Source organism: Niameybacter massiliensis, assembly GCF_001282685.1.
Classification (GTDB): Bacteria; Bacillota; Clostridia; order Lachnospirales; family Cellulosilyticaceae; genus Holtiella; species Holtiella tumoricola.
The window spans coordinates 459232-669611 of record NZ_LN875034.1; the positions used below are offsets into that span (position 1 = coordinate 459232).

At 35.2% G+C, this 210380-nt stretch carries 195 protein-coding genes, 1 pseudogene, 1 riboswitch and 1 other annotated feature (1 of these 198 running past the window's edge); of the genes and pseudogenes, 174 read left to right on the forward strand and 22 right to left on the reverse strand.

Annotation, left to right across the window (positions count from 1 at the left end; genetic code table 11):
• From BN2390_RS04525 to BN2390_RS04615, 20 genes and pseudogenes are all read left to right on the forward strand, one after another.
• On the forward strand, positions 1-567 hold the 3' portion of the coding sequence (locus tag BN2390_RS04525; RefSeq protein WP_242847643.1) for a DNA-3-methyladenine glycosylase. The gene continues 42 nt to the left of window position 1, outside the view; only the last 567 of its 609 coding nucleotides appear in the window; the start codon falls outside the window, past its left edge; its stop codon occupies positions 565-567.
• Positions 568-588: 21 nt separating this feature from the next.
• On the forward strand, positions 589-1467 hold the full coding sequence (gene metF / locus BN2390_RS04530) for a methylenetetrahydrofolate reductase [NAD(P)H] (RefSeq protein WP_053983162.1): 879 nt from the start codon (positions 589-591) through the stop codon (positions 1465-1467).
• 6 nt (positions 1468-1473) lie between these two features.
• Positions 1474-2145 (forward strand): vitamin B12 dependent-methionine synthase activation domain-containing protein, encoded by a 672-nt coding sequence (locus tag BN2390_RS04535; protein WP_053983163.1) that lies wholly within the window; start codon positions 1474-1476, stop codon positions 2143-2145.
• Positions 2135-4489 carry a homocysteine S-methyltransferase family protein gene (locus BN2390_RS04540; protein WP_330373700.1) on the forward strand — a complete coding sequence of 785 codons (2355 nt, stop codon included), beginning with the start codon at positions 2135-2137 and terminating at the stop codon, positions 4487-4489. Before BN2390_RS04535 ends, BN2390_RS04540 begins: the two co-directional genes overlap by 11 nt.
• A gap of 80 nt (positions 4490-4569) precedes the next feature.
• Positions 4570-5628 carry a sensor domain-containing diguanylate cyclase gene (locus tag BN2390_RS04545; RefSeq protein ID WP_053983164.1) on the forward strand — a complete coding sequence of 353 codons (1059 nt, stop codon included), beginning with the start codon at positions 4570-4572 and terminating at the stop codon, positions 5626-5628.
• Positions 5629-5924: 296 nt separating this feature from the next.
• Complete coding sequence (wecB, locus tag BN2390_RS04550) at positions 5925-7091, forward strand: non-hydrolyzing UDP-N-acetylglucosamine 2-epimerase (protein ID WP_053983165.1); 1167 nt, start codon at positions 5925-5927, stop codon at positions 7089-7091.
• Between the two features lie 9 nt (positions 7092-7100).
• Complete coding sequence (locus BN2390_RS04555) at positions 7101-7334, forward strand: AtpZ/AtpI family protein (protein ID WP_053983166.1); 234 nt, start codon at positions 7101-7103, stop codon at positions 7332-7334.
• Positions 7327-7692: an ATP synthase subunit I gene (locus BN2390_RS04560; RefSeq protein ID WP_053983167.1), complete on the forward strand. Its 366-nt coding sequence runs from the start codon at positions 7327-7329 to the stop codon at positions 7690-7692. The genes BN2390_RS04555 and BN2390_RS04560 overlap by 8 nt, the downstream gene beginning before the upstream one ends.
• Before the next feature lie 65 nt (positions 7693-7757).
• Complete coding sequence (gene atpB, locus BN2390_RS04565; protein WP_053983168.1) at positions 7758-8456, forward strand: F0F1 ATP synthase subunit A; 699 nt, start codon at positions 7758-7760, stop codon at positions 8454-8456.
• A gap of 46 nt (positions 8457-8502) precedes the next feature.
• Positions 8503-8766: pseudogene (locus tag BN2390_RS22365) on the forward strand (ATP synthase Fo subunit C); the annotation flags it as partial.
• 33 nt (positions 8767-8799) lie between these two features.
• On the forward strand, positions 8800-9012 hold the full coding sequence (gene atpE, locus BN2390_RS22370) for an ATP synthase F0 subunit C (RefSeq protein WP_334291884.1): 213 nt from the start codon (positions 8800-8802) through the stop codon (positions 9010-9012).
• Between the two features lie 48 nt (positions 9013-9060).
• Positions 9061-9345 (forward strand): ATP synthase F0 subunit C, encoded by a 285-nt coding sequence (gene atpE, locus BN2390_RS04575; RefSeq protein ID WP_053983170.1) that lies wholly within the window; start codon positions 9061-9063, stop codon positions 9343-9345.
• A gap of 48 nt (positions 9346-9393) precedes the next feature.
• A complete protein-coding gene (gene atpF, locus BN2390_RS04580) occupies positions 9394-9912 on the forward strand; it encodes a F0F1 ATP synthase subunit B (protein ID WP_053983171.1) in 519 nt (172 codons plus the stop codon).
• Positions 9900-10445 carry a F0F1 ATP synthase subunit delta gene (locus tag BN2390_RS04585; RefSeq protein ID WP_053983172.1) on the forward strand — a complete coding sequence of 182 codons (546 nt, stop codon included), beginning with the start codon at positions 9900-9902 and terminating at the stop codon, positions 10443-10445. Before atpF ends, BN2390_RS04585 begins: the two co-directional genes overlap by 13 nt.
• A 20-nt stretch (positions 10446-10465) precedes the next feature.
• Complete coding sequence (gene atpA, locus BN2390_RS04590) at positions 10466-11977, forward strand: F0F1 ATP synthase subunit alpha (protein ID WP_053983173.1); 1512 nt, start codon at positions 10466-10468, stop codon at positions 11975-11977.
• A 23-nt stretch (positions 11978-12000) separates the two neighbouring features.
• Entirely contained in the window at positions 12001-12861 is an 861-nt protein-coding gene (gene atpG / locus BN2390_RS04595; protein WP_053983174.1) for an ATP synthase F1 subunit gamma, read from the forward strand.
• Positions 12862-12886: 25 nt separating this feature from the next.
• Positions 12887-14278, forward strand: a complete 1392-nt coding sequence (gene atpD, locus BN2390_RS04600) for a F0F1 ATP synthase subunit beta (protein WP_053983175.1) — start codon at positions 12887-12889, stop codon at positions 14276-14278.
• 9 nt (positions 14279-14287) lie between these two features.
• The gene (gene atpC, locus BN2390_RS04605) at positions 14288-14686 is read left to right on the forward strand and encodes an ATP synthase F1 subunit epsilon (RefSeq protein ID WP_053983176.1); all 399 of its coding nucleotides are present in this window, start codon (positions 14288-14290) and stop codon (positions 14684-14686) included.
• Positions 14687-14756: 70 nt separating this feature from the next.
• A complete protein-coding gene (locus tag BN2390_RS04610; RefSeq protein ID WP_053983177.1) occupies positions 14757-15137 on the forward strand; it encodes a DUF1801 domain-containing protein in 381 nt (126 codons plus the stop codon).
• A 257-nt stretch (positions 15138-15394) separates the two neighbouring features.
• Positions 15395-16321, forward strand: a complete 927-nt coding sequence (locus tag BN2390_RS04615) for an N-acetylglucosamine kinase (protein WP_053983178.1) — start codon at positions 15395-15397, stop codon at positions 16319-16321.
• A gap of 591 nt (positions 16322-16912) precedes the next feature.
• Here the strand turns inward: BN2390_RS04615 and BN2390_RS04620 are convergent.
• On the reverse strand, positions 16913-18001 hold the full coding sequence (locus tag BN2390_RS04620) for a DUF3810 domain-containing protein (RefSeq protein WP_053983179.1): 1089 nt from the start codon (positions 17999-18001) through the stop codon (positions 16913-16915).
• Positions 18002-18142: 141 nt separating this feature from the next.
• Positions 18143-18463, reverse strand: coding sequence for a (2Fe-2S)-binding protein (locus tag BN2390_RS04625; protein WP_053983180.1), 321 nt, complete (start codon positions 18461-18463; stop codon positions 18143-18145).
• Positions 18464-18752: 289 nt separating this feature from the next.
• On the opposite strand from BN2390_RS04625, the gene BN2390_RS04630 reads away from it, so the two are divergent.
• The 4 genes from BN2390_RS04630 (at position 18753) to BN2390_RS04645 (ending at position 30061) form a co-directional block, all read left to right on the forward strand.
• The gene (locus tag BN2390_RS04630) at positions 18753-23657 is read left to right on the forward strand and encodes a fibronectin type III domain-containing protein (RefSeq protein ID WP_154668769.1); all 4905 of its coding nucleotides are present in this window, start codon (positions 18753-18755) and stop codon (positions 23655-23657) included.
• A 9-nt stretch (positions 23658-23666) separates the two neighbouring features.
• Entirely contained in the window at positions 23667-27965 is a 4299-nt protein-coding gene (locus tag BN2390_RS04635; protein WP_053983182.1) for a fibronectin type III domain-containing protein, read from the forward strand.
• Positions 27966-28186: 221 nt separating this feature from the next.
• Positions 28187-29092 (forward strand): SpoIID/LytB domain-containing protein, encoded by a 906-nt coding sequence (locus BN2390_RS04640; protein ID WP_053983183.1) that lies wholly within the window; start codon positions 28187-28189, stop codon positions 29090-29092.
• 69 nt (positions 29093-29161) lie between these two features.
• Complete coding sequence (locus BN2390_RS04645) at positions 29162-30061, forward strand: peptidoglycan DD-metalloendopeptidase family protein (protein WP_053983184.1); 900 nt, start codon at positions 29162-29164, stop codon at positions 30059-30061.
• Between the two features lie 281 nt (positions 30062-30342).
• On the opposite strand, the gene BN2390_RS04650 is transcribed toward BN2390_RS04645, so the two are convergent.
• Positions 30343-30960, reverse strand: a complete 618-nt coding sequence (locus BN2390_RS04650; RefSeq protein WP_053983185.1) for an RlpA-like double-psi beta-barrel domain-containing protein — start codon at positions 30958-30960, stop codon at positions 30343-30345.
• Positions 30961-31121: 161 nt separating this feature from the next.
• Here BN2390_RS04650 and spoIIID point away from each other — a divergent pair, with 161 nt between their 5' ends.
• From spoIIID to BN2390_RS05060, 82 genes are all read left to right on the forward strand, one after another.
• Positions 31122-31376: a sporulation transcriptional regulator SpoIIID gene (gene spoIIID / locus BN2390_RS04655; protein WP_053983186.1), complete on the forward strand. Its 255-nt coding sequence runs from the start codon at positions 31122-31124 to the stop codon at positions 31374-31376.
• Between the two features lie 1102 nt (positions 31377-32478).
• A complete protein-coding gene (mreB, locus tag BN2390_RS04660) occupies positions 32479-33492 on the forward strand; it encodes a rod shape-determining protein (RefSeq protein ID WP_053983187.1) in 1014 nt (337 codons plus the stop codon).
• On the forward strand, positions 33485-34252 hold the full coding sequence (gene flgF / locus BN2390_RS04665) for a flagellar basal-body rod protein FlgF (RefSeq protein ID WP_053983188.1): 768 nt from the start codon (positions 33485-33487) through the stop codon (positions 34250-34252). The genes mreB and flgF overlap by 8 nt, the downstream gene beginning before the upstream one ends.
• A gap of 14 nt (positions 34253-34266) precedes the next feature.
• A complete protein-coding gene (locus BN2390_RS04670) occupies positions 34267-35073 on the forward strand; it encodes a flagellar hook-basal body protein (protein ID WP_053983189.1) in 807 nt (268 codons plus the stop codon).
• 15 nt (positions 35074-35088) lie between these two features.
• Positions 35089-35460: a rod-binding protein gene (locus BN2390_RS04675; protein ID WP_053983190.1), complete on the forward strand. Its 372-nt coding sequence runs from the start codon at positions 35089-35091 to the stop codon at positions 35458-35460.
• Between the two features lie 64 nt (positions 35461-35524).
• A riboswitch (SAM riboswitch) is annotated at positions 35525-35629 on the forward strand.
• Positions 35630-35773: 144 nt separating this feature from the next.
• Positions 35774-36964 carry a methionine adenosyltransferase gene (gene metK, locus BN2390_RS04680; protein ID WP_053983191.1) on the forward strand — a complete coding sequence of 397 codons (1191 nt, stop codon included), beginning with the start codon at positions 35774-35776 and terminating at the stop codon, positions 36962-36964.
• A 171-nt stretch (positions 36965-37135) separates the two neighbouring features.
• Positions 37136-38407 (forward strand): DUF1576 domain-containing protein, encoded by a 1272-nt coding sequence (locus tag BN2390_RS04685; RefSeq protein ID WP_053983192.1) that lies wholly within the window; start codon positions 37136-37138, stop codon positions 38405-38407.
• Complete coding sequence (locus BN2390_RS04690) at positions 38404-38745, forward strand: hypothetical protein (RefSeq protein ID WP_053983193.1); 342 nt, start codon at positions 38404-38406, stop codon at positions 38743-38745. Before BN2390_RS04685 ends, BN2390_RS04690 begins: the two co-directional genes overlap by 4 nt.
• An 11-nt stretch (positions 38746-38756) precedes the next feature.
• A complete protein-coding gene (recD2, locus tag BN2390_RS04695; RefSeq protein ID WP_242847644.1) occupies positions 38757-40991 on the forward strand; it encodes an SF1B family DNA helicase RecD2 in 2235 nt (744 codons plus the stop codon).
• A 312-nt stretch (positions 40992-41303) separates the two neighbouring features.
• Positions 41304-42026 (forward strand): ComF family protein, encoded by a 723-nt coding sequence (locus BN2390_RS04700; RefSeq protein WP_053983195.1) that lies wholly within the window; start codon positions 41304-41306, stop codon positions 42024-42026.
• Between the two features lie 13 nt (positions 42027-42039).
• Positions 42040-42453, forward strand: coding sequence for a hypothetical protein (locus BN2390_RS04705; protein WP_053983196.1), 414 nt, complete (start codon positions 42040-42042; stop codon positions 42451-42453).
• Between the two features lie 184 nt (positions 42454-42637).
• On the forward strand, positions 42638-42907 hold the full coding sequence (flgM, locus tag BN2390_RS04710) for a flagellar biosynthesis anti-sigma factor FlgM (protein WP_053983197.1): 270 nt from the start codon (positions 42638-42640) through the stop codon (positions 42905-42907).
• Between the two features lie 7 nt (positions 42908-42914).
• Positions 42915-43424: a flagellar protein FlgN gene (locus BN2390_RS04715; RefSeq protein ID WP_053983198.1), complete on the forward strand. Its 510-nt coding sequence runs from the start codon at positions 42915-42917 to the stop codon at positions 43422-43424.
• Positions 43425-43435: 11 nt separating this feature from the next.
• Positions 43436-45130, forward strand: coding sequence for a flagellar hook-associated protein FlgK (flgK, locus tag BN2390_RS04720; protein ID WP_053983199.1), 1695 nt, complete (start codon positions 43436-43438; stop codon positions 45128-45130).
• 9 nt (positions 45131-45139) lie between these two features.
• Positions 45140-46825, forward strand: a complete 1686-nt coding sequence (gene flgK, locus BN2390_RS04725; protein WP_053983200.1) for a flagellar hook-associated protein FlgK — start codon at positions 45140-45142, stop codon at positions 46823-46825.
• A gap of 170 nt (positions 46826-46995) precedes the next feature.
• Positions 46996-48228: a flagellar hook-associated protein FlgL gene (flgL, locus tag BN2390_RS04730; protein ID WP_053983201.1), complete on the forward strand. Its 1233-nt coding sequence runs from the start codon at positions 46996-46998 to the stop codon at positions 48226-48228.
• Positions 48229-48520: 292 nt separating this feature from the next.
• Positions 48521-48955: a flagellar assembly protein FliW gene (fliW, locus tag BN2390_RS04735; RefSeq protein WP_053983202.1), complete on the forward strand. Its 435-nt coding sequence runs from the start codon at positions 48521-48523 to the stop codon at positions 48953-48955.
• A 4-nt stretch (positions 48956-48959) separates the two neighbouring features.
• A complete protein-coding gene (csrA, locus tag BN2390_RS04740) occupies positions 48960-49184 on the forward strand; it encodes a carbon storage regulator CsrA (protein WP_053983203.1) in 225 nt (74 codons plus the stop codon).
• A gap of 152 nt (positions 49185-49336) precedes the next feature.
• Positions 49337-50716: a flagellin N-terminal helical domain-containing protein gene (locus tag BN2390_RS04745; RefSeq protein ID WP_053983204.1), complete on the forward strand. Its 1380-nt coding sequence runs from the start codon at positions 49337-49339 to the stop codon at positions 50714-50716.
• 126 nt (positions 50717-50842) lie between these two features.
• A complete protein-coding gene (fliB, locus tag BN2390_RS04750) occupies positions 50843-52066 on the forward strand; it encodes a flagellin lysine-N-methylase (protein ID WP_053983205.1) in 1224 nt (407 codons plus the stop codon).
• 87 nt (positions 52067-52153) lie between these two features.
• Entirely contained in the window at positions 52154-52522 is a 369-nt protein-coding gene (locus tag BN2390_RS04755) for a flagellar protein FlaG (protein ID WP_053983206.1), read from the forward strand.
• 11 nt (positions 52523-52533) lie between these two features.
• On the forward strand, positions 52534-54330 hold the full coding sequence (fliD, locus tag BN2390_RS04760) for a flagellar filament capping protein FliD (protein WP_053983207.1): 1797 nt from the start codon (positions 52534-52536) through the stop codon (positions 54328-54330).
• Positions 54331-54348: 18 nt separating this feature from the next.
• On the forward strand, positions 54349-54717 hold the full coding sequence (fliS, locus tag BN2390_RS04765) for a flagellar export chaperone FliS (protein WP_053983208.1): 369 nt from the start codon (positions 54349-54351) through the stop codon (positions 54715-54717).
• Between the two features lie 36 nt (positions 54718-54753).
• A complete protein-coding gene (locus BN2390_RS04770; protein WP_053983209.1) occupies positions 54754-54939 on the forward strand; it encodes a YjfB family protein in 186 nt (61 codons plus the stop codon).
• 960 nt (positions 54940-55899) lie between these two features.
• Entirely contained in the window at positions 55900-59172 is a 3273-nt protein-coding gene (locus BN2390_RS04775; protein ID WP_082238586.1) for a DEAD/DEAH box helicase, read from the forward strand.
• A gap of 69 nt (positions 59173-59241) precedes the next feature.
• Positions 59242-59613: a flagellar protein FliT gene (locus tag BN2390_RS04780; protein WP_053983211.1), complete on the forward strand. Its 372-nt coding sequence runs from the start codon at positions 59242-59244 to the stop codon at positions 59611-59613.
• 9 nt (positions 59614-59622) lie between these two features.
• Positions 59623-60039 (forward strand): hypothetical protein, encoded by a 417-nt coding sequence (locus BN2390_RS04785; protein ID WP_053983212.1) that lies wholly within the window; start codon positions 59623-59625, stop codon positions 60037-60039.
• A gap of 43 nt (positions 60040-60082) precedes the next feature.
• Positions 60083-60655, forward strand: a complete 573-nt coding sequence (locus BN2390_RS04790; protein WP_053983213.1) for a beta-class carbonic anhydrase — start codon at positions 60083-60085, stop codon at positions 60653-60655.
• Between the two features lie 299 nt (positions 60656-60954).
• Positions 60955-61107, forward strand: coding sequence for a 50S ribosomal protein L33 (gene rpmG / locus BN2390_RS04795; RefSeq protein WP_053983214.1), 153 nt, complete (start codon positions 60955-60957; stop codon positions 61105-61107).
• A gap of 38 nt (positions 61108-61145) precedes the next feature.
• Entirely contained in the window at positions 61146-61325 is a 180-nt protein-coding gene (gene secE / locus BN2390_RS04800; RefSeq protein ID WP_053983215.1) for a preprotein translocase subunit SecE, read from the forward strand.
• Between the two features lie 14 nt (positions 61326-61339).
• The gene (gene nusG, locus BN2390_RS04805; RefSeq protein WP_053983216.1) at positions 61340-61858 is read left to right on the forward strand and encodes a transcription termination/antitermination protein NusG; all 519 of its coding nucleotides are present in this window, start codon (positions 61340-61342) and stop codon (positions 61856-61858) included.
• 89 nt (positions 61859-61947) lie between these two features.
• On the forward strand, positions 61948-62373 hold the full coding sequence (gene rplK / locus BN2390_RS04810) for a 50S ribosomal protein L11 (protein ID WP_053983217.1): 426 nt from the start codon (positions 61948-61950) through the stop codon (positions 62371-62373).
• Positions 62374-62459: 86 nt separating this feature from the next.
• On the forward strand, positions 62460-63152 hold the full coding sequence (rplA, locus tag BN2390_RS04815; RefSeq protein WP_053983218.1) for a 50S ribosomal protein L1: 693 nt from the start codon (positions 62460-62462) through the stop codon (positions 63150-63152).
• Between the two features lie 64 nt (positions 63153-63216).
• Positions 63217-63356 (forward strand) — a sequence feature (ribosomal protein L10 leader region).
• A gap of 23 nt (positions 63357-63379) precedes the next feature.
• Positions 63380-63868 carry a 50S ribosomal protein L10 gene (gene rplJ, locus BN2390_RS04820; protein ID WP_053983219.1) on the forward strand — a complete coding sequence of 163 codons (489 nt, stop codon included), beginning with the start codon at positions 63380-63382 and terminating at the stop codon, positions 63866-63868.
• A 63-nt stretch (positions 63869-63931) separates the two neighbouring features.
• Entirely contained in the window at positions 63932-64300 is a 369-nt protein-coding gene (rplL, locus tag BN2390_RS04825; RefSeq protein ID WP_053983220.1) for a 50S ribosomal protein L7/L12, read from the forward strand.
• Positions 64301-64681: 381 nt separating this feature from the next.
• Positions 64682-68539, forward strand: coding sequence for a DNA-directed RNA polymerase subunit beta (gene rpoB, locus BN2390_RS04830; RefSeq protein WP_053983221.1), 3858 nt, complete (start codon positions 64682-64684; stop codon positions 68537-68539).
• A gap of 23 nt (positions 68540-68562) precedes the next feature.
• On the forward strand, positions 68563-72090 hold the full coding sequence (gene rpoC, locus BN2390_RS04835; RefSeq protein WP_053983222.1) for a DNA-directed RNA polymerase subunit beta': 3528 nt from the start codon (positions 68563-68565) through the stop codon (positions 72088-72090).
• Positions 72091-72252: 162 nt separating this feature from the next.
• A complete protein-coding gene (gene rpsL / locus BN2390_RS04840; protein ID WP_053983223.1) occupies positions 72253-72669 on the forward strand; it encodes a 30S ribosomal protein S12 in 417 nt (138 codons plus the stop codon).
• 156 nt (positions 72670-72825) lie between these two features.
• Positions 72826-73296, forward strand: a complete 471-nt coding sequence (gene rpsG, locus BN2390_RS04845) for a 30S ribosomal protein S7 (protein WP_053983224.1) — start codon at positions 72826-72828, stop codon at positions 73294-73296.
• A 27-nt stretch (positions 73297-73323) separates the two neighbouring features.
• Positions 73324-75408, forward strand: coding sequence for an elongation factor G (gene fusA / locus BN2390_RS04850; protein ID WP_053983225.1), 2085 nt, complete (start codon positions 73324-73326; stop codon positions 75406-75408).
• Between the two features lie 106 nt (positions 75409-75514).
• Positions 75515-76708, forward strand: a complete 1194-nt coding sequence (gene tuf / locus BN2390_RS04855) for an elongation factor Tu (protein ID WP_053983226.1) — start codon at positions 75515-75517, stop codon at positions 76706-76708.
• A 641-nt stretch (positions 76709-77349) separates the two neighbouring features.
• Positions 77350-77658, forward strand: coding sequence for a 30S ribosomal protein S10 (rpsJ, locus tag BN2390_RS04860; RefSeq protein ID WP_053983227.1), 309 nt, complete (start codon positions 77350-77352; stop codon positions 77656-77658).
• 86 nt (positions 77659-77744) lie between these two features.
• The gene (gene rplC / locus BN2390_RS04865; RefSeq protein ID WP_053983228.1) at positions 77745-78374 is read left to right on the forward strand and encodes a 50S ribosomal protein L3; all 630 of its coding nucleotides are present in this window, start codon (positions 77745-77747) and stop codon (positions 78372-78374) included.
• Positions 78375-78400: 26 nt separating this feature from the next.
• On the forward strand, positions 78401-79048 hold the full coding sequence (gene rplD / locus BN2390_RS04870) for a 50S ribosomal protein L4 (RefSeq protein ID WP_053983229.1): 648 nt from the start codon (positions 78401-78403) through the stop codon (positions 79046-79048).
• Positions 79048-79347 (forward strand): 50S ribosomal protein L23, encoded by a 300-nt coding sequence (rplW, locus tag BN2390_RS04875; RefSeq protein WP_053983230.1) that lies wholly within the window; start codon positions 79048-79050, stop codon positions 79345-79347. Before rplD ends, rplW begins: the two co-directional genes overlap by 1 nt.
• A 65-nt stretch (positions 79348-79412) precedes the next feature.
• Entirely contained in the window at positions 79413-80243 is an 831-nt protein-coding gene (gene rplB, locus BN2390_RS04880; protein ID WP_053983231.1) for a 50S ribosomal protein L2, read from the forward strand.
• 29 nt (positions 80244-80272) lie between these two features.
• Entirely contained in the window at positions 80273-80557 is a 285-nt protein-coding gene (gene rpsS, locus BN2390_RS04885; protein ID WP_053983232.1) for a 30S ribosomal protein S19, read from the forward strand.
• A 27-nt stretch (positions 80558-80584) separates the two neighbouring features.
• Positions 80585-80971 (forward strand): 50S ribosomal protein L22, encoded by a 387-nt coding sequence (gene rplV, locus BN2390_RS04890; protein WP_053983233.1) that lies wholly within the window; start codon positions 80585-80587, stop codon positions 80969-80971.
• Between the two features lie 11 nt (positions 80972-80982).
• A complete protein-coding gene (gene rpsC / locus BN2390_RS04895) occupies positions 80983-81642 on the forward strand; it encodes a 30S ribosomal protein S3 (RefSeq protein WP_053983234.1) in 660 nt (219 codons plus the stop codon).
• Positions 81642-82082 carry a 50S ribosomal protein L16 gene (gene rplP, locus BN2390_RS04900; RefSeq protein WP_053983235.1) on the forward strand — a complete coding sequence of 147 codons (441 nt, stop codon included), beginning with the start codon at positions 81642-81644 and terminating at the stop codon, positions 82080-82082. Before rpsC ends, rplP begins: the two co-directional genes overlap by 1 nt.
• Entirely contained in the window at positions 82072-82275 is a 204-nt protein-coding gene (gene rpmC / locus BN2390_RS04905) for a 50S ribosomal protein L29 (protein WP_053983236.1), read from the forward strand. Before rplP ends, rpmC begins: the two co-directional genes overlap by 11 nt.
• Before the next feature lie 18 nt (positions 82276-82293).
• Entirely contained in the window at positions 82294-82551 is a 258-nt protein-coding gene (gene rpsQ, locus BN2390_RS04910; RefSeq protein WP_053983237.1) for a 30S ribosomal protein S17, read from the forward strand.
• Positions 82552-82582: 31 nt separating this feature from the next.
• On the forward strand, positions 82583-82951 hold the full coding sequence (gene rplN, locus BN2390_RS04915) for a 50S ribosomal protein L14 (protein ID WP_053983238.1): 369 nt from the start codon (positions 82583-82585) through the stop codon (positions 82949-82951).
• A 13-nt stretch (positions 82952-82964) separates the two neighbouring features.
• Positions 82965-83276: a 50S ribosomal protein L24 gene (gene rplX, locus BN2390_RS04920; protein WP_053983239.1), complete on the forward strand. Its 312-nt coding sequence runs from the start codon at positions 82965-82967 to the stop codon at positions 83274-83276.
• Positions 83277-83300: 24 nt separating this feature from the next.
• On the forward strand, positions 83301-83840 hold the full coding sequence (gene rplE, locus BN2390_RS04925; RefSeq protein ID WP_053983240.1) for a 50S ribosomal protein L5: 540 nt from the start codon (positions 83301-83303) through the stop codon (positions 83838-83840).
• Positions 83841-83852: 12 nt separating this feature from the next.
• On the forward strand, positions 83853-84038 hold the full coding sequence (locus BN2390_RS04930; protein WP_053983241.1) for a type Z 30S ribosomal protein S14: 186 nt from the start codon (positions 83853-83855) through the stop codon (positions 84036-84038).
• Between the two features lie 23 nt (positions 84039-84061).
• Complete coding sequence (rpsH, locus tag BN2390_RS04935; protein ID WP_053983242.1) at positions 84062-84463, forward strand: 30S ribosomal protein S8; 402 nt, start codon at positions 84062-84064, stop codon at positions 84461-84463.
• Positions 84464-84493: 30 nt separating this feature from the next.
• Positions 84494-85036, forward strand: a complete 543-nt coding sequence (gene rplF / locus BN2390_RS04940) for a 50S ribosomal protein L6 (protein WP_053983243.1) — start codon at positions 84494-84496, stop codon at positions 85034-85036.
• A gap of 19 nt (positions 85037-85055) precedes the next feature.
• Positions 85056-85418, forward strand: coding sequence for a 50S ribosomal protein L18 (gene rplR, locus BN2390_RS04945; protein WP_053983244.1), 363 nt, complete (start codon positions 85056-85058; stop codon positions 85416-85418).
• 17 nt (positions 85419-85435) lie between these two features.
• Positions 85436-85948 (forward strand): 30S ribosomal protein S5, encoded by a 513-nt coding sequence (rpsE, locus tag BN2390_RS04950; protein ID WP_053983245.1) that lies wholly within the window; start codon positions 85436-85438, stop codon positions 85946-85948.
• A gap of 12 nt (positions 85949-85960) precedes the next feature.
• On the forward strand, positions 85961-86146 hold the full coding sequence (gene rpmD / locus BN2390_RS04955; RefSeq protein WP_053983246.1) for a 50S ribosomal protein L30: 186 nt from the start codon (positions 85961-85963) through the stop codon (positions 86144-86146).
• A 29-nt stretch (positions 86147-86175) separates the two neighbouring features.
• Positions 86176-86616 (forward strand): 50S ribosomal protein L15, encoded by a 441-nt coding sequence (gene rplO, locus BN2390_RS04960; protein ID WP_053983247.1) that lies wholly within the window; start codon positions 86176-86178, stop codon positions 86614-86616.
• Between the two features lie 69 nt (positions 86617-86685).
• Complete coding sequence (gene secY / locus BN2390_RS04965; RefSeq protein ID WP_408633716.1) at positions 86686-87873, forward strand: preprotein translocase subunit SecY; 1188 nt, start codon at positions 86686-86688, stop codon at positions 87871-87873.
• 24 nt (positions 87874-87897) lie between these two features.
• The gene (locus BN2390_RS04970; protein WP_053983249.1) at positions 87898-88545 is read left to right on the forward strand and encodes an adenylate kinase; all 648 of its coding nucleotides are present in this window, start codon (positions 87898-87900) and stop codon (positions 88543-88545) included.
• Position 88546: 1 nt separating this feature from the next.
• Complete coding sequence (gene map, locus BN2390_RS04975) at positions 88547-89317, forward strand: type I methionyl aminopeptidase (protein ID WP_053983250.1); 771 nt, start codon at positions 88547-88549, stop codon at positions 89315-89317.
• Complete coding sequence (locus BN2390_RS04980; RefSeq protein ID WP_053983251.1) at positions 89317-89589, forward strand: KOW domain-containing RNA-binding protein; 273 nt, start codon at positions 89317-89319, stop codon at positions 89587-89589. Before map (BN2390_RS04975) ends, BN2390_RS04980 begins: the two co-directional genes overlap by 1 nt.
• Positions 89590-89603: 14 nt before the next feature.
• Positions 89604-89822 (forward strand): translation initiation factor IF-1, encoded by a 219-nt coding sequence (infA, locus tag BN2390_RS04985; RefSeq protein ID WP_053983252.1) that lies wholly within the window; start codon positions 89604-89606, stop codon positions 89820-89822.
• Positions 89823-89848: 26 nt separating this feature from the next.
• Complete coding sequence (rpmJ, locus tag BN2390_RS04990) at positions 89849-89962, forward strand: 50S ribosomal protein L36 (protein WP_053983253.1); 114 nt, start codon at positions 89849-89851, stop codon at positions 89960-89962.
• Between the two features lie 135 nt (positions 89963-90097).
• Positions 90098-90466, forward strand: coding sequence for a 30S ribosomal protein S13 (gene rpsM / locus BN2390_RS04995; protein WP_053983254.1), 369 nt, complete (start codon positions 90098-90100; stop codon positions 90464-90466).
• Between the two features lie 24 nt (positions 90467-90490).
• On the forward strand, positions 90491-90898 hold the full coding sequence (gene rpsK, locus BN2390_RS05000) for a 30S ribosomal protein S11 (protein WP_053983255.1): 408 nt from the start codon (positions 90491-90493) through the stop codon (positions 90896-90898).
• Positions 90899-90916: 18 nt separating this feature from the next.
• Positions 90917-91543: a 30S ribosomal protein S4 gene (rpsD, locus tag BN2390_RS05005; RefSeq protein WP_053983256.1), complete on the forward strand. Its 627-nt coding sequence runs from the start codon at positions 90917-90919 to the stop codon at positions 91541-91543.
• 51 nt (positions 91544-91594) lie between these two features.
• Positions 91595-92554, forward strand: coding sequence for a DNA-directed RNA polymerase subunit alpha (locus tag BN2390_RS05010; protein ID WP_053983257.1), 960 nt, complete (start codon positions 91595-91597; stop codon positions 92552-92554).
• A gap of 24 nt (positions 92555-92578) precedes the next feature.
• The gene (locus BN2390_RS05015) at positions 92579-93103 is read left to right on the forward strand and encodes a bL17 family ribosomal protein (protein ID WP_053983258.1); all 525 of its coding nucleotides are present in this window, start codon (positions 92579-92581) and stop codon (positions 93101-93103) included.
• A 205-nt stretch (positions 93104-93308) separates the two neighbouring features.
• A complete protein-coding gene (locus tag BN2390_RS05020) occupies positions 93309-94163 on the forward strand; it encodes an energy-coupling factor transporter ATPase (protein ID WP_053983259.1) in 855 nt (284 codons plus the stop codon).
• Complete coding sequence (locus tag BN2390_RS05025; RefSeq protein WP_053983260.1) at positions 94148-95005, forward strand: energy-coupling factor transporter ATPase; 858 nt, start codon at positions 94148-94150, stop codon at positions 95003-95005. Before BN2390_RS05020 ends, BN2390_RS05025 begins: the two co-directional genes overlap by 16 nt.
• On the forward strand, positions 95006-95797 hold the full coding sequence (locus tag BN2390_RS05030; protein WP_053983261.1) for an energy-coupling factor transporter transmembrane component T family protein: 792 nt from the start codon (positions 95006-95008) through the stop codon (positions 95795-95797).
• A gap of 305 nt (positions 95798-96102) precedes the next feature.
• Positions 96103-96858: a tRNA pseudouridine(38-40) synthase TruA gene (gene truA / locus BN2390_RS05035; protein ID WP_053983262.1), complete on the forward strand. Its 756-nt coding sequence runs from the start codon at positions 96103-96105 to the stop codon at positions 96856-96858.
• A 426-nt stretch (positions 96859-97284) separates the two neighbouring features.
• Positions 97285-97719, forward strand: coding sequence for a 50S ribosomal protein L13 (gene rplM, locus BN2390_RS05040; protein WP_053983263.1), 435 nt, complete (start codon positions 97285-97287; stop codon positions 97717-97719).
• Between the two features lie 24 nt (positions 97720-97743).
• Positions 97744-98136 carry a 30S ribosomal protein S9 gene (gene rpsI, locus BN2390_RS05045; RefSeq protein WP_053983264.1) on the forward strand — a complete coding sequence of 131 codons (393 nt, stop codon included), beginning with the start codon at positions 97744-97746 and terminating at the stop codon, positions 98134-98136.
• A 183-nt stretch (positions 98137-98319) separates the two neighbouring features.
• Positions 98320-98925, forward strand: a complete 606-nt coding sequence (locus tag BN2390_RS05050; RefSeq protein ID WP_053983265.1) for a hypothetical protein — start codon at positions 98320-98322, stop codon at positions 98923-98925.
• 141 nt (positions 98926-99066) lie between these two features.
• Positions 99067-99516: a MarR family winged helix-turn-helix transcriptional regulator gene (locus tag BN2390_RS05055; protein WP_053983266.1), complete on the forward strand. Its 450-nt coding sequence runs from the start codon at positions 99067-99069 to the stop codon at positions 99514-99516.
• On the forward strand, positions 99509-100840 hold the full coding sequence (locus BN2390_RS05060; RefSeq protein ID WP_053983267.1) for an MATE family efflux transporter: 1332 nt from the start codon (positions 99509-99511) through the stop codon (positions 100838-100840). The genes BN2390_RS05055 and BN2390_RS05060 overlap by 8 nt, the downstream gene beginning before the upstream one ends.
• A 466-nt stretch (positions 100841-101306) precedes the next feature.
• On the opposite strand, the gene ymfI is transcribed toward BN2390_RS05060, so the two are convergent.
• Both ymfI and BN2390_RS05070 read right to left on the reverse strand, forming a co-directional pair.
• Entirely contained in the window at positions 101307-102086 is a 780-nt protein-coding gene (gene ymfI / locus BN2390_RS05065; RefSeq protein ID WP_053983268.1) for an elongation factor P 5-aminopentanone reductase, read from the reverse strand.
• Positions 102087-102092: 6 nt separating this feature from the next.
• Positions 102093-102950, reverse strand: a complete 858-nt coding sequence (locus tag BN2390_RS05070; RefSeq protein WP_053983269.1) for a deoxyribonuclease IV — start codon at positions 102948-102950, stop codon at positions 102093-102095.
• 208 nt (positions 102951-103158) lie between these two features.
• On the opposite strand from BN2390_RS05070, the gene BN2390_RS05075 reads away from it, so the two are divergent.
• The 12 genes from BN2390_RS05075 to BN2390_RS05130 all read left to right on the forward strand — a co-directional run bounded on the left by BN2390_RS05075 (position 103159) and on the right by BN2390_RS05130 (position 118721).
• Positions 103159-104601, forward strand: a complete 1443-nt coding sequence (locus BN2390_RS05075) for an LCP family protein (protein ID WP_053983270.1) — start codon at positions 103159-103161, stop codon at positions 104599-104601.
• A gap of 194 nt (positions 104602-104795) precedes the next feature.
• Positions 104796-106091: an LCP family protein gene (locus BN2390_RS05080; protein WP_053983271.1), complete on the forward strand. Its 1296-nt coding sequence runs from the start codon at positions 104796-104798 to the stop codon at positions 106089-106091.
• A gap of 43 nt (positions 106092-106134) precedes the next feature.
• The gene (locus tag BN2390_RS05085; protein ID WP_053983272.1) at positions 106135-108972 is read left to right on the forward strand and encodes a phosphodiester glycosidase family protein; all 2838 of its coding nucleotides are present in this window, start codon (positions 106135-106137) and stop codon (positions 108970-108972) included.
• 94 nt (positions 108973-109066) lie between these two features.
• Complete coding sequence (locus BN2390_RS05090; RefSeq protein ID WP_053983273.1) at positions 109067-109579, forward strand: hypothetical protein; 513 nt, start codon at positions 109067-109069, stop codon at positions 109577-109579.
• A 28-nt stretch (positions 109580-109607) separates the two neighbouring features.
• Positions 109608-111533, forward strand: a complete 1926-nt coding sequence (locus BN2390_RS05095; protein ID WP_053983274.1) for a DUF5693 family protein — start codon at positions 109608-109610, stop codon at positions 111531-111533.
• The gene (csaB, locus tag BN2390_RS05100) at positions 111512-112594 is read left to right on the forward strand and encodes a polysaccharide pyruvyl transferase CsaB (protein WP_053983275.1); all 1083 of its coding nucleotides are present in this window, start codon (positions 111512-111514) and stop codon (positions 112592-112594) included. Before BN2390_RS05095 ends, csaB begins: the two co-directional genes overlap by 22 nt.
• A 9-nt stretch (positions 112595-112603) precedes the next feature.
• Complete coding sequence (locus tag BN2390_RS05105) at positions 112604-113341, forward strand: WecB/TagA/CpsF family glycosyltransferase (RefSeq protein WP_053983276.1); 738 nt, start codon at positions 112604-112606, stop codon at positions 113339-113341.
• A gap of 267 nt (positions 113342-113608) precedes the next feature.
• On the forward strand, positions 113609-114727 hold the full coding sequence (locus BN2390_RS05110; protein WP_053983277.1) for an ABC transporter ATP-binding protein: 1119 nt from the start codon (positions 113609-113611) through the stop codon (positions 114725-114727).
• 171 nt (positions 114728-114898) lie between these two features.
• On the forward strand, positions 114899-115996 hold the full coding sequence (locus BN2390_RS05115; protein WP_053983278.1) for a PucR family transcriptional regulator: 1098 nt from the start codon (positions 114899-114901) through the stop codon (positions 115994-115996).
• 15 nt (positions 115997-116011) lie between these two features.
• Positions 116012-116719, forward strand: coding sequence for a cell division ATP-binding protein FtsE (ftsE, locus tag BN2390_RS05120; protein WP_053983279.1), 708 nt, complete (start codon positions 116012-116014; stop codon positions 116717-116719).
• Positions 116685-117581: a permease-like cell division protein FtsX gene (ftsX, locus tag BN2390_RS05125; RefSeq protein WP_198524852.1), complete on the forward strand. Its 897-nt coding sequence runs from the start codon at positions 116685-116687 to the stop codon at positions 117579-117581. The genes ftsE and ftsX overlap by 35 nt, the downstream gene beginning before the upstream one ends.
• Before the next feature lie 12 nt (positions 117582-117593).
• On the forward strand, positions 117594-118721 hold the full coding sequence (locus BN2390_RS05130) for a murein hydrolase activator EnvC family protein (RefSeq protein WP_053983281.1): 1128 nt from the start codon (positions 117594-117596) through the stop codon (positions 118719-118721).
• Between the two features lie 163 nt (positions 118722-118884).
• Here the strand turns inward: BN2390_RS05130 and BN2390_RS05135 are convergent, their stop codons facing one another.
• Positions 118885-119778, reverse strand: a complete 894-nt coding sequence (locus BN2390_RS05135) for a transposase (RefSeq protein ID WP_053983282.1) — start codon at positions 119776-119778, stop codon at positions 118885-118887.
• Between the two features lie 108 nt (positions 119779-119886).
• Between BN2390_RS05135 and BN2390_RS05140 the strand changes: the two genes are divergently transcribed.
• The 3 genes from BN2390_RS05140 (at position 119887) to BN2390_RS05150 (ending at position 123138) form a co-directional block, all read left to right on the forward strand.
• Positions 119887-121092 carry a S41 family peptidase gene (locus BN2390_RS05140; protein WP_053983283.1) on the forward strand — a complete coding sequence of 402 codons (1206 nt, stop codon included), beginning with the start codon at positions 119887-119889 and terminating at the stop codon, positions 121090-121092.
• Positions 121093-121153: 61 nt separating this feature from the next.
• Positions 121154-122317 (forward strand): S41 family peptidase, encoded by a 1164-nt coding sequence (locus BN2390_RS05145; RefSeq protein ID WP_053983284.1) that lies wholly within the window; start codon positions 121154-121156, stop codon positions 122315-122317.
• Between the two features lie 14 nt (positions 122318-122331).
• Positions 122332-123138, forward strand: coding sequence for a hypothetical protein (locus tag BN2390_RS05150; RefSeq protein WP_053983285.1), 807 nt, complete (start codon positions 122332-122334; stop codon positions 123136-123138).
• A gap of 25 nt (positions 123139-123163) precedes the next feature.
• Here BN2390_RS05150 and BN2390_RS05155 read toward each other — a convergent pair whose 3' ends face one another.
• Positions 123164-123982 carry a rhomboid family intramembrane serine protease gene (locus BN2390_RS05155; RefSeq protein WP_053983286.1) on the reverse strand — a complete coding sequence of 273 codons (819 nt, stop codon included), beginning with the start codon at positions 123980-123982 and terminating at the stop codon, positions 123164-123166.
• 292 nt (positions 123983-124274) lie between these two features.
• Between BN2390_RS05155 and BN2390_RS05160 the strand changes: the two genes are divergently transcribed.
• The 7 genes from BN2390_RS05160 to BN2390_RS05195 all read left to right on the forward strand — a co-directional run bounded on the left by BN2390_RS05160 (position 124275) and on the right by BN2390_RS05195 (position 134548).
• Positions 124275-124913 carry a hypothetical protein gene (locus tag BN2390_RS05160; protein WP_053983287.1) on the forward strand — a complete coding sequence of 213 codons (639 nt, stop codon included), beginning with the start codon at positions 124275-124277 and terminating at the stop codon, positions 124911-124913.
• A 13-nt stretch (positions 124914-124926) separates the two neighbouring features.
• Entirely contained in the window at positions 124927-125970 is a 1044-nt protein-coding gene (locus BN2390_RS05165) for an ATP-grasp domain-containing protein (protein WP_053983288.1), read from the forward strand.
• Positions 125971-127590: 1620 nt separating this feature from the next.
• Positions 127591-129570, forward strand: coding sequence for a transketolase (tkt, locus tag BN2390_RS05175; protein ID WP_053983290.1), 1980 nt, complete (start codon positions 127591-127593; stop codon positions 129568-129570).
• 1285 nt (positions 129571-130855) lie between these two features.
• Positions 130856-131620, forward strand: a complete 765-nt coding sequence (locus tag BN2390_RS05180) for a basic amino acid ABC transporter substrate-binding protein (RefSeq protein WP_053983291.1) — start codon at positions 130856-130858, stop codon at positions 131618-131620.
• 266 nt (positions 131621-131886) lie between these two features.
• Positions 131887-132591: an amino acid ABC transporter permease gene (locus BN2390_RS05185; protein WP_053983292.1), complete on the forward strand. Its 705-nt coding sequence runs from the start codon at positions 131887-131889 to the stop codon at positions 132589-132591.
• Between the two features lie 12 nt (positions 132592-132603).
• Complete coding sequence (locus BN2390_RS05190; protein WP_053983293.1) at positions 132604-133326, forward strand: amino acid ABC transporter ATP-binding protein; 723 nt, start codon at positions 132604-132606, stop codon at positions 133324-133326.
• A gap of 319 nt (positions 133327-133645) precedes the next feature.
• On the forward strand, positions 133646-134548 hold the full coding sequence (locus BN2390_RS05195) for an SH3 domain-containing protein (protein ID WP_053983294.1): 903 nt from the start codon (positions 133646-133648) through the stop codon (positions 134546-134548).
• A 121-nt stretch (positions 134549-134669) separates the two neighbouring features.
• Here BN2390_RS05195 and sppA read toward each other — a convergent pair whose 3' ends face one another.
• From sppA to BN2390_RS05210, 3 genes are all read right to left on the reverse strand, one after another.
• Positions 134670-135653 (reverse strand): signal peptide peptidase SppA, encoded by a 984-nt coding sequence (gene sppA / locus BN2390_RS05200; protein ID WP_053983295.1) that lies wholly within the window; start codon positions 135651-135653, stop codon positions 134670-134672.
• A gap of 120 nt (positions 135654-135773) precedes the next feature.
• Positions 135774-136820 (reverse strand): FAD:protein FMN transferase, encoded by a 1047-nt coding sequence (locus BN2390_RS05205; protein WP_053983296.1) that lies wholly within the window; start codon positions 136818-136820, stop codon positions 135774-135776.
• Positions 136821-137005: 185 nt separating this feature from the next.
• A complete protein-coding gene (locus tag BN2390_RS05210) occupies positions 137006-137545 on the reverse strand; it encodes an FMN-binding protein (RefSeq protein ID WP_053983297.1) in 540 nt (179 codons plus the stop codon).
• Positions 137546-137870: 325 nt separating this feature from the next.
• On the opposite strand from BN2390_RS05210, the gene BN2390_RS05215 reads away from it, so the two are divergent.
• From BN2390_RS05215 to nadC, 5 genes are all read left to right on the forward strand, one after another.
• Positions 137871-139736, forward strand: coding sequence for an FAD-dependent oxidoreductase (locus BN2390_RS05215; protein WP_053983298.1), 1866 nt, complete (start codon positions 137871-137873; stop codon positions 139734-139736).
• 34 nt (positions 139737-139770) lie between these two features.
• Entirely contained in the window at positions 139771-140736 is a 966-nt protein-coding gene (locus tag BN2390_RS05220; protein WP_053983299.1) for a polyprenyl synthetase family protein, read from the forward strand.
• A 987-nt stretch (positions 140737-141723) separates the two neighbouring features.
• On the forward strand, positions 141724-142638 hold the full coding sequence (gene nadA, locus BN2390_RS05225) for a quinolinate synthase NadA (RefSeq protein ID WP_053983300.1): 915 nt from the start codon (positions 141724-141726) through the stop codon (positions 142636-142638).
• Positions 142639-142662: 24 nt separating this feature from the next.
• Positions 142663-143988, forward strand: coding sequence for an L-aspartate oxidase (locus tag BN2390_RS05230; protein ID WP_053983301.1), 1326 nt, complete (start codon positions 142663-142665; stop codon positions 143986-143988).
• Positions 143951-144802: a carboxylating nicotinate-nucleotide diphosphorylase gene (gene nadC / locus BN2390_RS05235; protein WP_053983302.1), complete on the forward strand. Its 852-nt coding sequence runs from the start codon at positions 143951-143953 to the stop codon at positions 144800-144802. Before BN2390_RS05230 ends, nadC begins: the two co-directional genes overlap by 38 nt.
• A 432-nt stretch (positions 144803-145234) precedes the next feature.
• Here the strand turns inward: nadC and dapA are convergent, their stop codons facing one another.
• Positions 145235-146116 (reverse strand): 4-hydroxy-tetrahydrodipicolinate synthase, encoded by an 882-nt coding sequence (dapA, locus tag BN2390_RS05245; RefSeq protein ID WP_053983304.1) that lies wholly within the window; start codon positions 146114-146116, stop codon positions 145235-145237.
• Between the two features lie 294 nt (positions 146117-146410).
• On the opposite strand from dapA, the gene hpf reads away from it, so the two are divergent.
• The 4 genes from hpf (at position 146411) to BN2390_RS05265 (ending at position 149267) form a co-directional block, all read left to right on the forward strand.
• The gene (hpf, locus tag BN2390_RS05250) at positions 146411-146944 is read left to right on the forward strand and encodes a ribosome hibernation-promoting factor, HPF/YfiA family (RefSeq protein WP_053983305.1); all 534 of its coding nucleotides are present in this window, start codon (positions 146411-146413) and stop codon (positions 146942-146944) included.
• A 272-nt stretch (positions 146945-147216) separates the two neighbouring features.
• Entirely contained in the window at positions 147217-147930 is a 714-nt protein-coding gene (gene deoD / locus BN2390_RS05255) for a purine-nucleoside phosphorylase (protein WP_053983306.1), read from the forward strand.
• 280 nt (positions 147931-148210) lie between these two features.
• A complete protein-coding gene (locus BN2390_RS05260) occupies positions 148211-148759 on the forward strand; it encodes a hypothetical protein (RefSeq protein WP_053983307.1) in 549 nt (182 codons plus the stop codon).
• A 19-nt stretch (positions 148760-148778) separates the two neighbouring features.
• Positions 148779-149267: a hypothetical protein gene (locus BN2390_RS05265; protein WP_053983308.1), complete on the forward strand. Its 489-nt coding sequence runs from the start codon at positions 148779-148781 to the stop codon at positions 149265-149267.
• A gap of 97 nt (positions 149268-149364) precedes the next feature.
• On the opposite strand, the gene BN2390_RS05270 is transcribed toward BN2390_RS05265, so the two are convergent.
• Positions 149365-150879, reverse strand: a complete 1515-nt coding sequence (locus BN2390_RS05270; protein WP_053983309.1) for a bifunctional metallophosphatase/5'-nucleotidase — start codon at positions 150877-150879, stop codon at positions 149365-149367.
• Positions 150880-151084: 205 nt separating this feature from the next.
• On the opposite strand from BN2390_RS05270, the gene BN2390_RS05275 reads away from it, so the two are divergent.
• The 4 genes from BN2390_RS05275 to BN2390_RS05290 all read left to right on the forward strand — a co-directional run bounded on the left by BN2390_RS05275 (position 151085) and on the right by BN2390_RS05290 (position 155266).
• The gene (locus BN2390_RS05275) at positions 151085-151852 is read left to right on the forward strand and encodes an ABC transporter ATP-binding protein (protein WP_053983310.1); all 768 of its coding nucleotides are present in this window, start codon (positions 151085-151087) and stop codon (positions 151850-151852) included.
• Positions 151849-153870 carry an ABC transporter permease subunit/CPBP intramembrane protease gene (locus BN2390_RS05280; protein ID WP_053983311.1) on the forward strand — a complete coding sequence of 674 codons (2022 nt, stop codon included), beginning with the start codon at positions 151849-151851 and terminating at the stop codon, positions 153868-153870. Before BN2390_RS05275 ends, BN2390_RS05280 begins: the two co-directional genes overlap by 4 nt.
• Positions 153871-153957: 87 nt before the next feature.
• Positions 153958-154785 (forward strand): type I methionyl aminopeptidase, encoded by an 828-nt coding sequence (map, locus tag BN2390_RS05285; protein WP_154668777.1) that lies wholly within the window; start codon positions 153958-153960, stop codon positions 154783-154785.
• A gap of 37 nt (positions 154786-154822) precedes the next feature.
• Positions 154823-155266, forward strand: a complete 444-nt coding sequence (locus BN2390_RS05290; RefSeq protein WP_082238592.1) for a GNAT family N-acetyltransferase — start codon at positions 154823-154825, stop codon at positions 155264-155266.
• 104 nt (positions 155267-155370) lie between these two features.
• Here BN2390_RS05290 and BN2390_RS05295 read toward each other — a convergent pair whose 3' ends face one another.
• The 3 genes from BN2390_RS05295 to BN2390_RS05305 are packed head-to-tail and all read right to left on the reverse strand — an operon-like array spanning position 155371 to position 159384.
• Complete coding sequence (locus BN2390_RS05295; RefSeq protein WP_053983314.1) at positions 155371-157218, reverse strand: ABC transporter ATP-binding protein; 1848 nt, start codon at positions 157216-157218, stop codon at positions 155371-155373.
• Positions 157208-158944, reverse strand: a complete 1737-nt coding sequence (locus tag BN2390_RS05300) for an ABC transporter ATP-binding protein (protein ID WP_053983315.1) — start codon at positions 158942-158944, stop codon at positions 157208-157210. Before BN2390_RS05300 ends, BN2390_RS05295 begins: the two co-directional genes overlap by 11 nt.
• Entirely contained in the window at positions 158932-159384 is a 453-nt protein-coding gene (locus BN2390_RS05305) for a MarR family winged helix-turn-helix transcriptional regulator (RefSeq protein ID WP_053983316.1), read from the reverse strand. Before BN2390_RS05305 ends, BN2390_RS05300 begins: the two co-directional genes overlap by 13 nt.
• A gap of 260 nt (positions 159385-159644) precedes the next feature.
• Here BN2390_RS05305 and secA point away from each other — a divergent pair, with 260 nt between their 5' ends.
• The 4 genes from secA (at position 159645) to BN2390_RS05325 (ending at position 166888) form a co-directional block, all read left to right on the forward strand.
• Positions 159645-162224: a preprotein translocase subunit SecA gene (gene secA / locus BN2390_RS05310; RefSeq protein ID WP_053983317.1), complete on the forward strand. Its 2580-nt coding sequence runs from the start codon at positions 159645-159647 to the stop codon at positions 162222-162224.
• A gap of 230 nt (positions 162225-162454) precedes the next feature.
• Positions 162455-163210 (forward strand): endonuclease/exonuclease/phosphatase family protein, encoded by a 756-nt coding sequence (locus tag BN2390_RS05315; protein ID WP_053983318.1) that lies wholly within the window; start codon positions 162455-162457, stop codon positions 163208-163210.
• A 276-nt stretch (positions 163211-163486) separates the two neighbouring features.
• A complete protein-coding gene (locus BN2390_RS05320; protein WP_053983319.1) occupies positions 163487-165262 on the forward strand; it encodes a sensor histidine kinase in 1776 nt (591 codons plus the stop codon).
• Positions 165263-165274: 12 nt separating this feature from the next.
• The gene (locus BN2390_RS05325; RefSeq protein WP_053983320.1) at positions 165275-166888 is read left to right on the forward strand and encodes a response regulator transcription factor; all 1614 of its coding nucleotides are present in this window, start codon (positions 165275-165277) and stop codon (positions 166886-166888) included.
• Here the strand turns inward: BN2390_RS05325 and BN2390_RS05330 are convergent.
• Positions 166883-167806 carry a CehA/McbA family metallohydrolase gene (locus BN2390_RS05330; protein WP_053983321.1) on the reverse strand — a complete coding sequence of 308 codons (924 nt, stop codon included), beginning with the start codon at positions 167804-167806 and terminating at the stop codon, positions 166883-166885. The genes BN2390_RS05325 and BN2390_RS05330 overlap by 6 nt on opposite strands.
• 17 nt (positions 167807-167823) lie before the next feature.
• Positions 167824-168276, reverse strand: a complete 453-nt coding sequence (locus BN2390_RS05335; RefSeq protein WP_053983322.1) for a DUF6669 family protein — start codon at positions 168274-168276, stop codon at positions 167824-167826.
• Positions 168277-168482: 206 nt separating this feature from the next.
• Here BN2390_RS05335 and BN2390_RS05340 point away from each other — a divergent pair, with 206 nt between their 5' ends.
• The 25 genes from BN2390_RS05340 (at position 168483) to thrB (ending at position 198520) form a co-directional block, all read left to right on the forward strand.
• Complete coding sequence (locus BN2390_RS05340; RefSeq protein WP_053983323.1) at positions 168483-169412, forward strand: metallophosphoesterase family protein; 930 nt, start codon at positions 168483-168485, stop codon at positions 169410-169412.
• A complete protein-coding gene (locus BN2390_RS05345) occupies positions 169412-170170 on the forward strand; it encodes an endonuclease/exonuclease/phosphatase family protein (protein WP_053983324.1) in 759 nt (252 codons plus the stop codon). Before BN2390_RS05340 ends, BN2390_RS05345 begins: the two co-directional genes overlap by 1 nt.
• 83 nt (positions 170171-170253) lie before the next feature.
• Positions 170254-171207 (forward strand): ABC transporter permease, encoded by a 954-nt coding sequence (locus BN2390_RS05350; protein ID WP_053983325.1) that lies wholly within the window; start codon positions 170254-170256, stop codon positions 171205-171207.
• Positions 171208-171229: 22 nt separating this feature from the next.
• Positions 171230-172981 carry an extracellular solute-binding protein gene (locus BN2390_RS05355; protein WP_053983326.1) on the forward strand — a complete coding sequence of 584 codons (1752 nt, stop codon included), beginning with the start codon at positions 171230-171232 and terminating at the stop codon, positions 172979-172981.
• 62 nt (positions 172982-173043) lie between these two features.
• Positions 173044-173964, forward strand: a complete 921-nt coding sequence (locus tag BN2390_RS05360) for a carbohydrate ABC transporter permease (RefSeq protein ID WP_053983327.1) — start codon at positions 173044-173046, stop codon at positions 173962-173964.
• Between the two features lie 91 nt (positions 173965-174055).
• Entirely contained in the window at positions 174056-174988 is a 933-nt protein-coding gene (locus BN2390_RS05365; RefSeq protein ID WP_053983328.1) for a carbohydrate kinase family protein, read from the forward strand.
• 8 nt (positions 174989-174996) lie between these two features.
• On the forward strand, positions 174997-176355 hold the full coding sequence (locus BN2390_RS05370; protein ID WP_053983329.1) for a family 4 glycosyl hydrolase: 1359 nt from the start codon (positions 174997-174999) through the stop codon (positions 176353-176355).
• A 23-nt stretch (positions 176356-176378) separates the two neighbouring features.
• Positions 176379-179480: an alpha-mannosidase gene (locus BN2390_RS05375; RefSeq protein WP_053983330.1), complete on the forward strand. Its 3102-nt coding sequence runs from the start codon at positions 176379-176381 to the stop codon at positions 179478-179480.
• Between the two features lie 20 nt (positions 179481-179500).
• Positions 179501-180997: a leucyl aminopeptidase family protein gene (locus BN2390_RS05380; RefSeq protein WP_053983331.1), complete on the forward strand. Its 1497-nt coding sequence runs from the start codon at positions 179501-179503 to the stop codon at positions 180995-180997.
• 83 nt (positions 180998-181080) lie between these two features.
• Entirely contained in the window at positions 181081-182649 is a 1569-nt protein-coding gene (locus tag BN2390_RS05385; protein WP_053983332.1) for a hypothetical protein, read from the forward strand.
• A 20-nt stretch (positions 182650-182669) separates the two neighbouring features.
• A complete protein-coding gene (locus BN2390_RS05390) occupies positions 182670-183365 on the forward strand; it encodes an MgtC/SapB family protein (protein WP_053983333.1) in 696 nt (231 codons plus the stop codon).
• 24 nt (positions 183366-183389) lie between these two features.
• Positions 183390-184196 (forward strand): histidinol-phosphatase HisJ family protein, encoded by an 807-nt coding sequence (locus BN2390_RS05395; protein WP_082238599.1) that lies wholly within the window; start codon positions 183390-183392, stop codon positions 184194-184196.
• Between the two features lie 87 nt (positions 184197-184283).
• Positions 184284-185483, forward strand: a complete 1200-nt coding sequence (locus BN2390_RS05400; RefSeq protein ID WP_053983335.1) for an MFS transporter — start codon at positions 184284-184286, stop codon at positions 185481-185483.
• 150 nt (positions 185484-185633) lie between these two features.
• Complete coding sequence (locus tag BN2390_RS05405; protein WP_053983336.1) at positions 185634-187046, forward strand: MBOAT family O-acyltransferase; 1413 nt, start codon at positions 185634-185636, stop codon at positions 187044-187046.
• 100 nt (positions 187047-187146) lie between these two features.
• On the forward strand, positions 187147-188340 hold the full coding sequence (locus BN2390_RS05410) for an alginate O-acetyltransferase AlgX-related protein (protein ID WP_053983337.1): 1194 nt from the start codon (positions 187147-187149) through the stop codon (positions 188338-188340).
• An 11-nt stretch (positions 188341-188351) separates the two neighbouring features.
• Entirely contained in the window at positions 188352-189032 is a 681-nt protein-coding gene (locus BN2390_RS05415; protein WP_053983338.1) for a response regulator transcription factor, read from the forward strand.
• A gap of 1 nt (position 189033) precedes the next feature.
• A complete protein-coding gene (locus BN2390_RS05420; protein WP_198524855.1) occupies positions 189034-190290 on the forward strand; it encodes a sensor histidine kinase in 1257 nt (418 codons plus the stop codon).
• Between the two features lie 63 nt (positions 190291-190353).
• Positions 190354-191470 (forward strand): peptide chain release factor 2 gene (gene prfB, locus BN2390_RS05425; protein ID WP_198524856.1). Its coding sequence is split into 2 segments (ribosomal slippage): positions 190354-190428 and positions 190430-191470, totalling 1116 coding nucleotides; the frame shifts between segments, so codons are not numbered across the junction.
• Positions 191471-191696: 226 nt separating this feature from the next.
• Positions 191697-192140, forward strand: coding sequence for an ACT domain-containing protein (locus tag BN2390_RS05430; RefSeq protein ID WP_053983340.1), 444 nt, complete (start codon positions 191697-191699; stop codon positions 192138-192140).
• Between the two features lie 17 nt (positions 192141-192157).
• The gene (locus tag BN2390_RS05435) at positions 192158-193375 is read left to right on the forward strand and encodes a homoserine dehydrogenase (RefSeq protein ID WP_053983341.1); all 1218 of its coding nucleotides are present in this window, start codon (positions 192158-192160) and stop codon (positions 193373-193375) included.
• Positions 193376-193414: 39 nt separating this feature from the next.
• Positions 193415-194632: a cofactor-independent phosphoglycerate mutase gene (locus BN2390_RS05440; RefSeq protein ID WP_053983342.1), complete on the forward strand. Its 1218-nt coding sequence runs from the start codon at positions 193415-193417 to the stop codon at positions 194630-194632.
• Between the two features lie 140 nt (positions 194633-194772).
• Positions 194773-195981, forward strand: coding sequence for an aspartate kinase (locus BN2390_RS05445; RefSeq protein WP_053983343.1), 1209 nt, complete (start codon positions 194773-194775; stop codon positions 195979-195981).
• Between the two features lie 157 nt (positions 195982-196138).
• Positions 196139-196768, forward strand: coding sequence for a CPBP family intramembrane glutamic endopeptidase (locus tag BN2390_RS05450; protein ID WP_082238603.1), 630 nt, complete (start codon positions 196139-196141; stop codon positions 196766-196768).
• A gap of 89 nt (positions 196769-196857) precedes the next feature.
• On the forward strand, positions 196858-197481 hold the full coding sequence (tmk, locus tag BN2390_RS05455; protein WP_053983344.1) for a dTMP kinase: 624 nt from the start codon (positions 196858-196860) through the stop codon (positions 197479-197481).
• A 130-nt stretch (positions 197482-197611) separates the two neighbouring features.
• A complete protein-coding gene (gene thrB, locus BN2390_RS05460) occupies positions 197612-198520 on the forward strand; it encodes a homoserine kinase (RefSeq protein WP_053983345.1) in 909 nt (302 codons plus the stop codon).
• A gap of 83 nt (positions 198521-198603) precedes the next feature.
• Here thrB and BN2390_RS05465 read toward each other — a convergent pair whose 3' ends face one another.
• From BN2390_RS05465 to BN2390_RS05480, 4 genes are read right to left on the reverse strand one after another with little or no spacing between them, the layout of a single operon-like run.
• Complete coding sequence (locus BN2390_RS05465; RefSeq protein ID WP_053983346.1) at positions 198604-199557, reverse strand: ABC transporter permease; 954 nt, start codon at positions 199555-199557, stop codon at positions 198604-198606.
• Positions 199558-199560: 3 nt separating this feature from the next.
• Positions 199561-200751, reverse strand: a complete 1191-nt coding sequence (locus tag BN2390_RS05470) for an ABC transporter permease (protein ID WP_082238604.1) — start codon at positions 200749-200751, stop codon at positions 199561-199563.
• A complete protein-coding gene (locus BN2390_RS05475; RefSeq protein ID WP_053983347.1) occupies positions 200744-202270 on the reverse strand; it encodes an ABC transporter ATP-binding protein in 1527 nt (508 codons plus the stop codon). The genes BN2390_RS05470 and BN2390_RS05475 overlap by 8 nt, the downstream gene beginning before the upstream one ends.
• A 59-nt stretch (positions 202271-202329) precedes the next feature.
• Positions 202330-203430, reverse strand: coding sequence for a BMP family lipoprotein (locus tag BN2390_RS05480; RefSeq protein WP_053983348.1), 1101 nt, complete (start codon positions 203428-203430; stop codon positions 202330-202332).
• Between the two features lie 241 nt (positions 203431-203671).
• On the opposite strand from BN2390_RS05480, the gene BN2390_RS05485 reads away from it, so the two are divergent.
• From BN2390_RS05485 to BN2390_RS05495, 3 genes are all read left to right on the forward strand, one after another.
• Entirely contained in the window at positions 203672-204244 is a 573-nt protein-coding gene (locus BN2390_RS05485) for a hypothetical protein (RefSeq protein WP_053983349.1), read from the forward strand.
• A gap of 87 nt (positions 204245-204331) precedes the next feature.
• Positions 204332-206473, forward strand: a complete 2142-nt coding sequence (locus tag BN2390_RS05490; RefSeq protein WP_053983350.1) for a Tex family protein — start codon at positions 204332-204334, stop codon at positions 206471-206473.
• A 63-nt stretch (positions 206474-206536) separates the two neighbouring features.
• On the forward strand, positions 206537-207028 hold the full coding sequence (locus BN2390_RS05495) for a hypothetical protein (RefSeq protein WP_053983351.1): 492 nt from the start codon (positions 206537-206539) through the stop codon (positions 207026-207028).
• 69 nt (positions 207029-207097) lie between these two features.
• Here BN2390_RS05495 and BN2390_RS05500 read toward each other — a convergent pair whose 3' ends face one another.
• The gene (locus tag BN2390_RS05500) at positions 207098-208726 is read right to left on the reverse strand and encodes a sialidase family protein (protein ID WP_053983352.1); all 1629 of its coding nucleotides are present in this window, start codon (positions 208724-208726) and stop codon (positions 207098-207100) included.
• Positions 208727-209607: 881 nt separating this feature from the next.
• On the opposite strand from BN2390_RS05500, the gene BN2390_RS05505 reads away from it, so the two are divergent.
• Positions 209608-210380 (forward strand): collagen-like domain-containing protein (locus BN2390_RS05505; RefSeq protein ID WP_198524857.1); only part of this gene is annotated, 773 nt, incomplete at its 3' end.

Consider the following 210380-nt stretch of genomic DNA (forward strand, 5'->3'; position numbering starts at 1 on the left):
CTAAAAGTAGCAAAAGACTTGTTAGGAAAGACATTAGTAAGAGTGAAAGATGGGAAGCGATATGCTTTCAAAATTGTTGAAACAGAAGCATATTTAGGGCCAGATGATAAAGGTGCCCATACTTATGGTGGTAAGCCAACTGCTCGGACAAAACCTATTTTTGACGAAGGTGGGATAACCTATATTTATCTTATTTATGGTATGTATTACTGCCTCAATATCGTAGCCAATGAGGTGAATATACCTCATTGTGTATTAATAAGGGCTGTCGAGCCATTAGATGAAGAGAGTCTAGTGTATTGTAAAGCCAACAGACCTATTAAATCTAAGAAAGTACAAGATTTAACCAATGGACCAGGTAAGCTGTGTAAAGCCTTAGAAATTGATAAATTTTTAAATGAGATAGATGTTACAAAAGAAGGTGCGTTATATATTGAAGAAGGTGAAACACCAAAAGAGATTGTAACAGACAAGCGTATCAATATTGACTATGCCGAAGAATATAAAGACAAAGAATGGCGATTCTACATTAAAGATAATCCGTTTGTGTCCGTATTAAAAAAATAGATGAGTAAAAGGGGATTTAGCATGAAAATAAGTGAAATATTTGAAAAAAATAAACCAGTCATTTCGTTTGAGATTTTTCCACCAAAGCAAACAACATCAATAGATAGTATTTATAGTACTATTGATGCATTAGCACCCTTATCACCAGATTTTATTAGTGTAACTTATGGTGCAGGTGGAAGTACAAGGGGAAATACAGTACAAATTGCATCTGTATTAAAGAATAAATATAATATTACACCACTGGCGCATTTAACGTGTGTAGATGGCACAAAGGAAAGCATGGCTCAGATATTACAAGAACTAGAAGATGAAGGTGTAGAAAATATCCTAGCACTAAGAGGTGATTTACCAGAAGGAGCAAGTTTAGGTGAATTCCATTATGCAAATGATTTAGTAAGTTACATAAAAGAAAACGGAAATTTTGATGTAGCAGCAGCCTGCTATCCAGAAAAACATATAGAAGCACTTACTTTAGATGATGATATAACACACTTAAAACATAAAATTGAATGTGGAACAGACGTACTTATTAGCCAACTTTTCTTTGACAATGAAGCCTTTTATAAATGGCGTGACCAAGTGAGAAGCTTAGGGATACAAACGCCTATTGTTGCAGGGATTATGCCTATTACATCTGCAAAACAATTAGAACGTATGGTGACTTTATGTGGTGCAAGCATTCCAAGTACAATCCAAGGTCTTGTAAAGGCTTATAATCATAATGCACAAGCTTTAAAAGAAGCTGGCATTGCTTATGCAACCATGCAGATTATTGACTTACTAGCATCTGGTGTCGATGGGATTCACTTATATACTATGAATCAAGCAGATATTGCAAAACGTATAATGGAAAACATTAGGGGAATTAATTATGCAGTAAAGACAAAGAGGGCTTAAATCATTATGGCAAAAGATGAAATTATACTTAGAGAAGTACTGAGATATATCAATGTACCTTACCATGCGGCAGATGCAACACTTAAACAAGAAATACTTACTGCCTATGGTGAAATAGAGTCTATGGCTAGGATCAGAGAGGTCTATGGACTTTTTAATATAGAACCGAAAGAAGATCTAATAGTATTTCAAGAAATCAATTTTCAAATAGAGAGTGCAGATTTAGCAAAGGTTGTTAAAAACTGTAATCAATTATATGTAATGGCTGTAACAATAGGAAGTGAAATTGATAAACGTATTAGTGGGACTCAGCAGACTGATATGATGAAAGCACTTATTTATAACGCTTGTGCCAATGTTTTAATCGAGCAAGCATGTGATCATGTAGAAGAAGAAATCATGAAAAACATAAAAGAGGGACAATACTTAACTATGCGTTATAGTCCAGGTTATGGAGATGTACCTCTTACAGTACAAACAGAAATTTTAAATTTTTTAGATGCAACAAGAAAAGCAGGTATTACAACAACAAAGGCAGGAATGCTTATTCCACTCAAATCAGTTACAGCTTTTATAGGCCTATCTAGTATAAAAGAGAAAAGACATAAAGGATGTGAGAGCTGCTTGATACAAGATAAGTGTATTTATAGAAAACGAGGTGAAAAGTGTGGCAGTTAGATTTTTTGATGGTGCAATGGGAACAGTGCTTCAGAATAAGGGGTTAAAGTTAGGTGAGATACCAGAACTTTTCAACTTTACTCATAGAGAGTTAGTAGAACAAGTTCATTTAGATTACTTAGATGCAGGAGCAGACTGTGTAACAACCAATACTTTTGGAGCAAATCGCTATAAAATAAATGAAACCAACTATACAGTTGAAGAAGTTATTACACAAGCAGTAGGTATTGCAAAAAGTGCAGTAAGTAAGAAAAATAAAGGTAAAGTTGTATTAGACATAGGTTCAACAGGGAAACTCATTGAACCAGTAGGGGATATTTCTTTTGAAGAAGCTTATGAAGTATTCAAAGAACAAGTTATAGCAGGAGAAAAAGCAGGAGCAGATATTATCCTTTTTGAGACCTTTACAGACTTATATGAGCTTAAGGCAGGGGTACTTGCAGCTAAAGAAAATACTTCATTACCTATCTTCTGTACCATGACCTTTGAAGCAAATGGGAGAACCTTCTTTGGGACAAGTTTAGAAGCCATGGTATTAACGCTAGAAGCATTAGGTGTGGATGCACTTGGTATTAACTGTAGCTTAGGACCTAAAGAACTTGTACCATTAGTAGAGCAACTTGTAGGCTTAGCTTCTATCCCAGTACTCGTACAACCTAATGCTGGGTTGCCAGATATGAAGGATGGAAAAGCTGTTTATAATATTACAGAAGAAGAGTTTACACACTACATGGGTTACTTTGCAGAACTTGGTGTGAGTATTTTAGGTGGATGTTGTGGAACAAATCCGTCTTATATTAAAGGTGTTGTGGATAAAGTAAGTGACATTCAGCCTAAACCTATTGTACCTAAAAAATTATGTGGGATTTGTAGTAGTCAAAAAGCAGTATTTTTTGATGATGTAAGAATAATAGGAGAAAGACTGAATCCAACAGGTAAGAAGTTACTTCAACAAGCTTTAAGAGAAGATAATATGGATTACATCCTTAGACTTGCACTAGAGCAAAAAGAAGAAGGCGCTGACTTACTCGATGTCAATATGGGATTACCTGATATAGATGAAGTTGGTATGCTTAAAAAAGCAATTAAACAAATACAAGGGGTAGTAGATTTGCCACTTCAAATTGATTCATCTAACGTTAAAGCATTAGAAGAATCTGTTCGTATTTATAATGGTAAACCACTTATTAACTCAGTGAATGGTAAAAAGGAAAGTCTAGATGCTATTTTACCAATTGCTAAAAAGTATGGTGCAGCCGTATTAGGACTTACACTAGATGAAAAAGGTATTCCAAATACAGCTGAAGAAAGACTAGAAGTAGCAAGAATTATAGTTGAGGCAGCTAAGTCATACAATATACCTAAAGAGGACATCTTTATAGATTGTCTTGTAGTTACAGCATCTGCACAGCAAGAATTAGTTTATGAGACATTAAGAGCTGTAAAATTAGTAAAAGAAGAGTTGGGTGTAAAGACAGTACTTGGAGTAAGTAATGTGTCTTTTGGACTTCCAGCAAGACCAGCACTTAACCAAGCGATGCTTACAATGGCACTCTTACAAGGGTTAGATGCACCAATTATGAATCCAAAGAATAAAGAAATGATAGAGGCTATTTTATCTTATAGAGTATTAGTAGGGAAAGATAAAGAATCAAAAGATTATATAGATTACTTTAGTAAACAGCAAGAAGTCAGTAAGGAAGTATCTACAAGTAATGAATATACCCTTGAACAAGCCATTATTAAAGGGCTTAAAGAAGAAGCATACAAGATTACACAGCAATACTTAAAAGATTATGAACCACTAGAAATAGTAGAAAAGTTTATTGTACCTGCGCTTAACCAGGTTGGAGATGACTATGAAAAACAAGTGTTATACTTGCCACAGCTTATTAAGTCAGCAGAAGCAGCACAAAGTAGCTTTGAAGTATTAAAAGTAGCTATGATTAAAAATGGAGGAACACATCAAAGTGGGCCAAAAGTTATTTTAGCAACTGTACATGGAGACATTCATGATATAGGTAAAAATATCGTTAAGGTTATTATGCAAAACTATGGTTTTACAGTAATAGATTTAGGTAAGGATGTACCAACTGAAGCTGTTTTAGAAGCGGTTAAAAAGCATGAAGTTAAGTTAGTTGGACTCAGTGCACTTATGACAACGACAGTTGCAAGTATGAAAGAAACAATAGAAAGCTTGAAAAAAGTTGAACCAAAGTGTAAAGTTATAGTAGGAGGCGCAGTTCTTACACCAGAGTTGGCAGAATTCGTAGGTGCGGACTTCTATGCAAAAGATGCTATGGAAACTGTAAGGATTAGCGAGAAAGTTTTCAAAGATCTTTAATGCATAAGCTAAAACTTGACGATAAATAAAATAGTTACTAAATAAAGCAACTACATTGTAGGACCAGGGGAGGGACCGCGATGAATGAAGTGGCTGCAAGACAAATGGTTACAATAGGCAACCTTGAGAAAGAACTTCAAGCGCAAAAAGGCATGCTATGGGTACTAGGGGAAATCATTAAAGTCGCTAACAATATTGGATCTTTTAAAGCTTTGATGAATGCGATGACAGATATGCTTATGGGGGTAACAGGTGTTAACGCCTGTTATCTATGGGCGTATCATGGAGATCGTATTAAAGTCTATTATAGAAGTACGGAATTTAATAATGAGTTTTTAGAGCTAGATGAAAGTACAATCAGTAAAGAAATTAAAATTCTAAGAAATACTTATATCTATACAGAAGAAGAAATAGAATATCCTATTATAGAAGGTGCAAGTATTCCACAGTCTAGATTAGTTGTACCACTTATGAACTTTGTTGATGAGAGTGTAATAGGAGGCTTAGTATTAGAACATGGACAAGCTAACTTTTTTACTGCAAATAATAGAGTATTTTTTGAAACACTAGCTACATTTATTGCTTCTAATACAATGAATTCTAGATTGTATGAACAAGTGTCACAAGAATCGAAAAAGGATCCGCTTACAGGTGTTTATAATAGAAGGCAGCTAAATCGTATGATTGAACAGCTTATTAAAAATTATGAGCTATTAACAATAGGGATTTTTGATTCAGATAACTTTAAAGCAGTAAATGATTTATTGGGGCATAGAAAGGGCGATGAAGTACTTCAAGCCATTTCTCATGCTGCAACAGAAGCTATAAGTAGATATAATGGAAAAGTTATCCGTTATGGGGGGGATGAGTTTGTACTCCTACTTCCTTTAGCGTTAGAAGAAGGGATGAAAGTCTTTAGAGGGTTTCAACAATCAGTACCTGAGCTTGTAACAATCAAAGATATTAATATTCCCGTAACGATAACAATGGGTGTATCTGCTTATCCAGATACCAAAGTAGATAAAAAAGATTTAGTACACTTAGCTGATAAGGCCTTACTAAGAGGCAAAGATTTAGGAAAGAATTGTATAATGCTCGTAGGAGAAGAGGACTTTGGAGAGAGCGAAGAGGTGTTATAAAACGCCTCTTTTTTATGTTAATAAAATAAGAATACTAAAATGAACAAAAGTCATTTTAGTATTAGACAGTAAGAATCTAGAAATGTTATAATGCAAGAGAATTAGAGTGCGGCGTAATTTTATATAAGATTCAATATAATCCAACTTATACATAAAGCATTTACAATTGTATGATTATAATGGTAAAGTAGTAAGGATTAAAAGCTGGTTTTTTTTATATACGTACATATTATTACAATATAATAAACACAATAGAAATAAGTACTATATTGCTAATAGGATAGGAGAGTAAAGAAATGGACCAAAAGATCCGTGTTATGAGTGTTTTTGGAACAAGACCAGAAGCAATTAAAATGGCACCTTTAGTAAAAGAACTTGAAAAAAATGACAACATAGAGAATCTAGTGTGTGTAACAGCTCAACATCGTGAGATGCTCGACCAAGTATTAGAGATATTTGACATTAAACCAGATTATGACTTAAATATCATGAAAGATAGACAAACATTAACAGGTATTACAACACGTGTTTTAGAAGGAATGGAAGGGGTACTTGAAGAAGCAAAACCAGATATTGTACTTGTACATGGGGATACTTCAACAACTTTCGTTACTGCACTTGCTGCCTTCTATAAACAAATTCCAGTTGGACATGTTGAGGCAGGACTTCGTACATATAACATATACGAACCGTTCCCAGAAGAGATGAACAGAAAATTAGCAGGCGCTATTGCTACGTTACACTTTTCACCAACACCACTTGCAAAAGGGAATTTATTACGTGAAGCCGTAGATGAAAAAGCAATTTATGTAACAGGCAATACTGTTATTGATGCACTTAAAACAACAATTAGTGAAGATTATCATTTTACAGTAGATATATTAAATGGTATCGATTATGCAAATAAACGTGTTATTACTATGACAGCACATAGAAGAGAGAATTTAGGAGAGCCTTTACGTAACATTTGTGAGGCTGTTAAAGCAATTGCTAATGAATTTAGTGATGTTGAAGTTGTCTATGCTGTTCATAAGAATCCAGCTGTACGTGACGTAGCCTATGAAATCTTAGGAGACTTACAAAACGTACATCTTATAGAGCCACTTGATCTTAAAGATATGCATAACTTAATGCAAAGATCTTATTTAGTTCTTACTGATTCAGGCGGACTTCAAGAAGAAGTACCTTCTATGGGTAAACCAGTTCTTGTCCTTCGTAATGTAACAGAAAGACCAGAAGGTATTGAGGCTGGTACACTTAAACTTGCAGGTGTAGAAAAAGAAACAATTTATAACTTAACGAAAGAACTTCTTACAGATGAAGTTGTTTATAAAGAAATGGCACAGGCCAAAAATCCATTTGGTGATGGAGAAGCATCAAGACGTATTGTTGAAGCAATCCTTTCTTATTTTATAGAAGGTTCACCTCGTCCAGATGATTATATTTATAATGCTAAGAAGTAGGTGGAAATCATGAAGCAACGAGGCTGGATAAGAGCATTAGCCCTTCTAGAACAAGTTGGTTTTTCCATGGCTGTTCCTATCTTTTTATGTGTATTTTTAGGGATTTTTATAGATAATACCACTAACAAATCTCCCTTATTCCTGATTATTTTTATATTACTAGGAGTAGGGGCCGCTTTTCGTAATTTATTCTATATAATAGGAAAAGAAGCTAAGAGAGGAGAAAAAGAGAGAGATGAATAAGGCATATATTAAACAACATTTAATGCAAGTTACAATGGTTGCCTTTTCGCTTGTTGTTTATGGAATCGGAATGTTTTTTACTTCAGATTCATTAGCATGGACAACGGGAATCTTTTTGGGACTAGTCATTGCACTTCTTAAATTAAGGCTTATGGAACTCACTTTTACTAAGGCTGTTGCTATGCCAGAAGGTAAGGCTAAAAATTATACACAAAGACACTATATGTTACGTTATTTAGTAACAGGTCTTGTATTATTCATAGCAGCTTTATCTCCAAGTGTTAGTCTAATAGGCGTGTTCTTTGGACTGATTTCTATGAAAGTAGGAGCATATGCACAGTTAGGTGTAAGAAACTAATTATTTTAGCAACAAGAGCGTAAGCTCTTTAGCATAGAAATTTATATGGAAAGGAGAGTGAGTAGGTGGAGCAAAATTTAGACTTTGGGATTCATCAAGTCGTAACTTTCTTTACAATTGATGGTAAACCTTATGGTCTCACAACAACACATATTAATACTTTTTTAGTAATGGCTGTTTTAACTATATTTGCTCTTATTGTACGTGCTAAAGTTAAAAACTTTAAGACTATACCAGATACTAAGTTCCAAATTATTATCGAGTTTTTAGTTGATACGATTTATAACTTTACATCTAGTACAATGGGTGAGAAAAATAGAAAATTCGGTGCATTCTATGGTCCTATGTTTTTATTTATTTTGTTATGTAACTTAACAGGATTAATTGGACTAAGACCACCTACTGCTGATATTGCAACAACATTTGCATTATCATTAACCACATTTTTCATGATCCACTATTTTGGTTTAAGATCCAAAGGTGCAAACTACCTTAAAGGCTTCTTAGAACCAATACCATTATTGTTACCGCTTAACATCATTGGTGAGCTTGCTAACCCAATCTCATTAAGTTTCCGTTTATTTGGTAACATCTTAGGTGGAACCATTATCATGGGATTATACTACGCGATGATGCCATGGTGGGCACAACTTGGTTTACCTTCAATCCTACATTCATATTTCGATGTGTTTGCAGGTGCGTTACAAACCCTTATCTTTGTTATGCTAAGCATGACATTCGTATCCAGCGCAATGGAAGAATAAAAAAAGAGGTGAAAGTATGGGATATACAGAGTTCCTATTCGGATGGATGGCAAATGTTGACCCAGTAGCTCTCGTTTTAGCCTTCTCAGCGATTGGTGCAGGACTTGCAATGATTGCAGGTATTGGACCAGGTATTGGACAAGGTTTTGCAGCGGGTAAAGCAGCTGAGGCAATGGGCAAAAATCCTAAAGATGGTGGTAAACCAGCAACTTTAGTTATGTTACTAGGTGCTGCAGTAGCCGAAACTTCAGGGATTTTCTCATTAGTTATTGCCATTATTATGTTATTTGCCAATCCACTTCTTAATAAAGGTGGCATTGCACTTGTACTTGCGGCTTCCGCAATTGGTGCAGGTTTAGCAATGATCGCAGGTATTGGACCTGGTATTGGACAAGGTTATGCAGCGGGTAAAGCTGCAGAAGCTGTTGGTAAAAGACCTAAGCTTCAAAGTGCGATTGTAAGAACAATGCTTCTTGGGCAAGCAGTTGCTCAAACAACAGGGATTTATGCCCTTATCATTGCATTACTCTTATTATTCGTAAATTTATTTGCATAAGAACAAAAACATTAACTTATTAGTTGTATATTTAAGGAGGAATTCATAATGGATAACCAAATCGATGGAAGAGCTTTAATTTTAGCATGTTCAGCAATTGGTGCTGGTCTTGCAATGATCGCAGGTATTGGACCTGGTATTGGTCAAGGTTACGCAGCTGGTAAAGGTGCAGAAGCAGTAGGTCGTCAACCAGAAGCACAATCAGACGTAGTACGTACAATGTTACTTGGTGCAGCGGTAGCTGAAACAACAGGTATCTATGGTCTTATCGTAGCTATTATTCTTTTATTCGCTAACCCACTTATTACAAAATATATTGAGTTACTTGGCTAATAAAAACATAGTAAGCGGTATAAGACATAGAAAGGAGGGAATTTCCCTTTGAGCTCAAAAATTATTGAATTTTCCATGCAAACAGGATGGGAATGGTTTGTGCAGCTTCTTGCTCTATTTCTAATTATTGCAATTCTAGCGAAGTTATTATTTAAACCAGTAAGTGAGTTTTTAGATAAACGTCAAGCAATGATTGCAGCAGAAGTAAATGGTGCTACAAATGCTAAAAAAGATGCAGAAAGCCTTAAAAAAGATTACCAAAGTAAACTTGTTAATATCGAGGCAGAAGCTAGTGAAATATTAAAACAAGCAAGAGCAAAAGCATTAGTCCGTGAAGAAGAAATTATTAACGAGGCTAAAAAAGAAGCTGAAGCCATTAAAGAAAAAGCATTTAAAGATATCGAACTTGAAAAAGAACGTGTTCAATCTGAGATGAAACAAGAAATGATCGAAGTAGCTACACTTATGGCAAGTAAGTTTGTAGCTGAATCAATGAGTGCAGATAAACAAAATGCATTAGTTGATGATATGATTAAAGAGATGGGGGATGTACAGTGGCTGAGATAGTTGTAAACCGTTATGCTACTGCCCTCTTCGAAATTGCCAAAGAACAAGGGGCAATGACAAAGTTTAAAGAAGAAGCAAGTGCTATTTGTGAAGTTCTTAAGAACGAACCAGAGTACATGAATCTTCTTGGTCATCCAAGTGTAATTGAAGCACAAAAATTAGAACTTATTGAGCAAGCCTTTAGTGGACGTGTATCAGATGAGTTCGTTGGCCTTATGGGGCTTATCATTAAAAAATCTCGTACAGAATACTTAATCCGTATTCTTACACAATTTATAGAAATGGCAAAAGAAGATGAAGGGCTTATTAAAGCTACAGTAACTTCTGCAATGCCACTCACAAATCAGCAACTAGCGCAAATTAAAGAGAACCTTGAACAAGGAACAGGTAAAACAATCGAACTTGATGCACAAATTGATGCATCACTTATTGGTGGGCTTATCGTTCGTGTTGGTGACAAAGTAGTTGATGGAAGCATTAAAGGTCAAATGGATGCTTTAAAATCACAGCTAAATAGTTTGCGACTTGCATAAAAAAGGGGTGTAATGATTTAATGAACCTTAGACCAGAGGAAATCAGCAGCGTTATTAAGAATCAAATTAATAACTACAAAACACGCCTTGAAGTATCAGAAGTAGGAACTGTTATTACAGTAGGGGACGGTATCGCTCGTGTACACGGACTCGAAAAAGCAATGGCAGGAGAACTTCTTGAATTCACTGGCGGCGTATATGGAATGGTTCTTAACTTAGAAGAAGACAACATTGGGGTTGTTCTTTTAGGTTCTGACCAATACATCAAAGAAGGTAGCGACGTTAAATCAACAGGACGTATCGTAGAGGTACCTGTTGGTGACGCACTTAGCGGACGTGTTGTTAACCCTCTTGGCCAACCAATCGATGGTAAAGGCCCAATCAGCTCTACAACATTCCGTCCTGTTGAGCGTATTGCTCCAGGTGTTATCGAAAGAAAATCAGTAGATACACCACTTCAAACAGGTCTTAAAGCAATCGATGCCATGGTACCAATCGGACGTGGACAACGTGAGCTTATTATCGGAGATAGACAAACAGGTAAAACTGCTATCGCCTTAGATACAATCATCAACCAAAAAGGTAAAGATGTAAAATGTATCTACGTAGCTATTGGACAAAAAGCTTCAACAGTTGCTCAAATCGTTAAAACTTTAGAAAAAAATGATGCTATGAGCTACACAACAGTAGTAGTTTCTACAGCTAGTGACCTTTCTCCACTTCAATACTTAGCACCATATGCTGGGGCTGCTATTGGTGAAGAATGGATGGAAAGTGGTAAAGATGTTCTTATCATTTATGATGATTTATCAAAACATGCGGTAGCTTACCGTACAATGGCATTACTTCTTCATAGACCACCAGGTCGTGAGGCGTATCCAGGGGACGTATTCTACCTTCACTCAAGACTTCTTGAGCGTGCAGCTAAACTTTCAGATGAAAGAGGTGGCGGTTCTATGACTGCTCTTCCAATCATCGAAACACAAGCTGGTGATATCTCAGCTTATATCCCAACAAACGTTATCTCTATCACAGATGGACAGATCTTCCTTGAAACTGAACTTTTCAATGCGGGTGTTAGACCAGCGGTTAACCCAGGTCTTTCAGTATCACGTGTTGGTGGTGCAGCTCAGATCAAAGCAATGAAACAAATTGCAGGTCCTATCCGTGTGGAACTTGCTCAATACCGTTCTCTTGCAGCTTTCGCTCAGTTCGGTTCTGACCTTGATGCAGCTACACAAAATGCTTTAGCACAAGGTGAACGTATTATGGAAGTTTTAAAACAACCACAATACAGACCAATGAGTGTTGCAGAACAAATTATTGTTCTTTATGCAGCTACAAGAAAATATCTTCTTGATATTCCAGTATCAGCAGTTAAACAATTCGAGAGAGAATTACTTGAAACTGTTAGCACAAAATACCCAGAACTTCTTACAGAAGTTACAGGTAAAGCTGGTATTACAAAAGAACTTGAAGAAAAACTTAAAAAAGTTGTTAGCGAATTCAAAGCTAGTTTCAAAGTTCAATAATTTAGAAAGAAGAGGTGCGGTAGATGGCGTCTTTACAAGCAATTAAAGGACGAATTAAAAGTGTAAACAGCACCAAACAAATTACCAATGCCATGAATCTTGTAGCTACAGCTAAGCTGACTAAAGCAAAAGATGCAGCATTTAAAACAAGACCATTCTTTACTGAAGTTCAAAAAGTAATTAAATCAATTGCTAAAAACTCAGAGAATGTAAATTCACCACTTCTTCGTGAAAATGGGTCAAATGCAAAAGGCTATATTGTTATAGCCGGAGATAAAGGGCTTGCTGGTGGATACAATTCAAACATTGGTAAATTAGTATTAAATCATATAACTAATAAAGACGAAACTCGTCTTGTTACAGTAGGAAAGAAATCAAGAGAGTTCTTTAGAGCAAGACACTTTGATATTGCTAAAGAAGTTATTGGAGTTTCAGGAGAACCTACGTATAATGATGCAAGAGAAATTGCTGATTATGCTATAGATTTATTTGCTAAAGGTGAAGTTGGAGAAGTATATTTAGCTTATACAGCATTCAAATCTACAATCCAACAAGAACCAACTTTGATTCGTCTATTACCAGTAGATATATCAGAAATAGAAGAACCAGAAACAGAAGGTCCAAAAGATTTATTAATCTATGAACCTTCACCAGAAGCTGTACTTAACTACTTAATGCCAAGATACGTAACAGATGTTATTTATGGAGGATTAGTAGAATCAAGTGCAAGTGAACAAGGTGCAAGAATGACAGCGATGGATTCAGCTACAGAAAATGCAAACGAAATGATTGCAAAACTTGAAATTGAATCTAACCGTGCACGTCAAGCAGCGATTACACAAGAGTTATCTGAAATCGTAGGTGGAGCTGCTGCCCTTAAGTAATTAAATTAAAAGGAGTGAAGAGTTAATGGCACAAAACGTAGGACGTATCGTTCAAATCATCGGTGCTGTTTTAGATATTAAGTTTACGCCAAATAACCTTCCTGCACTTTATAATGCGATCGATATCATCAAACAAGATGGAGAAAAACTTGTAGTAGAAGTTGCTCAACATCTTGGTGATGATGTTGTTAGATGTATCGCGATGTCAGCTACTGACGGTTTAGTGCGTGGGATGGAAGCAGTAGATACAGGAGCACCTATTAGTGTACCAGTAGGAACTGCAACACTTGGACGTATCTTTAACGTAACAGGAGATGCCGTAGATGGTAAAGAAAACCCAGATGTAGAAAAATGGCCTATTCATAGATCAGCACCTACATTTGAAGAATTATCTACAGAATCAGAAATTCTTGAAACAGGGATTAAAGTAGTAGACTTACTTTGTCCATACCTTAAAGGTGGTAAAATCGGTTTATTCGGTGGTGCCGGTGTAGGTAAAACTGTACTTATTCAAGAGCTTATCCGTAACATTGCTACAGAACATGGTGGTTTCTCTGTATTCGCAGGTGTAGGTGAGCGTACAAGAGAAGGTAATGACCTTTTCCACGAGATGACAGATTCAGGCGTTATCTCAAAAACAACAATGGTGTTCGGACAAATGAACGAGCCACCTGGTGCCAGAATGCGTGTTGCATTAACTGGTCTTACAATGGCTGAATACTTCCGTGATCAATCAGGACAAGACGTACTTTTATTCGTAGATAATATCTTCCGTCTTGTTCAAGCTGGTTCAGAAGTATCTGCTCTTCTTGGACGTATCCCAAGTGCCGTTGGTTACCAACCAACACTTGCAACTGAAATGGGTGCACTTCAAGAACGTATCACATCAACCAACAAAGGGTCTATTACATCTGTTCAAGCGGTATACGTTCCAGCCGATGACTTAACTGACCCAGCTCCAGCTACAACATTCGCCCATCTTGATGCGAAAACAGTACTTTCTCGTGCACAAGTAGAACAAGGTATCTACCCAGCGGTAGACCCACTTGAATCTACATCACGTATTCTTGATCCACAAATCGTTGGTGAAGAACACTACCAAGTAGCACGTGACGTACAAGCAATTCTTCAAAGATACAAAGAACTTCAAGATATCATCGCTATCTTAGGTATGGATGAACTTTCAGAAGAAGATAAAGTGGTAGTTAACCGTGCACGTCGTGTACAAAAATTCCTTTCACAATCATTCTTCGTAGCAGAAGTATTCACAGGTAATCCAGGTAAATACGTACCAATTAAAGAAACTATCCGTGGTTTCAAAGAAATTCTTGAAGGTAAACATGATGACCTTCCAGAAAACGCATTCTTAATGGTTGGTACTATTGAAGAAGCTGTAGAAAAAGCAAAAACATTGTAGGTGATGACTATGGCAGAAAATAAATTAAGCCTTCAAATCATAACACCGACTAGATCAGTATTAAACATTAAAGTTGATAGTGTTGTATTACGTACACTAGATGGCGATATGGGTGTGTACTACGATCATGAGCCAGTTGTTACACTTCTTAACTACGGTATTTTACGTTACAAAGTGGACGGTAAAGTTCACAAAGTAACAACAATGGGTGGTTTTGCAGAAGTAACAGAGGACAAAGTAGTAGTACTTACAGATGCATCAGAATTAGAAGAAGAAATCGACTTTGCACGTGCCGAGGCAGCTAAAGAACGTGCAGAGGGACGTGTAGGTCATAATGACTTAGATATGCGTCGTGCAGAAATTGCACTTCGTAAATCACTTGTACGTTTAGATTTAAAAAAGAAATAGATTAAAAAGAGGTGCTACCTTAGGGTGGCACCTTCTTTTATATTTATATATAGTAGGAGGCGTTTGAAGTATGACAAAAGTAAGTAATGAAGTTGATCACTATATCGCAGCTCTTTCTGGTATAGAACAAGACTGGGTGTGCTTTTTTGTAGAATATATGCGTGAAAAACATTCGGATTTGGAAGAAGTGATTTCCTTTCAAATGCCCACTTACAAACTTGGTAGTGGGAAACTACGAAATTATATTGCATTTTCACCAGCTAAAAATCACTTTTCTTTGCACTCCATGGATTTTGAGTATATTGGAATGCTTAAAGAAAAACTCGTAAAACCAGGAAAAGGTAAAGGGTGTGTAAATGTTAAATATACAAGTCTAGAAGAGAGAGAAATTTTAGTTGAGGCAATTGAAGAAATTATTAAGCGTAAAAAGTTAGCATCCTACGGGAAATGAGATGGTAGAAAGTTGATCTAGCAAATGAGATGACGAGAATAGAGGAATTAAAGGGGGATTTTTAAGAAGTTACTATTATTATAAAACATAAAATAAAGAGAAAATATTTCCCGGGAAGTAGAAAAAAGGAGAATTAAGGGAGACAATACATGGATTTTTTTATAAGGGTATATTAAAATAGATTTAACAGACTAAGATTATAAAGAAAAGTAATCAAATAGAGTCCATAGAGAGAGAAAAGTAGTAGGAGGACGAGGATGTATTTATTAGGCCTAGATGGTGGGGAAACAAAAACTCATTGTATTATTGGTGATGAAGCGGGGAATATATTTGCTGAAGGTTTTGGGGGACCAGCAAATTATCAAACAGTGGGGGTAGAAACAACAAGACATTCTATAATAACAGCAATATCAAGAGCTCTAAGTAAATTGAGTATAAAAATAACAGATATTACTCATGGAATTATCGGACTTGCGGGGGTAGATGGAGAAAATGATTTAAAAATAATTAATCAAATTTGTAGTTCGGTATTTAACAATGTACCATATGAAATTTACAATGATTGTTGGTTAGTACTTCGAGTAGGGAGTGATGAAAACTGGGGTGTTGTAAGTGTTTGTGGCCGTGGTCATGGATGTATGGGGAGAACAAGAGAAGGCAAGGAAGTACAATTACGAAATAAAGTTTATATGATAGGAAACAGGGGCGGTGGAACGGAAGTAGTATATGAAGCATTGCATCATACTTTTAGAGCAGATGAAGGCGTAGGGCCAACTACAAGGTTGCAAGAAGAAATTCCTAAAATTCTAGGTGTAGAGACAATGGAAGACGTAGATATATTGATTAGAGATCATGGATATAGTATAGAAGGCTTAACTCAAATACCATTCCTCTTATCTAGATTAGCAAGAGAAGAAGATGAGGTAGCCCAAAATATTATTATTGAAAATGGCAAAGCCATAGGCAAAAGTGCTGCTTCAGTTATTAAGCAGTTAAATTTTCAACACACAGAAGTACCTATTGTTGTGGGAGGAAGTGCTTTTGTCGAAGATAATCCATTATTCATTGATGCGTATAGATTAGAAGTACATAGGGTAGCACCCCATGCGAGGTTTACAGTAATAGATAAACGTCCTGTTATAGGAGCTTATTACTTAGCTATTGATAAATTTAAAAATAAATAAAAGTGATTAAACCATACATAAAAAAAGTATGTGAGGATATACTAATAACATACACAGGATGTACAACATCTGTAATAGATGAAAGACGTCAAGTGTATAAAAGATCATGGAGGGGATGATTCCCTTGGAGAACAGATGGCAATAACCATAAAAGTACTAAGTGATTCGAATCCGAAATGACCAAAGTCTAAGACAAGCACTTCCATAAAGAATTAAAGATAATTGCCCTAAAAAGCAAACATTTTTAACAATCGGGAAGAGAGCACCTTAGCAAAAGTAGTAAGAACAGCTCAAACTGTTCTTACTATTTTTTTTGCTCCCAACTCAGCCTGTAGATACAAAGAAAGTAAAATATCCTTTCAAACGGGAGTGAAACTAAATAAAAAAAGTAAATCTCTTTTAAACGGCGATAAGGCTAAATAGACAAGAAAGTATAAAGACGAGGGTGGTGATATAGTCTGAAATCTATCTACGTAGTGTTGAGAAAAGAAATGTATGAAATAAAAAATTTTGAATGAATTACATTTCTCTGAACACGAAGTGAAGTAGATGAAAGACTATACCACTAGCCTCGTCTTCTATCTTGTTTATTTAATAATACTTATCATGAAGTGCTAAAATTAAATTAACCATTTCACCATAGCTTGCAGTTCCAGCTTCTACACCGTTAGATTGTAGATAGGCGTTATTAATTTGTTCAGCGGCTTCTTTTACATCACCTTTATAGCCATCCCAGAATTCATTAATAGCTACAAGGTCTTTATAAATACCATCAGGCATAGTAGCATTGATTGAAAGTAATAAGTCACGGTCGGCAGAAGCCAGAGCATTACTGAGATATGAAATAGCCATAATGTACCCAGAGTACTGGAAGTCAGGGTCTGGATGAGATAAAGAAGTAATATAAGCAATGAAGTTACATTCATTTTCAAAGCCATAACCTCTTTGATGGGCCATTTCATGGCAAGTAGTAGCAGGAATTGTAATAGCAGGAACACTAATGTTAATATTAGGTTCACCAGTAAAAGGTGAGTAGATGCCTGTTATACCTGTATAGTTCATGAGAGGCGAAGCAAGGACTGCTTTAGCCTTACCATAGTTCCCATTAAGAACAGTGAATTTTTGACCAGCGATATCAAATCCTGCCTGAGCACGGTCAAATATATCATGATGATCTCCAAGAGGTTGAGCGCGTCCATTTTCATCTACAGGGAGTTCTTCACGAATTTTACCAGCAACTTCTAATAAATGGGCATAAAGTTCACCAAGCTCTTGAGGAGTATGTTCACCTATAACAATATCGTAACGTTCACTAAAGTGAGGGCGCTTGTAATTCATTCCCCAGAAGGCAATGAAGATAAAGAATAAAATAGATGCAATACATCCGATGTTTAGTACATAATGACCTAGTAATTTGAAAATAGAGTGAAAATCTGTAATACATTTATAAAGCGTATAGAGTGTGTAGATTATAAGACTTACTATACCAACATAGATTCCCCATTCAAAGAGAGAAAAAGGAAAGATGCCTGTAATCTTACTTAAAATCTGAATCGTACATTTGTTAATGCCAAGAGAATAATATTGCTCCCATTTCTCAGGTGAGAGTGTATAAAGATAAGAGAGTAATATACTAAGTGGAATTAATAATAAGCTGAGTAACTTTAAACGAATCTGCAATCGAAGCCCTCCCTAAAAATTATGATGTCTTTTAATAGTTTTCACATTCTTAGACTTTTTATTTATTGTACTACAACAAGGATAAAATTGGACATATGTTTATAAATAAAAAAGAAGGTTGTTAAAAAACAACCTTCTTTTTTACCTACCTAATTCAATAACATTAGCAACAAGTTTTTGACAACGTCCACAAGCACTACCTGCTTTAGTTACTTCAGCAACTTTTTCTACTGTATCTGCTCCATTTTTTACAGCTGTTACAACATCTTCAAGAGAAACGTTATGACATCCACAAACAGAAGCAAGGATTTTTTCAATTTCAGGGATACAACCACCGCAAGCAGTACCTGCACCTGTCATTTCTTGAATTTCAGCAACAGTACGAGCACCGTTACACATTGCTTGACGAATTGCTATGTAATCTACATTTTTACAGTGACAAATTACTTTATTTTGAGCCATATTCTAGTCCTCCTATTGGGCATGTAATAATTCCTATTATATAAGAAGAGATATAGCAATGCAAGCTAAGAAACAAAAGAACATTCTAATAGGGTAATACGAATAGAGAGTAATCGAAATATGTAGAGAGCTATGAGATTAAACACGAAAGTTAAGTAATTATATAATCAAACAGGCTAATTATGTCGATAAAATAAAGGGAAACTTTAACCAAAATCAAATCCTAAATTAAACAAAGATATTTATTATAAAATCATCTAAAACAAATATAGAAAGGTCAGGGTAAAGCATGAGAAGAATTACTGCAATGTTACTAAGCATAATCCTTTTTGTAGGTGTGTTACAAGGTATACCAACCTTTGCAGCTACAAATAGCATGAAAGCAGATGATAAGCTAGGCTTTCAAGAAATGAGTATAGAAATTAAAGATAATAAGGGAACTGTCATTCAAAAGGCCCAGGGGATTCAGTACTCCCAATGGCAACTTCAACTTGTAGAAGAACTTCTCTTAGATGAGGTAACAATGAAGTGGAAGCTAGGGGATGCTACAGCACCGAGAAACGGAACTTATGTCTTAGATTATTATATTGAGAGTGGGACAAAGGAAGCTTCTAAGATTTATCAAGTTAAAATAACTTATGAATTAGCAGGGACAACTGATATAAATGTAAATATAGAAGTATTGGATGACAAAGGCAATCCAGTTCAAACTAAGTTTACAACATATAAGCCATCTTATGGGGATACAGATATTGAAAAGGTTGAAGATACCTTAAAATCTACACATAAAATCAATATGGATCCTAGTGCATTAACAAAAAATAAAGAGTTAGTAGTAGCAGTAGGAAATCTTACAAAAGTTAAAATGTTTTTCAAAGATTATGAGATGCATGTATCTGTAACAGGCATTAAGAAAGATTATATTACGCCTTTCACATTAACCTATGATAGTGGAGTGGTAGGTGCAGATAAAGAAGAAAGTAGTTTTAATGCATTTAAGGGTATTCAAGAGTTCAAGATTCTTCCTACCCATTTAACAACTGAAGCAGATGTAGAAACGGATAAAAGTTTGAAGTTACCATCTCAAACAGTAGTTGATTTAGATAAAGTTGTGGCAGAAGGTGAACTTGGTGTTGAAGCAGGTTCAAGACCAGGGATTGTTGTAACACTTACCAAACCTATGACATTAGTTAATAAAGCAGGTTCGCTAAAATTCGAATCTATCGATAACGTAACAGATTCAACCAATGCACAGCAAGCAGAAATTTATTTAGAAGAATTATTAGGAAAAGATATTAGTACAGGTGATGCCAAACAAATCAAAGTAAAATTTAAGTTGAAACATGGAGAAGCTATGGTAGATACCATAGATGGTAAAGAAAAAGGAAAAGTTATTTCTAATGGCAATCGATTTGAATTGTATTTTGCCAAGGACTTGAAAATTAAAGGCTTAGCAAGTGAGGAAGACCTTAAATATTTATTTGAGTGGCCACACTTACAAGAAGGTATGCTCATTAATGGTGAAATTGCATTTGGTGGACATTTGTTTGGAGATCCAACAAAGAATCTTACCTTTAAACCAGATAAAGTGGGATACACTTATGTACGTTATACCATTTATCGCTTAACAACAGATGATATTTCATTTAAAGTAGAACCTTATAATATTAGAGGACCTGTAAGCTATACCCTTTTAAAAGAGGGACTCTTAGGTGTGGGATGGGATGCCGTAGATGTAAGGCATTATCAAGACAAGCCACTCACAGAGCAGATTACATTGACCACTAAAAAGGGTGCTTATGAAAAATATAAAATTGTAATGACTACGGGGAGTGACAAAGGAGAATTTGAGTCACAAATTGTAAAATACAATGGTAGAAATGATATTGTACCACCACCTTATTCAGAAATACTCAATATTGACAATGTATATGTTATCCCAGATGACTTCACAAAGGATAACCCAACAAGTACAGATGTTGCAGCAGTAGGAATTGACCTTGAATGGAGTGCACCAGAGAAAGAGAAACTTAATAGCTATCTTAAAGATGGGGATATTTACTATGAAATTTATTTAAGTGATAGCCCAAATAAAATAGGTAAACCTATTAAAGTATTTAAAGCTTTCTTAGAGGGCAGTGATATCAAGCTTACAACTCATGCAGGGGAGGTAAAAGGAGAAACTATTTATGATTCATCTAGAGGAAGTTTCATCGCTCCTGGAATTGTTTTAAAAGATGAGACAGCACCTTTAAATGAATGGGAAGTTCTTGATATACCTGAGTATGAGGGAAATCCCAAATATCCTACGAAAGATAAAATCGTAGTGAAAAATGAAGCCAAATATGAAGTTCCTAATACATACTACTTAACAGTAAGACCAGTATATGAAAAACGTTATAGTGGAGAAGGTGTAGAACCTAAGCTTGCGATTAGTAAATACTCTAATCCAAAATCTCTTTCTTTGGATATTGTAAAAAGAGTTGTTCCAACACCTGAAATTATTCAAAGTAAGCCACAAACTGCAAATGAAGGAAAAAGTGTGCAAACACTATACTTTAATCCAGTAGATTTAACAACCTATGTAAAATACATGCTTAATCCTCTAGGTCTTAAATTACACAAACTTGCAGCATCTGATGAACAATATACTTATTATAGAAATTATGAGATTTATATTTATCAGAAAACACCTGATTCAGGAAGTAGTGAAACCGTACCATTTAATAAGACGCAAGAAATCAAGAGCGAAAAAAATGAAGAAGGTATGACTTATACCACTTTATCTGAAGCAGACCGTGTGTTTATGCGTGAGCAAAATGGGGCACTTTTATTAAATTATGAAAGTACTCAAAATGCCTTAACAGGTGAGCAAAACCTACATGAATTAAAAATTAAAGGATTAGAATCTAATACGCCTTATTATATTCAAATTAGAACACGTATTGATTTGTATAAAGGAGAAGAGCCTTTAGGTAAGAGTGTTTACTCAGTATTTTCAAAAATACATTCCTTTACAACCCAGACGAAGCCTGTACCACCTACAACTGATGAGCAGGTACCACCAGCACCAGAAAAATTCTTCATTGAAAGTCAGCCCAATAATACAACGGTTAAAATAGGTTGGGAAGAATCGGAGTTTGCATTAAGTCATAAAGACAAGACGTATTACCAATTAGTACGTTCAGATGGTACAGCAATGATCAAAGAGCATACCAATCGTTTACTAGATATTGAAGATGTACTAGGTAAAAGTAGTAAATACAAAGGTTTCCATACAAAGGATACCTATATCCAAGCTTATAATAAAGGTGTATGGATAGAACATACACCAAGACAAGGTAGCCAATTCTTAAGATTAGAAGAAAATACCCTATTACCAAATACAACCTATTACTATTATATTCGTACAGTATATGAAAACTTAGGTGAGAAGGTTTACTCAGATTGGATTATGCTACCTGTTACAACATCACCAGTGAATCCACCTATCAATTTAAAAGTTGAATCTCAAAGTGCCTTTAAATATGATGGACAACACGAAACAGTTATTAGTTTCTTAGCACCTATCCCACAAGGAAGTAAAGTGCCAGAAGATTTTAGTTTTGATATTGCCGTTAAAGGTGAAAAAGATGAAGATTATAGATTAGATTATGAAGTAAGCTTTGTACAAGAAGAAACATCTAGTAAAGAATATAGACGCTTTGTCTATAAGGTTAAAGGGCTGACTCATGGGACACGCTATGACATTAAAGTTCGTATTGTAGATAAAACAGGGGAAGCTCTGAGTACATCTCTTTACTCAGAGAAAGTAACAGCAAGAACAGACTTTAGTGAAGACGATCAAGATGAAGAAAATGCATTCAACAAATATTTAGAGCAATATGATAGAGAAGCAGAAAAACTTAAACGTAATCCATATTGGGAAGTAGAAAGTAGTAAATACGAAGAAATTTATAAGTATAGAGGCAGTTATATTCAATCAGAGCTTGCAGCTTTTAAAACCTATGAGTTAGTAAGCAATGATACAGGTAGTAGTGTCTATTACTATGTGCCTTCAACATTTTTTAATGAAGCAGTTAAGAACAATACATTAGTAACGATTCAGCTGGATAAATACACAGCAACATTAAGACCAAACATGCTTAAAGATAATGAAGATATTAAAGAAGCACAAGAACGAGTTAAAAAAGGTAAGTATCAAGATTATTATGTAGGTATTGAATTTAGATTAATAGGTTTAACAGGTAGGATTCAAGGAGATTATGTTATTTCTCCTGAGATTTCTATGAACTTAGAAATTGTATATCTAAACAAAGAAGAACTAATTATTGAAGATACTATTATGAATGAACTTCTTGAATTGATTGATGATGGCCGAGAAGATGTAGTTAAAGATTTAGAGAAGTATGTAGTAGGTGGGAAAATAGATGATGCTAAGTTAAATAGTATTATAGACAAAGCTATTACTTGGGTTAAAAACAAACACCTAACTGAGGTACAAAAGATTTTAAAGAAAGTCATAGAGAAAGATGCAGATATCTATGAGATTCAAACACCTATTTATTTAGAGGCAACTCTAGATGCTTATGAAGCCAATGCATATTATCATGATGGTAGTAGATGGGAGAGCGTATACGCTTATAATGTAGCTTCTAAACTGGCATTAGAAATGGATCGTTTAGGAAGCTATGCTTTCACAGGAAAGAGTAGTAGCACTGTTCTAGTACCAGATATTCCAGGAGGAAGTAGTCTAATTAGTAAGTACACGCTATCAGATTTCTTTGATGTAGAAAAAGGATTAAATCAAACAGTAACAAGAGAAAAAGTTTATGGTGCAGTAGCAAGAGTGCTTGGCGCAAGACGTGGTACAGACTATACACTTTATTTAAAAGATAGAGGGGTTAAACTGATTGTACCAAATAATATGTATCAACCTATTAGACAAGATGAAGCTATATATACCATCATGCAAGCTTATGAAAAAATGTACTACAAAGATATTAATACAATTACAGTAAGTAACAAGTTAAAAGTGAGCAATATTGGTGCTTTCCAAACCCAATACAGACCCTATGTTTATGCAGCGGTAGAATTAGGTGTAGTAGTGCCAGAGAGTAATAAAGTTTTACCAAGCAAAGTAATGACCGCAAAAGAAATCATATATATGCTTACAAAAATTGTACCTAAATAGGAGGCAAGAATGAGAAAAAGTAAATGGTTGGCATGGCTTATGATCTGTATCATGTTGATACAGATCATGCCAGTTCAACTTTTGGCAAACAGTCAGAATCATGTAACAACCTTGCAACTTACAAATGATAAGATAACACATGTAACAGATAAGGATAATACAGAGAAAATTACACCATCTATAGGACTTGTGTGGAACAAGCCAACTCCAGCAGACCCAGTAGGGAAACCTGATACAGTAATGGGGCAAACACATGAAACTACACATTATCAAATTGAATTATATGATTATGCAAATAAAAAAACATACTTAAGTAAATTCATTGAAGACCCAGCTCCAACAAAACTAGATGATAGTATGAGCCAAAGGCTAGAAAATATTGACTTTGGATACAATAAAGTCAACGTGTTTCAAGGAGAACATTACTATATTGAAAATGGTACTTTCTATCGTGGAACAGTATTTGGTAAGCATTACCACAAGATAACAGACGGAGAAACAATAAGAGCAGACCTAGCTCCAGATTCACCAGGAATACCAGCGTCTCTTTACTTCCTTACAGACTTTAATACCAAGCTATATGATTCATCAGAAGGTATGGAGTTAGAATGGGAGTACATACCAGGCGCAGATTATACTATTTACTATGTTGCTGCTGATAAGAAAACAAAACAAGAAATTTTAGGAATAGATCAATCAAGCGGTAATATTCCTCATAGTAAAATCACTGTTACAGATGAAATGGCACAAGAATTCATTGTTCAAAGCAGTGGTAAGACAAAAGTACGTTATGTATTAAAAGACTTAAAACCTAAACAAATCTACTCAATGTTTGTAGAAGTAACAGGATTTAGTAAGGATCCATCAGGACAAGGCTTTGAACGTATTCAAAAAAATACATATACAGATGAAAGAGGACCCAAAGTTGTACAAGGGATTCCAGGGATCGATATTGATATCTACAATGTAGGTAAAGATGAAATAGAAATCTACTGGGGACCAATTGCTTGGGCAGAACTTGGTGGTAACTTACAAGGCGTTAAAGTATATGCTAGACAAGATGGTGGTGAACAACACCTTGTAGCAGAAAAATCAGTAAGTAGTGGTGGGAATTTAATTTCTATCATATTGGATGAGCCAGAGAAGGCAACGTATTATCAAGTTGGATTTATTATAGATGGTAAGGAAATTCTAAGTCGAGAGAAACTCTATGTACCACTTGATTTAAGACTTCAACCACTTAATCCTAAGATACCAAAGCCATATGGCAAAAACTTAGATATTACAAGTACGAAGAATGAATACTTAGTTACAGGAGATACGATAGGATTAGAAGATCCAGACTTTATTAACCATACATTCCATGGGAAGGTAGATAAAGAAACAACTATTCAAGTGGTATGGGATGCACCACATAAGCAAGAAGAGGGTCAAAAAAATGAAATAGATTATGACCTTTCTTATGATATATGGGTAAGTGATAATTTAAAAACACTACAGAATAATAGTAAGTTAGAACCTGTTGAAAAGGATCTTAAGATTAGACAAGGTAATCTCAAGCAACTGATTACGCATCCAGAAGATACAAGTAAAGTTATAGGTATGCGTACAACACTTACACAGTATGTTGATAAATTAGGTATCGTACAACCTATTAAATCAAACAATGCTTACTATATTAAAATAGTAGCAAAACGTGCATATGGTGACCAATACGCCATCTCACAACCAACTTATGTAAGTATTAATCTTGATAAAAATGGAAACATTTCAGTTCCTCCAGTTATAGGTAAGCCACCTCTTAGAATTCAAAAAGAAGGTGTAACACAAACAAGTGTAACCATTGAATGGAGAACTGTATGGTATGAGATTTTAGCAAAAGACTTATCTCTTTATGATGATGATAAAGATGAACAAGTACTTGCTGAAATAGGAAGTACAAAGGTTTATACATCAAAGACTCCAACTTTAATCAAACCACTTATCCACTTTAAGTTTAAGGAAAACTGGGAAGAACATATCTTGTTAACTGAAGATGATGTAAAACAAGTTAAAAACAATGTAACAGAGGCTGCATTTAATGAAGATTATTATAACCGTAAAATAGAGCTTGAAGATGATGTGAAATATGAGCTTAAAGTATTACCTTATAGCCAAGTAGAAGCAGTACTTGAAAAAGATCAAAGTATTGAAAACTGGGTGGCTACAACACAAAAAGATAATGAAGAAGGTTGGTCAGATATTGACCCAACTGAAGGAACTCAAGATGATAGAGGGCTGATTTGGAAACAGTATAGTGTAGGCAACTTAGAACCTAATACACGTTATGTTGTTATGCTTCGTGCCTATCGTACATTAGATACGGGAGAAAAGCTTATGCAAAGCTTCCCAAGTTATATTATTGCGACCACACTTACGGATTATGAAGGACCAGAGCCTATACCAACTGTACCAACTTTACAGTTAGAAAGCTATACAGATACAGAAGTAACAGTATCTTGGAAGTATAATAAGGACTTTGAATATGAACTTGTATATAGTACAAAGGATAAGCCAGATGAAGCGATTAAATGGGATTTTGTGATTTCAGATAATCAATCAGATAAAGATTATGTACCTGATGGAGAAAAAGCTGTTGTTACTATAACAGGCCTTTTCCCACAGACAACTTATAATATATGGCTTAAAGCCAAACAGAAAAAAGGAACAGAAGAATCCGCATGGAGTAATCCAGTAACAGTTAAAACCAAAGATTTACAAGCTCCACATATACCAACAGGATTAGGCCCAGCTGCTTCACAAAGTTTACAAGATATTAATTTAGACTTTGCGCCACTGGGGCCAGATTACATTACAGTAGAGTGGACAAAGGATCATAACGATACAGGTACTCAGCAAGAAGGCAATATTCAAAAAGCTTATGAGTATGATCTAGAATTTGCAGATAATGTTGAGTTTTTAGATAGCCAAGTTGTAGTGGTGCAAGATTCTTTAGGAAAAGGCAATAACTATGATGTACTTGCTAAGAACTTAGTGAAGTTTAATAAGTTAATTGCTAACAGACCTTACTATGTGCGTATTAAAGCAAGAGTTATTTTAACAGATACACAATCTAAACGCTCTATTAGCAAAGAGTCTGCGTACTCGACTTGGGTACGTATCTTTACCAAGACAAGTGGTGGGGAATATGATGGTGGAGAAAATGATAACATTGTCACTTATCCAGATGCCATAGAAGAAGAATTTAAAAATGGTGAGTGGACTTTAGAAATTGTAGATGCACAAAAAATCATCGGTGAGATCAAAGCCTCTAAAGACTACTTCTATACCATTACAATGAAAAAGTATAATAATCGCTATGAAGCTCATTTAAGACGTATCAAGATTCCAGTCTCAGTGATGCAAGCACTTGCGACAAGTCGTATGGAGCTTAAAATAGAAACTGAAATAGGGATTTATGAGATTCCAGCACAAGCCATGAGCTACTATATAGATAAGGCAAATGCTAAAGATATGGTTCAACTTGAACTTGAAACACTTCTTGCATATGACTTAAGGAATATTGCTATGCCATTCCCATATAGCATTGATAAGGCAGAGAAGTTAAGTGTTAAACTACAAAGTAAGGTCCTTACTAAAGCACCACTTGAACGTTTTGATAGCAGGGTTAAGGTAGCACTTAAACTAGATACAGCTAATATGTATCAGACACAAACACTGAAGACTTATACTTATGATTATAGTTATGGTGGATGGCTTGCAAATGAGCATAAGATTGATACAAGAGTAGATGCAACTTATGCGGTATATTCTACAGCAAGTACAGGGATTTATACGTTACAACGCATTATTAATTATACAGATTATCGTCACACCAATGCTGCTATGGATCAGCTCTTATCAAGATACAATATAGAAGCATTAGGCAATAAATATGGCAAAAATACATCTGTCAATAGTGATCAGATGATTAATCTGATTTTAGGTATTGCACAAGGCTATACAGATATTAATATGGATGCTGACGTTGTACAAAATAGAAAAAAAGCATCTGCAGCAAATATCTATACAGAAGCTAGACCTGGAACAGTTACTCAAGAACAAGCACTGCATGCTGTTGTAAGACTTTATGAGATGACTTCAGGTAATAGAGTAAAAGCTTCTAGTGTAAGTGTGAGAGGTGTAAGCCAAGTTTATAAAGAAGGTGTACAAAAGGCTTATGCATTAGGAATAGTTAATGATGTAGCACCACAACAAACAGTAACATATGGAGAATTAGCAGAACTTATTGTAATGGTTCTTCCATAAGTTGAATAAAGTTATAAAAAAGTCTCCATACTCTTAGAAAATAAGAGGAGGAGGCTTTTTTATGTATGATAAGAAAAATATTACGGTAATCCTTATTACCTTTGTAATATGTACGATTTGCATCATTGGATTAGAATTGATGTTCTAGATAGAGGCATAAACTTGTCTACCTTTCATATAATGTAATACAGGATTAAAGATAGAGATACGGGAGGACAAGCATGAAACAGATAGGAGCATGGTGCCTACTATTATTAGGAATGTTGATTGGTATACCTTCATTAGTGGTTTATATGGGGGGACATTATAGTACAGAATTATTACAGAGTGTAAAAGGTATAAGTGAGCAAGATAAGAGCAAAGACGAAGAGTTGGCTAAACAAAAGGACGAGCTTATTGGAGCTATTGCAAAGATTGCTTCGCCTACAGAATCAGAGGAAGCATTAAAAGCCTATGCTGTTATGCTAAGAACTTATAGGCTTAGAAGACAGTTAGGTATTGTAAGCCAAGGATCATTAAACTATATGACAGTCGATGAAATGAAAGAAACTTGGGGTAAAAGTTATACGACCTATTATAATAAACTAAAAAAAGCAGTTGAAGATACAGCTAACGAAGTCATTTATTGTGGCAATGAATTGATCGAGCCTATTTATCATAATGAGAGTGCTGGCTGGACAAGAAATGCAAATGCAATTTATAAACAAGATATTCCTTATCTACAACCCGTTGAGAGTGGTCTTGATACAGTAGAAGAAAGTTTTAACTTTACACAAGATGAATTTGTCAAACGTTTACAAGAGGCATATAGTCATCTGTCCTTACAAGCAGAGGCCTTATCACAACAAATTCAAGTAGTATCAAAGGACCAAGCAGGTTACATAGAAAGTTTGCAGATTGGGAATCTATTGATAGAGGGAGAGACACTAAGAAAGATACTTGATTTACCATCTTCTTGCTTTACAGTTGTACAAAGTGCAGATACTATTACTTTTAATGTAAAAGGTGTAGGACATGGTATAGGACTCAGCCAACATGGAGCGAACGAAATGGCAAAACAAGGCGCAACTTATAAGGAAATTCTAGGTTACTACTATACAGGTATAGAAGTTAAGGTTAATAATTAAAAATTTTTAATAGTATGTGAATAAAAGCCTATTACTCTGGCGACAATGTAGACGTCGGAGGTGTAAAGGATGAACAAACTTAAAGACTTTACAAAAAAATATGGTTTTTATTTAGCAGTAGGACTTGTAAGTGTAAGTGCTATTGTGGCTGCTGTTGTACTTTCAAACAATACAACAACAGTAGAAAGTGAAAATGGAGCATATGTAGAAGATGTTACAAATGGTATGCTAGAAGGAACAGAAAATGAAATGGGAGATGTAGAAATCTTACCAGAAGATGAAGTAGCAACTAATGAAGAAGCTATTTCAGAAGAAGCTGTATCTGATAGCGTAGCTACAGACACTACAGATGTAGATGTTGCTGTTGATGAAAACAATCAAACAGAATCAGCAGATGCAATTGTAGAAGATGAAATGGCTGTTGAAACATTTAGCTCTACAACAGCAGATCCAAATGAAGGACCTTTCTTCGCAGATGGTGATACAATGTTATGGCCTGTAGAAGGTAATATTATTGTACCATTTAGAGATGATAGTACAAAACATTGGTATAGTACAGCGTTAGAACAAACAATGCGTACTTATGGTGTTTGTATCAGTGCTTCAGAAGGTGAATCTATTAAAGCTCCAGCTAAAGGTATTATTGTAGACATTATTGATGATGCAACAACACTTGATAGTATGAAACTTATTGGTAATGTAGGTCGTGTTATTGTTATTGACCACGGTAATGGATATACATCAGAAATCGGTATCCAAGGTGGTAAAGCTGACAAAGACTTATTAGGACAAACAGTAGATGCTATGCAAGTAATTGGTACAACAGGAAGTGCAACTGGTCCATTTGCTGACCTTGGTTGCAATGTATATTTACAAGTTAAACACAATGATGAAATTGTAGATCCTACATCTATTTTAGGCTACCATGAATCAGTAGCAGGTGTAGATATGGGTCATATTGCAGACTAAGTTTGCATAGAATAGGAGGTTGCCAAAGGCAGCCTCTTTTTTGTGTGGGAAGAGGGAAGTGAAGTCGAAGTGATAGAAAATATTCTTCCAGCTTTACCTTCGTGAAAAAGCTTACAGAATGTTTTCTATCACTTCTTTTCACTTCAGCTAGACAGCAAGAAAATGCTACTGCTTTGGACAATGCAGGGGTGGGAAGAAGATGGGTAATTGCTCATACTTCCCTAATTGCAGTTAGGCATTCAAGGCAAGATAGCTACTATGAGGATGAAGAAAAGGGGGGGTTAAGAATGGTGAGGAAGCTTGTAGAGGGCTTTAGTATAGATGATGCCAAGGGCGTTGGTGCGATCGAAGTATTGGGCATCACTTTCACCGGGGTTGCGTTTTACATAGACATCTACTTTAATGGTATTGTCATTAATCCGTTTAATGGCACCACCGCGGTCATCGACAATGAAGGTATCGGTTGATACATCTTGAGGAAGATTTTTGATGATAAATGATGTACCGAATGGAATATCTTGTGGGGCAGCTAGCGAGCCTATTTGAAGTGGGGCACCTATGGCATTGCGTTCTGCATAGCCACCATTTTCACAAGCTAGGCCTGTGTAGAAGGACACACGTACATTAATAAGATGGTAGTTACTTGTATCTAGGGAAGGATGAGCCATGTAGATTTCCATCGGAATATTAATAATATCTGGGAAACTATGATCTTCGGAATTGGCATTATAAAATGAAAAGAAGGTTGGTTCATGCATATCAAATGTTGTAAGTATAGAATTTGCTTCTATGGTTTCTGAAGGTATTAAATAAGATATGAGAATAAGAGCTACAATGAGCCCTAAAAAGGTTCCGGTTCCTAAAGAAGCAAATAATTCTTTTTTTGTGAGCAATCGCATAGATAAACTTCCTTTGCTAAAAATAAATATAAACTTGAGTTAAATTATATAATTAAAATATATTTTTTGTCAAAAACCTTGTCCTTAATTAAGTTTTGAGAATAAAGAGGGACTTCTTAGCATATTTATTAATCAAGAGTTGTGTTAAGGGGGGCCTTTTCTTGAAACCTTATATCGAAGAAAGAGCCATTGAAGCTGCAAAATTTATTATCAATTCTAACGCTACAGTAAGGGAAACGGCCAAAAAATTTGGTATCAGTAAAAGTACAGTTCATAAAGATGTTACAGAACGATTAGAAAAAATTAATCCAAAACTTGCCATGGAAGCTAGGAAAGTTTTAGAGCTCAACAAAGCTGAAAGACACTTAAGAGGTGGCCTAGCAACAAAAGAAAAATACTCAGGATTAATGAAATAGATGAGTGATAGAGGTGAAGGCTGTTACACTTTCAAATAGGAGTGTAGCAGCCTTTACTGTTTTGGGCCTTAATTTCGAAAAGGATGATTAAATAAATATTTTATAGAGTGAGGGTGTGCTTATATTTAGTCTACTTGCGTGAGTTAGCTAGGTGGATTCTCCTCCACCTGCTACACTCCGCTTTCAGAGAAATGTAACTCATTTAAAAATAATAACGGTGTGAACTCGCTACGCTCAAACAGCACACCTAAAACCATTATTTTTTTATTTCGTACATTTCTTATCTGAAAGCTACGTAGGCAGGTTCCGAAGAACGCCCCTATCCAGCTCACTGAATCAAGTTTACGAATATGCCTCCCTCACTTTGTGGACTGCGCCGGCGGAGAGATTACTAAACTGCATGTAGCTTATATTCTAAGTCCATCCTCGAAAAAAGCTCCATGGAGGTCACCCACGCATCACCGCTCTTTTCTACTCAGAAAGGTAAGCTTTCACTTCCAGTGACATGCCGAAGAAAAAACGTGGAGTGTAGCAGGTGAAGGAGAATACCCGCAGCCACCTCGCTTGGTTAGACATGTAGTAATATGCACAACCTCACTCAGTAGATGGCAGTGATAGGTAAGAAGAGGGTGGAAGCTTTTCAAAGGTGGTGTAGGAGAGTATAGGCGTGATTTCACGAAAGTATGTCTCTTTTCCCTCAGGCGGAAGAGTTTGCTAAGTGAGGTACTGTAAGTAGACATTGTATGAGAACTTTTCCACAGACTTTTTAGAGAGGCTTAGTGAATGGAATCAAACTGGTTTTAGGGAAATGTTTGAAGAAAAGTGAACTTCTCTTCTGAGTTTTGACCGTTAGTTTGATGAAATGAACTTAGCATCTCTTAAAGGCGAGGACTAGAAGTTGGAATACAATAAGCTTACCTATATGTCCTCAGCTTATTAAACTGTAATTTTTTTATAAAAAGTACATATAAATCTTAGGTGTGTTATAAGCTAGTTATGACATGATGAATAAAGTAAATATTTTGCATTAAATGTAGGATTGAGTTATAATTAAAGTAATTTTATGGTGAAAAATGACAACAGGTAAAGGAGAACGCTATATATGTTTGGAAGAGGAGCCGACATAGGGATCGATTTAGGAACAGCTTCTGTTCTTATTTATATAAAAGGTCAAGGGATTGTGCTACAAGAGCCATCTATTGTAGCCATTAATAATAAATCAGGTGAAGTGATTGCTGTGGGAGAAGAAGCAAGAGCTATGCTTGGGCGTACGCCACAAAATATTACGGCTATCAGACCATTAAGGCGTGGGGTTATTGATGATTATGAAGCCACAGAAAAAATGCTTAAATATTTTATTCATAAAGCAATAGGTCCAAGACTTATTAAACCTCGTATTGCGGTATGTGTACCTAGTGGGGTTACAGAGGTAGAAAAGCGTGCAGTAGAGGATGCGACTAGACAAGCAGGTGCTAGGAAAGTTGATATCATTGAAGAGCCTATTGCAGCAGCTATTGGTGCTGGTATTGATATTAGTAGACCATGTGGGAGTATGATTGTAGATATTGGTGGTGGGACAGCTGATATTGCAGTTATTTCTTTAGGTGGTGCAGTTGTAAATAAATCTATCAAAGTTGCTGGGGACAATTTTGATGAAGCGATTATGACTTATTTACGTAAAAAACATGGGATGTTAATTGGTGAGAGAACAGCAGAAGAGATTAAAAAGAACATTGGAACAGCTTATACAAGAGACTTCCCTGTTGAAATGACAGCTAAAGGACGTAACTTAGTTTCTGGGCTTCCAAAAAATATTGTGCTTTCTTCAGATGAGATACAAGAGGCCTTAGCTGGACCAATTGATGAGATTGTATGGGCAGTACGTGACGTACTTGAGACTACGCCTCCAGAACTTGCTGCCGATATATCAGATAGAGGCATTGTTTTAACAGGCGGTGGCAGCCTTATCTATGGATTAGACAAACTTATTGCCGAGAGAGTAGGGATCAATGCTGTGATTGCAGATGAAGCTATTTCTTGTGTTGCAGTTGGAACAGGTCTATTTGTAGAATACAAGTACTCTAGAAAAAACAGAAGGAGAAATGCATATGATTAGAGGTCTTTATATTGCTGGTACAGGTATGAATGTACAGACGAAAAAACTGGATGTCATCTCTAATGATTTAGCCAATGTGAATACAACCGGCTATAAAAAAGATGATGCAGTCATAGCGTCATTTAATGAAGTACTGACTTACAGACTCAAAGATATGGAAAACAATATTCCAAATGACAGAGCAATTGGATCAATGAACTTTGGTGCACGTGTGGATCAAATCTATACTCAATTTGCACAAGGCTCATTAGTAAAGACAGATGGCTTAGTGGATTTGGCTTTACAAGGTGACGGCTTCTTTACAGTACAAACACCAAATGGAATGGCTTATACCCGTGATGGGAAATTCTCTATTAATGGTGAGGGTGCACTTGTAACCAAAGAAGGTTATGCGGTTATGGGAGAAGATGGCCCTATTGAGTTTGGAGAAGAGTATTTAACCAATGGTGGTAAGCTTGCTGTCGGAGAAAAAGGCACAATTACTGTAGATGGTAGAGAAATTGATACATTAGCTTTAGTAAAGTTTAATGACAATCAAGGTTTAACTAAAAGAGAAGATAATCTTTACTTAGCAAATGGTGGTGCAGAACCTTTTGAAGGTAGTGTAATGCAAGGGTACATAGAAGCTTCAAATGTTAATCCAGTAACAGCGATGGTAGATATGATCACTGTTTCAAGAGCATATGAAGCCAATCAAAAGATGATTCAAGTTCATGATAATTTACTTGGTAAAGCGGTAAATGAAGTAGGACGTGTATAGGGGGTATAAGACAAATGATGCGATCATTATGGACGGCTGCTTCAGGTATGACAGCCCAACAAACAAATGTAGATACGATTTCAAATAACCTAGCAAACGTAAATACAGTAGGTTACAAAAAAGAAACAACTAATTTTAAAAGCTTACTTTATACAAAAATGGGCAATCAAGCAGAAACAAATGCCCCAACGACTATGCAAGTAGGACATGGTGTACGTATCGGTTCAAGTAGTCGTATGTATACACAAGGTACCATCCAAAGAACAGGTAATCCAACAGATATGGCCATTGAAGGTAAAGGCTTTTTCACTATTATGCAAGATGATGAATATATGTATACAAGAGATGGTAACTTCAGAATGGCTATGTTAGATGATGGTAACTATGCTCTTGTTACAACAGATGGACATCCAGTTGTATCTATAGATGAAGAACCTATTGTTGTAGATGGTGGAATTGGTGTAGATAAACTTATCGTTGGTCAAGATGGTATGATTTCTTACATGGATGAAGAGACAGGGATACGTATGGATATTGCACAATTACGTATTGTACAGTTCTCCAATACAGAGGGCTTAGAAGCAGCAGGAAGTAACTTATTTATGGAGACAGCAGCATCTGGTATAGCACGTGTTGAAGGTGAAGAAGATGGACTTACAAGAAGTATCATTAAATCAGGTGTACTAGAAGGCTCAAACGTAGATGTAGCCAATGAAATGGTTAACTTAATTGTAGCCCAAAGAGCTTATGAGCTTAACTCTACAGCCATTAAAACAGCAGATACCATGCTTCAACAAGCAAATGAACTTAAACGTGGATAAGTAGGAGGAAGCTAAATGAGTATTTCAGGGATTAACTTAAATGCAACGCTTACAAGTCAACTAGAACTTCAAAAAACACAAAATGAAAATACAGATTTTGAAGCAGTGCTTCAAGATGCTATTGCAAGTAAAGATGATGAAGCATTAAAAGATGCATGTAAACAAATCGAACAATATATGCTTTCTAGCCTGTTTAAACAAATGAAATCTTCAACAGAAATGGGAGAAAGATTGATTCCTAAAGGTGACTATGAAGAGATGTTTGAAAGCTATTTAGTGGATGAACAATGCAAAATTATGTGCGATGCTGGTGGTATTGGCTTAGCTGATAGTATGTATAAACAGATGACAGGTGCTTACAACACACAACAGAACTATAAAAAATAAATTACTTGACAAATAAAAGTAATCACTTATATAATAAACTCAACAATTAAATAGCGATGAGTAATTCTTATCCAGAGAGGTGGAGGGACAGGGCCCTATGAAACCCGGCAACCAGCGTAGATCGCGGGTGCCAATTCCCACAAGTGCAGTAGCATTTGTAAGATGAGGATGTATCGTATTTACGATCAAGCAGACAAGGCCTCATTTTTTGAGGCCTTTATTTTTTTAGCTTAAATCAAGCATTCAACCATCTAACCTTTAAAATACATCGCTTATGTTGAATTCACAACCGTATTAAAGGAGGATTTTGAAAATGGCAAGAAGATTATTTACATCAGAATCAGTAACAGAAGGGCATCCAGATAAAATCGCTGACCAGATTTCTGATTCAGTTTTAGATGCAATTTATGCACAAGACCCACAAGCACGTGTAGCGTGTGAAACAGCTGTCACAACAGGTTTAGTACTTGTAATGGGAGAGGTTACAACAAACTGCTACGTAGATATCAACAAAATTGCACGTGATACAATCAATGAGATTGGTTACAACAACCCAGCCTTTGGCTTTGATGGCAACAGCTGTGGTGTAATGGTAGCTCTTGATGAGCAATCACCAGATATCGCAATGGGTGTAGATACAGCATTAGAAAAAAGAAATAATGAAATGTCAGATGAAAGCATTGAAGCAACAGGAGCAGGGGACCAAGGGATGATGTTTGGTTTTGCTTGTGATGAAACACCAGAGCTTATGCCAATGCCTATTTCATTAGCACATAAATTAACACGTCGTCTTACAGAAGTACGTAAAAACGGTACACTTAGCTACCTTCGTCCAGATGGTAAATCTCAAGTAACTGTAGAGTACGATGGAGATAAAGTAGTAAGAGTAGATGCAGTTGTTATCTCAACACAACATGCTGAAGAAGTTTCACAAGCACAAATTCATGAAGATCTTATGGAACATGTTATTAAACACGTCATTCCAGCAGAACTTTTAGATGATGAAACAAAATACTTTATCAACCCAACAGGTCGTTTCGTAATCGGTGGACCAGTAGGGGATTCAGGTCTTACAGGACGTAAAATTATCGTAGATACTTACGGTGGTTATGCAAGCCACGGGGGTGGTGCTTTCTCTGGAAAAGATCCAACAAAAGTAGACCGTTCAGCAGCTTATGCAGCACGTTATGTAGCTAAAAACATTGTAGCAGCAGGACTTGCAAATAGATGTGAAATCGAACTTGCTTATGCAATCGGTGTAGCACAACCAGTTTCTATCTTAATCAACACACATGGTACAGGCGTAGTAAGTGATGAAAGACTTGTAGAAATCGTAAGAGAAACATTTGATCTTCGTCCAGCAGGTATTATCAAAATGCTTGATCTTAGAAGACCAATCTACAAACAAACAGCAGCTTATGGACACTTTGGTCGTACAGATGTAAGCCTTCCATGGGAACAAACAGATAAAGTAGAAGCGCTTAAAAAATTAGCAGCTCACTAAGATATACAAATAGATATAACGGGATAGATTATGAATAGAAAGGGCCTACTTTGAGGGAAGTAGGCCTTTTAATATTGTAAGAGAAGGCCTCTACATTTCTGTTATGTACTTAAAAAGTTTGTCTACATATGATAAAATAAAAGTACTAATAAAAATAGTAGAGGAGCTTGCATGAATACAATTAAGATTACGAGAGAAAAAGAAGTATCAAGAAGTACCATGTATAACGTACTCTATATCCTTCCATTAGCGATGGTACTCTTTGCATTGATTACAACGAGTCCCAAGGAGCTTATTGAAGGGATAGGAACTATTTATAAGTCAAATGATATTTTACTAACCGATTACTTATTGATTGCTGGAACAGGCGCTACATTTTTGAATGCAGCAGTGGTATTGTTAGTAAATTTATGGCTTATTAAGCGATTGGAATTAAAGCCGAATGGGATCATTATTGCAGCATTATTTTTGCTAACAGGATTTAGCTTTATGGGTAAGAATATGTTTAATATATGGCCATTCTATTTTGGGGGCTATATATATAGTAGATATCATGGTATATCTTATAAAAATGTAGTCATCATTAATATGTTTTCCACAGCTTTTAGCCCCGTTGCAAGCCTGATTGGTGAGATGATGGGAACTAATGTAATCGCAGCCTTGGTGATCATGGCAGTAGTAGGCGGATTCATTGGATTTATTATGCCAACTGTATCTTCACGTTTTGTAACTTTCCACTCAGGATATAATTTATACAATATGGGAACTGCAGCTGGATTTGTAGGGATGCTAGTCTATGCTTTGATAAACGAATCAAGTATTACTGTAACAAAAAACTATGCCTTACTTGAAAGTAATGATTGGCGTGTTGTTACTTTCTTATTGTTATATTGTATAGCACTGATTATAATAGGTTACTGTATTAATGATAAGAGTTTTAAAGGCTATAAGCATTTAATGAAACATTCAGGTAGATTGATTACAGATATGATCAAGCAAGATGGTTTTGGACTCAGTTTAATGAATATGGGATTTTTAGGCCTCATGTGTATGGGATTTATATTCATATTAGATGGAAGTTTTAATGGCCCAGTTGTTGCAGCGATGCTGACAGTAATGGGATTTGGAAGTTTTGGTAAGCATCCAAGAAATGTATGGCCGATTGTAGCAGGTGTGGTACTAGGTTGGTACTTTTTTAAGATAGAAACTTCTACATCCATGTTGATTATTTCAGCTCTATTTGGGACAACCCTTGCACCTATAGCTGGTGAATATGGATCAATTATAGGGATGTTGGCAGGTATATTACATGCTACACTTATACAAAATATAGGTGCTTTGCATGGTGGATTAATGTTATATAACAATGGATTATCAGGAGGTATCATAGCAGCTATTTTAATTCCTGTTATTGATGCATTTAAGAAGGAGAATAAAGCGTGAGACACGAAGTAAAAAAGATTTCTAAGATGGTAGATGAATTAACAACCTTTTTCTTAGAACATCAAGCACAAAGTTTAGAAATTAAAATTAATAATTTAGTAGATCGTGAGATCATTATAGTAGAAGCAATAGCCTTAGATGATATGGCACTCTGTGTCAAACGTTTACAACGCTTTCTAAGTTACCCAAGAGAACGAGAAATGGAAGAGTACTACTGGGAGCTTGCAGGTGAAACAGATAGTTCAGAGGAATTAGGACTTGTAGGAACCATGATTGATGAAGCAAATATTGGCTATGATGAGGAGAAGATACAACTAGAGCTTATACGTAGGAAATAGCAAAGGATAGGGTGGATAAATTGGAAGAACAATTAGTTATAGAAGGTGTCGTCGACGACATCATATATCAAAACGAAGAAAATGGTTATACAGTATGTACAATTGAATATGAAGGAGAAGAAGTGTCTTGTGTAGGAAGTATGCTAGGCATTCATCCTGGAGAAGAAATACGTATTGTGGGCCAATGGGCTACCCACCCTATCTATGGAAAGCAACTCAAAGTGGATACTTTTGAAAGAAGTATTCCAAAGACTGTACAAGGTATAGAACGTTATCTGGCTTCAGGTGCTATTAAAGGGATTGGACCAAAAACAGCTAAGAAGATTGTCAAGCATTTTGGGCTAGATACCTTCCGAATTATAGAAAGTGAGCCAACAGTCCTTTCGCAGATTCAAGGGATTAGTGAAAAGAAAGCGTTAGAGATTAGTGAAGTCTTCCGTGCACAGCATGAACTGCGTAATGCCATGCTTGTGTTACAAGAGTTTGGGATTACACCAACCTATGCCATCAAGATTTATAAGCGTTATAAAGATAAGACCATAGAAGTGATTAAGAGTAATCCTTATAGATTAGCAGAAGATATCTTTGGCATTGGTTTTAAAAAAGCCGATGAGATTGCAGCACAGATTGGAATCGATAAGAATGACCCACAACGTATTAAGACAGGGATTCTTTATATCCTTAATACGTATACGTTAGAGGGACATACTTATATGCCAAGAGATATTCTTGTAGAGAAAAGTTTACAGCTCCTTGGTGTGACAGAAGATTTTGTAGACCATGCCATGATGGAGCTTGGAATACAAAAAGCTATCATTGTCAAAAATTATAATAATGTAGCTTGTGTGTTCTTAAGTAGGCTTTACCACTGTGAGGTCTCGATTGCAAGGAAGCTGATCGATTTAGCAGCGACTTATGACAAAGAAATGCCTTTTGACTTTGATAAGGAACTTAAGCAAACAGAGAAAGAACTTTCTATTCAGTTAGTTGAAGAGCAGCGAGAAGCAGTGCGCTACGTATTGATGCATGGGGTCACCATCTTAACAGGGGGGCCAGGTACAGGGAAGACTACAACTATTAAGGCAATCCTTCATATGCTAGAAAAGGCCAATGAAGAAGTACTCCTTGCAGCGCCTACAGGACGTGCAGCAAAACGTATGAGTGAAGCGACTGAGATGAAGGCACAGACCATACACCGTCTCCTTGAAATTGGTTATCTTAAAGAAGATAGTAGTAGACAGATGTTCAATCGTAATGATGAAAATCCATTAGAAGCAGATGTTGTCATTATCGATGAGATGTCTATGGTAGATGTGAATTTAATGTATGCCCTCTTACAAGCAGTACAAGAAGGGCAAAGATTAATCCTTATTGGAGATGCTGACCAGCTACCATCAGTAGGTGCTGGGAATGTGCTTAAAGATATGATTAAGAGTGAACGCCTTCCAGTTGTACGCTTAACTCAAATCTTTAGACAGGCACAAGAAAGTGCCATTGTTATGAATGCCCATCGTATTAACCAAGGGAAAGAACCTGTATGTAATGAAAAAGATACGGATTTCTTCTTTATGAATAGAAGTATGCAACAACAAGTTCAAGAGACTATTGTAGAACTGATTATGAAACGTATTCCCAAGTTCCAAAAAGTAGATTTCCTTAAAGACATACAAGTACTGGCACCTATGCGCAAAGGTTTATTGGGAGTCAATGAACTTAATAAACTCCTCCAAGCAGCTCTTAATCCACCTTCAGTAGGCAAGATTGAGAAGGACTACCGAGATAATATATTCCGTGTAGGGGATAAGGTCATGCAGATTAAAAATAACTACAATACCCCATGGAAGATTTATGCTCATACAGGCTATCCACTGGATGAAGGGATAGGCGTATTCAATGGTGATTGTGGTATGGTTAAAGATATTGACCTAGGGAGAGAAATACTAACCGTTATCTTTGATGATCAAAAAACAGTAGAGTACGAATTTAACCAGTTAGATGAATTAGAACTGGCTTATGCAGTTACCATTCATAAATCACAAGGAAGTGAGTACCCTGTAGTGATCCTACCAATCCATAGTGGCCCACCTATGCTCCTGAGCCGTAACTTGCTCTACACTGCTGTAACTAGGGCGAAGAAAATGGTTGTCATTGTAGGGATTAAAGATACAGTAGGGCGTATGATTGAAAATAATAGAGAGCTTGAACGTTATTCCAGTTTAGCGATACATTTGAAGCAGCTTATATAAAGTTTAGGGAGTGAGGGCATGTAGTCAAGCTTGTTGTATTCCAACTTTTAGTCCTCACCTTTTAAGAGAGGCTAAGTTCATTACATCAAACTAACGGTCAAAACTCGAAAAAGAACAACACTTTTTCTCAAACATTTCCCTAAAACCAGTTTGATTACATTTTCTAAGCCTCTCTAAAAAGGTTGCGGAGAAAGTCTCCATACAACAACTTGTCTACAGCCCATCACCTAAATTACTAAGTTTTCACTCCATCAGAAACTTTTAAGAAATGACCCATTGATTAATCTAATACAAAGGAAAGTGGGAAAAGAGATGTTCTTAGAAGTAGTAAGAGAGTGGCTGTGCCCTAATAAATGTATCGTATGCAGGAGTTTTATAGAAGAAAATAGTGGAGTAGGACTGTGCCTTCATTGTGAGGAAGCATTATTAGAAAGGAATCTATGCCCGAGGTGTGGAAAGCCTTATGGTGTGGATTCTAGTGTGTGCAGCTACTGTAATGAAGTGCCAAGAGGTGTAACACGCATTGTGGCACTTTTTCCCTATGTTGACTTCTATAAAGAAAGTGTATTAAGATGGAAATATACGGGTATTCGGAAATATGCAAAAGGTTATAGTGTTCTCATGGCTAATCTTATTCAAAGAGAACATTTAGATATTGATTGTTTAATTCCTGTACCAATTGCTAGACATAGATATTTTGAAAGAGGTTTTAATCAAGCATTTGACTTGGCAGAAGAGTTAAGCAACTACACAAGCATACCTGTGTTGGAGTTACTTGAAAGAGCTTATGATACAAAGCCACAGTCTGCGTGTAAGAAAGAAGAACGTGCAAAGAACATTCATAAAGCCATTAGGGTTAAAGAGGATACGAAGCAGGACTTACAGATAGAAGGCAATGTGCCGATTAATATTGCACTTATTGATGATATCTATACAACAGGAAGTACTGTAGCAGAATGTATTAGAGCACTTAAACAAGAAACATCTATTCAAATTCAAGATATTTATGTATTAACAGTTTGTTTAGCTATATAGGAGGGATGAAATCATGGAAGTTAAATCATGTAAAAGATGCGGGAAAATCTTTCAGTACATTACAGGTGCACCACTTTGCCCAAAGTGTAAGAAAGATGAAGAAGAACTTTTCCAAGTAGTGAAAGCTTATTTAAGAAAAAATGTAGGTGCTACCATGGAAGAAGTGTGCCATGAAACAGGTGCAAGTGTGAAAATGTTAGAGCGTTACTTAAGAGAAGGGCGTCTAGAAGTTATGCCAGGCTCACCTATTACACTAAGCTGTGAACAGTGTGGTACAAAGATACGTACAGGGAGGCTGTGTGATAAATGTCGTGCTAAATTAAGCTCAGACTTAGGAAGTGCAGCAAAAAGTATTAGAGATACACGACTTACAGAACAAGAAGCTACGGCAAAAATGCGTTCTTTTAACCCAAGTGTGAGAAGATAAATATAAAAAGGTACATAAAAATAAGGATTTAATAGAGTGTATAGTATATAAGTGTATACTTCTCTATTAAGTCCTTATTTATTTTTTAAAAGAAAGGTATACTTTAATATTATAAAGTATCAAGCTAAAGGGCCGATATATATAGTACAGTTGAAAAATGGAAGAGAAGGAAGGAGTCTAAGACATGAGAGTGACAGGCATAAATCGTATTGGAGAAATTTATAAGACTCAACAAATGAAGATGGAACCAATCAAAACAAAAAAGCAAGATGAAGTTCAACTTTCAACACTAGCAAAAGACTATCAATATGCATTAAATGCAGCAAAAAAACTACCAGATGTGCGTCAAAAGGAAGTGGATACGATTAAAGAACGTATCAGTTCTGGAACTTACAATGTAGACATGCAAGAGGTAAGTGAAAAAATTATGAGTAGATTCGATATGAAGGGCTAGAAAGATAATGGCAGGAATTGTATACGATTTATTAGAAATATTAAAACACCAGCAAGAATGCTACGAGGGTCTTGTGACCCTCGCTACATATAAAACAGAGTCTGTACAAAACAAAAACTTAGAACTCCTTAGTCAAATTGTAGAGAAGGAGGAAGAGTTTATCGGTAGACTGAATCTTTTAGATAAGAAAAGAGAAGGTATGCTGAAGGATATTGCACTTGTAACAGGGCTCAAATATGAACAACTTACTTTGACAAAGCTCATGGAAAAGATGGGGATGGAGCTTGAAATTAGCCAAGATTTATTAAAGGTAAGAGAAGAAATCTTAGAGCTTATGGAACAACTTAAAGCTCAAAATGAAATTAATAAGATGGTTCTAGAAGAATCACTGGATTACGTGAACTTTACTATCAATGCTATAAAGAGTACGAAGATGACTCAGATTCCAGTCAATTATGGCAGACCAGGAGAAGAAGAAACACTTCAAACACGTAGTTTATTTGACAAAAGACAATAGGAGGTGGGAAGATGTCATCAATTGCTAGCTTAGGCCGTGTGACATCAGGTCTCAAGGCTGCACAGACCGGGTTACAAGTTACAGGACATAACATAGCCAACGTCAACACAAAAGGTTATACAAGACAACAAGCACTACAACATGATTCAGGCTATATGACGGTAGGACAAAATGGTGGTAGACTTCAGCAAGTAGGGATGGGTGTATCCGTTACAGAAATTAGACAAATCAGAGATGAATTCGCAGATAAGCGTTTTCGTACGGAAAACTCTGTGCTTAATTTCTATATGGCTAAACAAAGTGCTACATCAGAGATTGAATCTATATTAGATGAACCTTATGGGGCATCTATTAGTGGGATGCTTGAAGACTTCTGGAAACAAGCACAAAAGTTATCTACCAATCCATCAGGTGTAGAAGAACGTCTTGCCTTTATTCAAACAGCAGATGTTTTGATGAAGCGTGCCAATCAAATTATGGGTGGACTGGGTGACTACCAACAACATGTGAATACACAGGTTAAAGATGCTATTAAAGAAATCAATGATATGCTTTATAGCGTTAGAGATTTAAATGATAAAATTGCAAAAGCAGAAGTTAATGGTGATCGTGCAAACGATTTAAGAGATCAACGTAACCTGCTTTTAGATGAACTTTCAAATTACATAGATATTGATTACTCTGAAGATAAAGATGGTAGAGTCAATGTGAAAACAGAAGGAAGAAACTTAATAGATGGACCTTTTGTAGTTGAGTTACAAGCGAAAGTCCTTCCAAATGGTTCAGGATTTGTCGTACCAGTATGGAGTGATACAGGCAAAGAGGTGTACAACCTAAACTCTGTTGTAAGTAGTAGTACAGGTGATGATACAGGTTACTTAAAAGGTTTACTTATAGCAAGAGGGCCTATGGCAGCAGATAGTAATACAAGCTGGGATAATATTGCCCTTAATAATAAAGAAAGTGTAGATAAATTAGGGAATAGCTTCGTTATTCCTAAGTTACAAAAACAACTTTCTGAGCTTGTTGGAGAGATTGCTAATGTAGTCAATGATACATTAAGTGGAACGGGAATAGGGGATCATAAAGGTGCAATGGGGATTCCTATGTTTGTACCAAAGAATTCTACAGATGGTACCAAGTTACCTGCACAACCAAGGCTTGAAGACTATCCAGATGATGTAGAAGCCTACAATCAAGCTATGAAAGATTACCGCGTAGCTATTAAAAAACATCTTACAGCAGGTAACATTCAAGTGAATCCAGAGCTTCTTCAAGATGGTGGCTACAATAAACTTGGAACGGTAGATGGTGATCCAGATAATATTGGTGATAATAGTGTGATAACCAAGCTTTTAGATGAGTGGTCTAAGACACGTGAATGGCCAAGAGAACCAGAAGGTGGTTGGGGTACAGCAGATGGTAAGGCACCAGCAAGTGCGCCAAATGGTAAAAACTCTAACTTCATGGACTTCTATGCTGAGATTGTATCTGAAGTAGGTTCAGAAGGCTCAGAATACAAGAATAAAATCAAAGAGAAAAACACTCTTGTAACAAGCATTGATAATGATCGTATGGCAATGGGTGCTGTTTCACAAGATGAGGAAATGTCTAATATGCTTAAATACCAATATGCCTATAATGCAGCAGCCAGAATGGTTAATATGCTAGATGGGATGATGGATACTATAATCAACAAACTATAGGAGGAACTTATGGGATCGGCTTTTTTTGAAATGAATATAGCGACAACAGGCCTCTTTGCAGCACAAAGAGGACTAGCTGTAACTTCTAATAATATTAACAATGCAGCAACAAAAGGTTACTCAAGGCAAGTGCTTGATCAACGTGCTTCTAGTGCTATGCCAGGTTACGGAAGAGGAATGATCGGAACTGGAGTAGATACTACACAAGTACGACGTGTAAGAGACTCTTATCTAGATCAAAAGATGTGGGGACAAAAACCAGCTTTAGGTGAATATAAAATCAAAGCAGAACAAAATAGTATTATTGAAAGCGTATTTGGTGAACCAAGTGATACAGGCTTTACAAAAGTATTTGATGACTTCTTTACAGCAATCGATAACCTTTCTAAGTTGCCATCAGAGGGAGAGCGCCAAGAAGCCCTTAGACAAATGTCTATTAGTTTTACTAAATATTATAATTCTGCAGCACAGAAGTTAACAGAGTATCAACGTGACTTGAACTTTGAGATGAAAGCTAAGGTAGAAGAAATCAACAACCTTGTGACACGTATTACAAGTTTAAATGATCAAATTTATCGTGCAGAGCTAAATGGTGATATAGCTAATACCTTAAGAGATGATAGAGAACTCTGTGTGGATCGTCTCTCTCAAATTGTAAATATTGATGCCAAAGAAGTAGATGTTACAAGACCAGATGGTAAGGTGGATAAGCAATTCCAAATTAAGCTCAATGGTCAAGTATTAGTAGATGGGACCTATGGACGTTTACTTAAAGTTTCTGCAAGAACAGAGGATCAGAAGAAAAATCCAGAAGACGCAGATGGCTTATATGATATTAAGTGGGAAGATGGTCTTCCTTTCTATATGGATGATAAGGACCTTTCGGGAGAGCTAAAAGGGATTATCGACATGCGTGACGGTAGAGGAAGCAGTAGTTTTACTATGAATGGTGAACAACACGATCCATCTATCACTTACAAAGGTATTCCATACTATATCAATAAGTTAGATCAGTTCGTTCAAATCTTTGCAAAGAGCATGAATGATGTCTATAACCAAGCTGGAACAGATGGTGGACAAGTTTATACAGACTTGACACTAGACGATGGTACAACCATCAAAATTCCTAAACATGCACTCTTTACCTATACAGAAGGCAATAGCAAAACACCAGTCAGTATAGAAGATATGCTTCTTAGAGACAAAGACGGCAATATTGTTTTAGAAGAAGTAAATGGTGAATTTGTTGCACAGATTGATTACAGTAAGATGACTGCTAAACAGTTCTCAGTATCAGATACTGTTTATGACGGCGCAAGCAATATCCGTACTAACTTTGAACATGACCCAGTTGATGGGAGCAATCCAAACCCAAGTAGTAATGACTTACTCCTTGCTCTAGGTGCACAAAAGAACAACAATAAAATGTTCAAAGATGGGGATCCAAAAGACTTTATGATTTCTATGTTTAGTGAACTTGGGATCAATGCCAAAGAAGCAGCCATGTACCAAAAAACACAAAAAAATGTGACAACAACTATAGAAAATCAAAGATTAAGTGTTTCTCAAGTAGATCCAAATGAAGAATTTATTAACTTAGTTAAATATAATCAAGCTTATCAAGCAGCAGCCAAAGTACTGACAACGATGGATGGCATTTATGAAACAACTATATTCAAACTTGGTAACTGGTAAGCAAAAAATAATAACATAGAGATTTTACACACTTGAGTTAGCTATATATGATTTTTAGATAAAAGAAGAGTAAAATAGCAGACATTAATAAGAGGCAGAACGTACTTAATTAGAATAGACGACGAGACAAGGCGAATTGATAAATAACCAATTACGAAAGAAGGTGCAACATGCGAATTACACAAGGAATGATTCAAAACAGCTCATTGAATACAATGTATAACAACATGGGCAATCTGAATAACCTTTATAATCAGATGAACACACTTAAGAAGATTCAACGTCCATCAGATGACCCAATCATTGCAGGACGTTCACTTAAATTAAGACTAAATGTAATGGAAGCCACACAACATGCAAGTAATGTAGACGAGGCGACATCTTGGATGGAAGTAACAGAAGCAGCACTTAAAAATACAACAGAGATTATCAAAGATATTCGTACACGTTGTGTACAAGCAAGTAATGGTACACTCACATCAGAAGATAGACAAAAGATTGTATCTGATATGAAGCAACTTTATAATCAGCTTAAACAAGAAGCTAATGTTACTTATGCAGGGCGTTATGTATTCTCAGGGTATAAAACAGATCAGCCTGTATTCTTGGAAAAAGAAACAAAGTTAGAAAAAGATTTAGAGCTTAAAGCAGATCTTAAGCTAACAGGGGATATGACTTTAAAAAAAGAGTTAGAGTTATCAGCAGATACTATTGTTACAGAAGATATTACGCTACCAGCAGGCACAGCAGTGACAGTAGATCCTGTGGATTCGGATAGAGTAGTGGTCAATGATGATGGCACAGTAACAATCAAAGCGAGTACATCTAATCCACCAGAAAAGTTAGGTGCAACCGTTACGATTCCAGCAGGGACAGAGTTGAAGGCAAATACAACAATACCAACAGGTACTACGCTCCCAGCAGGTGAGATGCTCCCAGCAGGTGTACTTAATCCAGCAGTACATGGCTATACAGATGGACAACGTATTGAATATGAAATAGGCGTTAATAATACATTAGACGTGAATACTCTTGGTATGCCAGAGATGATGAATAAATTACTTAATAATATAGAAGGTATGCTAGATAAACTTAGTGATGACAGCTTAACAGATGAAGAACTCAATCAAATCTTTACAGATATGATTGGAGAGATGGATAATCGTCTCAAAGAAACTTCAGAAATGACCGCAGAGCTAGGAAGTAAGCAAAATCGCCTTGAGTATACACAATCTCGTCTAGAAGATGATAAGACCAACTTTACAGAACTTCTCTCAAATACAGAAGATGTAGATTTAGAAGACGTGTATGTAGAATTTAATACTCAATACATGATTTATCAAAGTGGTTTACAAGCAACTTCTAAGATTATTATGAATACCCTTGCAGACTTCTTAAGATAGTAGTCACTATGATTCTGGTTCTATCTTACTAAGAATCGAGTACTATATAGAAGAAAACGTGAATAGAAACAAAAGGCATATCGAATATCTTATAAAGACATATAAAAGTGCATATAAGATATTGATTTCAAGAGCTATAGTACAAAGAGAATTGTCCTATAGCTTTTTGCATATCAAAACAGTACAATGAGGTAAAGAGACTATCATAGGGTTCAAATGAAAGCTAAACTTCACTTGAATTTAAATAATTAGGTAAAATATAAGTATGATGAGAAAAGAGGTAGGAGAGAATATGACGCTACAAACACGTTTTGGAGAAATAGAAGTTGATGAAGATAAAACCATCGAGTTTAAAGAAGGTATACCAGGATTTGAGACGTTAAGAAAGTTCATTCTAATCGAAGATGAAGAGAGTAAGTTTTGCTATTTACAATCTGTTGAAGAAGGGGCCATTGCTTTTACCATCATTAGTCCAGAATGGGTGAAATCAGACTATGCACCATGCATAGGGGAAAGTTATTTTGAGAAACTAGGTGGAGGCAAAACGGAAGACTTTGTACTCTACAATATAGTTGCAGTTAGACAACCTATAGAAGAAACAACTGTTAATCTACAAGCACCACTGCTCATACATACAACGAGAAGGCTAGGTGTACAAGCTATTGCAGAAGGTAAGGATTATCAAGTGAGACATAAGCTGATTGAACTGATTCAAGAAAGGGGCTAAAGAGATGCTTGCATTAACACGTAAGAAGGACCAAGCTGTTATGATTAATGGAAATATAGAAATACGGATTTTGGATATACAAGATGGCAAAGTGAAGCTAGGAATTACTGCTCCTAAGGATGTAAGTATTCACAGAGAAGAAGTCTATATAGAAATAGAAAACAATAATCAAGAAGCACTTATTAACTCGGCAGATACGATGAAAAGTTTACAACAACTTTTTAAATAAATTTATAAAAAATGTTGTCACAACCTATAAACTTGTCTCTAAATAAGTCGATATATATGGTGAACAAAAGTTAATAGCCATACTTAACTTTTGACAAAACAAATCTAAAAAATAGGCAAGGATGCCGAACATTCCAAGGAGGGAATATTATTATGATTATTAATCACAATATGCAAGCAATCAATGCACACAGACAAATGGGTTCAAACCAAGTAAATGCTCAAAAATCAATGGAAAAATTATCTTCAGGTCTTCGTATTAACCGTGCTGGTGACGATGCTGCAGGTCTTGCAATCTCAGAAAAAATGAGAGGACAAATCCGTGGTCTTGACCAAGCATCAAGAAATGCTCAAGACGGTATTTCATTAATTCAAACAGCTGAAGGTGCTTTAAATGAAACACATTCTATCCTTCAACGTATGAGAGAACTTTCAGTTCAATCTGCAAATGATACAAACACAGATGATGATAGAAAAGAATTACAAAAAGAAGTAAAACAATTAACAGAAGAAATTGATAGAATTGCAAATACAACAGAGTTCAATACTAAAAAACTTCTTAATGGTGATTTAGGTATTGCTGCTAATACAAAAGATGTAAGAGAAGTGGGAGAACTTGGAGAAGGCACATATAAAGTAGCTGTTACAGGTGCAGCTACTAAAGGGACTGTGTCAAGTGTAGCTGGTACAGATACTGCTGGTGGGAAAATTGAAATTGAAGTAGAAATTGCTGGTGAAAAACATACTATTACAGCATCAGGTGATACAATTGGTGATTTAGCAACTTCATTACAAGCAGGTTTAACTGCTAAAGGGGTTCAACTTACTGTAGCAGAGGATGCAAAAAAACTTAAATTTACAGCAGGTGAATTTGGACAAGATGCGAAAATTACAATTAAAGATAGCAATGTAACAGGCTTAGCAGCAGGAACTGCTCTTAATTTAGATAGTACAGAAGCAGTAGCGAAGTTACAAAAATTAAATTCAGATGGTACAGGATATTCAGATGTAGCTACAGGTATTACAATTAATAATAATATCTTAGAAAATAATGGCACAGTAATTAAGTTAGATAATGCTAAATTAAATGCTACTGCTGATGCTTTATCCTTTGTAGTAAATGATAAGAGTGCAAACTTACATATTGGTGCAAATGAAGGCCAAAATATGTCTATTAATATCGGTGCTATTGATAGCAACTCATTAGGTACAGCTGAAACAAGTATTAAAGAAATTAACTTAGAAAGTTCTAAAGGTGCAGACTCTGCAATTAAAGTAATTGATGCTGCAATGAAACAAGTATCAGCACAACGTTCTCAACTTGGTGCATTCCAAAACCGTCTTGAGCATACAATTAATAACTTAGGTACATCATCAGAAAACTTAACATCTGCAGAATCACGTATTCGTGACGTAGATATGGCTAAAGAAATGATGGCTATGAGCAAAAATAACATTCTTCAACAAGCTTCACAAGCTATGCTTGCTCAAGCAAATCAAGCACCTCAACAAGTGCTTCAATTATTAAGATAATTAAATTTAACTCTGTAAGAGGATTGAGAGAATCTCAGTCCTCTTTTTTAAAATAAAATATAAGTGAATACTCTAAAAAAGATTAAACTAAGTCTTGTTTAGAGTGGTTATTTAAAAGGAGAAAATATGAAAAAAATACTTATGCTTATCCCAAAATATATAAAAGAATTTAAATGTACAGGTACAGCATGTGAAGACACTTGTTGTGGATGTTGGAAGATTACAATTGATGAGAGAACGTATAAAAAATATAAAAAAATACCTGATTATGAAATGAGAAAAAAAGTAGAAAAATACGTAGGTAGAAATAGGGTAGGGGAAGATAAACATGAAGTAGCTAAAATAAGATTACAAAGTAGTTATTGTCCATTCTTAAATTCAGATAAGTTATGTGAATTACAGTTAAAACTAGGAGAAGCGTATCTATCTAATACATGTGCTATGTATCCTAGGCTACATAAAAGAGTAAATGGTATAATGGAGCAAGGCCTGACTTTATCATGTATAGAAGCGGCTAAAGTTGTTTTATTAAATCAGGATGTAATGGAATTTGATCAAGAGGAAAGAGAGTTTACGGATAGAGATATTTATCTTCAAGAGTTTAAGACAAGGCCGGAATATCTTAGTTGGAAAGATTGTTTTTGGGATATGAGGATTGTAATGATTGGTATACTACAAAATAGAAGCTATACAATAGAAGAACGTTTGTTGATACTAGGATTACTGTGCAAAGAGTTAGATCAATTAGCTAAAACGCAGAAGGTAGATGAGATTCCTTATAGTTTAAATAGATTTAAGCAAAAATTGGATGCTAATTTGTATAAAAATATTCTAGATGATATTCCGTCTATAGTAGAAATGCAATTAAAATTAGGTAAAGAATTGATAGATATACGTTATGAGATGGGTATAAATGATGATAAGTATAATAGATATATATCAGAAATCATAGTTGGTTTAAATTTAACTGTAGATACATCATTAGAAAAAAGTTCAAATATTTATCGTGAAAGCTATGAAAACTATTATAGACCATTTATGGATGAACATGGGTATATTTTTGAAAATTATTTAGTAAATTATTTCTTCTTAGAGCTTCTTCCTGTAAATAAGGAATCAGTATTTGAAAGTTATGTAGGTCTTATTTTGCACTATATTATCATCAAATTACACCTTATAGGGGTAGCCAGTATTCATAAAGAATTAGAGGTAGAAAATGTTATAGACCTTATACATGTATTATGTGGTACATATGAGCATAATCCACATTATTTTAACCGAATTTTAAGATTACTAAAAGAAAATGGATATATAGATTTAGCTCATATGGCTATCTTAATTAAAAATTAGATTTTAGCTCACTATAAAATAGAATAGAAATTAGTCGATGTATTAGTAGAAAAAGATTATTTTATATAATTAAGGGAGAGTAAATATATGGGTATTGAATTATTGAATATAGCTACTACGTCTCAAGTGACAAACTCATCAGATAATATAAATGAAATGAATAAAATGGTACATTCTATCCAACAAGTTAAACAGCAGATGCAAGTAGACCCATCTTATCAACCAACTTTTCAAGAAAAAACGATTTTAAATGCTATTGAAGAAGTGAATAGTAAGTTAGCGGGAAAAGGAGTAGAAGTTGAAGTTTCATTTCATGAAAAAACTAAAGAAATGTTAGTTAAAGTGGTTAATACAGAAAGTAAAGAAATTATTAGAGAAATACCATCAGAGAAGCTTATAGATATGATTGTATCTTTTTGTGAGATGGCAGGATTATATGTGGATGAAAAAAGGTAGGAGGAAAGTATATGCGTACAACAAGTATTAAATTTACAGGTATGGCGTCAGGTCTAGATACAGAATCCATTATTAAGAGTATGATTGCGCCTTATCAAATTAAGGTTGATAGTAAATGGCAACAACAAACCTTAATGGAAATGCAAAAGAATGCTTGGAGAGATATGAATAAGCAAATTTTTGATTTTCATGATAAATATATAAGTAAGATGAGATTAGAAAGTACATTTAATAAGAAAAATATTAGTTTATCAAATCCATCTATAATTACTATAGATAAAAATGCTACCTTGCCAGTAGGTACACATACTATAGATAGAATTGATCAATTAGCTGAAGGGGCAAGAATTACTAGTAAAGCAATTAGCGATATTGATACAACAAAAAAATTATCTGAACAAGATGGATATAAAGATTTAGTGGGTAAAAAAATAACTATAAATGGTAAGGAAATTGAAATTACTGAGGAGCATACTATTTCTTCTTTGGCTAAAGAAATGCAACAAGTAGATCCAAATGTAAATGTTAACTTTGATACAAATACAAAAGCATTTTTTATTTCATCTAAAAAGACAGGAGAAAGCCAGTCTATTGCCTTGGGAGGGGACAAAGATGTATGGAATAAATTAGGTATCTTAGATGCATCGACAACAGCATTAAAGATAGATACAACAAAAGATACTACATTAACTATTAAAGGAAAATCTATTTCTATTAGCACAGGAGAAACTCATGAAAATATCATCACTCAGTTAGAGGCAGCATTAAATGATGGAGTAACTGATGATAAAGATAAGTCAAAAGTGATTTATAGAGATGGGAAATTTATAGTAGGAGCAAAACAGAAAGATATTAGCATAATAGGAGATGGCATACAGCAAGAAAATATAAGTATAGGTAAAAATGCTATCTTATCATATAATGGAGTAGAAATTAATTCAGAAGCTAATAACATTAGTGTAAATGGAGCTAATTTTATAATAAATACAATAACAAAAGACCCCATTACACTCGTAGCTACACAAGATACAGATGCTATTGTAGATTTTATGAAAGAGTTTGTAACAGAATATAATAAGTTAATTGAAGATATTCATAATAAACTTGATGCAGCAAGCAGCAAATCATATAAACCACTTACATCAGAACAAAAGAAGGAAATGAGTGAGTATGAAATTGAGGCATGGGATAAAAAAATTAAAGATGGGATATTTAGAAAAGATCCTGACCTAAAATATGTTGTAGATTCTATGAGAGAAGTACTTTCGGGAGTAGTTGAAGGTGGTACATTTTCTTCTTTATCAGAAATAGGTATTAGTACGGGTGATTGGAAAGAAAAAGGAAAGCTCCATTTTGATGAAGATAAGTTTAGAAAGGCACTAGCAAAGGATACAGATGGGGTAATCCAACTTATTGCAGGATCTGGTAATCCTAAAAGTGTTTTTGAAAAGGACTTAGCAAATGGAGTGATATCTAGCACTAAGTCATGGGAAGAGCTAAAAAAGTCAGAATTAGAAGATGATAAAGCATTAGTAGCTAAATATGAAAACCGTACAAAAAGTATTGGTGATAGATTATATGACTCTATTAATAACGTGTCACGTTCTACTACATTAAGAAGTGCTTATTCTTTTTATAATGATAAAGCTTTAGATAAAAAGATTACTGTGGCAAAAGATGATGTAAAGAAATTGGAAGAGCGTATGTACCGTATGGAAGATATGTATTATAAAAGATTTACGGCTATGGAAAAGATGATGCAAAAACTCAACAGCCAAAGTAGTTGGCTTACAAGCCAAATGGGATAGACCAATAGGAGGACAGTAATGATAACTAATCCATATCAACAATATCAAAATAATTCCATCATGACCGCATCACCAGGAGAATTAACATTAATGCTATATAATGGTGCAATTAAATTTTGTAATCTCACTCTTGAGGCAATGGAACAAAAGGATGTACAAAAAGCAAATCAATCTAATTTACGTGTTCAAGATATTATTACTGAACTTCAAGCAACATTAGATACAAAATATGAAGTGGGTCAAGAAATGGATAGGCTTTATACTTTTATTAGACAACTTTTAATAGAAGGCAATATCCAAAAGAATCCACAAAAAGTTATCGATGCGAGAGAACTCATTCGTGAGTATCGTGATACTTGGCAACAAGTGATTAAGATGGCAAAGTAGTAGTAAACATATACAGACTAAAGGATGTGATCCAATATGGATATCGCAGCATTATCAATGGCACTTAGCCAAATGAACGTAGGGACGCAAGTAGGTGTAGCTGTTACTAAGCTTTCTATGGATATGGGAGAGCAAACAGGACAAGCTATGGCAGATATGCTTAAGAGTATGGAGCTTTCAGTCAATCCTAACTTAGGTAGCACGATTAACGTTAAACTTTAATAAGTACATAATAAAAAGAGAAATAGTCTAACTAGACTATTTCTCTTTTTTAGTAACTCTTAATGCATTGCATCTTACGTAGTGCATCAGGAACGTGGCAATTTAATAGTTTTATTTCAACGCACAAGAAGCCACCCTAAGTCAGTCTTTTCCTCCCTGCTTGCGCAAAGACTGACTTAAGGTGGCTTCTTGTATTGTGTGGCAAGGTTATAACGTATAAGTATCTTCCTAGTATGTAGCAGTAACCGTTGTATAGACAGAGCTGTTCCGTAGACGTGGTACTCTTGGACTTACCGCGCTACATGCGTGCCGCGTTGGTGTGCCTGCAGTGACAGGGATCCCTAATGGATGTATTATGCCAGGTGCCCAAGGCTGACCGTATGTACGCCGGATTTACCTCATACGTTGTCTGGGTAACAGATTGTGTATACATTAGGTATGGGCTATTTTGAGGTGGAAGACACTATTTAGTTATATGGTGACCAGTTACCTACAGTTGCCACAACCTATAGGACTGGGTGTCTAAGAAAGGTAAGTTTATAAGTCAGGGAGGAGGAGCCTTATGTGCTTAATCTTTCTTAGACGGGTATCGGAGGAACAAGGGGCCTAGGACTTGTCCTATAGGATACCTATAAGGTGTTTATACCTTATATATATACATACGCCGCAGCAAGAGAAAATTCGTCGCAAAGGGCTATAAAATTTTCTCTTATTCTGTGGCCTACAATTTTTAGCATGAAGCATGCAACATACCTCACCATAAAAACTGTATACCTATATATACACGAAAAATAAAAAAAGTCTCCCAAATATAAAGCAAAAAGATTGATTTTGTTAAAAATGCTTAGATGGGACTAGAGTATATTGTACAAAAACACAACAAAAAGAGCGATTAAATCATAAGCTAATACCATGAGGTAATACATAGAAACAAGCCAATAACTTTTACATTCTTTTTAAATGGGTTATACTGTAAGGATAGGTATTGAACAAAAGAGAATGTGTAAGGAGCAGGCGATGATTACATTAGAAGAGATTAAAGAGATGTGTTCAAGTGCGACAATCTTTAATGATGCTAAGCATTTGTACGGTTTGGGGTTTGTAAAGCATATTCAAGTTTTTAAGTCACCTGAGGGTTATGAAGTCCAAGGGTGTGTAGAAGATAGAGGAAGACTTATAGATGTTTTAGTGAAGCTTAATGATGCAGGACGTGTCACACATAAGTGTACCTGTAATGGGCCTTATGGCAATTGGTATATTTGTGAGCATGTGGCGGCATTGCTCATTGAGTTTTGTGTGCGTATGAAAGAGGGCTCGGTAGAAGTACAGCCTATCGAGCAGATTTATGGTGCGCAGATGTTAGATTTCTATGAGAATGAAGTGACAAAACAAGTGCAAGTGTTGAAGAAGGGTTATATTAGTGTACAGCCAAAGCTCAATCATTTATGGGGAGATCGTTACGGTCTCAGTCTGCAAATAGGAGAAGACCGTATGTACATTGTGAAGGATGTCATTGCTTTTGCTTCTGCCATTGTCAATGAGGAGCAGCTAGATTATGGCAAGAACCTTTCTTTTATCCATCATATAGAGGCTTTTAAAGAAGAAGATAGACCTTTTGTAGAATGGTTTGTAGATGAGGTTATTGCCAAGCAGATGTTAACGGATCAGATCCTAATGAACGGAAAAGGGAGTCGTATGGATAAGAAGCTATTAACTTTAACGACTCAAGGATTTGATAAGTTATTTGAACTTTTAGAAGGGAAGAGTATTGCCTATGAAGGGGGCGTAGGGAATAGTTTAACTTTAATAAGAGAGAATCCTGTTCTATTCTTTAAGGCTGAGCAACAAGACACTCAATTTATATTAACTTTGAAAAAAGAACCATGGGAGCTGATTAAATATCCTAAGAGTAGCTATATTATGATGGAAGATAGATTGTATAAGTGTAGTAAGACTTATGCAGATGCCATTATGCCGATTTTAATCTTTATGCACGACATGCATACCAATGTGTTAGCCTTTGATGAAAGAGGATGGCAACGTTTTGTGCTGACCATATTGCCGAAGATTAAACGTCAAGTAGCATTAGAAATTGATCAAAGGCTTTTAGAAGAGTATGATCCACCTAAGCTTGAGATTAAACTTTTCTTAGATAAGGATAGCAACAATAATATAGTAGGAAAAGTCACCTTCAAGTATGGACATACCAGTTTTAATCCTTATGATTCAGGGGATAATGTACAGGTTGAAGTAGCACGTGAAGTGGGTAAAGAACATGCTTTTAACAATCTTCTCGCTCAATATCCTTTCAAAAATCGTAATGGACAAATTCATTTAGATGAAGAAGAAGCCATTTATGATTTCTTAAATGAAGGAGTAGAAACCTTACTTGAGTTAGCTGAAATTCATATATCAGAAGACTTAAAGCAGATGAAGTTTAAGAAGCCAACAATAGGTTCGATTGGCATTAAGATAGAAAGTGATCTGCTTAAAGTGAATTTTCAAGAGATCAATATGACCGCTGAAGAAATAGAAGCCGTTATTTTCGCTTATAAACAAAAGAAAAAGTACTATCGTCTTAAAAATGGTGCCTTTATTAATACAGAGGCTCATGATGTGGAGCAATTAGCAGCTATCTTAGAAGGACTGGATCTAGATTATGATACTATCTTGCAAGGGGAAGTAGAGCTTCCTAAGTTTAGAGCCTTATACTTAGATCAAATCCTTAAGAAAAGTGATGAGATTCAAGTTGAACGTGATAAGTACTTTAAGCAAATTATAAGGGATATCAAAAATGTAGAAGATACAGATTATGAAGTGCCAGCTACACTTAAACGTATTTTAAGAAGTTATCAAAAAGTGGGGTATAGATGGTTAAAGACGATGGCGGCCTATGGATTTGGTGGCATACTTGCTGATGATATGGGACTTGGTAAAACACTTCAAGTCATCGCTTTATTCCTTTCAGAGAAAGCTGAGAAGGCTCATCCAAGTTTAGTTGTGGCACCTACCTCTCTTGTTTTAAATTGGGAACGTGAGATTATGAAGTTTGCACCAGAACTGAGTGTATTGGTTCTAGCAGGTGACTTTGAAAGTCGTAGAGAGCGAATCGAAAGCATTGCAGATTATGATGTAGTCATTACATCTTATGATACGTTAAAGCGTGATATCGATTATTATGAGGACTTAAACTTTAGATTCTGTATAGCTGATGAGGCCCATTATATCAAAAATCCCAATACACAAAATGCCCAAGCCTTAAAGATGGTTAAGAGTGAAGTGCGTTTTGCATTGACAGGTACACCTATAGAAAATACATTAGCAGAGCTGTGGAGTGTGTTTGACTTTATCATGCCAAGCTATTTATACAATTACTTAAGGTTCAAAGGAAGTTTTGAAACACCTATTGTGAAGTTTGAAGATGAACGTGCAATCAATCGCTTACGTAGTATGGTGGCACCATTTATTATTAGACGTTTGAAAAAAGAAGTGCTTAAAGAGCTTCCAGATAAGACGGAAACCATCATTATTAACCGCATGGAAGAGGAACAAGCAACCCTTTATAAAGCGCATCTTGCTATGATGCAAAAGGAGTTTAATAAGGAAGTTAAAGAAAAAGGTTTAGGCAAAAGCCATATCAAAATTTTGGCCATGCTTACACGTTTGAGACAGTTATGTTGCCATCCAGGATTGTTCCTTGAAGATTATGAAGGTGGTAGTAGTAAATTGGATCAATGTCTCGAACTTATAGAAGATAGTATAGAAGCAGGACACAAGATTCTTCTATTTTCTCAGTTTACGACTATGCTTGAGAAAATAGGTGAAGAGTTAGAAAAACGAGATATTCGTTATTATAAGTTAACAGGTGAGACAAGGGCAGATAGACGTCTTGCTATGGTAGAAGCCTTTAATGAAGATACCACACCTATTTTCCTTATTTCATTAAAAGCAGGAGGAACAGGACTGAACTTAACAGGTGCAGATATTGTTATTCATTATGATCCATGGTGGAATGTATCAAGTGAAAACCAAGCGACAGACCGTGCGTATCGTATTGGACAAGAGAAGAATGTACAAGTCTTTAAGCTGATTACGCAAAATACTATAGAAGAAAAAATCAAAGAGCTTCAAGAAAGAAAGATTGGTTTAGCGGATAACGTCTTAACAGAAGGACATACATTGATTGGGCAAATGACAGAAAATGAGATAAGAGATTTATTTACCTTAGATTAAGTCTATATAGAACTTCTCCTAATGTGACGATAAATACAATAACAGATTCTATTTATCAGCGGAGGCGTTATGAAACAACAACTTTTAGAAGCAATTTTAGCTCTTACTCTTAAGCAACAATCAGCGTTACAACAAGAAGATTTAGAAGCCTTTGAAAGCTTATTAGAGCAAAAGCAAGAGCAGATAGATGCATTACAGGCACTTCATGAAAAGATGCCAGAGGCAAAAGAAGAAAGACATGAGGATTTACTCAAACAAATCGTGGCATTAGATACAGCTAATAATGCGGAGTTTAATCGTCAATTTGAAGAAGTAAAGGTAAATCTTCAAAAAACACGTCAGCAAATTCAAGATTTACGCCAAAGACAACATGTAAATGATGTTTATAATAACCCTTATGATCTATCCGATGAAGAAGGGATTTTCTACGATAAAAGGTAGGTGAGAGATATGGAAGAACTTTTTGCAAGTCTTAATCAAATCATAGAGTATTTAAACCAAATCTATACGATTACTCAGAACCAAACGACCATATTACTTGATAGTAACCATGCAGGGGAAAGTTTAGATTTAATAGAAGAGATGGCAGCTTATAAAAATGAAGTCACATTAGAATTAGAAAAAACAGAGCAAATTTTCCAAGGGATTTATAATAGGGATAAAGCTGAAATTACAGATCCAGAAATACAAAAGTTACTTAAGCAAACGGTCTCACATGTTTTAGGACTTAAGGATAAGGTTATTCAATTAGAACAGCAAAATGTCCTTATCATGCAAGATCTTCTAAGACGTCTTACAGAAAAAGTAGAAATCCCTAAAAGTCAGGCTCAAGTTGCAAATGCTTATAAGCAACATAGTAAAGAGTAAAAAATAGCAAAATAGAGTATAAGGTTATATAAGGAGAGGCATAATGGATTATAAAGGTTCAAGATTAGATGAAATTTTAAAGTACAATGCTCAGTTTGTCGATGAAAAAGCTTATGAGGCTTATATAACCACTAAAAATCCTGAGAAGAAGTTAGTTATTCTATCTTGTATGGATACTAGACTTACAGAGTTATTACCTAAGGCGATGAATATCAAAAATGGGGATGCAAAGATTATTAAAAATGCAGGCGCAACGGTTATGCATCCTTTTGGAAGTATTATTAGAAGTATCATAGTGGCAATCTATGAATTTGAGGCAAAAGATGTCATTGTGGTAGGCCATCACTGTTGTGGGATGAGTAATCTAGATAGTGATGTTCTTGTGGAGAAAATGAAACAAAGAGGTATTGAGGAAAATATAATCTCTACGCTTTATCATGCGGGCATAGATGTTAAGAAGTGGCTACATGGATTTGAATCTGTAGAAGAAGCTATTAAGGAAAGTGTAGAGAGTATCAAAAACCATCCATTAATACCGAAGGACATACGTATCCATGGTGTGATTATGGATCCTTATACAGGAAAATTAGATGTTATTGTAAATGGAGATCACTAGTTTATAAGTTGAACACGTAATCTATAAATGAGACATTAGGTTTATAGATTACGAAAGTTCATAGGATTGCATGAATCTTCCTATTGCTAAATACATAAAGTGATGTTAAAATACAAATCACATCACAATTAGTTTTTGAAAGTATGCAAAAAGCTAATAAATGATAAAAATTAACAAATAATTGAGGAATAATCCTCTTGACTGTGTATTTCACAGTATGCTATATTAGACTTGTACCTAAATAGGTCTTTTTTTTATGGCAATTTTTAAGAGCTTTAACTCAAGTGGAGGTGTCAATCGTGAGAGTACAAATTACTTTAGCTTGTGAGGATTGCAAGCGTAGAAACTACACCATGACAAAGGATAAAAAAGCACATCCTGATCGCATGGAAACTAAAAAGTATTGCAAATTCTGCAAAACACATACACTTCACAAAGAAACTAAAAAATAAGAGTGTATGAATCAGTATTAACCAGGGAGGATGAGAAAATGGTTGAATTTTTTAAAGACTTCATAGCAGAAAGTAAAAGAATAGTTTGGCCAAACAAATCAGAACTTATAGTTAAGACTGCAAATGTAATCATATTTGCACTAATAGTTGCAATTATAATTTTTGGAATGGATGCGGTATTTAGTTACGCTCTACAACTGTTACGTCAAGTAGTATAATTGGAGGAACAACAATGGATGAGGCAAGATGGTATGTGGTACACACATATTCTGGATATGAAAACAAAGTAAAAGCTAATATTGAGAAAGCTATTAAAAATCGTAATATGCAAGACTTAATCCATGTGGTTGAAGTTCCTATGCAAGATGAAGTTGAAGAAAGAAACGGAACTACAAGAACCGTACAGAGAAAAACTTTCCCTGGATATGTACTAATCAAAATGGTTATGACAGATGATACATGGTATGTCGTACGTAACACCCGTGGTGTTACAGGATTCGTAGGTCCAGACTCTAAACCGGTATCTTTATCTGTCGATGAAATCAAAAGCATGGGAATTGATATTAGCGTTTTACGCCCACAAGTGGAAATTGGAGATGCAGTGAAGATTTTATCTGGTGCTTTCCAAGATTCTGAGGGAATCGTAAGAGAAATTCATGAAGCAAAAGAGGCAGTTATTGTATCTGTTCATGGATTCGGACGTGAATTCCCAGTAGAGGTAAGCTTCGATCAGATCGAAAGATTTATCTAAAACAAGTTTAGTTTTATAATTTTACAAGCAACGCGCGAGTGGGAGGGAATTCCCCGCGAATACCACATTTTCTTTAGGAGGTAACTAAGATGGCTAAAAAAGTTACAGGAATGATCAAATTACAAATTCCAGCAGGTAAGGCAACTCCTGCACCACCAGTTGGTCCAGCTCTTGGTCAACATGGTGTTAATATCGTTGGTTTCACAAAAGAATTCAACGAAAGAACAGCAAAAGATGCTGGTCTTATTATCCCAGTAGTAATTACTGTATATGCTGACAGAAGTTTTACTTTCATCACAAAAACTCCACCAGCAGCTGTATTACTTAAAAAAGCAGCTAACATTCAATCTGGTTCAGCAGTACCAAACAAAACAAAAGTTGCAAAAATCACTGAAGCTAAAATCAGAGAAATTGCAGAGCTTAAAATGCCAGACCTTAATGCATCAAGCATTGAATCTGCTATGAGCATGATTGCTGGTACAGCACGTTCAATGGGAATCGTTATTGAAGGTTAATTCAAAACTAATTTAAAAATAATTTGAGCGCGTATATAGTACGTGGGAGGGCATAGTCCCCGATAACACCACAAGGAGGTAACGTTATGAAAAGAGGAAAAAAATATATCGAAGCTGCTAAACTTGTAGATCGTTCAAGCTTATACGATACAAACGAAGCTTTTGATTTAGTAGTAAAAGCGTCAAGTGCAAAATTCGACGAAACAGTTGAAGCACACATCAAATTAGGTGTTGACAGCCGTCATGCTGATCAACAAGTACGTGGTGCGGTAGTATTACCACACGGTACTGGTAAAACTCATAGAGTACTTGTATTTGCTAAAGGTGCAAAAGCTGATGAAGCTTTAGCTGCTGGTGCAGATTTCGTAGGTGCTGAAGATTTAATCCCAAGAATCCAAAATGAAGGTTGGTTCGAGTTTGATGTTGTAGTTGCTACACCAGACATGATGGGTGTTGTAGGTCGTTTAGGTCGTGTTCTTGGACCAAAAGGCTTAATGCCAAACCCTAAAGCTGGTACAGTTACTATGGACGTTACTAAAGCAATCAATGATATCAAAGCTGGTAAAATTGAGTACCGTCTTGACAAAACAAACATTATCCACGTTCCAGTAGGTAAAGTTTCATTCGGTCAAGAAAAATTACAAGAAAACTTCTCCACATTAATGAGTGCAATCATAAAAGCAAAACCAGCTGCTGCTAAAGGTCAATACCTTCGTAGTATCTCTGTTTCTTCAACAATGGGCCCTGGTGTAAAAATCAACCCAGCTAAAGCTGAATAATTAACAGAAACTGGTAGCTAATAAATGTTGACAACTTAAGATGGACATGTTATCATCTTAAGTGTTGAAAATGAATACTGTACCGCAGACAGTAGGTGCCGAAAGGCATAACGTATACAACCTACCGAGGTCTATATCATACTATGGACGGATGTATCACCACTTTGCCTGCGGAAAAAAGCAAAGTGGTATTTTTTTGACATAACCTGGAATTAGGAGGTGTAACAATGGCAAAAGTTGAACAAAAACAAGTTGTTGTTGATCAAATCAAAGCAAAATTAGAAGGAGCTAGTTCTATCCTTTTAGTAGACTACCGTGGTCTTACTGTAGAACAAGATACAGTTCTTCGTAAAGAACTTCGTGAAGCTGGTGTTGAGTACAAAGTATACAAAAACACTATGGTAAACTTCGCAGTTCAAGGAACAGAATTCGAAGCAATTTCTAAACATCTTGAAGGACCTACAGCTATCGCTATCAGCTATGATGATGCAACTGCTGGAGCTAGAGTATTAGCTAAAGTTGCTAAAGCTAACGAAAAGTTAGAATTTAAAGGTGGCGTAGTAGAAGGTACTTACTATGATGCAAATGGGATGTTAGCTATCGGTAATATCGCACCAAGAGAAGAATTACTTGGTCGTTTACTTGGAAGCATCAAATCACCTATTGCAAGCTTTGCACGTGTTATTAAACAAGTTGCAGAAAAAGACGCAGAATAATCTGCCTAGAGTTAAATTTACATTAATAATTAATTAGTAATTAAAATTACGGAGGTGCTTACAATGGCAAAATTATCAATCCAAGAAATCATGGAAGCTATTAAAGAATTAACAATTTTAGAATTAAACGATTTAGTAACAGCTTGTGAAGAAGAGTTCGGTGTATCAGCAGCAGCAGGCGTTATGGTAGCAGCAGCACCAGGTGCAGCAGCAGAAGAAAAAACAGAATTCGACGTTGAATTAACAAGCGCTGGTTCAGAAAAAATCAAAGTAATCAAAGTTGTTCGTGAAATTACAGGTCTTGGCTTAAAAGAAGCTAAAGAAGTAACAGAAGGAACACCAAAAGTTCTTAAAGAAGGCGTTTCTAAAGATGAAGCTGAAGCAATCAAAGCTAAATTAGAAGAAGTTGGCGCTCAAGTAACTTTAAAATAATTCCGGTTATGCTAAAAGGCAGCAATTGCTGCCTTTTATTTTTTTCCATGAATAATTTAGAATTAAAGAGATAAAAAAGAGGCAGTTACCCCTTGAAAGTAACTACCTTGAATGTTATATTTAAAATTGCTTAGCCAAAAATAAGGAAAAAGGGTTGACTTACCCTTTTTTTTCTGATAGCATATTAGAATGTGTCAGTATGTAAATATTTCTGTAAATATTATATCATACTGGTAAAAACATTACAATACATAATCTAACTTAAATGTATAACGATGTAAAAATCTACAATAGTTTATAAGATTATGTCACTTTAAGATTTACTCGGAATAATGCAGCATGCTGCATGATTTATAAATTTTGCAAGGGGTGAGAGAACACATGCAAAAATCTAAGATTCGTCCAATTAATGTGGGCAAACAAATTCGTATGAGCTATGCTTCAACAGATGAGATTTTTGAAATACCAAACCTTATAGAGGTACAAAAAGATTCTTACAACTGGTTCCTCAAAGAAGGGCTTAAAGAAGTATTCCAAGATATCTCTCCAATTACAGATTTCAATGGCAACCTTAGCCTTGAGTTTGTAGATTTTGTTTTAGACAGCAAACCTAAATACACAGTAGAAGAAGCAAAAGAGAGAGATACTAACTATAGTGCCGCTCTTAAAGTAAAAGCAAGACTTCACAACAAAGAAACAGGAGAAACAATTGATAATGATGTGTTCATGGGAGATTTCCCTCTTATGACAGAAAACGGAACCTTCATTATTAATGGGGCTGAGCGTGTTATCGTTAGCCAGTTAGTACGTTCTCCAGGGATCTATTATGCAATCGATTTTGATAAAATCGGTAAAAAGCTTTACTCTGCAACAGTTATTCCTAACCGTGGAGCATGGCTTGAGTATGAAACAGATTCAAATGATATCTTCTATGTAAGAGTAGACCGTACACGTAAAGTACCAGTTACAGTTCTTTTACGTGCATTAGGACTCGGCAGTGATGCTGAAATTCTTGATACATTTGGAGAAGAACCAAAAATTCTTCAAACTATCGAAAAGGATACTACTAAGACATATGAAGAAGGGCTTTTAGAAATATACAAACGTATTCGTCCAGGTGAGCCACCAACAGTTGAAAGTGCGCAAACACTTCTTGGCAATATGTTCTTTGATCCTCGTAGATATGACCTTGCAAAAGTAGGTCGTTATAAATTCAATAAAAAATTAGCATTAAGAAACCGTGTTACAGGTCATAAACTTGCTGAAGATGTAGTAGATATGTTCACAGGTGAAGTTGTAGCAACAGCAGGTGAAAAAATCACAGTTGCTTTAGCTGACAAGATCCAAAACACTGGAGCACCTCATATCTATATCGCAGTAGCAGAAACAGATCGTCCAGTTAAAGTTCTTACTAACCAAACAGTAGACTTTAATCATTTCTTCCCAGATATTAATGTTGATGAAGTAGGCATCAAAGATGCAGTTTACTATCCAGCATTGGTACGTATTATTGAAGAATTTGATGAAGAAGACGATATTAGAGCTGCAGTTATTGCAAGACATAATGAACTTGTTCCAAAACATATCACTTTAGAAGATATTTTTGCTTCTATTAATTATAATATTCATCTTGAATATGATTTAGGACATAAAGATGACATTGACCACCTTGGTAACCGTCGTATCCGTGCTGTAGGAGAACTCCTTCAAAATCAATTCCGTATCGGTCTTGCTCGTATGGAAAGAGTAGTACGTGAAAGAATGACAGTTCAAGACTCTGAGAGCATCAGTCCTCAAACATTCATTAACATTAGACCTGTTACAGCTGCTATTAAAGAATTCTTTGGTAGTTCACAGCTTTCACAGTTCATGGATCAAAACAACCCTCTTGCTGAGCTTACACATAAACGTAGATTATCAGCATTAGGTCCTGGCGGTCTCTCAAGAGAACGTGCTGGCTTCGAGGTTCGTGACGTTCACCATTCTCACTATGGTCGTATGTGTCCAATCGAGACTCCAGAGGGTCCAAACATCGGTCTTATCAACTCACTTGCTACATTTGCACGTATTAATGAATACGGCTTTATTGAAGCACCATACCGTGTAATTGATAAATCAACAGGTACACCACGTGTAACTGATGATGTAATTTATATTACAGCTGATGAAGAAGAAAACTACACAGTATGTCAAGCAACAGAAGATCTCAATGAAAATGGCGAATTCATCAATAGAAAAGTAAGAGCGCGTCGTCGTGAAGAAATTCTAGAATTCGATTACAAAGAAATTGACCTTATGGATATTTCTCCAAAACAAATTGTATCTGTTGCGACAGCTATGATTCCTTTCCTTGAAAATGATGATGCGAACCGTGCCCTAATGGGTGCCAACATGCAACGTCAGGCAGTACCACTTATCCGTACAAATAGTCCTATTGTAGGAACAGGTATGGAACACAAAGCGGCAGTAGACTCAGGTGTACTTGCAGTAGCTCGTGAAGATGGGATTGCAGAAAAAGTAACAGCAGATGAAATTGTTATCCGTTCAGAAGACGGTAAAAAACACTCATATAAATTAACTAAATTCTCAAGAAGTAACCAAGGTACATGTATCAATCAAAGACCTATCATCAACAAAGGTGATGTGATCAAAAAAGGTGATGTACTTGCAGATGGTCCATCAACAGATCATGGTGAACTTGCTCTTGGTCAAAATCCACTTATTGGATTCATGACATGGGAAGGTTACAACTATGAGGATGCTATCCTTTTAAGTGAAAGACTTATTAAAGAAGATATCTACACTTCTGTTCATATTGAAGAATATGAAGTTGAAGCACGTGATACTAAAGTAGGTCCAGAAGAAATCACTCGTGATATTCCAAACGTAGGTGAAGATGCACTTAAAGACCTTGATGAAAGAGGTATTATCCGTATTGGTGCGGAAGTACGTTCTGGAGACATCTTAGTAGGTCGTGTAACACCAAAAGGTGAAACTGAACTTACAGCTGAAGAAAGATTACTTCGTGCAATCTTCGGTGAAAAAGTACGTGAAGTAAGAGATACATCACTTCGTGTACCTCATGGTGAAGCTGGTATTATCGTAGATGTTAAAGTATTTACACGTGAAAATGGTGATGAATTATCTCCAGGTGTAAACAAAATGGTTCGTTGTTATATTGCTCAAAAGAGAAAAATCTCTGTTGGGGATAAAATGGCTGGACGACATGGTAATAAAGGGGTTATCTCAAGAGTTCTTCCAGTAGAAGATATGCCATTCCTTCCAAATGGTAGAGCACTTGATATCGTTCTTAATCCACTAGGGGTACCATCACGTATGAACATTGGACAGGTATTAGAAGTCCATTTAGGTCTTGCAGCTAAAGCACTTGGCTTTAAAATTGCAACACCAGTATTCGATGGCGCTCACGAGTCTGACATCATGGAAACACTTGTAATGGCGAATGACTATGTTAATAATACATGGGAAGAATTCACTGAAAAATGGAAAGACCGTATTGATGAAAGTGTATACAACTACCTTGAAGAAAACTTAGACCACCGTAAAGAGTGGGAAGGTGTTCCTCTTGACCACACAGGTAAAGTACAACTTCGTGATGGACGTACAGGTGAAGCATTTGATAACCCTGTAACAGTAGGTTACATGCACTACCTCAAACTTCACCATTTAGTTGATGATAAAATGCATGCACGTTCAACAGGACCATATGCAACAATTACACAACAACCTCTTGGTGGTAAGGCACAATTCGGTGGACAACGTTTTGGAGAGATGGAGGTATGGGCACTTGAAGCTTATGGTGCTGCGTACACATTACAAGAAATCCTTACAATTAAATCTGACGACGTTGTTGGTCGTGTTAAAACTTATGAATCAATCGTTAAAGGCGAAAATATACCTGAACCAGGTATTCCAGAGTCATTCAAAGTTCTTCTTAAAGAGCTTCAATCACTCGCACTTGATGTAAGAGTATTAACAAGTGATATGGACGAACTTCAAATCAAAGAAAGTGTTGAAGATGGAGAAATCGTAGCTGTTAATATTGAAGGTATCGAAGATGCACCACAAAATCCAGAGTTTATCGATGATGATGTAGAATTAGCGGAAACTGATTTAGAAGTAGAAGCAGATCTAGAAGAAGAATCTTTAGATTTTGATTTTGATGAGTCAGTTGTCGATGATTTATTCGAAGAACCAGTAGATGATTTTGATTTATAAAAGCTTAGAAGGGAGTAAAGGTCATGACTAATATGGATCAATCAGTCCTATTTGAAGCAATAAGAATTGGATTAGCTTCCCCTGAAAAAATTCGTGAATGGTCTAGAGGAGAAGTAAAAAAACCAGAAACAATTAACTACCGTACACAAAGACCTGAACGAGACGGGCTATTCTGTGAAAAAATATTTGGACCTAGCAAAGACTGGGAATGTCATTGTGGTAAATACAAACGTATCAGATATAAAGGTGTAATTTGTGATCGTTGTGGTGTTGAAGTCACAAAAGCAAAAGTACGCCGTGAAAGAATGGGACACATCGAGCTTGCAGCTCCTGTGTCTCACATCTGGTACTTTAAAGGTATCCCAAGTAGAATGGGGCTTATTCTTAATCTTTCACCAAGATTATTAGAAAAAATCCTTTATTTTGCATGCTATATTGTTACAGATCCTAAAGATACAGGGTTATCATATAAAGAAGTACTTACAGAAAAAGAGTACAGAGAAGCAGAAGAAAAATATGGCTATGGCTCATTTACCGCAGAAATGGGTGCAGAGGCTATTAAAAAACTTCTTCAAGATATCGACCTTGAAGCAGAAAGTATCGAACTTAAAGCAGGACTTAAAGATACTACAGGACAAAAAAGAATTCGTATTATTAAACGCTTAGAAGTAATCGAAGCATTTAGACTTTCTGGTAATAAACCAGAATGGATGATTCTTGATGTTGTACCAGTATTACCACCAGACTTAAGACCTATGATTCAACTTGATGGTGGACGTTTTGCTACATCAGACTTAAACGACCTTTACAGAAGAGTTATTAACCGTAATAATCGTCTTAAACGTCTTCTTGATCTTGGAGCACCAAACATTATCGTTCGTAATGAAAAACGTATGCTTCAAGAAGCTGTTGATGCACTTATCGACAATGGTAGACGTGGTAGACCAGTTACAGGCCCTGGAAATAGACCACTTAAATCTTTATCTGATATGCTTAAAGGTAAAGCAGGTCGTTTCCGTCAAAACTTACTTGGTAAACGTGTTGACTACTCAGGACGTTCTGTTATCGTAGTAGGACCATCACTTAAACTTTACCAATGTGGTTTACCAAAAGAAATGGCTATCGAGTTATTCAAACCATTCGTTATGAAAAAACTCGTTTCTGATGGCTTAGCACACAACATTAAAAATGCTAAACATATGATTGAAAGACTTCATCCAGAAGTATGGGATGTTCTTGAAGAAGTTATCCGTGAGCATCCAGTTATGCTTAACCGTGCGCCTACACTTCACCGTTTAGGTATTCAAGCATTCGAACCTGTACTTGTAGAGGGTCGTGCACTTAAACTTCACCCACTTGTATGTACAGCTTACAATGCTGACTTCGATGGTGACCAGATGGCGGTTCACGTTCCACTTTCTGTAGAAGCACAAACAGAATGTCGTTTCCTTCTTTTAGCGCCAAACAACTTACTTAAACCATCAGATGGTGGTCCAGTAGCAGTTCCTTCACAGGATATGGTTCTTGGTACTTATTATTTAACACTTGATAAAGAAGGCGAAGAAGGCGAAGGCAAATTCTTTAGAAATGAAAATGAAGCTATTTTAGCTTATACAAACGGTGTTATTACACTTCATGCACGTATTAAAGTACGTAGAACTATTGAAATCAATGGTGAAATGAAGACAGGTATTACTGAAACAACAGTTGGACGTATTATCTATAACGAAGTTATTCCTCAAGATCTTGGATTTGTAGATCGTACAAACCCAGAAAATGAATTTAAATACGAAATTGATTTCTTAGTTGGTAAAAAAGAACTAGGAAAACTTATCAAAAAATGTATCAATACACATGGTGCAACTAAAACAGCTATTCTTCTTGATAACATTAAAGATTTAGGCTTTAAGTTCTCAACTCGTGGATCATTAACAGTATCAGTATCAGATATGGTTATTCCAGAGAGAAAAGGCGAATACTTAGCTGAAGGTGATGTTGCAGTAGAACATGTAACAAAACTCTTCAAACGTGGTCTTATGACAGATGAAGAACGTTACAATAAGGTAATTCAAGCATGGAATACAGCCAATGATAAGATTACTAAAGCCCTATTTGAAGGACTTGGTAAATATAATCCTATCTACATGATGGCTCACTCAGGTGCCCGTGGTTCTAACAACCAGATTAAACAGCTTGCAGGTATGCGTGGTCTTATGGCTTCTCCATCAGGACGTATCATCGAGCTTCCAATCAAGGCTAACTTCCGTGAGGGTCTATCAGTACTTGAATACTTCATCTCTGCCCATGGTGCTCGTAAAGGTCTTGCTGATACAGCTCTTCGTACAGCCGATTCAGGATACCTTACACGTCGTCTTGTAGACGTTTCTCAAGATGTCATCATCAGAGAAAGAGACTGTCGTCATGACGCAGACGCTACAATTCCAGGTATGTGGGTTCAAGCATTCAAAGATGGTGCAGAAGTTATTGAACCATTAAGCGAAAGACTTACAGGTCGTTTTGCAGCTGAAGCAATTGTTCACCCAGAAACAGGTGAAGTGATTGTAGAAGCAAACAAAATGATTCGTCCACAAGTAGCAGAGTATATTGATGCTATTGGTATTGAAAAAGTTAAAATTAGAACAGCACTTACATGTAAATCAAAAATTGGTGTTTGCGCAAGATGTTATGGTGCAAACATGGCATCTGGTAACGAAGTAAGAGTAGGGGAATCTGTAGGGATTATCGCTGCTCAGTCAATCGGTGAGCCAGGTACACAGCTTACAATGCGTACTTTCCATACAGGTGGTATCGCTGGAGATGACATCACACAAGGTCTTCCACGTATCGAAGAGTTATTCGAAGCACGTAAACCAAAAGGGCTTGCAATTATTGCAGAGTTCCCAGGTGTTGTAACAATTACAGAAACTAAGAAAAAACGTGAAGTAACTATCACAGATAGTGAAAATGGGCAAGCTAAAACTTACCTTATTCCTTATGGTTCACGTATTAAAGTACTTGATGGTACTTATATTGAAGCCGGTGATGAGCTTACAGAAGGTAGTGTTAACCCACATGATATCCTTAAAATTAAGGGTGTACGTGGCGTACAAGACTACATGCTTCAAGAAGTTCAACGTGTATACCGTCTTCAAGGGGTAGATATCAACGATAAACACGTTGAGGTTATCGTTAGACAAATGCTCAAAAAAGTTAAAATTGAAGAAAATGGTGATACAGATCTACTTCCAGGTAGCTTAGTTGACATTCTCGAATTTGAGGATGTAAACGATAAAATGGCTGCTGAGGGGTTAGAGGTTGCTACAGGTAAAACAACTCTATTAGGTATCACAAAAGCTTCTCTTGCGACAGAATCCTTCTTATCTGCAGCATCATTCCAAGAAACAACAAGAGTTCTTACAGAAGCTGCGATTAAAGGTAAAATGGATCCACTTATCGGTCTCAAAGAGAATGTAATTATTGGTAAACTTATCCCTGCTGGTACTGGTATGGACAGATATCGTAAGGTAGAAGTCGAAGTAACAGAAGGTTAATATTGGAAAAAGGTCGCTCTTTTGGAGAGTGACCTTTTTTTACCATCAAAATTTGACCTTGACATTTGCATGTGAGAATGTTAAAATCGTTCAGTGTGTGATAGTTTGCACAAGTAAATACTGCATAAGCAGGAATTATTCATTAAGCGAGGAGGTGCCAGAATGCCTACATTTAACCAATTAGTTCGTAAAGGCAGAAAATCAATCGAGAAAAAATCTACTGCACCAGCGTTACAAAAAGGGTTCAACTCTTTACAAAAACGCGCTACAGATATCTCTGCTCCACAAAAGAGAGGTGTATGTACAGCAGTAAAAACAGCAACACCTAAAAAACCTAACTCTGCTCTTCGTAAGATTGCCAGAGTACGTCTTACAAACGGGATCGAAGTAACAGCTTACATTCCAGGTGAAGGACACAACTTACAAGAACATAGTGTTGTTTTAATCCGTGGTGGTAGAGTAAAAGACTTACCAGGTACACGTTACCATATCGTACGTGGTACTTTAGATACAGCTGGGGTTGCTAAAAGAAACCAAGCTCGTTCTAAATACGGTGCTAAAAGACCAAAACAAAAATAGTTTTAAGATGAGTGCTTAGCACTTATCGGTGCCCGCTTATGAATATAAACTGCTTACTAAGCGTTTAATATAGATGAGATTAGGGCACGCACGATCCCCCTATAAAGGGGACGAGTACCTATGATTTATCATAAATTTAGTTAAGGAGGGAAGACCGTGCCACGTAAAGGACATGTTGCAAAAAGAGACGTATTAGCGGATCCATTATACAATAGCAAGCTTGTTACTAAATTAATTAATAACATTATGCTTGACGGTAAAAGAGGAACTGCACAAAAAATCGTATACGGTGCATTCGACATCGTAGCGGAAAAAACAGGTAGAGATGCTTTAGAGGTGTTCCAAGAAGCTTTAGAAAACATCATGCCAGTATTAGAAGTAAAAGCACGCCGTGTAGGAGGTGCTACTTACCAAGTACCTATGGAGGTTCGTCCAGAAAGACGTCAAACATTAGGACTTCGTTGGTTAACAACTTACACACGTAACCGTGGAGAAAGAACTACAACAGAAGCGTTAGCTGCAGAGATCTTAGATGCACTTAACAACACTGGTGGATCAGTTAAGAAAAAAGAAGATACACACAAAATGGCAGAAGCAAACAAAGCATTTGCTCATTACAGATTCTAGGTTTTATAACCTTAAGGAGGCATTACCTTGGCAGGAAGAGAATATCCACTTGAGCGTACCAGAAATATTGGTATCATGGCTCATATCGACGCTGGTAAAACAACCCTTACAGAACGTATCCTTTTCTATACAGGTAGAAATCACAAGATTGGGGAAACTCATGAAGGTGGCGCTACTATGGACTGGATGGAACAAGAGCAAGAACGTGGTATCACTATCACATCTGCTGCAACAACTTGTTTCTGGGATAACAACCGTATCAACATCATTGATACTCCTGGACACGTAGACTTCACAGTTGAAGTTGAACGTTCACTTCGTGTACTTGATGCTGCTATCGGTGTATTCTGTGCTAAAGGTGGGGTTGAACCACAATCAGAAACTGTTTGGCGTCAAGCTGACAAATATCATGTACCACGTATGGCGTTCGTTAACAAAATGGACATCATGGGAGCTGATTTCTACAATGCAGTAAACATGATGAGAGAACGTCTTGGTGCAAATGCTGTACCAATGCAATTACCAATCGGTGCAGAAGATGATTTCGTAGGAATCATCGACTTATTAGAAAACAAAGCTTATATCTACAAAGATGATCTTGGTAAAGATATCGAATGTACAGATATTCCAGCTGATATGGCTGATAAAGCTGAAGAGTACAGAGCTGCTGCTATCGAAGCTATCTGTGAAACAGATGAAGAGCTTATGATGAAATACTTCGATGGAGAAGAAATTTCTCTTGACGAGTTAAAAGCTGCACTTCGTAACGCTGTAATCAACGTTCAAATTATTCCTGTATTCTGTGGTACAGCTTACAGAAATAAAGGGGTTCAAAGATTACTTGATGCTGTTATTTCTTACATGCCAGCACCAACAGATATCCCAGCTATTAAAGGTATTGATCCTGATACAGGAGAAGAAATGGAGAAACATTCATCTGATGAAGAACCATTTGCTGCTCTTGCATTCAAGATTATGACTGACCCATTCGTAGGTAAACTTGCATTCTTCCGTGTTTACTCAGGTACACTTGAATCAGGTTCATACGTATACAACTCAACAAAAGGTAAAAAAGAACGTATTAGCCGTATCGTACAGATGCATGCTAACGATCGTAAAGATATCGACAAAGTATACTCTGGAGATATCGCAGCTGCTGTAGGTCTTAGAGGAACTACAACAGGGGATACACTTTGTGATGAAAATCACCCAGTTATCCTTGAGTCAATGGTATTCCCAGAGCCAGTTATCTCTGTTGCTATTGAACCAAAAACAAAAGCTGGTCAAGAAAAAATGGGTATTGCTCTTTCAAAACTTGCAGAGGAAGATCCAACGTTCAAGACTTACACAGATACAGACACAGGACAAACAATCATCGCAGGTATGGGTGAACTTCACCTTGAGATCATCGTTGACCGTCTACTTCGTGAATTCAAAGTAGAAGCTAACGTTGGTGCTCCTCAAGTTTCTTACAGAGAAACACTTGGTGGTGACGTTGACATCGATTCTAAATTCGTACGTCAGTCAGGTGGTAGTGGACAATACGGTCACTGTAAAGTTCGCTTCACAAGACTTGATCCTAACTCTGAACACACTTATGAATTCGTTAACTCTGTTACTGGTGGATCTATTCCAAAAGAATACATTCCAGCTGTTGACAAAGGAATTCAAGAAGCACTTTCAAGCGGACCACTTGCTGGTTACCAATTAGTTGGTGTTAAAGCTGAGTGTTACGATGGTTCATACCATGATGTCGATTCATCAGAAATGGCGTTCAAAGTTGCAGGTTCTCTTGCAGTTAAAGATGCTATGAAAAAAGCTGGTGGTATCCTTCTTGAACCAATCATGAAAGTTATCATCACAGTTCCAGATGATTACATGGGTGATGTTATCGGTAACGTTAACTCACGTCGTGGTCGTATGGAAGGGATGGAAGCTAGAAATGGTGCTCAAGAAATTAGAGCATACGTTCCACTTTCAGAGATGTTTGGTTACGCTACAGACCTTCGTTCAAGAACTCAAGGTCGTGGTAACTACTCAATGGAATTCCATCACTATGAACAATGTCCAAAAAATATCCAAGATAAAGTTATTGCGGACAAAAAAGCTTAATTTTTAGATAGATTTACTTTTCCAGCTACTTGCAAAGTGGCTGGAAATTAAATATAATGAAATTAATCTGAGTAAAACTCAGCCAAATAAAAGGAGGAAATTCAAAATGGCTAAAGCTAAATTCGAAAGAAGTAAGCCACACGTTAACATCGGTACAATCGGACACGTTGACCATGGTAAAACTACTTTAACAGCTGCAATTACAAAAACTCTTCATGAAAGATACGGTTTCGGTGAAGCTGTAGACTTCGCGAACATCGATAAAGCTCCAGAAGAAAGAGAACGTGGTATCACAATTTCAACTGCTCACGTTGAATACGAAACACCAGCTCGTCACTACGCACACGTTGACTGTCCAGGACATGCTGACTACGTTAAAAACATGATCACTGGTGCTGCTCAAATGGATGGTACAATCCTTGTATGTGCTGCAACAGATGGTCCTATGGCTCAAACACGTGAACATATCTTATTATCACGCCAAGTTGGTGTACCATACATCGTTGTTTTCTTAAACAAATGTGATATGGTAGATGATGATGAGTTATTAGAATTAGTTGAAATGGAAATTCGTGAATTATTAAGCGAATATGAATTCCCAGGCGATGATACACCAATCATCCGTGGTTCAGCTCTTCAAGCTCTTAACGATCCAATGGGTCCATGGGGAGATAAAATTGTTGAGTTATTCGAAATCGTTGACGAATACATCCCAACTCCAGAACGTGACGTTGACAAACCATTCCTTATGCCAGTAGAAGACGTATTCTCAATCACAGGTCGTGGTACAGTTGCTACAGGTAGAGTAGAATCAGGTGTTCTTAAAGTTCAAGATGAAGTTGAATTAGTAGGTATTCATGAAGAAACTCGTAAAGTTGTTTGTACAGGAGTTGAAATGTTCCGTAAACTTCTTGACCAAGCTGAAGCTGGTGATAACATCGGTGCACTTCTTCGTGGTATCCAAAGAACAGAAATCGAACGTGGACAAGTACTTTGTAAACCAGGTTCAATCACACCTCATAAAAAATTCAAAGCTCAAGTATACGTTCTTAAAAAAGAAGAAGGTGGCCGTCATAAACCATTCTTCTCAAACTACAGACCACAATTCTATTTCCGTACAACTGACGTAACTGGTGTAATCCAATTACCAGAAGGTACAGAAATGTGTATGCCTGGCGATAACATTGAAATGACTATCGAGTTAATTCACCCAATCGCTATGGCTCAAGGTTTACGTTTCGCTATCCGTGAAGGTGGCCGTACAGTTGGTTCAGGTGCTGTTGCATCAATCATCGAATAATTTAAACCTTGCTTATAAAAAGCACATCCTTAGGGATGTGCTTTTTTATGTCTATTTTAATGTAATAAATAAAATGTAACCTTTCATTACTGGCGAAATTAAGTATATTGTGGGATATCTTAAAAAGGTTAGTATAAGTATATGAGATCTGTCATTATATTGTATATATTTAGGGGAAAGGGGTAGAATTAAAAGAGTGAGTTCGAGTTTCTTCCTATTATAATGAATTATAGGAATGGTAATTACCAAAATCTTTCACTTTAAAAATCCTAAATAACGTATATAATAGAGAGTACATCGAGTTAAACATTCTACCAAAGAAGTTGGAAAAAATTATCGGTGAAAAAAGTAAAAAAAACCTTGTAATAACATGTAATATCATGTATAATCAAGATGTTGTGACATTGAGAACGATGATTCAGAAGGTTACCGCTTATAAAATAAGCAAATTTCTGAGGAGCGAATGTCCGGTTCATGAAACCAGACGACAAGTCACTGTATCATTTATATAGGTTTTGTAAAGCGAAAGTGCATAGGGGTTATCTCTGTGTAAGTTGAGCTTATGAAACACCTGGATGAGTGTACAGTTTCCACTAGTCGTGCTGCTTCAAATAAAGTACGAAAAGGAGGGGACTTTTTTTATGGCAAGCCCAAAAATCCGTATCACATTAAAAGCTTATGATCACAAATTAATCGATCAAACTGCAGCGCAAATCGTTGATATTGCGAAAAAAACTGGAGCAACAGTAAGTGGACCAATCCCACTTCCAACTAAAAAGGAAGTAGTAACAATCTTACGTGCAGTACACAAGTACAAAGACTCTAGAGAGCAGTTCGAAATGAGAACTCATAAGAGATTAATTGACGTTGAAGCTACACCAAAAACTGGTGATGCATTAATGCGTCTTGACTTACCAGCTGGTGTTGATATCAAAGTTGACGCTAGATAGTAAGAAAACACTTAAGGACGGTTATTAATCGTCTAGTATGATTATCCAAAGTGATAATCCGCTGTAGATATTAGGAGGTGTAAAGGATGAAAAAAGCAATTTTAGCTAAAAAAATTGGTATGACTCAAATTTTCAACGCTGATAACATGTTAATCCCAGTAACAGTATTAGAAGCTGGTCCATGTACAGTTGTTCAAAAGAAAACAGTTGATAACGATGGTTATGAAGCGATTCAAGTAGGTTTCGTAGATGCCAAAGAAAAACAACTTATTAAACCACAAAAAGGTCACTTTGCAAAAGCTGGTGTTACTGCTAAGAAACACTTAAAAGAATTCCGTTTAGAAGATATTTCTGCTTACGAAGTAGGCGCTGAAATTAAAGCTGACGCATTCGTTGCTGGTGATAAAGTAGACGTAGTTGGTATCTCTAAAGGTAAAGGTTACCAAGGAGCAATCAAAAAATACGGTCAAAGTCGTGGACCAATGGGTCACGGTTCTAAATCTCATAGAGTTGCAGGTTCAATGGGAGCTGCTACTAGCCCAGGACGCGTTATGAAAGGTAAAGGCCTTCCATCACACATGGGTAGTATTCAAATTACAGTTCAAAATCTTGAAGTTGTAAGAGTAGATGCTGAGAAAAACTTAATCCTTGTAAAAGGAGCTGTTCCAGGTTCAAAAGGAACAATCATTACAATCAAAGACAGCGTTAAAGCATAAGGCTGCTTGAGAAAGGAGGAACAAAGATGGCAAACGTATCTGTTTTAAATATGAACGGACAACAAGTTGGTGAAGTTGAATTAGTAGATTCAATCTTTGCTGTAGATGTAAAAGAAAATTTAGTACACACTGCTGTATTAGCTTACCTTGCTAATAGAAGACAAGGTACTCAAAGTGCTAAAACACGTGCTGAAGTACGTGGTGGTGGTAGAAAACCATGGAAACAAAAAGGTACAGGTAGAGCTAGACAAGGTTCTATTCGTTCACCACAATGGACAGGTGGTGGGGTAGTATTCGCTCCAAAACCACGTGATTACTCATTCAAAATGAACAGAACAGAAAAATTACTTGCTCTTAAATCAGCTCTTACAACAAGAGTTCAAGAAAATAAATTTATCGTATTAGATGAATTAGCATTAGCTGAAGCTAAGACTAAAGCAATGGTTAACGTTTTAACAGCGTTAGAACTTAAAAAAGCTTTAATCGTAACTGAAGATAAAGTATCTGAAGGTAGAGCTGCAGATAATAGTAAAAACGTTATGTTAGCAGCACGTAATATCCAAGGTATTAAAACTGCAAACGTAAACAACATTAACGTATACGACATCTTAAAATACGATACAGTTGTAGTAACAAAAGAAGCATTAGCTAAAATTGAGGAGGTGTACGCATAATGGCAGATTTAAAATTCTATGACGTCATTTTAAAACCAGTCGTTACTGAAAAAAGTATGAACGATATGGCAGAAAAGAAATATACATTCCTAGTACACCCAACTGCTACAAAATCTCAAGTTAAAGATGCAGTAGAAAAAATGTTCGACGGCGTTAAAGTTGACAAAGTAAACACAATGAACTACGATGGCAAAACAAAACGTCGTGGAAGATCAGTTGGTAAAACTAACAAATACAAAAAAGCAATCGTAAAACTTACAGAAGCAAGTAAAGACATTGACTTTTTCCAAGGAATGTAGTTAAATAGTAAAAGATGAAACACACGGCTATGTGTAACTTAAACGATTGAAAGGAGTGAACAGTAATGGGTATCAAAAAGTATAGACCATATACCCCTTCAAGAAGACATATGACTTCTTCAACTTTTGAAGAAATCACAAAAACAACTCCTGAGAAATCTTTAATTGTAACATTAAAGAAAAATTCAGGTAGAAATAATCAAGGTAAAATCACTGTTCGTCATCGTGGCGGCGGTTACAAAGTAAAATACAGAGTAATCGACTTTAAACGTAATAAAGATGGTGTTCCAGCTACAGTAGTAGGTGTAGAATACGATCCAAACAGAACAGCAAACATTGCATTACTTAGCTATGCAGATGGTGAAAAACGCTATATCTTAGCTCCTCTTGGTTTACAAGTAGGTCAAACAGTAATGAGTGGTGAAACAGCAGAAATCCGCATTGGTAACACTCTTAGAATGAGAGATATTCCAGTAGGTCAAACAATCCATAATATCGAAATGAAACCAGGCAAAGGTGGACAATTAGTTCGTTCTGCTGGTATGTCAGCTCAACTTATGGCTAAAGAAGGTAAATACGCAACAGTTAAACTTCCATCAGGAGAAATGCGTTTATTACCAATCGATTGTAAAGCTACAATTGGACAAGTTGGTAACATTGATCACGAACTTATCACAATTGGTAAAGCTGGACGTAAACGTCACATGGGTATCCGCCCAACAGTTCGTGGTTCTGTAATGAACCCTAACGATCACCCTCATGGTGGTGGGGAAGGTAGATCTCCAATTGGACGTCCAAATCCATGTACTCCTTGGGGTAAACCTGCTCTTGGATACAAAACAAGAAAGAAAAACAAACACTCAAATAAATATATTGTACGTTCACGTAACAAATAAATTTAAGTTTTTGAAAGGAGGCATCTTAAATGGCTCGTTCAGTTAAAAAAGGACCATTCGCAGACCAACGTTTACTTAATAAAATCGAAGCAATGAATGCAGTTGATGATAAAAAAGTAATCAAATCTTGGTCACGTCGTTCAACAATCTTCCCTCAAATGGTAGGACATACAATCGCCCTTCATGATGGTAGAAAACATGTTCCTGTATTCATTACAGAAGATATGGTAGGACACAAACTTGGTGAATTCGCATTAACAAGAACTTACCGTGGACACGGTAAAGACGCTGAGAAAAAATCAAGAGTTCGCTAATAAATAATATCGGAAGGAGGTCTTACGATGGCAAAAGGACATAGAACCCAGATAAAAAGAGAAAGAAATCAAAATAATGATAACAGACCAAGCGCAAAAGTAACTTTCGTACGTGTATCTAGCACAAAAGCGAAAATTGTACTTGATCAAATCAAAGGTAAAGATGTACAAACAGCACTTGCTATCTTAGCTTACACACCAAGATACGCTGCTGATGTTATCGAAAAAGTATTAAAATCAGCTATTGCTAACGCAGAACATAACAATGGTATGGACGTAAGCAAACTATTTGTTGAAGAAGCATACGCAACTCAAGGACCAACTCTTAAGAGAATCCGTCCTCGTGCTCAAGGTCGTGCTTACAGCATCCTAAAACAAACAAGCCACATTACTGTGGTAGTAAATGAGAGATAAGGAGGTTCGGTATGGGTCAAAAAGTAAATCCTCATGGATTAAGAGTAGGAGTTATCAAAGACTGGAGTGCTAAATGGTACGCAGATAAAGCAGACTTTGCTAACTACCTAGTAGAAGATGATAAAATCAGAAAATATATCAAAAAGAAACTTTACAGTGCTGGCATCGATAAAATTGATATCGAAAGAATGTCAAAACGCGTAAGAATTCATGTTCATACATCAAAACCTGGTATCGTAATCGGTAAAGGTGGAGCATCAATTGATGCACTTCGTAAAGAAGTAGAAAAACTTACAACTTCAAAAGTTTCTATTAACATTGTTGAAGTTAAAAGACCAGAAACATCTGCTCAATTAACAGCAGAAAACATTGCATTACAATTAGAAAACCGTGTATCTTTCCGTCGTGCTATGAAACAAGCAATCGGTAAAGCTCAAAAATTCGGTGCTAAAGGTATCAAAGTTGCATGTGCAGGTCGTTTAGGTGGTGCTGAAATGGCACGTACAGAACAATATTCAGAAGGTACTATTCCACTTCAAACATTAAGAGCTGATATCGAGTATGGATTTGCTGAAGCAGATACAACATACGGTAAAATCGGTGTTAAAGTATGGATGTACAAAGGAGAAGTACTTCCTCAAAAAGTTAAAAAGGAAGGGAGCGATAACTAATGTTAATGCCTAAAAGAGTAAAACGTCGTAAACAGTTCCGTGGACGTATGAAAGGCCAAGCTACCCGTGGAAATAAAATCACTTATGGTGAATTCGGTATCGTTGCAATGGAACCAGGTTGGGTTAGATCTAACCAAATCGAATCTGCTCGTATCGCTATGACTCGTCATATCAAACGTGGTGGTAAAGTATGGATCAAAATCTTCCCAGATAAACCAGTAACAGCTAAACCAGCTGAAACACGCATGGGTTCTGGTAAAGGTTCAACAGAATACTGGGTAGCAGTAGTAAAACCAGGACGTGTTATGTTCGAATTATCAGGAGTAGCAGAAGAAGTAGCAAGAGAAGCGTTAAGACTTGCAATTCACAAATTACCAATGAAATGTAAGATCGTATCTCGTGCTGAACAAGAAATGGCAGGTGATGGTAGTGAAAACTAAAGCATTCTTAGAAGATTTAAGAGCAAAATCAGCTGAAGAATTAAATATCGAATTGGTGAATGCGAAAAAAGAACTTTTCAACTTAAGATTCCAAAACGCTACCAACCAATTAGATAATACAGCAAGAATTAAAGATGTTAGAAAAAACATTGCGCGTATTCAAACTATTATTACACAAAAACAAGCAGTGTAATAGAGAGGAGGAGAAATCGTGGCAGAAAGAAATTTACGTAAAACATTTGTAGGTAACGTAGTTAGCAACAAAATGGACAAAACTATTACTGTTGCCGTAGTTAATAATGTAAAACATCCTCTTTACGGAAAAATCATCAAAAAAACATACAAACTTCATGCACATGATGAAAACAATGAATGTGAAATCGGTGACCGTGTAAGAGTAATGGAAACAAGACCATTATCCAAGTCAAAGCGTTTTAGACTTGTTGAAATCGTAGAAAAAGTAAAATAAGTTTAGTAATCTTGAAAGGAGGGCACTTCTCATGATCCAACAAGAAAGTAGATTAAGAGTAGCAGACAATACAGGAGCTAAGGAAATTCTTTGTATCCGCGTATTAGGTGGCTCTACAAGAAGATATGCAGGTGTTGGCGATATTATTGTTGCTACAGTTAAAGATGCAACACCAGGTGGCGTTGTTAAAAAAGGTGATGTTGTTAAGGCTGTAGTAGTACGTACTGTAAAAGAAATCAGAAGACCAGATGGATCTTACATTAGATTTGATGAAAACGCTGCTGTTATCATCAAAGAAGATAAAAACCCAAGAGGAACTCGTATCTTTGGACCAGTTGCGAGAGAATTAAGAGATAAGAAATTTACAAAAATCTTATCACTTGCTCCAGAAGTTCTATAAGGAGGTGTAAGACATGAAAACTAAGTTAAAAAAAGGCGATAGAGTAATCGTTATTGCTGGTAAAGATAAAGGTAAAGAAGGCAATATCACTTTCATCGATCGTAAAAATGGACGTGTATTAGTTGACGGTGTTAACCAAGGTTTCAAACATCAAAAACCTAACGCAATGGGTCAAGGTGGACGTATTGAAAAAGAATTCCCAATTCACATTTCAAACGTTATGTACTCTTTAAACGGAGCTCCAGCTCGTTTAGGCGTAGAAATCAAAGATGACAAAAAAGTTCGTGTAGCAATTACTAAAAACGGTCGTTCTGTAATTGACTAATTGGCGAAAGGAGGACGTTAAACTATGAGTAGATTAAAAGATATGTACAATGAACAAATCATCGATGCAATGGTAGAAAAGTTTGGATACAAAAACAAACTTCAAGCTCCAAAAATCGAAAAAATCGTAATCAACATGGGTGTTGGTGAAGCGAAAGACAATGCTAAAGTATTAGAAAATGCTATTGGCGATATGGAAAAAATTTCTGGTCAAAAAGCTGTTACTACAAGAGCTAAAAAATCAGTTGCTGCTTTCAAACTTCGTGAAGGTATGCCAATCGGATGTAAAGTAACTCTTCGTGGCGAAAAAATGTATGAATTCCTTGATCGTTTAGTTAACTTAGCACTTCCACGTGTACGTGACTTCCGTGGTGTTAGTGCTACAGCTTTCGATGGTCGTGGTAACTATTCATTAGGTATTAAAGAACAAATTATTTTCCCAGAAATCGAGTATGATAAAATCGATAAAGTTCGTGGTATGGACGTTATTATTGTTACAACAGCTGAAACAGATGAAGAATCTCGTGAACTGTTAAGACAATTCGGAATGCCATTCCAAAAATAAGGAGGGTATCACATGGCAAAAACATCTATGAAAGTTAAGCAAGCTAGACCTGCTAAATTTTCAACTCAAGAATACAGCAGATGTCGCATTTGTGGACGTCCACATGCGTACATTAGAAAATATGGTATTTGTCGTATTTGCTTTAGAGAATTAGCATATAAAGGTCAAATTCCAGGCGTTAAAAAAGCAAGCTGGTAATACCAGAAAGGAGGTAACGAATTATGATGATGAGCGATCCAATTGCAGATATGTTAACAAGAATCAGAAACGCTAACGTGGCTAAACACGATACAGTAGAAGTTCCATCTTCTAAAATGAAAAAAGCGATTGCTGAGATCTTATTAAATGAAGGATACATCAAAGCTTATGATGTAACAGCTGATGGTGTTAAAGAAACTATCCGTATAACTCTTAAATACGGTAAAGATAAAAACGAAAAAGTTATTTCAGGGATCAAAAGAATCTCTAAACCAGGTCTTCGTGTATACGCTGACTCAGAAAACTTACCAAAAGTTTTAGGTGGACTTGGTACAGCAATTATTTCAACTAACAAAGGTGTTATAGCTGATAAAGAAGCTAGAAAACTTAATGTTGGTGGAGAAGTTATAGCATTTATTTGGTAATAAACAGCAAAAGTTTAAGGAGGTGCGAGCATGTCACGTATTGGTAGATTACCAGTTGTGATTCCAGCAGGCGTAACTATTACAGTTAGCGAAGCTAACGTTGTAGAAGTTAAAGGTCCTAAAGGAACATTAACAAAATCATTTGACAGTGCAATGAACATTGCGATCGAAGAAAATCAAGTGGTTGTTACTAGACCAAATGATTTAAAAAGAAATAAAGCTCTTCATGGTTTAACTAGAACACTTATTGCTAACATGATCGAAGGTGTATCTAATGGTTACACTAAAGTGTTAGAAATTAATGGTGTTGGTTACAGAGCACAAAAACAAGGAACAAAATTAATTCTTTCATTAGGATACTCTCACCCAGTAGAAATGGAAGATCCAGAAGGTATCACAACAACAATGGAAGGTAATAACAAAATCACTGTTGCTGGGATCAATAAAGAACAAGTTGGCCAATTTGCTGCTGATATCCGTTCAAAACGTCCACCAGAGCCATACAAAGGTAAAGGTATTAAGTACGTTGATGAAGTAATCAGACGTAAAGTAGGTAAAACAGGTAAAAAATAATCGCAAAGGGGTGAATTAAATGATCAGTAAACAATCACGTAGTAAAGTTCGTGTTCAAAAACATAGAAGACTTCGTAACAAGATCGAAGGTACAGCTCAAAGACCTAGACTTGCCGTATTCAGAAGTGAAAAACACATCTACGCTCAAATTATTGATGATGTAAAAGCTGTAACATTAGTATCAGCTTCTACAGTTGAAAAAGATCTTAACATTAAAGTTGGATCAAATGTTGAAGCAGCAGCAGCTGTTGGTACAGCAATTGCTAAAAAAGCACTTGCTAACGGTATTGAAGAAGTAGTATTTGACCGTGGTGGTTTCTTATACCATGGTAGAGTAAAAGCATTAGCTGACGCAGCTCGTGAAGCTGGGTTACAATTCTAGTAAAGGAGGGAACACAGATGGCTAAAAGACTTAATATTAATCCAAATGCTTTGGAATTAAAAGAAAAAGTTGTTACTATTAAACGTGTAACAAAAGTAGTTAAAGGTGGTCGTACATTCCGTTTCTCTGCTTTAGTAGTAGTAGGAGATGGAAACGGACACGTTGGTGTAGGTTTAGGTAAAGCTATGGAAATTCCAGATGCAATCAGAAAAGGAATTGAAGATGCTAAGAAAAACCTTATCTTTATTGAAAGAAATGATGCTGATAGTATCTACCATGAATTCGTAGGTACATTCGGTAGTGCACACGTTCTTCTTAAACCAGCTAAAGAAGGTACTGGAGTTATCGCAGGTGGTCCAGCTCGTGCTGTACTTGAACTTGCAGGTATCCGTAACATCAGAACTAAATCTTTAGGTTCAAACAACAAGAAAAACGTAGTTCACGCTACAATCGAAGGTCTTGCAGGACTTAAAACTCCAGCAGAAGTTGCAAAACTTCGTGGAAAAACTGTAGAAGAGCTTCTAGGATAGGAGGAATAGTCAGTGGCTAATTTAAAAGTAACTTTAGTAAAATCCACAATCGGGGCAATTCCAAAGCATAAAAAAACTATCGAAGCGCTCGGATTAAGAAAAATGAATAGTACAAACATCCACCAAGATAACGATGCTATCCGTGGTATGATTGCACAAGTAAGACACTTAGTAAAAGTTGAAGAAATCAACGAATAATTACTGATTTAGCAAAGGAGGTGCAAAGAATGAATTTAAGCTCATTAAGACCAGCAGAAGGTTCAAAAAAAGACTCTTTCCGTACAGGTAGAGGACATGGTTCAGGTAACGGTAAAACAGCCGGTAAAGGACATAAAGGACAAAAAGCAAGAAGCGGTGGCGGAGTTAGACCAGGATTTGAAGGGGGTCAAATGCCTCTTTACAGACGTTTACCAAAACGTGGTTTCACATGCCGTAACAGCAAAGATATCGTAGCAATCAACGTAGATATGCTTAACCGTTTCGAAGATGGTGCGGTTGTAACAATCGACGCTATGGTTCAAGCAGGTATCGTAAAAAATACTAGAGATGGTATTAAGATCCTTGCTAAAGGTGACCTTACTAAAAAACTTACAGTACAAGCTAACGCGTTTAGTGCTGGTGCTGTAGAAAAAATTGAAGCTGTGGGTGGAAAAGCAGAGGTGATGTAGGTGTTTAAAACTCTTAAAAATGCATGGAGAGTACCAGAACTGCGAAAAAAGATAATTTTTACCCTATGGATGTTTGCCTTAGTTAGACTTGGAGCTCATGTTCCAGTCCCAGGCATTGATCCAATTGCTGTTGAACAAGTATTAGGTCAAAACTCTAACGGTATGTTAGGGCTTATGAATGCTATTACAGGAGGAGCCTTTAGCCAAATGGCACTCTTTGCCTTTGGTGTAGGACCTTACATTACAGCATCTATTATTATTCAACTTTTAACTATCGCTATTACTAGATTAGAAGAGCTATCAAAAGAAGGCGAAGACGGTCGTAAAAAGATCAACAAGTATACTAGATATGTAACATTAGTTCTTGCTATCATGCAAGCTGGTGGAACAACTTATATGTTATATCAATCCAATGTTTTGGTTGAGAAAAACTTACTAGTATTTGCTCTTGCATTCATTTCATTTATTGCTGGTTCTATGTTAGTAATGTGGATAGGAGAGCAAATTACAGAAAAGGGTATCGGAAACGGTATTTCCCTAATTATCTTTATTAACATCGTTTCTAGACTTCCACAAGGAGCTATAAGCCTACTAGCATATGATAATTATGTTAAAGTTGCTATTCTAGTTTTATTATTTGTAATTATGATTGGATTCACAGTGCTTATGTCACTAGGTGAAAGAAGAATCTCTGTACAATATGCAAAACGTGTAGCAGGTAGAAAAGTATATGGTGGTCAATCACAAAATATACCTATCAAAGTAAACCTTGCAGGTGTACTTCCTGTTATCTTTGCAATGTCACTTATTCAATTCCCTGAGACAATAACAAATTTATTTGTTAAAACACCAAGTGAATTTTGGCAAACAGCAATACAGTGGCTCAGATGGTCTCATCCATTTGGTGCAGTACTCTATGTAGTATTAATCTTTGCATTTGCTTTCTTCTATTCTACAATTGCATTTAATCCAGTAGAAATAGCAGCAAACCTTAAAAAAGGTGGCGGTTTTATTCCTGGTATTCGTCCAGGTAAACCAACATCAGACTACCTTTCAAAGACAGCAACACACATTACTTTAATGGGAGCTATCTTCCTTGCGATATTAGCACTTTCACCATTAGTATTTAGTGCAGTATTTAAAATGTCTGTACAATTCGGTGGAACTTCACTTCTTATCGTAGTAGGTGTTGCACTTGAAACAGTTAAGCAATTAGAATCACAAATGCTAATGCGCCATTATAAAGGATTTCTATAAGAATTAAAATTGGGGGTTGCCGTAATGAGATTAATATTATTAGGTGCACCTGGAGCAGGTAAAGGCACACAAGCAGAAATGCTTATGAAACTATACAATATTCCAACGATCTCAACAGGAAATATTTTTAGAGAGCATATCTCAAAGAATACTGAGTTAGGTCAAGAAGCTAAAAAGTACATGGATGAAGGTAAGTTGGTACCTGATGAGCTCGTATTAGAACTTGTCAAAGATCGTATAGTTCAAAAAGATTGTGAAAATGGCATGATCTTGGATGGTTTTCCAAGAACTATACCACAAGCAAAGGCATTGGATGCAATGCTAGAAGAAATCGGTAAACCAATTGACTCTGTACTCGATGTAGAAGTACCAGACGAAGTTATTATCGAACGTATGGCTGGTAGAACTGTTTGTCCTAGCTGCGGCGCTTCATATCATAAACTATTCAAAGTAGAAACAGTACTAGGTATTTGTAATGAATGTTCTACTCATCTGATTCAAAGAGAAGATGATAAAGAAGAGACAGTTAAGAAAAGATTAGAAGTTTATCATGCACAAACTAAACCTCTTATCGATCACTATCAACAACAAGATAAAGTACTTGTTATTGATGGAGTAGGAACTGTAGATGAAGTGCGTGCAAGGGTAAAGAAAGCATTAGGAGTGAACTAAAATGCCAATTCCCATTAAATCCGACGATGAAATTAAGTTAATGCAAGAATCAGCTCAGATACTTATTGAGGCACATGAATTGGTGGCTAAGCATATTAGACCAGGTGTAACGACAAAAGAATTAGACCAGGTAGCTTATAAGTTTATTACAAGTAAGCATGCTATACCTTCCTTTAAAGGATACTGTGGCTACCCAGCCTCAGCGTGTATATCTATTAATGAAGAAGTTGTACATGGTATTCCAGGGCCAAGAAAACTCAAACAAGGTGACATAGTAAGTGTCGACCTTGGGGTATACTATAAAGGGTATCATTCTGATGCCGCAAGAACTTATCCAGTCGGAGATGTATCACCTGATGTTTTGAAACTAATTGAAGTTACAAAGCAGTGTTTCTTTGAAGGACTAAAATACGCAAAAGCTGGCAATCATTTAGGACAGATATCTAAAGCTATTCAAGACTATGCTGAGTCCTTTGGATACGGTGTAGTAAGAGACTTGGTTGGCCATGGTATTGGTGAAGAGTTACATGAAGATCCTCAAGTGCCTAACTATAAGGCACCAGGTCGTGGTGTAAAGCTTGAAAAAGGCATGGCACTTGCTATTGAGCCTATGATTAACATGGGAACATACCAAGTACAATGCTTAGATGATGACTGGACTTTTGTAACTAGAGATGGATTACCATCAGCTCACTATGAGAATACTATTGTAATTACAGATGATGAACCACTTATTTTGACACTCAGATCAGAAGACGAGGGTGACAAATAATGAGAGACTTTGAAGTAGGTCAAGTGGTATTTTCAAAATGTGGCAGAGATAAAGGTCATGCATTTATAGTTATTAGTTTAGAAGAAGAATATGCTTACCTTGCAGATGGAGATCTAAGAAAATTAGCATCTCCAAAGCGTAAAAAGTATAAACATATTCAAGGGACTCTTGAAGTGATTCAAGATCTCAAACAAAATATAATCGAAGAAAACGTATCAGATGCTCATATCCGCAAAGGTATTAAAGCTTATCTGGTAAAGACTTCTATATAGAGGAGGTTTGTAACTTGGCAAAAGGTGATGTTTTTGAAGTAGAGGGAACAGTGATAGAAAAGTTACCAAATGCGATGTTCCAAGTTGAGATTGAAGGCGGTCACAAAGTACTTGCTCATATCTCTGGAAAACTTCGTATGAATTTTATCCGTGTATTACCGGGTGATAAAGTAACTGTGGAACTTTCTCCATATGATTTAACCAAGGGACGAATTATTTGGCGTTCTAAATAAATGGTAAACGGAAAGGAGAGCAGAAAATGAAAGTACGCCCATCTGTTAAAAAGATATGTGAAAAATGTAAAGTAATCAAAAGAAAAGGCCGTGTTTGCGTTATCTGTGAAAATCCAAAACACAAACAAAGACAAGGTTAATGCTTTACGAAATGCATTGATTTATGTCGCAAGTTAATATATAATATTACCTTGTGAGTTAACTTTAAGCGGCTGCGGCATTCATGGTAAATGCTGTATTATATATATATCAATCAATAGGAGGTGCAAATCTATATGGCACGTATTGCAGGTGTAGACTTACCAAAAAATAAGCGTGTTGAAGTTGGTCTTACTTATATCTATGGTATAGGTCGTCCAAGTTCTCGTAGAATCCTTACAGAAGCTGGTATCAATTTCGATACAAGAATTAAGGATTTAACTGATGAAGAAGTAAATAAACTTCGTGACATCATTGATAAAACTCAAATGGTTGAAGGTGACCTTCGTCGTGAAATCGCTCTTAACATTAAACGATTAATGGAAATCGGATGCTATAGAGGAATTCGTCATAGACGTGGCCTTCCAGTAAGAGGACAAAAAACTAAAACGAATGCTCGTACACGTAAAGGTCCTAAGAAAACAGTAGCTAACAAGAAAAAATAGTTAAATAAAGGAGGTTAAGGTCTCATGGCAGCAGCAAAAAAAGCGGCAAAAAAGGGAACAACTCGTAGACGTCGTGACAGAAAACATGTAGAACGCGGTATGGCTCATATCCAATCTACTTTTAATAATACAATGGTTACATTAACTGATACAAACGGCAACGCTCTTTCATGGGCAAGTGCTGGTGGCCTTGGTTTCAGAGGTTCTAGAAAATCAACTCCATACGCAGCTCAAATGGCGGCTGAAACAGCAGCTAAAGCAGCAATGGAACACGGTTTAAAATCAGTTGAAGTAATGGTAAAAGGTCCAGGATCCGGTAGAGAAGCAGCTATTCGTGCGCTTCAAGCAGCTGGTTTAGAAGTAACATTAATTAAAGATGTAACTCCTGTACCACATAATGGATGTCGTCCACCAAAACGTAGAAGAGTGTAATAGGAGGTGTAAATAGAAATGGCTAGATATATTGGAGCTAAATGTAAACAATGTCGTCGTGAAGGTAAAAAATTATTCCTTAAAGGCGAAAGATGCTACACAGCAGCTTGTGCTATTGAGAGAAGACCATATGCACCAGGTCAACATGGTCAACAAAAAACAAAATTATCTGAGTACGGCGTACAATTACGTGAAAAACAAAAAGCTAAAAGAATCTATGGTGTTCTTGAAGGTCAATTCAGAACATACTTTGAAAAATCAGATGCACAACCAGGCATCACAGGTGAAAACTTACTTCGTAATCTTGAACTTCGTTTAGACAACGTAGCTTACCGCTTAGGTCTTGGACGTTCTCGTACAGAAGCTAGACAAGTTGTTCGTCATAACCTTGTTACAGTTAACGGTAAAAGAGTTAACATTCCATCATACCAAGTTAAAATTGGTGATGTAATTGAAGTTAAAGAAGATGCAAAAAGCTTCGAACGCTTCAAACAAATTACTGAAGTAACAGGTTCTCGTATTGTACCAGAATGGTTAGAAGCTGATATCGAAGCTCTTAAAGGTACTGTTAAAGCAGTTCCAGCAAGAGATCAAATCGATACAGATATCCAAGAAACACTTATCGTTGAGCTTTACTCTAAGTAATAGTTCGTCACCCTCGAAAGACTATTTTAATATTAAAGGAGGGTTTATCGGGTGTTGGAATTTGAAAAACCACAAATTGAAATTAAAGAAATGTCACCTGACGGTAGATACGGCTGTTTCGTTGTAGAACCACTAGAAAGAGGATACGGGACAACTCTCGGAAATGGATTACGTAGAATCCTTTCTTCTTCTCTTCCAGGTTCTGCAGTAAGCAGCGTAAAAATCGAAGGTGTACTACATGAATTTAGTAGTATTCCAGGTGTTAAAGAAGATGTCCTTGAAATCATATTAAATATCAAAGGTCTTGCGATCAAAGATATTAGTGATAATATGGAGCCAAAAGTAATTTACATTGAGGCTACAGGTGAAGGTGTAGTAACTGCTGGGGATATTAAATGTCCTGCAGAAATCGAAATCCTTAACCCAGAACATCATATTGCTACATTAAGTGGCGATGCAAACAGTCGTTTATACATTGAACTCACTGTAACTCGTGGACGTGGGTACATTGGTACAAACAAACTTAAAAAGACTGATTTACCAATTGGTGTTATCCCTGTAGATGCAAGTTACACACCAGTAGAACGTATCAACTTTACTGTTGAAGATACTCGTGTTGGTCAACAAACTGACTATGATAAACTTACATTACAAGTATGGACTAATGGTACTTTAAAACCAGATGAAGCAGTTAGTTTAGCTGCTAAAGTATTAAGTGAACATTTAAATCTTTTCATAGACTTAAGTGAAAATGCACGTAATGCTGAAATCATGGTTACTAAAGAAGACGATTCTAAAGAAAAAACTCTTGAGATGACTATCGAAGAGCTTGATCTTTCAGTTCGTTCATTCAACTGTTTAAAACGTGCAGGTATCAACACTGTTGAAGACCTTACAAACAAAACAGAAGATGAAATGATGAAAGTTCGTAATTTAGGACGCAAATCACTTGAAGAAGTGTTCCAAAAACTTGAAGAGCTTGGATTTGCTTTAAAACCAAGCGAAGATTAGTGACAAACTAAAGGAGGTTACGGCATGGCTCAAAGAAAACTTGGTCGTGATGCAGCTGGACGTAAAGCATTACTTCGTAATCAAGTAACAAATCTCTTATACCATGGTAAGATTAAAACTACTACAGCAAAAGCTAAAGAGATTCGTAAGATTGCAGAAGGCTTAATCGCTATGGCTGTTCGTGAAAAAGACAACTATGAAGAAGTAAAAGTTACTGCAAAAGTGCCTAAAAAAGACGTTAACGGTAAACGTGTTAAAGAAGTCGTAGACGGTAAAAAAGTAACAGTATTTGAAGAAGTAGAAAAAACAATCAAAAAAGATAGCTCTACTCGTTTACATGCGAGAAGACAAATGTTAAAGGTATTATATCCTGTAACAGAAGTTAATGTAAACAAAAGAAGACAAGCTAAAACTGTTGATTTAACAGATAAATTATTCAGCGAAATCGCTCCAAAATACGCAGATCGTAATGGTGGTTACACAAGAATCATCAAAATCGGACCACGTAAAGGTGACGGTGCTGAAGAAGTTATCATTGAATTAGTTTAATGTCCAGGGATTAAGAATTTGCTCTTAATCCCTTTTCTGTATACTTTTTTATAATTTGCTATTTACATTAGTAGGTTATCACGTTATTTTATTAACTATAACCTATTTATTTAAGCAGCAAAATTATACAATAGGACTATATAGTAACTTTATATATTGGGTATCACTCCATGAAAGAAAGAGTGAATAGAAAAGAGGAAAGAGCATGACAGAGATTGTAAAAGCGAAAGACTTAACATACGAATATTATATCCACGATGAACAAGGTGAGATTCAGGATAAAATCGTTGCTTTAGATCATATCAATGCGACAATTAATGAAGGTGAATTTGTAGCAGTACTTGGTCATAATGGCTCAGGTAAGTCTACATTTGCCAAACATCTTAATGGTATTCTGTCACCAAAGTCAGGTGTATTATGGGTTAATGGAATCGATTTAAGTAATGGTGAGCATATTTGGGAAGTACGTAAAGATGTAGGCATGGTATTCCAAAATCCTGATAATCAAATTGTTGCAACTATTGTAGAGGAAGATGTGGCATTTGGTCCAGAGAACTTGGGGATAGAATCAAGTGAAATAAGAAAACGTGTGGATGAAGCTTTACATACAGTAGAGATGGATGACTATAAGCGTGTTTCACCAAATCAATTATCAGGTGGGCAGAAGCAACGTATTGCTATTGCAGGGGTTATCGCTATGGAGCCGAAGTGTATCATTTTTGATGAAGCTACAGCAATGCTAGACCCAATTGGACGTAAACAAGTCATGGAGACTATGGTAAAGCTAAATAAGGAACAAGGGATTACGATTATTCATATTACTCATTACATGCAGGAAGCTATTTTAGCAGATCGTATTTTAGTAATAGATGGTGGGAAGGTCATCTTATCAGGTACCCCTAAGGAAGTATTTAAGAACGTAGAACAGATAAGAGCAATTGGTTTAGATGTACCAGATTCAACCTACCTTATTTACTTGTTAAGACAGAAGGGATACAACTTAGATCCTACTATGTTAAGTACTGAGGAGGTTGTAGAAGCAATATGGCAATTAAGATAAAAAATTTAACACATAAGTATAATGAAGGAACACCTTTTGAAAAGGTAGCCCTTAAAAATATTAATATTCATATTAAAGATGGTACATTTTTAGGCATTATTGGTCATACAGGTTCAGGAAAGAGTACATTAATACAAATGTTTAATGGGCTTCTTAAGCCTACAGAAGGTCAGGTATTTGTAAAAGGTATAGACATACATGCTCAAAATACAAATAAAAAGCAAATTAGGCAGTCTGTAGGTCTGGTATTCCAGTATCCTGAATATCAACTATTTGAGATGACAGTATATGATGATGTAGCTTATGGACCTAAAAATTTAGGATTAGAGGGAGATGCACTTAAAGAACGTATTGAACAATCTTTAAGAGCAGTAGGCCTTAAGGAAGAACTATGGCAAAAGTCACCTTTTGAATTATCAGGTGGACAAAAACGCCGTGTTGCTATTGCAGGTGTACTCGCTATGAATCCAGATATTTTAATTCTAGATGAGCCAACAGCAGGCTTAGACCCAAAAGGGAGAGAAGAGCTTTTTGGACAACTTAAGAAGATGCATGAAGAAAGTCATTTAACCATTGTACTTATTTCACATAGTATGGAAGATGTAGCAAGATATGCAGAAGAACTTGTTGTACTTTACCGAGGGGAAGTTGCTTTTAAAGGTGAGACGAGAGAAATCTTTAAACATAGAAGAGACCTTGAACGTATTGGCCTTGGTGTGCCACAAGTAAGGCATATTATGGATGAACTTAAGGAAAAAGGTATGGATATAGATAGTGATGTACTTACTGTAGAAGAAGCAGCTGATAAGTTAGTACAGTACTTAGAAAGAGGGGGAAAGTAGATGATTAGAGATATTACCATAGGACAATACTACCCAGTAGACTCTAAGATTCATCGCTTAGACCCTAGGACAAAGATTTTATTAACTTTTGCCTATATTATTGCACTTTTTTTAGTAGATACCGTATGGGGATATCTAGGAGTAATGCTTTCATTAGCTTTAGCTATTAAGATAAGTAAAGTCCCACTTAAATATATGCTAAAAGGTTTAAAGAGTATTGTTTTTATCCTACTCTTTACAGTAGTACTTAATATCTTCTTTACACCTGGAGAACATATTATTTTGGAGTGGGGTTTCCTAAAAATCACATGGGAAGGCATACTTTTTGCCGTTGAAATGGGAACAAGATTAATACTTTTAATCGTTGGTAGTTCATTACTTACTTTAACTACTTCTCCAATTCAGCTTACCGATGGTATAGAGAGTCTGCTTATGCCATTTACAAAGATTCATGTACCAGCTCATGAAATTGCTATGATGATGAGTATATCACTTAGATTTATTCCAATTCTTTTAGAAGAGACAGATAAGATTATGAAGGCTCAAACAGCACGTGGAGCAGACTTTGAAACAGGTAATATTATGCAGCGTGCCAAAGCTATGATTCCAATTATGGTACCATTGTTTATTTCTGCGTTTAGAAGAGCAGAGGAATTAGCCATGGCAATGGAAGCAAGATGTTATCAAGGTGGTAAAGGACGTACACGTATGAATAAGCTACAATATAGTGGACGAGATTATATTGCCTTTGGTTGTGGTGTAGCTTATATTGTTATGTGTATCATTTTATAATTGAAGCGTATTTAGCAGGATTAGAAGATTTAAGTTGATCATCTATAGAGTATTAATCTTATAATGTTATTTATAGGTGATGAAGTATTATAGATGCGAGTTATTTAACAATATATTTGTTATAAGATAATTTATGAAGCGAATTAAGAGAATAGAGTCTACGTTAGGTTGATAACGTAGGCTCTTATTAATGAAAAGATATGTAGTAATACTTTTAATAGGAAGAAAGTCGTACTAATATATAAAGTAAGAGCTTGATAAATTATTTTACATAGAGAAGATAAATAGAGAAATGAGGAGGATCTATGAGGAGAGTACAGCTCATAGTAGCTTATGATGGAACTAATTTTCATGGTTTTGCTAAACAAAATCATGCAGCAACAATTCAAGGAACAATTGAAAAGGCATTATATGAATTAACAAAAGAAAAGATTGATTTAGTAGGATCAGGACGTACAGATGCAGGGGTACATGCAAAAGGACAATGTTGTATTATTGATACCAACACTACTATTCCAACTAAGAATTTAGTAAAGGCCTTGAATGGACGTTTGCCTAAGAGTATTGTAATTAAAGATGCTATGGATGTAAAAGAAGATTTTCATCCACGCTTTATGGCAAAGCGAAAGACATATCGCTATCAAATTTTAACCAGTTCAGTAAATGATCCATTTGTAGGACCATTTAGCTATTTTTATCCTTATCCATTAGATATTGAAAGAATGCAAAAAGCAGCTAAGTATATAGAAGGTGAGCATGACTTTAAAGGTTTTTGTGCATCAGGAAGTTCAGTAAAAGGTACAGTGCGTACGGTATATAGTATAGAAGTTAGAAAGGTAGATGACCTTATACAGATAGATATATGTGGTAATGGCTTCTTATATAATATGGTGCGTATTATAGCAGGTACACTTATCGAGGTGGGCAGAGGAAAGAAGGCCCCTAGATGTATAGCTGAAATGATAGAGAAAAAAGATCGTACATTAGGAGGTCCTACTGCACCACCAGAGGGTCTTACTCTTCTAGAAGTATATTATGATGATGCATTACGTTATGAATAGTATGGAGATATGTAGAAAAATATTATTTAGACTGGAATAACCTTTTCCCTTATTCTATAAAGTATTAAATTATCATAACGTGTAACTACATGAATAGATATGTATTTCTAAGTTTATATAAGACATAAAAAGTAATAATAAGTATAAAATTATACGTTTTAAATGCATAATAATAGTTTAATTTAGACTTATAAATACAAATTCCACAGAGTATGTAGTAAAACTAGAAAAATGTGGATAACTACTCAAAAAAAATGGATAAAATGTGCATAAATAAATGAAGTGTAGTATCTTGACAGGCTATGTGACCTATACTATAATGTAATTTGTGTTAATAAGCCCACTTATAAAATCCAAATAGCCCCGGATTTTATATTAAATAGACGGTTTAACTAGCGAAGACTAGAATCCGAAGGAGGGAATTATATGAGAACAACATACATGGCAAATGCTCAAAATGTTGAAAGAAATTGGTATGTTATTGATGCTGAAGGTCAAACAGTAGGTAGACTTGCAAGCCAAATCGCGGCAGTATTAAGAGGTAAAAACAAACCTACTTATACTCCACACGTAGATTGCGGTGATCACGTTATCGTAATCAATGCAGAAAAAGTAGTATTCACAGGTAAAAAACTTGACCAAAAATTATACAGAAGACACTCTGGATACGCTGGTGGTTTAAAAGAGACTAAAGCACGCGATATGCTTAACACTCATCCAGAACGCGTTATTATGTACGCTGTAAAAGGTATGCTTCCTAAAAACTCTTTAGGTAGACAAATGCTTACAAAATTACGTGTATACGCTGGAACAGAGCACAATCATGAAGCTCAACAACCAGTAGAACTTAAATTCAACTAATAGTATCGAGAGGAGGAAATACAAATGGCAGCAGTTAGATATTATGGAACAGGTAGACGTAAAAGCTCTGTAGCTAGAGTATACCTTGTACCAGGAACAGGTAAAATCACAATCAATAAAAGAGATATCGAAGAATACTTCGGTCTTGAAACATTAAAAGTTATCACTCGTCAACCTTTAGTACTTACAGAAACATTAACTAAATTTGATGTTAGAGTAAACGTTCACGGTGGTGGTACAACAGGACAAGCAGGTGCTATCCGTCATGGTATTAGCCGTGCTCTTCTTCAAGCTGATGGAGAATTCCGTCCAGCTCTTAAAAAAGCAGGTTTCTTAACAAGGGATCCAAGAATGAAAGAAAGAAAAAAATACGGTCTCAAAGCTGCGAGACGTGCACCACAATTCTCAAAAAGATAATTTTACGTGCACACGTATTCAAGAACTCCAAAGAGTTATACTCTTTGGAGTTCTTTTTTTGTGCGTGCATAGAAAAGCTAAAACTGCAAATTATCTTATATAGAAAGCACATCTTGAAAGCTTATAGATAGGGATAAGCCCTTAACTAGAGCTGATTAATGATAATGAGGAGGCAGCACTTTTATGCAGGGCAGAGGAAAATTATTTAAAAAGATTAGGGAGTATGAAGCTTCTATGCTTTCTATAAAAGATTATCTTACAAAAGAGTTTGAGCTCAAGGATAATGAAGTACTTGTAGATATCAACTTATATGAAGGTCTTACAGTAATCGATCCTTTATCATGGGGCAAGCAAAGTGAGTTGAATGGAGAGATTTATGAGTATATTGACAATAAAACATATATCATTCCTGTAAAATATTCTATTACTTTATGTTTTCATCATGATGGGATTAGTGAAGAGGAGCAGAATAAGATTAGAGAATTGATAGAAGAACATTATATGCTTGTTTTACATGATAAGAAGGTAGACTTAGGTATTAATGCAATAAAGGTACTAGGGCTTGGGATTGTAGGTGCACTTTTGTTAAGTATGTATTTTGTTTTACAGGTAACAAGTATACAGCAGCTTTTCATGGAATTTTTAAGTATAGCAGGTACCTTTGCATTATGGGAAGCAGTGGATTTCTATTTATTAGAAAGAAGGGAAATACAGCAAGAGAGGTTAAATGCTGGGCAGATTGTATTAAGTCATGTTATTTTCTCACAAAAGAACCAAGAGGAAGGATAATAATCTTTGAGATGAGTTGACAAAAAGAAGCTTTCTCCTTATACTTACTTATGATAATTACTAATAGTAACTAATTTGGAAAACGATAAGGAACATATTAATTTTAAATTAGGATAGAGGGTTATGGAGGAGGCATAGAATATGAACACAGAAAAAATAAAGGAGCTTTTAAACAGTTGTTTTACTGCCAAAAAGATTACAGAAACAATGGAGGAGCTACCAAAAGGATTTAAGCCAAGGCATATACATGTCATTGATAGTATTTATACTATTGGAGAGCGAAAAGAAGATGTACGTATTAGTGATGTAAGTAAGGAACTTCATATTACGACACCTAGTGTAACAAAGTTAATCAATGAGTTAGAGGCCATGGAGGCAGTCGAAAAATATACATGGAGTGAAGATAAACGTGTGACTTTAGTACGTCTAACCAAACTTGGGCAGTGCTATCAAAAACATTATGTCTTAGAGTACCATGAAGCGTGGGCAAAGGGACTAAGTGACATTACAGATGAAGAAGTGGATCTTGTTGTAAGTGTCATCGAAAAATTGCAGCAAGCTATGCCAAAGCAAGGAGGGGAGCATGAGTAGTCATTCAGATTTTTCAACAGGTAAAATTTCTACAATGATTCTTAAGTTTTCTATTCCAGCTGCCGTATCTTTGTTGATTACAGCAATCTACAATATAGTAGATCGAATGTTTATTGGTAACGTTAATGGAAGTACAGCATTAGCTGCATTATCTATTTGTTTTCCACTTTCTTTTATGATGATTGCATTTGGGTTAATGTGTAGTGCAGGAGGTTCAACACTCTTTACATTACTAAGAGGCAAAGGGGATGAAGTAGGAGCAAATCGTGCATTTAGTTCAGCTTTTTTATTGACGATTCTATTTGAAGTAAGTCTATCTATTGTACTATTAGTTTTTGCCCCAACCTTTTTAAAGCTCTTTGGAGTTACAGAGACAACTTATGATTTGGCTCTACAATATTATAAGATTGTTAGTTTGGGATGTGTCTTCCAGGGCTTAACCTTTATATTATGTGATTTTGTACGTGTATCAGGTAAGCCTATTATGGGGATGTGGGTAACGACCTTAGGGGCTGTTACAAATATTATTTTAGATGCGATATTTGTTGCTGGATTAGGATGGGGTGTTCAAGGGGCTGCATGGGCAACTATAATTGGGCAAGTTGTATCGGTAGTATTTGGAGCTTGGATGATCTTCTCAGGAAGGACATTAGTAAAAATTAAGAGGGAAAGTTTTAAGATAGATTCTGCTATTTCAAAAGAACTTCTTAAATGTGGTTTTGCTTTTTGGATTGCTCAGATTGCTATGGGATTTATTGCTTTAGTTTATAATGGACAATTAGGTAAATATGGTGGAGACATTGCTATTAGTGTGTATGCTGTAATTTCAAGTATTATGACCTTTGTTATTATGCCTGCAAGTGGTATTAGTCAGGGGATTCAACCTTTAGTTGGATTTAACTATAGTACAGGGCACTATGATAGAGTTAAGAAAATCTTTCTTCAAGCAACAGCCTTCTCTATAGGGATAACCCTTATTATATGGAGCATGACTGAACTGTTCCCAGGTTTTATTATTAATATGTTTGGTGGTGGAAGTGAATTATTGGAGATAGGTATACCTGCTCTTAGAACTAACTTTATTATTGCACCAGTACTTGGATTTGTTATGCTAGCAACAACTTTCTTCCAATCTATAGGGAAGCCGAATGCTTCTTCTGTGATTACCTTAATAAGACAGGTTGTAGCGCTTATTCCCCTGATTTACTTATTACCTATAGTACTTGGAACAATAGGGATCTTCTATGCACAGCCTATAAGTGATCTACTTGCAACAGTGTTATCATGGGTATTAATACATAAGGAATTTAAGAAGTTAGTTTAGGATAAATGATAGAATCATTTGTATAGCTAGAGGTAATAGAATCATTTACAAAGCTAGCTATAAAGATAGAGTATAGAGATCATTTACAAAGCTAGCTATAAGGATAGATTATAGAGATTATTTAAAAAGTTATTCATAAGGATAAGCAAAAGAGGTCATTTGCAAAGTTAGAGCCATAAGGATAAGCAAAAGAGTTAATTTACAATGATAAGTGATAAGGATAGGCTGTAAAAAGAAGTAACTTATAGTGATAACTTATAAGGATAGAATAAAGAAGTAATTTGTAAAGATGAAGTATAAGAATAAGTAATAAAAATAGCTCATAAAGTATAGAAGCAAAAATGCCTTCAGTAGACTACTAAGAGTCACTGAAGGCATTTTTTTAAGCGCTAATATAGTCTACGACATCCATAAAAGTACAAAATATTTCTATATTTAGGCCCTACATCTATGACCGATGACTAGGTTAGAGTAGACCACCATCTAAAGTAAGAATCTGTCCGGTCATATAGCTTGCAGCATTGCTTACTAGGTAGAGACAAGTTTGGGCAACTTCATTGGCTTGTCCTGTACGACAAAGGGGTACTTCATCGATAAAGGCATTGCGATCATCTTCTGTAAAGTGAGCATTCATCTCGGTATCAATCCAGCCACAAGCAATGGCATTGACACGAATGTTAGAAGGCCCTAATTCTTTAGCCAGTGCCTTTGTAAAGCCATTAAGGGCACTTTTACTTGTACTGTAAGCTACTTCACAAGAAGCGCCAACATTACCCCAGATAGAAGAAATATTAATGATGCAGCCTTTATGACTTGCAATCATATGAGGCGTAGCTAGGTGGCAGCAGTTATAGGCTGAGTTTAAATTAGTCGTTATGACTTTTTGCCATAGATCAGGTGGTGTATCTGTAAAGAGTCCTACGTGACTGATACCTGCATTGTTAATAAGAATAGTTGGATAGCTTCCAAATACTTCATGGCAGTGGGCAAAAAGTTCTTCGGTAACTTGATAGTTAGAAATATCCCCTAAAAATGAAGTGACATTGTAGCCAGAAGAGGCTAACTCAGTATGGGTATCTATGAGGGCTTGCTGGTTAGAAGCACCGTTAAGTACAACTCGAGCACCGAGCTGAGCAAAATGGGTTGCTATGGCACGTCCAATACCACGGGATGAGCCTGTTACAAGAACAACTTCCTCTTTGTAGTTAGGTAGACTACAAGGACTTTGAATTTGATTAGATTCCATGGCTATTTATTCTCCTTTTAGGAAAGCAATTTCTTCCTTATATAAGTTGGTTTTCTTATCAAGCCAAGGTGTTTCTAAGATAAATGGTCTACCTTGTACTTTAGGATGATGCACAATACGATAGAGGGCGTCACGACCAATTTGATCTTTTCCTTTAGGGTTTTCTTCTGTAGCGCCTAAGTTAGCATGACGGTCTTTACGTGCACCACGTACATTAAGAGAACCGTTAATATGGAATACTTTGAGTTTATCCAGCCCGATAATACGGTCAAATTCTTCAATGACATGGTCAAAGTTTTCAATAATATCATAGCCGCTATCATGAAGGTGGCAAGTATCCACACAGACACCAACTTTATCAGAGTATTTCACACCATCTATGATCGCTTTAAGTTCTTCGAAGCAACGACCGATTTCACTCCCTTTACCAGCCATTGTTTCAAGGCAGATACAAGGTTTAGTATCTTCTGTAAGAACTTCATTTAATCCGGCAATAATACGTTCTGTGCCGTATTCTAGTGTTTCAGTAGTGAAAGAGCCTGGATGAAGGACTAAATAATCTGAGCCTAGAGCCGTTGTACGCTCGATTTCTAAAGCTAAGAACTCTTTAGCAAGTTGATACGTATCTTCTTTACAAGAGGCTAAATTAATAATATAGGGTGCATGGATGACGATATCTGAAAGTCCATAAGCCTCCATAAAGGCTTTTCCTTCTTTAATTTTTAACTTTTCTAGTGGGGAACGCTTTGTATTTTGAGGTGCACCAGTATAAATCATAAAAGTATTTGCACCGTAGGAATATGCTTCTTTTGCTGCACCTAAAAGGCCACCAGACATAGAAACATGAGAACCGATTTTTAACATAATAATCTCCTTTTTTCTAATCTAGTTTAAAATACACCAAATATTTACAATTGAGTATAACTATAGTATACTAATTATTAACATTTAAAGGTTCTAAAATACAAATTTTATTAAATTCGACCTGAACTTTAGAACTCTGTTTATAGTAGCATATAATAAGGAGAATTATAAGGGCATATTATGATTTTAAATCCTAGGGGGAAGTTATATGAAACAAGAGTATGAGGAAAAAGAGGACGAGCTAGAAGCAAACTTTAAAGAACAACTGACCGAAGAAAAAGTAATCAAAGAGAGAGTACTGAAAGAAGAATGGCTTAAAGAAGAAGTAATTCAACAGGAAGTACTGAAAGAAGAATGGCTCAAAGAAGAAGTAATCCAAGAGGAAGTATTAAAAGACGGATTGCTCAAAGAACAAGTAGAAAGTAGTGTAGAGGTTCACCAAGACTTGGCAGAAAGCAAACAGGCTAGCCAAGAAATACTAGAAAGTCAGAAAGTAAATCAAGGGGGATTAGAAGAGAAGCAGGCTAGTCTGAAGAGATTAAAAGGCGAGGACACTAATCAAGCAGTATTAAAAAATGAAAAAGTTAATCAAAGGTTATTAAGGGAAGAAAAGAGAAGTAGGCATAAAGGTAAAAGAAGTATTACTATGAAGGTATTTTTGTGTACGCTTATTGTTATTTTCCTTTCAGTAGGTTTAATAACAGGAGCAGGTATAGTGGCTTATAATAGCTTGGTATATGATGATGTAGAGGTAGTAAAAGTAGAAAGGAGACAAGAAGCCTCTAGTGAAGATGCATTAATAAATCAAGAAAAGCAAGTAGGTCAAAATGGGACAAGTGTAACCATGCCTTTAAAAGAAGAGAAAAAGCTAGATAAGACAGTTGCAATCTTTGGGACAGACGCCTCAGGTCGATTGACAGATGTAATCTTTTTAGCTCACTTTGATAGTAAGACGAAAGAAGTAAGTTTGATAGCTATACCAAGAGATACAAAGGTAGATTGGACGAAGGAGCAAATGAGTATTTTGCCTGAAAGACATAAGTGGGTGCGTTTTAGTAAGATTAATGAGATGACTAGCTGGGGTGGAATAGAGAATATTAGAGCGCTTACAATTACCACATTAGAATCCATGCTAGGTGTTCCTATTGATAATTATGTGATTGTCAATTTGGATGCATTTAGACAAATTGTAGATGCAATAGGTGGTGTGGAAATAGATGTACAACACTATATGGAGATGCGTGATCATAGCCAAGGGTTATCTATTAGCCTAACACCAGGTGTTCAAGTCTTAGATGGAAATAAAGCAGAACAATTTGTAAGGTTTAGAGGCTATCCCAATGGGGATTTAGGAAGAATAGAAGCACAGCAGAAGTTTTTAGAAGCTTTTGCTAAGAAGGTTCTTTCTTTTGACACTTTAACAAAACTGCCACAACTTGTAGAGATTGCTTTTGCTTCAGTTAAAACAGATATAAGTTTAATGGAACTTACGACCTACGTACCGTATGTGAAAGCCTTTAATATGGAGAATCTATCGTTCTATGTATTGCCAGGTGAGGCACGCTATGAGAATAATATTTCTTATTATTTTGCTAATCATGAAAAAGCCTTAGAGATGATTGATCAGATTTTTTATAAAAATATAGAGTAAAAGATAAAGGGATGTCAAATTTTTGATATCTCTTTTTTGTATTTTGTTCATAAATTGAGTTTATAATAAACAAAGATACAATTTCATTTTGTCAAAAATTGTGATATTATAATGCGTGATGTATAATATACATTAGATATGGTATAAAATGGATACATATTTAGCGAATAGACGTCATATAGGGAGTGAAATGGATGAGTACGAAGCGTACTAAGAAGAAAATGAATAAAAAGAAGAAGCTAATGAGAACGTTTTTGTTCTCCATGATGTGGACAGTATTGGTATGTGTAGTAGGTGCTACAACAGTAGTAGGATGCTATAACTATTTCTTTAAACATGATGGTGGTGAGAACAGCGCTCAAGCCGGTAGCAACAAGCCAAACAAAAAAGATGAAAAAGCACCAGACATTTATAAAAATGTAGCGGTATTTGGTGTCGATAAAGATGGTTATCGAACAGATGTTATTTTTGTAGTAAACTTTAATAGTGTAACAAACAAAGTTAAAGTCATCTCTTTACCTCGTGATACGAAAGTTAAATGGAGTGAAGAACAAAAACAAAGCTTACGTGATCTTGGTAAACGTACAGTATCTGTATCTAAGCTGAATGAAATGACAGCTTATGGTGGGATTGAGAATATTCGTTTGTTTACCATTAATGAAATTGAGAACATGTTAGGTATTACAGTGGATAACTATGTAATTGTTAATATCGATGCTTTTAATCAAATTGTAGATGCTATAGGCGGCGTTGATTTATATGTTCCACAAAATATGAAACATACAGATTACGCAGGGGATTTATTCATTGACCTTAAAGAAGGTTATCAACATTTAGATGGTGATAAAGCAGAACAATTTGTACGTTTTAGAAGCTATCCAAATGGTGACGTAGATCGTATTGCAGCACAACAAGTCTTTTTAGATGCTTTTGCTGATAAGGTACTTAGTCCAAGTATCATTACTAAAATACCAAAAATCATGGGTATTTTATTTAGTTCAATTAAAACAGATGCAGAGCTTGGTGACCTTACAGGATATTATCAATATGTAAATAGTTTTAATAAAGAAAACTTAACGTTCTATACACTTCCAGGAGAAGGGCGTTATGAAGGTGGTGCATCATATTTCTTCCCAGATCATGATGAACTTGATAAAGTGGTACAAGAAGTATTCTATGATAAAGTACCAGCTGGTGAAGAACCAGAAGAAGCAGAAGTTATAGTAGATAAAACCGTATCTGTTGTCATATTAAACGGAAGCGGTATTACAGGTGCAGCAGCAACTGCTAGTGAGAAGTTGACAGCAGAAGGTTACGCTGTACAAGAAGTTGGAAACTATACACGTTCAGATGTAACAGCAACCATGATTATTGCTAAAGATGCAAAAAAAGCTGAACAGTTTAAAGCCTATTATCCAAACGCACAAATAACAACAAATGACACATTAACAACTGACATTCAAATTGTACTTGGAGCAGATATTCAATAAATAAAAAATAGAGACCATAAATGGGCTAGAGGAGGGGAACTAGATGAAAGCGAAAAAACTTTGGATCACTTTTGTCGTAAGCAGTGTAATCGCAAGTAGTTTTAACTATTCTTATGCAGCAGTATTACATGAGATTAATCAAACACAACAAGTAACAAATGGGGCGACCCATATATCCAAAGAAATCCTGACGAGTGAAGGATGGCAAGATTTAAATATATTACGTATTGACCTTAGTAACCCGAATGTAGAATTAAAACCTATAACAACTCAAGTATTAGGGGAACGCGATAATATATTAAATATGGCAACACAACATGGTGCAGTAGCAGCAGTCAATGCAGACTACTTTGATATGAGTTCTAAGACCCCAGCTTTTGGGCCGGTTGTTAGTGATGGGACAATCGATCAAGCTTATAATAATGATTACAATACATTAGGGCCAGCTAAGTATATGGGTACACTTTTAGTAGGTGAAGATGGCACAGCTTCTATGGATTACTATAGTGTGAAAATGTGGGTAGAAATTGATGGTCAAAAAGCATTTGATTTATCGAGTTACAACAGAATACCAAGCAGTGTACGCATACCATTTATTATTGATCGCAGTTATTATACAAATAATCAAGCGCTCATTACGAAATATCAAAGTTCTGTAGGGCTTTACACCATTTTAGTAGAAGATGATGAAGTCACTTATGTTTCTAGTCTAAATGAGGTTGTAGAAGTACCAAAGAATGGCTATGCAATTATGGTAAGTGGAGACAAGTTTAGTACATATGGGCCTTATTTAACAGAAGGTGCAGAAATTAATATCGCTCAAGTTGTTAGCTTAAATAATGCAGTGGTCGAACAAATTGAAAACTTACAAATGGCTGTTGGTGGTGGTGGGCTTATCCTGAAAAATGGTGCAGCTTACCAAGGAGAAGCACATAAGGTTTCAGCAAGTAGCAAGGAACCACGTACAATCGTAGCCAATACATATAAAGAAAATGAAATTTTACTGATTACAATAGATGGACGCTTATCCAATACATTAGGAGCAACCCATCAAGATATGATTACAATTCTTCAGAATTTAGGTGCAAAAGATGCCATGTACTTAGATGGTGGTGGTTCAACCACTTTAGTTGCACGTAATGAAGGGGAAACAACTTTAACCATTCAAAACAGACCATCAGGCACTGTACAAAGAAATGTAGCCAATGGAATTGGTGTCTTTACTACAAATGCTACAGGTGAAGTTGCCAACTTAACGCTAGAACCTTCTAGTGAAAGAACTTTTGTAGGAGAGTCCATTACCTTTAACTTAAAAGCAACGGACAAAAATGGCAATCCAGTGCAATTGAATCAAAAAGAAGTAAGTTTATCTATTGCTGGTGTAACAGGCGACTTTAGTGGCTTTAAGTTCTCACCAAAGACAACAGGAAATGGACTTGTGGTTGCAACAGTAGGTGATGTGAGTGCAACAGCAGAAATTAAAGTGACTCAACCAAAAGGATTAATGATTGAGCCAGCAACACTTCAGTTAGATGAAAATGCAACCAAACAAGTACAAGTTTATGGTGTAGACAGTGAAGGCTATAAAATCCCAATCACAACAGGACAAATAACTTGGAAGAGTAAAAATAGCAAAGTATCTGCAGCAGGTACAACGATTGCAGCTACCAATAAAGCCATTGATCAATTAGAAGCAAGTTACCAAGGGGCAACTGGTAAAGTGAACGTGGTTGTAGGACCATCTGTTGTGGCACTCGAATCTTTTGAAGAAAGTCTAGGAAAATGGGCAGCAGGTGGCAGTACAGTAGAAGGTAAAGTAGAAGCTTCAAAAGAAGTGAAGTATCATGGGAATCAATCCATTAAAATGACATACACCTTTAATAAAGATAGCAATAAGCAAGTGGCTTATACAGTTTTTGATAAGCCTATTGTACTTACAGAAGATGCAAAAAGCTTAAACATGTGGATCTCAGCTAATGGGCAAGGAGATACATTAAAAGTTCAAGTAGAAGATGCTAAAGGCAAAGTACATTATTTAACCCTTGCAGATAGTTTAAATCATACAGGTTGGAAGTATATGAGTGCAGCTTTACCAAATGATATAGCTATGCCAGCAAAAGCAACTAAGCTTTATGTGTATAGTGCTAATGGTTCTAAAGAAAAGCGCACAAGTGCGATTTATATGGATCATGTTTCTATGACCCGTGGGGATAGAAATGCTGAAAATAGTTCAGCAAGATCAGATTATCAATTTGATTCACATTACAAACCAACCCTTCAAGCAGCTACAGGAAACCAATACAGTGTAAAAGTATTAGGACCTACATCTATTTCAGGTATGGTACATAGTGATGAAACTCTTGCGAAGATGTCTAAGAAGGTAAATACAGGTGCATCAATGATTGTTCAAGCATCTAAAAATAATTTACCTTTAAGCTTAAGTCCTAAAGTAGCAACCTATAACAATACTTTTGGTCAAGCTACACAAGGTGCATTAGATGTAATCTTTGTAGGGACAGATAATGGTGGTATCCGTGAGACAAATGGCTCACAATGGGCACAACTGAAACAGTCTTTAGAGGCAAGTACAGGCAAACATATTGTACTCGTAATGAGTAAGAATCCTACCACTCAATTTAGTGATGCACGTGAAGGTAAGGCATTACATGACTATTTAGCTGAGTATAAAAAGACAACAGGTAAAAATGTTTTTGTAGTGACAACTGGAAGTACTTCAAAAGAGGTACGAATTGAAGATGGTATTAGATACATAAGGTTAAATGGTTTAGCAACTTCAACAGGTCAAGTTGGAGAAGGTGAATACCTACTCTTCAAAGTCGTAGGAGACGATATTTATTATACATTTGAATCGATGTTATAAGATTGTAACCGGGAACCAATAAGGTTACCCGGTTATCTTTTCTTATATTGTAGGAAAAAATATGGCAGTTGCCATTTTTTATAAGGAGGCTTATATGACAAAAAGAATGAAATTATTGATGCTCACATTAGGGGTACTAGCAGTAGGCACAAGTGCATATGCTGCAAAAGGGGATGCAGGTAGTTCAAATGACCCACTTGTAACAAAAAGCTATGTAGATAGTCAAATAGCATCTGTTTCAGGCGGTGGTTCTACTGCTAAACTTGAAAGTAAATTAGCAGCACAAGAAGAGATGATTTCCGTATTAACACAAGAAATCAACGCACTTAAACAACAAAGTAGTAGTAGCTATACCGTTGTAACAGTACCACAAGGGAGCAGTATTGTAGGTGCACAAGGAACAGAGATTATTGTACGTTCAGGAAATGGCTTAGTTCTTGCAAGTCAAGGTGGTGGCCTACAAGATATGACAGAAGGTACAGATTTATTAGCAGGAAGTGAAGTACCAAAATATCACTTAGTGATTGTGCCACGTGAAGATGGTCGAGGAATTTTGGCAACAAAAGATTTAATAGTAATGGTTAGAGGTGGGTATAATATCCAATAATAATGATGGATAGATTACGGAGGACGAGATGAAAAAACAAAGTAAGATAATTATAAGCGTATTGATTGTCATATCTCTATGTGTTTGCGGATTTATAGGGGCGAGACGTATTAATGTAGAACAAAATTATAGAGATATTCAAGTAGCAATCCGCTATAGTGATGTGCTTAACATTGCAAGACAAACCAATGAACCAATAGATGTAGTACTTAAGCATTTTAATGACCTAGGAGCGAATGCACTCTTTGTAAGAGAAAATACAGTGCTACCGATATCAAGTGCTGATTATGTCAATTTTAAAGACCAAGGTAAAGCTACGGTTTATGAAGGTTATGAGTTAGAAAAAGATTATCCTGAAAGCAATAATATTAGAAGAAGTAATCTTTATATAGAAGCTTATGATGAAGAAACATTTAATCTCATTTATAATAACTTAACTTTAAAAGGTATTAGTGCTTATAAAACACTTATTGAAGGTGAAGATTATATAGAAGTAACAGTACCTACTAGTATTTTAACCACACTTGGTGTCGGTTATAACTATGAACACTTACAAGTAGCAGCAGATTTAGGTTATGTGATTTTACCACAAGTTAAATCTTGGGATCATGTATCAGATGAATCTATTGAAGCCTTTGTACAACAAATCGAAGCCATTCCTAATTTAGGTACAATTTACTTTGCAGACAGCGCTATCGTAGAACCTAAAAATCCTATGATCGTAGAAATGATTGAAGAACATGGATTAGGATTTGTAGAATTTTTCTCAGAAAAACAAAAAGGCTTTGAAACTTTAGCAAAGACTTCAAGTCAAAAAGGTACAGCTTTTAATGTAGAACGTCTACACACAGTAACAGATGCACAAGTTAAACAGTATACAACAGATGGACTTATGGATCGTTATATGCTTGCTTTAACAGAACGTAACTTACGTACTTTCTTATTTAAAATGCCAAATACTTTAGATATTGAAAAAGATGCAAACTTCTTAGGAACAAATATTTCTACATTTACTGAATTAGCAGAAACAAAAGGCTATACAGTAGTAAACGAAATCAAACCATATAACTTACCAATGGGGAGTTATGTATTAAGTCTTTTAGCTGGACTTGGTGCGATTTTAGTCTTTGTACTTTTATTAGATTATTTAAAACTTACAAAAGTAGGTTATATCTTAGGGGCACTTGGACTTATTGGATATGCTGGACTTTTAAAAGTTTCTCCAGATATGGGGATCAAATTAATGGCTTTATTTGGAGCAGTGATTTATCCTACTTACGGTGTAACCATTGTATTAGATGATAAAGAAAGAAATATTAAAGAGACTATTTTAGCTTTTATTAAATGTAGTGTGATTTCATTTGGTGGTGCCTTAACGATTATTGGGGTATTATCTCGTACAAGTTTTGGACTTGGAATTAATGTTTTTGCCGGTGTAAAAGCAGCTATGCTTCTACCTATCGTGCTTGTACTTCTTATTGCTTACTATGAACGTCATGGATTAAGTTATCAATATTATAAAGACTTATTAAGTAATAAAGTTACTTATTTAGCATTAGGGATTATGGCAGTAGGTGCAGTGGTATTACTTGTTTATACTTCACGTACAGGGAATACAGGAAGTATTTCACCTTTAGAACTTGCATTTAGACAATTCTTAGATACAACACTTGGGGTAAGACCAAGAACAAAAGAATTCTTAATTGGTCATCCATTAATGTTGGTACTTCTTTACTATGGTTATAAAGATAAGTACATCCCACTTCTTGTATTAGGAGCTATCGGACAGATTTCATTAGTTAATACGTATGCACATATTCATACACCGGTTTTAATCTCTCTTATTAGAATGGGTTATGGCCTCATCTTTGGTATTGTTATAGGCTTAATCTTTATCGGTGTAACCAAATTAGTAGGTAAGGTGATTAATAAATGGGTACTAAAAAATCAATAGTATTATCAGGTTATTATGGATTTAACAATATAGGTGATGAAGCTGTACTTTCTTCTATTATTTCAGCACTACGTAAACAAATACCAGATGTAGAAATAACAGTGTTATCGAATTCACCAAGTCAAACAAAGGCACTTTATGGGGTAGAAGCCATTAATAGATGGGGAATTAAAGACATTATTGCTGCCATTAAGAAAAGTGATGTGGTCATTAGTGGTGGGGGAAGCTTACTACAAGATGTTACAAGTAGTAAGGTTATTCCATATTATTTAGGTGTTGTTAAAATTGCTCAGTTTTACAAAAAGCCTGTTGTGTTCTATTCACAAGGTGTAGGCCCAGTAGCCAAAGGCTTTGGCAAGTTCTTGGTGAAGCAGATTTGTAACAGGGTAACTCATATCTTTGTAAGAGAAGTAGGATCTAAACAACTTTTAGAAAGCTTAGGTGTGAATAAAGCACCAATTACTGTAGCCATTGACCCTGTTTTAGGTATTGAACCTAAACAGGCATTGGTAAGTGATATCCAAGCAAGTTTACCAGAAGGTAAAAAAGTAGGTCTTTATATTAGACCATGGAAAAATGATGAAGAAATGATTGAAAAAGTAGCACGCATTGCAAGCTACATTGAATCAAAAGGCTATGCCCTTTATTTCATTCCTATGTATCATAAGGAAGACTTAAGTATTGCCCAGGAGATCGCAAATCGTGTAAAAGGCGATGTACATGTGATTGAACAAGAAATGACTATAGATGAAGTAGTCGCTTATACTGTGCAATTTGATTTCATTCTAGGCATGCGTTTACACAGCTTAATTATGGCACATGCAGTAGAAGTACCTATGATTGGTTTATCTTATGATCCAAAAGTAGAAGGTTTCTTAAATGAGGTTGGTGCACCATACTGTATGCCTGTTGCTTCAATTAATGAAGAGAAGATGAAAGTCTATATAGATGAACTCATTGAACAATTAGAGACAGAGAGAGAACGCATTCATCTTGTAAACCAAGAGAAAAAACAAAAAGTGGAATTGCCAGCAGTCAAGGTACGTGAGCTGCTAGGTTAGGAGGCAAATATGAGAGATACTATTAATGTATTAGACATACCAGTAGATCGTATTACAATGGAAGATGCAACAAGACGAATTAGTGAATTTGTGAATTCTTCTAATTACCATATGGTCTTTACACCAAATCCAGAAATTGTTATGTTAGCACGTGATAATGCAGATTTTAAAGCAGTTATGCAACGTGCAGATCTTATTGTTCCTGATGGTATTGGTGTGGTACTTGCCTCTAAAATATTACAAGATGCATTACCAGAGCGTGTAGCAGGTTATGATTTAGTACAAAATACAATGAAACAAGCAGCAGATAAGGGATACCGTTATTACTTCCTAGGGAGTAAGCCAGGGATAGCAGAGCAAGCTGCCCAGAAAATGCGTGCAAAGTACCCAGGGATTCAAATTGTAGGTATTCGTGATGGTTATTTTAAAGAAGAAGATGAACCAGCTATTATAGAAGACATTAATAATAGTAATGCAAATATCCTATTGGCTGCACTAGGTGCACCAAAGCAGGAACTTTGGATTGATAAATATAGAGAACAATTACCTAATATACGTGTAGCTATTGGAGTAGGTGGAAGCTTTGATGGTATGGCAGAGGTTGTAAAACGTGCACCAGAGTTTTATCAAAAAGTAGGGTTAGAGTGGTTCTATCGCTTGATGTGTCAGCCAACACGTGCAAAGCGTATGTTGGTACTACCAAAATTCGTAATAGAAGTAGTTAAAGAAAAGTTCCACAAAAAATGACACGAATAATAGGCTATTTAACAACTTTCAGTAGCAGGTTGGTTATATAGTACAGTTTATGGATAAAAAGAGATTAGTTTGTTAACCCTTATTCCACAAAATGCAAATTTTTTTTAGGACTATTAACTAAAATAAATTTAGGCTTTTTATCAAAATAGCGAATAGCTTACTTAATGGAAATATAGTATATTTATATTATCAAATTAAGCAGTGTGTTTTACAACACGTAAGAGCAATGGATTAAAATAAAGCCAAGGGGGAAAAATCATGGCAGAATTAAAATTAAATAATATTTACAAACGTTATCCTAATGGATTCGTAGCGGTAAAAGACTTCAACCTTCACATTCAAGATAAAGAATTCATTATCTTCGTAGGTCCATCAGGATGTGGTAAATCTACTACATTACGTATGATCGCAGGTCTTGAAGAAATTTCTTCAGGTGAACTTTGGATCGGGGACAAACTTTGTAACGATGTAGCTCCTAAAGACCGTGATATCGCGATGGTATTCCAAAACTACGCTTTATATCCACATATGTCAGTATATGATAATATGGCATTTGGTCTTAAACTTCGTAAAACTCCAAAAGACGAAATCGAACGTCGTGTTATGGAAGCAGCTAAAATCCTTGACATTGATCAATGTTTAGATCGTAAACCAAAAGCATTATCAGGTGGTCAAAGACAACGTGTTGCTATGGGTCGTGCTATCGTTCGTGAACCAAAAGTATTCTTAATGGATGAACCTTTATCAAACCTTGATGCTAAACTTCGTGTACAAATGAGAACAGAAATCTCTAAATTACACCAAAGACTTCAAACAACATTCATCTACGTAACACATGACCAGGTAGAAGCGATGACACTTGGTACACGTATCGTAGTATTAAAAGATGGTATCATCCAACAAGTTGATTCACCAACTAAATTATACGCAAATCCAGAAAACTTATTCGTTGCTGGTTTCATCGGTTCACCACAAATGAACTTCATCGAAACTAAAGTAGTAGCTCGTGGAGAAGACATCGTTCTTACATTCAGCAACTCAGAAGTTGTATTGCCTAAAGAAAAAGCAGCTGCATTAAAAGCTGGTAACTACGTAGGTAAAAACATCATGATGGGTATTCGTCCAGAACATATGGCTGATATGGACACAGTAGGTGACCATGAAAAAGCTAAATATGCTGTTGTAAGCGCTACAGTAGAAGTAACAGAAATGCTTGGTTCTGAAACTTACCTTTACATGGTATGTGAAGGCCACAACGTTACAGGTCGTGTACACCCAAGCTGTAAAGCTAAACCAGGTAGTACAATTGCAATCGGTATTGATACATCAAAAATCCATGCATTTGACCTTGAAACACAACTTACAATCACAAACTAATTTAAATATTGAAGCCTGCTCCATGGAGCAGGCTTTTATATTTTTCTTAAAAAATTAATTTTTATTAACAAATAAAAGGCTAACACTTTTTTTTTGTCTGTAAATAGGATAAAATAAGGTATAATGCGATAAAACTAATTTCAAATAAATAAAACTAGGGAGCTGATAAGAGTGATTTCAAACCAAATTTTACAAAACACAATAGACGGCCTAAAGAATATTACAAGACGTGATTTTAACATACTTGATGCAGAAGCAAAAATTGTTGCAACAACTATTGAAAATGCAGTAGGCGAATATGTACCAGAAGTAGAAGCGTTTATTAATTCTCATGCAGATAGTCAAGAGATGCAAGGCTTACATTACTTCAAAATTTATGATGAGTACTTAGTAGAATATGTACTTGCTGTAAGTGGTACAGATGATGAAGCTTACAAATTAGGAAAACTTGCTGCTTTCCAAATCAAAAGTTTACTTGTAGCTTACAAAGAAAGATTTGACAAAGATAACTTTATTAAAAACTTACTTTTAGATAACTTACTCTTAGTAGATATCTATAGTAGAGCAAAAAAATTACATGTAGAAAATACTGTTCCACGTGTGGTTATTTTAATTGAGTCAAATCAAAGCAAAGAAGCAAATATCTCAGAAATCTTAAGAAGTATCTTCCCAGATAAATCTAAAGACTTTGTTACAGCTGTAGATGAAAGAAGCGTTATTCTTGTTAAAGAGGTGGCTACAGGAGAAGAAACAGAAGTAGATAATTACTCTAAAATGATCTATGATACATTAAGCTCAGAAGCTATGAGTAATGTTCACATTGCTGTAGGTACAGTTGTATCTGATCTTAAAGATGTATCTAACTCTTACAAAGAAGCAAGTATGGCACTTGAAGTAGGTAAAATCTTCAACTGTGAAGATAATATTTCAACTTATTCAAAACTTGGTATCGGTCGTATTATTTATCAATTACCATTACCACTTTGCAAAATGTTCATCCAAGAAGTCTTAAAAGGTAAAAAAGTTGAAAACTTTGATGAAGAAACACTTATGACAGTAAACAAATTCTTTGAAAACAGCTTAAATGTATCTGAAACATCAAGACAACTTTACATCCACAGAAATACACTTGTTTACCGTTTAGATAAACTTCTTAAAATGACAGGCCTTGACCTTAGAAAATTCGATGATGCCATTGTATTTAAAATTACAATCATGGTAAGTCAATATATGGAATATATGGAGAGACAAAATTCAGGCAAGCTATAAGATGGGGGTAAGAGCATGATTTACTTAAATAATGTGTCAAAGACCTATCCTAATGGCACAGTAGGTATTAAGCCTACCTCTCTTAGTATAGAAAAAGGGGAATTTGTCTTTATAACAGGGAATAGTGGTTCAGGAAAATCTACTTTATTAAAGCTTATGCTTAAAGAGGTTGAGCCAACCCATGGCAAGATTAGTATTAATGGTAGGGAAATTACAAAACTCAAACGTAGACAAGTTCCTTATTTACGTAGGGATGTAGGGGTTGTATTCCAGGACTTTAGGTTGTTACCCAATAAGACTGTTTATGAAAATGTAGCATTTGCTATGCAAGTTGTACAAGCAAGTAGTAAAGAAATTAGAAGAGCAGTCCCAGTTGTACTGGGACTTGTTGGGCTTGCTAAAAAGGCAAGATGTTATCCACATGAACTTTCAGGTGGTGAGCAACAAAGAACGGCTATTGCACGTGCTATTGTTAATAATTCACCCATTTTGATTGCCGATGAGCCTACAGGAAACTTAGACCCATCTACATCTTGGGAGATTATGAACTTACTTCTTGATATCAATATGCGAGGGGTAACCGTTATTGTAGCAACTCATGAACGAGAGATGGTGAACCTTCTCAAAAAGCGTGAGATTGAAGTAAGTAATGGAATTATTGTAAAAGATACTTATGAAGGAGGGTACCATGATGAAGTGGAGTACCGTGAAGTATCTTTGTAAAGAAGGTATTCTAGGCTTATGGAAAAACCGTCTTATGGCACTTGCTTCGGCGGGGACTATTATCCTTTGCTTATTAATTTTAGGCATGTCTTATTCAATTGCTAAAAATATTGAGTCTGTATTACATCAAGTAGAAACACAAATTGGTATTTCAGCCTACTTAAGAGAAAATATTGAACCTACACGTATAACAGAAATTGAAAATAAGATTAAGAATACAGATTATGTTTTAGAAGTAGAGTACATCTCTAAAGAGGATGCCTTACAAAAATTTGCAAGTAGTCAAGAAGATGATACTTTATTTGAACAATTTAAAAATGACAACCCTCTTCCAGCTTCCTTCGAAATCAAAGTAGAGGCCATGCAGTATCAAGAAGAGGTTGTTAAGAAACTACAAAATATACCTGAATTACAAGTTGAATATTTCAAAAATGAAAGTATTATTTTTATGAGTATTAATCATTCAGTCCAATTAATCTCTAGTATTTTAATTGGATGTTTAATTGTGATTGCATTATTACTTATTACAAATACGATTAAACTTACGGTATATGTACGCCGTAAAGAAATCAATATTATGAAATATTTAGGCGCTACGGATACATTTATTCGTTTGCCATTTGTAATTGAGGGGATTTTAATTGGAATTATTGGCTGTATTGTTCCAACTTGGGTCATTAAAGAAGGTTATGTTGTATTTTTAGACTTAATTGGAGACGCATTAGGAAACTTTATGGGTGGTATGCAGTTAGTACCTATAGCAGAAATTATGCAAGGTCTTATACCTATGTTTGGATTAATAGGAATTGGTATTGGGGTATTAGGTAGTGCTATCGCAATACACAAACATCTTAAGGTGTAAGGAGATACAACAATGAAAAGAAGAGTTTTGTTAGTATGGGCACTTATTATAAGTATAGGTATTATACCACTATATGGATCAAGTTTATCCGATAAGAAAAGTGATTTGAAAGAAACACAGCAAAATATTCAAGATTCCAAAAATCAACTTTCTCAAGTAGAAAAAGAACAAACACAGCTTGAAAAAGAAGTAGACGCACTTGATAAAAAAATTGTGGCTGCTGAAGATAAGCTTTTAAAGATAGAAACTGACCTGGAAGCTAAAAAAAGTGAGGTAGAAGTTGCTAAAGAAGAATTAGAAGCCGCTATAGAGAAAAAAGAATATCAATATGAGGCGACTAAAGATCGAATGGTACAGATGTATAAGAATGAAAAATCAGGCTATATTGAACTGATTTTTTCATCAGGAAGCTTAGGTGAGCTTCTAGATCGTACGAAATACATAAAAGTTATATCTGAATATGATAATCAGCTATTAGATGAATATCAAAAGCAAGAAGAAGTTATAGCTGAGAAAAAAGCAACTTTAGAAGTTGAGCAAGTAGCAATAGAAGGATTACGTAGTAATCAAGAAGCTGCTATGAGTGAACTTGAAAGTATGCGAAAGGATAAAAATAAAAAGATTGCTGAAAAGAAATCTAAAGCCAGAACGTTAAGTGATGAGATTGATGAGATGGAAGAAATCTCAAAAGAATTAGAAAAAGAAATTAAACGCTTAACTGAGGCAAGTACAGTCAAATATTCAGGTGGAAAGTTTGAATGGCCAGTACCAGGATACTACCGCCTTAGCTCACAATATAATCCAAGAAATAACCCAATATCAGGGATAGCTGAATTCCATCAAGGGATTGATATACCAGCTCCATACGGAGAAAAAGTCATTGCAGCAGCTGATGGGAAAGTCATCGTATCCGGATGGGTAAGAGGATTTGGAAATACCATTATGATTGACCACGGAAGTGGGATTGTAAGTATTTATGGACATAACTCCTCACTAACAGTAAGTGTAGGAGAATATGTAAGCCGCGGTACACAAGTCGCGCGAATCGGAAGTACAGGGAACTCAACAGGTAATCACTGCCACTTCGAAGTCCGCGTCAACGGCCGCCATACCTCCCCATGGAATTATTTAAATAATTAGGGACGGTTCATTCAGACTCATAAAAGAAAGGGGGAACTAAATGAATAGTTTTTCCTTTCTCTACGATTCTATGAATAGGGTATTATTAGAATAAAAATTTAAACATGGTTAATAGACCAACATGATATATACATTATGTTGGTCTATTATTTTTATATGGGAATTAAGAATTAATACTAATAAAATTCTCTATAATAGGCATATCATAAGTAAGGGACATACCCTTAGCAATAAGAGATGAAACTCTAGATCTAGAGATATTGCCAATAAATGCACAGATTTCGAGGTGAGACATATTACAAAATGCGTGTAGCATAAAACAGGTTAAAGCTCTAAGCGAGGTTGCAGATGAAGAATACTTGTAAAATATACATTGACTAGGCTGATTTAGTTGAGTAGAAACATATTGGAGAATCATTTCAGGGTCATGGATACGCGGAATGAATTTACTATTAGTAGGTTCAGAGGTACACAAAGGAAAGTCTGTATCTTTTATGATAGATGTATCTAAAGTTCGACTTATATAATGATAATATTGTTTTCTATTTGTACGATGGTTTAAAGCAAGTAAGGAGATCAGGAATGCGGAGTCTAAAATTTTAAAGCGATTGCAACCTTTTATATAATCTATTAAACTGTTATAAGGATAGTCTAAAAGGGTATCTTGTGATTTTAGAAGATCCTTAGGATTGGCATGGATATATGCGCAAACATTCACTAGATATTTATAAGAATTAACGATTTTACTTTTAAAGCGGTCTCTAAAAACAGGCCCACTTCTGCTATATTTATTGTTATAGTAGATAGAATAGCATAAATTAATGTAGTGCATTACCTTAGAAATATCACTCCCAAAGCTATCAATTACTAAATGAGCATGGGTGGTCATTAAGCAAAATGCATAAACTTTAAAATGAAATTTAGTTTTAGCTTTCTTTATAAGTGCGAGATACATCTCTTTATCTTCTGAATCATTGAAGAGGTTAATTTCAGATAAAGAATGAAGCATAATATGAAATACACTATCATTAGTTTTAATACGAGCTACTCTAGGCATTTTTATAATCCTTTCTTAAAATAGATGTTAATAGAGTATAGCCGATAATAATAAGGTTCAATCATCAATAGATGAAATGAATGAACCGTCCCTAAAGGAGGCAGCGTGGTGAAGAGAAGATTTGTGATTGGTATAGTAGCAGGTGTTTTAGTTGGAGTAGCGGGTGTTGGTACCTTGTATGGTATTGGACATTTAAACAGTGCTGCTGGAGAGAGTGGAAGTAGTAGTATTTTAAGCGGAAGCTTTTATAATAAGGCGAAGGCTAATGCGTTGAAGCAGGTCGTACAGGCTAAGTATATTGGTGAGGGCTTAGATGAGGATATGTTAGAGGGAATCTACAGGGGGTATGTATATGGTGTGGGTGATACATACACTTCTTATCTATCAGAAGAAGCTTTCAATAAGGAGCAAACAGAAGCAGAAGGCAATTATTTGGGTACGGGAATCCGCTTTACTTGGGGGATTACCAATCAGTACTTGATTGTAACAGAGGTGATTCCTAATTCTCCTGCTGAGCAAGCTGGTATTATAGTCGGTGATAAAATCTTTGCGGTAGATGGTATTAAGGCATTGGGTTCAAATGAAACTAAGATTTATGAAAAGCTTATCTATAATGGTACAGATCCTGTGGTTTATACTATTAAGAATAATGATGAAACTGAAACGAGAGAAGTGAGTCTTGTAGCAGATGTTGTAAAGATCAACTTAATAGAGAGTGAATTACTAGATAACGGCGTAGGCTATGTGGACTTAGATGGTTTAGTTAATGGAAGTACTCAGCAAATAGGTACTCAAATTGATGAACTCATTAATAAGGGGGCAACTTCTTTAGTTTTAGATTTACGTAGTGTTTATAGTGATAATCTAGAAGAGGTCCAAAAGTTATGTGATTTATTTTTAGATGAACAAGTTGTATTCTCTGTTAAGCATAAAGATGGCACAGTCACACCATATAAAACTGAAGATGGTAAATATGATTTACCTCTTGCTGTATTAACAGGAACTTATACAGAGGGTGTTCTTGAAGCCTTCCCAGCAGCTATACAAGCTCTTGATAGAGGGGTATTAGTTGGTGAGGAGACAGCAGGTAATGGAACAACTCAAGTACGTGTACCTTTAGAGGATGGGTCAGGTTTAAGTATCACTACAGGTCTTGTCTTAGATGCAAAGGGAAATCAAATCAAAGATAATGGTGTAGTACCATCTGTGGTTCAAAAAACAATCACAGAGAATAGTTTAGAACTTGTCACAACAGGTACACTTAAGTTAGAGAATGATGTTATCTTACAAAAGGCAATAGAAGTGTTAAAATAAGGATAAGAAATAGAAAATTGACGTAAGCTATGAATAATATAATTGAGGGATGTGATACAAAGTGAAACAAAAAGGTTTCCTAAAAGGCGCAACGATAGGCTTTGTATTATCAACAGTCATTTTATTTAGCGCAACATTATTTGCTGATAAATATGATTATATTGATAAGAAGTTAGAAGTTATTCAAAGAGCATTAGATGAGTACTATGTAGGCGAGTTAGATCAAACAGCCATGGAAGAGGGCATTTATAAGGGCCTTGTATCAGCAGTGGGCGACCCTTATACAACCTACTATACTCAAGAAGAATTTGAAGAAGTAATGGAAAAATCAAGTGGGGTCTATGCAGGCATTGGGGTTCAAATGATGGTAGACCAAAATGATAATAGTATTTTGGTGACAGATGTATTCCCAAGTTCTCCAGCCGAAAAAGCTGGTATGCTTATTAATGATAAGATTATTGGTGCAGAAGGGCAAAAGCTTACAGGCGACGACTTTAGTACAGCACCTAAGATTATTAAAGGTAAACCAGGTACAAAGGTTAAAGTAACAGTTTTTAGACCTTCTACCAATGAAACATTAGAATTAGAAATGAAGCGAGAAAATGTCATTTATCCTTCAGTTGAACATAAAATGTTACAAGAGGACATTAGCTATATCAAAGTGCGTGAGTTCGAAGAACTGACTTATAAACAATTCAAAGAAGCTTTAGACGCAAGTGAAAAAGCAAATGCAAAAGGCTTAATCATTGACCTTAGAAACAACTCTGGTGGGCTCTTAGACATTACAGTAAAGATGGCTGATGAACTGATTCCAGAAGGGATTATTGTTTCAACCAAAAACAAACAAGGTGAAGAGGACGTTATGCGTGCAGATGGTGAGTATATCGACTTACCAGTAGTTGTCCTTGTAAACGAAAAGAGTGCAAGTGCTTCAGAAGTATTATCTGGTGCACTAAAAGACCATAATCGTGCCGTATTAGTAGGTAAGAGAACTTACGGTAAAGGTATTGTTCAAACGATTATGCCACTTACAGATGGATCAGCGTTAAAAGTAACGACTTCCCAATACTTCACACCAAGTGGTGTATGTATTCAAGGAGAGGGAATTGAACCTGATTATGATGTAAGCTTAGCACCTGAACTTATGATAAAACCTGCTTTAGAATACGATGAAGATGCACAGCTTCAAAAAGCTGTAGAGGTATTAAAAGAGCAAATGAAATAAGTTAGGGGGCATCTATGAAAACTTTTGTACAGTATTTGATACTGTATATAGTAGAAAGTATGGGGCTCATTATACGTGACCCCATATTTTTTTTAATGGCGATATACAGTGTAATGGTGTACAAAAGACAAATAGAACAAGTACAAGGTCCACAAAAAGTACCTGAGATGATTGCAAGAGCTTTACCTGATATGATACTAGGTATTCTATTAGGAATCACTACAAGCGGTATTTTAGCGTATCTAGGGATTAACTTTTATGTGAGTTTGAATATTTTAGTACTTATTCCAATTGCCATCTTACTTATGCTTATTCATCCGAAATGGGGCTGCTTCTCGTATGTAATCCCTGTAGCTTTTATGATAGAAGGATTGAGTAAGCTCTTTAACCATCCACTTTTTACGTTAGATTATGAAATGTTGATTTACCTAGTGGGGGTATTACATATTATTGAAGGATTGCTTGTACTTATATGTGGCTATAAGCATGCAAAACCAGCACCTTTTTATGAAGAACATAGGCTTACTTATCATCAAGTGTTACAACATATGTGGATTATACCTTTTATGGTGATCTCAACACCACAGGGCATTCCTATGCCACTGTATGCCGTACTTGCTTATGGGGATGAAGCAAGAGTAAGGTCACCCAAAGAACAATCTATGCTAACAGGTACACTTATTCTTGGATTTGGCGCATTGATTTTTCTTTTAGCACATGCCATGCATTTAGGGCATATACAAGCAGGTGGTCTGATATTGATTATGCCAGTTCTTCATGAATTGATTTTTATTGTTGAAATCTATATGAACAAAAAATAGGCTACCACATAAGGGTAGCCTATCTTTATTTAACGTGTTCGTGATTTCTTAAGTGATCCATACAGTACTCATAATCACCGTTACAAGTAGAGCAATATCTAAATTCCATATCAGGATCGTCTAATTCTGTTTTGCCACATGTATGACATTTGTGGAAAGCCACTTTAATTGGTGCACGCTTTTCATAATCCATTTCTCGTTTTGCGGCTTTAAATTGCTTTTGGCCAGCATAGCCTTTTTGCTGTACTTTCTTACGTTTGAGTACAGGCATACCGAAGAAGATAAAATATCCAAGTAAAGAAGCAGCAATTAATGCAAAGTTAACAAGTCCACCACCTAGTAAGTCTACACCAATTAAAATGAAGTAGAAGACTAGTAAATATTTTGCTTTAAATGGAATCACAAAATATAAGTAGAATGTTGCTTCAGGCATAAGGGTTGCGTAAGCTAAGAAGAATGAAAGATTAATGTAATACACATCAGGTCTTCCACCAAAGATAAAGCCTACAAGGATACAAGCAATAACACTTGAGAAGTAGAAGAAGTTAAAAGCAAATGTACCCATAATGTGTTCTAATTGTTGTGAGATAGAATAGTAGATAAATACAAGCAATAAGAACATAAGAGGTGAAGTAGAGGTTGGAATAAAGATAAAGGTAAAGATTCTCCAGATTTGACCGGATAAAATGGCACCTCTATTAAATACTAATAAACTTTGAATCCAATAACTACCTGTTAAGTTCGTAAGTAAAAAGACAATTGCCTGTCCCATGAGGATATACATCATCAAATTAGGAATTGCAAATTTGCCAAACTTTTTTTCAAGTTTATATAACCATGGCATAATCAAAGAAGCCTCCTTAAAAATAATTGAAATACATACTGTGTACATATGGTATAATTATAGTATTAAAATATGATAGTAATATAAACAGATTTCTAAGAGTGATAGCATTTTATTTTTTATACTATCTACATTTTAGAAATCCTTATCTAGAGATACTACAACTGTCTATTGCATCTTATAGAAAATACTAAAGTACAGATAGGGGTCACTAGATAAATAAACTTGCTTCAAGTATAGCATAGGAAAAAATGAAGTAAAAGAGGCTAATTCATTAAGAAGGAGAAACTAGATGAGAAAGAGCAACAGAGAAAAGTTTAAAGAGATGAACACCAAGCAAAAAGTAGGGTATATTTGGGAGTATTATAGGTATGCTATTTTAGGAACCATAATTGGTATTTTTTTAGTCAGCCAAATTGTTACAACTATGCTCAAACCAAAAGATAATTTTGATGCTCATGTTGTTGTTACTTCTAAAATGGTTATTGATTCAGCAAAAATGGAAGAAGAAGAGCAGTTCTTTAAAGAAAACTTTAATACAGATTTATATTACTTACCAGCGGACTGGTCTCAAATGGATTCACAAATGGTTCTTAATGACCAACTTATGATGTTGAAAATACAAGTAAGAGAAGTAGATATCTTTGCTATGTCAGAAGACCGTTACTCTAAATATATGGAGATTGAAGGATTTGATCCTTTCTTAGCATTAGATGAAGTACCAGAAATGGCACCACTTCTTGAGCAATATAAAGATAGCTTATTAACAGCTACAAGTTTAGAAGATGGAAAAGAACATGTATATGGAATAAAGGTTGATAAACTAGAGCATCTTGAAGGAGGCATAACAGCAGAGCCACTTGTTATTTCTCTTATCTCAGTTCCAAAAAATATTAATAAGGCTGTAGAAATTATTGACTATCTCATTTAAAGGAGGAAGACATATGAAGAATGACCCAATTGAAACATTAGGCTTAGTAGGCGGTAACCTTTTAGCAGCTATGATCGCAGTAGAAGCCCAAAAAAGAGGCATTCAGACCGTTTTATTAGAGCCAGAAGTAGGAAATATCGCCAGTGAGGTATGTAATACACATATTACGGCACCTATTACAACTGCAAATATTAAACGATTAGCGCTTAAATCGGATGCCATCATTTTTTGTACATCAACAATACCCGTACTTAGCAAAGATATTTTAAAGACTTGCATAACCTATCCTAAAGGTGAAGGCATTGATTTTGTAGCCAACCGTGTACAACAACTTATTGCATGTGATCTTACAGAAGTGCCAGTACCCAACTACTATCACCAAAGCAATAAGCTTACATTCTTTAAACAAATTGCAGATGTAGAGATGCCATTTAGACTTTATCAGCTCTATCCAGATCGCTATGAAGTTATGGATATCTATACAAAAGATGATTTAGAAGAATTTATTTATGAACTAGATGATTCTACAACAGAATGGCTTATTGAAGAGATTCATGAGTATGATCGTATTTTAAGTATTTCTGTACTAAAAGCAGGAGATAAAGTTTATACCTATCCAATTCAAGAAGAAATTTTAAATGATGAAGCGGTGAAATATATTTATATGCCAGCTTCTATTACTAAGACGATGCAAGGTAAGATTACTAAGTTAGCGAAGAAACTCTTAAAAGAAGTGGGTACAGAAGGTCTTTTCACTCTAAAATTTGGAATGAAAAAGAATAGACAAATAGAACTCATGAATGTAAATCCAGGTATTACAGTGGGAGATATTGCAACTAACCACTATACAGACTTTTCTATTTATGAGCAGTTCTTAAACTTAGTTGAAGGGCTACCAGTAAAAGATGGAGAGCTTGTAAAACCTAGTGTGACAACAGTCATTAAAGAAAGTGATGTTTCACACAGACCAGATTTCCCATACCATCGTTATACATTTGATCGTTATAATAAGTTACCTGTGAATATCTATATCAAAGAAAACATTACAGAAGCATAGAGAAAGTGATGTTTTCTAGATAGTGATTATAAGAAAAAGGGCTGCCTTGTGGCAATGTCATTAAGTGAAGACATTGCCACAAGGCAGCCCTTTTTTAGTATAGAGATAGAGTAATATGTACTTATTAATTACTTATTAGTAGATCATGATAAAGAAAAGTATACTATTACTCTTTTCAGATTTATAATTCTATAATTTTAGTAGATGCATACTCAGGAGAATTTTCCACTATAGACGAAAACTGCTTCAATACACCAGCTTTTTCTAACTTTTTAGCAATAGCTAAGGCATCATTAGAATAGACTAAAGGATCAATTTCATTGGTATACCCATTCGGGCCATATAAGTNATGCATACTCAGGAGAATCTTCCACTATAGAAGAAAACTGCTTCAATACACCAGCTTTTTCTAACTTTTTAGCAATAGCTAAGGCATCATTAGAATAGACTAAAGGATCAATTTCATTGGTATACCCATTCGGGCCATATAAGTAGAGAGAAGCATAGTTATAAGCTTGTGCTGCTCTTTTCTCAGTAGGATAGTTACCAAGATAAATACGTTTTTTATTATAACCAATGATTGCACGATAGCTACTTTGATCTTTTGATACGCCGCGCCATTTCTTACTGGAACAAACACGGTTTTGAGTGGAACGATGAGTAAGCCGCTTAGAGATAACCAATTCATCGTAGAGATCTTGATACTCCTGACGTGTTAAAAAAGGAAATGAATTAAGGGGATAAGGACTATCCTCTAGGCGATTATTAACAAGATCTGCAGCTTTATTATAAGCAATAGCCGCTTGTATCTCAGTTTCATAGTGGCCAATAGTAAGTGAGGTATTTTGTAGAGCGATACGTGCAACATAAGTGGGTTGATTATAACGTTTTTCTTTTTTTACACCATAATAATGATTAATAACTTCTATATTCTCTCGTCTAAAATCATAACGATCACCATTCTTAAAACGATAATCTTTTAAGTAAATCATAGATTTGGTAAAACCAAAACGCCGTAAGATGTTCTCTTGATGATCACCCATATAGGTATAAAGGTAATCACGACGTTTATGAATACGTGTATTAGAGAAAAATAGAAGGTCCTTAAGATCAAAAGTTAAAACTAAATCAGGTTTTAAATAATACTTAAAGCAATCCTTATATACATAGATGGGTGTTTTGAAATAAAAATTTGAATCTCTAAAGTTAATGCAGGAGATAAATTTATCAAAAGAAATAGGTATATCTACTGTATAAGCATCCACTGTTAAGTCACCTTCAAAGATTTGCTGAACAAAATCATAAGCCAGTGATGCAGATTCAGAATTATTATAAAGTCCAAGATATATTTTTTTTGTTTTATACAAATAATAAACGCGGAACTTACTGTTCTGAGTAGGATAAATATATGCCATAACAAAACTTCCTTGCCTAATCAATTTAAATTATTTACATGAAATAACTTCCATAATTATATCGGAATTCTAAAGAAGAAAATGAAGAGTATGAATTTGTAGATATAGCTAGAATATCGGTAAAACGTGTATACAATACGAACAAAGCATATTATAATGAACAATAGGTAGAAAAGCTGTATGTATTTTAAGGAGGAAATTTTAAATGAATTTACTAGACCAAAAGACGATCAACACTATTCGTATCCTGTCAGCAGAAGCAATTCAAAAAGCTAACTCAGGACATCCAGGTTTACCACTTGGGTCAGCGCCAATGGCTTATACATTATGGAGCAAATACTTAAAACACAACCCACACAATCCAAATTGGGCTAACAGAGATCGCTTTGTTTTATCAGCAGGTCATGGTTCAGCTTTACTTTATTCTTTACTTCATGTATTTGAATATGGTCTTACAATAGAAGATCTTCAAAACTTTAGACAAGAAGGAAGTCTTACACCAGGACATCCAGAATTCGGTCACACAGTAGGTGTAGAACTTACAACAGGCCCTCTTGGACAAGGTATTGCATCAGCAGTAGGTATGGCAATGGCAGAACGCCACTTAGCAGCACACTTCAATAAAGAAGGTTATGATATCGTTGACCACTATACTTATGCATTAGTAGGTGATGGATGCCTTATGGAAGGTATTAGCTACGAAGCAGCATCACTTGCAGGTACATTAGGTCTTGATAAATTAATCGTACTTTATGATTCAAATAACATTACTATCGAAGGTGATACACAAATTGCTTTCAAAGAAGATGTTAGAGCACGCTTTGAAGCACAAGGTTTTGCTACATTCTTAGTAGAAGATGGTAATGATGCAGATGCTATTGCAAAAGCAATTGAAGCTGCAAAAGTATCTGGCAAACCAAACTTCATTGAAGTGAAAACAAAAATTGGATACGGTTGTCCAGCTAAACAAGGTAAAGCAAGTGCACATGGTGAGCCTTTAGGTTACGATAACATTGCTGAAACTAGAAAATTCTTAGAACACCACGATCAAGAATTCTTCGTAGAAGATGAAGTAAAAGCACATATCAAAGCACTTAATGAAGAAAATGCAGCTAAAGAAGCAGCATGGAATACATTATTTGCAGCTTATGCAGAAGCTTATCCAGAGCTTGCAAAAGAATGGGCAGTATGGAATGGTAGTGAAACAGTAAATCTTGAAGACCTTTACGCAAACTATGCAGATACTTCAAAATCACTTGCAACACGCCAAACTTCATACGAAATCATTAACCAAATTGCAAACAGAGTAGAAAACTTTGTAGGCGGTTCTGCAGACCTTGCACCATCTACAAAAACATATATGGAAGGTAAAGGCGACTTCTACCAAGGAGATTACGCAGGTAGAAACCTTCACTTTGGTATCCGTGAACATGCTATGGCAGCGATTGCGAACGGTATGGCAGTACATGGAGGACTTAAAGTATTCTGTTCAACATTCTTCGTATTCAGTGATTACATGAAAAACTCAATGCGTTTAGCAGCACTTATGAAATTACCAGTATCATATGTTCTTACACATGATAGTATTGGTGTAGGTGAAGATGGTCCAACACATCAACCAATCGAACAACTTGCTATGCTTCGTAGTATGCCAAACATGGTAACTATTCGTCCAGCAGATGGAAAAGAAACAGTTGCAGCTTGGGAATATGCATTAAATAGTAAAGAACATCCAGTATCACTTGTTTTAACACGTCAAAACTTACCATACCTTGCAGGTACTGGTTGTGACCTTAAAAAAGGTGCTTATGTAATAGGGGATGTAGCTTCTAAAGATGCAGATATTATCCTTATCGCAACAGGTTCAGAAGTTAACCTTATTGAAACAGCAGCAAAAGAATTAGCAAAAGAAGGTATCAAGGCAGCAGTAGTAAGTATGCCATCATCAGACCTTTTTGAAATGCAAGATACAGCTTACCAAAACGAAATCTTACCAAAAGATAAAACAAAACGTGTCGCAGTAGAAGCAGCAAGCTCATTCGGATGGCACAAATACACAGGATTTGAAGGCGCAGTCATCTCTATGGATACATTCGGTGAATCAGCACCAGCAGATCTTATCTTCAAAAAACACGGTTTCACAGTAGAAAACGTAGTAAAAGTAGCAAAAGAAGTTTTAAAATAAATTTTTTTAAAAAAAAGAGAGATTGTACATAGATGGTGTACAATCTCTCTTTTTTAATGAAATAAATATTTTATGGAGTGAGGATGTGCTTATATTTAGTCTACTTAGGTGAGCTGTCTAGCTGGATTCTCCTTCACCTGCTTCACTTCGCTTTCAGAGAAATGTAACTCATTCAAAAATAATAACGGTGTGAACTCACTTCGTTCAAACAGCACACCTAAAACCATTATTTTTTCATTTCGAACATTTCTTATCTGAAAACTACGTAGGCAGATTCCGGAGAACACACCTATCCTGTCACTTAATCAAGTCTACTAAATATACCCCCCTCACTTTGTGGACTGCGCCAGCGGAGAGATTACTAAACTTCATGTAGCTTATATTCTAAGTCCATCCTCGAAAAAAGCTCCATGGAGGTCATCCACGCATCACCGCCCTTTTCTACTTAGAAAGTTAACTTTTCACTTCCAGTGACATGCCGTGGAGAGGAAAGAAGAGCAAACGTCTCTTCTTTGGAAGGCAAAACCTTGCATGTCCCAATGTCTTTTGCTATCTCTCTACCGGAACGGCTATGATGTGATGGGCTGTAAGATGAGTTATTGTATGCAAACTTTCTCCGCAGACTTTTTAGAAGAGGCTTAGTGAATGGAATCAAACTGGTTTTAGGGAAATGTTTGAAGAAAAGTGAACTTCTTTTCTGAGTTTTGACCGTTAGTTTGATGGAATGAACTTAGCCTGTCTTAAAAGGCGAGGACTAGAAGTTGGAATACAATAAGCTTGCCTACATGCCCTCACACTAACCAAATATTTATTTGTTATATATCCATGAAGACTAGTACAGTAGTTTTTGCATAATTATCTATAGGAAGAGTTCACTATGCATAAACATAATTGTAGTTGCAATATAGAAAAAACAAGTTTTATACATATCGTGAATAAGTTATTAACAAGAAAATAATGGTACAAACCTAATTATTTCAAGTTATTAACAGAGTTATACACACTATCCACAGAAAAAACACTCACAAAACATATGTTTGCTTCGGAAATTGTTTCCAAAACTGTTAATAAAATTATAAATAAATTTATTTAAGATAATAAATAGAAATAAATCAAGTAATATCAAGGAGTATAGGGGTTAGGGGTGCTACAATTAAAAATAATATAGATGAAAGTATAAAAAAATGTATTGACTATTAATGCAAACATACTTATAATTATTCATAAGTTAACAAGTTAAAAAATTACTTACATAAAAATATATAATCTATAGGGGGATTTAATCATGAAAAAATTTATGAAAATAAGTGCAGTTATTTTAGCAGGTGTATTAAGCTTAGGAACATTTGTAGGATGTGGTAAACAAGATAGTAATGTTATCGTAATGGGAACTAATCCAACATTTCCTCCATTTGAAGATATCCAGGGAGATGAAATTGTAGGATTTGACGTAGAGATTAGTAAGCTGGTTGCAGAAAAGTTAGGCAAAGAACTTAAAATAGAAGATATGGAATTTGGTCAACTTCTAGGCGCAGCATCAAGTGGAAAAATTGACTTTATTGCAGCAGGTATGACAGCAACCGAAGATCGTGCAAAACAAGTAGATTTTTCAGTACCATACTTTGAATCTAAACAAGTTATTATTGTAGCTGAAGATAATGATTCAATCACACAAGCAGAAGATCTTGAAGGCAAAAAAGTAGGTGTACAACTTGGGACAACAGGAGACCTTTTTGTAAGCGGTTATGAATCAGATGCAGGTGCAACAATCGATGTGGTTCAATTTGATAAAGGTGCTATGGCAGTTGCAGATCTCTCAATTGGTAAGATTGATGCCGTTGTATTAGATGAAGAACCAGCTAAAAAGATTGTAGCAAACTATAAAGGTGTAAAACTTGTAGAAGCACCATTTATTGAAGAAGTATATGCTATTGCTGTTAAAAAAGGAAATGCAGAACTTCTTAATACAATTAATGAAGTATTAAATGAAATTCAAAAAAATGGAACATATGATGCACTTTATGCAGAATACTTTGGTGTAACTGAATAAAAAGAGGTGGATACCACCTCTTTCTTTTTTAACTTATTTAAGTAATTATGTAAAATAAAGATTAAATATAAATATTTTATTTCATATTTTTGAAAAAGTGTTATAAAGGAATTAGCCTAATTTGCTGAGATAATAACGGTATAGAGATAATCAATAGTAGAAATAAAATTGAATAAAAGTATAAAAATTACTAGAAAATATATATTAAGTTATATATAATAAATAGTAGATTAAGTGAATAAATATTAAACTAAGGGAGGGGTTTTATGTTTAGTTGGGATACAACAGTAGCTTTCTTTGAAACTTTTATAGAAAAAAAATATTATATAACGCTTCTTAATGGAATCCAAGAAACATTACTTTTAACATTGATTGCAACTATTATAGGTTTAATTATAGGGATTATAGTAGCAATGATTCAAGTTTCTGAGTTTCCTAATCGCTATAAGTGGGTAGGAGCAATTTTAAAAAAGATAACTAAAATTTATGTAGATTTTATTCGTGGAACACCAGCCATTGCTCAAGTAAGTTTTATATGGTTAGTTATATTAGCAAAATCTAATATGCCAAGAGCAGTAGTAGGTGGTATAGCCTTTGGTATTAACAGTGGTGCTTATATGGCAGAGCTTATTCGTGCAGGTATTCAAGGTATTGATAAAGGACAAATGGAAGCAGGACGTTCCCTTGGACTTTCCTATACACAGACTATGAAGATGATTATTATTCCACAGGCATTTAGACATATGTTGCCAGCTCTTGTAAGTGAGTTTATTATATTAATTAAGGAAACAGCGGTTATTGGTATGATTGGTGGACGTGATATTATGCGTGCAGCAAATATTATGATGACAGACTCAGGAAACTTCCTATGGCCAATCTTAATTGCTACAGCAACCTATTTACTTTTAACAAGTACTTTTACATGGATTATGCGTATGGTAGAAAGAAATATTAACAAAGGACGTTTCTAAGGAGGTGAAGAGATGATAGAAGTAAAAGGATTACATAAAAGCTTTGGGAAACTACAGGTCCTAAAAGGTATAGATGATTATATAGCTAAAAGTGAAGTAGTCGTTGTTATTGGACCATCTGGTTCTGGTAAATCTACCTACTTACGTTGCATCAATCGTATGGAAGAGGCTACTTCAGGACAAATCTTAGTAGATGGTGTAGATATTACGGATAAGAATGTAGAGATCAATCAAATTCGTCAAAAGGTAGGAATGGTATTTCAACACTTTAATCTTTTCCCACATATGACCGTTTTGGAAAATATTACCCTAGCACCTATTCAAGTTAAGAAGATGAATCCGGAAGAAGCAAAGAAGGTAGCCTATACACTTTTAGATAAGGTCGGCTTAAGAGAGAAAGCGGATGAATATCCAAATAAACTTTCAGGTGGACAAAAGCAAAGGATTGCAATAGCACGTGCACTTGCTATGAATCCAGAGGTCATGCTTTTTGACGAACCAACTTCTGCTCTTGACCCAGAAATGGTTAAGGAGGTTTTAGAAGTTATTAAAGATCTTGCAAAAGAAGGTATGACGATGATGATTGTAACCCATGAAATGGGATTTGCAAAAGAAGTAGGGACACGACTTGTATTTATGGATGAAGGGAAGATACTTGAAGAAGGAAAACCAAAAGAAGTATTCGATAATCCAAGAGAAGAACGTACACAAATATTCTTAAGTAAGGTTTTATAGAAGGCACTATAAGTAGTTTATATAAGTAGGATTATTCTTTAAATAGGCTTAAGCTAATCTTAATTTTATAGATTAAATAAAAGAGAAATAATATGGGTAAAGGCTATGTATCTTGGGGAAGGTACATAGCCTATTTTAATATTTATAGATTGAAAGCTTAGTGAAGAATAAAGAACATATATAAGCAAACAAATATATTCTAATGTTTAAAGTTATTATATAAGGTTGTCAAAAATAATAAAATTAGGTAAAATGAAATCACTTAATAAATATGTAACAAATGTAACAAGTACATAATAAAATGGTTAAGGAGTTACTTATGAGGAAGACAACTAAAAAGTTTATATTATGCACAGCAGTGTTAAGTATGATGAGTGTACCTACTTTTGGAAGTATAATAGGGGCTATTCAATCTACAGGTGCAGTAGGATATAATAGTGAGGAACGATACATTATAGAGCTTGCTAAGGGGACACAGCATCAAGTATTAGACTTACAAGAGGATAACGATATTTACCTTATAGATGTAGAAGGTAAATCTGTTTATGTAAATAAAGATTATTTAACAATACGTAAGGTCATTACTCAAACAACCATGGAGGGTGTCAAAGTAAGGGAAATGGCATCTTCAGATGGAAAATTAATTAAAACATTAGGACAAGGTGAGATAGTAAGTGTTCTTTATCAAAACTCCAATTGGTATAACGTAGTGCTAGAAGATGGTACAGAAGGATATATCTATAAAACACAATTAGAAGATCCTGATCTAAAGCTAGTACCTCAAAAAGAGTTCCAAGCTCAAAAGGTTGAGGTATTAAATTGGAGTGTTGCTAAAGATGTAGTACCAAGAGGTGCTATTGTAACGATTGAAGATGTATATACAGGGAAAACTTTTAAAGTAAAACGTACTTTTGGGACTAATCATGCAGATGTTGAAACGTTAACAACGGCAGATACGCAGATGCTAAAAAGTATATGGGGGGGATTCTCGTGGGAGAGAAGACCTGTTATCGTACATATTAATGGACGTATGTTAGCAGCTTCTTTAGCAGGTATGCCTCATGCAGGAGATTCTTTAAATGGCGTTTCTGGAAATGGTATGAGTGGGGTGATAGATCTTCACTTTGTAGGGAGTAAAAGACATAAAGAAGGAAACATAGCGGCAGTAGTGGATCCTCAGCATCAAGCAGCTATTCAACTTGCAGCTAACTACAAAAAGTAGCCCTATATTAGAAGTCATGAATACATAATGAATTAGAGATTAGATTAATAAAATAAAGGTGCTATGAACAAGGGATTTTATCTTTTATTCATAGCACTTTTTCTATTGCTTATATAAATATTTAATAGCTACTATTTCCTAAAGGTGAGATACAGTAGTAGCCAAATTTATTAATATTACTTTCTAATTCAAGAATGGCAGAGAGTTCTGTCTTTGGTGTAAGATTAGGTAATTTTAAAAGCAACGTATCAAAGAAAGAAAGTGGAGCCTGTTCAATATAATTAAGAGGTAAATCCATAAGATCTTGAGATTCACGCATAATGGTTACTGTATCCTCAAAATTCCCTAATTGATCCACCAAACCATTTTCTAAAGCTTGTTTAGCTGTATAAATACGTCCATCAGCTAACTTACGAGCTTCTTCAAGAGAGAGATTACGTCCTTCGGATACTACTTCAATAAATTGAGTATGTGTTTCATCTAGCATACTTTGTAAAATAGTACGTTGTTCATCAGTTAGGGGTTCGTATCCACTTCCCATTGCTTTATTTTCACCTGCGGTAATCGTTTCAACCTTAATCCCTAACTTCTCATAAAGACCAGAAATATCTATAATATTTTGCATGATAACGCCAATAGATCCAGTTAACGTATTACGGTTACAAATGATTTTATCAGCGGCACACCCAATATAGTACCCACCAGACGCAGCAGTGCTTCCGAAGCTTGCATAGACAGGACGCCCTGTAGATTTATATTCAAGTAATTTAAGGTAAATTTCATCGGTATGATAAACAGATCCACCAGGTGAATCAATAAAGACAATAAGTCCTTTACTCGAAGGATCATCTATAAGCGTACTTAAACTATTTATGATGAATTGATGATCATAATATGAAGTAGCAAACATACTAGAAGTGGTTTCACCAATACCCCCTTCAATACTAAGAACATCAATAAGATCTTCTAACAAGCTAGAAGACTGGTGTGAAATAGAAGAACGTCCAATTCCACCTATAAGATTAACAATGAGTATAACAAAGAGTAAAAAGCAAGCAAGGCAGCTACTAAGAGCAATAATAAGACCAACTTTACGATTTTGCATAGAAATCCTCCTAAAAGATTTTAATAAAACAGATGAATTAAAATATGAATGTCTTCTTTATTATAGACTAAAATAAAAGCAAGAGGGAATTAAGATTAATTCCCTCTTGCTTTTATCTGTTTAATTTATAAGTTCAAATGCTTCATTGGTAAGTACAAAGTTTCCTTTGAGGCCTTCAGTGATATAAATCTTTGAGTCTTTACTAATGAAAATAGCATCAACACCAGGAAGTGTTTGGACAAAGGCTAGTCCTTCTTCAAGACCTTTAGAAAAAACAGCAGTAGATAGAGCATCCCCATCAATAGATTTATCACTAATAATAGAAATCCCAGCAATATCATTATCAAAAGGATAACCTGTTTTTGGATCAAGAATATGATGATATTTTTTACCATTAGCTTCAAGGAAGCGTTCATATATACCTGAAGTTACAACAGATTGATCAGCAACAGAAACATAGCCAACAATATTGTTACGATTTTCAAAAGGATCTTGAATACCTACTTTCCAAAGTGAGCCATCTACTTTATGACCTAGAGTATAAATGTTCCCACCTAAATCGACTAAAGCGTGTTCTACACCTTTAGATGCGAGAAGGTCAGCAATAGCATCGGCAGTATAACCTTTAGCGATACCTCCTAGGTCTAGCTTCATATTTGGTTTTTCTAAATAAATAGTAGAAGCATCTGGATCTAAAATAATATTTTCATAACCAATAGTAGGAAGAGCTGCATCAATCTCTTCTTGACTAGGCACACGCGCTTCAGGGAGTCCGATACTCCAGAGTTTTACGATAGGTCCTACAGATAAATCAAAAGAACCATTTGTAAGTTCACTATAGTAAACACCTTTTTCTACAATATCAAAGAGTGTGCTATTTACTTTATAAGGGGCAGTGCCACTAGAAGCATTAAGTTCTGTAAGTAGGGTACTACTTTTATTTAAACTAAGCTCATTTTCGAGTTCTTTAACTAAGTTAAAGGCATCATTTAAGATTTCTGGGTCTTGATGATCAAAGAGTGTAACAGATACGGTTGTACCCATTAATAATTCAGTACGCTTTAATGGATCTGATGAGGTATTCTTTGATACAGTGTTATTGCAACCTACAAAAAATAGGGAAGTAACTAAGCTTAAGGATATAAGTGATTTAAAAAAAGTCTTCATATTAAAATCTCCTAGTAAATGTATCAGATAAGTAAATCTTTTATATTATATAGTACTATCTTGAAAATAAAAAGATAGGTATAACTCTAGTTTAACATATGAAACAAGGAAGTATCATATGAGATTGTAGATTGAGATAAAAAAAGGATGTTTGACTAGGTCAAACATCCTCAAGAATTTATATATTACTCTGCAGCTGGAGCTTCAACAAGAAGAACTTCTGTGTTACCTTCTTGGATGTTAGCCATAAGAGCTGTAGCTAATGTTGCGAAATCATTTGATGAGCTTGTAGCACCTGTTACAACATCTACTGCAGCAGGATCTTGAGTAGCAACTAAACCTTCAGCTAAAGCTGGAGAGAATTCAGCTGGGCTTGTACCAGCGATATCTTTCATTTTTGCATTGTATTCAGCATCAGCTGATTTTAAAGCGCCTTCAGCATTTGCATAATCGAAAGCAGCAGCAGTGATTTGACCACCTTCAACTGTTACTTCTACGAAAGCTTTCCAACCACGTTCGTCAGCTTCAGCGTATTCAGCTTTGTATGCACCATCTTTTAATGCACTAGCTTCTTCAGCAGGAGCTTCTTCTGTTGTGTTGTCTTCAGCTGGAGTTTCTACAGCTGGTTTTTCAGCAGGAGCTTCTTCTTTTGATGAACAAGCTGTAAATGATCCAAGTGCAACTACTGATGCACACATTAATGCGAAAAGTTTTTTATTTTTCATGTTTAATTTCTCCTAATCAATGTTAATTATGTAAAAACAAAGCACTCACTATTCTACTTCTGAAATGTTAATAAAATATGAACTTATACTGAATAAACTATGAACTACTATGAATTGATGTAATAATTTATGGAAATTTAGAAAATAACATAGGATAATATATTGTAAAAGTTAAAAAAGATAGATTATATAATGCTTAAATTAAAAATCCTTTAAAATGAAGCGAAATGGGATTATTTTAAAACTAGACAAATATGAAGATGTTGTGTACACTGTATTGGAAAATGGAAAAAAATTATGTTAAGTGGCTAGAAGGAGACAAGACATGGCAGCAACAAATATTGTAATTTTGGGTGCAGGTTACGCAGGTGTACATGCAGCTAAAAAACTAGCTAAAAAGTACAAGAAGAATAATGATGTAACAATCACACTCATTGACAAAAACCCTTACCATACACTCATGACAGAACTTCATGAAGTGGCAGGAGGACGTGTACCAGAAGCATCAGTAAAAGTAGACCTACATAAAATCTTCCACCGCACAAAAGTAAATGTGGTAGTAGATTACATTGAAAATGTAGATTTAGAAAAACAAGTTGTTAAAACAACTCATGGTTCATATGACTACTCATACTTAATGGTAGGTCTTGGAAGTGAACCAGCATACTTTGGTGTACCAGGTGTAAAAGAACACGGGTTCAGCCTTTGGTCTTTAGATGATGCACTTACTATTCGTGAGCACATTGAGTACCAATTTAGAAAAGCTTCTATTGAAAGAGATGAAAAAGTAAGACGCGAAATGCTTACTTTCATCGTAGCAGGAGCAGGCTTTACAGGTATAGAAATGGCTGGAGAACTTCTTGAGTGGAAAGATACTTTAGCAGCAAAATATCATGTAGATGTAGAAGAAGTTCAAGTATATGTAGTTGAAGCAGCAGGAACAATTCTTAACATGCTTGACCAAAAACAAGCAGCAAAAGCTGAAAAGTATATGGTTAAACATAAAATTGAAGTGCTTAAAAATGCTCCAATTACAGAAGTTAAAGAAGATAGTATTACACTTAAAGATGGTAGAAGTATTGCAACACGTACACTTATTTGGACTTGTGGTATCCAATGTGCAACAAGTGCATCAGATGTAGCAGTAGAAAAAACACGTGCAAACCGTCTTAAAGCAAATGATTATATGCAAGCAGAAGGTCATGAGAACGTGTATGTAATAGGTGACTGTGCATATAATGAAGCGAATGGTAACTGTACTAATCCTCAGATTGTAGAAGCAGCAGAACAAACTGCTACAACAGCGGCTAAAAACATCATTGCATCTATTGAAAACAAAGAAAAAGTTGCTTTCAAAGGGAACTATCATGGATTCATGGTTTCTATTGGTGGACGTTATGGTGTAGCGAATCTTTCAGGCGTTAAGCTTTCAGGTTTCTTTGCAATGGTAATGAAACATATTGTAAACCTTATCTACTTATTTGGTGTATTAAATGTAAACTCTGTATACCATTACTTACAACACGAGTTCTTCGATATGAAACAAAATAGAAATATTATGAGAGGTCATATCTCTTCTGTTGGAAACCGTCTATGGACAGTACCTCTTAGATTATATATTGGTACATTATGGTTAATCGAAGGTCTTAAAAAGTTAATGGGTGAAGGCACATGGGATTCTATGTGGGAAACACTTAAAAACACAGGTGATTTAGCAGTTCAAATTGGTTCAGACAGTTGGATTAAAGCAGGTAACGTAAAAATGCCATTTGATTGGTTATATGATGCAGTTTCATCAGCTTCTCAAACAGGAGATGCAGCATCTACATTTGCAGAACCTATTTTAGATAAAATGCCAGGTTTCTATGAAGCAATCATGAAAATCATGATTCCTACACCAGAGATGGCAGTGTTCTTCCAAACAATCGTTGTTATTACAGAGATTTGTATTGGTCTTGCACTTATCGCTGGTTTATTCACATGGTTAGCATCAGCAGCATCAGCATTTATGACAATTAACTTCGTATTATCTGCTATGGCTGGATGGGAAATCTTATGGTTCTTCTTCGGTGCAATTGCGCTGATGAATGGATGTGGACGTGCATTTGGTCTTGATCACTATGTGTTACCATGGATTAATAAGATAGCTGGTAATTGGTGGCTTGGAGAAAACAAGCATATTTATAAATAAAAAGTGAAAAATAAGATTAGAAAGAGGTGAAGGCATGCACATCATTTGGAACCAGTATCCAGAGATCAAAGAAGAGTTACTTGAAATTATAAAATTAATGGATGAGAATGCAAAATGCAAGGATAAGGTGATTGAGCAATCTATTAAAGATCTTATTCATGCAAACGGCAAGATGATTAGGCCTGCCTTTACAGTTCTTGCAGCACATTTTGGAGAGTATGAACCTGAAAAGGTAAGAGCACTAGCTTCTGTAGTAGAACTATTTCATATGGCAACTTTAGTCCATGATGATGTTATAGATGATGCTAATCTTAGAAGAGGTGTTCCTACAATCCAAGCCAAATATGGAAAAGAATATGCAGTCTATATTGGAGATTACTTATTCTGTATTTGTTTTAAAATTTTAGCAAGTACAGCATCTCTTCAAAGTATCCAAGTAGATAGTTTATCCATGTCTAGAATTTGTCTAGGAGAAGTAGAACAACTTAATTCTAGATTTAATACTGAAGTATCAGTTAAAAATTATTTAAAACGTATTGCAGGAAAGACAGCAGAGCTTTTCTCATTAAGTCTTTATATAGGAGCAGCAGAATCAGGTTGTAGCGATAAGTTAGCCAAAAGCTTTTGGCGTATTGGACACCATATTGGAATGGCATTCCAAATTATTGATGATATCCTAGATTATACAGGATGTGAAAAATCAGTTGGAAAAGATCATGCCAAAGATATTCAAGAAGGTGTGTTTAATCTTCCTCTTATCTATGCATTAGAAAAGCAACCTAAAGATTTATTAGCTTTATTAGAAAAGCATCCATATAGCGATACAGATCTAAAAGAAATTGTTCAGCTTGTAGATACTTATGGTGGCATTGATAGAGCAAGAAGATTAGCTCATCAATATACACAAAAAGCTTACAAGCATATAAATAAGCTTCCAGATAATGAATATAAAATGATTCTATTAGAAGTTGCACACAAGCTTTTAGATAGAGCTTATTAAAAATATAAAGACATGTTGAAGCACGTTTTAACTTAGTATACAGACTAAGTTAAAACGTGCTTTTTTATGTTTTAGACTGCAAAGTATTAAGAAAATAAATATTTTATGGAGTGAGGATGTGCTTATATTTAGTCTACTTAGGTGAGCTGTCTAGCTGGATTCTCCTTCACCTGCTTCACTTCGCTTTCAGAGAAATGTAACTCATTCAAAAATAATAACGGTGTGAACTCACTTCGTTCAAACAGCACACCTAAAACCATTATTTTTTCATTTCGAACATTTCTTATCTGAAAACTACGTAGGCAGATTCCGGAGAACACACCTATCCTGTCACTTAATCAAGTCTACTAAATATACCCCCCTCACTTTGTGGACTGCGCCAGCGGAGAGATTACTAAACTTCATGTAGCTTATATTCTAAGTCCATCCTCGAAAAAAGCTCCATGGAGGTCATCCACGCATCACCGCCCTTTTCTACTTAGAAAGTTAACTTTTCACTTCCAGTGACATGCCGTGGAGAGGAAAGAAGAGCAAACATCTCTTCTTTGGAAGGCAAAACCTTGCATGTCCCAATGTCTTTTGCTATCTTTCTACCGGAACGGCTATGATGTGATGGGCTGTAAGGTGAGTTATTGTATGCAAACTTTCTCCGCAAACTTTTTAGAGAGGCTTAGTAAATGGAATCAAACTGGTTTTAGGGAAATGTTTGAAGAAAAGTGAACTTCTTTTCTGAGTTTTGACCGTTAGTTTGATGGAATGAACTTAGCCTGTCTTAAAAGGCGAGGACTAGAAGTTGGAATACAATAAGCTTGCCTACATGCCCTCACACTAACCAAATATTTATTATTTAGGTAAGTCTATAGCAAAGATTTGCAATAGAATAACAGATAAAATAAAAACGCATTACATGTGACAAGACATATGTATTGTAAAAAATATTAAACAGTGGTATATTAACATTTATATGACATACAAGAGAGGTGAACTATGAAAAAGCAAGAACTCATTCAGGCAATACAAACTTTAAAAAAAGAAAAAGATGCTATTATTTTAGCTCATTACTATACAGATGGAGATGTACAAGAAATAGCAGATTATGTGGGTGATTCCTATTATTTATCAAAGATAGCTAAGGAAGCACCACAGCAATTGATTGTTTTTTGTGGTGTACTTTTTATGGGGGAAAGTGCTAAGATTCTTAATCCAGATAAAAAGGTACTCATGCCAGATCCTAAAGCAGATTGCCCAATGGCTCATATGGTGACCTTAGAAGAAATTAAGAGAGTACGTGCAGAGCATGAAGACTTAGCAGTCGTGTGTTATATTAACTCAACTGCAGAGATTAAAGCGTTATCAGATGTCTGCGTAACCTCTGCAAATGCTTTAAAGATAGTAAAAAATATTGAGGCATCTAAGATTTTCTTTATTCCAGATGAGAACCTAGGAAGTTATGTAGCACAGCAAGTACCAGAAAAAGAATTTATTTTTAATAAGGGATTTTGTCCAATACATAAGAGCATGTCTAAAGAATTAGTACAAGAAGCTAAAGCACAGTATCCAGAGGCAGAGATTTTAATCCATCCAGAGTGTACACCAGATGTTGTTGCGTTAGGTGATTATGTAGGAAGTACAAGTGGCATTATTGAATATGCAACGAAGAGTAATAAAGAAGAGTTTATTGTTTGTACAGAGATTGGTATAGAGTATGCTCTTAAACAAAATAATCCTCATAAAGTTTTTCGTTTTGTAGGGGAAATGAAAGCCTGTGTAAGTATGAAATGTGTAAGTTTAGAAACACTCTATGAGACTTTAAAAAATGAGCAATATGAGATAACTTTAGACGAAGATGTTATGAAAAAAGCAGAACATGCATTACTTGAGATGCATCGTTTAGCACAATAAGAATGCTTAAAAAGAAGGGATAATATGAACGACTCATATGATGTAATTATAGTAGGAACAGGGGTATCAGGGCTATTTGCAGCACTTCACTTACCTAGTACTTATAAAATTTTAATGATTAGTAAGGATACATTAGAAGCAAGCGACTCTTACCTTGCTCAAGGTGGTATTTCTACATTAAAACATGAAAATGACTATGTAAGTTATTTTGAAGATACTTTAAAAGCAGGAAGATATGAAAATAACAAAGAAGCAGTAGACATTATGATCAAAGAATCAACACGTACAATTAATGAGCTCATTCAGTATGGTGTAGCATTTGATTCATATGACGGTGAGCTAATTTATACCAGAGAAGGCGCACATTCTACCAATCGTATTTTGCATCATAAAGATATTACAGGCAAAGAAATTACTTCTAAGCTTTTAGAAAGAGTAAAAGAAAAAGAGAATATTGAATTAGTAGAGTTTGTAACAATGATAGACTTACTTACAGTAGATCATACATGTAAGGGGATAGTTGTAAAATATAATAAAGGTCATAAAATGATTTATAGTAAGCAAGTGATCTTGGCAACAGGTGGTATAGGAGGCTTGTTTGAAAGCTCCACAAACTATAAGCACTTAACAGGAGATAGCTTAGCAATTGCTCTAAAGCATCATATTGAATTACAAGATATTCATTACATACAAATCCACCCAACTACTTTATATAGTCGTAAACAAGGACGACGTTTCCTTATATCAGAAGCAGTGAGAGGTGAGGGAGGTATTCTTCTTAATAAGAATAAAAAGCGATTTGTAGATGAACTTTTACCTAGGGATGTAGTAAGTGTAGCAATTTATGATCAAATGGTAAAAGACAAGAGCCCATATGTTTGGCTTTCGTTAAAACATTTAGGTGCAGAGAAAATTAAACAACGCTTCCCTAATATCTATGAGCGATGCCTAGAAGAGGGGTATGATTTAGCCTATGAGCCTATACCGGTTACACCTGCACAGCATTATTTTATGGGTGGTGTGAAAGTGAATATGCATAGTCAAACCTCTATGAAAGCTTTATATGCTGTAGGAGAAACGAGTTGTAATGGTGTACATGGACGTAATAGGTTAGCTAGCAATTCTTTATTAGAAAGTCTTATATTTGCAAGAAGAGCTGCCGAAAGTATTATTAGTGAAATGAATAATATGGATAAACAAGATTACAATGATTCTCTAAAACAGGTTACATATGAGGAAGATAGCAGAAATTTAGAAACACAATACAAAGAACTTATTTTAGGTGAGATTAAGCGAAAGGATGAGAAATTCTATGATCAATGGTGTCACAATGACAATCAATGTGGATGATAAAATACTTTTAGCTTTACAAGAGGATATTACAAGTGAGGATGTTACAACCAATGCTATAGTAAGAAAACCTACACCAGCTCGCGCAGAACTGATTTGTAAGCAAGATGGTATATTAGCAGGGATTGAAGTTTTTAGACGTACTTTTGAACTATTAGGTGATATTTGTTTTACAACAGAGTATCAAGATGGAGCATCTATTAAAAAGGGGGATTTAATAGGTGTACTTGAAGGAGATGCAAAGGTTGTTTTATCAGGGGAGAGAACAGCGCTTAACTACCTTCAACGTATGAGTGGAATTGCGACCATGACAAATGAATTAGTAGCTGAACTAGAAGGTAGCAAGACTAAACTACTAGATACACGTAAAACAACTCCAGGGATGCGCGTATTTGAAAAGTACGCTGTAAAAGTAGGAGGCGGATACAATCATAGATTTAATCTATCAGATGGTATTCTTATAAAGGATAATCATATTGGAGCAGCTGGTGGCGTGAAAGAAGCTATTGTAATGGCAAAAGAATATGCACCATTTGTAAGAAAGATAGAGGTAGAAGTAGAAAATCTAGATATGTTAGAGGAAGCATTAGAAGCAGGTGCAGATATTATTATGCTAGATAATATGTCACTAGAGATGATGGAAGAAGCTGTACAAAAAGTTGCTGGAAGAGCACAAACAGAGTGTTCAGGTAACGTATCTAAAGAAAGATTAAAAGATATTGCTAAGGTAGGAGTAGACTATGTGTCTTGCGGAGCACTTACACATTCAGCACCTATATTGGACTTTTCACTTAAAAATTTAATAAATCTATAAAGATGCCAAGATATTACAGAATATCAAAAGATAATCAATGTACTTTTAAAGGATAAATATGTTAATGTCATAGTATAACAAATGCATAGATTTAGGAGGTTGACGTGATATTAACATGAGAAGAGATGACTTTACTGCTGTTTTAGGAAAAACTTATATGAAGATGTGTATGTGGATGCCCTGGATTGCACTAATCCTGATATTAGGAGCTAAAACTTTAAATACATCATTTGAGAAAAGTGTTATTTATGTTGTTGCAACATTACTTATGATCAATGCTTTATATTTAGGATATAAATTTTTAATGTATAAGCAAAGTAAATGTTATAAATGATTGATTATAATTTAGGCATATGTAAAATATCTATATAAAATATTAAAGGGCTACCATGGGGTAGCCCTTTAATATTTTATTGTTACTTAGTAAGGAATTTATTTAAGAAGTCCATATTGAGTAAGAACCTTTTGAAGGACAGCTTCATTTTGTGGTTCCATGTCAATAAGAGGAAGACGACATCCACCTACATTCATACCCATTAAATTCATTGCTTTCTTTACAGGTACTGGACTTGGTTCGCAAAAGAGTGCTTTAACCATAGGAAGTACTTGAAGTTGAAGTTTTCTTGCAGTTTCAATATCACCATCAAAGAAAGCTTGGCAAAGTGCATGTGTATCACTAGGGATGATATTAGCCATAACAGAGATTACGCCTTTACCACCGAATGCAAGATAAGGAAGTACAAGTCCATCTTCACCGGAATAAATACTAAAATCACTTGGGCAAATATTCATAAGTTCTCCCACATGAGAGAAGTTACATTCTTTAATTGCTACGATATTTTCGATTTGAGCAAGTTTTGCTGTTGTTTCAGGAGCTAAGTCTAATACAGTACGTGAAGGTACATTGTAAAGAATAATTGGTGTAGATACACTTTTAGCAATAGCACTAAAATGTTCATAAAGTCCTTTTTGAGAAGTTTTGTTATAGTAAGGAACTACGCTAAGAATAGCATCTACTCCTACAGACTCAGCATAACGGCTTGTAGCAATAGCATGATGTGTATCATTACTTCCAGCACCTGCAATAACAGGAATACGTTTAGCCACCTTTTCTACAGTATATCGAATAGCTTCGCGATGTTCTTCCATAGGCATTGTAGGGGCTTCACCTGTTGTACCACAAATAATAATGGCATCAGTACCTTCAGCAATGTGCCATTCAATGAGTTCTCCTAATTTATCAAAATCAATACCCGTTTCATTGAAAGGGGTAATAATTGCAACACCAGAACCAGTAAAAATTGGTTGTTTCATAAAAATGTCCTCCTTATAAATAAGTCATTCTAAGATATTATACTATGGGGATTACTAATAGTATATACAGGAATGACATAAGTGGGGCATAGCTCATATAATATTTCTATATATTTTTGTAAATATGGAACATCTTGATAAAAAAATAAGAGTTAAATTTATATTTAAGTATAAAATAATAAAAAAATAAATTAAATTATATATAAAAAAGAGGAAATAGAAATAAAACGTAGAATATATATATTATAAAGCTTACCAAGACAACAAGGTAGTGTATTGAAAGGAGAGATACAGATGAAATACAACATTATAGGTAAAAATATTGAGGTAACAAAAGGTCTTGAAAATGCAGTAGTAGATAAGCTTCATAAACTCGATAAGTACTTCAACGAGGAAACTCCAGTACAAGTGATGCTTAGTGTAGAAAAACAACGACACATTATCGAGATTACCATTCCTTTCAATGGACAAATTTTAAGAGGCGAGATAGATGGCAAAGATATGTATGCAATTATTGATGATGCCGTTGCCATCATCGAAAGACAAGTGGTACGTTTTAAAAATAAATTAAGACGTCGCCATAGAGGCAATCCAATAGGATTTGCAGATGATTTTATGAGTGCAGATTATGATGAAGATGAAACACTTAGAATTGACAGAAGAAAACAATTTGCTGTTAAACCCATGGATATAGAAGAAGCTATTATGCAGATGGAATTAGTGGGACATACATTCTTTGTTTATAGAGATGCACAAACTGAAGAGGTAAATGTAGTTTATAAACGTAAAAATGGAACATATGGATTAATTGAGCCAGTAGTAAGTTAATTCATTCAATAAATAAGTACCTAGGAGACCATTTATAAAGATGGTCTCTTTTTAATTTGGAAATATGATGAATAGGAAATTGGATTACATAAATATAATAAGGGTTTTAGGCGTATAATAATTAAAGTCTATTGAAAATAAGGGGAAGTGCTTGATAAAACTAAGATTAAAAGGTAAAATATTACATAAGCCTTTCTCTACCTTGCAAACTGAATCCGTGACATGATACATTGAAAAAGGTAGATGAAAAAATTTCATACAGGAGGATTATTATGAATAATACACCAACTCCACATAACGGCGCAAAACTAGGTGATATTGCAAAAACAGTATTAATGCCTGGTGACCCATTACGTGCAAAATTTTTAGCAGATACTTATTTAGAGGATGTAGTACAATACAACTCTGTAAGAGGAATGTACGGATATACAGGAACTTATAAAGGAAAACGCGTATCTGTTCAAGGACATGGTATGGGAATTCCATCTATTGGAATCTATACTTATGAGCTTTTCAATTTCTATGGTGTTGAAAATATCATTCGTATTGGTTCAGCTGGTGCGATTGATGAAAGTCTTCACATCGGTGATATCGTAATCGGTATGGGTGCATGTACAAACTCAAACTATGAGGATCAATATAAATTACCAGGTCGTTTCTCTGCAATTGCTTCATTTGATCTTGTAAAAAAAGCAGCAGACGAAGCTGAACGCTTAGGATATACTTACAAAGTAGGTAACTTATTATCAAGTGATACATTCTATGATGATGGCCAAACTCTTAAAGATTGGCAAAAAATGGGTGTATTAGCAGTTGAGATGGAAGCAACAGCACTTTATATGAATGCTGCACGTGCAGGTAAAAAAGCACTTACAATTTGTACAGTTTCAGATTGCCCATTCACAGGAGAAGCAACAACAGCTGAAGAACGTCAAACTAAATTCACTCAAATGATGGATGTAGCATTATCATTAATCGAAGAGTAAGATTAAAGGCCGAGTAATTAAACTACTCGGTCTTTTGTTATGTATAGGGATTAGCTTTTGAATTAAGTAGATTATATTTGATTAAAGTATAGAGTTTACATTAGGCATGGAATTGCTATAGGCCATAAAGTAAGAAGATGTAAAAATTAAATGATATAAATTAAATGATATAAATTAAAGATATTGAATAATGAGGTCAATATAGACTACAATAGAAGTAAGTGGAAGAAAATGTATTAAGGCCATTACAATTTTTGAGAACACTTAATGATTGGGGGGATTGAGTACGAAAACATGGTTTAATGGAGACGGTGAAAGTAAGAGGAAGTTTGGGGGTAACAATCGCAGAGGGACTTTAAGTGATGAACTAAATAGAGCCGAACGGATAGGGAAGCAACTTAGGTGTGATGAAGCAGAGCTTAAGCCTATACAAATGTCTATACCAGTTCCGTCCAAACGCGAGTTGGTAATAGAAGAAATAGCCAAAGAAGCAAAGCCCAATTTAAATATAAATGAACCTTGGCAACCACAAAGAGTAGCTATTGACTATGAGATTAGATATGGAAGTAGGGAAGAGGCTCAATTATCACCAAGTACTGAAAAAATGGTATCAGATACTGTATCACCAATTCAGGCAAATATCACAATATCTTTTGACAAAGATCATACAATGGCCTTTAATATGAATATAGAATCTATTATTATGATTTTAAATAGTTCAGGAGAACAATTCGATTTTAAAATCACAAATGATGGTGAAGGTGGGCAAAAATTAAATATTACTGCTCCAACTAAGGTCCTTTATAAGATCTTAGCTTTATTTGAATAACCTAGAAGGATGTGACTATATGGAACTTAAATGCACAAAGGAAGAGTTTAAAGCATTATTAGACTTAGTATATGCAGGGAATTTATTAATTAATGGGATGAGAGAAGTAGATGAACGTATTTTACCTCACTCAGAAATGGAACAAAAGATCTTTGCTATGGCAAAAGAATTTGGCTATGAAGAACTTATTGAGTTTGATGACGAATTTAATGAATATATGCCTACTAGAGCCTATGAAAATAGTGAAGTAAATGACTATATCGATGCATATGAAGATAAAGTATTCTGGGAAGAACTTGTTGTACGTATGGCACGTAGACAAGCGCTTAATGAGTTAGGTGATGAAAATCCTGACATGACAAGTGCAGAACTTAGACAAAGACAAATTGAATTAGAAGAATATTATGAAGATGAATTTATTGAAAATGGTATCTATCATTTAAAATGGATTAGACCTGAAATTCAATCTGAAGAAGCAGCAAAAAAAGGAAGCAAATTAGAAGATTAAGAAAGAGGCGATTACATATTTGTAATCGCCTCTTTCTTTTCATTATACCTAAAGATGGCATGCTTATCTTAATTCATTCATATGAATTAAGATAAGACTATTTTTTTATAGTAATGTAGTTTGTTGGATCTACAGTTACATGCTTATGCTTCATGAAGTAATCGATAATAATCTCTGGCATTTCAACTAGAATCTCTTGAACAACTTTGCAACTTGGATACATACCATATCCGCCTACACCACTATAACGATAGTTATTCATAGCAAGTGTTAAAGTATCTTCTAGGCCCACTTCTTTATCATGAAGAGTCATGGAAACGACACGTTCACCTACTGGTTTTGTAAGGTCGAGAGTATAGTGAAGAGGAGCAAAATAATCATAGTTGTAATGAGATACTTTAGGCTTTAAGAATTTGTCTGAAATAGAGATTTCATCATTTTCTAAATGGAAGTAGCTTGCTGTGTTTTCAAGACCTTCTTTTAATATTTCTCCTGTAACTTCTAAGACAATTAATGTATTTGGGAAGATATAAGTAGAAACAATATCACGTACTGTAACTTCTTGATTAAATCCTTTAACACTGTTGGCAAATGAAGTACAGGCGATGTCAGCACCGCTACGTTCTAATTGAACTTGGTTAATAAAGTTTGCAAGTGGTGTACCATGAAGAGCCATTTCTAAATGATCACTTGGTGTAAGGGGCATGTTTAAGAAACCAACAGGTTCATCTAACCAAGTTTGAAGAGCTGATTCAATAGGCATTAACTCATTATAAAGACGTTCATTGTATTCAATACCTGTTGAAATAAGTTCAGATTGTGTAGATGTTGTTCCATCTTCAGCTACCTCAACTTCAACTTTAGCAAATTGAGTACCATATTGAGGTGTTTGAACAAGATGCGTACCACAGATTTCTTTGCCAAACATAGGTATATGTTGGTGACCTGTAAGAAGTACATCAAAATCAAAAGCTTCACAAATGGCATAAGCTAAGTTTTCTTTGCTCTCACTTAATTTTTTATTTGTTTCTAGATCATATTCTAATCCGCCGTGGTAAATTCCTACCATTAAATCTACCTGACCTTTAAGTGCTTCATAACTTGGGCGAATGCTATCAAGTGTAGCAGATACCATAAAGTTAGTTAAGTTTTCTTTCTTTTCCCATACAGGAATAAATTCTGTACTTACTCCAATTAAACCTACTTTTAATCCATTTTCTAATGTATGAATAGCATGTTTTTGAATAGGAAGTTGGTCTAGTTTATCATCTACATTCGTACAAAGACATGTAGCATTTACATAATCTAAGTAGCTTTTTAAATAATCATAGCCATAGTTAAAGTCATGATTTCCTAAAGTAATATAGTCATAACCAGCCACATTCATAACTTCTGCAATTGGATTTTTAGGTAAAGGTTGGCGACTTAAAAAAGTTGTAAAAGGAGAACCTTGAATAGTATCTCCACCATCTATAATTAAAGTATTTCCATCCTTTTTAAATTGTTCCATCATACATAAGAAACCTTGTGGTTTCTTTTCTTGGTCTCTATAATCAGTTGGATAAACATATCCATGAACATCAGATGTAAAATAAAGCGTTAGTTTTTTCATAAAGTGCACCTCGTGAGTAATTTAAACAATCTCATGTATTATATCAATAAATAACAAATCAAGCTATCTTTAGGATATGAATTAAAAAGAAAAAATATAGTTGTAAAAATTTTGCTAATTAACCAATGTATTTAGTGTTTTAGTCTATAATGAGATTAAGAGAAAAGTCTAAACTGAAAAAATATAGAAAGATAGGAGGGATAGGATGATTCAAGTAAAACATCTTACCAAGACTTTTGTAAGAACGGTTAAATCAGGAAAAAGAATAGTGAAGGAAGATTTTAATGCGGTCGAGGATGTGTCCTTTGAGGTAGGAAAAGGAGAAGTGTATGGCATTTTAGGACCTAATGGTGCAGGTAAAACAACATTGCTTAGAATGCTAGCAGGTATTTTAACACCTACCTCGGGTGAAATAGTAGTTGGAGGCATTGAGTATAAGAAAGATAAGAATCAAGCTAAAAACCTTATTGGGTACTTATCGGGTAATACTAAATTATATGGTAGATTATCTCCAAGAGAAGTATTAGAAATCTTTGGGGGACTTTACTCTATAGATAAGGCTACGTTAGATACAAGGATTGAAGAGATTATAGAACTATTAGATATGAGGAGCTTCGTAGATAATCGCATAGATAGACTTTCTACAGGGCAGACACAAAGAGCCTCTATTGCAAGGTGCCTTATACATTCACCAGAACTCTATATTTTTGATGAACCTACATTAGGATTAGATGTATTAAGTAGTAGAACGATTATTGACTTCATGAAGAGTGAGAAGGAAAAAGGGAAAACAGTTCTCTATTCAACTCACTATATGGAAGAGGCTGAAGCTTTATGTGATCATATTATTATGATACATGAGGGGTGCATACTAGCGATGGGAACAAGTGATGAACTTAAATCTATGACTCAGACACATAATTTAAGAGATGCATTCATTCAACTCATGGAAGAAAAGGAGGTCATAGAATGAGAAGTTATATTATCAAAAACATCTTAAAAAAAGAACTGAAAGATATTTTTAGAGATAAGAAAACAATCTTCATGATGATTGTCCTACCTATTTTACTTTATCCTGCTATTATGCTAATTACATCTCAGATTACAATGTATTCTATGAATAAAACAGAAACAGCTTCTTATAAAGTGAGTGTATCTAAAGGAAAGCTACACAATCAAATAATAGAGAAACTTCTGCAGGAAGAGGACTATGAACATTTAGAATTTATTGAAGTAGGAAATCCAGGTGAAGCATTAGAACAACGAGAAATAGATGCTTATATAGAGGTAGAAGTGTTACCAACTCAGCAAATGAGTTATAAAATTTATATTAATTCATCTATAGGTCAGTCTCAAAATGCAGGGCATAAACTTCAAAACTTTTTAGAAGAATATAAGGAACAAATGATTTATAGTAACATAGAGCAAATAGGATTAGACCCTATTATTTTATTAGAGCCTGTAGTCTACGATACAGTAGACTTAGCTAAGAATGAGCAGAAGGCTGGTCAGCTAATGGCCATGATTTTACCACTCATCCTGATTATAGGTATATTAATGGGTGCACTTTATCCAGCAATTGATGTGATGGCTGGTGAAAAAGAAAGAGGTACCATTGAGACCTTATTAACTTTGCCTGTTTCTAATTTAGAATTGATTATAGGTAAGTTCTTAGCAGTAGCCATTATTTCAATCATATCGGCAGTATTAAATGTAATCTCTATTGTGGCAAGTATTATGCTTGTTATGATAAGTGCAGATTTATCAGGGATGATGAGTCAGCTTAATATAGATGCAAAGCGCTTTATTGTACCATTTTTGATTGCCTTTATATGTATTTTAATCTTTGCTTTAATTGTCAGTGCGATTAGCATGTGTGTATGTAGTATGGCAAAAAGCTTTAAAGAGGCACAGAACTATGCAACGCCACTCATGCTTGTATTAATGTTGCCTGGATATGCAAGCATGATACCGGGATTAGAGCTGACAACAGCAACAGCATGCATTCCTATTGTGAATGTCGTTTTACTGATTAAGAGCGTTTTAACTTTCCAATATAATATAGGTGCAATGGCTATAGTTATTGTCACTAACTTTGGGTTCCTTATATTATCTTTGATTATATTAGCTAAGATGTTTAATTCGGAAGAAATTTTATTTGGAAGTAGTAAGGAGTTTTCTATCTTACAAAAACGCTACAATATTCAAAAGGGTACGCTACCAACACCAAGTGATAGCTTAATGATTTATGTGATTGCATTGCTTGGAATTATTTATATAGGTAGTTTGCTTCAAGTGAAGTTAGGCTTTTTAGGTTTAGCACTTACTCAAGCATTAGTTATAGCTATTCCTATTCTATTTGGGTGGTATATCAAAACAGATTTTAAAGAAGCATTGTCGTTAAAGAAGCCGAAAGGTAAGCATATAGGTGGAGCAATTATCTTATGGGGAGGGCTATTTTTCCTTGTACAAGGTATTTCATTATTAATGATGCTTGTTTCACCAGATTTACAAGAGCTCAATAATAAGCTTGCTCAAGCAGTGACTCATCCTAATTTGTTTGTTAATTTATTGGTTGTAGCAGCTTTGCCAGCTATTTGTGAAGAAGTATTATTTAGAGGTATGATTTATAAAGGGCTTGAAGATGATGGAAAACATGTGAAATGGGCAATCATTGTATCTGGAGTTTTATTTGGAATTATGCATTTAGATTTCTTTAGGATGATACCTACAGCTATTTTGGGTATAGGTTTTGCCTATATTGTATATTCTAGTAAATCTATTTTTTTAGCGATGATGGTACATTTCTTGAATAATGGTGTTATAGTATTAGTACAGCACTTTATAGTACGCCCAGATGTAGAACCGGCTTTGACATCAGGGCAGATTATACAAAGTAGTGTTGTATATCTTTTGCTTAGTGTACTACCGTTAGTAACAGGTATGTTATTGCTAGGTTATAAAGATCAACCAAGTATTAAAAAAATATAGAGTTATTCATGAAATAGATTAAATAAAAGTAAAAATATACTTATAGTAAAGGATAACTTGTAGATAAAGGAATGAGTATAAATGAAAATGAATAGTAAGGTTAAACGTACTGCATTAGATGAAAAACTAGATTCTTATAGAAGACAGGGGTATATTGTACCACCTAAAAATATTATTAAAAATGAAAAGCAAATAGAAGCTATTAAAAAAAGTGCAGTGATTAATACAGCTATACTTGATCATGTAGCAGAACATATTAAAGAAGGTATGACTACTTTAGAAATAGATGAGATGGTTTATCGCTTTACAAAGGAACATGATGCTACGCCAGCACCTCTTAACTATCATGGTTTCCCTAAGAGTGTATGTATTTCTATCAATCAAGAAGTATGTCATGGAATTCCTTCTAAGGATAGAGTTCTTCAAAATGGCGATATCGTTAATGTAGATGTATCCACAATTTATCATGGATATTTTTCAGATGCATCTCGTATGTTTATTATTGGTGAAGCATCTGAAGAGGCTAAAAAAGTTGTAGAAGTAGCTAGAGAATGTATGCAAAAAGGGATAGAACAAGTTAAGCCATGGGGCTTATTAGGTGATGTGGGTGCAGCAATTAATGCACATGCTAAAGCACATGGATACAGTGTAGTAAGAGAAATTGGTGGACATGGAGTTGGCTTAGCGTTCCATGAAGACCCCTATGTAAGCCATGTGAGTAAGGCTGGCACAGGCATGCTTCTTGTACCAGGAATGATCTTTACTATTGAACCTATGGTCAATGTAGGAACAGCACGTGTAAAAGAAGATAAGAAAAATGGATGGACCATTTATACAGCAGATGGTAAGTTATCTGCACAATGGGAGAGTATGGTCCTTGTAACTGAAACAGGATATGAAATTTTAACTTGCTAGGATATGCTTAAATTTGATTTTTTAGGAGTAAATGAACGTGGAAAATATAGAGATTTTAAATAATATTACAGATAAAGATATGGCTAATATATTAGAGGTATGGGAGTCATCAGTAAGAGCAACCCATCTATTTTTAACAGAAGAGGATATAGTTTCTCTAAAGCCTTGTGTGGAAGAAGGGGCAAAATTCATTAGTCACTTAGCAGTCATAAGAAATGAAGAAGATGCCATCCAAGCATTTATAGGCATGCATGATAATAAAATTGAAATGTTGTTTGTAAAAGATACTTGTAGAGGTAAAGGACTTGGAAAACACCTTGTCAATTGGGCAATCAATACTTTGAATGTAAAATTTGTAGATGTAAATGAACAAAATGAGCAAGGTCTAGGATTTTATAAATATATGGGATTTGAAGTTTTTGATAGGTCAGAATTAGATGAACAGGGCAACCCTTTCCCTATACTTTATATGAGACGATAACATATGTAATTCCAAATAAATAGTTAAAAAAGGAGCTGCCACGAGCTGAGTTTAATCAGCTAATGTGACAGCTCCTTTTTATTTACTGATGTTATTGAATATTCTTATGCAGATTGATCGAATTGGCTATTGTAGAGGTCTGCATAGATGCCGCCTTTTGCAAGAAGCTCATCATGAGTACCTTGTTCAAGTACATTACCGGCTTTCATGACTAGGATAACATCTGCGTCCTTGATGGTTGAAAGGCGATGGGCGATGACGAAGTTTGTCCTGCCTTCCATAAGGCGTGTCATGGCATTTTGAATATAGTGTTCTGTACGTGTATCAACGCTACTTGTTGCTTCATCTAGAATAAGAATAGAAGGGTTAGCAAGGATGGCACGTGCGATAGTAAGAAGTTGTTTTTGGCCTTGAGAAATATTAGAGGCTTCTTCATTAAGAATTGTATCATAGCCTTGAGGTAATGTACGGATGAAGTGGTCAGCATGAGCTGCTTTTGCAACTTCTACAACTTCTTCAAAAGTAGCATTTTCTTTGCCGTAAGCAATATTATCACGGATAGAACCTTTAAAGAGCCAAGTATCTTGAAGTACCATACCAAACAGTTGACGTAAGTCTTTACGAGTTAAGTCAGTAATATCAACACCATCTACACGAATCTCTCCACCATTAAGTTCGTAGAAACGCATAAGTAGATTGATCATAGTTGTCTTACCTGCACCAGTAGGCCCTACAATAGCAATGGTTTGACCAGGCTTTACTGTAATATTAAGGTCTTTCATCAGAAGATGATCAGGTGTATAACCAAAAGATACATGATCAAATACAACTTCACCTTTTGGATTTTTTATAGTAACTGGATTTGTTGCTTCAGGTACAGATTCTTCTTCATCAAGAATGGCAAAGACCCTTTCAGCAGAGGCAATAGTAGATTGAAGAATGTTAGCAATATTAGCAAGTTGATTAATCGGTTGAGTGAACTGTCTAGAGTACTGGATGAAGGCTTGAATATCACCAATAAGTAGACGACCGCTAACAGCTAAAACACCACCTACGACAGCTACAACAACATATCCGATGTTATTAACAAGTCCCATAAGAGGCATAACAAGGCCAGAAACAAATTGTGCTTTCCAACCAGATTCATAAAGAGAATCATTAATAGATGTAAAGTGCTCTATAGATTCTTTTTCATGTCCAAATGCTTTTACAACAAGATGTCCAGTGTACATTTCTTCTATATGTCCATTAAGATCACCAAGGGCATTTTGTTGAGCAGAGAAATGTGTTTGTGAACGACCGACAATAGGGCGAATAACAAAGATACCTAGAGGAAGTGTTATAAGAATAATCAAGGTTAAAATCCAACTAATGCTAAACATCATAATGGTTACTCCAATAAGGGTTACTACAGAAGTAATAAGTTGGGTAATACTTTGTTGAAGCGTATTACTAATGTTATCTACGTCATTGGTCACTGTACTTAATAAATCTCCATTTGAATGGGAGTCAAAATATTTAAGAGGAAGACGTGATAACTTTTCGTTAACATCAGTACGTAATTTAAATACTGTGTTTTGGGCAACGTCTGCCATTAAATATTGTTGGAGATAGCTAAAGAATGCACTTAAAATATAGAAACCTGCTAGCCACATGAGAATGGTGAGTAAAGCATTAAAGTCGATACTACCAGTTCCTTTTGCCATGTTAACAACACCAGCAGCAATAGTATTGGTTGCTGACCCTAATATTTTAGGACTAGCAACGGCAAAAATTGTGCTTAAAGCTGCAAGGATGAAGACGATAATGAGTTTTGTACGAGCTGGATTAAGATAGCTTAATAAACGTCTAAAAGACCCTTTGAAGTCTTTGGCACGTGCACCAGCCATGACCATACCATGACCACCCATTGGGCCGCCAGGTCTATTTGGTTGTTTATGTTTATTTTCCATTTTCAATCTCCTCCTTTGAAAGCTGAGATAGAGCAATTTCTTTGTAGACTTCACAAGTATCTAAAAGTTCACGATGCGTACCTTGACCTACTACTTTTCCATCAAATAATACAAGAATTTCATCTGCATCCATAATCGTGCTAATACGTTGAGCAACAAGAATCATAGCAGATTCAGTAACTTCAGATTTAAGTGCTTTACGAAGTGCAGAATCTGTTTTAAAGTCAAGGGCTGAAAAGCTATCATCAAAAATATAGATTTCAGGCTGACGTACAAGGGCACGAGCAATGCAAAGACGTTGCTTTTGACCACCAGATACATTCGTACCACCTTGAGAGATATAACTATCTAACCCTTTTTCCATATTAGAAACAAAGTCACGTGCTTGAGCAATGTCTAGTGCTCTCCAAAGGTCTTCATCTGTAGCATCTTCTTTACCATATTTAAGATTGTCACGAATCGTACCACTAAAGAGTAAGGCCTTTTGAGGGACCAAGCCAACCTTATTACGAAGTTCCTCTTGGGTCATATCTTTAATATTTACACCATTAACTAAAATTTCACCTGAAGTTGTATCATAGAAGCGAGGAATTAAGTTAATCAGTGTAGATTTACCAGAGCCCGTCCCACCAATGATAGCTGTGATTTTACCAGGCGTTGTCTCAAAGGAAATGTGAGAAAGAGCAGGTTCTTCACTATTAGGATAGTTAAAGGTAACATCTTTATAAGCAATTTGACCATGTAAAGAACTATGAGTTAACTCATGAACATGATCTTGAATTTCAAAAGGTGTCTCTAAGACTTCATTAATACGTTCAGCAGATGCTGCAGCACGAGGAATCATAACAAACATCATAGTGACCATAACTAGTGCCATCATAATTTGCATAACATATTGAATAAAAGCGATTAAGCTACCCACTTCAAAACTACCGGCTTCTATGCGAACTGCACCAAACCAGATAATAGCAACAGAAGTAAGATTTAATATAATCATCATACTAGGCATAAGGACAGCCATAATTTTATTAACACGTATGGCAGTTGAAGTTAAGTCTTTATTAGCAGCGTCAAAGCGTTTTTGCTCATAGGTAACTTTATTAAAAGCACGAATAACACGAATACCTGTTAAGTTTTCTCGAAGGACTAAATTAAGTTGGTCTAATTTCACTTGCATAGATTTAAAAAGTGGCATACCAAACTTAGCAACAAGCCCAATAACAACGAGTAAAATAGGAATAGAAAAGGCCAATACAACAGAAAGTTCAAGGTTAGTAGATAAAGCCATAATAAGTCCACCAATAACCATTAAAGGTGCAGTAACCATCATACGTAAGGACATAAGCACTAATTGTTGAACTTGAGTAATATCATTGGTTGTTCTTGTAATCAATGAAGAAGTTCCTAATTTGTTAAATTCACCTAAAGAAAAGGATTCTACTTTTATAAAAAGATCACGCCTTAGATCTTTGCTAAATCCCATAGCAACTTTGGCTGAATTTAAGTTTGCAAAGACCATAAATGCACTTCCTAATAATGCAACTAAGAGCATATAAAAACCAACGGATAGGATATAGGAGGTATTACCATTAGGTATACCAATATCTACTATTTTGGCCATTAGTGTAGGAAGTAATAAGTTGGCAATCGTTTGTAAAAAAAGTAAAAACAGAGTAAGGATTGTAGCACCTAAATAAGGCTTAAGATATTTAGCTAGTCTAAACATTTTTTGTCATCTCCTTGAGCATCAGATAGATTATCTCGAACCTGCATTAAAAGTCTTTTAAGCAGTATTTGTTCCTCTATGCTTAAATCTTTGTTGTAGAGTTGTTCGTTCTGGGCATAAAGTTTATGAAGTGCTTTACAAGTAGCATGCCCCTTTTTAGTTAAAAAAGTACGGCATATACGTTTATCATTTTCATCCATTTGTTTATAAAGCATGCCAGTACGTTCAAGCCTTTTAATTGTTACAGTTACAGTAGAAGGCTTAACATGTAATTTAGAGGCCAAAGCAGATTGGTTGAGACCATCTTCTTCATAAAGACACATAAGTAGGGGGGCTTGTCCAGGGTGGAGGCCATATTCTTCAAATAATTCGTGACTTCTGGTATATTGTAAGCGTATAATTTCCCATAATAAGCTATTGATTGTAAAATGATTTTTCATGATTTCCTCCGATATTAGTTAGTTAACTAATTATATAGCGATGAAATATGATAATTTGGTATCAAAATTATGAATAAAAAATGAACTTTATAGTCAAGAATAAATAAGAACATAACCTTACCCTACCTATAATTGGATGGGTTGGATAGTTGTAATAGTGTATAATATTTGATATACTTAGTGATAGCGTTTACTCTGATGAAACTTAGTATGTGATAAAATTGATACATATATAACATAGAAAGAAGAAGGTGAAGATTTTGAAGAACTTTGTAGAGAAAATTTTTGGAACTCACTCTCAACGTGAGCTGAAAAGAATAGAACCAATCGTTGCAAAAATTGAAAGTTATGATGAAGCTATGCAAAAGCTTTCAGACGATGAGCTTAAAGCAAAAACAGCGGAGTTTAAAGAACGTTTAGCAAACGGAGAAACTTTAGATGATATTTTACCAGAAGCTTACGCAGTATGTCGTGAAGCTGGTTGGCGTGTAATGAAAATGAAACACTTTAAAGTACAGCTTATTGGGGGGGTTATCCTCCATAACGGGCGTATTGCAGAGATGAGAACTGGTGAAGGTAAAACATTAGTAGCTACATTACCAGCTTATTTAAATGCCCTTTCAGGAAAAGGTGTACATGTTGTAACAGTTAATGATTACCTTGCTAAACGTGATGCTGAGGAAATGGGACAACTTCATAACTTCTTAGGCCTTAGTGTAGGATGTATCTTAAGTGGTATGGAAAACGATGAAAGACGTGCGGCATACAATTGTGATATTACTTACGGTACAAACAATGAATTTGGTTTCGACTACTTACGTGACAACATGGTTCTTTATGCAGAGCAAATGGTTCAAAGACCACTTAACTATGCAATCATTGATGAGGTTGACTCTGTTCTTATTGATGAGGCAAGAACACCACTTATTATCTCTGGTAGTGGTTCAAAATCTACACACCTTTACAAAGCAGCTGATATCTTTGTAAGACGCCTTAAAAAAGGTAGACTTTTAGGTGAAGAAAGTGCTATGGCTTCTCTTATGAGAGAAGAAATAGAAGAAGAAGGGGACTTCATTGTTAATGAAAAAGAAAGAAATGTTACCCTTACAGCTGATGGTGTAAAAAAAGCAGAACAATACTTTGGTATTGAAAACTTAGCTGACCCAGATAACATGGAAGTGCAACATCATATTAATATAGCGCTTAAAGCACATAACTTAATGCACCTTGAAAAAGACTACATTGTAGATGAAAAAGGTGAAATTGTTATTGTTGATGAATTTACAGGTCGTCTTATGGATGGACGTCGTTACTCAGATGGTCTTCACCAAGCGATTGAAGCTAAAGAAGGCGTAGAAGTACAAAAAGAAAGTCAAACACTTGCAACAATTACTTTCCAAAATTACTTCAACAAATACAATAAAAAATCTGGTATGACAGGTACAGCTTTAACAGAAGAAGGCGAGTTTAGAGATATTTATGGAATGGACGTTATTGTTATTCCTACAAATAGACCAATTCAACGTATTGACCATGCAGATATGGTATTTAAAACAGAAGAAGCTAAATTCAAAGCTGTAATTGAAGATATTAGAAAATCTTATGAAAAACAACAACCAGTTCTTGTTGGTACAGTAACAATTGATACATCAGAACTTCTTAGCAAACTTCTTAAAAAAGAAGGTATTCGTCACCAAGTACTTAATGCGAAATATCATGCAAAAGAAGCTGAAATTGTTTCATTAGCTGGTAAAAAGGGTGCTATAACAATCGCAACAAACATGGCTGGTCGTGGTACAGATATTAAACTTGAAGATGGTGTACAAGAACTTGGTGGTCTTAAAATCATCGGTACAGAACGCCATGAGTCAAGACGTATTGATAACCAGTTACGTGGACGTTCAGGACGTCAAGGTGACCCAGGTGAATCACGTTTCTACTTAGCTCTTGAAGATGATTTAATGCGTCTATTCATTCCAGAAACAACAATGAAAATGTTTGATGCACTTGGTCTTCCAGATGATGAACCAATCGAACACAAAATTCTTTCAAAAGCGATTGAAAGAGCACAAACAAAAGTAGAAAGTAATAACTACGGTATTCGTAAACATCTTCTTGAATACGATAAGATTATGAATGAACAAAGAGAAGTTATCTACGGTGAACGTTTCAAAGTTCTTAAAAACGAAAATCTTAAAGATAATGTATTAAGCATGGCTAAAAATGTGATTACAAAAGCTGTTATGAGTGCAACAAATGGTATTGAGTATCCAGAAGACTGGAACTTAGCATCTATGATGGATCACCTTTCAACAATCATTCCATTTGAAGAAGTTGAATTTACAAAAGAAGAGCAACAAAATCTTACACCAGATAGCTTAATTGACCTTCTTTATAGCAAAGCAGAAGCTTTATATGAAGTAAAAGACAAAGAAATTGGTGAGCAACTTCGTGAAATTGAACGTGTTATCATGCTTAAAGTAATTGACCAAAAATGGATGGATCATTTAGATAACATGGATCAAATGCGTCAAGGTATCAACCTTCAAGCATATGGTCAACGTGACCCATTAGTAGAATACCGTTTCTTAAGCTTTGATATCTTCGAAGAAATGACAGAAATCATTCAAGAAGAAACAGTTAAAGCACTCTTCCACGTAAGACTTCAACCACATCAAGAAATCAAACGTGAAGCAGTTATTAAAGTAACTGGCACAAACCATAAAGATGAAAGCTTAGGTGCTCAACCTGTAGTGAAAAAGGAAAAAGTAGGTCGTAATGACTTATGTCCATGTGGTAGCGGTAAAAAATACAAACAATGTTGTGGACAAAACGAATAAATAAATTTAAGGCTCTAGATACAAGCGTAATAGCTTGTATCTAGAGCCTTTTTATTTGATAATAGAGCTTAAACTTAGATATAGTTTGAAGAAATAATTGTAATTAATAATGAAAATAAAAATAAAATATTGATTAATATAAAATATTATATTGCTATAATTGTAGGTTTTTAGTAATCTTGTTTATAAAGACATCTAGAATAACTAGAGCATTGAGAGGAGAATTACACATGAAGTTTTTAACTTTTAATATTCGATGTGATTATAATCAAGATGGAAATAATAATTTCTGTTATAGAAAGCCTTTAGTATTAGAGAAATTAAAAAAAGAATTACCAGATATAATTTGTTTTCAAGAAGTACTTCCTCATGTAGCAAGTTGGTTAAAAGAAAATCTAGAGGAGTACTTTATCTTAGGATGTGGAAGAGATGAAAATCTAGAAGATGAACAAACAGCAATAGCATTTAAAAAGCAAAAATATCAGCTCATACATATGAATACTTTTTGGCTATCACCAACCCCACAGGTACCGGGTTCACGTTATGAGCAACAAAGCATTTGTCCAAGGACTTGTACAGAAGTTATACTACAAGATTTAGAGTCAAAAGAAATTTATCGTATTATTAATACTCATTTAGATCATGAAGGAAGTGAAGCTAGAAGGTTAGGTATGGCACAGATTTTAACTTATATAAAAGAAGTTGAAACATTTAAAGATGCATCTATCTGTCTAGCAGGAGATTTTAATGCAACACCAGATACTCCAGAAGTTAAAATAATTAGTGAAGCTGGATTAATAGATCAAACAGAGGGAGTAGAGGGAACATACCATGAGTATGAAACACTACCAATAAATAATAAAATAGATTACATTTTTACATCGCCAGATTTAGTATGTAATGATGTGACACCATGGAAAGATGAAAAAGAGGGTGTATATCTATCAGATCATTATCCTGTATGTGCTGAGATTATTAAAAAATAAAAGAGAAGTATAGAGCCAATAAATAAGTATAGCCATAAAGAGCTTAATCTTGATTACTAAAATGTAACTAAGATTAAGCTTTTTTATTTGTTGTATTTTAATAAATTTTTTATATAAGTAAATAAAATTAAACATAAAATATACAAATTGTGAAAAGAATGTGATATAATTTGACATGCATTAGTGTAATTTTAAAAGATATTATATAAATACTATTATTTAATTTTATTGCTTGCTTAGTGAGCTTATATATTAGGAATGAGAAAAGAGGATCAAATGACAAAAATATTAAAGAAAATTGGGGTATATATTTTTCATTCCAATACAATATTTATTCAACTTCTTGTATTTACTTTAGTTGTAAGTGTAGTACCTATTATTCTTATTAGTCTACTCTTATTTAATAAAATGTCAGATCTAGTTGTAACGACTTTAGATAAATCATCCTCGCAGCTAGTACTTCAATATATGAATGATATTAATGGGAGCTTTTTTAGATATCAGGATAAGCTTCAACAGATAGCGAATAACACGATTATTATGGATGAATTATTAGGTAAAGGGGATGACTCTAATCCCTATATAAAAGGTGATAAAGTAAGTAAAGAGGTGAACAAGAGTTTACGATTAGAAGGCTATAGTGAATATAGGAACTGTATGATTTATTCAACCATATATGACTCAAAAATATATGGAAATAATGTATCCATGTTAGAAGAGGCAGTGAAAGAAGTATGGTATATAGATCATCCAGAGTATAAAGGAAATATTTTCTCATATTTAACAGCTAATAGAAAAAACAAAGTGCTTTCATTAGTACAGCAAATCAATTATATAGATACAAATTCGTTTAAAAATAGTGATTTAGGATTCGTAAAGCTGGATTTATATGCTGATAAGTTATTTGAACCTCCTAAAGATAAAGAAAATGGAACTTATTCTTATGACATTATTGTATTAGATGAAAGTAGTAATTTAATTTATGAATCCGAAGAACAATTGATTAGAGAGTTGGATGAAATCCCTTTTCACCAACTTACAAGTAATCAAATGACAGCGCATAATAATATGCTTATTTATAAAGATACGGTAAAGCGTTATGGATTAGATATCATATTTTTGTTTGATAGCCATGTGTTGGTAGATAAGCAAGAGGAGTTAGGACGTTCAATTATTCCAATTATTTTAATTGTTATAGGTGTTATTATAATAACAGCTTATTTGTTTACGAGAAGCTTTGCTTTTAGAGTAGAAAAATTAGTCCGTAAGATTAAGGCAGTAGAAGAAGGTGACCTTACAGTAACCGAAGAAATAGGTGGAAATGATGAAATTGCATTATTAGATAAGCAGTTCAACTCTATGGTTAAAAGACTAGACAAGCTAATTCAAAAAAATTATATACAACAACTAGAGAAGAAGGAGGCTGAACTTAGAAATTTACAATTGCAGATTAATCCACATTTCTTATATAACACTTTAGAAACAATCAGTGCAATGGCTGCTATAAAAGGGCTATTTAATATCTGTGATTTATGTGAGAAATTAGGAGAAATCTTTAGATACAGTTTAGGGAAAAACTATGGTGAGTACGTGACTATAGAACAAGAATTAAAACATACTAAAAACTACATATTTATCCAAGAAGCAAGATTTGGCAATAAATTTGAGGTGGATTATAATGTACAATCAGAATTAATGCATGCTCAAATATTACGATTTATTTTACAACCTATTGTAGAGAATGCAATTATCCATGGACTTAGTAATCATACAAGGAAAGGTAAGTTAAGTATTTCTATCTATCAACAAGATGGTGATATTCTCATTGAAATAGAAGATGATGGAGTAGGAATGTCTAAAGAGCGTTTACAAGGACTTACTGAATATATTAATGATCAAGATAAAAATATTAAGAGAACAACAAGAAGCATAGGTGTTAAAAATGTAAATCAAAGAATTAAATTATCCTGTGGAAATGACTATGGCATTATGATAAGAAGTGAATTAAACGAAGGTAGTTGTTTTACAATACGTTTGCCGTTTGTGCAATAAGAGGAGGATAAAATGGGGCGAAGTATTTTAATTGTAGATGATGAAGAACTGATTAGACAAGGCATTAGAGCAAGAATTGATTATCTAGGATTTAAATTTGATTCTATACGAGAAGCAGATGATGGAACGACAGCATTATCTCTATTAGAACAAGCGCCAGCAGATGTTGTCATTACAGATATCCGAATGAATGATATGGATGGGATTGAGCTTATTGGAAAAGTGAAACCTTTATATCCACACATCCAGTTTATTATTTTAAGTGGATATGCTGAATTTGCTTATGCAGAGCAAGCCATTAATTTAGGTGTTAATGCTTATCTTTTAAAGCCTATTTCAAATGAAGAATTGAAAAAGACGATGAATAATGTTTTAGAGCGTATAGAACTTGAGGAACATAATCACAGAACAGTTAAATTAGGAGAGCAAATACTTGTTGAAAATCAAAAGCATATTTTTGAAAAGAATTTAAATGCGCTTTTATATCATCCTAATCCCTTAAAAGGAGAAGGCAAGGTACTATTTAATACAGTCAATGAACAATTCCCTTTAGAAAAAAGAAAATTTATGACTATTCTTATGAATATAGATGGAGATAGCTATGAGGGGAATAAATTTGGATATCAAGATATTAAACTTATACGTTTTACAATCAAAAATATCCTAAGTGATTTCCCATCTCAAAGTGATAAAGTAGTTATAAGTAACCTATCTAATACTAACCAATTATTTGCAATTTTGTCTAATGAATGTAGCACTACATTAAGAGCTGAAGCAGAACAAGTTTTTTCAGCATTGCAGGGTGTGCTATGGAATCGTATGCAAATTTCTATTAGTATAGGGATTAGCTCAGTAACAGATAAGCTATCATTAGATAGTACAAAAGAAGCACAAGAAGCTTTTCAACAAAGGCTTATTCATGGAAATGGGAGTATGTATTTTTATGATGATATTAAATTATTATCAGGTACACAACTACCCACAAGTGAGCTAAATATGCTGAGTCAGTACATAGAGCGTAAAGATATAGGGAATATACAGGTTATTTTAAATGCTATTTTCTCTGATGAGTGTATGCAACAATATAATGTGAATTACATACGTATTGTTTGGGTACGTATCATAGGAATTTTATTAAAGTCAGCTCACTCCAGCTTTGAGAAAGAGCCTCAAAAGGCAGAACAGCTTGTAATGGATTTAGATGATTTGGTGGGTATATCTTCTTTAGCGGAGTTAAGGGAGTACCTATGGACTTTAGTACTTGATTGTTTAGAAACAGATACACATATGGATACAAATGCTAAGAATAAAATTAAGCTTGCGACTAAGTATATTACAGATAATTATAATAAAGATATTGCTATTAACGACTTAGCAGAACGTTTTATGATGAGTCCTAATTATTTTTCTTCTATATTTAAGAAAGAGACGGGACAAACAACAATTAATTATATTAAAGAACTCCGTATTAATAAGGCTAGAGAATACTTAGCACAATCATCAAAGAGTGTGGTAGATATTGCAAAAGAAGTAGGATATGAAGATAGCCAGTACTTCTTTAAAGTATTTAAAAAATCTACTGGCCAAACTCCATTACAGTATAGAAAGTCCTATAGTAAGTTATAGATAGAGAACAGGGGCTATACAAACTAAGTTTTCAATTTCAAGAGAGCCTTGATAAAGTTTTGGTATAATAATAGATTCAGTATTTAAATCATCAATATTGATAGTAAGAGGAGCTTTGATATCCAATGGGATAGATAAAGTTCCTTTTTTTGTACGTAAAGAAAGAAGATAATTTGTATGATCTTGTTCTATATAGCCAGGTTTTGAGGTTGAAATAATAGAGAACTGGATAGTATGTGAATCAGGATTGATTTGAGTCTTAAGAAGAGGACCTTTTGACACCCATGTTTGTCCACTATGAATAGCTGTTTCTAATTCTATTTCAATATCTCCAGTAGCATTACCTTCAATAAAAGTAGCAAACTGATCATGCATACTATCTGTACCATGTAGATCCATCCCACTGGCTGCTGCAATACGATAACCTTGCAAGGTTAGGTCTTCCCACCAAAGTAAACCACGCTCATTCACTTCATGGAGAGGTTCTGGATTATTAAAGACTTCAATGAAATCTATAAAAGCATAATCAGTAAAGGTCATTTCGAACCCACAAGTAGCAATAGGGTAACCGCATGAGAAGGGATGAGCCACACCAGCCAGGGCTCCTTTTTCTTGTACTGCCTTAAAAAGAAGCTCTGGTTTATGCTTATTGATATTTTCCCAAGGAACGTATTCTTTTAGGTTGAGACATAAAATATGACCGTAATAAGTGGTGTATTCCATACCATAAATACAAGGCATATCTATAGGGTATTCCTCTAATATTTTGTGAGCTTTTACATGGCCCGAGATTGTATTATGATCGGTTAAAGCAAAGGCATCCACTTTGTCTGCTAGCATAAAATCAATAAGTTGTTGTACTGTAAGATTGCCATCTGATTCCAATGTATGGTTATGTAGTTCTAAGCGTTTGTACATGATTTTAACCTCCTATTTTATTGTGCGGATAAAGATAATGAGTATTTAGTATCATCACGGATAACACTAAAGGCCACAATGGTGATACGTATGACACCGTTTATTTGAGACTGAGGGATACAGCCTGGAGTAGCATCAGTTTCACTAAAATACAGATGTCTACAGGTTTCTTGACGATGTATACCTCCAATAAATTGGTCATTCATTGTGACAATAACTTGAAGTTCAGTTTTCATCCCACGAATAGTATTAGTAATCACTTCGTCACTAGCTGTATCGGCACCGTATTTAACGTTACAGGCAGCCACGAGTTCTTTCTTTAAATCATCAGTAATTACTTCATAACGTTGTTTATCAAAGCTAAAAGTTATGTCCATTTCTTTGTAAATATCATCTAAACACATTGTATAAGAGATTTGGCCCACAAAACCTTTGTTGAGTGTACCGCCAACTTCATATATTTTTTTCATCCGAATGCTCCTTTTTGGAAGTGAAATCTTAAAGATGTGATAAATATACTATCATTTTTTGACTATTTCAATAGTATTAAAAAAGTCGTAGAAATATCCATTCCTTTGTGTAGAATAGTCCATTGTTATACATAAGTATCTTTAGTAATCTGACATTACAAAAAAGCTTCAATTATATTGACTGAATTAAGATGGAGGATAATGAGATGAAACAACTTACATTTTCACAAGAAGGAAAGTTTAAACTATTACAATTTACAGATATTCATTTCAGCGACAACAATGAAGTGGATAAAGAAACTGTAGAATTAATGAGAAAAATACTAAAAGAGGAAAAGCCTGATTTTATTATGATTACAGGAGATACAGTATATGGAGAAGAAAATGTAGATCATTTACCACTTGCTTTAACACCTGTTATTGAATCTAATATTCCTTTTAGTTATACATTTGGAAATCATGATACAGAAGAAGGGCAAGGATATGAAGCTTTATTTGAAGTACTTCAAGGTATTCCAACTTGTATGATGTACCATGATGCAAACTCTAAAGTAGGAATGGGGAACCACACTTTAGAAGTAGTTGGCCATGATGGAGGAGTTAAGTGGGTTATTGCAGGGATAGATTCTGGTAACTATAATCCATTGCCTCATATGGAAGGCTATGCTTATGTCCAAAAGCCACAAATTGAATGGTATCAAGATATGATGAGGAAGTATGAAGCTCAAAATCCAGATTTTGCGTCACTTGTATTTATGCATATTCCACTTCCTGAATATCATGAAGTTTGGGCAATGGAAACATGTTATGGCATGAAACGAGAAGGTATTTGTAGTCCAAAGATTAACTCAGGATTTTTTGCAGCAATGCAAGAAGTAGGCCATACAAAAGGTGTATTTGTAGGACATGACCATATTAATGATTTCTACGGTGAAATGTACGGTATTACATTGGGGTATGGTAGAGCAACAGGGTATAACACATATGGACAAGAAGACTTCTTACGAGGTGCAAGAATCTTTATCTTGGATGAAAATAATACCGAAAGCTTTGAAACCTATGTAAGATTATCAGATGGTACCGTTATAGATAATCCATCTATGCATTTACCAGAAAGAGTAAGGGATGATAATTAATGAAGTTTGTAACCTTTAATATACGTTGTGATTATAATCAAGACGACAATAATAGCTTTTGCTATAGAAAACCTTATATCTTAGGAAAACTAAAAAATGAAAGTCCTGATATTATTTGTTTTCAAGAAATACTTCCACATGTAGCAACATGGTTAAAAGAAAATTTAACAGATTACTATGTATTGGGGTGTGGAAGAGATGAAAATTTAGAAGATGAACAAATCACTATTGCATTTAAAAAAATGCAATATCAAATGATAAGTATGAATACATTTTGGCTATCTGAAGCACCACAAGTTCCAGGATCACGTTATGAAAAGCAAAGTATGTGTCCTAGGACGTGTACTGAAATGGTACTTCAAGATATAGAGACGAAAGAGATACTACGTGTGTTTAATACGCATCTTGATCATGAAGGAAGTGAAGCGCGTGTATTAGGGATGACACAAATCTTAACCTATATACAACAAATTACTCTATTTAAAGATGCAACGATTATTTTAACAGGAGACTTTAACGCCTATTCAAGTGATCCAGAAGTAACCATGATTAGTGAAGTAGGTAAATTGGTAGATTTGACTTCAGATTTAGAAGGGACATATCATGATTTTGGTAGAGTAAAAGAAAATGAAAAGATAGATTATATCTTTTCATCACCTCATGTCGTGTGTGAGGAAAAGGGGCTTTGGACAGATGAGTACAATGGTGTATTTTTATCAGATCATTATCCGGTGTTCGTAGAAATGACCACTAAATAAAGAAGTTTTGTACATTGTTCAAAAAGCTTAAAAATTTTATCATAAAGGTAGATTAAAACACATCGACACGAAGGAGGAGTTACATGAGTAGTGTTATTGCTGCAAAAGCTGAATGTAAGACAGAGCAGGCAAAACCAAAATGGAAAAAGGTCTTGAAGTATTGGCCACTTTATTTAATGTTATTACCTGCTATTATTTACTTCATCTTACTTTGCTACGTACCAATGACAGGTATTGTGTTAGCATTTAAGGATTATTCCTTTAGAGAAGGTATATGGGGAAGCCCTTGGGTAGGACTTAGATATTTTAAAACCTTCTTTAGTAGTTATGATTGTGTCAGACTACTTCGTAACACATTAACGGTTGGTCTTATCAAATGTATTTTAGAATTCCCGTTTGCTATTTTTCTTGCATTGATGTTAAACGAAATTCGCAATTTGAAATTCAAAAAGACAGTGCAAACTATAACTTACTTACCACACTTTTTATCATCAGTAATTATTGTAACAATGATGCAAAGAGTGCTCGCTCCAAATACTGGGGTACTAAACCAAATTATTGGTTCAATGGGAGGAGACCCTAGCACATTCTTCCTAATGGAAGCTAAATACTTCTTCCAAATTCTATTCTCTATGGACTTATGGAGAAACATTGGTTGGGATTCCATCATTTACTTAGCTGCAATTAGCTCTGTAGATACAGCTCTTTATGAGGCAGCAGAAATGGATGGTTGTTCAAAACTTAAGAAAATCTGGCATATTACATTGCCAAGTATTAGAGGAACAATTGGTCTACTCTTTATTATGGGTGTAGGTGGTCTTCTTTCTTCTGGATTTGAACAAATTTATTTATTAAGAACTCCAGGTAATATGGCATTAGCAGATACGCTAGATACTTTCGTTGTACGTATTGGTCTAGCAGGCGGACAGTTTGGATATGCAACAGCAATTGGTTTAATTCAAGGTGTTGTAGGTTTAATACTTGTTATTATTTGTAATAAGTTATCCAAAAAATTCACTGAAGTAGGACTATGGTAAATAAATAAGAGGAGGTAATAAGATGAAAGGGAAAGTTTTTAAATCAATCGTAGCAACAACAATGGCAACAACGATGTTAATGGGAAGTTTAACAGGTTGTGCACAAAGTAGTGGTGGTAGCAGTAACGGTACGAGTACAGATACGAGTGTAGACACAAGTGACAAACCAGATACTTGGATTGCAGACCGTACAATTGTAGTTCAAGCTTATGTAGATGATATTGGTTATTCACTACCAAATAATTTAAGTGATACACCTGTTGGAAAAGAAATTAAAAGACTTACAGGGATTGATGTAGAGATTCAATATACACCAGGTGATAACGATGCAGCAGTTCTTGCTTCTCATCTTGCATCAGGTAGTATTCCAGATGTAGTTGTTACGTACTTAAATGATTCATCAAGACCAGAATTTTCATTATTACATAAAGCAGCAAAAGAGGGGATGTTTGCTGATGTAACAGAGTATATGAAAAACTCAAAAGTATATAAGAAGTATTTAGAAGAAGGCTATCTTCCAAATGATGCTTATAAAAATATTACTTTTAGAGATGACTTAGACGGTGCATACATCATGCAACTTTCTATTCCAGCAGTGGATAGAACACTAGAATTCAATCCACAAGAAGAATATGTAGGTGGAATGTACATCCAAAAAGATATTGTAGATGCACTTGGTATTAATCCAAGTGAAATTAGAACACAAGAGCAATTCTATCAATTATTAGTAGATATTAAAAATGGTGGTTTTACAGACGATCATGGTCAACCAGTTTATCCATTAGGACCTAAATACTGGGGTGGTTCAAAAGATACTTTAGATTATATTGTTCGTGGTTATGACTGGGGAGTAAGTGATGGTTATAACATGGATACAGATGGAACAATCAAACATGAAGTTGAAACAGATTATGTTTATAAGAAAATTGACTTTGTAAGACAATTATTAGCTGAAAATTTAATTAATCCAGAGTTCTTTACAATGGATGGAACACGTGCAGCTGAAGTATCAGAAACACACAACTCAGCTATTATTGCAGACGTACATAACTACAAAGAGATTGTATATCAAACAGGTGACTGGGTACCACTAGGACCTTTAGATGACTACACAGGAGATAATGCAAGAACTGTTCGTGGTAAAACAGGTTATGGTGCTTGGGCTATCTCAGCAGATTCAAAAAATCCAGAAGAAATCTTTGCATTCTTTGATTTCTTATCAACTCCACAAGGTAAAATGTTAGGAAATTACGGAGTTGAAGGTGTTCATTATGATTTAGTAGATGGTAAACCAGTGGTTAAAGAAGAAGTATTAGAACATTTAAATAATGGTGATTCAGAATGGTTAATTAACAATGTAGGTGCATCATTTGGTGGATCTGGTGTAGTATTCTGGGAATATGTTATGACAGACCTTGATTGGCTTGAAGAATGTGGAGAAAGTCGTCCAGGCGCATCTGCAGGAACAGGCTTTGAAGGCGCAATTCAAATTGCGACAGATTACCCATACAAGAAAAAACTTGTACCAGGATTAAAAGCAACAGCTTACCTTTCATCAGAAGGTTTAGAAGAAGTAAAAGCACAAATGTCATTACTTGACTATAGAGAAATGCTTGTTCAAGCAATGTATGCACCAAATGAAAAAGAAGTACAAAACATTGTAGAAGGTTTCCGTACACAACTTCAAAAAGCTGGTTTAGAAGAATTTAGAGATTACTTAACAGAGACTTATACAGAAGATAAAGAAAGCATCAATTTCTATCCAGTGAATTAATCATTATGCCTCTACTACTTTGGTAGTGGAGGCATAATAAAAAAGAAAGGATATAGGAGTACATGGAAAAAGTGAAAAAGGTAAAGAAAACAAAAATTAAAGAAAATTTAGGTGACAGACTTATTCAGGCATTTATATATTTTGTTGTTATCGCACTATGCTTAGCAATTATAGTTCCTTGCATCAATGTATTAGCCTTATCCTTTAATGATGGAGCTGATGCAGCAAAAGGTGGTATTTATTTCTGGCCTCGTGTATTTACTTTAGATAACTATAAAGAAGTATTTGCAGATGGCAAAATTATGAAAGCATACAGTATTACAATTGGAAGGACAGTAATAGGAACATCATTAAGTTTAATTGTTACATCACTTGCAGCCTTTGCACTTAAAGAAAAGGATTTGCCAGGTAGAAAACTTATAACAATGATGATTACATTCACTATGTTATTTAGTGGTGGTATGATTCCAACTTATATTCAATACAAAAATTTAGGATTATTAAACTCTTTCTGGGTATATGTTATCCCAGGAATGGTAGGTGTAACAAATCTATTAATGGTTAGAACATTCTTTGAATCTATTCCAGATAGCTTAGAGGAATCAGCTAAGTTAGATGGGTGTGGTTATTTTAAAACTTATACTCAAATAATCTTACCACTGAGTAAGCCTGTTATTGCAGTAGTAGGACTATATACAGCAGTAGGACATTGGAATGATTGGTTCTCAGGTGCATTTTACATGAATTCTAGTAAATTATGGCCAGTACAAACAGTACTTCAACAAATGTTATCAAGAGCAATGGCTTCTTCACAAGAAGTTACAACAGCATCACAAGCAATTGCACAAGCTAATAGTGCTGTAACATCAGACTCATTAAAGATGGCTGCAGTTATTGTTACAACAGTTCCAATCCTTTGTGTATATCCTTTCGTACAAAAATATTTTGCTAAAGGTGCTATGATTGGAGCAGTAAAAGGATAAGAAGTGGTAAATAACTTAAACATGAAAATAAGTGGGGCGTTGCACTAAGCCAAGTTAGCGCAGCGCTCCTTTTTGATAGAGGAGAATGAAAATGAAAAAATGGGATGTATATGTCTATGGTGATATTAATATTGACCTTGTAATTCCAGGTGTAGAGAAGTTTCCTTTACCAGGGCAAGAGGATGTTGTAGATATAATGAATACCTATGTGGGTGGTGGCGCTGCAGTCTTTACATTAGGCATTGGAAAGTTAGGATTAAATCCTGTATTTCAAGGAACTATTGGAGATGACTGCTATGGTAAGTTTATACGTGATGAGTTTCACATAAAAAATGTAGATGATACTTTACTTGCTACAAGCAGTATGAATAAAACAGGTATCTCAATTAGCTTTACTAATGAAAAAGATCGTTCTTTCCTTACCTATAGAGGGACTAATGATGAGATAGACTTATCCAAGATAGATCTTGAAGGTGTAGGACAATCTAGACATATTCATGTAACGGGGTATGCAGGCACTAAAAATCATCATCAGTACTTAGAACTTCTTAGAAGAGTAAAAGATATGAATGAAGTTACTGTATCTTTTGATTTAGGATGGGATGATGCTGGAGAATGGTATCAAGGTATTTATGAACTCTTCCCTTACATAGATGTACTCTTTATGAATGAGACAGAAGCTATCCACTATAGTCGTAAACAAACAGCTATAGATGCTGCTCTAGATTTCTCACAAACATGTTCTTTAGTAGTGATTAAATTAGGAAAGAAAGGTTCAATGGCAATAAAGAATGGGGAAATTTATGAAGCTTGTGCCTATACAGTGAAGGCTGTAGATACAACTGGAGCTGGAGATTCCTTTAATGCAGGATTCGTATATGGATTTTTAAAGGGTAAGAGTGTAGAAGAAAGCCTTAAATGCGGTAATGGATGTGGTGCATTATCTGTAACACAATTAGGTGGTAATACAGGTTTCCCACAAGAACATGAGCTATTAGAATTCATTTCAAAACAAGAAAGGTAGGAGATATCATGAAAATAGCAGTTATTGGAGGCGCAGGTGTTCGTACCGTTATATTTGTTAATGGATTATTAGATCGTTATAAAGCTTTAAACATTAATAAGGTTGTTCTTTTTGATATAGACGGAGAGAAATTGGAGATCATAGGTAAGCTTTGCAAACATGTTGTAGAACGTAGAAATGAAACGTTACAAGTAGAAGTTGCATATGAAGCAGTAGAAGCGATTACCGGAGCGGATTATATTGTTACAACACTTCGCGTAGGTGGGGACCACTCAAGAGTTGTAGATGAAACCATTGCATTAGAAACAGGAGTGATTGGTCAAGAGACAACAGGTGTAGGTGGATTCTCTATGGCAGTACGTACAATTCCTGTACTTATAGAATACTGTGAACTCATTAAAGAGCACGCACCAAATGCTTGGATTTTCAACTTTAGTAATCCTTCAGGTCTTGTGACACAAGCACTAAGAAGTAAGGGATATGACAAAATTATAGGGATTTGCGATGCACCAAGTAGTACTAAGTTCCGTATGGCACATGCCCTAGATGTAGCAGAAAAAGATTTATATGTGGAATTCTTTGGACTTAATCATCTTTCTTGGATTAGTAGTGTGAAACGATACGAAGAGGAGATGCTACCTACATTATTAAATGACGATGCTTTCTTAAATGGCATTCAGGAGTTTTCTATGTTTGATCCAGATCTACTTAGACAAATTGGATTCTTACCAAATGAGTATCTTTATTACTACTATCATAGAGAAAAAGCATTAGAAAACATTCTTAAATCAGGTGCTACACGTGGTAAGACAATCGAAGCTGTAAATATACAAATGATGGAAGAACTCAAACGTATTAATATAGATGAACAACCAGAAGAAGCACTTCAAATCTTCCTTTACTACATGGAAGTAAGAGAACGTTCTTATATGAGTATTGAAACAGGAAGTAACAAAAAAGCAGAGATAGAAAGAGGTAATTTACAAGTTCCAGATGGTATAGGTTATGCTGGTGTGATGCTAGATTGTATTGAAGGTTTACAAAGTGAAGAAGGTAGACATCTTGTACTTTCTGTACAAAACCAAGGATGTATGGCAGGCTTAGCACCGGAAGATGTGGTTGAAGTAACTTGTAACGTTTCTAAAGAAGGCATCCATCCAGTAGCAGTTGGTGAAGTACCAGAGTACTGCAATGTCCTTATTCATGCTATTAAGTTATATGAAAAACTAACAGTAGAAGCAATTTTTACAAAATCTAAAGAAAAAGCAATACAAGCATTAACATTACATCCACTTATTAATTCATACTCACTTGCAAAAGTACTTGTAGAAAAATACGACCAAGCTTATGGTGGGCTTTTTAATTAAAGTAAACTTAAAGGAGAATACATATGCCATTTGACTTTCATAATAAAGGACGCATTAACAATTTAATCGAAGAACTTCAAGAACTTAGATATAGAAATCTCCATGATATTGCTTCATTTAATTGGTATACAGATGATGGGACAGTAGGTAATCGTATGCCACAAGGAGAACCAGTAACAGTAACACCTGGATTTAGATGGAAAGGCTGGGATCAATATAACTGGTTATGTACAAAAATTAGTATCCCAGAGACACTCAAAGATGAAGAAGTGATAGGGCTATTTGATTTTGGTGTACCTGTTGGAACAGGAAATAACAGTCACTTTGAAAGTTTACTTTATTTAAATGGTAAACCTTATCAAGGAGTAGATGGTAATCATAAAGAAATCTTCCTAGAAGTAGGTGAAAACGGATTAGAGTTAGATCTTAAGTTCCGAGTATGGTCAGGGCTAAGTGGAGGTGGCGTACCTCATGATATGGCTATGGAAATTGTACGTGCACAGTTTGGTGTACTGGACCATCCTACAGATGATCTTTATTTCTTAGCACGTAGCGTATTAGAAACTCATGCACTACTAGACGATAACAATGAATACAAACAATGGTTACTGAGTGAGCTTGTTCAAACTTTTAAATTAGTAGATTACTTAGAACCAAAGTCAGAAGCATTCTATGCGAGTACAAAAAAAGCTTACGAATATTTAAGTAGTAAAATGGATGGACGCGGCAAGCCAAATGTAAGTGTGAGTATGTTAGGACATACGCATATTGATGTAGCTTGGCTATGGAGACTACGCCATACAAGAGAAAAGGCAGCAAGATCTTTCTCAACAGTGAATCGCTTAATGGACAAATATGATCATTATAGCTTTTTACAGTCACAAGCTCAGCTTTATGAATATATCAAAAATGATTATCCGGATATCTATGAACATATCAAAAAGCGTGTAGCAGAAGGCAGATGGGAACCATCAGGTGCTATGTGGGTAGAGTGTGACTGTAATGTTGTATCAGGAGAATCTCTTGTAAGACAAATCTTAATAGGTAAGAACTTCTTCAAAGATGAGTTTAATTATGAGAGTGAATTCCTATGGCTACCTGATGTATTTGGTTACTCATGGGCTATGCCACAGATTCTTAAGAAATCTGGTGTCAATACATTCATGACAACCAAAATCAGCTGGAATGATATGAATAAGATGCCATATGATACCTTTACCTGGAGGGGAATGGATGGTAGTGAAGTGACAGCACACTTTATCACAACAACAGATGAAGGCGATAGCTATTACACTTACAATGGAGATTCTAGACCTTATGCTGTAAAAGGCGTATGGGATAACTATAGCAATAAAGATACTAACAATGACCTCATTATTTCTTATGGATATGGTGATGGAGGCGGTGGCCCAAACAGAGATATGATTAAAACAATCTCTACACTTAACCAGATTCCTGGTATTCCAAGTGTCAAAGTGGAAACAGCTACAGATTATTTTAGAAGACTCAATGAGACAATCACCAACAATGAAATGAATGGCTATCTTCCAACATGGGATGGAGAACTCTACTTAGAATTCCATCGTGGGACCTATACTTCACAAGGCTATAACAAACGTATGAATCGTAAGCTAGAGAACTTCTTACGAGATACAGAAATTATGAGTGTCCTTGCACATCAGCTCAAAGGAGTTTCTTATAATAAAGAAGATTTATTAAAAGCATGGAAGATTGTACTTTGTCATCAATTCCATGATATTTTACCAGGTTCATCAATTAAAGAAGTTTATGATGATAGCCGTCTTGAGTATGCACAAGCAAAGGCGCTACTGGATAATGCAATGGAACAAGTTAAAGTAAGTTTAATGACAGAAGAAGAAGGAACTTACACTGTATTTAATAATAGTAACTGGACAAGAGATAGCTACATTACAGTAGAAGGTGCGCAAGAAGGAGATACTTTTATAAATGAAGAGGGCAATCTCTTAAAGAGTGCAGTAGAGGGTAGTGTGGCAACAGTCCTTATAAAAGGTATGAAACCATTTGCCTTTACTACAATTAAAAAGGTAAATAACTGTGATACAGTATTCCCATTAAAACTTAATACACAAGAAGTAGAGACACCTTATTACCGTATTAGCTGGAATGAAGCAGGGCAGCTTATAAGTATCTATGACAAAGAAGCTAAGCGTGAGGTCTTGCCAGTAGGTGCAAAAGGAAATGTCCTTCAAGTATTTGAAGATAAACCTCGTTGTTTTGATGCTTGGGAGTTAGAAGCAACTATTGATCTTAAGATGGAAGAGGTAACCTGCTTAAAAGCAGTAGAAGTTAGACAAAATGAACTAGGTATCTTTGTAGATTTTACATGGACTTACCATAAGTCAGAGATTAGACAAACTATGTGCCTCTACTTTGATAAGAAACGTATTGATTTCAAAACAGAAGTGGATTGGCAAGAACGTCAGCGCTTTGTAAAAGCTGCATTCCCTATTGATGTACGTGCAGTAGATGCAAGATTTGATATCCAATACGGTAATATTAGACGACCTATTACAAGAAACAATAGCTGGGAAGCTGCTAAGTTTGAAGTCATTGCACATAAATGGATCGACTTATCAGAAACAGGTTATGGTGTAGCCCTTCTTAATGATTGTAAATATGGTCATGACATTAAAGAAAATGTGATGCGTATATCTCTTATTAAGTCAGCAATAGATCCAGATTATAGTGCTGATTTAGGCAATCATACTTTTACCTATGCGATTTTACCTCACAGCACTGAATGGTATGAGGCAAATATTGAGCAAGAAGCTTTTGATTTAAATAACCCATTAAATGCATTAGAAGGTACATGCAAGCTTATGAATAAATCACTTTTTGCTTTTGATCAAGCCAATATTGAAGTAGACTGTATTAAGCTTGCTGAACGAGGAGATCAAATCATCTTACGTTTCCATGAGTTTATGGGAAGACGTACAAAAGTGAATGTACAAAGTGGATTAGAGATCGTAAGTTGGCAAGAATGTAACTTAATAGAAAATGCAATAGAAGAAGCAAAAACTTCTACTATTGCAGTAGAAGTGACACCTTATGAAATCAAAACTATATCAATTAACTTAAAATAAATTAAAGGAGGAAGTAAAAGATGCAGATTACCCAAAGTACGACGCTCACTTATAATGAAGAAACTGAATATATTGTGATACCTTATTTAAAAGAAGAGGGTATCAAGGAGGAGTGGCTGAGACTTTTACTTCCAACTTTAAAAGAAGAATTTCCTATAGAAACTTTTATAAAAGAACAAAGTAAGCCTGTAATTTATATGAATCAAACATGGGTTCAACTAGAGTTTTTACCTATTATAAGAGAACAAGTTAATCCGTTAGAAGATGTTAGAAATATATTTAGCCAGTTTGGAAAAACAAATAATCAAAACTGTCAAATCCTATTAGAGCATTTACATATTGAAGGCATCTTACAGAGTGAAATGATTCAGATCATTGTAGAGGCTTTGTATGAAGGTGCTTACCATTTTAATAAAGAACATTTAACAAAGGTAACGAGTGAAAATATTTTTGTATTAAGAGAACACCTAACAGATGAAAAATCAGATTTAACAATCACACTTGTAATGAACACAGATTATAAAGATGTGATTCAAAAAGGCATGGTGTATGGTAAAGCCATTAATCGTGGACGAACAATCGCTAATATTCCTAATAACTACCTACATGTTAAGGAATTTAGTGCATATGCTAAACAGCTTGCTACACACTATGGCTTAGAGTGTGAAGTGCTAGGTAATGAAGCATTACAGGCATTAAATTGTGGAGGTATTTTATCTGTTAATGCAGGAAGTGATAAAGAAGCCAATTTAGTAGTTCTTAAGTACCAAGGTTCTAAGGAGAAAGAACTTAATGCACTTATCGGAAAAGGTGTTATGTTTGATGCTGGAGGTTACCATCTTAAATCTTTAGATGGTATGGATGGTATGAAATATGATATGTGTGGTGCAGCCAATGTGCTGGCAGTTATTGAAATGCTGGCAGCATTAAAATGTGAAACCAATCTCTTAGCTGTTATACCGGCGGTTGAAAATGTCATTAGTCCAGCAGCGACTAAGATGGGAGATGTGATTACAACCATGTCTGGTAAGACAGTAGAAATTTGGAATACAGATGCTGAAGGTAGGCTTATTTTATGTGATGCACTAACTTATGCCATTAGGCAAGGGGCAACCAAGCTTATAGATTTAGCAACATTGACGTATTCTTGCCAAGGTGCATTAGGAACAGAAATATCCGGTATTTTTTCAAATAATGAAGCGTTCTATCAAGAATTTCTAACCTATGCCAATAAGTCAGGAGAAAAAGTATGGAGACTTCCACTAGATACAATTTATCATAAGTTACTTAAAAATACTAAGACAGCAGACCTTATCAATTATGCACCTGGATACGGGGCAGGGGCGAGTGTGGCTGCTTGTTTCTTAGAAGAATTCATAGAAGAAAGACTACCTTGGATTCATTTAGATGTAGTGGGAACCGCAGTATGTAGAAGTGATATCAGTACGAAAGAAAAAGGAGCCACAGGTGTGCTAGCAAGTACAATAGCTTCTTACTTAGAGCATACAAGTAAGTGAAGCTTGAGAGATTGCTAAAGGGTAGAATTTTATAGTTTTAGAATAGAGTAAAATAATATTTAGAATAAGTTAGGGAGGACAGCATGAAAAACTATACATTTGATACGACAATTTCAAAAGAAGTCTTAGAAAACTATTTATCACGTTCTGTATCTGCAGCATTTTTTATTCATACCAAAACATTAGAAGATGACCTTAGAGCACTTAAAAATATGGGTGTAAAGTTTGTTGGGCGTGCTTCAGGTATATGGGAGCCAGATGAATGTGATGAGGAGCATTTCGCAAAATCTAAGTACTTAGCTGATCGTGTACACGAAGTAGACCCAGAAATTATTTTACAAGCTTGTATTTTTGAAGCAGTTTATTTTTATGAAGATCGCTTTAAAGTACCGGCTTATGTATTTGAAGCTTTTGGGTTACCAGTAGAAGATAGAGGGTTTAGAGTAGCTGATATGCTTTTCCCAGAGAAGCCAAACGGGTTTATTTGGGGAGATGAAGGTGGGATTCCAGATCTCAATCGCTTAGAGGCAAGAATGTGGTTCTATTATCGTGCGACACGTTATATAGATGCAGGTTATGAAGCACTACATATGGGACAAATTCATCTTTATACAGCAAATGATCATGGCATGAAGAAGATGCAAGAATTAATGCAAATGATTCGTGACTATGCCAAGATTCATGGACGACGTCATTTAGTACTTATGGATGCACATAGCCATGGTATTAGTATAAATGGCAAACTCTTATTAGATTACAATGCGATGCCATTTACAAGAGTACCTCTACTTGATAGAGAAGGTGAAAAACTGGTAATGGTACGTGAAGGCTTTAGTGAAGGTGGAGAAAGCCCAAGTGGTTGGTCAGCAGAGGCAATGCCATTTTTAATGGAGTATGATAACTGGGGCGGTAAGGTTCTGGATAATTTTGATGACTATACTTATGAGGAAAGAGCATGGAAAGATTGGTGGGGGTATGATCAGATTGGTTGGTTTGCAAACCAAGATGAAAAAGGACAAAGTCACTTCCTAGAGTATTCCTATAAATGGACGGCTATTAATAATCCTAATGCCTACTTCGAAGTACCATTTAGAAGAACACTAAATAGTGCGGCAGTTAAAATGCAACGAGCTGATAATGGTGAATGGGATACTCAAGATTATTATCAAATCAATACGAAGAGCGAAGCTTGCCCAATGGGATTTGGTCAAGAAGAGACAGTTAAGAAGCTATGGGAAACTGGTAATGAGCTAAGAAAGCAAGCAGCTAATCCATCCGATCTTATTCACTATGGATGCCATGAAGTCTATGATGAAGAAACAGGGATGAAACTTCCTGAGAAGGTAGTGGTTTATGGTAGTTTTCAACCACATGTAGGTGCAGTACAGAATGATTCAAATAGTGAAGTGACACGTATGTATTATATAGGGGACAATACGTATACACTTTCTGTAGTGATGCCATTTGCAGGTGAGTTCGATTATGCTGTTTCAACTTATGGAACGTTGTCAGCAACTTATTGTTATGATACCTATCCAAGAAGTGGTTCATCAAATAAAGGGACTTTCAAAATAGAAAAAGATAATACAGTGGTGAGGTTCCGCTATAAGTTTATGGAGCATGTAGTGACAGTTGAGCTATTTGAGGATTAAAACAGAAAGAAGGAAGAGGGATGGTAGGCATCTTGGAGTATTTAGAAGAATTTAATTATGCTTCTATATTATTACGACTCAGTTTAGCTGTTATTCTAGGTGGAATAGTAGGTGCAGAAAGAGCTACTAAAAGGCAGACAGCAGGTATACGTACCTTTGCTGTAGTTTGTTTAGGTGCTGCAATGGCTATGGTAACCAATGAGTATTTATGTGTACGTAGTGGAGATACAATAGATGCATCTCGTATGGCAGCACAAGTTATTAGTGGTGTAGGTTTCCTAGGGGTAGGAACAATTATTGTAACAGGTAAGAACCAAGTTAAGGGACTTACAACAGCAGCAAGTCTTTGGACTGTAGCAACATTAGGACTTGCAATTGGAGCAGGATTTATTTATGGGGCATGTGTAGGTTTTATCCTTATTATGGTTGCAGTTAAAGTACTAGAAAAAGCCAGTAGATATCAAGAAAAACATAATAGAGTTCTTGAAATATATATGGAATTAAGTCCGGAAGGTGGAATGACTGAGGTCATGGAATATATTAAGTCTAAAGAGTTTGTTATTCGCTCTATGCATCGGGATGGCCAAAATACATTTAAAAGTGAAGATGTAGCAGTAACAATGGAACTAGACTTAGGTACAAAAAAGGATCATAATAGTATTCTAGTGGAACTAGAACATATAAAAGGATTAGACTACATAGAAGAGATCCGCTAATCTAATTTACGTAGAGGAGAATAGATGATGTACTTAGCAGATTATCATATGCATTCCAAATACTCTTTTGATGGACATGAAGAAATACATGTCCTTTGTGAAGAAGCAATCCGAAAAGGACTTAAGGAGATTGCGATTACAGATCATTATGATATGTTCCAAGATAAAAAGTATAGTAGGGAGTTGGATCTTGTAAATTTGTATAAAGATATTGCAAGAGCTAAAGAAACTTATAAGGATAAGCTTATTGTAAGGGCGGGGATAGAAGTTGGTCAGCCTCAAGCTTCGCCAGATGAATATAGAAACTTCCTAGCAAACTATGAATTGGATTTTATTATAGGTTCTGTACATAACTTAGAAGATGCCTTAGATGTAGGAGAGTATGATTTTTCTAAGATGGATATCTGTAAGGTATATGAACGCTATTTAGATTATTTAATAGAACTGGCTACCTCTTATGACTTTGATGTAATGGGACATATTACATATCCTATGCGTTATGCCTATAACCAATTGGGAAGTTACCCAGATATGGATCTTTTTAAGGAGCGAGTAGAAGCGCTTTATAAACTATTGATTCATAGAGGAAAAGGGATAGAGGTCAATGCATCAGGATTTTTTCAACCTATGAAAAGGTCTATGCCTGATCTAGAACTTGTTAAGCTGTATAAAGCCTGTGGTGGAGAAATCATTACAGTAGGATGTGATGGACATTACTTACAACACATAGGGTGTGCAGTCAAAGAAGGATTAGAAGTTATAAAAGCAGCAGGTTTTAAAACGATTACAACATTTGAGAAGAGAAAACCTATCTTCAAGAATATAGAGTAAACCTAACGATTTCTAAAGTTCAGAGGAAGTTAAAACAAGCTGAGCTTTAGAAATTTATTTATATTAAACAAATAAATGAGGTCTAAGATGAAAGAGAAAATAGCAGAACATAAAAGATATATAGCTTTTATAGGTTTTGGATTATGTATGATTGTTTTGGGTGCAAGTGATAGTCTAAGAGGTATTTTTTCAGCTGTATTTCAAAACCATTTTAGTCTGTCTACAACAGAACTATCTCTCATTGTAACAGTAAGTTATTTGGGCAATTTAGTTTTCTTATTATGTGGTGGCAATTTGCTCGATCGCTTCAATAAGAAAAAGGTCTTTTTGATGACACTAGGCGTATGGATGATAGGTGCACTACTTTTTGTAACAAGTGAGAGCTACCCTTTACTGTTAGTAGGAATGTTTTTATGTATGGGTACATCTACGTTGATGAATACAACGATTAATATTTTAGTACCTGTTATTTTTGCTGCATCACCAGGGCTTATTGTAAATATCCTTTTCTTTGTTCAAGGAATAGGAACAAGTGGCGCACAAAATATAGTCGGTCGAGCAGCAGTTGATATTGTAAACTGGAAGCTAGTAAATGGTGTATTACTAGGTGGGGCGCTAGTGAGTATGCTTATTCTCTTTTTCTTTAATATGCCTCAGGTTACTCAAAAAGAAAAAGAGTCCATCTCTTATAAGAGCATTTTAAAAAATCCAGCTTTTATCTATTGTATTTTAATTTTTGGTTTTTACTTTATTGCAGAACACGGTATACTTAATTGGTTTTTACTTTATGGCATTAATGGTTTAGGGATTCAAACAAACCAGGCAGCGGTATTACTTTCTATTTTCTTTGGCGGTATAACGGTAGGAAGACTAATTTTCGCACCTGTTGTACAGAAGTTAGGTGTAGAAAGAAGTATTATAATCTTTGGTGGAATAGCCACTATTCTATATGGGATAGGTATAGTAGGAGGAAGTTCTACAGTCGTTGTATTAAGTAGTGCAGGCTTAGCTTTTTCTATTTTATATCCAACCCTTGTATTAATGCTTCAAAATTACTATGAAAAAGAATGCATTGCATCTGCAACGGGTATGATTATTAGTATTGCCACATTATTTGATATAGGATTTAATCTAGTATTTGGAAAAGTAGTAGACTTAATAGGCATGCGCTTAGCCTTTTTCATCTTATTAGGTAGCATGATTATGTTCTTTATTTGCCTGATGCTATTTTGGAAACGTGCGAAACAATATAAGCAAATAGAACCAGAGCAAGCTATGAAAATTTAAAATAACAAAATAAGATAATTATAGAGCAAAGCTCCCTCTTAAAACGCCTTAATAGGCATAAGAAGGAGCTTTTTGTGTATTCAGCTTTTGTTCAGCTAAGGAAGATATACTTAATAACAGTCAAACTGAAATGATAAAGGAGAATGAAGGATGCTGTTTTCAAGTATTATCTTTTTATTTATTTGCTTACCTTGTATTTTATTAATTTATTATGGATTGTGTCGTACAAGAAAATGGAAAAATTACTTTCTACTGTGTGTGAGTCTTGGATTCTATGCATGGGGAGAGCCTAAATATATCGTATTACTTTTAGTATGTATCTTAGGGAACTATGTATTTGGAAGGTTTGCAGAAAGCTTGCCAAAAGGAAGCCGTAAGGTACAGATCATGATTGTAGCTATGTTGGTCTTTAATCTAGGTATTTTAGGTATTTTTAAATACTTAGGATTTGCTGTAGCGACTTGCAATAGTGTATTGAAACTAGATTGGAATATTCCCAATGTAATTCTTCCAATAGGTATATCATTCTTTACATTCCAAGGTATATCTTATGTTATAGATATTTATAGAGGTAAAGGGAGAGCACTTGAAAATGTATTAGATGTGGGACTTTATATCGCTTTCTTCCCTCAACTTATAGCAGGTCCTATTGTACGTTATGAGACAGTAGCAGAGGAGTTAAGAGAAAGGAGAGAGAACGTAGAGGACTTTGCAGAAGGGGTTATAAGATTTGCAGAAGGGTTAGGTAAAAAGGTTATTTTAGCTAATAACTTTGCATTAGTGGCAGATAAAGCTTTTGGATTACCAGATGGGCAGTTATCAGTAGTATTTGCATGGTTAGGCGCAATAAGCTATATGCTTCAAGTATACTTTGATTTTAGTGGTTATTCAGATATGGCTATAGGACTTGGAAGGATGTTTGGGTTCCATTTTTGTGAGAACTTTAGAGCACCTTATACAGCAAAGACCATCTCTGAGTTTTGGAGAAGATGGCATATTTCTTTAGGCTCATGGTTTAGAGATTATGTATATATTCCTTTAGGGGGTAACCGTGTAACCAAGAAAAGTCGCCTTATATGTAATTTATTGATTGTATGGGGATTAACAGGTATATGGCATGGTGCCAACTGGACATTTATTGTATGGGGACTTTATTTTGGGTTACTTATAATGACAGAGAAGGTTGGGGGATTAGAAAAGAAATTAATCAAGTTACCATTTGTAGGACATATTTATACCCTCTTACTTGTGTTAATCGGATGGGTATTCTTTAGAGCAGACTCTTTAATACAAGCGATACAGTACTTAAAAGTGATGTTTGGATTCGAACAAGTGACCTTCTTAGGAAGTTTAGCCAACTTATATCTACAAGAGAACTTTATATTGCTTATTATAGGTGCTATTTGTTGCTTACCTCTTAAAGAATGGGTAGATCGATATCAATTAACAGAACATACAAGTTTACAGGTTATTTATAGAGTAGGATTAAGTATCGTAACAGTTATTGCAGTAGCTTATCTCGTTAAAGGGAGCTACAATCCTTTCATCTATTTCAATTTTTAATACTAAACTGTTGTACAAAAATAAAGCAAATGCTTAGAAATAGGTAAGAACTTAAGAGTAGACTATTGGATTAAAAGAAATTTAGGAGGGAGATAGCAGAATGAAAAAAATACAGTATTGGACGATTATTTTATTTTGTATAGCACTTTTATTAGGAGGGGGTATGACTGTTCTTAAAAATGGTAAGACAATTGCTGCCTCAGTGATATATTCTATTAAAGATCAATATACGTCCAATCCTTCTGGGGAAAGTCTTGTCAGTGGGTTTACAGAGGGGATGGAAGAGGGCGTAACAGATAACTTCTGGTTGAAAGAACTTTATGTTGATCTTTATGGATTAACAGAGAGATTATTAGGTAGGGATTATATTAGGGATGCTAATCCATCCAATGTAGTTGTGAAAGACCAAGATGAGAATTTACATTTTATTACGTTCCCATTTGATTATGAACAACCTTTAAATGGGTTAGTAGAGATAAATGAAGCACTAAAACAAGAGAGAATACCGCTACTTTTCGTACAAACACCTCTTAAGGTTATAGAAGACTATACAACATTACCACCATCAGTAGTGGATTACTCTAAGAAAAATACAGATGAATTTTTAAGTAAGCTTGAAGAAAATGATATAGACTTTATAGATTTGCGTGAGAATGTTAAAAAGGATGGTTTAGACTTATCGACTTTATTCTTTAAGACGGATCACCATTGGAGAACAGAGACAGCTTTTTGGGCAACCGATAAAGTTACTCAGATATTAAATGAAAGATATAGCTTAGATTTAAATCAAGATGGGAGTTATACAGACTTAAAATCTTACAATAAAAAGACTTATAAAAACTTCTTCTTAGGTTCACAAGGTAGACGTGTAGGGAGACTATACGCAGGCGTAGATAACTATACTCTCATCACGCCAAAGTTTAATACAGATTATGAAGTCACTATCAATAAAAGTGATTCAAGTACAACGTATGCAGGAACTTTTGAGGAAACCATACTCAAACACAGCTTGTTAGATGAGGAGGAAAGTGTTTATACTAATAGATATGCAAGTTACTTTGGAGGCGATTATCCAGAAGTCATCATAAAAAATAAACTTCAAAAAGAAGGAAAGAAAGTATTAATTGTAAAAGATTCTTTTGCACTTCCTTTTTCAGCTTTTCTTTCTACTATGTTTGAAGAGACTAGAATGATTGATACAAGATATTTTAAAGAAGATTTATTAAATTATATAGATGATTATCAACCAGATGTAGTTCTTTATGTTTATAAATCTATGAAAACAATACAGTAAGAGGTGAAAGTGTGATACGCGTACTTCTTGTAGAAGATAATCAAAAGGTAAGTCACAATATTGTGAAGTACTTAGAAGAGGAGTTTAGTATTCAACCTGTTTACACAGGAGAGGAGGCTATTCTCTATTTAGATGCAGAAAGCTATGACTTAATGATTTTAGATTTGATGTTACCAGGACAAGATGGATTAAGTGTATTAAGTTATGTAGAGAAGAAAAAGTTGCCAATAGGTGTGATTGTACTAACGGCAAAAGAAGATTTAGGGGATAAGCTTAAAGCATTTAATTTAGGTGCTAGAGACTACTTAACAAAACCATTTTTTATGGAAGAGTTAAAGGCAAGGCTCTACGTTATTTTAAAAAGCTTAGGTAAAATTACAAGTTCGAACCATATTCAATTTAAGGACTTGGTCATAGACCTTAATAAAAAAGAAGTATGGGTATTAGATCAAAAGGTTGAGTTAAATGAAAAGACCTTTCATCTGTTGGAGTACTTAATGTTAAATCAAGGTATACTACTTTTCAAAGAACAAATTTTTGAGAGAATTTGTGGATATAATAGTGATGCATCTATAGATATTATTGAAGTATATATGAGTAGATTACGAAAATGTCTAAGCCCTTTTAAATATGATAAATACATTGTAACCAAGAGGGGGATGGGCTATATATTAGATGATAAGGTTGAATAATATGAGTAGACAAGATATTTTTAAGACCACTAAGAAAAAGATTATAGGAATAAGCTTCGGTATAGTACTTGTAAGCCTTTTAACATTAGCCATGCTTACTCAAGTTTTTTATCGTGCACGTTTGTTTGCTAATGTAGATAGACAACTTTTAACCCATCGTAACATGATACTCAATGAAAAAATTATAAAAGGCAAAGGTGAATATAAAGAAGTTATTTTACCTGCACCACTTACACCGGATATTATTAGTTTTGTATGGAAAGATGGAGAAGTAGTGGATGAGAGCCCACATGTTTATTTTGGAGAAGGTAAATATCCAAGCTTCCCAAGTGAAGAAACAGAAGGTATTATTACACTTGATAGTGATGGGTATTACTATAGAGGTGTTAGCTTTATAAAAGAGGGTTTAGTTGTGCAATTACTTTTAAATGTAGATGCTGAACTTCAATCTGTGCAACAACTGGTAAGAGCTACTTGGTTAAGTCTTTTGATTCTCTTACTGGTGACTTTTGGACTCGCTACCTACTTAGCGAATAAAGTCCTTAAACCTATTAGACGTGCCTATGACCAACAGGTATTTTTTGTGCAAGATGCTTCTCATGAGATGCGTACACCACTAGCTGTTATAAAAGGGCAATTAGAACTTTTAAGTAGACATAGAACCGATCAAATAGAAGAACACTTTGAAGAACTAGCTCAGGTTATGAATGAAGTCCATGCACTCGAAAAGTTAAATAGTGACCTACTCTTCTTATCTAAAGAAGATGTAGGAACCCATCTAAATGTAGAGAAGATAGAACTAAATCAATTTATTGAAGAAATAAGTGAGTTCTATGAAGATATAAGTGAAATTCAGGATAAAAGATTCATACTAGAAAAAAGTGAGGTACTGCAGTCTACATGGGTAGAATGGGATAGAGTAAAGGTGAAGAGATGTCTAACCATCTTGCTTGAGAATGCTTTTAAATACACATTAGAATGTGGCGTGATTACTCTTAAGGTAGAACAAGAAAATAAAAAAATTAAAATCAGTGTAAAAGATACGGGTATTGGAATTAAAGATGAAGACCAAAAGAGAATATTTGATCGTTTCTTTAGAAGCAGTGATGTAAGAGGAAGAAGTATTGATGGAAGTGGTATTGGACTGAGCCTACTACAATCTTTAGCAAATACCATGAATATAGAAATCAAAATAACCTCAGAATATGGTAAGGGAAGCTGCTTTACATTAGAAATACCTATTCAGATAAAGGCTTAGATGTATTAATATAAAGAGTATGCTATAATAGGCTATAATGAAACGAAAAAGGAAGTGATAATTGTGTTAGATTTAGATCAACTAAGGCTATCTCTTGAGCCTTATAATGCAAAAGTAATGGAAATGGGGAACTCTCTTTGACATCGCTAAACATAATGAAGAAATAGCGGAGCTCGAAGAACTTTCAGGTTCGCCAGAATTTTGGAACGACATGGAGAAAGCCCAACGTACACTTCAAAAATTAAAAGGGCTTAAAGATATAGTGGACAAGTACAATGCACTTTCTAGTAGCTATGAAGATGTGATGACACTTATTGAAATGGCAAAAGAAGAAGATGATGAAGAGTTAGCAAATGAAGCAAGCTCAGAGGCTGATACTTTCGTCAATGAGTATGAATCTATGCGTATTGCAACGCTCCTTGACGGAGATTATGATGCAAATAATGCTATTTTATCCTTACATGCAGGTGCAGGTGGAACGGAAGCTTGTGACTGGGTAAGTATGCTTTATCGTATGTATACAAGATGGGCTGATAAAAAGGGCTACAAAGTACAACTTCTTGATTACCTTGAAGGTGATGAGGCTGGAGTGAAGTCTGTAACAATCCAGATTAATGGAGAAAATGTTTATGGCTATCTTAAAGCAGAAAAAGGTATTCACCGTTTAGTGCGTATTTCTCCTTTTGATTCATCAGGTAGACGTCATACATCTTTTGCATCTTGTGATGTTATCCCAGAGATTACAGATGAGATTGAAATTGAAATTAAACAAGAGGACTTACGTATCGATACTTACCGTGCAACAGGTGCCGGTGGACAGCATATCAATACAACAGACTCTGCCGTTCGTATTACACATATGCCAACAGGTGTTGTTGTACAATGTCAAAATGAACGTTCACAGATTCAAAACCGTGAAAAAGCTATGCAAATGTTAAAAGCTAAACTCTTTGAAAAGCAAGAAGAAGAGAGAATGGCAGAGCTTGAAGGCATTCGTGGTGAGAAAAAAGATATTGGCTGGGGTAGTCAAATTCGTTCTTACGTATTCCACCCATACAACATGGTTAAAGACCATCGTACAAGTGAAGAAACAGGTAATACTGGTGCTGTAATGGATGGTGATATCGATAGATTTATGAATGCATATTTAGTATGGATTCATCAAAGAGATGAAGAATAACTAAAAATAAATTCTTCAGGCTTTATATATTAAAGTCTGGGGAATTTTTTTATGTAAAATTGAAACAATAATTTATACAATAGATAGTCATATGGTAAGATATACATTATGCAAAATAATTAAAAATTATAAATACTAATTAAGTTATGTTGAAAAAGTTAAAATATTATGCTATAGTCTTTATAACAAAAACAAATGTTCACCATATGCGAACAAGGAGAATAAGATGAAAGAAAACAAGCAATATTACATTATAGATAAAGAGGTATTACCAGAGGTTTTCCTTAAAGTAATGGAAGTAAAGAATTTGCTTGAAACGGAAAAAGCAATGACAGTACAAGAAGCTACAGAAAAGGTTGGGATTAGCAGAAGTTCATTCTATAAATATAAAGATTCGATTATGCCTTTTTATGAAAAAGGTAGGGGGCAAACGATAACTATTTTAATTAAGTTGATGGACGAAGCAGGTAGGCTTTCTGAGTTACTTAACTATATTGCAAGCTTAGGTGGAAATATATTAACAATTAATCAAATGATTCCTATGAATGGGATGGCACTGATTAATATCTGTATGGAAACCTATGATGTACAAATGGAGATAGGGGCTTTTATTGAAAAGCTTGAAACAATAGCAGGGGTACAAAGCATTAAATTATTAGCAAGGGAATAATGAAGGAGGGTTATAATATGAAGGTTGCGGTATTAGGATATGGAACAGTTGGATCAGGGGTCGTTGAAGTACTTATGACGAATCAAGAAAGCATTGAGAAGAAGGCAGGAGAACGCTTAGAAGTTAAATATATTTTAGATCTTAGAGATTTTGATGAGAGCCCATTGAAAGATAAATTTGTAAAAGATATAAATGTTATTTTAGAAGATGAAGAAGTTAAAGTTGTAGCAGAAGCTTTAGGTGGTGTAGAGCCAGCCTATACTTTTGTAAAGGGAGCACTTCTTAAAGGGAAGAGTGTAGTGACATCTAACAAAGAACTAGTGGCTACACATGGTCCGGAATTATTAGAGGTAGCAAAAAATAATCAATGTAACTTCTTATTTGAAGCAAGTGTAGGGGGCGGTATTCCGATTATTAGACCCCTTAATAACGCTTTAACAGCTGATGAGATTTATGAAATTACAGGCATTCTTAATGGAACAACAAACTTTATATTAACAAAGATGAAAACAGAAGGTAGAAGCTTTGAAGATGTATTAAAGGAAGCTCAGGAGCTAGGCTATGCAGAAAGAAATCCAGAAGCTGATGTAGAAGGGCACGATGCATGTCGTAAGATTGCTATTTTAGCTTCTTTAGCATTAGGTGAACATGTAGACTATAAAGAAATCTTTACAAATGGGATTACACAAATTCAAAAAGAAGATATGGATTATGCAACAAGCTTAGGCTATAGCGTAAAGCTTCTTGGAAGTTGTAAAAGAACAGAGGATGGCATTTACGCAAGTGTACAACCTACAATGATTCCACAGAAGCATCCATTAGCTAATGTAGAGGATGTATTCAATGCAGTACTTGTAAAAGGTAACATGGTTGGGGATGTTATGTTCTATGGTAGAGGAGCGGGGAAACTTCCTACAGCAAGTGCAGTAGTAGCAGATATCATTGATGCAGCTAAGCATAAGCAAACGAATATTATGTGTTTCTGGAGTAGAGAAAAAGTAGCCCTTGAACCTTATGAAGGATGTAAAGCAACTTATTTTGTAAGGCTTAAAGGAAATGCAGTATCAAATGAACAACGCGTACAAGAGGCTTTTGGTAAAGTTGAATGTATCACACCACTTAAAGAAGATGAATATGTATTCATCACAGAACGTGCACCTATTCAAGAGTTAGAAGAAAAATTGAATAATCTTAAAGACATAGAAGTAATTAGCAAAATATATATGGAGAAATAAAAGGCTAATTTAATCATGAAATAGAATGAGGGTGAAGAAATGAAATATGTTGTCGTACTGGCAGATGGTATGGCAGATGAGAAACTGGAAGCCTTAAATGGTAAGACACCGCTTGAGTATGCCAAGACACCTAATATAGATGCATTAGCACCATATAGCGAAATAGGGTTAGTAAGTACTATTCCAGAAGGTTGTGCTAAGGGAAGTGATACGGCTAACTTATCAGTACTTGGTTACAATCCAAAGCAATATTATTTTGGGAGAAGTCCATTAGAAGCATTAAGCATGGGGGTTACATTGGAAGATAGTGATGTAACCTTTAGAACAAATGTGGTCACTGTAACTGAAGAGGAAGAAGAGTATGAGAATAAAATCATCTTAGATCACAGCTGTGATGAAATCACAACAGAAGAAGCAGGTGTGTTGATTGAAGCTATAGAAGCAGCACTTGGTGATGAAATCAAACAATTTTATCCTGGCGTAAGCTATAGGCACTTACTTGTATGGGATGGGGGGAGCACAAAGGTAAAACTTACACCTCCACATGACATTTTAGATAAGCGAATTGGTGACTATAAGCCAGAAGGAGACTACCAAGATATCATATGGGAAATGATGAAGAAGAGTTATGAGATTCTTCATAATCACCCTGTTAATCAAGCAAGAAAGGCAAGAGGACTTAAACCAGCTAATAGCATTTGGATTTGGGGGGAAGGGATTAAGCCAAACTTACCACAATTTAAGGATAAGTATAAGGTAGATGGAGCTGTTATTTCAGCTGTAGACCTTATTAAAGGTATAGGTATAGGAGCAGGGATGACTTCTATTGATGTAGAAGGTGCAACGGGCAATGTGCATACCAATTACAAAGGTAAAGCAGATGCAGCCATTAAGACCTTATTAGAGGATCAAAATGACTTTGTTTATATTCATTTAGAAGGACCAGATGAATGTGGTCATCGAAGTGAGCTAGAAAATAAGGTATCTGCAATTTCTCAAATTGACCAGAAGGTAATTGGACCAGTTATACAGGCATTAAAAGAGAAGAATGAGGACTTCAAATTGATGATATTACCTGACCATCCTACACCTTTAAGGCTAAGAACCCATACAGATGATCCTGTACCTTATATGATTTATGATTCTACTAAAGTAGGCATAGCAGAACAGAATCAAGAATATAATGAAGCTTGTGCAGGTATGACTGGAATATATTTCAAGAATGGCTATGAACTTATGGGACATTTTGTCGAGTAAATTAGTATAATTAAAGAAAAAGTTGAATATTTTTACCGAAGTATATTATTTTAGCTGAAATTAATTGTAATAGACTGAAAACTGATGATATAATGTGGTAATTCATAAATTCAGAATAGACGCCTAGAGGAGGAGATAACGTGTTAATTGTACAAAAATTTGGAGGTAGCTCTGTTGCCAATGCTGAGCGTATCTTTAACGTTGCCCAAAGGATTGCGGAAACGTATAAAGAGGGAAATGATGTAGTCGTTGTACTTTCGGCTCAAGGAGATACAACAGATGATTTAATCACTAAGGCAAAAGAAATCAGTAAGAAGCCTTCAAAACGTGAAATGGATATGCTTTTATCAACTGGGGAACAACAATCAGTAGCGCTTATGGCAATGGCACTTGCTGAGTTAGGGTATCCAGCAACTTCTTTAAATGCTTATCAAGTAGGGATGATGACAACTTCAACATATATGAATGCACGTCTTAAAAAGATTAAACCAGACCGTATTCGTCGTGAGTTAGATAGAAAAAATATTGTTCTTGTAACAGGATTCCAAGGGATGAATCGTTTTGATGATATTACAACACTTGGACGTGGTGGTTCTGATACAACAGCAGTAGCTATTGCAGCAGCTTTACATGCTGACAAATGTGAAATCTACACAGATGTAGATGGTGTATATACAGCAGACCCACGCGTTGTAAAAGATGCAAAGAAGATTGAAGAAATTACATATGATGAAATGTTAGAACTTGCTTCATTAGGAGCAAAGGTACTTCACAATCGTTCAGTAGAGTTAGCAAAAAAATATAATGTAGAGCTTGTTGTAAGATCAAGTTTAACAAGAGCAGAAGGAACAGTAGTTAAGGAGGTTTGTAAAATGGAAAGAATGTTAATTAGTGGTGTAGCTGGAGATGATGAAATCGCACGTGTATCTCTTATTGGTATTGAGGACACACCAGGGAAAGCGTTTGATATCTTTACAACATTAGCAAAAAAGAATATTAATGTAGATATTATTCTTCAATCAATTGGTCGTGATGGTACAAAGGATATTTCCTTTACAGTAGCTGATACAGCTTTAACAGATGTAAAAGAAATCGTTGCGACACATATGGACCGTTGGGGACTTAAAGATGTAGATTATAATGAAAATTTAGCAAAAGTATCTGTAGTAGGTGCAGGTATGGTAGCAAATGCTGGTGTAGCATCAAAAATGTTTGAAGCAATGTACGACACAAACATTAACATACATATGATTTCAACATCTGAAATTAAAATTTCTATTTTAATTGATAAAAAAGATATGCATAAAGCAATGAATGCAATTCATGATGCATTTCAACTTGTTGACTAGTTGAAAGTAGACAGTGGTCCAAGGAGTACAAGTGCTCTGAAGGCCACTGTTTTTCATTTTGAAGGATGCTGGCATGTATATTAAAGTTTACTTAAGCTTGCCTACATGCCCTTACACTTAACCAAATATTTATTTTAGAGGGTGGATTATTTATACGATGAGAGAGGCAGGTGAAGAAATGAACACTATTAGTATGGTGTTAAGTGCGATTATTCAAGTAATTCTTTTATCTGTTATACCATTTATATGGTGGTTCTTAACTGCTAGAAAGAAGGAACATTTTTTTAGCTGGGTAGGCTTAAAGAAGCCAGAGATACAAGGTTCAAGGGTAAAGCTTATCTTTTTAATACTTATAGTTTCAATAGTATATATTGTACTCATGTTAATCGTAATGACACAATTAATGGATGGCACCAATACAGCAACCACACAGTTTGAAGGCCAAGGATGGGGAGTGGTACCGTCTATACTGATTTTTGCAATCATACAAACAGGCTTATCGGAAGAAATATTTTTTAGAGGCTTTCTTGGAAAACGTTTAATTCATAAATTTGGATTCAATGTAGGTAATACAATTCAAGCTATTTTATTTGGTATGATTCATGGTATACCATTTGGATTAATGACGGGGAATGTACTGATAACCATTTTACTCATACTTTTGCCAGGAAGTATTGGATGGATACAAGGATGGATGAATGAAAAACGTTCTTCGGGCTCAATTATACCAAGTTGGAGCACTCACGCTATAATGAATATTCTCTCTGCATTAAGTAGCGCTTTTTAGCCTTCTCTTATGGATAGGTGACATAATGACATAGTTTGATTTATAATAGCTTATAATAGGTAGATAATTAACTTGAGGAGGACCTAACTATGGCAAAAGGTGTATTTATAGCATTAGAAGGTGGCGAAGCAACAGGAAAAACAACAACAGCACAAGCTGTAAAGGAAAAGATGGAGGCTCTTGGATATGAGGTCGTTGTAACAAGAGAACCAGGTGGGATTCCATCAGCTGAAGCGATAAGAAATAATATTATGGATTTTCATGTAGATCCAAAGACTGAGTTGTTACTCTATGTAGCAGCAAGACGTGAACATCTTGTAAATAAAGTCATTCCAGCATTAGAAGCAGGGAAGATTGTTATAACAGATCGTTTCCACATTAGTTCATTAGTTTATCAAGGATGCGCGAGAGAACTTGGCATGGAAGCAGTACGTATGCTTAATGACTTTGCATGTGAAGGGCATTACCCTGACCTAAATATCATTATTGATATTCCAGTTGAAGTGAGTATGGAAAGAAAAAAAGGTGTAGAAGATATCAATCGTTTAGATTTAGAAGGTTATGCTTTCCATAAGAAAGTAGAAGAAGCTTATAAAATGATTAGTGAAAAAGGTGAAGATCCAACTTTAGTTATAGATGGAACAAAACCTATGGATGAAATGATAGAAGAAATTTATGAGGTTATTAAAAATAAAGTAGAGGCCATGCAGTAGCATCTATTTAATCATAGTGCCATAAAGCAGGTCTCGTAACAAATTTATAAAAATAAGCAAATGCTTACCTTTACTAAAAAGACTTGAGACTTAATAAACAAGTAAGCCTAGAGAAAGAGGGATTTTAACCATGATTAAAGTAAAAGTACCGGCAACAACAGCTAATATGGGACCTGGTTTTGACAGCATTGGAATGGCACTTCAAATGTATAATATTGCTTATGCTGAGGAGATAGAAGAAGGATTAGAAATTATTATTCAAGAAGGAAGTCCGGATATCCCAACGGATGAAACAAACCTTATCTATAGAAGTATCTGTCACTTTTATAAGGAGATAGGCAAACCAGTACCAGGTATGCGTATTATTCAACAAGATCATATTCCTCATACAAGAGGTCTTGGAAGTAGTGCGGCATGTATTGTAGCAGGCTTACATATTGCCAATGCCATGAGCCATAGTTTCTTTTCTAAGGAAGAGCTTGTGCAAATGGCAGCACAATTAGAAGGGCATCCTGATAATACAACGCCAGCTCTTTTAGGTGGTATGACAATAGGCGCTATGAATGAGGAGGATATGAAATATGTTAAAGTAAAGGTAGCTGAGAATCTACATTTTGCAGTAATGATTCCAGACTTTACTCTTTCTACAGAAAAGGCTCGTGCAGCACTTCCAACCCATATTCCACTTAAAGATGGAGTATTTAATGCGTCACGTGCAGCCCTCCTAGCGGCATCTATGATTACAGGAGATGTAGAGAACTTAAGTATGGCTATGGAAGATCGTTTTCATGAACCTTACCGTGAAAGCCTTATCCCTAATATGAGAGAGATATTAGAACATGCGAAGACTTGTGGTGCAAAAGGGACATTTTTAAGTGGAGCTGGACCAACACTTATAGCAGTTGTAAGAAATGTTGTTTCCTTTAGAAAGGAAATGGTTGAATTCCTTGGTGGCTTAGAGCAAGATTGGCAAGTCCAAATGCTTCAAGCGGACCAAGGTGGTGCTAAAGTTTGGATTGATGAAGAGTTGAAATACTAAGAGAAAGTAACTAATAAAAAAGGTGCCGTTACCTAGTGATTAAATAACACTAGGTAACGGCACCTTTAATGTATATGCAGAAATTATCTTTCTGAATGTTTGAATGGTTCTCCAGATGCTTTTGGCGCTTGTGATGATTTTGAGAATACAACAAGTGCTAAAAGTGTCATTACATAAGGGAAGATCTTAAGGAATACTGGAGGAATTGCTTGGAACTGAGGTAATACATCTGATACGTTTGAAATAGTCCAAGCTGTACCAAAGAATAATGTTGCAGCTACGATAGCAAGAGGTCTCCATTGACCGAAGATAAGAGCTGCAAGAGCAAGGAATCCAAAACCACCAACAGTACCATTGAACTCACCAGCAAATGTTACAAGGTAGATTGCACCACCTAAACTACCAAGTGCTCCTGAGATGATAACACCGATATAACGCATTTTGTAAACGTTAATACCAGCAGCATCAGAAGCATGTGGATTTTCACCACAAGAACGTAATCTGAGACCAAAGCTTGTTTTGTAAAGTAAGAAACAAGTAATAGCGATAATAATGATTACAACCCAAGTTGTGATGTATGAGTTTTTGAAGAATAAATCTCCAATTACAGGAATGTCTTTTAAAACAGGAATATCAAATTTTGTAAAACCTTTAACACGGATAGTACCACTACCTGTAATGTTACGTGCTAAGAAGAGTGTAAGTGAGCCAGCCATCATATTGATTGCTGTACCACTAATAACTTGGTTTGCACAAAGGTTAATACTTGCAAATGCATGTAAGAGAGAGAAAATACCTCCGACTACAGCAGCTACAATAAGACCAATCCATACTGGAGCATTGCTACCAGCAGGGAAAACAGTTTCTAAAGATACAATGGTTAAAGCACAAGCGAATGAACCGATAATCATAAATCCATCTAGACCAATGTTAACAACACCACTTCGTTCACAGTAAAGTGCTCCAAGGGCAGTAATGAGAAGAGGAATTGTTAAAGCAATAGCATAAGGAAAGATTTGAACAAGTGTTTCCCACATAATTTACTCATCCTCCTTTTTGGTTTCTTCATTATAGTCTGTTGGTTCTGTTTTTGGAGCTAAAGGTACATTGGAAATAGCTGTTTCAGAAGTTAATTCTTCAGAAAGGCTTGGTGAACTTGTTACCTCAGCTTGAGCAGATTCTTTTTTGTCTTGACGTTTTTTAATAGTACGATCAATCCAACCTTCAATAAGCATACTTGTAGCAGCAAAGTAAATAATAGTTGCAATAATTGTATCAGCAATTTCTGGTGGAATCTTTGTAGCAGCACTCATGAAACCACGACCTGCGTAAAGAATACCAAAGAATAATGCAGCAAGAAGTGCACCGATTGGTGTGTTTGCACCAAGAAGGGCAACAGCAATACCATCAAAACCTTGAGTTGGGATAACCCCTAATTGGATACAAGATGCGTTACCTGCATAGTGTACAACACCAGCAAGGCCAGCGAGTCCACCAGCGATCATCATAGAAGCGATGATATTTTTATTAACAGAGATACCAGCATATTCAGCAGCGTAACGGTTGAAACCTACTGATTTTAACTGATAACCAAAAGTTGTTTTGTTTAAGATAAAAGCAACGATAATAACGCCTAAGATAGCAATAAAGATACCTAAGTTGATGTAAGAACCACCAAATAAGCTTGACATTGCATCTGAACGAAGCGTTGCGTTTGGTGTTAACAGGCGAGATTCTGTTTCCATTGTACCTGTAAAACGTGCTTTAACAGCATAGTATACAACCCAGTTTGCAATCCAGTTCATCATAATAGATGATACAACTTCATGTACGTTGAATTTAGCTTTAAGAAGACCTGGTACGATTCCCCATACAGCACCACCAAGCATACCAGAGATGATCATGATTGGAAGAAGAACAAATGCAGGAAGAGTAGGGAAGCTAAGACCTACTGCTGTTGCACAGAAGCCACCAAAGAGCATTTGACCAGGTGCACCGATATTAAAGAGGCCTGTTCTAAATGCAAAGGCTACAGAAAGACCTGTTAAAATCAGTGGTGTAGCAGTTGCAATGGTATTACCGATACGTTCAATATTTTTAAGCGCACCTTGTAGAAGATAACTAAAGCCTGTAAAAGGATTATGTCCAGTAATGGCCATAAAGATTGCACCAACAGCCAGGCCAAGGAAAATAGAAATTAAAGAGACAAGTAATTTCTTATATCTACTCATTTGTCGTATCTCCTTTCACACCGGCCATCATAAGACCTATTTCATTTTCATTTGTATTTGCTGCGTCTACAATACCGATAAGTTCACCAGCATTTACAACAGCAATTCTATCAGAAACGTTTAATACTTCATCAAGTTCAAGAGAAACAAGTAATACAGCTTTACCTTTATCACGTTGTTCAACTAGACGTTTATGAATATATTCAATAGAACCTACGTCAAGTCCACGTGTAGGCTGTACTGCAATAAGTAATTCTGGATTAAGTTCAATTTCACGACCGATGATTGCTTTTTGTTGGTTACCACCTGAAAGGGCACGAGCAGGTGTGCTTGCACCTTGTCCGGCACGAACGTCAAAAGCATCTACAATTTTCTGAGCATATTCACGAATAACAGGGAATTTAAGAATACCATGTTTTGAGAATGGTGCTTTATTAAAGCGTTCAAGAATCATATTTTCTTCAATCGTATAGTCTAGAACAAGGCCACGTTTTTGTCTGTCTTCTGGGATATGAGCGATACCACTTTCGATACGGTCACGAATAGGAAGTGAAGTAATTTCTTTATTTTTGATAAAGACTTTCCCTTCTTCAATTTTACGAAGACCTGTAATCGCTTCAACAAGCTCAGATTGACCATTTCCTTCAACCCCAGCAATACCTACAATTTCACCTGCACGTACTTCTAAGTTAAAGTTTTTAAGACCAAGAACTTTTTTGTTGTTAAGAACAGAAAGATTATCTACTTTAAGAATAGTTTCTTTTGGAGTAGCAGGTGTTTTGTCTACTTTAAAGTTAACATTACGTCCTACCATCATTTTAGCCATTTCAGCTTCACTTGTTGTCTTAACATCTACTGTACCGATGTACTTACCACGACGAATAACACTACAGCGATCTGCCACTGCTTTGATTTCTTTTAACTTATGAGTAATGATAATAATTGATTTACCTTCTTTAATAAGGCCTTTCATAATTTCCATTAAATCATCAATTTCTTGTGGTGTCAGTACTGCAGTAGGTTCATCAAAGATGAGAATATTGGCATCACGGTAAAGCATTTTCATAATTTCTACTCTTTGCTGCATACCAACAGTAATATCTTCAATTTTTGCATAAGGATCAACATTAAGACCGTATTTCTCAGAGAGTTCAGCAACACGTTTTGCAGCGCTTGCAATATCCATTGTAAGACCTTTTTTAGGTTCAATACCAAGAACAATATTTTCTGTTGTTGTAAAGTTATGAACAAGTTTGAAGTGTTGATGTACCATACCAATACCAAGTGCTGTTGCTACGTTAGGATTAGTAATTTTAACTTCTTTTCCGTTAAGTTTGATTTGACCTTTATCAGGTTGATACATACCAAAGAGCATACTCATAAGTGTTGATTTTCCAGCACCATTTTCTCCAAGGAGGGCATGAATCTCCCCTTTTCTTAGTTGAAGGGTGATATTATCATTGGCAACAATCCCTGGAAACTCTTTACGTATACCGAGCATTTCAATAACATATTCCATAGTGTACCTCCTTTTAAGTTTAGTTTCAAAAAAAAAGGCGGTCAAACCGCCTTTTTTAATTATTTAATAAGACTACCATCATTGTTATCAGCGACTGTGATTTTTCCATCTTTCATTTGTTGTGCAACATCTGCAACAGTTTTAACTGTTTCTTCACTTAAGTTTGGATTTTCTACAGGGATACCAACACCATCATTTGTGATATCAAATGTAAGTGTTTGACCACCTGGGAAAGTACCATCAAGTTGTGATTTAACCATATCGAAAGAAGCGTTATCAATACGTTTAACAGCTGATGTTAAGATACATGATTTTGTATTATCTTTATCGTAGAAACCTTCAGCATATTGGTCTGTATCTACACCAATAATCCAAGCTTCTTTACCTTGAGATGAACGTTCAACAGCTTCTTTGATTGAACCAACACCAACACCACCAGCAGCACAGAAGATAGCTTTTACGCCTTTATCAAACATTTGAGCTGCAAGTTGTTGACCAGCAGGAACGTTATCGAATGAACCTTGGTATACTACGTTTGATTCTTCGATTGTCATATTTGTACCAAGATTAGCATTTGCGTAAGCTACACCTTGTTGGAAGCCCCAGTTGAATTTTTGTACAGCAGGAATTTCCATACCACCGATGAAACCTAAAGCACCTTCTTTAAGTTCTACAGCAGCAGCAACACCAGCAAGGAAACCTGATTGATGTTCAGCGAAGTAGATAGCAACTGTGTTATCAGCAACAGAGTAGTTACCATTTTCGTCAGCAGGAGCACCATCTAAAATAACGAAGTTTGCATCTTTGTATTTATCTTGAGCTTTGTAAATTGCTGTTTCGAATTTGAAGCCTGGAGTAACGATGAATTTGTAACCTGTGTCATAAAGGTTACTGATTTCTTTTAAGTAGTCAGCTTCTGTAGTACCAGCTGGTTTAAGGTAGTTTGTTTGAACACCAAGTTCTTTACCAGCACGAAGGATACCTTCCCATGTACCTTGATTGAATGATTTGTCATCAATAGTACCAGCATCAGTAACCATACCTACTTGTAAATCTGATTTAGGAGCCTCTCCATTGCTGCCACCATTAGAAGAACATCCAGCAAGTGATACTGTAGCCATAATACCACACATTAATAAAGCTAAAAATTTCTTTTTCATGACTTCACCTCTATACTCTTTTATTTAATTATATGTAGACGAAACAAGCATTAGAAGAACAACTTATAAGTAATGTCTTGTTTATCCCAATTAATCATACATGATAAGCATCATTATTTCAATATTTTGTGTAGATATATAAAAAAATATGTAGATGAAAAATATTTATTGAATCATGTAATACGAAACCTTACTAAAAAACATATAATTTTAATAAGGAGCTTATAAAGGAGCTAGAAATATGAGGACATTTATGAGTGCATCATACTTGCAAATGGAGGATATGATTTACTATACCATAGGCCAAGATCCTAATGTAAAGGTAGGTCATGTTGTTATATGTACAGAAGATGAGGCGGAGATTTGTATATACACTAGATATCTTGATCAAGCAGAGGCTCTTAGAAGCGTAATGCCAGAGGTTTATGAGTGGGGAATGAAGAGATTATGTACGAAGATTTTTTGTGGGGAACAACAAATAACCACCTGTTACTGCACTAAGCATAATCAAAGATCTGTAGCAAGCTTGTTTTGCCGAGCACTGACAACAAATCCACTTTTTGTAGGGGTAAGTTTAAATGAGCAACCCTTTCTTCCTATTAAAAGTAGCATTAATGTATATATATATCCATGTTTACTTCCTATTAGATGTAATGGACAGCATGAGAGTGAACAAAGCTCTGTTCAAACATTTGCTCAAGTATTAAAAAGAGAATTTGGTGGTATCTTGTCGACAGAGGTATTGTATGTAAGTGATGCTGTACGAAGGAAAAATGGACATTGCTTATACTGTGTTGGTAGATATGGAGAGTAGAGGGTTTAAAAAGGCAAGTCTATATTTTTGGAAAAATTTGTGTTAATATACCTAGGAAAGAGAGTAAGGGACAAAGGAGAAAACAAGATGGATATTATTCAAATCTTACAAGAAGAACTTCAAATTAAACGCACACAAGTAGAAAATACAATTGAGCTGATAGAAGCTGGTAATACGATACCGTTTATTGCTAGATATCGTAAAGAGGTTACAGGGGGGCTAAATGATGAGGTATTACGTAAGTTCCATGAGCGTTATACTTATCTTCAAAATTTAGAAGCAAGAAAAGAACAAGTAATTCGTTTAATTGATGAACAAGGTAAGTTAACAGAAGAACTTAAAAATCAAATTGTAAAAGCTGCTACTGCAACTGAAGTAGAAGATTTATATTTACCATACAAAACTAAAAAACGTACACGTGCTACAATTGCTAAAGAGAAAGGGTTAGAACCTTTAGCAGAGATAATTAAGGCTCAAAATCTATCAGATTTAGAAGCAGTAGCCAGTGAGTATATCAATGAAGAAAAAGGTGTAACATCTGTAGAAGAAGCGCTTCAAGGTGCAAGTGATATTATTGCTGAAAGTATTAGTGAAGAAGCAAGCTATAGAAGTTTCATCCGTAAAGTAACCTTCAATGAAGGGATGATTGTAACAAAGGTTAAAGATCAAGATAAAGATGAAAAAGATGTTTTTGCAATGTACTATGAATATAGTGAAAAAGTAAAAACAATGCCAGGTCATAGAATTCTTGCTATTAATCGTGGAGAAGGTGAGAAGATTTTAACAGTAAAAGTAGAAGCACCAGTAGAAAAAATCTTACTTTACCTTCACAAACAAATTATTAAACCTAATAGTCCAGTAGAAGATTACCTTGTAAGTGCAATGGAAGATAGCTACAAGCGCCTTATAGCACCAGCTATTGAACGTGATATTCGTAATGAACTTGCACTTAAAGCTGAAGACGGTGCTTTAGAAGTATTCAATAAAAACCTCTATCAGCTTTTAATGGGAGCACCTATTAAAGGGCATACTGTAATGGGTGTTGACCCTGCTTTTAGAACAGGATGTAAAATAGCTGTTGTAGATGAAACAGGTAAAAAGCTAGATAACACAGTAGTTTATCCGACAGCACCACAAAATAAAACAGAAGAAGCTAAGAAAGTATTAAAAGCTTTAATTGATAAATATGATATTGATTTACTTTCAATTGGAAATGGAACAGCATCCCGTGAAACAGAAAAGTTTATAGCAGAGATGTTAAAAGAAATTCCTAAAACGATTCATTACGTTATCGTAAATGAGGCAGGTGCTTCTGTATATTCAGCTTCAAAGCTTGCAACAGAAGAGTTTCCAAATGATGATGTAGGGGTAAGAAGTGCTGTATCTATTGCAAGACGACTTCAAGACCCATTAGCAGAACTTGTAAAAATTGATCCAAAGTCTATAGGTGTAGGTCAATACCAACATGATATGAACCAAAAACGCTTAGAAGAAAACTTAACAGGGGTTGTTGAAAAGTCTGTTAATGAGGTAGGTGTAGACTTAAATACAGCATCTTCTTCACTGCTTCAATATGTAGCAGGAATTAAGAAAACAGTAGCGAACAATATTATTTCTTATAGAGAAGAAGTAGGTAACTTTAAAACACGTAAAGAAGTTTTAAAAGTAAAAGGGCTTGGACCTAAAGTATTTGAACAATGTGCAGGATTCTTACGTGTACCAGAAAGTAAGAATTTCTTAGATGGTACAGCAGTCCATCCAGAGTCTTATGATATAGCAACAAAATTACTTAGTGCACTTGGTTACAAAGAAGAAGATATGCAAGCAGGTGGAATTAAAGGTCTTAGTCAAAAAGTAGGTGACTTAGAAAAGTTAGCTGAAGAAATTGGTGTAGGTGTAATGACACTTGAAGATATTATCAAGGAACTTGAAAAACCAGGTCGTGACCCTCGTGAAGATATGCCAAAACCAATTTTACACAGTGATGTACTAGACCTTGAAGATCTTAAAGAAGGTATGAAACTTAAAGGTACGGTTAGGAATATTGTAGACTTTGGGGCTTTCGTTGATATCGGTGTTCATCAAGATGGACTTGTACATGTCTCACAAATGTCTGATAAATTTATTAAGCATCCTTTAGAAGTTGTAAAGGTTGGAGATATTGTTGATGTGACAGTGATGAGTGTAAATGTTCAAACACGTAAAATAAGCTTAACGATGAAAGGTTAAGATGCATAGACTTCTATTAATTAGCAAATCCTAATTTTAAAAAGGAAATATAGGAGATGCATAATGAAACGAAAATCTATATGGAAATTACTAATTGTAATGATGACTATAGTGTGTTTAACAACCTCTACGTTGAGTGCTGCAATGACTTCTAGTGATATAGATCAGAATTTAACTAAGATACAAGAAGATCTTAAAAATGTACAGAAACAGTTAGCCTCAGTGTTAGAAGTCATATACCGAAATAAGTTAGAAAATAAATCTAGTAATGATAGCGAAAAAATTTTAAATTATACTCACAGTGAATTGAAAAAAGAGATAAATGATTTAAATTATTTAGAAACAGGAAAACTAAATTCTGTTCAATCGGCTAAATTACAAGTTTTGATTGCTTCAGCAAATATATTAGATTATATGGTAACTGCTTTAATTGACTATGTACAAGCAGAGGAATCAATAGAACAATTACAGCTATTAAAAGTATATTTTAAGTTAGATACAGTAATAAGCCAATTTATGATTGATTATGACTATTTTAAGGCAACATCTTATTAATTAAATAAAATGTAATAAAGAGAGCAAGGTATATAATTTATACCTTGCTCTCTTTTATGAATTATGTATTTAGAATAACCAACTAAGTTCAAAAGACATATAAGCGATAACATTATTAGGTTGAGGCTCAAATAAAATACCAATATGACCGTTTTCAAGAACTGCTAAACTAGAGTAGGCAAAGAAATGTTCAAATCCTTTTGCATTTTCATAAAGAGATGAATCTATAGGGAGTAAGCGTTCACGAATCCAAGAGATACTGCCATCTTCTTGAACTTCACCTAAAGAAATAACGCCGTGAGTTCTAGAAGAATCATCTTTGCTATTACCACTTGGATGAGAAGAAATGACATATTGTTTGTCAGTATCCATACCTTCAGGATACTTAAAAGTATTAACTGGATAAGTAATAATAGATTTCTGGCAGCAGACAGACATAAGGTCAGTAGTGTGTTGTGGTCCCCAAGTCTCACCACCATCATGACTAATAGAAACAGGTGTTGGAGCCTTAGAAGATTGTCTACCAAAAGACATAATGTCTCCATTTAGAAGTTCGATGAATTGGCATTCGTCTATATTATTCATATATAAATTCCCATTAGTGTTGGCACGATTCCAAGCATAACCATGATCATCACTATAGAGTGCAGTAGCTTTACCTAGTGCATAAGCTGGCATCAGGATACGGCCATTCTTGGCTGTATCTCTTTGATGTTGCAATGTAAGGCCGGTACCAGGACCTGTACCTAAAAAGGTGAGATCTGATTCTACTTTAACTTGAGGTGTAATGTCATAAGGTTGGCACCAAGTCTTACCATGATCTTTACTACGAGTAACCCAAAGATAAGAAGTAATTAGGACACGTAATGGAGCTGGATCTGTTTCATAAGTTTCATATAATGATTCAGGTGGAGCGACATGACGTTTTTGTACAAATTCAGGAGCATCTAAATGATATGTAGGCATTTCATAGTTAAGATAAATATTACCTACATAGATATCTGAATGAGCATGAGTAGTATGTACTGGATTTTGTGGCACAAGAGGTGGGTAGCTATCAAGATATTCAGCATGATCTATATTAGGCGCATAGTAAAGATCACCCATAGTTGTATAATGATGTTGTGGATCATGGTGCTGTGGTACGTAATAGTGTGTGCGGTTTCCTTCTGGATCGTAGACCCAACCTTGTTCACGAATAGTATAGGCATCAGAAGAATGAGCTGTATAGAGACATTGATAATCTACATCGCCTATACGTATATAGCCTCTTCCTTGCTCCAAATAATCAGGAGCATGAAGCCCTTTACATTCAGGATACATATCTACAAGCATAACAATATCACCATTTGTTGCTTGGGTTGTGACGGCATCGATGTAGAAGGCAGAATGCCAATCTTGATAATCTTGTGGTGCATGATGAGCTGGAAGAGATAAAATGGTTTCTACTGGACTTGTCCAAGTTTGGCCATTATCGAAGCTTCTACGCATACCGATTTCAACTTTTCCCCAATCAGCGCTATCATTACCAATATCACTAAGAGCGATAAGGGTATGGCTATTATTTGAAGGTGTTGGTTTAGCTAAAAGTAATGAAGGAATACGGCAACCTTGGATATTTCCCATTACGTTAGATGAAGCTGCAATAGAAGCATGTTGAAGTTTGTCTGGATTAATACTTGCAAAAATATGAGTCATAAATAAGTCTCCTTTGCGGTTAATAGGTAGAATGATAAAGCTTATAGTTATGATTATAATATGAAATAAGAAACATGTGGGAATAAAGTGAAAAAAAGAGTAAAATTTTAGTGTTGAAACATCTTTTAAAGAAAAACATAAGAGATTATAAAAAATAAAACAAAATTATAATAAAAATTATAATAAATTCAGAAAAAATATTGACTTGTCCAAAATAAAGTCGTATAATAGATTTATGATTGAATATAAAGATAAAAATAAATTTAATCCTAGGTCTATTTATTTCTATCTTTATACTTAGAAAAAGTTTCAAAGTTATAAGGCTCTCCTCCCTCTTAGCCTTATCCGGAGAAGCTTTTTCAATCTAGCTTATGAGATTAAGTGGCATTTCATAAGCTAGAGAAATACCGTATGGATTTATAAACTAAGCAACTTACAATGCTTATAAGATAAGCAAAACTAATAAGCAATGCCGCAGATGCTCCTTGATATAGAGTCTCTTATCAGACACTTGCAGTGATAAATGCAATGCATCCCTTTCACCTATAGGCCCCTGATTAAGAACTACTATATAAGGCAGATCATAAGGCTACACTTAAAGGTTATGTTTAAAACAAGTATAAATGCTTATTTGAAATCTACAAGCCACTCACAAAAAGCTAACTTAAGTCTGCCCATATTAATAAGAGGGAGGGGCGACTTGAGTTAGCTTTTTGTGCGTTAAGATTTAGAGAGTTAAATTATATCGATGAAACGTAAACCATTAAATGATATAAAAATACATACTATTTTTTTCCTTTTTATTTGTAATTACTTAGTGTAATATGTCACATTTTAGTCCTTTAATCAATATATTATAAATTGAATAGGAGGTGTTTTATTTGCACAAATATCCTTGTGATTGCAAATCTAATTGTTATGAAGAGTGTAATGGAAATAATGATTGTAATTATGAACAGCGTATGTGTTGCTATCCTAATAACAGCTTTGAACAAACTCCATGTTTTGCATCTTGTATAGAGGGTCAAAATGGTCAAGATGGCCAGAATGGCCAAAATGGTCAAGACGGTCAAAATGGCCAAGACGGCCAGAACGGCCAAGATGGTGAGAATGGTCAAGACGGTCAAAATGGCCAAGATGGTGAGGATGGCCAGAATGGTCAAGACGGTCAAAATGGCCAAGATGGTGAGGATGGCCAGAATGGTCAAGACGGTCAAAATGGCGAAGATGGTCAGAACGGCCAAGATGGCCAGAACGGCCAAGATGGTCAAAATGGCCAAGACGGTCAGAACGGCCAAGATGGTCAAAATGGCCAAGACGGCCAGAATGGTGAGGACGGCCAGAACGGTCAAGACGGTCAAAATGGCCAAGATGGTGAGGATGGCCAGAATGGTCAAGACGGTCAGAATGGTCAAGATGGTCAGAACGGTCAAGATGGTCAGAATGGTCAAGATGGTCAGAACGGTCAAGATGGTCAGAATGGCCAAGATGGAGTAGATGGTCAAGGCGGTCAGAATGGCCAAGATGGTGAGAACGGTCAAGACGGTCAGAATGGTCAAGACGGTCAGAATGGAGCAGATGGTCAGAACGGCCAAGATGGTCAGAATGGAGCAGATGGTCAGAACGGCCAAGACGGTAAGAATGGTCAAGCTGG

Excerpts from the sequence above, each read along its gene's own strand:
- BN2390_RS05215 (WP_053983298.1), top strand. The coding sequence starts at position 137,871 with ATGGCAGCAACAAATATTGTAATTTTGGGTGCAGGTTACGCAGGTGTA.
- BN2390_RS05085 (WP_053983272.1), top strand. The coding sequence starts at position 106,135 with ATGAAAGCGAAAAAACTTTGGATCACTTTTGTCGTAAGCAGTGTAATC.
- tmk (WP_053983344.1), top strand. The coding sequence starts at position 196,858 with ATGGCAAAAGGTGTATTTATAGCATTAGAAGGTGGCGAAGCAACAGGA.
- BN2390_RS05160 (WP_053983287.1), top strand. The coding sequence starts at position 124,275 with ATGAGAAAGAGCAACAGAGAAAAGTTTAAAGAGATGAACACCAAGCAA.
- ftsE (WP_053983279.1), top strand. The coding sequence starts at position 116,012 with ATGATTTACTTAAATAATGTGTCAAAGACCTATCCTAATGGCACAGTA.
- BN2390_RS05345 (WP_053983324.1), top strand. The coding sequence starts at position 169,412 with ATGAAGTTTGTAACCTTTAATATACGTTGTGATTATAATCAAGACGAC.
- BN2390_RS04610 (WP_053983177.1), top strand. The coding sequence starts at position 14,757 with ATGACAAAAGTAAGTAATGAAGTTGATCACTATATCGCAGCTCTTTCT.
- BN2390_RS05050 (WP_053983265.1), top strand. The coding sequence starts at position 98,320 with ATGCAGGGCAGAGGAAAATTATTTAAAAAGATTAGGGAGTATGAAGCT.
- BN2390_RS05110 (WP_053983277.1), top strand. The coding sequence starts at position 113,609 with ATGGCAGAATTAAAATTAAATAATATTTACAAACGTTATCCTAATGGA.
- fliW (WP_053983202.1), top strand. The coding sequence starts at position 48,521 with ATGACGCTACAAACACGTTTTGGAGAAATAGAAGTTGATGAAGATAAA.
- rplL (WP_053983220.1), top strand. The coding sequence starts at position 63,932 with ATGGCAAAATTATCAATCCAAGAAATCATGGAAGCTATTAAAGAATTA.
- rplK (WP_053983217.1), top strand. The coding sequence starts at position 61,948 with ATGGCTAAAAAAGTTACAGGAATGATCAAATTACAAATTCCAGCAGGT.
- BN2390_RS05095 (WP_053983274.1), top strand. The coding sequence starts at position 109,608 with ATGAAAAAACAAAGTAAGATAATTATAAGCGTATTGATTGTCATATCT.
- BN2390_RS04615 (WP_053983178.1), top strand. The coding sequence starts at position 15,395 with ATGTATTTATTAGGCCTAGATGGTGGGGAAACAAAAACTCATTGTATT.
- rplJ (WP_053983219.1), top strand. The coding sequence starts at position 63,380 with ATGGCAAAAGTTGAACAAAAACAAGTTGTTGTTGATCAAATCAAAGCA.
- BN2390_RS05340 (WP_053983323.1), top strand. The coding sequence starts at position 168,483 with ATGAAACAACTTACATTTTCACAAGAAGGAAAGTTTAAACTATTACAA.
- dapA (WP_053983304.1), bottom strand. The coding sequence starts at position 146,116 with ATGAAACAACCAATTTTTACTGGTTCTGGTGTTGCAATTATTACCCCT.
- nadA (WP_053983300.1), top strand. The coding sequence starts at position 141,724 with ATGAAAAAGCAAGAACTCATTCAGGCAATACAAACTTTAAAAAAAGAA.
- BN2390_RS05270 (WP_053983309.1), bottom strand. The coding sequence starts at position 150,879 with ATGAAAAAACTAACGCTTTATTTTACATCTGATGTTCATGGATATGTT.
- truA (WP_053983262.1), top strand. The coding sequence starts at position 96,103 with ATGAGGAGAGTACAGCTCATAGTAGCTTATGATGGAACTAATTTTCAT.
- rplO (WP_053983247.1), top strand. The coding sequence starts at position 86,176 with ATGAATTTAAGCTCATTAAGACCAGCAGAAGGTTCAAAAAAAGACTCT.
- BN2390_RS05440 (WP_053983342.1), top strand. The coding sequence starts at position 193,415 with ATGAAATATGTTGTCGTACTGGCAGATGGTATGGCAGATGAGAAACTG.
- BN2390_RS04555 (WP_053983166.1), top strand. The coding sequence starts at position 7,101 with ATGAAGCAACGAGGCTGGATAAGAGCATTAGCCCTTCTAGAACAAGTT.
- rpsL (WP_053983223.1), top strand. The coding sequence starts at position 72,253 with ATGCCTACATTTAACCAATTAGTTCGTAAAGGCAGAAAATCAATCGAG.
- BN2390_RS05330 (WP_053983321.1), bottom strand. The coding sequence starts at position 167,806 with ATGTACAAACGCTTAGAACTACATAACCATACATTGGAATCAGATGGC.
- BN2390_RS05500 (WP_053983352.1), bottom strand. The coding sequence starts at position 208,726 with ATGACTCATATTTTTGCAAGTATTAATCCAGACAAACTTCAACATGCT.
- rplF (WP_053983243.1), top strand. The coding sequence starts at position 84,494 with ATGTCACGTATTGGTAGATTACCAGTTGTGATTCCAGCAGGCGTAACT.
- BN2390_RS05205 (WP_053983296.1), bottom strand. The coding sequence starts at position 136,820 with ATGAAGACTTTTTTTAAATCACTTATATCCTTAAGCTTAGTTACTTCC.
- atpC (WP_053983176.1), top strand. The coding sequence starts at position 14,288 with ATGGCAGAAAATAAATTAAGCCTTCAAATCATAACACCGACTAGATCA.
- BN2390_RS05220 (WP_053983299.1), top strand. The coding sequence starts at position 139,771 with ATGCACATCATTTGGAACCAGTATCCAGAGATCAAAGAAGAGTTACTT.
- BN2390_RS05370 (WP_053983329.1), top strand. The coding sequence starts at position 174,997 with ATGAAAATAGCAGTTATTGGAGGCGCAGGTGTTCGTACCGTTATATTT.
- BN2390_RS05030 (WP_053983261.1), top strand. The coding sequence starts at position 95,006 with ATGATTAGAGATATTACCATAGGACAATACTACCCAGTAGACTCTAAG.
- BN2390_RS04675 (WP_053983190.1), top strand. The coding sequence starts at position 35,089 with ATGAGTATTTCAGGGATTAACTTAAATGCAACGCTTACAAGTCAACTA.
- rpmJ (WP_053983253.1), top strand. The coding sequence starts at position 89,849 with ATGAAAGTACGCCCATCTGTTAAAAAGATATGTGAAAAATGTAAAGTA.
- BN2390_RS05355 (WP_053983326.1), top strand. The coding sequence starts at position 171,230 with ATGAAAGGGAAAGTTTTTAAATCAATCGTAGCAACAACAATGGCAACA.
- BN2390_RS04625 (WP_053983180.1), bottom strand. The coding sequence starts at position 18,463 with ATGGCTCAAAATAAAGTAATTTGTCACTGTAAAAATGTAGATTACATA.
- BN2390_RS05210 (WP_053983297.1), bottom strand. The coding sequence starts at position 137,545 with ATGAAAAATAAAAAACTTTTCGCATTAATGTGTGCATCAGTAGTTGCA.
- BN2390_RS05405 (WP_053983336.1), top strand. The coding sequence starts at position 185,634 with ATGCTGTTTTCAAGTATTATCTTTTTATTTATTTGCTTACCTTGTATT.
- BN2390_RS04545 (WP_053983164.1), top strand. The coding sequence starts at position 4,570 with ATGAATGAAGTGGCTGCAAGACAAATGGTTACAATAGGCAACCTTGAG.
- rplP (WP_053983235.1), top strand. The coding sequence starts at position 81,642 with ATGTTAATGCCTAAAAGAGTAAAACGTCGTAAACAGTTCCGTGGACGT.
- BN2390_RS05265 (WP_053983308.1), top strand. The coding sequence starts at position 148,779 with ATGGAACTTAAATGCACAAAGGAAGAGTTTAAAGCATTATTAGACTTA.
- rpsH (WP_053983242.1), top strand. The coding sequence starts at position 84,062 with ATGATGATGAGCGATCCAATTGCAGATATGTTAACAAGAATCAGAAAC.
- BN2390_RS05390 (WP_053983333.1), top strand. The coding sequence starts at position 182,670 with ATGGTAGGCATCTTGGAGTATTTAGAAGAATTTAATTATGCTTCTATA.
- rpoB (WP_053983221.1), top strand. The coding sequence starts at position 64,682 with ATGCAAAAATCTAAGATTCGTCCAATTAATGTGGGCAAACAAATTCGT.
- flgK (WP_053983200.1), top strand. The coding sequence starts at position 45,140 with ATGGGATCGGCTTTTTTTGAAATGAATATAGCGACAACAGGCCTCTTT.
- BN2390_RS05410 (WP_053983337.1), top strand. The coding sequence starts at position 187,147 with ATGAAAAAAATACAGTATTGGACGATTATTTTATTTTGTATAGCACTT.
- BN2390_RS05185 (WP_053983292.1), top strand. The coding sequence starts at position 131,887 with ATGTTTAGTTGGGATACAACAGTAGCTTTCTTTGAAACTTTTATAGAA.
- rpsK (WP_053983255.1), top strand. The coding sequence starts at position 90,491 with ATGGCAGCAGCAAAAAAAGCGGCAAAAAAGGGAACAACTCGTAGACGT.
- BN2390_RS04705 (WP_053983196.1), top strand. The coding sequence starts at position 42,040 with ATGGAAGTTAAATCATGTAAAAGATGCGGGAAAATCTTTCAGTACATT.
- BN2390_RS05400 (WP_053983335.1), top strand. The coding sequence starts at position 184,284 with ATGAAAGAGAAAATAGCAGAACATAAAAGATATATAGCTTTTATAGGT.
- BN2390_RS05230 (WP_053983301.1), top strand. The coding sequence starts at position 142,663 with ATGAACGACTCATATGATGTAATTATAGTAGGAACAGGGGTATCAGGG.
- flgF (WP_053983188.1), top strand. The coding sequence starts at position 33,485 with ATGATTAGAGGTCTTTATATTGCTGGTACAGGTATGAATGTACAGACG.
- BN2390_RS04685 (WP_053983192.1), top strand. The coding sequence starts at position 37,136 with ATGAATACAATTAAGATTACGAGAGAAAAAGAAGTATCAAGAAGTACC.
- BN2390_RS05020 (WP_053983259.1), top strand. The coding sequence starts at position 93,309 with ATGACAGAGATTGTAAAAGCGAAAGACTTAACATACGAATATTATATC.
- atpA (WP_053983173.1), top strand. The coding sequence starts at position 10,466 with ATGAACCTTAGACCAGAGGAAATCAGCAGCGTTATTAAGAATCAAATT.
- BN2390_RS05295 (WP_053983314.1), bottom strand. The coding sequence starts at position 157,218 with ATGGAAAATAAACATAAACAACCAAATAGACCTGGCGGCCCAATGGGT.
- BN2390_RS04650 (WP_053983185.1), bottom strand. The coding sequence starts at position 30,960 with ATGCGATTGCTCACAAAAAAAGAATTATTTGCTTCTTTAGGAACCGGA.
- BN2390_RS05060 (WP_053983267.1), top strand. The coding sequence starts at position 99,509 with ATGAGTAGTCATTCAGATTTTTCAACAGGTAAAATTTCTACAATGATT.
- rplE (WP_053983240.1), top strand. The coding sequence starts at position 83,301 with ATGAGTAGATTAAAAGATATGTACAATGAACAAATCATCGATGCAATG.
- BN2390_RS05480 (WP_053983348.1), bottom strand. The coding sequence starts at position 203,430 with ATGAAAAAGAAATTTTTAGCTTTATTAATGTGTGGTATTATGGCTACA.
- atpD (WP_053983175.1), top strand. The coding sequence starts at position 12,887 with ATGGCACAAAACGTAGGACGTATCGTTCAAATCATCGGTGCTGTTTTA.
- BN2390_RS05195 (WP_053983294.1), top strand. The coding sequence starts at position 133,646 with ATGAGGAAGACAACTAAAAAGTTTATATTATGCACAGCAGTGTTAAGT.
- BN2390_RS05335 (WP_053983322.1), bottom strand. The coding sequence starts at position 168,276 with ATGAAAAAAATATATGAAGTTGGCGGTACACTCAACAAAGGTTTTGTG.
- rplN (WP_053983238.1), top strand. The coding sequence starts at position 82,583 with ATGATCCAACAAGAAAGTAGATTAAGAGTAGCAGACAATACAGGAGCT.
- BN2390_RS05315 (WP_053983318.1), top strand. The coding sequence starts at position 162,455 with ATGAAGTTTTTAACTTTTAATATTCGATGTGATTATAATCAAGATGGA.
- BN2390_RS05325 (WP_053983320.1), top strand. The coding sequence starts at position 165,275 with ATGGGGCGAAGTATTTTAATTGTAGATGATGAAGAACTGATTAGACAA.
- BN2390_RS04645 (WP_053983184.1), top strand. The coding sequence starts at position 29,162 with ATGAACAAACTTAAAGACTTTACAAAAAAATATGGTTTTTATTTAGCA.
- BN2390_RS04560 (WP_053983167.1), top strand. The coding sequence starts at position 7,327 with ATGAATAAGGCATATATTAAACAACATTTAATGCAAGTTACAATGGTT.
- map (WP_053983250.1), top strand. The coding sequence starts at position 88,547 with ATGCCAATTCCCATTAAATCCGACGATGAAATTAAGTTAATGCAAGAA.
- map (WP_154668777.1), top strand. The coding sequence starts at position 153,958 with ATGAATAGTAAGGTTAAACGTACTGCATTAGATGAAAAACTAGATTCT.
- BN2390_RS05470 (WP_082238604.1), bottom strand. The coding sequence starts at position 200,751 with ATGAGTAGATATAAGAAATTACTTGTCTCTTTAATTTCTATTTTCCTT.
- BN2390_RS04535 (WP_053983163.1), top strand. The coding sequence starts at position 1,474 with ATGGCAAAAGATGAAATTATACTTAGAGAAGTACTGAGATATATCAAT.
- BN2390_RS05300 (WP_053983315.1), bottom strand. The coding sequence starts at position 158,944 with ATGTTTAGACTAGCTAAATATCTTAAGCCTTATTTAGGTGCTACAATC.
- BN2390_RS04670 (WP_053983189.1), top strand. The coding sequence starts at position 34,267 with ATGATGCGATCATTATGGACGGCTGCTTCAGGTATGACAGCCCAACAA.
- BN2390_RS05280 (WP_053983311.1), top strand. The coding sequence starts at position 151,849 with ATGAGAAGTTATATTATCAAAAACATCTTAAAAAAAGAACTGAAAGAT.
- tkt (WP_053983290.1), top strand. The coding sequence starts at position 127,591 with ATGAATTTACTAGACCAAAAGACGATCAACACTATTCGTATCCTGTCA.
- rplW (WP_053983230.1), top strand. The coding sequence starts at position 79,048 with ATGGCAGATTTAAAATTCTATGACGTCATTTTAAAACCAGTCGTTACT.
- atpE (WP_053983170.1), top strand. The coding sequence starts at position 9,061 with ATGGATAACCAAATCGATGGAAGAGCTTTAATTTTAGCATGTTCAGCA.
- BN2390_RS05165 (WP_053983288.1), top strand. The coding sequence starts at position 124,927 with ATGAAGAATGACCCAATTGAAACATTAGGCTTAGTAGGCGGTAACCTT.
- BN2390_RS05055 (WP_053983266.1), top strand. The coding sequence starts at position 99,067 with ATGAACACAGAAAAAATAAAGGAGCTTTTAAACAGTTGTTTTACTGCC.
- rpsS (WP_053983232.1), top strand. The coding sequence starts at position 80,273 with ATGGCTCGTTCAGTTAAAAAAGGACCATTCGCAGACCAACGTTTACTT.
- flgL (WP_053983201.1), top strand. The coding sequence starts at position 46,996 with ATGCGAATTACACAAGGAATGATTCAAAACAGCTCATTGAATACAATG.
- thrB (WP_053983345.1), top strand. The coding sequence starts at position 197,612 with ATGATTAAAGTAAAAGTACCGGCAACAACAGCTAATATGGGACCTGGT.
- fliB (WP_053983205.1), top strand. The coding sequence starts at position 50,843 with ATGAAAAAAATACTTATGCTTATCCCAAAATATATAAAAGAATTTAAA.
- BN2390_RS05025 (WP_053983260.1), top strand. The coding sequence starts at position 94,148 with ATGGCAATTAAGATAAAAAATTTAACACATAAGTATAATGAAGGAACA.
- rpsI (WP_053983264.1), top strand. The coding sequence starts at position 97,744 with ATGGCAGCAGTTAGATATTATGGAACAGGTAGACGTAAAAGCTCTGTA.
- rplA (WP_053983218.1), top strand. The coding sequence starts at position 62,460 with ATGAAAAGAGGAAAAAAATATATCGAAGCTGCTAAACTTGTAGATCGT.
- BN2390_RS05275 (WP_053983310.1), top strand. The coding sequence starts at position 151,085 with ATGATTCAAGTAAAACATCTTACCAAGACTTTTGTAAGAACGGTTAAA.
- BN2390_RS04755 (WP_053983206.1), top strand. The coding sequence starts at position 52,154 with ATGGGTATTGAATTATTGAATATAGCTACTACGTCTCAAGTGACAAAC.
- BN2390_RS04785 (WP_053983212.1), top strand. The coding sequence starts at position 59,623 with ATGGAAGAACTTTTTGCAAGTCTTAATCAAATCATAGAGTATTTAAAC.
- wecB (WP_053983165.1), top strand. The coding sequence starts at position 5,925 with ATGGACCAAAAGATCCGTGTTATGAGTGTTTTTGGAACAAGACCAGAA.
- BN2390_RS05350 (WP_053983325.1), top strand. The coding sequence starts at position 170,254 with ATGAGTAGTGTTATTGCTGCAAAAGCTGAATGTAAGACAGAGCAGGCA.
- BN2390_RS05015 (WP_053983258.1), top strand. The coding sequence starts at position 92,579 with ATGGCTCAAAGAAAACTTGGTCGTGATGCAGCTGGACGTAAAGCATTA.
- BN2390_RS05420 (WP_198524855.1), top strand. The coding sequence starts at position 189,034 with ATGAGTAGACAAGATATTTTTAAGACCACTAAGAAAAAGATTATAGGA.
- rplB (WP_053983231.1), top strand. The coding sequence starts at position 79,413 with ATGGGTATCAAAAAGTATAGACCATATACCCCTTCAAGAAGACATATG.
- BN2390_RS05435 (WP_053983341.1), top strand. The coding sequence starts at position 192,158 with ATGAAGGTTGCGGTATTAGGATATGGAACAGTTGGATCAGGGGTCGTT.
- BN2390_RS05395 (WP_082238599.1), top strand. The coding sequence starts at position 183,390 with ATGATGTACTTAGCAGATTATCATATGCATTCCAAATACTCTTTTGAT.
- rpsD (WP_053983256.1), top strand. The coding sequence starts at position 90,917 with ATGGCTAGATATATTGGAGCTAAATGTAAACAATGTCGTCGTGAAGGT.
- rplM (WP_053983263.1), top strand. The coding sequence starts at position 97,285 with ATGAGAACAACATACATGGCAAATGCTCAAAATGTTGAAAGAAATTGG.
- atpG (WP_053983174.1), top strand. The coding sequence starts at position 12,001 with ATGGCGTCTTTACAAGCAATTAAAGGACGAATTAAAAGTGTAAACAGC.
- mreB (WP_053983187.1), top strand. The coding sequence starts at position 32,479 with ATGTTTGGAAGAGGAGCCGACATAGGGATCGATTTAGGAACAGCTTCT.
- BN2390_RS04980 (WP_053983251.1), top strand. The coding sequence starts at position 89,317 with ATGAGAGACTTTGAAGTAGGTCAAGTGGTATTTTCAAAATGTGGCAGA.
- fliS (WP_053983208.1), top strand. The coding sequence starts at position 54,349 with ATGATAACTAATCCATATCAACAATATCAAAATAATTCCATCATGACC.
- ymfI (WP_053983268.1), bottom strand. The coding sequence starts at position 102,086 with ATGGAATCTAATCAAATTCAAAGTCCTTGTAGTCTACCTAACTACAAA.
- BN2390_RS04745 (WP_053983204.1), top strand. The coding sequence starts at position 49,337 with ATGATTATTAATCACAATATGCAAGCAATCAATGCACACAGACAAATG.
- sppA (WP_053983295.1), bottom strand. The coding sequence starts at position 135,653 with ATGCAAAATCGTAAAGTTGGTCTTATTATTGCTCTTAGTAGCTGCCTT.
- BN2390_RS05190 (WP_053983293.1), top strand. The coding sequence starts at position 132,604 with ATGATAGAAGTAAAAGGATTACATAAAAGCTTTGGGAAACTACAGGTC.
- BN2390_RS04770 (WP_053983209.1), top strand. The coding sequence starts at position 54,754 with ATGGATATCGCAGCATTATCAATGGCACTTAGCCAAATGAACGTAGGG.
- BN2390_RS04970 (WP_053983249.1), top strand. The coding sequence starts at position 87,898 with ATGAGATTAATATTATTAGGTGCACCTGGAGCAGGTAAAGGCACACAA.
- BN2390_RS04630 (WP_154668769.1), top strand. The coding sequence starts at position 18,753 with ATGAGAAGAATTACTGCAATGTTACTAAGCATAATCCTTTTTGTAGGT.
- metF (WP_053983162.1), top strand. The coding sequence starts at position 589 with ATGAAAATAAGTGAAATATTTGAAAAAAATAAACCAGTCATTTCGTTT.
- BN2390_RS05320 (WP_053983319.1), top strand. The coding sequence starts at position 163,487 with ATGACAAAAATATTAAAGAAAATTGGGGTATATATTTTTCATTCCAAT.
- BN2390_RS05365 (WP_053983328.1), top strand. The coding sequence starts at position 174,056 with ATGAAAAAATGGGATGTATATGTCTATGGTGATATTAATATTGACCTT.
- BN2390_RS05385 (WP_053983332.1), top strand. The coding sequence starts at position 181,081 with ATGAAAAACTATACATTTGATACGACAATTTCAAAAGAAGTCTTAGAA.
- nadC (WP_053983302.1), top strand. The coding sequence starts at position 143,951 with ATGATCAATGGTGTCACAATGACAATCAATGTGGATGATAAAATACTT.
- BN2390_RS05450 (WP_082238603.1), top strand. The coding sequence starts at position 196,139 with ATGAGAGAGGCAGGTGAAGAAATGAACACTATTAGTATGGTGTTAAGT.
- deoD (WP_053983306.1), top strand. The coding sequence starts at position 147,217 with ATGAATAATACACCAACTCCACATAACGGCGCAAAACTAGGTGATATT.
- flgM (WP_053983197.1), top strand. The coding sequence starts at position 42,638 with ATGAGAGTGACAGGCATAAATCGTATTGGAGAAATTTATAAGACTCAA.
- BN2390_RS05485 (WP_053983349.1), top strand. The coding sequence starts at position 203,672 with ATGAGGACATTTATGAGTGCATCATACTTGCAAATGGAGGATATGATT.
- secY (WP_408633716.1), top strand. The coding sequence starts at position 86,686 with ATGTTTGCCTTAGTTAGACTTGGAGCTCATGTTCCAGTCCCAGGCATT.
- metK (WP_053983191.1), top strand. The coding sequence starts at position 35,774 with ATGGCAAGAAGATTATTTACATCAGAATCAGTAACAGAAGGGCATCCA.
- rpsC (WP_053983234.1), top strand. The coding sequence starts at position 80,983 with ATGGGTCAAAAAGTAAATCCTCATGGATTAAGAGTAGGAGTTATCAAA.
- hpf (WP_053983305.1), top strand. The coding sequence starts at position 146,411 with ATGAAATACAACATTATAGGTAAAAATATTGAGGTAACAAAAGGTCTT.
- BN2390_RS04775 (WP_082238586.1), top strand. The coding sequence starts at position 55,900 with ATGGGTTATACTGTAAGGATAGGTATTGAACAAAAGAGAATGTGTAAG.
- rplD (WP_053983229.1), top strand. The coding sequence starts at position 78,401 with ATGGCAAACGTATCTGTTTTAAATATGAACGGACAACAAGTTGGTGAA.
- BN2390_RS05105 (WP_053983276.1), top strand. The coding sequence starts at position 112,604 with ATGAGAGATACTATTAATGTATTAGACATACCAGTAGATCGTATTACA.
- BN2390_RS04780 (WP_053983211.1), top strand. The coding sequence starts at position 59,242 with ATGAAACAACAACTTTTAGAAGCAATTTTAGCTCTTACTCTTAAGCAA.
- fliD (WP_053983207.1), top strand. The coding sequence starts at position 52,534 with ATGCGTACAACAAGTATTAAATTTACAGGTATGGCGTCAGGTCTAGAT.
- BN2390_RS05430 (WP_053983340.1), top strand. The coding sequence starts at position 191,697 with ATGAAAGAAAACAAGCAATATTACATTATAGATAAAGAGGTATTACCA.
- BN2390_RS05495 (WP_053983351.1), top strand. The coding sequence starts at position 206,537 with ATGAAACGAAAATCTATATGGAAATTACTAATTGTAATGATGACTATA.
- rplC (WP_053983228.1), top strand. The coding sequence starts at position 77,745 with ATGAAAAAAGCAATTTTAGCTAAAAAAATTGGTATGACTCAAATTTTC.
- rpsM (WP_053983254.1), top strand. The coding sequence starts at position 90,098 with ATGGCACGTATTGCAGGTGTAGACTTACCAAAAAATAAGCGTGTTGAA.
- BN2390_RS05360 (WP_053983327.1), top strand. The coding sequence starts at position 173,044 with ATGGAAAAAGTGAAAAAGGTAAAGAAAACAAAAATTAAAGAAAATTTA.
- BN2390_RS04790 (WP_053983213.1), top strand. The coding sequence starts at position 60,083 with ATGGATTATAAAGGTTCAAGATTAGATGAAATTTTAAAGTACAATGCT.
- rplR (WP_053983244.1), top strand. The coding sequence starts at position 85,056 with ATGATCAGTAAACAATCACGTAGTAAAGTTCGTGTTCAAAAACATAGA.
- rplX (WP_053983239.1), top strand. The coding sequence starts at position 82,965 with ATGAAAACTAAGTTAAAAAAAGGCGATAGAGTAATCGTTATTGCTGGT.
- csaB (WP_053983275.1), top strand. The coding sequence starts at position 111,512 with ATGGGTACTAAAAAATCAATAGTATTATCAGGTTATTATGGATTTAAC.
- BN2390_RS04635 (WP_053983182.1), top strand. The coding sequence starts at position 23,667 with ATGAGAAAAAGTAAATGGTTGGCATGGCTTATGATCTGTATCATGTTG.
- tuf (WP_053983226.1), top strand. The coding sequence starts at position 75,515 with ATGGCTAAAGCTAAATTCGAAAGAAGTAAGCCACACGTTAACATCGGT.
- BN2390_RS04715 (WP_053983198.1), top strand. The coding sequence starts at position 42,915 with ATGGCAGGAATTGTATACGATTTATTAGAAATATTAAAACACCAGCAA.
- csrA (WP_053983203.1), top strand. The coding sequence starts at position 48,960 with ATGCTTGCATTAACACGTAAGAAGGACCAAGCTGTTATGATTAATGGA.
- BN2390_RS05135 (WP_053983282.1), bottom strand. The coding sequence starts at position 119,778 with ATGCCTAGAGTAGCTCGTATTAAAACTAATGATAGTGTATTTCATATT.
- ftsX (WP_198524852.1), top strand. The coding sequence starts at position 116,685 with ATGATGAAGTGGAGTACCGTGAAGTATCTTTGTAAAGAAGGTATTCTA.
- BN2390_RS05150 (WP_053983285.1), top strand. The coding sequence starts at position 122,332 with ATGAAAACTTTTGTACAGTATTTGATACTGTATATAGTAGAAAGTATG.
- BN2390_RS05305 (WP_053983316.1), bottom strand. The coding sequence starts at position 159,384 with ATGAAAAATCATTTTACAATCAATAGCTTATTATGGGAAATTATACGC.
- BN2390_RS04930 (WP_053983241.1), top strand. The coding sequence starts at position 83,853 with ATGGCAAAAACATCTATGAAAGTTAAGCAAGCTAGACCTGCTAAATTT.
- BN2390_RS05090 (WP_053983273.1), top strand. The coding sequence starts at position 109,067 with ATGACAAAAAGAATGAAATTATTGATGCTCACATTAGGGGTACTAGCA.
- BN2390_RS04700 (WP_053983195.1), top strand. The coding sequence starts at position 41,304 with ATGTTCTTAGAAGTAGTAAGAGAGTGGCTGTGCCCTAATAAATGTATC.
- rpsE (WP_053983245.1), top strand. The coding sequence starts at position 85,436 with ATGGCTAAAAGACTTAATATTAATCCAAATGCTTTGGAATTAAAAGAA.
- BN2390_RS04640 (WP_053983183.1), top strand. The coding sequence starts at position 28,187 with ATGAAACAGATAGGAGCATGGTGCCTACTATTATTAGGAATGTTGATT.
- rpoC (WP_053983222.1), top strand. The coding sequence starts at position 68,563 with ATGACTAATATGGATCAATCAGTCCTATTTGAAGCAATAAGAATTGGA.
- BN2390_RS05155 (WP_053983286.1), bottom strand. The coding sequence starts at position 123,982 with ATGCCATGGTTATATAAACTTGAAAAAAAGTTTGGCAAATTTGCAATT.
- BN2390_RS05075 (WP_053983270.1), top strand. The coding sequence starts at position 103,159 with ATGAAACAAGAGTATGAGGAAAAAGAGGACGAGCTAGAAGCAAACTTT.
- BN2390_RS05070 (WP_053983269.1), bottom strand. The coding sequence starts at position 102,950 with ATGTTAAAAATCGGTTCTCATGTTTCTATGTCTGGTGGCCTTTTAGGT.
- BN2390_RS05380 (WP_053983331.1), top strand. The coding sequence starts at position 179,501 with ATGCAGATTACCCAAAGTACGACGCTCACTTATAATGAAGAAACTGAA.
- BN2390_RS05465 (WP_053983346.1), bottom strand. The coding sequence starts at position 199,557 with ATGTGGGAAACACTTGTTCAAATCTTTCCTTATGCTATTGCTTTAACA.
- BN2390_RS05490 (WP_053983350.1), top strand. The coding sequence starts at position 204,332 with ATGGATATTATTCAAATCTTACAAGAAGAACTTCAAATTAAACGCACA.
- rplV (WP_053983233.1), top strand. The coding sequence starts at position 80,585 with ATGGCAAAAGGACATAGAACCCAGATAAAAAGAGAAAGAAATCAAAAT.
- rpsJ (WP_053983227.1), top strand. The coding sequence starts at position 77,350 with ATGGCAAGCCCAAAAATCCGTATCACATTAAAAGCTTATGATCACAAA.
- BN2390_RS05475 (WP_053983347.1), bottom strand. The coding sequence starts at position 202,270 with ATGGAATATGTTATTGAAATGCTCGGTATACGTAAAGAGTTTCCAGGG.
- nusG (WP_053983216.1), top strand. The coding sequence starts at position 61,340 with ATGGATGAGGCAAGATGGTATGTGGTACACACATATTCTGGATATGAA.
- BN2390_RS05080 (WP_053983271.1), top strand. The coding sequence starts at position 104,796 with ATGAGTACGAAGCGTACTAAGAAGAAAATGAATAAAAAGAAGAAGCTA.
- secE (WP_053983215.1), top strand. The coding sequence starts at position 61,146 with ATGGTTGAATTTTTTAAAGACTTCATAGCAGAAAGTAAAAGAATAGTT.
- BN2390_RS05130 (WP_053983281.1), top strand. The coding sequence starts at position 117,594 with ATGAAAAGAAGAGTTTTGTTAGTATGGGCACTTATTATAAGTATAGGT.
- BN2390_RS05375 (WP_053983330.1), top strand. The coding sequence starts at position 176,379 with ATGCCATTTGACTTTCATAATAAAGGACGCATTAACAATTTAATCGAA.
- flgK (WP_053983199.1), top strand. The coding sequence starts at position 43,436 with ATGTCATCAATTGCTAGCTTAGGCCGTGTGACATCAGGTCTCAAGGCT.
- BN2390_RS05180 (WP_053983291.1), top strand. The coding sequence starts at position 130,856 with ATGAAAAAATTTATGAAAATAAGTGCAGTTATTTTAGCAGGTGTATTA.